At 47.3% G+C, this 230,686-nt stretch carries 158 protein-coding genes, 14 tRNA genes, 7 rRNA genes, 1 pseudogene, 1 riboswitch and 1 other annotated feature (2 of these 182 only partly in view); of the genes and pseudogenes, 163 read left to right on the top strand and 17 right to left on the bottom strand.

The window, feature by feature from the left end; all coding sequences use genetic code 11:
• Window positions 1-1,338, bottom strand: the 5' portion of a protein-coding gene (locus AC4E8D_RS27950; RefSeq protein ID WP_490205432.1) for an O-antigen ligase family protein. Its footprint begins 1,128 nt before the window's first position; 1,338 of the gene's 2,466 nt are visible here — the first part of the coding sequence; its start codon is at window positions 1,336-1,338; its stop codon lies beyond the left edge, outside the window.
• Between the two features lie 103 nt (window positions 1,339-1,441).
• Between AC4E8D_RS27950 and AC4E8D_RS27945 the strand changes: the two genes are divergently transcribed.
• The 22 genes and pseudogenes from AC4E8D_RS27945 to ligA all read left to right on the top strand — a co-directional run bounded on the left by AC4E8D_RS27945 (window position 1,442) and on the right by ligA (window position 30,483).
• Window positions 1,442-2,236, top strand: coding sequence for an ABC transporter permease (locus AC4E8D_RS27945; RefSeq protein ID WP_490205431.1), 795 nt, complete (start codon window positions 1,442-1,444; stop codon window positions 2,234-2,236).
• A 16-nt stretch (window positions 2,237-2,252) separates the two neighbouring features.
• On the top strand, window positions 2,253-3,509 hold the full coding sequence (locus AC4E8D_RS27940; RefSeq protein ID WP_490205430.1) for an ABC transporter ATP-binding protein: 1,257 nt from the start codon (window positions 2,253-2,255) through the stop codon (window positions 3,507-3,509).
• Between the two features lie 47 nt (window positions 3,510-3,556).
• Window positions 3,557-4,852: an RraA family protein gene (locus tag AC4E8D_RS27935; RefSeq protein ID WP_490205429.1), complete on the top strand. Its 1,296-nt coding sequence runs from the start codon at window positions 3,557-3,559 to the stop codon at window positions 4,850-4,852.
• A gap of 14 nt (window positions 4,853-4,866) precedes the next feature.
• On the top strand, window positions 4,867-5,844 hold the full coding sequence (locus AC4E8D_RS27930; protein WP_490205428.1) for a KpsF/GutQ family sugar-phosphate isomerase: 978 nt from the start codon (window positions 4,867-4,869) through the stop codon (window positions 5,842-5,844).
• Between the two features lie 13 nt (window positions 5,845-5,857).
• Complete coding sequence (gene kdsA, locus AC4E8D_RS27925; protein WP_490205427.1) at window positions 5,858-6,694, top strand: 3-deoxy-8-phosphooctulonate synthase; 837 nt, start codon at window positions 5,858-5,860, stop codon at window positions 6,692-6,694.
• A 5-nt stretch (window positions 6,695-6,699) separates the two neighbouring features.
• Window positions 6,700-7,212: a KdsC family phosphatase gene (locus AC4E8D_RS27920; RefSeq protein WP_490206515.1), complete on the top strand. Its 513-nt coding sequence runs from the start codon at window positions 6,700-6,702 to the stop codon at window positions 7,210-7,212.
• A 36-nt stretch (window positions 7,213-7,248) separates the two neighbouring features.
• Window positions 7,249-9,327: a capsular polysaccharide export protein, LipB/KpsS family gene (locus AC4E8D_RS27915; RefSeq protein WP_490205426.1), complete on the top strand. Its 2,079-nt coding sequence runs from the start codon at window positions 7,249-7,251 to the stop codon at window positions 9,325-9,327.
• Window positions 9,328-9,336: 9 nt separating this feature from the next.
• Window positions 9,337-10,671: pseudogene (locus AC4E8D_RS27910) on the top strand (glycoside hydrolase family 99-like domain-containing protein); the annotation flags it as partial.
• Between the two features lie 24 nt (window positions 10,672-10,695).
• A complete protein-coding gene (locus AC4E8D_RS27905; protein ID WP_490206514.1) occupies window positions 10,696-12,633 on the top strand; it encodes a glycosyltransferase in 1,938 nt (645 codons plus the stop codon).
• Between the two features lie 66 nt (window positions 12,634-12,699).
• Window positions 12,700-13,809: an acyltransferase family protein gene (locus tag AC4E8D_RS27900; protein WP_490205425.1), complete on the top strand. Its 1,110-nt coding sequence runs from the start codon at window positions 12,700-12,702 to the stop codon at window positions 13,807-13,809.
• A 10-nt stretch (window positions 13,810-13,819) separates the two neighbouring features.
• Window positions 13,820-14,698, top strand: a complete 879-nt coding sequence (gene rfbA, locus AC4E8D_RS27895; RefSeq protein ID WP_339790460.1) for a glucose-1-phosphate thymidylyltransferase RfbA — start codon at window positions 13,820-13,822, stop codon at window positions 14,696-14,698.
• A gap of 54 nt (window positions 14,699-14,752) precedes the next feature.
• Entirely contained in the window at window positions 14,753-17,431 is a 2,679-nt protein-coding gene (locus AC4E8D_RS27890) for an LTA synthase family protein (RefSeq protein ID WP_490205424.1), read from the top strand.
• 63 nt (window positions 17,432-17,494) lie between these two features.
• Entirely contained in the window at window positions 17,495-18,043 is a 549-nt protein-coding gene (gene rfbC / locus AC4E8D_RS27885) for a dTDP-4-dehydrorhamnose 3,5-epimerase (RefSeq protein ID WP_062837059.1), read from the top strand.
• A 106-nt stretch (window positions 18,044-18,149) separates the two neighbouring features.
• On the top strand, window positions 18,150-19,175 hold the full coding sequence (gene rfbB / locus AC4E8D_RS27880; RefSeq protein ID WP_490205423.1) for a dTDP-glucose 4,6-dehydratase: 1,026 nt from the start codon (window positions 18,150-18,152) through the stop codon (window positions 19,173-19,175).
• Window positions 19,172-20,041 (top strand): dTDP-4-dehydrorhamnose reductase, encoded by an 870-nt coding sequence (gene rfbD, locus AC4E8D_RS27875; RefSeq protein WP_490205422.1) that lies wholly within the window; start codon window positions 19,172-19,174, stop codon window positions 20,039-20,041. The genes rfbB and rfbD overlap by 4 nt, the downstream gene beginning before the upstream one ends.
• 90 nt (window positions 20,042-20,131) lie before the next feature.
• Entirely contained in the window at window positions 20,132-21,070 is a 939-nt protein-coding gene (locus AC4E8D_RS27870) for a glycosyltransferase family 2 protein (RefSeq protein ID WP_490205421.1), read from the top strand.
• Between the two features lie 133 nt (window positions 21,071-21,203).
• Entirely contained in the window at window positions 21,204-22,151 is a 948-nt protein-coding gene (locus AC4E8D_RS27865) for a glycosyltransferase family 2 protein (protein WP_490205420.1), read from the top strand.
• Window positions 22,148-23,548, top strand: coding sequence for an undecaprenyl-phosphate glucose phosphotransferase (locus AC4E8D_RS27860; protein WP_490205419.1), 1,401 nt, complete (start codon window positions 22,148-22,150; stop codon window positions 23,546-23,548). The genes AC4E8D_RS27865 and AC4E8D_RS27860 overlap by 4 nt, the downstream gene beginning before the upstream one ends.
• Window positions 23,549-23,680: 132 nt before the next feature.
• Window positions 23,681-24,556, top strand: a complete 876-nt coding sequence (locus tag AC4E8D_RS27855) for a phosphatidylinositol-specific phospholipase C/glycerophosphodiester phosphodiesterase family protein (RefSeq protein WP_490205418.1) — start codon at window positions 23,681-23,683, stop codon at window positions 24,554-24,556.
• A gap of 116 nt (window positions 24,557-24,672) precedes the next feature.
• Window positions 24,673-25,368 carry a heptaprenylglyceryl phosphate synthase gene (pcrB, locus tag AC4E8D_RS27850; RefSeq protein ID WP_145324259.1) on the top strand — a complete coding sequence of 232 codons (696 nt, stop codon included), beginning with the start codon at window positions 24,673-24,675 and terminating at the stop codon, window positions 25,366-25,368.
• A 437-nt stretch (window positions 25,369-25,805) separates the two neighbouring features.
• A complete protein-coding gene (gene pcrA / locus AC4E8D_RS27845; protein ID WP_490205417.1) occupies window positions 25,806-28,160 on the top strand; it encodes a DNA helicase PcrA in 2,355 nt (784 codons plus the stop codon).
• A 301-nt stretch (window positions 28,161-28,461) separates the two neighbouring features.
• Window positions 28,462-30,483 (top strand): NAD-dependent DNA ligase LigA, encoded by a 2,022-nt coding sequence (gene ligA, locus AC4E8D_RS27840; protein WP_047840609.1) that lies wholly within the window; start codon window positions 28,462-28,464, stop codon window positions 30,481-30,483.
• Between the two features lie 120 nt (window positions 30,484-30,603).
• Here the strand turns inward: ligA and AC4E8D_RS27835 are convergent, their stop codons facing one another.
• Entirely contained in the window at window positions 30,604-31,983 is a 1,380-nt protein-coding gene (locus AC4E8D_RS27835) for a molybdopterin-dependent oxidoreductase (RefSeq protein WP_405130877.1), read from the bottom strand.
• Between the two features lie 599 nt (window positions 31,984-32,582).
• Here AC4E8D_RS27835 and AC4E8D_RS27830 point away from each other — a divergent pair.
• From AC4E8D_RS27830 to pssA, 12 genes are all read left to right on the top strand, one after another.
• Window positions 32,583-34,135 (top strand): 16S ribosomal RNA (locus AC4E8D_RS27830).
• A 108-nt stretch (window positions 34,136-34,243) separates the two neighbouring features.
• A tRNA-Ala gene (locus tag AC4E8D_RS27825) sits at window positions 34,244-34,319 on the top strand.
• Window positions 34,320-34,529: 210 nt separating this feature from the next.
• A 23S ribosomal RNA gene (locus tag AC4E8D_RS27820) occupies window positions 34,530-37,457 on the top strand.
• Between the two features lie 76 nt (window positions 37,458-37,533).
• Window positions 37,534-37,650 (top strand): 5S ribosomal RNA (rrf, locus tag AC4E8D_RS27815).
• Together the 16S, 23S and 5S rRNA genes with 1 tRNA gene alongside form the textbook arrangement of a ribosomal RNA operon.
• Window positions 37,651-37,829: 179 nt before the next feature.
• Window positions 37,830-39,005: a GNAT family N-acetyltransferase gene (locus AC4E8D_RS27810; protein ID WP_490205416.1), complete on the top strand. Its 1,176-nt coding sequence runs from the start codon at window positions 37,830-37,832 to the stop codon at window positions 39,003-39,005.
• A 461-nt stretch (window positions 39,006-39,466) separates the two neighbouring features.
• On the top strand, window positions 39,467-39,928 hold the full coding sequence (locus AC4E8D_RS27805) for a CtsR family transcriptional regulator (protein ID WP_036607135.1): 462 nt from the start codon (window positions 39,467-39,469) through the stop codon (window positions 39,926-39,928).
• Window positions 39,929-39,959: 31 nt separating this feature from the next.
• Window positions 39,960-40,484 carry a protein-arginine kinase activator protein McsA gene (mcsA, locus tag AC4E8D_RS27800; RefSeq protein ID WP_237178603.1) on the top strand — a complete coding sequence of 175 codons (525 nt, stop codon included), beginning with the start codon at window positions 39,960-39,962 and terminating at the stop codon, window positions 40,482-40,484.
• Window positions 40,485-40,512: 28 nt separating this feature from the next.
• Complete coding sequence (mcsB, locus tag AC4E8D_RS27795) at window positions 40,513-41,583, top strand: protein-arginine kinase McsB (protein ID WP_221825261.1); 1,071 nt, start codon at window positions 40,513-40,515, stop codon at window positions 41,581-41,583.
• 186 nt (window positions 41,584-41,769) lie between these two features.
• Window positions 41,770-44,232 carry an ATP-dependent Clp protease ATP-binding subunit gene (locus AC4E8D_RS27790; RefSeq protein WP_221825270.1) on the top strand — a complete coding sequence of 821 codons (2,463 nt, stop codon included), beginning with the start codon at window positions 41,770-41,772 and terminating at the stop codon, window positions 44,230-44,232.
• Between the two features lie 272 nt (window positions 44,233-44,504).
• Window positions 44,505-45,872 (top strand): DNA repair protein RadA, encoded by a 1,368-nt coding sequence (gene radA / locus AC4E8D_RS27785; protein ID WP_036671578.1) that lies wholly within the window; start codon window positions 44,505-44,507, stop codon window positions 45,870-45,872.
• A 13-nt stretch (window positions 45,873-45,885) separates the two neighbouring features.
• Complete coding sequence (gene disA, locus AC4E8D_RS27780; protein WP_047841130.1) at window positions 45,886-46,962, top strand: DNA integrity scanning diadenylate cyclase DisA; 1,077 nt, start codon at window positions 45,886-45,888, stop codon at window positions 46,960-46,962.
• 45 nt (window positions 46,963-47,007) lie between these two features.
• Window positions 47,008-47,739, top strand: coding sequence for a CDP-diacylglycerol--serine O-phosphatidyltransferase (gene pssA, locus AC4E8D_RS27775; RefSeq protein ID WP_017692048.1), 732 nt, complete (start codon window positions 47,008-47,010; stop codon window positions 47,737-47,739).
• A 126-nt stretch (window positions 47,740-47,865) separates the two neighbouring features.
• Here pssA and AC4E8D_RS27770 read toward each other — a convergent pair whose 3' ends face one another.
• Window positions 47,866-48,261, bottom strand: coding sequence for a nucleoside triphosphate pyrophosphohydrolase family protein (locus AC4E8D_RS27770; RefSeq protein WP_017692049.1), 396 nt, complete (start codon window positions 48,259-48,261; stop codon window positions 47,866-47,868).
• Window positions 48,262-48,433: 172 nt separating this feature from the next.
• Here AC4E8D_RS27770 and AC4E8D_RS27765 point away from each other — a divergent pair, with 172 nt between their 5' ends.
• The 63 genes from AC4E8D_RS27765 (at window position 48,434) to AC4E8D_RS27455 (ending at window position 97,014) form a co-directional block, all read left to right on the top strand.
• Window positions 48,434-49,519 (top strand): PIN/TRAM domain-containing protein, encoded by a 1,086-nt coding sequence (locus tag AC4E8D_RS27765; protein ID WP_047841132.1) that lies wholly within the window; start codon window positions 48,434-48,436, stop codon window positions 49,517-49,519.
• Window positions 49,520-49,601: 82 nt separating this feature from the next.
• Window positions 49,602-50,297, top strand: coding sequence for a 2-C-methyl-D-erythritol 4-phosphate cytidylyltransferase (gene ispD / locus AC4E8D_RS27760; RefSeq protein WP_221825258.1), 696 nt, complete (start codon window positions 49,602-49,604; stop codon window positions 50,295-50,297).
• Window positions 50,294-50,770, top strand: coding sequence for a 2-C-methyl-D-erythritol 2,4-cyclodiphosphate synthase (ispF, locus tag AC4E8D_RS27755; protein ID WP_017692052.1), 477 nt, complete (start codon window positions 50,294-50,296; stop codon window positions 50,768-50,770). The genes ispD and ispF overlap by 4 nt, the downstream gene beginning before the upstream one ends.
• 33 nt (window positions 50,771-50,803) lie before the next feature.
• A complete protein-coding gene (gltX, locus tag AC4E8D_RS27750) occupies window positions 50,804-52,261 on the top strand; it encodes a glutamate--tRNA ligase (protein ID WP_221825257.1) in 1,458 nt (485 codons plus the stop codon).
• A 538-nt stretch (window positions 52,262-52,799) separates the two neighbouring features.
• Window positions 52,800-53,459 (top strand): serine O-acetyltransferase, encoded by a 660-nt coding sequence (cysE, locus tag AC4E8D_RS27745; protein WP_221825254.1) that lies wholly within the window; start codon window positions 52,800-52,802, stop codon window positions 53,457-53,459.
• Window positions 53,460-53,501: 42 nt separating this feature from the next.
• A complete protein-coding gene (cysS, locus tag AC4E8D_RS27740; protein ID WP_221825253.1) occupies window positions 53,502-54,902 on the top strand; it encodes a cysteine--tRNA ligase in 1,401 nt (466 codons plus the stop codon).
• On the top strand, window positions 54,899-55,378 hold the full coding sequence (locus AC4E8D_RS27735) for a Mini-ribonuclease 3 (RefSeq protein WP_076334124.1): 480 nt from the start codon (window positions 54,899-54,901) through the stop codon (window positions 55,376-55,378). The genes cysS and AC4E8D_RS27735 overlap by 4 nt, the downstream gene beginning before the upstream one ends.
• Before the next feature lie 43 nt (window positions 55,379-55,421).
• Window positions 55,422-56,168, top strand: a complete 747-nt coding sequence (gene rlmB, locus AC4E8D_RS27730; RefSeq protein WP_449004969.1) for a 23S rRNA (guanosine(2251)-2'-O)-methyltransferase RlmB — start codon at window positions 55,422-55,424, stop codon at window positions 56,166-56,168.
• A 5-nt stretch (window positions 56,169-56,173) separates the two neighbouring features.
• Complete coding sequence (locus AC4E8D_RS27725; protein WP_036607162.1) at window positions 56,174-56,695, top strand: NYN domain-containing protein; 522 nt, start codon at window positions 56,174-56,176, stop codon at window positions 56,693-56,695.
• 171 nt (window positions 56,696-56,866) lie between these two features.
• Window positions 56,867-57,511, top strand: coding sequence for an RNA polymerase sporulation sigma factor SigH (gene sigH, locus AC4E8D_RS27720; protein ID WP_017692059.1), 645 nt, complete (start codon window positions 56,867-56,869; stop codon window positions 57,509-57,511).
• Between the two features lie 305 nt (window positions 57,512-57,816).
• Complete coding sequence (gene rpmG, locus AC4E8D_RS27715) at window positions 57,817-57,966, top strand: 50S ribosomal protein L33 (RefSeq protein WP_072735843.1); 150 nt, start codon at window positions 57,817-57,819, stop codon at window positions 57,964-57,966.
• 17 nt (window positions 57,967-57,983) lie between these two features.
• The gene (gene secE, locus AC4E8D_RS27710; RefSeq protein ID WP_017692060.1) at window positions 57,984-58,175 is read left to right on the top strand and encodes a preprotein translocase subunit SecE; all 192 of its coding nucleotides are present in this window, start codon (window positions 57,984-57,986) and stop codon (window positions 58,173-58,175) included.
• Between the two features lie 21 nt (window positions 58,176-58,196).
• Window positions 58,197-58,730, top strand: coding sequence for a transcription termination/antitermination protein NusG (nusG, locus tag AC4E8D_RS27705; RefSeq protein WP_145336484.1), 534 nt, complete (start codon window positions 58,197-58,199; stop codon window positions 58,728-58,730).
• Between the two features lie 68 nt (window positions 58,731-58,798).
• Entirely contained in the window at window positions 58,799-59,224 is a 426-nt protein-coding gene (gene rplK, locus AC4E8D_RS27700) for a 50S ribosomal protein L11 (protein WP_017692062.1), read from the top strand.
• A gap of 94 nt (window positions 59,225-59,318) precedes the next feature.
• Window positions 59,319-60,011 (top strand): 50S ribosomal protein L1, encoded by a 693-nt coding sequence (gene rplA / locus AC4E8D_RS27695; protein WP_017692063.1) that lies wholly within the window; start codon window positions 59,319-59,321, stop codon window positions 60,009-60,011.
• 68 nt (window positions 60,012-60,079) lie between these two features.
• Window positions 60,080-60,226: a sequence feature (ribosomal protein L10 leader region), on the top strand.
• Window positions 60,227-60,250: 24 nt separating this feature from the next.
• Window positions 60,251-60,754: a 50S ribosomal protein L10 gene (gene rplJ, locus AC4E8D_RS27690; RefSeq protein ID WP_017692064.1), complete on the top strand. Its 504-nt coding sequence runs from the start codon at window positions 60,251-60,253 to the stop codon at window positions 60,752-60,754.
• A gap of 72 nt (window positions 60,755-60,826) precedes the next feature.
• Entirely contained in the window at window positions 60,827-61,186 is a 360-nt protein-coding gene (gene rplL, locus AC4E8D_RS27685) for a 50S ribosomal protein L7/L12 (protein WP_017692065.1), read from the top strand.
• 96 nt (window positions 61,187-61,282) lie between these two features.
• Window positions 61,283-61,885 (top strand): class I SAM-dependent methyltransferase, encoded by a 603-nt coding sequence (locus AC4E8D_RS27680; protein WP_339305779.1) that lies wholly within the window; start codon window positions 61,283-61,285, stop codon window positions 61,883-61,885.
• 412 nt (window positions 61,886-62,297) lie between these two features.
• Complete coding sequence (gene rpoB, locus AC4E8D_RS27675; protein WP_091020534.1) at window positions 62,298-65,843, top strand: DNA-directed RNA polymerase subunit beta; 3,546 nt, start codon at window positions 62,298-62,300, stop codon at window positions 65,841-65,843.
• A gap of 113 nt (window positions 65,844-65,956) precedes the next feature.
• Complete coding sequence (gene rpoC, locus AC4E8D_RS27670) at window positions 65,957-69,571, top strand: DNA-directed RNA polymerase subunit beta' (protein ID WP_221825252.1); 3,615 nt, start codon at window positions 65,957-65,959, stop codon at window positions 69,569-69,571.
• Window positions 69,572-69,777: 206 nt separating this feature from the next.
• On the top strand, window positions 69,778-70,026 hold the full coding sequence (locus tag AC4E8D_RS27665; RefSeq protein ID WP_221825251.1) for a ribosomal L7Ae/L30e/S12e/Gadd45 family protein: 249 nt from the start codon (window positions 69,778-69,780) through the stop codon (window positions 70,024-70,026).
• Between the two features lie 153 nt (window positions 70,027-70,179).
• Window positions 70,180-70,602 (top strand): 30S ribosomal protein S12, encoded by a 423-nt coding sequence (gene rpsL / locus AC4E8D_RS27660; protein ID WP_017692070.1) that lies wholly within the window; start codon window positions 70,180-70,182, stop codon window positions 70,600-70,602.
• A gap of 87 nt (window positions 70,603-70,689) precedes the next feature.
• Window positions 70,690-71,160 (top strand): 30S ribosomal protein S7, encoded by a 471-nt coding sequence (gene rpsG / locus AC4E8D_RS27655; protein WP_017692071.1) that lies wholly within the window; start codon window positions 70,690-70,692, stop codon window positions 71,158-71,160.
• Between the two features lie 50 nt (window positions 71,161-71,210).
• On the top strand, window positions 71,211-73,289 hold the full coding sequence (fusA, locus tag AC4E8D_RS27650) for an elongation factor G (RefSeq protein ID WP_076216857.1): 2,079 nt from the start codon (window positions 71,211-71,213) through the stop codon (window positions 73,287-73,289).
• Between the two features lie 95 nt (window positions 73,290-73,384).
• The gene (gene tuf, locus AC4E8D_RS27645; RefSeq protein ID WP_017692073.1) at window positions 73,385-74,575 is read left to right on the top strand and encodes an elongation factor Tu; all 1,191 of its coding nucleotides are present in this window, start codon (window positions 73,385-73,387) and stop codon (window positions 74,573-74,575) included.
• A gap of 436 nt (window positions 74,576-75,011) precedes the next feature.
• Entirely contained in the window at window positions 75,012-75,320 is a 309-nt protein-coding gene (gene rpsJ, locus AC4E8D_RS27640) for a 30S ribosomal protein S10 (RefSeq protein WP_017692074.1), read from the top strand.
• A 46-nt stretch (window positions 75,321-75,366) separates the two neighbouring features.
• A complete protein-coding gene (gene rplC, locus AC4E8D_RS27635) occupies window positions 75,367-75,990 on the top strand; it encodes a 50S ribosomal protein L3 (protein ID WP_017692075.1) in 624 nt (207 codons plus the stop codon).
• A gap of 25 nt (window positions 75,991-76,015) precedes the next feature.
• Window positions 76,016-76,639, top strand: a complete 624-nt coding sequence (gene rplD, locus AC4E8D_RS27630; protein WP_017692076.1) for a 50S ribosomal protein L4 — start codon at window positions 76,016-76,018, stop codon at window positions 76,637-76,639.
• Window positions 76,639-76,929 carry a 50S ribosomal protein L23 gene (gene rplW / locus AC4E8D_RS27625; RefSeq protein ID WP_017692077.1) on the top strand — a complete coding sequence of 97 codons (291 nt, stop codon included), beginning with the start codon at window positions 76,639-76,641 and terminating at the stop codon, window positions 76,927-76,929. Before rplD ends, rplW begins: the two co-directional genes overlap by 1 nt.
• A gap of 30 nt (window positions 76,930-76,959) precedes the next feature.
• Entirely contained in the window at window positions 76,960-77,790 is an 831-nt protein-coding gene (rplB, locus tag AC4E8D_RS27620) for a 50S ribosomal protein L2 (protein WP_017692078.1), read from the top strand.
• Window positions 77,791-77,860: 70 nt separating this feature from the next.
• Window positions 77,861-78,139, top strand: a complete 279-nt coding sequence (rpsS, locus tag AC4E8D_RS27615) for a 30S ribosomal protein S19 (RefSeq protein ID WP_062836183.1) — start codon at window positions 77,861-77,863, stop codon at window positions 78,137-78,139.
• Window positions 78,140-78,174: 35 nt separating this feature from the next.
• The gene (gene rplV / locus AC4E8D_RS27610; protein ID WP_024633583.1) at window positions 78,175-78,507 is read left to right on the top strand and encodes a 50S ribosomal protein L22; all 333 of its coding nucleotides are present in this window, start codon (window positions 78,175-78,177) and stop codon (window positions 78,505-78,507) included.
• Window positions 78,508-78,522: 15 nt separating this feature from the next.
• Window positions 78,523-79,188, top strand: a complete 666-nt coding sequence (gene rpsC, locus AC4E8D_RS27605) for a 30S ribosomal protein S3 (RefSeq protein ID WP_076216858.1) — start codon at window positions 78,523-78,525, stop codon at window positions 79,186-79,188.
• Window positions 79,189-79,190: 2 nt separating this feature from the next.
• Window positions 79,191-79,625 (top strand): 50S ribosomal protein L16, encoded by a 435-nt coding sequence (rplP, locus tag AC4E8D_RS27600; RefSeq protein ID WP_017692082.1) that lies wholly within the window; start codon window positions 79,191-79,193, stop codon window positions 79,623-79,625.
• Window positions 79,615-79,812: a 50S ribosomal protein L29 gene (gene rpmC, locus AC4E8D_RS27595; RefSeq protein ID WP_017692083.1), complete on the top strand. Its 198-nt coding sequence runs from the start codon at window positions 79,615-79,617 to the stop codon at window positions 79,810-79,812. The genes rplP and rpmC overlap by 11 nt, the downstream gene beginning before the upstream one ends.
• Window positions 79,813-79,860: 48 nt before the next feature.
• Window positions 79,861-80,127, top strand: a complete 267-nt coding sequence (gene rpsQ / locus AC4E8D_RS27590) for a 30S ribosomal protein S17 (RefSeq protein WP_017692084.1) — start codon at window positions 79,861-79,863, stop codon at window positions 80,125-80,127.
• Window positions 80,128-80,161: 34 nt separating this feature from the next.
• The gene (gene rplN, locus AC4E8D_RS27585; protein ID WP_017692085.1) at window positions 80,162-80,530 is read left to right on the top strand and encodes a 50S ribosomal protein L14; all 369 of its coding nucleotides are present in this window, start codon (window positions 80,162-80,164) and stop codon (window positions 80,528-80,530) included.
• 39 nt (window positions 80,531-80,569) lie between these two features.
• Window positions 80,570-80,923, top strand: a complete 354-nt coding sequence (rplX, locus tag AC4E8D_RS27580; RefSeq protein WP_017692086.1) for a 50S ribosomal protein L24 — start codon at window positions 80,570-80,572, stop codon at window positions 80,921-80,923.
• A gap of 32 nt (window positions 80,924-80,955) precedes the next feature.
• Entirely contained in the window at window positions 80,956-81,498 is a 543-nt protein-coding gene (gene rplE / locus AC4E8D_RS27575; RefSeq protein ID WP_221825249.1) for a 50S ribosomal protein L5, read from the top strand.
• A 73-nt stretch (window positions 81,499-81,571) separates the two neighbouring features.
• Entirely contained in the window at window positions 81,572-81,757 is a 186-nt protein-coding gene (locus AC4E8D_RS27570) for a type Z 30S ribosomal protein S14 (RefSeq protein ID WP_013312154.1), read from the top strand.
• A gap of 32 nt (window positions 81,758-81,789) precedes the next feature.
• On the top strand, window positions 81,790-82,188 hold the full coding sequence (gene rpsH, locus AC4E8D_RS27565; RefSeq protein ID WP_017692088.1) for a 30S ribosomal protein S8: 399 nt from the start codon (window positions 81,790-81,792) through the stop codon (window positions 82,186-82,188).
• A 30-nt stretch (window positions 82,189-82,218) separates the two neighbouring features.
• Entirely contained in the window at window positions 82,219-82,761 is a 543-nt protein-coding gene (gene rplF, locus AC4E8D_RS27560; RefSeq protein WP_017692089.1) for a 50S ribosomal protein L6, read from the top strand.
• Between the two features lie 117 nt (window positions 82,762-82,878).
• Window positions 82,879-83,247: a 50S ribosomal protein L18 gene (rplR, locus tag AC4E8D_RS27555; protein WP_017692090.1), complete on the top strand. Its 369-nt coding sequence runs from the start codon at window positions 82,879-82,881 to the stop codon at window positions 83,245-83,247.
• A gap of 27 nt (window positions 83,248-83,274) precedes the next feature.
• Entirely contained in the window at window positions 83,275-83,772 is a 498-nt protein-coding gene (gene rpsE, locus AC4E8D_RS27550; RefSeq protein WP_017692091.1) for a 30S ribosomal protein S5, read from the top strand.
• Window positions 83,773-83,785: 13 nt separating this feature from the next.
• Window positions 83,786-83,971, top strand: coding sequence for a 50S ribosomal protein L30 (rpmD, locus tag AC4E8D_RS27545; RefSeq protein WP_017692092.1), 186 nt, complete (start codon window positions 83,786-83,788; stop codon window positions 83,969-83,971).
• A 43-nt stretch (window positions 83,972-84,014) separates the two neighbouring features.
• Window positions 84,015-84,455 carry a 50S ribosomal protein L15 gene (gene rplO / locus AC4E8D_RS27540; protein ID WP_339305775.1) on the top strand — a complete coding sequence of 147 codons (441 nt, stop codon included), beginning with the start codon at window positions 84,015-84,017 and terminating at the stop codon, window positions 84,453-84,455.
• Entirely contained in the window at window positions 84,455-85,753 is a 1,299-nt protein-coding gene (secY, locus tag AC4E8D_RS27535) for a preprotein translocase subunit SecY (RefSeq protein ID WP_076216860.1), read from the top strand. The genes rplO and secY overlap by 1 nt, the downstream gene beginning before the upstream one ends.
• A 90-nt stretch (window positions 85,754-85,843) precedes the next feature.
• Window positions 85,844-86,488, top strand: coding sequence for an adenylate kinase (locus AC4E8D_RS27530; RefSeq protein ID WP_036607188.1), 645 nt, complete (start codon window positions 85,844-85,846; stop codon window positions 86,486-86,488).
• 3 nt (window positions 86,489-86,491) lie between these two features.
• Window positions 86,492-87,244, top strand: a complete 753-nt coding sequence (gene map / locus AC4E8D_RS27525; RefSeq protein ID WP_036607191.1) for a type I methionyl aminopeptidase — start codon at window positions 86,492-86,494, stop codon at window positions 87,242-87,244.
• Window positions 87,245-87,254: 10 nt separating this feature from the next.
• The gene (locus AC4E8D_RS27520; protein ID WP_036607194.1) at window positions 87,255-87,563 is read left to right on the top strand and encodes a KOW domain-containing RNA-binding protein; all 309 of its coding nucleotides are present in this window, start codon (window positions 87,255-87,257) and stop codon (window positions 87,561-87,563) included.
• A 3-nt stretch (window positions 87,564-87,566) separates the two neighbouring features.
• The gene (gene infA, locus AC4E8D_RS27515) at window positions 87,567-87,782 is read left to right on the top strand and encodes a translation initiation factor IF-1 (protein WP_017692098.1); all 216 of its coding nucleotides are present in this window, start codon (window positions 87,567-87,569) and stop codon (window positions 87,780-87,782) included.
• Between the two features lie 152 nt (window positions 87,783-87,934).
• Complete coding sequence (gene rpmJ, locus AC4E8D_RS27510) at window positions 87,935-88,048, top strand: 50S ribosomal protein L36 (protein WP_003333770.1); 114 nt, start codon at window positions 87,935-87,937, stop codon at window positions 88,046-88,048.
• Window positions 88,049-88,068: 20 nt separating this feature from the next.
• Window positions 88,069-88,437: a 30S ribosomal protein S13 gene (gene rpsM / locus AC4E8D_RS27505; RefSeq protein ID WP_062329455.1), complete on the top strand. Its 369-nt coding sequence runs from the start codon at window positions 88,069-88,071 to the stop codon at window positions 88,435-88,437.
• Window positions 88,438-88,456: 19 nt separating this feature from the next.
• Entirely contained in the window at window positions 88,457-88,852 is a 396-nt protein-coding gene (gene rpsK, locus AC4E8D_RS27500) for a 30S ribosomal protein S11 (protein ID WP_017692100.1), read from the top strand.
• 136 nt (window positions 88,853-88,988) lie between these two features.
• Window positions 88,989-89,933 (top strand): DNA-directed RNA polymerase subunit alpha, encoded by a 945-nt coding sequence (locus AC4E8D_RS27495; protein ID WP_017692101.1) that lies wholly within the window; start codon window positions 88,989-88,991, stop codon window positions 89,931-89,933.
• Window positions 89,934-89,967: 34 nt separating this feature from the next.
• Window positions 89,968-90,333 (top strand): 50S ribosomal protein L17, encoded by a 366-nt coding sequence (gene rplQ / locus AC4E8D_RS27490; protein ID WP_017692102.1) that lies wholly within the window; start codon window positions 89,968-89,970, stop codon window positions 90,331-90,333.
• A 159-nt stretch (window positions 90,334-90,492) separates the two neighbouring features.
• Window positions 90,493-91,266 (top strand): tRNA pseudouridine(38-40) synthase TruA, encoded by a 774-nt coding sequence (gene truA, locus AC4E8D_RS27485; RefSeq protein ID WP_490205415.1) that lies wholly within the window; start codon window positions 90,493-90,495, stop codon window positions 91,264-91,266.
• Window positions 91,267-91,471: 205 nt separating this feature from the next.
• A complete protein-coding gene (gene rplM, locus AC4E8D_RS27480; RefSeq protein WP_024633564.1) occupies window positions 91,472-91,909 on the top strand; it encodes a 50S ribosomal protein L13 in 438 nt (145 codons plus the stop codon).
• Window positions 91,910-91,928: 19 nt separating this feature from the next.
• Window positions 91,929-92,321 carry a 30S ribosomal protein S9 gene (gene rpsI, locus AC4E8D_RS27475; RefSeq protein ID WP_017692105.1) on the top strand — a complete coding sequence of 131 codons (393 nt, stop codon included), beginning with the start codon at window positions 91,929-91,931 and terminating at the stop codon, window positions 92,319-92,321.
• A gap of 803 nt (window positions 92,322-93,124) precedes the next feature.
• Window positions 93,125-93,817, top strand: a complete 693-nt coding sequence (locus tag AC4E8D_RS27470) for a phosphoadenylyl-sulfate reductase (protein ID WP_339179703.1) — start codon at window positions 93,125-93,127, stop codon at window positions 93,815-93,817.
• Between the two features lie 23 nt (window positions 93,818-93,840).
• Entirely contained in the window at window positions 93,841-95,010 is a 1,170-nt protein-coding gene (sat, locus tag AC4E8D_RS27465) for a sulfate adenylyltransferase (RefSeq protein WP_339305772.1), read from the top strand.
• A gap of 68 nt (window positions 95,011-95,078) precedes the next feature.
• On the top strand, window positions 95,079-95,834 hold the full coding sequence (gene cwlD, locus AC4E8D_RS27460; RefSeq protein WP_339179697.1) for an N-acetylmuramoyl-L-alanine amidase CwlD: 756 nt from the start codon (window positions 95,079-95,081) through the stop codon (window positions 95,832-95,834).
• 79 nt (window positions 95,835-95,913) lie between these two features.
• Window positions 95,914-97,014 carry an Mrp/NBP35 family ATP-binding protein gene (locus AC4E8D_RS27455; protein WP_339305770.1) on the top strand — a complete coding sequence of 367 codons (1,101 nt, stop codon included), beginning with the start codon at window positions 95,914-95,916 and terminating at the stop codon, window positions 97,012-97,014.
• An 86-nt stretch (window positions 97,015-97,100) separates the two neighbouring features.
• Here AC4E8D_RS27455 and gerD read toward each other — a convergent pair whose 3' ends face one another.
• Window positions 97,101-97,856 (bottom strand): spore germination lipoprotein GerD, encoded by a 756-nt coding sequence (gerD, locus tag AC4E8D_RS27450; protein ID WP_221825239.1) that lies wholly within the window; start codon window positions 97,854-97,856, stop codon window positions 97,101-97,103.
• Window positions 97,857-97,981: 125 nt separating this feature from the next.
• Between gerD and AC4E8D_RS27445 the strand changes: the two genes are divergently transcribed.
• Window positions 97,982-98,614: a KinB-signaling pathway activation protein gene (locus AC4E8D_RS27445; RefSeq protein WP_221825235.1), complete on the top strand. Its 633-nt coding sequence runs from the start codon at window positions 97,982-97,984 to the stop codon at window positions 98,612-98,614.
• 99 nt (window positions 98,615-98,713) lie between these two features.
• Here AC4E8D_RS27445 and pdaB read toward each other — a convergent pair whose 3' ends face one another.
• Window positions 98,714-99,490 (bottom strand): polysaccharide deacetylase family sporulation protein PdaB, encoded by a 777-nt coding sequence (gene pdaB / locus AC4E8D_RS27440; RefSeq protein ID WP_221825232.1) that lies wholly within the window; start codon window positions 99,488-99,490, stop codon window positions 98,714-98,716.
• 123 nt (window positions 99,491-99,613) lie between these two features.
• Between pdaB and AC4E8D_RS27435 the strand changes: the two genes are divergently transcribed.
• The 20 genes from AC4E8D_RS27435 (at window position 99,614) to AC4E8D_RS27340 (ending at window position 107,454) form a co-directional block, all read left to right on the top strand.
• Window positions 99,614-100,231 (top strand): stage II sporulation protein M, encoded by a 618-nt coding sequence (locus AC4E8D_RS27435; RefSeq protein ID WP_221825229.1) that lies wholly within the window; start codon window positions 99,614-99,616, stop codon window positions 100,229-100,231.
• Window positions 100,232-100,384: 153 nt separating this feature from the next.
• Window positions 100,385-100,615: a hypothetical protein gene (locus tag AC4E8D_RS27430; RefSeq protein WP_056697767.1), complete on the top strand. Its 231-nt coding sequence runs from the start codon at window positions 100,385-100,387 to the stop codon at window positions 100,613-100,615.
• Window positions 100,615-100,845 (top strand): hypothetical protein, encoded by a 231-nt coding sequence (locus AC4E8D_RS27425; protein ID WP_221825226.1) that lies wholly within the window; start codon window positions 100,615-100,617, stop codon window positions 100,843-100,845. The genes AC4E8D_RS27430 and AC4E8D_RS27425 overlap by 1 nt, the downstream gene beginning before the upstream one ends.
• Before the next feature lie 249 nt (window positions 100,846-101,094).
• Window positions 101,095-102,647, top strand: a 16S ribosomal RNA gene (locus AC4E8D_RS27420).
• A 156-nt stretch (window positions 102,648-102,803) separates the two neighbouring features.
• Window positions 102,804-102,920: ribosomal RNA gene (rrf, locus tag AC4E8D_RS27415) — 5S ribosomal RNA — on the top strand.
• Between the two features lie 36 nt (window positions 102,921-102,956).
• A tRNA-Ile gene (locus AC4E8D_RS27410) sits at window positions 102,957-103,033 on the top strand.
• A gap of 22 nt (window positions 103,034-103,055) precedes the next feature.
• Window positions 103,056-103,131: transfer RNA gene (locus tag AC4E8D_RS27405), tRNA-Ala, on the top strand.
• Window positions 103,132-103,337: 206 nt separating this feature from the next.
• Window positions 103,338-106,265 (top strand): 23S ribosomal RNA (locus AC4E8D_RS27400).
• Window positions 106,266-106,339: 74 nt separating this feature from the next.
• Window positions 106,340-106,456, top strand: a 5S ribosomal RNA gene (gene rrf, locus AC4E8D_RS27395).
• Between the two features lie 84 nt (window positions 106,457-106,540).
• Window positions 106,541-106,616: transfer RNA gene (locus AC4E8D_RS27390), tRNA-Asn, on the top strand.
• A gap of 3 nt (window positions 106,617-106,619) precedes the next feature.
• Window positions 106,620-106,692: transfer RNA gene (locus AC4E8D_RS27385), tRNA-Thr, on the top strand.
• 10 nt (window positions 106,693-106,702) lie between these two features.
• Window positions 106,703-106,774: transfer RNA gene (locus tag AC4E8D_RS27380), tRNA-Glu, on the top strand.
• Window positions 106,775-106,781: 7 nt separating this feature from the next.
• Window positions 106,782-106,857: transfer RNA gene (locus AC4E8D_RS27375), tRNA-Val, on the top strand.
• Between the two features lie 10 nt (window positions 106,858-106,867).
• Window positions 106,868-106,942, top strand: a tRNA-Gln gene (locus AC4E8D_RS27370).
• 9 nt (window positions 106,943-106,951) lie between these two features.
• Window positions 106,952-107,027, top strand: a tRNA-Lys gene (locus AC4E8D_RS27365).
• Window positions 107,028-107,033: 6 nt separating this feature from the next.
• Window positions 107,034-107,114: transfer RNA gene (locus AC4E8D_RS27360), tRNA-Leu, on the top strand.
• 10 nt (window positions 107,115-107,124) lie between these two features.
• A tRNA-Gly gene (locus AC4E8D_RS27355) sits at window positions 107,125-107,199 on the top strand.
• Window positions 107,200-107,206: 7 nt separating this feature from the next.
• A tRNA-Arg gene (locus AC4E8D_RS27350) sits at window positions 107,207-107,283 on the top strand.
• A gap of 15 nt (window positions 107,284-107,298) precedes the next feature.
• Window positions 107,299-107,372: transfer RNA gene (locus AC4E8D_RS27345), tRNA-Pro, on the top strand.
• An 11-nt stretch (window positions 107,373-107,383) separates the two neighbouring features.
• Window positions 107,384-107,454 (top strand) — tRNA-Gly (locus AC4E8D_RS27340).
• Window positions 107,455-107,675: 221 nt separating this feature from the next.
• Here the strand turns inward: AC4E8D_RS27340 and AC4E8D_RS27335 are convergent.
• Window positions 107,676-108,029 carry a WGxxGxxG family protein gene (locus tag AC4E8D_RS27335; protein ID WP_260632706.1) on the bottom strand — a complete coding sequence of 118 codons (354 nt, stop codon included), beginning with the start codon at window positions 108,027-108,029 and terminating at the stop codon, window positions 107,676-107,678.
• A 578-nt stretch (window positions 108,030-108,607) separates the two neighbouring features.
• Here AC4E8D_RS27335 and ppc point away from each other — a divergent pair.
• The 13 genes from ppc (at window position 108,608) to AC4E8D_RS27270 (ending at window position 164,098) form a co-directional block, all read left to right on the top strand.
• On the top strand, window positions 108,608-111,400 hold the full coding sequence (gene ppc, locus AC4E8D_RS27330; protein WP_076217238.1) for a phosphoenolpyruvate carboxylase: 2,793 nt from the start codon (window positions 108,608-108,610) through the stop codon (window positions 111,398-111,400).
• A 260-nt stretch (window positions 111,401-111,660) separates the two neighbouring features.
• Entirely contained in the window at window positions 111,661-112,227 is a 567-nt protein-coding gene (gene sigW / locus AC4E8D_RS27325) for an RNA polymerase sigma factor SigW (RefSeq protein ID WP_017692117.1), read from the top strand.
• 136 nt (window positions 112,228-112,363) lie between these two features.
• Window positions 112,364-112,978, top strand: coding sequence for a zf-HC2 domain-containing protein (locus AC4E8D_RS27320; protein WP_036614042.1), 615 nt, complete (start codon window positions 112,364-112,366; stop codon window positions 112,976-112,978).
• A gap of 313 nt (window positions 112,979-113,291) precedes the next feature.
• The gene (gene cdaA, locus AC4E8D_RS27315; RefSeq protein WP_047841664.1) at window positions 113,292-114,128 is read left to right on the top strand and encodes a diadenylate cyclase CdaA; all 837 of its coding nucleotides are present in this window, start codon (window positions 113,292-113,294) and stop codon (window positions 114,126-114,128) included.
• On the top strand, window positions 114,121-115,611 hold the full coding sequence (locus tag AC4E8D_RS27310) for a CdaR family protein (RefSeq protein WP_221820577.1): 1,491 nt from the start codon (window positions 114,121-114,123) through the stop codon (window positions 115,609-115,611). Before cdaA ends, AC4E8D_RS27310 begins: the two co-directional genes overlap by 8 nt.
• 72 nt (window positions 115,612-115,683) lie before the next feature.
• Window positions 115,684-117,024: a phosphoglucosamine mutase gene (gene glmM, locus AC4E8D_RS27305; protein WP_017692121.1), complete on the top strand. Its 1,341-nt coding sequence runs from the start codon at window positions 115,684-115,686 to the stop codon at window positions 117,022-117,024.
• A 929-nt stretch (window positions 117,025-117,953) separates the two neighbouring features.
• Window positions 117,954-119,786: a glutamine--fructose-6-phosphate transaminase (isomerizing) gene (gene glmS, locus AC4E8D_RS27300; RefSeq protein ID WP_036668148.1), complete on the top strand. Its 1,833-nt coding sequence runs from the start codon at window positions 117,954-117,956 to the stop codon at window positions 119,784-119,786.
• A 1,208-nt stretch (window positions 119,787-120,994) separates the two neighbouring features.
• Window positions 120,995-122,278, top strand: coding sequence for a diaminobutyrate--2-oxoglutarate transaminase (gene ectB, locus AC4E8D_RS27295; protein ID WP_076217242.1), 1,284 nt, complete (start codon window positions 120,995-120,997; stop codon window positions 122,276-122,278).
• Between the two features lie 676 nt (window positions 122,279-122,954).
• On the top strand, window positions 122,955-138,002 hold the full coding sequence (locus AC4E8D_RS27290; RefSeq protein WP_221820579.1) for a non-ribosomal peptide synthetase: 15,048 nt from the start codon (window positions 122,955-122,957) through the stop codon (window positions 138,000-138,002).
• A gap of 166 nt (window positions 138,003-138,168) precedes the next feature.
• The gene (locus AC4E8D_RS27285; protein WP_221820581.1) at window positions 138,169-141,477 is read left to right on the top strand and encodes a non-ribosomal peptide synthetase; all 3,309 of its coding nucleotides are present in this window, start codon (window positions 138,169-138,171) and stop codon (window positions 141,475-141,477) included.
• Window positions 141,467-143,293 (top strand): ABC transporter ATP-binding protein, encoded by a 1,827-nt coding sequence (locus AC4E8D_RS27280; RefSeq protein WP_221820583.1) that lies wholly within the window; start codon window positions 141,467-141,469, stop codon window positions 143,291-143,293. The genes AC4E8D_RS27285 and AC4E8D_RS27280 overlap by 11 nt, the downstream gene beginning before the upstream one ends.
• Entirely contained in the window at window positions 143,290-145,023 is a 1,734-nt protein-coding gene (locus tag AC4E8D_RS27275) for an ABC transporter ATP-binding protein (RefSeq protein WP_221820585.1), read from the top strand. Before AC4E8D_RS27280 ends, AC4E8D_RS27275 begins: the two co-directional genes overlap by 4 nt.
• 85 nt (window positions 145,024-145,108) lie before the next feature.
• Complete coding sequence (locus tag AC4E8D_RS27270; RefSeq protein WP_490205414.1) at window positions 145,109-164,098, top strand: non-ribosomal peptide synthase/polyketide synthase; 18,990 nt, start codon at window positions 145,109-145,111, stop codon at window positions 164,096-164,098.
• A 396-nt stretch (window positions 164,099-164,494) separates the two neighbouring features.
• On the opposite strand, the gene AC4E8D_RS27265 is transcribed toward AC4E8D_RS27270, so the two are convergent.
• The gene (locus tag AC4E8D_RS27265; protein WP_221820590.1) at window positions 164,495-165,145 is read right to left on the bottom strand and encodes a nitroreductase family protein; all 651 of its coding nucleotides are present in this window, start codon (window positions 165,143-165,145) and stop codon (window positions 164,495-164,497) included.
• Between the two features lie 129 nt (window positions 165,146-165,274).
• Here AC4E8D_RS27265 and AC4E8D_RS27260 point away from each other — a divergent pair, with 129 nt between their 5' ends.
• Entirely contained in the window at window positions 165,275-165,640 is a 366-nt protein-coding gene (locus AC4E8D_RS27260; protein WP_221820591.1) for a MerR family transcriptional regulator, read from the top strand.
• Between the two features lie 43 nt (window positions 165,641-165,683).
• Here the strand turns inward: AC4E8D_RS27260 and AC4E8D_RS27255 are convergent, their stop codons facing one another.
• Window positions 165,684-166,358, bottom strand: coding sequence for a VOC family protein (locus tag AC4E8D_RS27255; protein WP_339305753.1), 675 nt, complete (start codon window positions 166,356-166,358; stop codon window positions 165,684-165,686).
• A gap of 21 nt (window positions 166,359-166,379) precedes the next feature.
• A complete protein-coding gene (locus tag AC4E8D_RS27250; protein WP_339305751.1) occupies window positions 166,380-167,279 on the bottom strand; it encodes a LysR family transcriptional regulator in 900 nt (299 codons plus the stop codon).
• Between the two features lie 151 nt (window positions 167,280-167,430).
• Between AC4E8D_RS27250 and AC4E8D_RS27245 the strand changes: the two genes are divergently transcribed.
• A complete protein-coding gene (locus AC4E8D_RS27245; protein WP_339305749.1) occupies window positions 167,431-168,612 on the top strand; it encodes an MFS transporter in 1,182 nt (393 codons plus the stop codon).
• Between the two features lie 38 nt (window positions 168,613-168,650).
• On the opposite strand, the gene AC4E8D_RS27240 is transcribed toward AC4E8D_RS27245, so the two are convergent.
• The gene (locus tag AC4E8D_RS27240; RefSeq protein WP_490205413.1) at window positions 168,651-169,616 is read right to left on the bottom strand and encodes a helix-turn-helix transcriptional regulator; all 966 of its coding nucleotides are present in this window, start codon (window positions 169,614-169,616) and stop codon (window positions 168,651-168,653) included.
• Between the two features lie 87 nt (window positions 169,617-169,703).
• Between AC4E8D_RS27240 and AC4E8D_RS27235 the strand changes: the two genes are divergently transcribed.
• From AC4E8D_RS27235 to mmuM, 8 genes are all read left to right on the top strand, one after another.
• Entirely contained in the window at window positions 169,704-170,147 is a 444-nt protein-coding gene (locus AC4E8D_RS27235) for a VOC family protein (RefSeq protein ID WP_076213007.1), read from the top strand.
• 300 nt (window positions 170,148-170,447) lie between these two features.
• Entirely contained in the window at window positions 170,448-170,672 is a 225-nt protein-coding gene (locus AC4E8D_RS27230; protein WP_221820602.1) for a hypothetical protein, read from the top strand.
• A 92-nt stretch (window positions 170,673-170,764) separates the two neighbouring features.
• A complete protein-coding gene (locus tag AC4E8D_RS27225) occupies window positions 170,765-171,670 on the top strand; it encodes a methyl-accepting chemotaxis protein (protein WP_339179638.1) in 906 nt (301 codons plus the stop codon).
• Between the two features lie 149 nt (window positions 171,671-171,819).
• Window positions 171,820-173,532 carry a spore germination protein gene (locus tag AC4E8D_RS27220; RefSeq protein WP_221820608.1) on the top strand — a complete coding sequence of 571 codons (1,713 nt, stop codon included), beginning with the start codon at window positions 171,820-171,822 and terminating at the stop codon, window positions 173,530-173,532.
• 19 nt (window positions 173,533-173,551) lie between these two features.
• Window positions 173,552-174,667, top strand: coding sequence for a GerAB/ArcD/ProY family transporter (locus AC4E8D_RS27215; RefSeq protein WP_490205412.1), 1,116 nt, complete (start codon window positions 173,552-173,554; stop codon window positions 174,665-174,667).
• Window positions 174,664-175,872: a Ger(x)C family spore germination protein gene (locus AC4E8D_RS27210; protein WP_221820611.1), complete on the top strand. Its 1,209-nt coding sequence runs from the start codon at window positions 174,664-174,666 to the stop codon at window positions 175,870-175,872. Before AC4E8D_RS27215 ends, AC4E8D_RS27210 begins: the two co-directional genes overlap by 4 nt.
• Before the next feature lie 70 nt (window positions 175,873-175,942).
• A riboswitch (SAM riboswitch) is annotated at window positions 175,943-176,044 on the top strand.
• Window positions 176,045-176,136: 92 nt separating this feature from the next.
• Entirely contained in the window at window positions 176,137-177,549 is a 1,413-nt protein-coding gene (mmuP, locus tag AC4E8D_RS27205) for an S-methylmethionine permease (protein WP_339179634.1), read from the top strand.
• Entirely contained in the window at window positions 177,527-178,594 is a 1,068-nt protein-coding gene (gene mmuM, locus AC4E8D_RS27200; protein ID WP_221820616.1) for a homocysteine S-methyltransferase, read from the top strand. The genes mmuP and mmuM overlap by 23 nt, the downstream gene beginning before the upstream one ends.
• Before the next feature lie 85 nt (window positions 178,595-178,679).
• Here mmuM and AC4E8D_RS27195 read toward each other — a convergent pair whose 3' ends face one another.
• The 5 genes from AC4E8D_RS27195 to AC4E8D_RS27175 all read right to left on the bottom strand — a co-directional run bounded on the left by AC4E8D_RS27195 (window position 178,680) and on the right by AC4E8D_RS27175 (window position 185,178).
• Complete coding sequence (locus tag AC4E8D_RS27195; RefSeq protein ID WP_339305742.1) at window positions 178,680-181,073, bottom strand: ABC transporter permease; 2,394 nt, start codon at window positions 181,071-181,073, stop codon at window positions 178,680-178,682.
• Between the two features lie 11 nt (window positions 181,074-181,084).
• Window positions 181,085-181,843 carry an ABC transporter ATP-binding protein gene (locus AC4E8D_RS27190; protein ID WP_221820619.1) on the bottom strand — a complete coding sequence of 253 codons (759 nt, stop codon included), beginning with the start codon at window positions 181,841-181,843 and terminating at the stop codon, window positions 181,085-181,087.
• Window positions 181,844-181,946: 103 nt separating this feature from the next.
• The gene (locus tag AC4E8D_RS27185) at window positions 181,947-183,389 is read right to left on the bottom strand and encodes a sensor histidine kinase (RefSeq protein ID WP_490205411.1); all 1,443 of its coding nucleotides are present in this window, start codon (window positions 183,387-183,389) and stop codon (window positions 181,947-181,949) included.
• Between the two features lie 20 nt (window positions 183,390-183,409).
• Complete coding sequence (locus AC4E8D_RS27180; RefSeq protein ID WP_339179622.1) at window positions 183,410-184,111, bottom strand: response regulator transcription factor; 702 nt, start codon at window positions 184,109-184,111, stop codon at window positions 183,410-183,412.
• Between the two features lie 236 nt (window positions 184,112-184,347).
• Window positions 184,348-185,178 carry a helix-turn-helix domain-containing protein gene (locus tag AC4E8D_RS27175; protein WP_221820625.1) on the bottom strand — a complete coding sequence of 277 codons (831 nt, stop codon included), beginning with the start codon at window positions 185,176-185,178 and terminating at the stop codon, window positions 184,348-184,350.
• A gap of 375 nt (window positions 185,179-185,553) precedes the next feature.
• Between AC4E8D_RS27175 and AC4E8D_RS27170 the strand changes: the two genes are divergently transcribed.
• Both AC4E8D_RS27170 and AC4E8D_RS27165 read left to right on the top strand, forming a co-directional pair.
• The gene (locus tag AC4E8D_RS27170) at window positions 185,554-186,330 is read left to right on the top strand and encodes a sugar phosphate isomerase/epimerase family protein (RefSeq protein WP_339305739.1); all 777 of its coding nucleotides are present in this window, start codon (window positions 185,554-185,556) and stop codon (window positions 186,328-186,330) included.
• Window positions 186,331-186,385: 55 nt separating this feature from the next.
• Window positions 186,386-187,405, top strand: a complete 1,020-nt coding sequence (locus tag AC4E8D_RS27165; RefSeq protein WP_062836369.1) for a Gfo/Idh/MocA family protein — start codon at window positions 186,386-186,388, stop codon at window positions 187,403-187,405.
• 126 nt (window positions 187,406-187,531) lie between these two features.
• Here the strand turns inward: AC4E8D_RS27165 and AC4E8D_RS27160 are convergent, their stop codons facing one another.
• The gene (locus AC4E8D_RS27160; protein WP_339305737.1) at window positions 187,532-188,479 is read right to left on the bottom strand and encodes an aldo/keto reductase; all 948 of its coding nucleotides are present in this window, start codon (window positions 188,477-188,479) and stop codon (window positions 187,532-187,534) included.
• A 20-nt stretch (window positions 188,480-188,499) separates the two neighbouring features.
• On the bottom strand, window positions 188,500-189,504 hold the full coding sequence (locus AC4E8D_RS27155; protein WP_339305735.1) for a Gfo/Idh/MocA family protein: 1,005 nt from the start codon (window positions 189,502-189,504) through the stop codon (window positions 188,500-188,502).
• A 118-nt stretch (window positions 189,505-189,622) separates the two neighbouring features.
• On the opposite strand from AC4E8D_RS27155, the gene AC4E8D_RS27150 reads away from it, so the two are divergent.
• The 20 genes from AC4E8D_RS27150 to AC4E8D_RS27055 form a co-directional block, all read left to right on the top strand.
• Window positions 189,623-190,462, top strand: coding sequence for an AraC family transcriptional regulator (locus AC4E8D_RS27150; RefSeq protein WP_339179614.1), 840 nt, complete (start codon window positions 189,623-189,625; stop codon window positions 190,460-190,462).
• A gap of 106 nt (window positions 190,463-190,568) precedes the next feature.
• Window positions 190,569-190,976: an RrF2 family transcriptional regulator gene (locus tag AC4E8D_RS27145; RefSeq protein ID WP_017692155.1), complete on the top strand. Its 408-nt coding sequence runs from the start codon at window positions 190,569-190,571 to the stop codon at window positions 190,974-190,976.
• A gap of 212 nt (window positions 190,977-191,188) precedes the next feature.
• Window positions 191,189-191,638: a nuclear transport factor 2 family protein gene (locus AC4E8D_RS27140; protein ID WP_074096526.1), complete on the top strand. Its 450-nt coding sequence runs from the start codon at window positions 191,189-191,191 to the stop codon at window positions 191,636-191,638.
• A 300-nt stretch (window positions 191,639-191,938) separates the two neighbouring features.
• Complete coding sequence (loaP, locus tag AC4E8D_RS27135; RefSeq protein WP_221820635.1) at window positions 191,939-192,457, top strand: antiterminator LoaP; 519 nt, start codon at window positions 191,939-191,941, stop codon at window positions 192,455-192,457.
• A gap of 295 nt (window positions 192,458-192,752) precedes the next feature.
• Entirely contained in the window at window positions 192,753-193,748 is a 996-nt protein-coding gene (locus AC4E8D_RS27130) for a 3-oxoacyl-ACP synthase III family protein (RefSeq protein WP_221820636.1), read from the top strand.
• 14 nt (window positions 193,749-193,762) lie between these two features.
• The gene (locus AC4E8D_RS27125) at window positions 193,763-194,479 is read left to right on the top strand and encodes a thioesterase II family protein (RefSeq protein ID WP_179088547.1); all 717 of its coding nucleotides are present in this window, start codon (window positions 193,763-193,765) and stop codon (window positions 194,477-194,479) included.
• A gap of 25 nt (window positions 194,480-194,504) precedes the next feature.
• Window positions 194,505-195,374: a phosphopantetheine-binding protein gene (locus AC4E8D_RS27120; protein WP_339179603.1), complete on the top strand. Its 870-nt coding sequence runs from the start codon at window positions 194,505-194,507 to the stop codon at window positions 195,372-195,374.
• 4 nt (window positions 195,375-195,378) lie between these two features.
• A complete protein-coding gene (locus AC4E8D_RS27115) occupies window positions 195,379-199,185 on the top strand; it encodes a type I polyketide synthase (RefSeq protein ID WP_405130861.1) in 3,807 nt (1,268 codons plus the stop codon).
• Window positions 199,186-199,204: 19 nt separating this feature from the next.
• Entirely contained in the window at window positions 199,205-206,911 is a 7,707-nt protein-coding gene (locus tag AC4E8D_RS27110; RefSeq protein WP_490205410.1) for an SDR family NAD(P)-dependent oxidoreductase, read from the top strand.
• 13 nt (window positions 206,912-206,924) lie between these two features.
• On the top strand, window positions 206,925-210,953 hold the full coding sequence (locus AC4E8D_RS27105) for an SDR family NAD(P)-dependent oxidoreductase (protein ID WP_490205409.1): 4,029 nt from the start codon (window positions 206,925-206,927) through the stop codon (window positions 210,951-210,953).
• Between the two features lie 14 nt (window positions 210,954-210,967).
• Window positions 210,968-220,075 carry an SDR family NAD(P)-dependent oxidoreductase gene (locus AC4E8D_RS27100; protein ID WP_490205408.1) on the top strand — a complete coding sequence of 3,036 codons (9,108 nt, stop codon included), beginning with the start codon at window positions 210,968-210,970 and terminating at the stop codon, window positions 220,073-220,075.
• A 47-nt stretch (window positions 220,076-220,122) separates the two neighbouring features.
• The gene (locus tag AC4E8D_RS27095) at window positions 220,123-220,968 is read left to right on the top strand and encodes a 3-hydroxyacyl-CoA dehydrogenase family protein (RefSeq protein WP_221820648.1); all 846 of its coding nucleotides are present in this window, start codon (window positions 220,123-220,125) and stop codon (window positions 220,966-220,968) included.
• An 83-nt stretch (window positions 220,969-221,051) separates the two neighbouring features.
• Window positions 221,052-221,294, top strand: coding sequence for an acyl carrier protein (locus AC4E8D_RS27090; protein WP_076212934.1), 243 nt, complete (start codon window positions 221,052-221,054; stop codon window positions 221,292-221,294).
• Between the two features lie 80 nt (window positions 221,295-221,374).
• Window positions 221,375-222,532: an acyl-CoA dehydrogenase family protein gene (locus AC4E8D_RS27085; protein ID WP_339185458.1), complete on the top strand. Its 1,158-nt coding sequence runs from the start codon at window positions 221,375-221,377 to the stop codon at window positions 222,530-222,532.
• Window positions 222,529-223,554 (top strand): HAD-IIIC family phosphatase, encoded by a 1,026-nt coding sequence (locus AC4E8D_RS27080; RefSeq protein WP_076212928.1) that lies wholly within the window; start codon window positions 222,529-222,531, stop codon window positions 223,552-223,554. Before AC4E8D_RS27085 ends, AC4E8D_RS27080 begins: the two co-directional genes overlap by 4 nt.
• A gap of 30 nt (window positions 223,555-223,584) precedes the next feature.
• Window positions 223,585-224,844, top strand: coding sequence for an ACP S-malonyltransferase (gene fabD, locus AC4E8D_RS27075; RefSeq protein WP_490205407.1), 1,260 nt, complete (start codon window positions 223,585-223,587; stop codon window positions 224,842-224,844).
• An 85-nt stretch (window positions 224,845-224,929) separates the two neighbouring features.
• Window positions 224,930-228,586 carry an amino acid adenylation domain-containing protein gene (locus AC4E8D_RS27070; RefSeq protein ID WP_490205406.1) on the top strand — a complete coding sequence of 1,219 codons (3,657 nt, stop codon included), beginning with the start codon at window positions 224,930-224,932 and terminating at the stop codon, window positions 228,584-228,586.
• A complete protein-coding gene (locus tag AC4E8D_RS27065) occupies window positions 228,587-228,856 on the top strand; it encodes an acyl carrier protein (RefSeq protein WP_221820660.1) in 270 nt (89 codons plus the stop codon).
• Complete coding sequence (locus AC4E8D_RS27060) at window positions 228,843-229,316, top strand: hypothetical protein (protein WP_221820662.1); 474 nt, start codon at window positions 228,843-228,845, stop codon at window positions 229,314-229,316. Before AC4E8D_RS27065 ends, AC4E8D_RS27060 begins: the two co-directional genes overlap by 14 nt.
• 11 nt (window positions 229,317-229,327) lie before the next feature.
• Window positions 229,328-230,686 carry the 5' portion of an ABC transporter ATP-binding protein gene (locus tag AC4E8D_RS27055; protein WP_490205405.1) on the top strand. Its footprint extends 387 nt past the window's final position, so only the first 1,359 of its 1,746 coding nucleotides appear in the window; its start codon is at window positions 229,328-229,330; its stop codon lies off the right edge, out of view.

Below are 230,686 nucleotides of genomic sequence, written 5' to 3'. Positions count from 1 at the left end.
GAAGAAGTTATGCGCCTGCGCACTAACATATGGATTGTTCTGATACTTCTCGTACAGCGCAGTCCAAGCCCCACCACCTGCACCAATCAATGGGTAATCTGCAATGACCTTTGCGGCATCTTTATAGAAGGTGATTCGTTCAAGAACACTGTGCTGCTGGAAGTTGATGTTTTCCAGACGCGTACTGATACTATCAGGCAAAATGTTGCGAACGCTGGTACCCAACAGCAACACTGCTGCGATAATGGCGAGCAGCGCTGAGCCGAGCGGGATCCACAGGCTTGAACCTTTACGTTTACCCCAGGTATGGAGCTTTGTTTCCAGCTTGGGAGCGATCCAACGTTGAATAGCCCAGATGATGATTGCGACAACGATGGATGCTGCAACCAGATAGATCCAACCTTTGGCTGCAACTCCAGCAGTGAACTGTTGCTGCAGTTCTAGTCCAGCAGTATTGACTGGATTTAAGATCGCAATTGTTCCTATTCCTGAAATGACAAGATAAATGAACCATAAAATCTGTTTTGCTGGTTTGAGCAACAACAGGATAATCACGAACACAATTGGCATCATCACAAGACCTGTCCGCGAAAGTGTAAGCAACAGGGAGAGTAAGATGGGAACAAGCATGAATCCATGCAATAGCTGTGTGTACACTTTTTGGGAGCGGATCATGCTGAAAATAGCAATAAATAAAAATGCCATCAGGAATGCTGCGTATGTATTCGGGTACTGGAATACAGATGCAAGCCGTGGACCATTGGCATCGTTCCAAATCGTTTGATTGTATATCCCGTTAACAACACCTGAAGAGAACCATCCAACTAGCCTACCTGCCAAATGGGAGGCCCCAAGCCAACTTAACAAACCAAATCCGACAATTACATATGCAATTCCTATTAAGGAAGATTGTATGATATGATTGATTTTGTTGTTTTTGAGCAGGTACATTGTCATCACAAAGATCATGGCATAAATACATTGGATGAGGATCATATTGACTGACAAATAATCAGAAACTGTACTTAAAAGTGATAGAACGTAGGTAAGTGGCAGTAATATTACTGCGATCTTTAGCCAGTCTTGCTGAGTCTCTAACTTAATCTGTTTGAAGTAGACAGCAGCCCAAATAATGAATAGAAGGGTTGTAATGGTAACTGCCCAATAAATGGGTCCTTCAAATTGAAGCAATTGTCCGTTAAATAACGCAACTTGGAAAGCGGACCAGAGTAAAAATAAGCTGAGTCCAATGGTCAGTGTCCATAGTAGTGGTGAAGTCGAGTCAATTGACACATTACTCGACGTCTTCTTTTGTTTCCCGTATACTGGATTCGACAAGGTACGAGTCTCCTTTTCTTGAAAGTACGTCAATAGTTTATCACAATCGTAATTCATATGGCTATTATATCGGTTTTATCTAAATGGTAATGGAGTGAATAAGTTGGATTTATTAATGGATTTATTCAGAAATAGGAGAATGCTTTTTTCCCTTTCCTTAAATGATTTTAAGACAAAGTATACAGGGTCATTTTTTGGTGTATTTTGGGCTATTGTTCAACCGCTAGCAACGATTTTTGTTTTTTGGTTTGTTTTTCAAGTCGGATTGAGAACAACACCTACAGATAACAATGTGCCGTTTAGTTTATGGCTAATTTGCGGTCTTGTGCCGTGGTTCTTTTTTTCTGATGCCCTATCCAATGCAACCAACAGTTTTTATGATTATAACTTTCTAGTGAAAAAGATCGTGTTTAAAGTGAGTATGTTACCTTTGATTAAGGTTATTTCTTCCTTGTTTATTCATATGGTATTTCTCGTATTTCTCTTGGTAGTGTATTTGGCTTATGGCTATTCTATCAGTTTGATTTCAATTTTTTCGATACTCTATTTTTCGTTAAGCACGTTTATACTTGTGACCAGTATCAGCCTGATTACCTCGTCGGTAGTGCTTTTTTTTAAGGATCTTGGGCAAATTATTAGTATTGTTCTTCAATTTGGAATGTGGCTGACACCAATTATGTGGTCCACTGAGCTGATTCCAGAGCACCTGCAGTGGATTTTTAAGATTAATCCGTTGTATTACATTGTCCAAGGCTATAGAAGCTCCCTCTTATACAATAAATGGAGTGCAGAGGTTCTAGCAATGACTCCATGGTTTTGGGTCGGGGTGGTAGCTACCTTTATCATAGGGTTACTGTGCTTTAAGAAATTGAAGCCCCACTTTGCTGATGTACTATAAGGGAAAGAGGTCGGTTATGGATAATGTATCAATAAAGGTGAAGAATGTAAGCAAGCAGTATAAGCTTTATGAGAAGCCTATAGATCGGCTCAAGGAATCACTGCATCCTCTTAAAAAGAAATATCATAGAAGTTTTGACGCATTGAGAAATGTAAACATAGAGCTGAACAAGGGTGAGACGATCGGTATTATCGGTAAAAATGGTTCCGGGAAGTCAACCTTGCTCAAGATCATAACAGGTGTGCTGTCACCAACCTCTGGAGAAGTGATTGCACATGGTAAAGTCTCTGCTCTACTGGAATTAGGGACGGGCTTCAATCCAGAGTTTACCGGGATGCAGAACATTTACCTTAACGGCAGCATTATGGGGTACACTAAAGAGGAAATGGAACTGAGGGTTCCGAATATCATGGAGTTTGCTGGCATTGGCGACTTTATTCATCAGCCAGTAAAATCCTATTCTAGCGGTATGTTTGCCAGATTGGCCTTTGCAGTTGCAATTAATGTAGAGCCGGAAATACTCATTATAGATGAAGCACTAAGTGTAGGGGATTTTGTATTTCAGAATAAATGTTATTTGAAAATACAGGAGCTTCAGAAAAAGGGTATTACTATTTTGTTAGTCACACACAGCAATCAGCAAATTATCAAGTATTGTGACCGAGCCATCCTTTTAAATGAAGGAAATTTATTAGAAGATTCTTATGATGTTGAGCGTGTTGTATTCCACTACGAAGAGTTGATGAGAAATGTAACTCACAGTAGTAATGAGGATCCAGAGCAACCGTATCATGCCGAAGTGAATCCTGTTCAAGCTAATGAAGAAGTGAATGAGCACCGGTTCGGAACACATACAGCATTTATTAATGATGTGTTTATTACCAGCAAAGAAGGAGTATGGGAGGACGATCAGATCCTGAAATCAGGCTCTCTTGTACGTTTGAAAATAGCAATTGTCGCCGAACGCACCTTTGAATCTGTTGTCATCGGAGCATCATTCAAAGATGTTAATGGTGTTGTGTTGTGGGGCGATAACTCATTAGAGGCTGGTCAAGCTATCTCTTTGAAAAAAGGCTGGAATTACTTCACTTTTGAGTTCAACATGAATTTTTCCCCTGGGGAGTATCTATTGTATTTGGGGTTGGCTGATATCAGTACGGAGCCTAGAGTGGAGCTTGATCAAAGGTGGCCCGTCAAAAAAATCAATGTGATTAGTACTCGAAATATGGCTGAGGGCTACATATATGCTCCTGCCAAATTGTTCATTGATTAATTGTTCTATACTATCTAATATATCATAACAGTTTCGGAGGGATTTATTTGAAAATCGTAGCTTTTTTACCTGCAAAAGGGGAAAGTGAGCGGATCGAGTCTAAGAACTTGAAGTTGCTAAACGGAAAACCTCTTTTTTTATATACGCTTGAGAAACTAATGGATTGTGATTTCTTGGATGAAGTTTATTTGGATACGGACAGTGAAGAAATTATTCAGCTTGCCAGCGAGACAGGCTGTAAAATCATGCGTAGAGATTCTCGATTGGCCACGAACAAAACGGATGGACATCAGTTGTTCATGAATGAGGTTAATCATACTGAAGCGGACATCTACGTGCAAATACTATGCACAAGTCCATTTATTGAGAAAGAGACTATTAAGCGTGGTATCGATGCTTTGAAGAATGATAGCAACTATGATTCGGTAGTGATGATCAAGAAAGATAAGCAATACACTTGGGATCAGAACGGCCCTTTATATAATAAAGATCATATTCCTAATAGCAAGGATCTGCCTGATACCATTATTGAGACCATGGGGCTATACATTGTTAGAAGAGAAGCTGCTAAACGTTATCAAAAAAGATATGGAGAAAGAGCATTTTTAATTGAAGCTTCACCTCTTGAGGCTGTGGACGTGAATTATCCAGATGAGTTTGAGTTTGCAAATATCATAACTGCGGGCATTCATCAAAAGCAAGTCCAGCATTTGCGTAATATCAAAAATCATTTGTCCAGTTCGTTACTGTCTGACATTTTGGATGATTTGTCTTTGAATGGTGTGATCAGTGATCTAAATCTTAACCTGGAAGGGAAAAAAATCATAGGCAGAGCAAAAACATTAAAGCTTCGTACCCTTCAGCCGGGAGAAGATTACAGAGGTATCTATGACGCTTTGGATTCTTATAAGACAATTGTTGATAATGATATTATTGTTGTTGAAAACGAGTCCTCGGAGAATGCCTATTTTGGTGAATTGAACGCCAATCTTGCCATTCGCTCTGGGGCGGCTGGCGCAATTATAGGTGGAGTAACTCGCGATAGCAGGGAAGTTAAGGGGCTGGATTTCCCTGTTTTTGCAAAGGGATATAACTGTCAGGATGTTCGTAAAAGAGCTACAGTTGAAAGTATGAATAAGACTATACAAGTTAGCGGCATTGTAGTTCGACCTGGGGATCTGATCTTCGGCGATAGCGATGGAGTTGTGGTTATTCCTAGAGCGCATGAAGCTGAAGTTCTAAAACGGGCCGCAGATTCTGTTAAGAAGGAGAAAGATGTTCTTACTTCCATATTTGAGAAGACAGAAGCGATGGACATATATACAAAAGTAGGGGAATTTTAGTGAGGAACTGAGAGATGAAAATGGACTACATTGTAGAAGCAAAGCGCATTTTCCAGAAAGAAATTGATGGGTTAACGCATATGCAAGAACATCTGGGGCAGGAGTTCTCAGAACTTGTGGAGCTGGTATTAAACTGTGATGGCAGAGTGATTCTAACCGGCGTCGGAAAGTCAGGATTAATCTGCAGGAAAATCTCGGCTACAATGTCAAGTCTCGGCACTTCTGCTTACTATCTGCATCCCACAGAAGCTGTACATGGGGATTTGGGCTTCGTGCAATCCAATGATTTGGTTATTGCTGTTAGCAATAGTGGTGAAACCGATGAGTTGCTGCTAATTATCCCATCTGTTCAGATGATTGGAGCAACCATTGTGGCAGTTACGGGTAAGGCTAACACAACACTTGCTAAATTCGCGAGTCTGAATATCGTACTTGCTTTTACGGAGGAAGCTTGCTATCACAATCTCGCTCCAACAACGAGTACTACAGGCACTTTAGTTTTTGGTGATGCACTGGCCCTTGTGGTATCTAAAGCTAATGGTTTTGATAAAGAGGACTTTGCTCTCTATCACCCTAAAGGGAATTTGGGTAAGAAGTTATTGCTTAAGACAAGTGATCTGATGTATAAGGATGAAAAACTTCCCAAGGTTCTGCTTAATACAGACTTTAGGGAGGTTGTTTTTGAAATGAACTCTAAAAGTCTGAAAATGGTCAACGTAGTCAACCCCTCTGGGAAGCTGCTGGGCATTATTACAGATGGGGACGTTCGTCGTAGTCTGTATGAGCATGAGCTTATCTCGCAGATCAAGGTGAAAGATATTTATCAACCGAACCCAGTTACCATTTTGGAAGATACTCTTGCCATAGATGCGATGAGGGCCATGATCAAAGAGGAATTTACTTACTCGTTCTTACCAGTTATTGATGAGCATGCTTATTTAAAAGGCGTAGTTACGTTTATCGATATTGCCAAGAGCGGGATTAGTGTCTGAGGGGGATATGAAGATGAGTGATGTTAGACAAGTAATGATTAGTGAGGACGTTAGTATTGGGGGTACAAGATCTCTTGCCTTTATTGGTGGTCCGTGCGTCATCGAAAGCGAGCAGCTTGTCATGGAGACGGCTGAGAAAATCCAAGTTATAACTGAGAAGCTTGGCTTGAGCTTTATTTTCAAATCTTCATTTGATAAGGCTAATCGTAGTTCCATTGCTTCCTTTCGCGGACTTGGAATGGAAGAGAGCATGAAGATTCTTGGTAAAGTAAAAAAAACATTCGATGTACCGGTTATTACTGATGTGCATGAGACTTGGCAATGTGACATTGCTGCCGAGGTTGCGGATATTTTGCAAATACCGGCTTTCTTATGCAGACAAACGGATTTATTGATAGCAGCTGCCAAGACTGGAAAAACAGTTAATGTAAAAAAAGGGCAGTTCCTATCACCAGGCGAGATGAAGAACATAATTACGAAGCTTGAAGAAGTTGGACATGAGAGAATACTACTAACCGAGCGTGGAACTACTTTTGGGTATAATAATCTAGTAGTAGATATGCGGGGATTGGTTGAGATGCGCAAGCTGGGCTATCCGATCGTTTTTGATGCTACGCATTCTGTTCAGCGTCCGGGTGGTATGGGAACAGCCACTGGCGGTGACCGTGAATTTGTACCATACCTAATGAATGCTGCAGCAGCAGTTGGAATTGATGCTATATTTGCGGAGACGCATCCGGACCCAGATAATGCTCTTTCAGATGGTCCTAATATGATTCCATTAGATCAGCTTGAAGGTGTACTGGAGCAGGCACTACGCATTCATGAAGTAGCAAAAAAAAAAGCTTGAGCAGAGTGTGTAATCCTTCATTAAATGCCTCAAAAGATACACTGAGGGACAAACTAATGCAATGCAAATGGTTGATTACGGACATAGATGGTGTTTTGACGGACGGAAAGATGAACTTGACTGAGAATGGCGACGAGTTCAAGCAGTTCCATGTGCGAGATGGTATTGCAGCTGCTCTATTGAAAGAAAAAGGCTTCAAATTAGGAGTACTGAGCGCAGGACTTGCTAAGAATGCTATAAACAAGAGGTTCAGCGCTCAAGGATTCGATTATATTAGTGTGGATGGAACATCCAAACTCGATAGGTTTCAGCAATTCTTGCTAGATAATCACACTTCACCTTATGAGGTCATTTATATCGGGGATGACATCAATGATGTTGAGGTCATGAAGCACTGTGGTGTAGCTATTTGCCCTAACGATGCTCATTTCTCGGTATTCGATTATTGTGATTGGAGATTGAAGACTAAAGGTGGGAATGGGTGTCTACGTGAAATTGCAGATTATTTATACTTCTGATATCTGATATAGAACGCCAGGGAGGAGGAGCTAGAAGTGAATGTACTATTTTATGTGGAGCCACTAATTGAGTTGGAGAAGCCATATTTTAAAAAAGGGTGGTTAACGGGGGTCTGTGATACAATCCTAACATCATTATCCAACCCTGCTCATAACATTACTCTTGTGTTAAATGAGGCTTTGTCGTTTGGTTTAGAGAATCGCGCTAATGTAGAGGCTATAACCGTATTCCAAAGAGAATTACTGAATCAGGGTGCTTATAACCAATTAGACCTATTAATCTCGTGGTATTGGGATAGTTATGATGAAGAGCAACTGGAATATTATAAGAGTCTGTTCTCCGTGAAGCTTTCTAAGCTGTCTAGTGCTCCTGATGTGATTCTGACTTTCAGCCCTATCCCATTTTTAAAGGCGTTGTTTCCAGAGACTCTTATCCTGCATATTGAATATAGCTTGTTCTCTAGAAAACCTTTCATTGAGACTTGGTATTTTGATCCCATTGGGATGAATGGAGGAGCTTACCTTAATAAGTACTGGAATAGCTTACAGCCGCAGTTTGAGGTTGAGGATTCTGAATATGCTAAAGTTAAAGAATTCAAAGCTAAAGTTCAGAATTTACTTATTAGCAAAAGCCCGTTCAAGGAACGGCTAGCTCCATATAAGGAAGAGTTCGATAAACTCATACTACTACCATTACAGTTCAGCAGATATTATCTGTTTGACGGATTAACTCATTATAAAAGTCAGTTTGATTATCTGCTTGATGTACTAGAGAAAGTGCCTGTGCATACAGGGGTTATTGTGACGACACATCCTGAGTTTAGCATTTTATCCAAAGAAATGATTGAATTTTTGCGAATTAATTACCCAAATTTTATATATGATCACAGCTTCGAAGAGTATTATGCCTCCTCACAGTATTTACTTGCCGAGGTGGACGCTGTGGTTACGGTGTCTTCGAGTGTAGGACTTCAGACGATTCTCTGGGACAAAAAATTGATCTCGTTGGGCAAGGATTTCCTGGATTTTATCGCACAGGGAAAGAACGTGGAACAATTAGACGAGGTATCTGAGCGGACAGATACGGATAAGCTTCTATATTGGATTATGACACATTATGCAGTTCCAAAGTCCAGAATACAGGACTCTGAATGGTTTGAGAGATTTTTGTCCCGGTCTATCAATATGCATAGGCAGAGCGATCCGCTTGAAACATTCTATTATCCGATGCATGATGACAAAGCGGGTATAGTACAAGAATATATAGATACGTTGGATCAATCCATTCCAGAAAAAACGACTGCTCTTTCTTACGATACCCTTTTGGAGATTTCAAGAAATAATACGAATACTATGCCTTTTTTGGAGTGTTACTTTGATAAAGGATTGGGGTTCACTGAGGAAGAATGTATTCGTATTAAAATTCTTGAAAATGAAATGCATTTTGAAATTCCGATTTATAGTAAAGGGGTTTCCGCTATCAGGCTTGATCCAATAAACAGTAAAGGGATTGCTACAATATCCAGGGTCAGTGTTGTAACTGCAGATGGAGTGGATGATTTGGGTATATTGGAAGCAAATGCTGAGTACATTCAGGATCAGACATTTTACTTTTTAAATAATGATCCTCAGTTATTACTGGAATGGAATTATGAAGAACGGTATGTCGAAAAATTATTACTGGAAATTGAATACCAAGCTATTGGCTCTATAGATCCTGCAGTATTTTTAGAATTTATTAGAGGGTTTGCGCAACAGGAAATAGGCACATTAAATCATCAATTAGCAGTGCAGGTTGAGCGTAATAAGTATTTGCATGAAAAGGGTGAATTGCAAGTTCAAAAGATAAATGAGTTGTCAGAAGATAATTCCCGATTAAGTAACCAGATTTCCGAATATGAAATTCAATTGAACTCTTCAAATGAGGCCTATAGAAAATTGCGTGAGGATACAGAATTGGAAGGGCAACGAAAGGATTCAGAAATTCAAGCACTTAAAAACGAATTGCGTGTAACTACTTCTCGACTTGAAGAGTTATTTAACTCCTATTCTTGGAAAATAACAAAACCACTTAGGTTTGTCAAAAATAAAATTAGTCCCAAAAATAAATCGTAGGAGTCGGATATGAGAAAGCTAAGAAGCAATCTTAAGGTGTTACTAAGGAATTCCTATCATAAAATGCCTGTATCAGAGCAGACCAAAAAAAAGGCTAAAAATCTATTCTTTCGAACCTTTAAGGGTGTATTGAAGGATACTGGAACCTATAAAATTTGGGAGCAAAGCGTAGCTCAAGTACCTCAAACGGAGGTAGCTGCAGTACACAGCCAAGCTCAGACAAATGATCCGATTGAAATTCAATATATTCAGGGACTGTTTAGAGCAGCTGACAGCAAATCTCCCCATTATGTCAAGTATAAAGAAGCATCCTTACCTTCACAGGACTTTGACGTGAGACTGATTGCCTTCTATTTACCACAGTTTCACCCTTTTTCTGAGAATGATGAGTGGTGGGGAAAAGGGTTTACAGAATGGACCAATGTAACCAAGGCTGTTCCGCAATTTGTTGGTCATTATCAACCGCATCTACCTGATGAGTTAGGCTTCTACGATTTGAGATTAGTTGATATTATGAAGCGTCAGGCAGAATTGGCCAAACAGTATGGAGTACATGGGTTTTGCTTTTATCATTATTGGTTTACAGGCCATAGACTGATGGAACGGCCCGTTGATCAACTTCTAGAGCATCCAGAGATTGATCTTCCGTTTTGTTTATGCTGGGCGAATGAAAATTGGTCCAGAAGATGGGACGGGCAGGAAAATGATATCTTAATAGAGCAGAAATACTCTTCTGAGGATGACCTTGCATTTATTAAGGACTTATCCAGATATATTAAAGATTCCAGATATATTAAGGTTAATGATAAAGCAGTAGTCCTAGTCTACAGACCTGCATTATTTCCTAACTTCAAAGAAACTGCCCAGATCTGGAGAGAGTATTGCCGTGAAGCAGGTATTGGTGAAATTCATCTTTTAGGTGTATCTTGGGGAATCAAGCATCCGGATGAATTTGGATTGGACGGATTAGTTGAATTCCCACCACATTCAATCCATGAATATGGAAGCGAATTGATTAATCATGAATATAATATCGTAAATCCTAATTTTAATGGTTTGATTTTTGATTACGAGAAGTATGTAAATGAAGAAAAGTATATATTCGAGACAGACTACAGAATGTACAAAGGTGTGTCTCCAAGCTGGGATAACACAGCTAGGAAACCTAATAATGGGACTATTTATCACAAATCCTCACCTGAGTTGTATAAGAAGTGGCTTAAAAATGCTATAAATCATACAAAATCAACTTTTGATGATGATAAAGTGGTTTTTATAAATGCATGGAATGAATGGGCAGAGGGAGCGCACTTGGAGCCTGACCGGAAATATGGTTATGCCTTTTTGGAAGCTACAAGAGAAGCGCTAGTGGAAACGAATCAAGATTTTGAGAGAAATATCGTTTTTGTATCCCATGATGCACACTTTAATGGAGCGCAACTCCTATCGTTGCATATTATTAAAGCTTTAAAGCAAAATTTCAACTACAATATCGAAATGATCTGTCAAGAAGGTGGAATTCTACTTACTGAGTTCAAAAAGTATGCTAACGTTCATGTACTGCATCCAATAGATAATAAACAAGAAACGGAAAAGCTAATCAAACGCTTGTCTCTGAAAAATTATAAAGTTGCTATTTCTAACACTGTGATATCTGGCGGTTTTGTGGAAGTATTCCACTATAATGGGATAAAGACAATATCGCTGATTCATGAACTTCCAGGTGTTATAAAGCGGTATGAGGCAGAGAAAAGAGCAGAACAAATTGCGACTTTCTCAGAGAAGGTAATCTTTCCTTCCGACTATGTCAGTCGCAAATTTAGCGAGGAAGTCTATCGGCTAGACCAAGAAAAAACGATTATTTTGCCGCAGGGACTTTATAAGAACAACAAGTACAAGAACGACAATCTGACTGCTCGTGAGATGCTAAGAAGGACTCTGAATCTCCCAGATCAGGCTAGTGTAGTACTTGGAGTAGGCTATGCTGACTTAAGAAAAGGGATTGATCTGTTCTGCGAAGTTGCTACATCGGTTAAGGATAGCAACTCTGATATCATATTCGTATGGGTAGGAAATTGTGATCCTGATGTAATGAGCTCAATCCCTGACAGACTTAAGGAAAATGTGGTTTTCGTCCCCGCTACACTTGAGGTGGACCAATATTATGCCGGAGCCGATCTGTATTTACTGACTTCTAGAGAGGATCCATTCCCTTCTGTAGTCATGGAAGCCATGAATGTGGGTGTACCGGTGATCGGATTCAAGGATGCGGGAGGGTTTGCCGATATTGTTAATGAGAACACGGGGAAATTGGTTGATTTTCTCGACACGGCTGCCATGTCATCTGAGGTTATTAACCTGATTAACAATCGTGAACAGCTAGCTAAGAAGGGACAATCCGGCCGTGAGTTAGTTGAGAAACAGTACTATTTCATGGATTATGTCTATGAGCTTCTTCATTTGCTAGGGCATGAGTTTAAGAAGGTCAGTGTAGTAGTACCTAACTACAACTATGAGCGCTATCTGCCGGAACGACTGGATACAATTGAGAAGCAGACCTATCCTCTGTATGAGCTGTTAATACTGGATGACTGCTCTAAGGACAAAAGTGCTCAACTGATAGAAGAATTCTCTTCAAACAGAGAAATCAGAGTAGTCAAACTACTAAACTCACAGAATTCTGGATCTGTATTCAAGCAATGGTCTAAAGGGATAGGCGAGGCATCTGGAGACTATATATGGATGGCTGAAGCGGATGACCTGGCATCACCTGAGTTTCTTGAAAAAGTTACAGTAGGCTTTCATAAAGATTCATCTGTAGTCATGGGATACACTCAATCCAAACAAATGGATAGTTATGGCCATATACTGGTCGATCATTATCTGGATTATACTCATGATTTGGATCCGTTGAAGTGGAAAAGTAGTTACTTGAATGATGGGAAGAAAGAAATCAGTGAAAGTCTGGTCATTAAAAATGCTATTCCAAATGTCTCGGGAACTGTGTTTAAGAAGTTTGATATGCAAGAGATACTGGAAGAACTGCTGGAATATAAGATTGCGGGTGACTGGCTCTTCTATACCTGGTTGTTGGAGAAGGGGAATATCTACTTTAATGAACAATCACTTAACTATCACAGAAGACATGTAAATAGTGTCACTACTAGTGAGAATAACCGATTGCATTACAATGAGGTTGTGAAGATGCAGGACTACATCATGGCTCGTTATGAGGTTGCACCGACAATCCAGAACAAGGTGAATGAATATCGAGTGTTTCTTCAAGAATATTTAAAGCTTAATTAATTACCTGTAGAGTGAAGCTCTCTATATTGGATTGAGTTGCTCGTGGGATGCAAAGAGGTGTTATACTTGGGTTTAGCTAACATTGACAACAAGAGGCTCAATAGACTAGATGAAATTGAAGTATTGCGGGGGATTGCAGCTTCTGCAATCGTCCTTTACCACATGTGGGCCTTAGGTGGCTTCCAAGGTGTAATACCTCTGGTCGACCAAATATCTAATTATCTTGGGATAGGAGTACCACTTTTTTTTGCAATTTCTGCTTTTTCGTTATTATATGGGTACTCTACCAAGATTTTCGATGAACAAAGTTTAAAAAAATTCTATGTTAGGCGATATTTCCGCCTTGCGCCGCTATTCTATGTCATGTTAGTGGTTTATCTGATAGAGGCATTTTATGTATGGGGAGCAAAATATAGCTTATCTAATATTATCTTAAATATGACTTTTATGTTCCAACTGGTACCTTCACAGCATCAGAGTATTGTCTGGGCAGGATGGTCTTTAGGAATTGAGTGGGTCTTCTATCTATGCTTTCCTTTGGTAGTATTAACTACAAGGTCAAAAAAGTTACTCATTACAGTGTTTGTTGCTTTTTTGATGATTTCTGTAGGTTATTCCTCTTTAACTGCAGCGGTTGTTCAGGCAGATTCAAGTCTGGACTATATGAGTATAATGAAGCACTTTGTTTATTTTCTTTTGGGTGCTTTGGTTTTTATATGCCGACCTTATCTAGAAAACATTAAAGCTAAATACGCTTGGCTGAAGCACCTCGACATTATTATTCTTGTTGCTTCTGTTACACTGTTTGTTATCTTGGAAAGACATATACCTAAAGACATTGTGAGCTGCTTGCTATTTTTCACTCTTATGAGCTCTGCCTACATCGGGTTTTCTAAACTATTAAATAACCCTTTTACAAGACTATTAGGACGTACAAGCTACGGATTATATTTATTAAACCCTATTGCCATTGTGCTGCTTCAGCGTATGGGCTTGTATGAATTCATAGGCTCATTAATGCCTAATTCAGCCATTTGGTTCCTGGTAAGCAGTGTGATTTCATTTCTAGTCATTGTGGTTGGTTCTGTTCTGGCGTACTACCTCATTGAACAGCCTGGTATTCGTTTAGGGCAACGTTTGCTGGATTATAAGAAGAAAACGACAAGAGAAGGGTGAAGTGGATTATTTGAAAGGAATAATTTTAGCTGGTGGAAGTGGAACGCGTCTATATCCTTTAACTAGATCAATTTCTAAGCAATTGATTCCGATCTATGACAAGCCAATGATATACTATCCTTTATCTATATTGATGCTGGCTGGTATTCGGGAAATACTTATTATATCTACACCAGAGGACACACCACGATTCCAACAATTATTGGGAGATGGATCAGAGCTAGGGATTCAATTAACCTATGAAATCCAAAGCTCACCTAATGGAATTGCTGAAGCATTCATTATAGGAGAGTCGTTTATTGGCGATGACAGTGTTGCTCTCATACTAGGGGATAACATCTTCTACGGACATGGTTTAACGAAATTGGTGAAGGAAGCCTCGGAGCGTTCTCATGGAGCAACTGTATTTGGCTATAATGTTAAAGATCCAGAACGATTCGGAGTTGTAGAATTCAACAAGGAAGGAAAAGCAATATCCATTGAGGAAAAGCCGGAAAAACCCAAGTCATCATATGCAGTAACTGGTCTATATTTCTACGACAATAGAGTTGTTGAATTTGCTAAAAAGATCGAACCTTCTCCACGCGGCGAGCTGGAAATTACTGATATCAATAATGCCTATTTACAGGCCAATGAACTTAATGTGACCTTATTGGGTAGGGGGTTTGCCTGGTTGGATACGGGAACACATGAATCTTTGCTTGAGGCCTCACAGTTTATTGAGACCATTGAGAGACGGCAGAATCAAAAAGTAGCTTGTCTTGAAGAGATTGCATTCAGAAATGGATACATATCAACGGGACAATTACGTAAGCTTGCTGAACCGCTCAAAAAGAATGCTTACGGACAATATCTATTGGATATTGTAAACCGAGCTATAGAGGAATAAAGCGATCTAGGAAGGGTTGGAGAGAAGAGGAATCTGAAAGGATATTATTAAATAATGAATTACATCAAACTTCTTAGGATATACCTTACTACAATTGTATGCTTAACGGGGGTCATACTGGCTTCACCAGTTGACTCCTCAGCGAATTATATAGGTGCACTGGACAGCCCAAATGCGGAATCAGGTGTGTTTACGGATGAAATGTCCGTTTCTGGCTGGGCTCTTGATACAACCGGTGCAGAAATTTCACAAGTGAATATCTACATAGATGGACAAAAGCAGCCTGACGTTCAATATGGCTTGAGTCGGCCAGATCTTTTAGTTGCTTTCCCTGATCATAAGTATGCTGGTACCAGTGGCTTCTCGGGAAGCTATTCCGTAAGCGACTTAACTATGGGTGAGCATACATTAGAAGTAAGAGTATTGAATTCTCTTGGAGAAGAGACTTCAGTTACTCAAGTACAGTTCTCTAACCAGTTGAACTTTCAAAGTGGAGTATTGCCGACTATTGTGAATAAAAACGGGGAAAAGAATCTTAATCTCTCTGGCTGGGTGTTCACAAGCAGGGATATCCATGAAGTTAAAGTATTTCTTGATGATAGCTTGATGGGGAGTGCAAAATCGGGAATTCAACGTCGAGATGTTCAACAGGTTTTCCCTGATCAAAGCTATGCTGAATATAGTGGGTTTGATTACACGCTAAACATAGAAAATTTGGAGACTGGCTATCATACTCTAAAATTCATGTTTGTAACGGATCGAGGAGAAGAACTCTTATTCTATGAACATAATTTTGAGCAAAAGGCTAGTTTTTTAAAATATTATATAGGATCTATTTTAGGGCTATTTCTGATAGCTTGGATAGTTATATTCATTAAATTCAGACAAAGAATTAAGGATAATGTTAAAGTTCAGTTAGGGATTGTTCTTAGCTTAAATATTTGGTTTGTTGCTAGTGTAGTTATGAAATCCTTGATGTTTTCACAAGCTATTGGTCACCAAACTTATATAATAAATATATTGAGTACGGCAGCTGTGTTAGGGTTGATTGTTTTAATTGCTTCCTGGATAAAGAATCGGTACCTTCGTTTCTCAATCATTATATTTATAAATGTTTTGATGTCTTTTGTTATTTTCACAGATATTGTATACTTGCGCTATTTCAATGATGTAACATCTATTGTTATGTTAGATTATGTTCAACAAACGACCAGTTTGGGCGATAGCATAAGAGAATTGCTCAAGCTTGAAGACATTTTGTTTTTTATGGATCCTCTACTTGTAATAGGTGTGTTGTTCTTCATAAGTCACCGACCTACAAAGGCAATTACAATAAATACAAAACTTTTCAAATGGGTATGTGGTATTCTTGCTATCCTAATCCTTACCACTCATTTGACTAAAATTATACATGATGATACAAATATTTACAAACAAACCTTCTCCAATCAAGAGGTCGCTAGTCGGCTTGGAATTTTTAATTATCACCTTTATGATCTATATCAGTATGCTAACCTTCTTTGGAATAAACCATCATTATCTACCTCTCAGAAATCAGAGATAAAGGATTGGTTTAAAGAACACAAAACGTACTATCCAGAGCAAACTTATTTTGGGACAGCCAAAGGGGAAAATGTAATCCTGTTGCAGGAGGAATCTTTACAAGCTTTTGTAGTTGGACTAAAAGTTAATGGCCAAGAGATCACTCCGAACCTGAATAAGCTACTGCAAGAAGGTTATTATTTTGATGAGTTTTATGATCAGACATATGGAGGCCGAACTTCAGACGGTGAATTAACGGCCTTAACATCACTTTATCCGCTTAGAGAAGGAACTATAAATTTCAGATATCCGCATACTCAAGTCGACACTTTACCGAAAATCATGTTGGAGAACGGGTACAGCACATTTTCAGCTCATGCTTATAAAGGCTCATTCTGGAACAGAAAAGCAGTCCATGAGAATTACGGCTTTGAAGTAACCAATTTCGAGGATAATTTTGAATTGAATGACTATGTGGGCTGGGGACTTTCAGATAAAGAGTTCTTCAGACAGTCAGTCCATAAAATAACGGAGATCCAATCGCCATTCTTCGCATTTCTGATATCGCTAAGCAATCATCATCCGTATGATGTGGTTCCAGAAAGCGAGAAAGTACTGGAGCTAGGAGAATTGGAAGGGACCCTGATGGGGAATTATTTACACTCTGTTCACTATGCTGACAGCGCAATTGGTATACTGATTGAAGAACTAAAGGACGCACAGCTTTATGACAATACGATGATTGCTATATATGGTGATCATGACGCAGGAATTCCAGGGGAAGAAATTCTGGATTTGGTGGAGTCCCCGGTACAGATTAATAAACTTGCTGATAAGATACCACTTATTCTACATGTACCTAATAGTGATGTGATTGGAAAAAGTGAATTGAATTCAGGTCATTTGGATATTACACCGACTCTTCTGCATTTACTGGGTGTTGATCCAAAGGAGTATCTGCTTATGGGTTCCAATCTTTTCGGAGAAGAGCTTGAAGATCGTGTTGTTCCTGCGAGAGATGGAAGCTTTGTAACGGATGGTGTAGTATATAGTACGAATGTGTGTGCTAACCTAGCGGCTGGGCAAGCTACGGACTCGAATGTATGTGCACCTTATCTCGACGAAATCAGTAAACTGTTTGAGATTTCAGATACTTTAATCAAAACAGACATTAAAATTAAATTGGAATAATTGTAGTTAATCTGTGCAGGGTTTAATCATTTGTGTAGGGATATAGACTAAGGAGGAATTCAAGTGAAGGTTACCGCTCTGAAACTTGAAGGTGCAAAAATTCTTGAGCCAAAGGTTCATGGAGATCATCGTGGTTTTTTCATGGAGAGCTACAATGATCAGATTATGAAGGATAACGGCGTAAATTATTCATTTATACAAGACAATCAATCTTTATCTGTGGAGACTGGTGTAATTAGAGGCTTGCATTACCAACTCAATCCCAAAGCTCAAACCAAGCTTATTCGTGTACTATCAGGTGCAATCTACGATGTCATTGTAGATGTGCGCAAAAGCTCTCCAACGTTCGGTCAATGGGTAGGGGTAATCTTAAGTGAGCATAATCAACGGCAGCTACTTGTTCCTAAGGGATTTGCGCATGGCTTCTGTACACTTGTCCCTAACACACAGGTGTTATATAAGGTGGATGAATACTATTCCCCAGAGAACGATCGAGGAATTCTGTGGAATGATCCGTCACTTGGAATTGATTGGCCAACTTCAAACCCAATCCTTTCCGATAAGGATCAAAGACATCCATTATTGGCGGATGCTGAGCTGAATTTTGATTAGCTTTGTACGCATTAAATCGATAAATATTCCGCTTATGTGTGCGCCTTATTCGCATACGAGACATACTATAAGTGTATATATCAAAGAGTTATTTTAGGAGGGCTTTATGAAACTTCTCGTCACCGGCGGCGCCGGCTTTATCGGCAGTAACTTTGTTATGTATATGCTCCAGCAGCATCCAGATTATAAGATTATCAATATAGATGCGCTTACCTACGCGGGAAATCTGGAGAATTTGAAATCCATCGAGCAAAATCCCAATCATACTTTCGTAAAGGCTGATATTACGGATGTCCATGCCATCGATCAACTGATGCAGGAAGGGATTGATGTAGTTGTCAACTTTGCCGCTGAATCACATGTAGACCGGAGTATTTTGGAGCCTGAGGTATTTGTGAAGACCAATGTACTGGGAACTCAGGTGCTGCTAGATGCGGCTAAGAAGTATGGTGTAACCAAATTTGTGCAGGTATCCACCGATGAAGTATACGGCTCACTGGGAGAGACAGGACTCTTCACTGAAGAGACACCTTTGCAGCCAAACAGTCCTTACTCCGCATCGAAGGCGGGTGGGGACTTGCTCGTGCGTGCCTATCATGAGACCTTTGGCTTACCTGTGAACATCACACGCTGCTCCAACAATTATGGTCCTTATCAATTCCCGGAGAAACTGATTCCACTTATGATTTCACGTGCTCTTACTGATGAAGCCTTGCCTGTATATGGAGATGGGTTAAACATCCGGGACTGGCTTTATGTTGAAGACCACTGCAGCGCCATTGACTTGGTGATTCATCAAGGACGTAACGGAGAAGTATACAACATCGGTGGCAATAATGAACGAACTAATGTGCACATTGTGAAAACCATTCTGGAGCAACTCGGTAAACTGGAATCCTTAATCAAATACGTGCAAGACCGTCCAGGACATGACCGCAGATACGGCATTGATCCGACGAAGACAATGTCCGAACTGGGCTGGAAGCCGAAGCATACGTTTGAAACCGGGATCAAGGAGACCATTCAATGGTACCTGGATAACAAAGAATGGTGGACCCGTATTCAGTCTGGAGTGTATCAACAGTACTATGCCAAGCAATATGGTTCTCGTTTGGGAGACGCCAAGCCATGAAGGTTCTGGTAACTGGAGCAAGAGGACAGCTCGGACGTGATGTGGTGCTTCTCTTGGAAAAAGTGGGGCATGATGTTCTAGCATGTGATCGGAATCAGATGGATATTACGAATCAGGTACAGTGTAATGAAGTCGTCTCCTCATTTCATCCTGAAGTGGTCATTCATTGTGCAGCATATACGGCCGTAGATGCAGCGGAGACGGATATTGATGGAGCGTATAAGGTGAATGCGGTGGGAACGCGCAATGTTGCTGTAGCGGCAGAGAGAATCGGAGCTAAACTGATTTATATTAGTACGGACTATGTCTTCGATGGCCAGTCGGCTACCCCCTATCAGGAATACGATGACACGAATCCGCAAAGCGTCTACGGCAAATCCAAGCGAGCGGGAGAGTGGCTGGTACAGTCTTTGTCCTCCAGATGGTTCGTTGTACGAACGTCTTGGGTGTACGGACTTCACGGAAATAATTTTGTCAAAACGATGTTGAAGCTGGGCCAGGAAAAACCAAAATTGCAGGTTGTCCATGATCAAAAAGGATCGCCTACGTATACTTTAGATTTGGCAGGATTCCTTATGGAACTCATGACTACAGAAATGTATGGAATATATCATGCCTCCAATAGTGGTACCTGTACATGGTATGAATTTACTCAGGCTATATTTGAGGAGGCTCAAACCACTGGAGGGGTATCCATTCAAGCAAAATTGGAACCTTGCACAACCGAACAGTTCCCCAGACCGGCTCCTAGGCCCGTCAATTCAGTTATGGACCACATGTCCATTCGGACAAATGGCTTGACGGATCTCCGCCCATGGCGGGACGGACTAAAAGATTTTATTTTTTCCTTGTCAGAAACTAAGTAATTATAACATCCTTTTAGGTAACTCTCGCTCTGGTATTTCTGGGCGGGAGTTTTCGTATATAATGAAGAAAAGTTAATTTTGAGGTGAAACGTGAACGAACCTAAAGTATGTGTCATGCTTTCTACATATAACGGAGCAAAGTATATTGATGAACAACTCGAAAGCCTTCTTGCACAGAGTCAGGTCGATCTCCACATTCATATCAGGGATGATGGTTCTTCCGATGAAACTGTCCAGAAGGTTCGTGGGTATGCCAAGGCATATCCGGATCAGATTCGTATGATTGAAGGGGAAAATTTAGGCGTAATCGGAAGTTTTTTTGAATTGGTGCGTCAAACGCAGCCTATATACGACTTCTATGCATTTTGTGATCAAGACGATGTGTGGAAGTCATACAAACTGAGTAGGGCTGTAGTGAAATTGCAGTCGGGGCCATTAGACGTACCGCTGATGTATTGTTCTTCTACACAAATGGTAGATCAGGATTTGAATTATCTGAACGTATGGCCTCATCTGCCTCCAAAGCCGCTCAGCATGTATAATGCTCTGGTAGAAAACTGTTGTGTTGGTTGTACCATGGTCTTGAACCCAGTCACATTCGAGCAGATCAGGGCGAATGTCCCTTCTGATCTAACCCACATCATCATGCATGATTGGTGGATATATCTTTTTGTTAGCTCTTTTGGTGAAGTGATCTTTGATGAAGAACCAACCATTTTGTACCGGCAACATCAAGGGAATGTTCTTGGCGGGAGTAATGATAAATGGTTCATAAAATGGAAGAACAGGTGGAACCGTTTCGTGAATGGAAAGAATCATTCAATTTTGAGTAAACAAGCGAGATTGTTCTTGGAACTCTATAGAGATAAGTTGCCTTCGCATCAGCAAAAGAACTTGCAACATTTTTTAAACCAACTGGATTGCAATGGGGTTAAAAGAATTGGTTATGCGGTTAAAATGCCTTTTTACCGCCAAGCATTTTTAGATGACGTTGTTCTTAAACTTATATACGTGTTGAGGAAAATATAAATTGAGATATTTCCTTTGATTCCCACTGATCTGCCCATGATATGCTATACTTTCAGTAGTAAACATAGAGATAAAGTCAGGAGTTTTTAAAATGCTTCAATCAACAGATACTCCTTTGCGGGAGGCATCGAAAATGAATAATACGTACCTACTTGACGCCAGTATCATCATCGTCAACTACAACACCCGTCAACTTACACTGGACTGTCTGCACTCTGTCTATGCCTCCAGTACCTCATACAGCTACGAGGTCATCGTCGTGGACAACGCCTCGCATGATGGCTCAGTAGAAGCAATCCGTAAGGCATACTCACAGATCCGATTAATTGCCAATAAGGACAATACAGGCTTTGCCGTTGCCAATAACCAAGGCATGAGAGGAGCCAGAGGACGTTACATCCTCCTACTCAATTCTGACACGGTTGTCCAGCCAGATACACTCCACACCATGATCTATTTCATGGACCGTCATCCAGAGATGGGTGCTTCTGGCTGCAAAGTCATTCTCCCGGATGGCTCCTTGGATAAGGCTTGCAAGCGTGGATTTCCTACACCATCGGCATCATTTTATTACGCTTTCGGTATTTCTCGTCTTTTCCCTGATCGGCCGAAGTTTAATCAATATCAATTGGGACATTTGAGCCCGGATGATGAATATCCAGTGGACTGTCTTGTCGGTGCATTTATGCTTGTACGTCGGAAAACGATTGACCAGGTTGGTGGGTTGGATGAGACGTTCTTTATGTATGGAGAAGATATTGATTGGTGCTACCGCATCAAAGAAGCTGGCTGGGGCATTTTTTATTATCCGCGTACATATATTGTGCACTATAAGGGCGGCAGTGCTCGTCGTAAACCTTTGAAAATAACGTATGAGTTTCATAGAGCGATGTGGGTGTTCCACCGCAAACACTACGCGAAGAAGTACAATCTACTCACGAATACAGCTGTGTGGGTGGGCATCTCGCTCAAATTTACTTTGTCCCTGCTGCGCAGCAAATTGCCCCTTCCTTCTGGACAAGGGCAGACTGCAACCCGCATGAGAGCGGAGAATGAAGCATCTTCCGAGGTGAACCCATGATTCGGCGTAATCAACGATTTCTAACCCAATTGTATATTGCGGCTGATTTTGGCGTAATCCAGCTTTCATTTTTGTTGGCCTGGTGGCTGAAATTTGAGAGTGACCTGTTAACGAACCAAAATCCACTACCTATAGAGAAATATATGATGTGGAGCTTGGTTTACGCAGCTCTTGCTATCATTACAGGACTGATGTCCTCTCTTTATATAGCCAAGCGAAAAAAACGATTTGTAGACGAACTTTGGAGAATCCTCCAATCTCATGGCATAGCCTTCTTCATGCTAATGAGCCTGATGTTCTTTTTCAAGGAAGTAAACATCTCTCGTGCATATCTTGCCATGTATATGATTGGTAATATATCATTCACACTGATCTATCGCTATATAGTGAAAGTGCAGCTGAAACGCTTGCGTAAAAAAGGCTTCAATCGTCAGTTTGTGCTCATCCTTGGTGCTGGATCACTGGGCAAGCGTTTCTATGAGAACCTTAAAAATTATCCCGAACTTGGATATGAAGTGACTGGATTCCTGGATGATTATCGTCACTGGGATCAGAGTGAACAGAAAAGATACAAACCCATTCTTGGCCGAATCGATGAACTGGAAGAGTTCTTGTCTACGCATCTTGTAGATGAAGTCATTCTGGCTTTACCTCTGGATGCTCACGATAAGTATTCGCATATCATCAATGTGTGTGAGAAGGCAGGAGTTCGGACACTAATCATTCCTGATTTCTTTGATTACTTGCCAGCACGGCCGCATTTCGATAACTTTGCAGGCATGCCAATGATTAACGTTCGCGACATTCCACTGGATATTGCGGTGAACCGATTGATGAAGAGAACTTTCGATATTCTTTTCTCTATCACTGCGATCCTCTTAACTTCTCCGGTAATGCTCGTTGTCGCGGTAGGAGTACGACTTACTTCTTCTGGGCCCGTCATCTTCAAACAAGAGCGAGTAGGACTTAACCGACGCAACTTCATGATGTTCAAATTCCGCTCGATGAAAGTCATTCCTGAGGGCACAATGGACACAGGTTGGTCCACCAAGAATGATCCGCGCCGAACGGCATTTGGCACATTCATTAGACGCACAAGTCTAGATGAATTGCCGCAATTTTTTAATGTGCTGTTGGGTCATATGAGTGTTGTTGGACCTCGGCCTGAACGCCCTTACTACGTCAACCAATTCCGGGATGAAATCCCAAAATATATGATCAAACATCACGTTCGCCCGGGAATAACAGGATTAGCACAGAGCAAAGGACTGCGCGGAGATACCTCAATCGAGGATCGTATTGAACAAGATATCTTTTACATTGAAAACTGGTCTTTATTATTCGATATCAAAATCATATGGGAAACCATTCGAAATGGTCTCAAGAATGCATATTAGGATTACCTGACGGTATTGATTTACAATCTTTCATCCCACCATTTAACAGCCGCCTCGGGCGGCTATTTTGTTTTGCACATCCTCAATTCGGGTAGTTAGCTAACAAAAAGGTACTGAGGATGTGAATGCTATATGAAACGCATTGCCGCCGTGTTAATACTACTGATCGTTACCGTGGGCACACTCTTTTTCGCCTATGAAAGCGAGAGTGAGGAACAACGGGACGGATTTACCGCCTATAGATTAATCGCCCATGCGATGGGTAGCATTCGTGATCAACCATATACCAACGCCTATGAAGCGATGATTGCCAATTATGAGAAAGGCACACGTGTATTTGAGATCGACTTTATGTTGACTTCGGATCGCAAAGCCGTAGCCAGACATGAATGGACCGCTAATATGAGCAAAATGCTAGGACAAGACGAAAAGCTTCCGGAGGATAAACAAGCCGGGGCACTGACACATGATGAATTCATGGATACACCAATCTTGGGTATGTACCAGCCTATGGATGCCGACGGCATCATAGATGTACTGGCTGAGTACCCGGATATGTATATCGTAACCGACACCAAGGAACAGAAGGATGAGGATATTCAGCAGGTGTTAAGATCCCTCGTGGATGCTGCCAAAGAACATGATCCATCCGTGCTGGATCGGGTGGTTGTACAGATCTATAACGAACCGATGCTTGAAACGGTGAAAGAAGTCTATGCATTCCCTTCCATTATCTATACGTTATATGCAACACAGGATACAGAAGCTCAGGTTGTTGATTTCGTGCAAAAAAATGATATTGATGCCGTAACCATGCCGGAATATAAAGTAAACCAGAATTTCGTAGCCAATCTGAATAGTGCGGGTTCTGTCACCTACGTGCACACCATCAATGATACTGAACAAGTGGCTAACTATGAGAAGTGGGGCGTGTACGGGGTATACTCAGACGTGCTGACGGAGCAGGAACTGGATGAGATGAATACACGTTTTGCGTGGAAACCATAAAAAAATACTGCTTTCCTGTTCCCCTTTTTATACGAACATTGACACTCACTGTCTGCTGACTTAGACTTAGTTTACAAGCTTTCTAGGATGCAGAAGAACCTCTGGAGGAATGTTCGTTGATAGATATGATTAAGCAGTGGAGACATGTATTTAAGCTTGACCCGGACCGGGAAATTACGGACGAAGAACTCGATCTGGTCTGCATGTCGGGGACCGATGCGATTATCATCGGCGGATCTTCCGGAATTACCTATGATAACACGGTAGACCTGATGTCCCGCGTGCGTCGTTATGAGTTGCCCTGTGTGCTTGAAGTATCCGATCTGGAGGCCGTGGTGCCCGGGTTCGACGGATATCTGATCCCGATGGTCCTGAATGCAACGGATAGCAAATGGATGATTGGGCACCACCAGCAGGCCATAGAGCGTTATGGTTATCTCATTCCATGGGATCTGCTTATTGCCGAGGGCTATATTGTGCTTAATGGGAACTCCACGGTAGCACGGTTGACTGGTGCGGATACGGAACTGACGACAGGAGCTGCCGTGGCATATGCCCAAGCTGCGGAGCGTCTGCTCAATCTTCCAATCGTATACATGGAGTACAGTGGAACGTTCGGAGATATGGAGCTTGTTGGTGAGACGCACAGACAACTGGATCGGGCACACCTTATCTATGGCGGCGGAATTGATGATCCGGAGAAAGCCTCGCAAGCTGCCCAGGTGGCAGATACTGTCGTGGTAGGTAACATTGTGTACAGCGATTTGAATAAAGCACTTGAGACGGTGTTGGCCGTGAAAGGAACCGTTTAATCGGTTTAGTTTACCATTCCCCCATTTTCCCCTTATGATCTGTTAAAATAGAACTTTGCCCTTACTAATTAAAGAAGTTATATGAGCGTAATGTCGTTTACACGAGAACGAAGAGGAGGGAAGTGAGCTGGAGAAACGAAATGCTCGTTAAAAGCTTTCTGTAAGAAAGCTAAATCCTAAGCATGCTTCTATTACCTGATTTTGTTCTTTTTTTACTAAGAGATTCGTATACAGAACTATGTTTACACAGAAACGGAGAGTGCAGAAGCAATCTGAAGAAACGAAGTGTTCGTATTTATCACCGGATTTTCCCTATGAAAAAGTAGATCGAAAAATCCGGGAATAACAGCGATCGGAAGATTATTCTGTCATCGGAGTGGCGAGTGTAACCTATTAATTTTGCTTTATAGACCAACCAACGAAAGGAGCATGCATGCATGCAACCTGTAAATATACATGATGCCGTTGCACGACTTAACACCCCTCAGCGGCAAGCCGTCGAGGCGACGGATGGCCCACTGCTGATTATGGCCGGAGCGGGCTCTGGCAAGACCCGGGTGCTGACGCACCGGATTGCCTACCTTATTGCAACACGTAAGGCGCCCCCGTGGGGCATTTTAGCGATTACATTTACGAACAAAGCCGCCCGTGAGATGCAAGACCGTGTATCCCAACTCGTTGGTGGCTCCCAAGGACGCGACATTTGGGTATCCACGTTCCACTCCATGTGTGTGCGTATTCTGCGCCGTGATATTGAACGTATTGGTTTTACCTCCAACTTCAGTATTTTGGACTCATCGGACCAATTATCTGTAATTCGCAGCTGTATGAAAGATCAGAATATTGATACCAAGAAATTCGAACCGAAAGCAGTTCAATCGATGATGAGCACGGCCAAGAATGAACTGATTAGTCCGGAGCAATATGAGAAGCAAGCAGGAGATTATTTCGAAGGTATTGTAGCGAAGATATATAAGATGTACCAGAAACGGTTAAGAGCCAACAACTCACTTGATTTCGACGATCTCATTATGCAGACCATTCAACTGTTCAAAGAAGTGCCTGAGGTCCTCGACTTTTATCAAAAGAAATTCCAGTACATTCACGTCGATGAATACCAGGATACGAACCGTGCACAGTACATGTTGTGCCGCATGCTCGCTGACAGCCACCACCACATCTGCGTTGTAGGGGATAGCGACCAGTCGATCTATCGCTGGCGCGGGGCGGATATCAGTAATATCCTGAACTTTGAGAAAGATTACCCTGAAGCAAACACGATTTTGCTGGAGCAGAACTATCGTTCTACTTCCAATATCCTCAATGCAGCGAATGAAGTGATCGGCCTGAATACAGGGCGTAAACCGAAGAAACTGTGGACGGACAAAGAGGGTGGTTCGAAGATCAAGGTGTACCGTGCGGATTCCGAACATGATGAGGGGTATTTTGTTACCTCCGAGATTAGTAAAAATGTGAAGAACGGCAAATCCTATCAGAACCATGCCATTTTGTACCGTACCAACGCCCAGTCCCGGGTTATAGAGGAAATACTGATCAAGTCTGATATTCCGTATCAGATTGTCGGCGGCATCAAGTTCTATGATCGTAAAGAGATCAAGGACATTCTGGCGTATCTGCGCCTGTTATCCAACCCCGACGATGATATCAGTCTCACCCGGATCATTAATGTACCGAAACGTAGTATCGGGGATACAACGGTAGCGAAGCTCGCGGCTGCGGCAGGAGAGCGTGGAATTTCTATTTTCCGAGTGCTTCAGGTCGTGGACGATCTTGGTTTTGCTGGACGTACGCGGAATGCGCTTGTGGAGTTCTATGACATGATCGCAGCGCTGCATCAGATGGTAGAATACCTTTCTGTAACTGAATTGACCGAGAAGATTCTTGAGATGAGCCAGTATCGTCTTGAGATGCAAAATGAAAATACACTCGAATCTCGTGCACGGCTGGAGAACATTGATGAGTTCCTGTCGGTAACCATGGAATTTGAGAAAAATAATGAAGACAAAACGCTCGTATCGTTCCTCACCGATCTTGCATTGATTGCTGACATCGACAGTATGAACGATGATGAAGAGGATCAGAGCGATGCTGTTACACTGATGACCATGCACAGCGCCAAAGGTCTGGAGTTCCCGGTTGTCTTTATCGTGGGTATGGAGGAAGGGGTCTTCCCGCATAGCCGTGCCTTTATGGACAATGAAGAGTTGGAAGAAGAACGCCGACTTGCTTATGTAGGGATCACCCGTGCGGAAGAGCAACTCTTCCTGTCTTGTGCACAGATGCGGACGTTGTTTGGACGTACAACGGCGAACCCGCCTTCCCGCTTCCTGGATGAAATTCCGGATGAGCTGAAGGAAGACACCTCCATGGCTCGTGATCGTTACCGCCGTGGAAGTAGCGGAGGCGGCTCATATGGTGGACGTGGACTGGGTTCAAGTGGAGGAAGTAACTTCGGTGGTGGCACCAAGCTGTTCGATCACCAAAGCAAAAGCGGTTCATCTGCTACCTCATCCACGCCAACTTCGCGTGTGACCACGAGCACGTCCCGCCCAGCATACTCTACGCCATCATCTGCTTCCAAGCCGGTAGCTTCTAATGGTGAAGCAGGATTCAATGCAGGAGATAAAGTGCAGCATGGCAAATGGGGGACAGGCACCATTGTTGCGGTCAAAGGGACAGGTAATGATACCGAACTGCAGATTGCATTCCCGGCTCCGGTGGGTGTGAAACGTTTGCTTGCCGGTTTTGCCCCTATTACGAAAGTAGAATAATTTTTGAACGAAACTTCCTTTTGCACGATAACAGAGAGAGCAGAAATGAGAACAGAAATAACTTGAAGAAGCAAAGCGTTCGCCTTTATCCCCGGATTTCTACCTTTAAAATGAATTAAAAGAAATCTGGGGATAACAGCGATCGGAAGGTTATTCTGTTATCGGAGTGTCAGTGTGGATATTCATTCATTGAAATTATGTAGTGATATCAACGATGGAAAGTTATTCTGTTATCGGAGTTTACGTGCAATAGAGTGTTCGTTCTACATATATGATCAAATTAACGGAGGGATGGCCCTGTATGGACCCGATGCACCGGATGGAGCAACTCGTTACCGAGCTGAACCAGCATAATTATCAGTACTACACGATGGATCAGCCACAGATCAGCGATAAGGAGTATGATCTTCTGTACGATGAACTGGTTACGCTGGAACAGGAAAGCGGCATGGTTCTGCCTGATTCTCCAACACAGCGTGTGGGCGGCGAACTGCTCAAGGGGTTTACCCCGCATCGCCACTTATCCTCCTTATGGAGTCTGGACAAAGCACAGAATATTGAGCAGCTTCGGAGCTGGAATACCCGTGTACTGAAACTGATTAATGACTATAACAGTAAAAATCCCGATACGCCTTTACCGGAACCAGGTTATGTCATTGAGTTGAAGTTTGATGGATTGACGTTGAACCTGACCTACACCAACGGTGAGTTGGTACAAGCCTCTACGCGTGGTAACGGTACGGTGGGCGAAGGGATCTTGGCACAGGTAAGAACGATCCGATCCGTTCCGCTCAAAATTCCTTACACAAGCGGTACGATTGAAGTACAGGGTGAAGGTATCATGAACTTGTCTGTCCTGGATCGATACAATGAGACGGCGGCAGAACCACTCAAGAACGCGCGTAATGCAGCAGCAGGAGCGCTCCGCAACCTGAATCCGAAGGCGACGGCTGAGCGTCGGTTGAATGCTTATTTTTATAATGTAGGTTATTCGGATGACATTCAGTTTGCCAATCATCAGCAGATGATGGACTTCCTGCGTGAGAACCGCTTCAAAGTGAATCCGTCGATTACTTATTTCCATGAGTTTGATGATGTGATGGAACAATTGGCTGCGATTCAGGAGAACCGGGGTCAGCTGGACTATCTGATCGATGGAGCTGTTATCAAAATTACGGACATGCGCACCCGCGAGGTGTTGGGTTATACCGATAAATTCCCTCGCTGGGCGGTGGCATATAAATTCGAGGCAGAAGAGACCACTACGGTTCTTAATGCTGTGGTATGGAATGTGGGCCGTACTGGCAAAGTAACTCCGCTGGCACGCGTAGAGCCGGTTGAACTTGCCGGAGTAACGGTACAGAACTGTACTTTGAACAATGTCGGCGATATTGAGCGCAAAAACCTGAAGTTTGCTCTGGGCACACGGGTCTTTATCCGTCGCTCCAACGACGTCATTCCTGAGATTCTGGGTAAAGTGACGGAGGAGAGTGATGGTGAGGAGATCGTCTTCCCTGAGCAGTGTCCTGCATGTGGATTCCCACTGGAGCAACGCGGAGCGCATCTGTTCTGTAACAATAGACTTGCGTGTAAACCACAAACGGTGGCACGTATTTCCCATTTTGCTTCCCGTGATGCCATGGACATTGAGACGTTCAGTGAGAAAACAGCGATTCAGTTGTATGATGAATTGAACGTACGTGAGCCTGCCGACCTGTATACGTTACAGTTTGATGATCTGGTGAAGCTGGAGCGGTTTGGGGAAAAGAAAGCGAACAACCTTATCGCTGCGCTTGAGCTTAGTAAAGATAGAGACTTGGCTTCCTTCTTATACTCACTGGGTATTCCGAACACAGGTAAATCGACAACGCGCATGCTCGCAGATCATTATCGAGATCTGCACGCCATTATGAATGCAACCGTGGAAGAACTGGTTGAACTACCCGACGTCGGTGGTATCGTGGCTGAGAGCATCGTAAACTTTTTTGCAGATCCTTTTACACAGGCTGCGATTGAGAAAATGCTCAACTTGGGCGTGAAAGCTCAGGCACCTGAGGCACCAGCCGTTGCTGTTGTGGAAGATTCCTTCTTCAGTGGTAAAACGGTCGTCTTGACCGGAACGCTGCACCAATTGACGCGCGAAGAGGCGACGCAAAGACTGGAAGCGCTCGGAGCGAAGGTGACTGGCAGTGTGTCGAAAAAGACAGATCTGGTTATTGCCGGAGAGAAGGCAGGTAGTAAACTAACCAAAGCTCATGATCTCGGTATTCCTACGATTGAGGATGAGGATGAACTTGTACGTCTTTTGAACCCACAGGGTTAAAGTGTAATCAGAGAGTTCATAATGAGGAAAAAGAAAAAGGCCCCCGAAGACACGAATATGTGATCGGGGGCTTTTGCTATTTTACAACGAATGAACGCTTACCAATTTTATCTTATCTGATCATGATCCACTTAAATTGTTAGGAATGCGCTGAGATGCGCCTGTAAGCCATGCATCCTTGTCATATCCTCGTTCTTCCCAGTAACCGATATGTTCACTGTCGATGAGTTCAATGCGATTTAACCATTTTACTGATTTGTAGGCATACATTTGAGGAATGACGAGCCGTACCGGACCGCCAAGATCAGCCGGGATAGGTTTGCCATCATGCATGACAGCGACCATAATATCCTCCATCTGCGCTTGATCCATCGTAATCGCATCTGTATACACACCATCACCGGAATAAAACTTTACACTATGAGCTTCCGGTTTGACCCCGGCTTGTTTCAAAAGCTGTGCAAGAGAAATGCCTTCCCAGGTATTCTTATATACAGACCAGCCCGTTACACAGTGGAAATCACTAACCTGTACGGTACGCGCCATCTTCACGAATTGTTCCCAATTCCAAATCTGTGCCCGCTCAACTAGTCCATCGATTCGGAAAGACCAGTTAGCATTGGAGAAGGATGGTATAGGCGTAACGGTATATACGCGGAAATGACCTTCAGCTCCGCCTCCAATGGGAGGTGAAGAGGCAGACAGCGGTTGTGGCAGAGGAACCATACGGTTAGGATCGTTCTCCAGCATGCTATCAATACTATTATCGATCTTGAGATTTCGTCCTACCCAGGATATAAAAGTAGGACCAAGAGTCACGGCGAGACCAACCCCCACAGTAGAACGGATGAAAGCTCGTCGTGTATACAACGGTTGAGGTCGCTCCTCTGATTTGAGGGGATCTCTCTCGGAACTGCGATCAAACTGGGAAGAAGATATAGCAGCCAGAGTTTCTTTTTCATCCAATATTGAATCAGATGGATCAGCTGAATTTTGAGTTCGTGTTGAAGTTGTAGGTGTAGTGGTTTTAACCGCACGACGTGCAGGGTCCTTTAACCATTTGGTCCGAGTGATGGAGTGATAGATAATATAAGGTAAGCCCACCCAAGTCAGCAGGTCATGGATCAGAAGTGCAGCATTCGACCATCGAGGTCCAGCCAGCTTGAACTGCCATAACACAATACCCGAGAGTAGCCAGCCTACCAGCAGAGCAAGAACAAAGATGGTGTTCACCCTTTGCCAAGGTCTGTTACGAAGCTGTTTCCAGTGCTTTCCGGCCAAAATCAAGTAATATACTACGGGTGCCAGCATAGCTAGCCCAACGATGATATGTAGCCATTTTAACCAGACACGTCCAATTCCGAGTATCTCTCGCCAAAAGCCGCCTACCAGCATAAGACCTGATATAGCAAGGATCACAACAATCCAGGCATTCCAAGAATGGATGGAAACCAACTTTTTGCCGTAACCTTTGCGTCTGTTCTTTAACCATTGCTTCAAGTGCGATCACCCCATATAGGTTAGTAATGAGTTTATTCAGAACTTTGATATGTAATAGCTAGCTGTGAATGGAGTACGTGATCTGTGTAAAGGTGCAATGTGAGATGGTTATACGATTGTTCATAGGCTACTTATGAAAGTAGTACACTTGACTGCTTAACCTTATCTCTATATCTATATACCTTATTATAGAGTTTTTGGATCACTTTCTCCAAACGAACAGAAGGGCAGGGATCGTTATCCCATCTTGGGTTCAGAGCATGTGCTAATCTGTCGAATACAGGTTGGAGGCAAGACACCGTAGATGAAAATATCATGATATCAAAAGGGTGATTAAAAATGCTTGCTAAATAAATCACTACGTGATATATTATTTCTTGTCGCTTCAAACGAATGATTGTCATAATCATTTGAAAGATGACGAAAACAAAGTGTTGACAGTAAGTTAGTTAACATGATATGATAAGATTCCTGTCCGGTTGACAAACATCAACATAAACGGACATACAAGTTCCTTGAAAACTGAACAAATGGATAGTAACTTTTGATTCAAAATGAATCGTCAGATTCAAAATGAGCTTATCGCTCTTTTCAATACTTTATTGGAGAGTTTGATCCTGGCTCAGGACGAACGCTGGCGGCATGCCTAATACATGCAAGTCGAGCGGACTTGAAGAGAAGCTTGCTTCTCTGATAGTTAGCGGCGGACGGGTGAGTAACACGTAGGCAACCTGCCCTCAAGTTTGGGACAACTACCGGAAACGGTAGCTAATACCGAATAGTTGTTTTCTTCGCCTGAAGGAAACTGGAAAGATGGAGCAATCTGTCACTTGGGGATGGGCCTGCGGCGCATTAGCTAGTTGGTGGGGTAACGGCTCACCAAGGCGACGATGCGTAGCCGACCTGAGAGGGTGATCGGCCACACTGGGACTGAGACACGGCCCAGACTCCTACGGGAGGCAGCAGTAGGGAATCTTCCGCAATGGGCGAAAGCCTGACGGAGCAATGCCGCGTGAGTGATGAAGGTTTTCGGATCGTAAAGCTCTGTTGCCAGGGAAGAACGCTTGGGAGAGTAACTGCTCTCAAGGTGACGGTACCTGAGAAGAAAGCCCCGGCTAACTACGTGCCAGCAGCCGCGGTAATACGTAGGGGGCAAGCGTTGTCCGGAATTATTGGGCGTAAAGCGCGCGCAGGCGGTCATTTAAGTCTGGTGTTTAATCCCGGGGCTCAACCCCGGATCGCACTGGAAACTGGGTGACTTGAGTGCAGAAGAGGAGAGTGGAATTCCACGTGTAGCGGTGAAATGCGTAGATATGTGGAGGAACACCAGTGGCGAAGGCGACTCTCTGGGCTGTAACTGACGCTGAGGCGCGAAAGCGTGGGGAGCAAACAGGATTAGATACCCTGGTAGTCCACGCCGTAAACGATGAGTGCTAGGTGTTAGGGGTTTCGATACCCTTGGTGCCGAAGTTAACACATTAAGCACTCCGCCTGGGGAGTACGGTCGCAAGACTGAAACTCAAAGGAATTGACGGGGACCCGCACAAGCAGTGGAGTATGTGGTTTAATTCGAAGCAACGCGAAGAACCTTACCAGGTCTTGACATCCCTCTGACCGGTACAGAGATGTACCTTTCCTTCGGGACAGAGGAGACAGGTGGTGCATGGTTGTCGTCAGCTCGTGTCGTGAGATGTTGGGTTAAGTCCCGCAACGAGCGCAACCCTTATATTTAGTTGCCAGCACTTCGGGTGGGCACTCTAGATAGACTGCCGGTGACAAACCGGAGGAAGGTGGGGATGACGTCAAATCATCATGCCCCTTATGACCTGGGCTACACACGTACTACAATGGCCGGTACAACGGGCTGCGAAATCGCGAGATGGAGCCAATCCCAACAAAGCCGGTCTCAGTTCGGATTGCAGGCTGCAACTCGCCTGCATGAAGTCGGAATTGCTAGTAATCGCGGATCAGCATGCCGCGGTGAATACGTTCCCGGGTCTTGTACACACCGCCCGTCACACCACGAGAGTTTATAACACCCGAAGTCGGTGGGGTAACCGCAAGGAGCCAGCCGCCGAAGGTGGGATAGATGATTGGGGTGAAGTCGTAACAAGGTAGCCGTATCGGAAGGTGCGGCTGGATCACCTCCTTTCTATGGAGAATCGTTTCCTGCAACGGAAACATTCAAATACGCAGGTTCATAGAACCTGCAACAGCAACACAGTTACTTATCCATTTGTTCAGTTTTGATGGAATTTGAGGGGCCATAGCTCAGCTGGGAGAGCGCCTGCCTTGCAAGCAGGAGGTCAGCGGTTCGATCCCGCTTGGCTCCACCAAACAATTTCATCTATTTGGCTTGTTCTTTGAAAACTAGATATCGAAACGAAACAAACGCGAATTAGAACATTCCTTTAAGCTGATCTTGTGTAAACAAGTCAAGTGTATAAAGGTAGTTGAATTGCTTTTGTGATGGTATCGGGTGAGAGCGACTTTTGGCTTTGCGCAAGCAAAACAAGGGAAGCGAACGACCGAAACCGGAACAAAATGGTTAAGCTACTAAGAGCACACGGAGGATGCCTAGGCGCTAGGAGCCGATGAAGGACGTGGCGAACAACGAAACTGCCTCGGGGAGCTGTAAGCAAGCTTTGATCCGGGGGTGTCCGAATGGGGAAACCCAGCTGGGGTAATTTCCAGTTACTCATAACTGAATACATAGGTTATGTAGAGGCATACCAGGGGAACTGAAACATCTAAGTACCCTGAGGAAGAGAAAACAATAGTGATTCCGTCAGTAGCGGCGAGCGAACGCGGAGAAGCCCAAACCAAAGAGCTTGCTCTTTGGGGTTGTGGGACGTCTCACATGGAGTTACAAAGGAACCGGTTAAGCGAAGAGGTCTGGAAAGGCCCGCCAAAGAAGGTAAAAGCCCTGTAGTTGAAAGTTGGTTCCCTCCGAGACGGATCCCGAGTAGTGCGGGGCACGTGAAACCCCGTATGAATCCGGCAGGACCATCTGCCAAGGCTAAATACTTCCTAGCGACCGATAGTGAAGCAGTACCGTGAGGGAAAGGTGAAAAGCACCCCGGAAGGGGAGTGAAATAGAACCTGAAACCGTGTGCTTACAAAAAGTCAGAGCCCGTTTTAGGGGTGATGGCGTGCCTTTTGTAGAATGAACCGGCGAGTTACGTTCCCGTGCAAGGTTAAGGTGAAGAGCCGGAGCCGCAGCGAAAGCGAGTCTGAATAGGGCGACTTAGTACGTGGACGTAGACCCGAAACCGGGTGATCTACCCCTGTCCAGGGTGAAGGTGCGGTAACACGCACTGGAGGCCCGAACCCACGCATGTTGAAAAATGCGGGGATGAGGTGGGGGTAGCGGAGAAATTCCAATCGAACTCGGAGATAGCTGGTTCTCCCCGAAATAGCTTTAGGGCTAGCCTCGGAAAACAGAGTCGTGGAGGTAGAGCACTGATTGGGTGCGGGGCCCGCAAGGGTTACCAAGCTCAGTCAAACTCCGAATGCCATAGACTTACTTCCGGGAGTCAGACAGTGAGTGCTAAGATCCATTGTCAAAAGGGAAACAGCCCAGACCATCAGCTAAGGTCCCCAAGTGTGTGTTAAGTGGGAAAGGATGTGGAGTTGCACAGACAACCAGGATGTTGGCTTAGAAGCAGCCACCATTGAAAGAGTGCGTAATAGCTCACTGGTCGAGTGACTCTGCGCCGAAAATGTAACGGGGCTAAACACACCACCGAAGCTATGGCTTGATGCTTTGCATCAGGGGTAGGGGAGCGTTGTATAAGGGTTGAAGGTGTACCGTAAGGAGCGCTGGACATTATACAAGTGAGAATGCCGGTATGAGTAACGAAAAGATCAGTGAGAATCTGATCCGCCGAAAGCCTAAGGGTTCCTGAGGAAGGCTCGTCCGCTCAGGGTAAGTCGGGACCTAAGGCGAGGCCGAAAGGCGTAGTCGAAGGACAACAGGTCGAAATTCCTGTACCACCGTAAGCCGTTATGAGCAATGGGGGGACGCAGTAGGGTAGTGACGCGGACTGATGGATGTCCGTCTAAGCAGTGAGGCTGATGTGTAGGCAAATCCGCACATTGTAAGGCTGAGCTGTGATGGGGAGCGAAAATTATAGTAGCGAAGGTCATGATCTCACACTGCCAAGAAAAGCCTCTAGCCAGGTGATGGTGCCCGTACCGCAAACCGACACAGGTAGGCGAGAAGAGTATTCTAAGGCGCGCGGAAGAACTCTCGTTAAGGAACTCGGCAAAATGACCCCGTAACTTCGGGAGAAGGGGTGCCCCGGTAGTGTGAATAGCACGAGGGGGCCGCAGTGAAAAGGCCCAAGCGACTGTTTAGCAAAAACACAGGTCTGTGCGAAGCCGTAAGGCGAAGTATACGGGCTGACGCCTGCCCGGTGCTGGAAGGTTAAGGGGAGTGGTTAGGGAGTAATCCCGAAGCTGTGAACCGAAGCCCCAGTAAACGGCGGCCGTAACTATAACGGTCCTAAGGTAGCGAAATTCCTTGTCAGGTAAATTCTGACCCGCACGAATGGCGTAACGACTTGGGCGCTGTCTCAACGAGAGATCCGGTGAAATTTTAATACCTGTGAAGATGCAGGTTACCCGCGACAAGACGGAAAGACCCCATGGAGCTTTACTGCAGCTTGATATTGAATTTGGGTACGATCTGTACAGGATAGGTGGGAGCCTTTGAAGTGTGAGCGCCAGCTTGCATGGAGGCAACGTTGGGATACCACCCTGATCGTATCTAGGTTCTAACCTGGTACCGTAATCCGGTGCGGGGACAGTGTCAGGTGGGCAGTTTGACTGGGGCGGTCGCCTCCTAAAGAGTAACGGAGGCGCCCAAAGGTTCCCTCAGAATGGTTGGAAATCATTCGAAGAGTGCAAAGGCATAAGGGAGCTTGACTGCGAGACCTACAAGTCGAGCAGGGACGAAAGTCGGGCTTAGTGATCCGGTGGTACCGCATGGAAGGGCCATCGCTCAACGGATAAAAGCTACCCTGGGGATAACAGGCTTATCTCCCCCAAGAGTCCACATCGACGGGGAGGTTTGGCACCTCGATGTCGGCTCATCGCATCCTGGGGCTGAAGTAGGTCCCAAGGGTTGGGCTGTTCGCCCATTAAAGCGGTACGCGAGCTGGGTTCAGAACGTCGTGAGACAGTTCGGTCCCTATCTGTCGTGGGCGTAGGAAATTTGAGAGGAGCTGTCCTTAGTACGAGAGGACCGGGATGGACGTACCGCTGGTGTACCAGTTGTTCCGCCAGGAGCACCGCTGGGTAGCTATGTACGGACGGGATAAACGCTGAAAGCATCTAAGCGTGAAGCCCCCCTCAAGATGAGATTTCCCAGTATGTAAGACCCCTTGAAGACGACGAGGTAGATAGGCTGGGGGTGGAAGTGCAGCAATGCATGGAGCTGACCAGTACTAATCGGTCGAGGGCTTATCCAATTAGCAAGTTCTAAATCGCATGTTTCGTTTCGAATCTAGTTTTCAGAGAACAACACTCTGAAATGTAAGCTACACGTTTGGTGGCGATGGCGGAGGGGTTCCACACGTACCCATCCCGAACACGACCGTTAAGCCCTCTAGCGCCGATGGTACTTGGACCGCAGGGTCCTGGGAGAGTAGGACGCCGCCAAGCGAAGAACCACTGCCGATGTTATTCGGTGGTGGTTTTTATTTGTTTATTTTAGGGGATGCGTAAGCATCTCTTATTTGACTTTGTAAGAATCCTCTGACACACTCTAAAGAGTACATATATCAGATATCAGGCCATGATTTGGATTGATAATAACTCTAGCGAATGGGGTGTAGGACGACATGGAAATTCAGAAATTGACGGTAGATGATTTTGGACCGGCGATGGCACTCTCCGAATATGCTTTTCAAGTAGTAATGAGTGAAGAACAAAAAGAAAAACGGCGGAGTCAATTTTCGTCACAGGATATATGGGGTGTATATGAGGATGGGCAGCTAGGAGCCAAACTTCATATCATTCCTTTTCAAACCTATATTCATGGCAGATCGTTCGAGATGGGCGGTATTGCGGGTGTTGCCACCTGGCCAGAGTATAGACGCAAAGGCTGGGTAGCGGGTCTGCTGAAGCATGCGTTGGAAGAAATGAATCGTAACAAACAAAGTATATCATTCTTGCATCCATTCTCCTTTGGTTTCTATCGGAAGTATGGATGGGAGACTTATGTTGAATTTAAACGTTATAAAGTGCCTGCAGCTCATTTGCCTTCGAAAAAAGCGACACCTGGAACGATTCGGCGTGGGGATCCGGCCCTCAGCATACTAAAGGAAGTATACAGTGCTTATGCTGAGCGTTATAACGGAACTCTGGTTCGGGATGATGCAAGGTGGGAGAATTCAGTTCTTGTTAATGGGACCAGCCAGAAGGCTGTATATTACGATGAAGCTGATGCAGCACAAGGTTATCTTTTATATGAGGTTAAGGAAAATAAATTTACCATTAAAGAGATCATCTATCTGAATGAAGAGGCGAGGCAAGGGCTGTGGACCTTCATTGCTAACCATGATTCCATGATCCAGGAAGTTACGTTGCAGGCGCCTGCCAGTGATACGCTTGCCTTCCAACTGGATAACCCACGGATTCAGCAGGAGATTGTACCTTATTTTATGGCGCGTATCGTTAGTGTAGAGCAGTTTATATCTCAGTATCCATTTGCAAGCCAGGACTCACCGGTGCAGATTGTTCTACAGGTAGAGGATACCTACGCTCCGTGGAATGAAGGGGTATGGCAATTAAACGTGGCAATGAACGGAACAGCGTCCATATGGAAAACTTCGGAGGCAATTAATGATGATCAGACCATTAAGGTGGATATTCAATCCCTTACCGCGGTGCTGATGGGATATCGCAGACCAACGGAAATGGCACGAATCGGAAGAATTCACGGACCGAACACAGCAATCATGGCTTTGGAAGAAGCGATTCCTGAACGGGAAACCTATTTGCTTGATTTCTTCTGATAGCTATTCCCACTGCTCCATTTAACTTGATTAGCTTATATAGAAATACGGCGTGATCGAAAGACAAATGGACTTCTCCAGCAATTTTGGGGAGGTTTTTTTGTGTCCGGGGAATATTTCGTGTAAAATCGTAAAAAATGAATAGTGACCCCACTTGGCAAAACCACAAAATATGCTATAATGGTTATAAAGTCAAAGAAAGTCAAAGTCAACTAAAGGTTTAATACTTAAGTAGCTTTCTTTCTACAATCTGATGCATGATCGCCAATATACGGGATTCATTTCATCGGAGGATCAAGGGAATATTAAAGGACCTTCGTGCTTCCTTCGCTCTCCTGTTAACACCTGTGGAAGCAAGATTCGCTGTTTCCCTGATTGGTTAAATGGGTAGAGAAGGTGTACTCTGTGGGGGCGTGTGGGTCCTTATTGACTTAACGTTTCAGACAGTGGAGGATGATTGGATGCGTAATATCTCTGATATTATCGAACGATATCTGAAGAGTATTTTGCATGAAAGTCCCGAAGGAATGGTTGAAATTCAGCGTAATGATCTGGCAGATCAATTCTCATGTGTACCTTCCCAGATCAATTATGTCATCAGCACACGTTTTACACTCGAGAAGGGATACCTGGTAGAGAGTAAACGCGGCGGTGGTGGTTATGTTCGCATACAGCGCATTGAATTACCGGCCCAATCAGCTCTGCATAATCATTTGCACCATAGTATTGGTGAAGAGATCGGGCAGACAGCTGCCGAAGGATTGATCTATCAATTGGAAGAAGCACGCTTCTTGAGCAAGCGGGAAGCCGGGTTGATGCGAGCTGCTGTATCTAGAGAGGTTATATTAGTCAAACTTCCTTACCGGGATCAAATTCGTGCCAGAATGTTGAAGGCGATGTTAATATCTTTGCTCGGTAAATGAAAACTATCGGGGTCAAAGGAGGTACATCAATATGCTGTGCCAAGAATGCAATAAACGTCCGGCGACACTTCATTTTACGAAGATCGTAAATGGAGAGAAGACGGAATTCCATATTTGTGAGTCATGTGCCCGTGAAAAAGGGGAAATGATCCCTGGAACAGCAGGTGGGTTTTCCATTCACAACTTATTGTCCGGATTGCTTGATTTTGATCCAGCCAGCAAAAGTGGATCGGCAGGAACACCCCCTGCAAAAGCACTTCAATGTGAAGAGTGTGGTATGACGTACTCACAATTTAGCAAGATAGGCCGGTTCGGCTGCAGTTCATGTTATAAATATTTTGACAGCCGTCTGGATCCTTTGTTCAAGCGAGTTCATGGTAATACGTCCCATGTAGGCAAAGTGCCTGCACGAGCTGGTGGTCGCATCAAGGTGAAACGGCAAATCGCTGATCTGAAGCGTGAGCTCCAGGAGAGCATCGCGCAAGAGGAATTTGAAGAGGCGGCTCAGATCCGTGACCAGATCAGAGGACTTGAAAAAGGAATAGCTCAGGAGTAAAGTTTGTCATGAGTAGGAGGGATGTGTAATGCCTAATCTGCGCTTTACAGAGAAGGCGCTCAGCGACTGGATGCGCAGTGATGCGGCTGATTCCGAAATTGTCATTAGCAGCCGTGTCCGGATTGCACGCAACCTTCAGCATATTCCGTTTCCGATGCTGGCTTCCAATGAGCAATCGGAAGAGGTGCTGAATAAGCTGAGCGAAGTACTTCAATACGATGACGTTCATGCCTTTGGGGATTTTCATACGTTGGATCTGATCGATATTGACGAACTCGACAAACGGGTGCTGGTGGAGAAACATCTCATCAGTCCAAGTCTTGCGAATGAATCCAGGAATGGTGCGGTTATTCTCAGTGAGGATGAGTCTGTCAGTATTATGATTAACGAAGAGGATCATCTTCGTATCCAGTGCCTCTATCCGGGGTTCCAGGTGAAAGAAGCCTGGGAGAAAGCTTCCGCAATAGATGATGCTTTTGAAGCGCACGTGGATTATGCTTTTGATGATCGCAGAGGATACTTAACCAGCTGTCCTACTAATGTAGGTACAGGTGTTAGAGCATCGGTTATGATGCACTTGCCTGCCCTGGTGATGACACAACAGATAGGCCGTATTCTAACCGCAGTTTCCCAAGTGGGATTGACGGTAAGAGGAATATACGGTGAAGGCAGTGAGGCGATGGGTAACCTGTTCCAGATCTCGAACCAGATTACTTTGGGACAGACCGAACAGGAAGTCATCGAGAACCTGCATGGTGTTGTATTACAGATGATAGGTCATGAGCGTACAGCTAGAGAACGGTTAATTACCGACTCCAGACTTCGGATTACGGATCGTGTCATGCGCTCTTACGGCATATTGTCTCATGCAGCTATTGTTGATTCCAAGGAAGCTGCACAGCGCTTATCGGATGTACGCCTTGGCGTGGATCTCGGTTTGTTGGATGGACTGTCCATTACGGTAATGAATGAGTTGAATGTGATGACACAGCCGGGATTCTTGCAGAAAACGTTCGGGGAAGATATGCGCACAGATGAGCGTGACATCTACCGTGCTCAGTTGATTCGTGATACGATCAATGCAGCGAAGCAGTCCTAGTTTAGCCTGATATAGTATTGAATTATGGTTTCATGCCGCATTGCGGCTTTTATATAATAAGGCATGTACGAATTGCCGAATGACTTTATTCGCAGCACGGCTGCAAACAAAAATGATATGAAGAATACGACGGTTATTTCATTACATGACCCTCGTTTTATCCAAAACCATGGAGGTGCAGGAGATATGATGTTTGGAAGATTTACGGAACGGGCCCAAAAGGTGCTCGCACTCGCGCAGGAAGAAGCTGTCCGTCTCGGTCATAATAACATCGGTACTGAGCATATTTTGCTCGGCCTCATTCGTGAAGGCGAAGGCATCGCAGCCAAAGCACTGATCGGCCTGGGACTCGGATTGGAAAAAATTCAGGATGAAGTAGAAACGCTGATTGGCCGTGGCCAAGAGCAACCTACCAACATTGCATATACGCCACGTGCGAAAAAAGTAATTGAACTGTCTATGGATGAAGCTCGTAAATTGGGCCACACTTATGTAGGCACAGAGCATATCCTGCTCGGATTGATTCGTGAAGGCGAGGGTGTTGCAGCACGTGTGCTCAATAACCTGGGTATTAGCCTGAACAAAGCACGCCAACAAGTGCTGCAATTGCTTGGCAGCAGTGAAGCTGTATCCAGTCATAATGGAACACCTGCCAATGTAAGCACACCAACGCTGGACAGTCTGGCACGTGACCTCACGGCTTATGCGAGAGAGAACAACCTGGACCCCGTCATTGGGCGTAGTAAAGAAATTGAACGTGTCATCCAGGTACTCAGCCGTCGTACGAAGAACAACCCAGTATTGATCGGTGAGCCAGGTGTAGGTAAAACAGCGATTGCTGAAGGCCTTGCACAAAAAATCATCGCAAATGAGATTCCGGAAACATTACGCGACAAACGTGTAATGACCCTGGATATGGGTTCTGTAGTCGCTGGAACCAAATATCGTGGTGAGTTTGAAGATCGTCTGAAAAAAATCATGGATGAGATCCGCCAAGCAGGTAACATTGTCCTGTTTATCGACGAATTGCATACCTTGATTGGCGCAGGCGGAGCTGAAGGCGCCATCGATGCTTCTAACATTTTGAAACCGGCTCTGGCCCGTGGAGAATTGCAATGTATCGGTGCGACAACACTGGATGAATATCGTAAATACATCGAGAAGGATGCAGCGCTTGAGCGTCGTTTCCAACCGATTACTGTAGATCAGCCTTCTCCGGAAGAAGCGATTCAAATCTTGCACGGTTTGCGTGACCGTTATGAGGCGCATCACCGCGTGAAAATTACGGACGAAGCAATTGTGCAGGCGGTTAAACTGTCTGACCGTTACATTACAGACCGTTTCCTGCCAGACAAAGCGATTGACCTGATTGATGAAGCGGGTTCCAAAGTAAGATTGAACTCTTACACGATCCCACCAAACCTGAAACAACTGGAAAGCCGTCTGGAAGATATCCGTAAGGAAAAAGACGCTGCAGTTCAAAGTCAGGAGTTCGAAAAAGCAGCAGCTCTGCGTGATACGGAACAAAAAATCCGTGAAGAGCTGGATGTAACGAAGAACCAGTGGAAAGAGAAACAAGGTCGCACCGATTCTGAGGTTACTCCTGAGGATATCGCACAAGTGGTAGCCAGCTGGACAGGAATCCCTGTGAACCAACTGAAAGAAGAAGAGACACAGCGTCTGATGAATCTGGAGTCTATTCTACATGAACGTGTCATCGGTCAGGATGAGGCAGTGAAGTCTGTCAGCCGTGCAGTTCGTCGTGCTCGTGCGGGACTTAAAGATCCAAAACGTCCGATGGGTTCATTCATTTTCCTCGGCCCTACAGGGGTAGGTAAAACAGAACTTGCTCGTGCTCTGGCTGAAGCGATGTTCGGCGATGAAAATGCAGTAATCCGGATTGATATGTCCGAGTATGGTGAGAAGCACTCGACTTCCCGACTTGTCGGAGCGCCTCCAGGATATGTTGGGTACGAAGAAGGTGGCCAGCTGACAGAGAAAGTTCGTCGCAAACCATATTCCGTAGTCCTGCTTGATGAGATCGAGAAAGCACATCCAGAAGTATTCAATATCTTGTTACAAGTGCTTGAGGATGGTCGACTGACGGATTCCAAAGGTCGCGTCGTTGACTTCCGCAATACGCTGATTATCTTGACATCCAACGTGGGTGCCGAAGCGATCAAACGTAACTCTACACTGGGCTTCACTGCAGTTGTAGATGCAGGAGCAGATTATGACAACATGAAGGGGAAAGTGATGGATGAACTGAAGAAAAGCTTCCGTCCAGAGTTCCTTAACCGGATTGATGAAATTATCGTGTTCCACTCACTCGAAGAAAAACACATCGCTGAAATTGTTACGCTTATGAGTGAAGAACTTCGTAAACGACTGCTCGAACATGAGGTCGATTTCGAACTCACTGATAATGCCAAGTCTTTCCTTGCGAAGTCAGGCTTTGATCCAGCTTACGGTGCGCGTCCGCTTCGTCGGGCGATCCAGAAGCATATCGAGGACAAATTGTCCGAAGAGTTGCTCACAGGTAACGTAACCAAAGGGGATTCATTGCTCATCGACGAAGAGAACGGTGCACTGTCTGTTACGAAAAAAGACGTAGTCGTTTCGTCCAATGAGGAAATCGAAACTAAATAATATTTAGCAAGCTTTGGAGTTAAACTTCAGCTTGTATTGATCCATAATCCTTAATCAAATCCTTCTCGGCTTCGGCCGGGGAGGATTTTTTGCACTTTGGACAGAAGACGGACATGATTATGTCAGGAACATGTGTAAAGTTTGCGATAATCCTTTACGAAAAATCTCAAACAATGGTAAACTTTTAGTAACCCTGCACGTCAGGGAGTTTGGGTGAAATTCGTCGAATAATGCAAAATGCTGTTATAAAACTAAATTATAGGAGTGCTGAAGTGGCCAAAGTTAAAACCAAGTTTCAATGTACGGAATGCGGCTATGAAGCCCCCAAGTGGTACGGTAAGTGTCCGGGTTGTCAGTCATGGAATTCAATGGTGGAAGAAACAGAGACGGTGGTCAAAACACAGGGGAGAAATTCTCCTCTGTTTGACAGTAAAGATAAACCGCTTCCTATCATAGATATAGATAGCGGTCAGGAACCGCGTGTACAGACTGGAATCGGAGAGTTGAACCGAGTATTGGGTGGCGGAATCGTTCCGGGTTCACTCGTTCTGGTGGGCGGAGATCCGGGTATCGGTAAATCAACGTTGATGTTGCAGACGTCCCATGCTTTGACGCATTCGGGTTTGCGTGTGTTATATGTTTCCGGTGAGGAATCAGTCAAGCAAACCAAATTGAGGGCAGACCGCCTCGGGGCACTCTCTGCCGAGTTGTATGTACTGTGTGAAACCAATATGGAACGTGTAGAGGAAGCGGTGGATCAGATCCAGCCGCATTTTCTTGTCATCGACTCCATTCAGACGGTATATCTTCCCGAAGTTACCAGTGCGCCAGGTAGTGTAGCGCAGGTAAGGGAATGTACGTCAAGGTTCATGCGGATTGCCAAAGGCAGAGGCATTGCAACTGTTCTTGTGGGGCATGTTACCAAAGAAGGTGCCATTGCCGGTCCACGTATGTTAGAACATATGGTGGATTGCGTCCTTTATTTTGAAGGAGAACGGCATCATACGTATCGCCTGCTGCGTGCGGTGAAGAACCGTTTTGGTTCAACCAATGAGATTGGCATTTTTGAAATGGGCGAGGATGGACTTCGTGAGGTGGGCAATCCGTCCGAACTCTTTTTGTCGGAACGTCCACTGGGTGTAGCAGGTTCAACGGTAGTTGCCAGTATGGAGGGTACACGCCCTCTGCTCGTGGAATTGCAGGCGTTGATCTCGACCACACATTTCCCTTCTCCCCGCCGTATGGCAACAGGGGTAGATCTGCATCGATTAAATCTGATCATTGCAGTGCTGGAGAAACGAATGGGGATGTTTTTACAGACCCAGGATGCGTATCTGAATGTGGCTGGTGGAGTACGGTTGGATGAGCCTGCTGTAGATTTAGCGGTTGCTGTCAGTATTGCATCCAGTTTGAGAGATGTACCGACCAAGCCGGACGACGTCATCTTTGGCGAGATTGGTCTGACAGGTGAAGTTCGAGCCGTATCACGGGCCGAACAACGAGTGAAGGAAGCCGCAAAGCTGGGCTTCAAACGAGTTATTTTACCAGAAAAAAGCTTAAAGGGCTGGAAACATCCTCGCGGGATACAACTGATCGGTGTGAATACCGTGGCAGATGCACTAGCGGTTGCTTTAGATTAGGGGGCATAACAAGATGAAAGATATGAGCCAACTGGATAATATGAATGAGTTGTTAAGGCTGATCGCACCAGGTACACCTTTCCGCGAAGGTCTGGAAAATGTGCTGCGCGCCAAGACGGGCGCACTGCTTGTTGTAGGATACAGCCCTGAAGTAATGGAAGTGGTGGATGGGGGATTCTCGATTAACTGTGATTTCTCCCCGAACTATCTGTATGAACTCGCCAAGATGGATGGAGCCATTATTCTTAGCGAGGATTTGAAGCGTATTCTTTACGCCAATACCCAGTTAATCCCGGATTCATCCATCTCTTCATCAGAGACGGGGATTCGTCACCGGACGGCAGAGCGTGTAGCGAAGCAAACGGGTAAATTGGTCGTATCCATATCACAGCGCCGGAATATCATTACCTTGTATCAGGGAACACTTCGTTATTCCCTCAAGGAAATCGGGGTTATTTTGACCAAAGCGAATCAAGCGATTCAAACCCTGGAGAAATACAAAGCGGTATTAACACAGTCCCTTACGAATCTGAGTGCTTCGGAATTTGAGGAATTAGTAACGATTCCTGAAGTGGTTAATGTGATTCAGCGTACCGAAATGGTGATGCGGATCAAAACGGAAATCAAACGATACATTCATGAACTTGGGAATGAGGGACGACTCATTTCCATGCAAATGGAAGAGCTCGTGGGTACAACGGAAGAAGAAGCCTGGTTATTGTATAAAGACTATGCCCGTGACGACAGTGATGACAAAATCCGTGAAATTATCGTGGGACTGAAAAGATTGTCGGACGATGAGTTGCTGGATGCACATCATATTGTCCGTCTGCTCGGCTATCCATCATCAGCGGCTACTTCGGAGGATTCGGTTGCACCTCGTGGATTCCGGGTATTAAATAAGATCCCCCGCCTGCCCAATGTCATTATCCATAATTTGGTGGATCAATTCGAACAATTGCCTCATGTGATTATGGCTACAATTGAAGAACTGGACGAAGTGGACGGTATTGGTGAAGTTCGTGCCCGGACCATTAAGGAAGGCCTCAAACGTTTGCAGGAGCAAATGTTTATCGACAGACAGATGTAAGGGTTTGCCTATATAAAGGCTTGAAATGGATGAGGTGAAACAACAATGCTAACCAGATTCATTCCGAATCTCTTTACCCTGGGTAATCTGTTTCTTGGAATGATGGCAATTTTGCTTGCGATTGATGGAAATTACAGTTTGGCTGCCATTATGGTCATTGTAGCGATGCTGCTGGATGGTCTGGATGGCAGAGTGGCACGTGCACTCAATGCTCAAAGTGAATTCGGTAAGGAACTGGATTCCTTGTCTGACATGGTCTCCTTTGGTGCAGCACCAGCCCTGATCATATTTATGGTGTCGTTTCAAGATTCGATGCCGATCCTCGCCTGGATCGCAACAGCGGCTTTTCCGATCTGTGGAGCCATTCGTCTTGCTCGGTTTAATGTTCGTCCGGGAATTCCCGGGTATTTCACAGGTCTGCCGATTCCCGCAGCCGGTGGGGTGCTGGCTACACTGTCCTTGTTCAATAAGGATATTGGTCCGGTTAGCATGATGATTGCTACGTTGCTGTTATCGTATCTGATGGTGAGTTCGCTTAAATATCCCAATTTCAAAAAGGTCGGTTTGCCACGCAAGGCAATCTGGATTGCACCATGGGTTGTGTTATTTGCCATAGCCGTAGCCGTTATTTTCCCGGAGCAGTTATCCAAATTGATCTTTATTCCGCTGGTATTATACGCCTTGTATGGAATGAAGCATAATGTGCGAACAGCGGCCTCGCGTAGTCGGGCGAAAAAGCGCAAGGATGAGAAATCTTCCCGTCCTTCCGATCGTTAAGCCGCCTTGGGGACAGACACTATACAAAGAAAGCACGTACTCTCCTGAACTGGAGAATGCGTGCTTTTTGTTTATTCAGATCTATTTACGGTAAAAGAAACCCTTGCGGACGACATACATATCTTCTTACGACAGATTAAACATCCCTAACGTTGAACACTTCTGTGATTCGTGATTTACGACCTCTTCCATGTTAATGTCCAGCAGATTGCAGAGAGCCGACATGTAGAACAGGTTCCGCCCTAGTTCAGAGCTGATGACCTCTCTGCAGTTCTCACACAACTCACCTTCCACATGCGTTTCCAGCAGGCCCTTGGTTTGAGCGATATCGCTCTCCGGGGCATATTTCTGCTTGGTGGCGTGCAGCTCGATGCAGCCGCATTCGGTAATGGCTTTGGACACGGCACGATTAACAGACGCTCCGGCTTGTCCCGTTTTGGAAAGTACATCAATCAGGCTGCGATGACGCAGCAACAGTTCAGAAACTTGATCCTGGAAAGCCTGTAAACTTAGCGTACTCATTTTGCCACTCACCTCGGGATATGAATTGAATTCATTATATGCCAATAATTTACCTACTTTCAACTGACGATTGCAACATTTCCAAAAAGTTCTTCCAGATGGGATTAGCAATTCAGGAATTGGATCATACTGGATATAAAGTCAAGATACATTGAAGGAGGTGCAGGGACTAATGTGGAAAAAAGGCATTTTAACTTTTACAGGATTGTGCGGTGCATGGTTCGGCTACACGGCATATCATCTGGCAGGAAAATCGGTCCCATGGATGGCTGAGTGGATTCAGTCAGCAGGATTACTGGGAGCTGGTATATCGACACTGCTGGGAGCTGTAATGTTTATGGCTGTATGTAATATCGGTGGAACATTGATGGCAGACAGGCTGCATAGTGGAATCGATTCATTGGCAAAAGTACCTATGAACGAACTGGCTGCAGGTGCCGCAGGTACGGTGGCTGGGTTGCTGGTGGCCTTGTTGCTCTACCCTGTTGTGGGATGGATGGGGACAGCAGGAGAAGTGCTGCAAGTGGCGCTGACGGTGATTAGTGCTTATTCTGGTTATACCCTTGCCATGGCGAAGAAAGACGATCTGGGGGCCTTCTGGATGTCTGGGCGATGGGGTCATCCCGAGGTGGACGAGGATAGACGGATGGAAGAACATAAGATTCTGGATACCAGTGTTATTATCGATGGGCGTATCGCTGATATATGCAAAACCGGATTCATTGAAGGCACGATCGTAATTCCGGAATTCGTTCTGGAGGAGTTACAGCATATTGCCGATTCATCGGATCTGCTCAAACGGAACAGAGGACGGCGTGGACTGGACATTTTGAATAAAATCCAGAAGGAACTTGATGTAAAAGTCCTGATCTACGAGGGGGATTTCGAGGAAATCTCCGAGGTGGACAGCAAACTGGTTAAACTGGCTAAAGTGCTTCAGGGCAAAGTGGTCACCAATGACTTTAACCTGAACAAAGTGTGTGAACTCCAAGGTGTATCTGTGTTGAACATTAATGATCTCGCCAATGCGGTCAAGCCAGTTGTTCTGCCAGGTGAGGAGATCATGGTGCAGATCATCAAGGATGGCAAGGAGCATGGTCAAGGTGTAGCCTATCTGGATGATGGCACTATGATCGTTGTGGAGGGCGGACGCGAGTATATCGGCATGATGATGGAAGTGCTGGTGACCAGTGTGTTGCAGACTTCAGCGGGACGAATGATTTTTGCCAAGCCGAAACTGTTGGAAAAAGCCCAATAAAGCGGTATGATGGGTAGTGTATCGTTGAATGATATTGTATATCTTCGGACGATAAACTGACAGACAAGGCAGGGATTGCGGCATGGATAAAGGGTGGGGCGTTGTCATTGTGGCAGCAGGTCGCGGAACCCGGATGGGGACGACCGAGAGCAAACAGTTTCTGTTGCTGCAGGACAAGCCCGTTTTCATACATACGCTTGAGGTATTTGCTGCGCTGGACGAGATCCGCGAGATGGTGCTGGTCACAGGAGCCGCAGATGTTGAACGCTGCCAGGATTGGGTAAAAGAATACCAACTGGATTCACGTGTCCGTGTTATCCCCGGAGGGAAAGAGAGACAACATTCTGTCCATAAAGGCCTTGAGGCACTTGGGACGGATTGGGTTCTCGTTCACGACGGGGTACGTCCTTTTGTGAACCATGAGCAGATCAAGGGATGCATGGCGGCCGCCATATCCGGTGGTGGAGCAGCTGTGCTGGCGGTTCCCGTGAAGGATACGATCAAACAAGTGAATGCGGAAGGAGTCGTTACGGCGACGCCAGACCGCAGCAGTCTGTGGAGCATTCAAACCCCGCAGGCTTTTCGTCTTTCTTCCCTGCTCTCCGCCTACGCATCAGCCGAGCAGGACGGATTTCTGGGAACAGATGATGCCATGCTGGCTGAACGTCAGGGAATGTCGGTCAAGGTTGTGGAAGGCAATTATACCAATATCAAATTAACAACGCCGGAAGATTTGCAATATGCTGCGTTTTTGCTGGGGGGAGAGAAGAAGCGATGATACGTGTAGGACAGGGATTTGATGTACATCAGCTGGTAGAGGGACGCCCGTGCATTATTGGCGGAGTAACGATTCCTTATGAAAAAGGATTGCTGGGTCACTCGGACGCAGACGTGCTGTTGCACGCGATTAGTGATGCCATTTTGGGTGCGCTGGCACTTGGGGATATTGGCAAACACTTCCCGGATACCGATCCGGAATTCAAAGATGCCGACAGCCTGAAATTGCTGGAGCATGTATGGCAGCTTGTGAAGGATCGCGGGTATAAGTTAGGGAATATTGATTCAACGATTATTGCCCAGAAGCCAAAGATGGCTCCTTACATCCCACAGATGGCTGAGGTTATTGCCAAGGCACTGGAAGCGGATGTAACGCAGGTGAACGTGAAAGCAACAACGACAGAGCAACTGGGATTCCCAGGACGGGGAGAGGGCATTGCCGCTCAATCCGTTGTTTGCCTTGTACGTGTGTGATATCATCAATCAATTAGCGACGGAGGGGATCATATGAGCACGGAAATTCGTGTGCGTTACGCGCCGAGCCCAACGGGACACCTGCATATCGGGAATGCCCGTACGGCGTTGTTTAACTATCTATATGCCAAACATAATAACGGTAAATTCATTATTCGTATTGAAGATACGGACGTGAAACGGAATATTGCCGGTGGTGAAGAAAGCCAACTGAAATACCTGAAATGGCTCGGAATTGAGTGGGACGAGAGTATTGACGTGGGCGGAGAATACGGACCATACCGTCAAACGGAACGTCTGGACCTCTATCGTAAATATACGCAGGAATTGCTGGATAAAGGTCTGGCTTACCGTTGCTTCTGCACGGAGGAAGAATTGGAGCAAGAGCGCGAGGAACAGTCAGCACGTGGAGAAACACCGCGTTATTCGGGTAAACACCGTGACCTGACTCCAGAGCAAATTAATGCGTTTGAAGCGGAAGGTCGCGTAGCGAGTATTCGTTTCCGTGTGCCGGAAGAGCGCACATATACGTTTGATGATATGGTTAAAGGCACAATCTCGTTCAACAGCAAGGAATCCGGTGACTTCGTCATTGTGAAAAAAGACGGCATTCCCACATACAACTATGCTGTTGCTGTGGATGATCACTTGATGAAGATCTCCCACGTCCTGCGTGGGGAAGATCACATCTCGAACACGCCGCGTCAACTGATGATCTATGAAGCGCTCGGCTGGGAGCCGCCGCAATTCGGTCATATGACGCTGATCGTGAATGAAAATCACAAGAAGCTGAGTAAACGGGATGAATCCGTTATTCAGTTTATTGAGCAATATGATCAGCTCGGCTATTTGCCTGAAGCGATGTTTAACTTTATTTCCTTACTCGGCTGGTCGCCGGAAGGTGAAGAAGAAATCTTTTCGCAAGAGCAGCTGATCTCCATTTTTGATACGAAACGTCTGTCCAAGAGCCCGGCGGTATTTGATACACACAAGCTGGCTCACTTGAACAACCACTATATCAAACATGCTGATCCGGAACGTATTGCCGAAATGGCTATTCCGCATCTGCAAAAGGCTGGACGTATTTCTTCCGAGCTGTCTGCTGAACAAAAAGAATGGGCTTATACACTGGTACACCTGTACCAGGAGCAGATGAATTCTGCCTCCGATATTGTCGAATTGTCGGAAGTATTCTTCCGTTCCAATCTGGAGCTTGAAAGTGAAGGAGAAGCAGTGCTTGCTGAGGAGCAGGTGCCAACCGTACTGAAGGCATTTGCGGATAAAGTACAGGCGAGCGAAGAGTTTACTCCAAGCAAAATGGCTGCATTGATCAAGGAAGTACAGAAAGAAACCGGCTTTAAGGGCAAACAGCTCTTTATGCCAATTCGTGTAGCCTTGACTGGACAGACGCATGGACGGGATTTGAACCAAACGATCGTACTTCTGGGTCGTGATACGGTGATCGAACGTTTGCTTGCACAAGTAAAATAAGCTTATTCGAGGACATTCCGTTTATTTGGAATCTGAATACAGTCTTATAATGGATGGATTACGTAGCAGGCTGTTGTCAGTCTGAGGCCTTTTCGCTATAATAACAACACAACGAATAATTGATATGATTTATCTAATAGAACAGCAAAGATCGGGAGGAGTAGACTGACCCGGACAGATTCAGAGAGGATGGTCCCGCAGCAAAGAAAGATTTCTTTGGTTGCGGTGGCTGTGAGCCATCCACTGTCCATCAGTCGAAATGCACCCGTGAGCTGCACAGCCGAATCCAGCCCCGCCCTTGTTGATCATGACAAGGGAAAACGTTAGGATAGGTTGTGACGATTGGTTTCCGTTACCAAACCGCTTGAGGGCTCATTCTATCTAAGAATGGACCGAGCAGAGTGGGACCGCGATAAACGCCTCTGCAGCTAAATGCTGCAGGGGCGTTTTTTTGTTTAGGCGAGTGTGCAGTACACTACCAAGGAACGCGCCGTCCGGTAAGCCGGAGGACGGGAACCTGAACAAGAGGGGAACGAGCATGTTCAAGAAGATCAGATCAGATATCCAGGCGGTGTTTGAAAACGATCCGGCGGCCCGAGGTTGGTTTGAGGTGGTATTCACCTACTCAGGGCTGCATGCGATATGGGCACACCGAATGGCTCATTTTTTATACAAGAGAAGATGGTTCTCGGTTGCCAGGTTCATTTCGCAGGTTAGCCGGTTTATGACAGGAATCGAGATACATCCTGGAGCTACGATCGGAAATCGGTTGTTTATTGACCATGGAATGGGCGTCGTTATTGGAGAAACATGTGAGATTGGCGATGATGTCGTTATCTATCAGGGGGTTACCTTGGGCGGAACAGGGAAAGAAAAAGGGAAGAGACACCCGACCATTGGTAATAATGTGGTTATCTCATCCGGAGCCAAGGTGCTGGGTTCATTTAGCGTGGGGGATCAATGTAACATTGGTGCGAACTCCGTTGTGCTTAAGGAGGTCCCTTCCAATAGTACCGTGGTAGGTATACCGGGCAGAATTGTCAAACAGGATGGTCGACGGGTAGATCGCCTTAGTCAGCAATTGCCCGATCCGGTCGTTGACTCCCTGCGCAGTATGCAAAAAGAACTCGAACGATTGCAGAAAGAAGTACGTACACTGCAGAATGCCCGTGAAAATGAGACTGTGCGTGATACGTGATACAATAAATAAAGGCAGTATAGGATGAAAGGATAAGTGACCATGACGCTTCAGATTTATAATACGATGAGTCGTACCAAAGAGGAATTTGTTCCCCAAGAGCCAGGGAAAGTAAAAATGTATGTCTGCGGACCAACGGTATATGACTACATTCATATCGGGAATGCACGCCCGGTTATCTTTTTCGACACAGTTCGAGGATACCTGGAACAGACAGGACATGATGTGAACTATGTGGTGAACTTCACGGATGTGGATGATAAGCTGATTCGCAAAGCAGAACAACTTGGAACAGATGTTCCTCATGTAGCTGAGAAATTTATTGCTGCCTATTATGAAGACCTTGAGGGATTGGGTATTCCCAAGGCGAGCAGCAATCCGAGAGTAACGGAAAACATGTCGCTGATCATTGATTTTATCCGTGAGCTGGTTGAAAAAGGATTTGCGTATGAAAATGGCGGTGACGTCTATTATCGTACAGGCAAATTCAGCGAATATGGCAAACTTTCGAAACAAAACCTGCAGGAGCTGCAATTTGGAATCCGTGTGGGTGTGGATGAGCGCAAAGAGCATCCCGAAGATTTTGTGCTCTGGAAGGCTGCCAAACCAGGGGAGATCTATTGGTCCAGTCCTTGGGGGGATGGTCGACCAGGCTGGCATATTGAGTGCTCCGCCATGGCTAGGGAATACCTTGGAGATACACTGGACATTCACGGGGGTGGACAGGATTTGCAGTTCCCGCACCATGAGTGCGAATGCGCCCAATCCGAGGTATTAACAGGTAAACCACTTGCGAACTACTGGATGCATAATGGATTCATCCGGATTGATAACGAGAAGATGTCAAAATCACTCGGTAATGGTGTTCTGGTTAAAGACTTGCGGAATCAATATAAACGCGAAGCGATTCGTTATTTCATGTTGTCTACCCACTATCGCAACCCATTGAACTTCACGGATGATACGATGGAGCAGGCACAGAACAGTGTGGACCGGATTGCGAATGCGGTAGGTAACCTGAACCATCGTCTGAATGCAGTAACTGTTGATCAGGATATCACAGCAGAGTTTGCGGCAAGACTCGACCAAATTCGTCAGCAGTATCACGAGAAGATGCAGGATGATTTCAATACGCCTGATGCAATTACTGCTATGTTTGAGTGGGCAGGGGAAGCCAACCAACTGTTGCAGCAAGAGGTAGTTAATGCGGCAGACATTCGCGCACTCCTCGAGTTGTTCAGTGAATTGAATGCTGTGCTGCGCATTTATACTGACGCAGAGCCAGAACTTCTGGACGAGGAAGTAGAACGTCTGATTGAAGAGCGTGTAGAAGCGCGCAAGTCCAAAAACTGGGCAAGAGCGGATGAAATTCGCGATGAATTGTCTGCACGTGGCATTCTACTTGAAGATACGGCGCAGGGCATGAGATGGCGGCGCAAATGAGCGAAGGACATCCAAATACACCAAAACAACAGGAGCAGGTCACAGAGGGAGGATGGTTCCCGTATCCTCCTTCCAGACCTGCGAGGTTGATTCCACCTATTGCGCTGGCCTATATTGGTGATGCGGTATATGAGGTAGCTGTTCGTCAATATCTGTTGTCGAAGGCCAACATGCGTCCCAATCATTTGCACCGTAGTGCAACCGGGTTGGTATCAGCGAAGGCACAGAGCCGCATACTTACAACGATTGAGGCTGAGCTGACAGAGGAAGAACGGGATATCGTCCGGCAAGGGCGGAATGCCAAGTCGGGCAGTGTACCCAAAAATGCAGATGTGCTGGAGTACAGACATGCCACGGCTTTTGAATGTCTCATTGGTTACCTCTATAGCAGTGGTCATCATGATCGCATGATTGAACTGATCGGGCATGGCATTGAGCACGCGGAACAACAATCGCCATCACCGACAAAAAAATAGAAATTTCAACAAAACAACGCATTACAGAGAGGATCGAACAACGATGGAAGAAGAATGGATCGCCGGTAAACACTCCGTGACGGAGGCGCTGCGTTCAGGCCGGACCATTAATAAAATATGGATTGCCGATACAGCACAGAAACATCTGACTCAACCTATTGTCTCGGAAGCTAAAAAACTAGGTATTGTCATTCAACACGTGGACAAGCGTAAGCTGGATCAAACGGTACCAGGCATTCAGCATCAGGGGGTAGTTGCTCAAGCGGCACCTTACGCTTATGTGGAGGTAGAAGACATTCTTGCCGCAGCAAAAGCGAAGAATGAGCATCCTTTCCTGATTCTGCTGGATGAGATTGAAGATCCGCATAACCTGGGGTCCATTTTGCGGACAGCGGACTGCACGGGTGCGCATGGCGTCATTGTACCCAAACGTCGCTCGGCTGCGGTAACCGTGACAGTATCCAAAACATCAGCAGGCGCTGTGGAGTACGTGCCAGTGGCTCGTGTAAGTAATCTTGGACAGACCATCGATCGCCTCAAAGAGGAAGGTGTATGGGTTGTAGGGACAGATGTCACGGCTCATGAAGGTGTCTTTGGTAATGGAGTCTTTACTGGCCCTGTGGCATTGGTAATCGGAAATGAGAATAAGGGAATGGGACGGCTTATTCGTGAGAAATGCGATGTGCTGATCAAATTACCAATGCAAGGTCAGATTAATTCCCTGAATGCTTCCGTGGCAGCCGGGGTTGTCATGTATGAAGTGCTCCGTTCGCGTCAAGCGCAGGAATAGAAGGTATGGCTGATTCCCGTGATGTGCTTCTTGTAGACGGGTACAACATGATTGGCGACTGGCCGGAATTAACCAAACTGGCGGAAAGTGGGCTGGAAGAAGCGCGAAACAGGCTTCTCTTTCGTCTTGCAGATTACCAGGCTTTCTCCGGCCGTCGAGTCATTGTTGTGTTTGACGCCTACCTCGTGCCTGGACTCGGTAAATCCTTTACTCAGAGCAAAGTGCAGATCTATTTTACAAAGGAAAAAGAGACGGCAGACGAATGCATTGAGAGACTCGTTCGGGAACTAAGCATGCGAAGACGCCAAATCTATGTGGCTACGAGCGATATGGTAGAGCAACATGTCATATTTGGACAGGGAGCGTTACGTGTATCTGCGAGGGAGTTGCTAATTGAAGTTGAGCAGAACGAAAAAGAATTAAAAAAACGACTGGAAGAAGATCAGGCGAAGACCACGCGTAACACACTCGGGGGCAAGTTGAGTCCCGATGTATTAAAAGAGTTTGAGCGATGGCGCCGGGAATAACAGCACGTTTTTACAAATTTTAGAATATTGAAAGTCTTGACATTTATGTTATTGATGTTCTTTTTTAGGCAGAGCGTGGTTGACGGTGTGAGGTACCATCATATATACTGATCCTATATTTCATAGAGTAGAGTAACGGGGTACCTTGCGTTGCAGCCGGAGGGATTGTCTGTGAGTGTCGACCTCAAAGATATCATGTTATCCAAGTATGATTACCAAAGTGACGAAGACATTGTCGAAGCTTTCCGTGAAGGCGAAAGCGAAGCGTTAGAGTTTTTGATTAACAAATATCGTAACTTTGTACGCGCCAAGGCAAGATCTTATTTTCTGATTGGGGCAGACCGGGAAGATATTATTCAAGAAGGAATGATTGGCCTCTACAAATCCATTCGAGATTTCAAAGGGGACAAGCTGGCTTCGTTCAAGGCTTTTGCCGAACTGTGTATTACAAGACAGATCATCACGGCGATTAAGACAGCAACACGTCAGAAACATATTCCACTTAATTCTTATGTATCTCTGGACAAGCCTATTTATGACGAAGAGTCTGATCGTACGTTACTCGATGTGATTTGTGGAACTCAGGTCAGTGATCCGGAAGAACTTATCATCAATCAGGAAGAGTTTGTGGGCCTGGAAGATAAAATGTCCGAGATTCTGAGTGATCTGGAACGTAAAGTATTGATGTTGTATCTGGACGGGAGATCTTATCAAGAGATTGCAGTAGATTTGGACAGACATGTGAAGTCCATTGATAATGCACTTCAGCGCGTCAAGCGCAAACTTGAAAAGTACCTGGAAGTTCGAGATAATTAAACACATGTTGTCGTTGACGGAAAAGGCTCGGTGTTTGAGTCTTTTTTTAGTGTCTCAAGTTTATAAAATCTAAGAATGTTTATACTAGTAATCGCTCGGTCCATGCAGGAGAAGAGAAAAACAGAGATGAGAAACGAATGTACGTTGTACGGAAGTAATACCCAATGAATGAAAGGCTATTCTTTCATTGACATGGTTATACCCTTGTGATAAAGTGTTTTAGGTAGGCCTAAATTTATGGCTTTTTTTTCAGGATCAATTTAGAGACTCTGCTTGAATGTGGAAGTCTTCGGGAGGTGTACATCATGCGGGTAATTATTACTTTGGCTTGTACTAACTGCAAACAAAGAAATTACACTACGACAAAAAACAAGCGTAATCACCCCGACCGCATGGAGATGAAGAAATTTTGCAAGTTTTGTAACGAGCAGACTTCTCATCGCGAAACCAGATAGTTTTTGGAGGTGTCGGCGTGAAACGAAGTTTCAAATCTCTGATTTCCTTTTTCTCAGAAAGCTGGGCTGAACTTAAAAAAGTTCGCTGGCCTAATCGTAAAGAGCTGACCAACTACACATTGATCGTACTTGGTACTGTTGTGGTTATGACGCTGTTTTTTTGGGTCATTGACATTGGCATCTCCTTTGTGATCGAAGCGATTATTTAAGAAGGGTTCCGGTGGCTTGATATGGAAAAAAGATGGTACGTCGTTCATACCTATTCAGGGTATGAGAACAAGGTCAAAGCCAATTTGGAAAAACGCGTAGAGTCTATGGGCATGGAAGACAAGATATTCCGCGTTCTTGTTCCTATGGAAGAAGAAGTGGTAAACAAGGACGGTAAGAAAAAGACCGTTATGCGTAAAGTTTATCCCGGTTATGTCTTGGTGGAAATGGTACAGACGGATGATTCTTGGTATGTTGTTCGCAACACACCAGGTGTTACAGGATTTGTCGGTTCGACAGGTTCTGGGTCCAAACCAACTGCATTGTTGCCTGAAGAAGTGGAACAAATTCTGAAGCACATGGGTATGGTTGAGCCTAAGCCGAAAATTGAGTTCGAAATTAAGGAATCCGTACGTATTAAAGTCGGTCCTTTTGCGAATTTCGTAGGCTCCGTGGAAGAAATTTTGGTAGATAAAAGCAAGTTGAAAGTGCACGTGAACATGTTTGGACGGGAAACACCGCTTGAGTTGGAATATACGCAAGTGGAGAAGATATAGTCTCTTCAAGTTTCTTGTGGGAGGGTTGAAAAACCCGTTAACCACTATTTTGCAAGGAGGTGTCAATCATGGCGAAAAAAGTTATTAAAATGGTAAAACTGCAGATTCCAGCAGGTAAAGCAAACCCAGCACCACCAGTAGGTCCGGCTTTGGGTCAAGCAGGTGTCAACATCATGGCATTCTGTAAAGAATTCAACGCTCGTACAGCTGATCAAGCGGGATTGATTATTCCAGTTGAAATTTCTGTATTCGAGGACCGTTCCTTTACTTTCATCACTAAAACTCCACCAGCAGCAGTTCTGTTGAAAGTGGCAGCTAAAGTTGAAAAAGGATCCGGCGAACCGAACAAGAAAAAAGTTGCTACTGTTAAACGTGATGCGGTACGTCAAATCGCAGAAACAAAAATGCCTGACCTGAATGCAGCAGACGTTGAGTCCGCTATGCGTATGGTCGAAGGTACTGCCCGCAGCATGGGTATCACCATCGAAGACTAATTTTCATAAGAAACATGGCTTCGTAAAACCGGTCGATTCGCGACCGGTTGATGTGGGAGGTATATCCGCTAACACCACAAAGGAGGAATAAAACATGGCTAAACACGGTAAAAAATACCTGGAAGCTGCTAAGCTGATTGACAGCGAAGCAACTTACGAGCCTTCAGAAGCTGTAGAGCTTGTGAAAAAGGCAGCTACTGCAAAATTCGATGAAACAATCGAAGCAGCAGTTCGTTTGGGTGTAGACCCTCGTAAGCAAGACCAGGCTGTACGTGGTGTTGTTGTCTTGCCACACGGCACAGGTAAAACACAACGCGTATTGGTATTTGCAAAAGGTGACAAAGCGAAAGAAGCGGAAGCGGCTGGCGCGGATTATGTAGGTGATGCAGACATGATCAACAAAATCCAACAAGGCTGGTTCGAATTCGACGTCTGCGTAGCGACACCAGATATGATGAGTGAAGTAGGTAAATTGGGCCGACTGCTCGGCGGTAAAGGTCTGATGCCTAACCCTAAAGCCGGAACGGTAACTTTCGATGTAACTAAGGCTGTTCAAGAAATTAAAGCCGGTAAAATCGAATATCGTCTGGATCGTGCAGGTCAAATTCATGCACCGATTGGTAAAGCTTCTTTCTCTTCTGAGCAACTTAATGAGAACTTCAAAGCTCTCATGGAAGCTCTGAATCGTGCTAAACCAGCGGCAGCAAAAGGTGTTTATCTGAAGAATGTTAGTCTTTCTTCCACGATGGGCCCTGGCGCACGCGTGAACGCAGCAGCTTTTAGATAATATCTCTTGACAGGCTTGTCCTGTTTTTGATAAGATATAAAAGTTGTGAGTCCGAGTGACTGACCGTTGACATTTGAATATGCTTGCCGTAGACAGTAGGTGCCATTTGGCTTAATTTCCTGCCGAGGTGTGATTATAGAACTTAGAACGATGCAAATCGATGATGAGTATATATCAAGCCTTCGTGATTCTACGGAGGCTTTTCTTAATGGGATAAATTTGATCAGGAGGTGTACAGATTGGCAAACGCAAAAGTGATTCAAGCAAAACAAGAATCCGTTGATGCAGTAACAGCAAAATTGCGCGAGAGCGTTACAACTGTTGTTGTTGACTATCGCGGATTGAACGTTGCCCAAGTAACTGAGTTGCGTAAGCAACTTCGTGAAGCAGGGATCGAATTCCAAGTGCTGAAAAACTCGTTGCTTCGCCGTGCAGCTGCAGCAGCAGAACTGACAGAACTCGATAGTGTTCTTACAGGTCCTACTGCAATTGCATTCAGCGTAGATGACGTTGTGGCTCCAGCTAAAATTCTGAACGACTTCGCGAAAAAGAACGATGCACTGGAATTGAAAGGTGCAGTCGTAGAAGGTCGCGTAATCGGAGTAGAAGAAGTTAAGGCATTGGCAGAACTGCCATCCCGCGATGGACTCCTCTCCATGCTCCTCAGCGTGCTTCAAGCGCCAGTGCGCAACTTCGCGCTTGCGGTTAAAGCAGTTGCAGAAAAAGAAGAGCAAGGCGCGTAAGCAACTTGATCTGAATGCTGCTTAGGCGGCAAATGAATTAAAAAAAATAATATTATATATGGAGGTTCACTCATGAGTAAAGAGCAAATCTTGGAAGCAATCAAAGGCATGACTGTACTGGAATTGAACGATCTTGTTAAAGCAATCGAAGAAGAATTCGGCGTAACTGCTGCAGCTCCAGTAGCTGCTGCAGGTGCAGTAGCTTCTGCTGAAGCTGAGCAATCCGAGTTCGACGTAATCTTGACTAGCGCTGGTGCTTCCAAAATCAACGTTATCAAAGCAGTTCGCGAAATCACAGGTCTTGGCCTGAAAGAAGCAAAAGAATTGGTTGACAACGCTCCAAAAGCATTGAAAGAAAAAGTTGCTAAAGAAGAAGCAGAAGCGGTTAAAGCTAAGCTTGAAGAAGCAGGCGCTTCAGTTGAAGTTAAATAATTTAGCTATTACAAGCTAAATGAACAAAACAACAAACCCCTTGACTTATATCAAGGGGTTTGTTGCTGTAATTGTAAATGGAAAGTGAGTGAGGGCATGTCCAATCATTATTATTCGGACAAACCGCAAGTGGCGCATGATCGCAGAGTAACTGAAGCGGTTCTTCGCGGATTCAGTCTGCGATTCGTGACGGATGCCGGTGTGTTTTCCAAAAACGGAATCGATTATGGCAGCAGAGTATTGATTGATGCGATAGAGTTGCCATCAGGGGCTCATGTTCTCGATGTGGGCTGTGGATACGGGCCAATGGGTCTTACAGCAGCCAAACTTGTACCGGATGGGCATGTCACCATGATCGATATCAACGAGAGAGCCGTTGAACTTTCCAAGGAAAATGCAAAAGCGAACGGAATTAACAATGTTACGGTATTGCAAAGTAATCTACTGGCTGAAGTGAAAAAGCAAGATTTTGACGTTATCCTAACCAACCCGCCTATACGGGCTGGGAAAGATACGGTTCATACTATTTTCGAACAGGCACATCGCCATCTGAAGGTAGGCGGTTCGTTGTGGATTGTCATTCAAAAGAAACAAGGAGCCCCGTCAGCGAAAGCGAAATTGGAATCTTTGTTTGGAAGAGTGGAAGAAGTGACGAAGGATAAAGGCTATCGGATTTTCAAAGCGGTGAAATCGGAATAGGTATCTACTAAAAGCTGAATCCGAGTTTGTAAAGTAAGCAGGGGATCATTTTTTTTGCAATAGGACTATTGACTTGAAATTCAGGTCGTGGTATAGTTGTAAAATGTCAGTATTAAGATGCCCTACTTGGCTTTAGCTAACTAAAAATGTCAACCTTTTTTTACGCCGAACGGGCTTATTATGCCTACGTTTGGCGTATAATATGTACATTTTGGGCAAACTGGGGATAAGAATGATTTGGAAAGACATCCGCCGATCAAAGTTGCTCTTTTTTCGAACGACATTTCGAGTAAGGGCTTTTCTTTATTTGTGGATGCATTGCTTTGCTCTGTATGTGTACCATTATAAGGTTACAAACAGAGGTTCGCAACGAAATTTTTAAAGTGAGTAGACATTGAGGGGTGAGTTTAAGTTGGCAGGACATCTTGTTCAATATGGTCGACGCACTCGGCGCAGTTATGCACGAATTAACGAGATACTCGAAGTTCCGAACCTGATTGAAATCCAACAAAAATCCTATGATTGGTTTTTGGAGGAAGGGTTGCGCGAAATGTTCCAGGATATCTCGCCGATCCAAGATTTTACAGGTAACTTGATTTTGGAATTTATCGATTACAGTCTCGGTGAACCGAAGTATACAGTAGACGACGCGAAAGAGCGTGACGTTACGTATGCAGCACCGCTTCGGGTCAAAGTCCGGCTCATTAATAAGGAAACCGGCGAAGTCAAAGAGCAGGAAGTATTCATGGGAGATTTCCCGCTGATGACCAACACGGGCACATTTATTATTAATGGTGCGGAACGGGTTATTGTCAGCCAGTTGGTTCGCTCTCCTAGCGTTTACTTCAGTACCAAAGTAGATAAAAACGCCAAAAAAACGTATACCGCTACAGTTATTCCTAACCGCGGCGCTTGGTTGGAACTGGAGATGGACGCGAAGGATGTTGTTTACGTCCGGATCGACCGTACACGTAAAATACCGGTTACGGTTCTCCTGCGTTCACTTGGTTTTGGCACAGATGCTGAGATTCTGGATCTGCTCGGTAATGACGAATATATCCGCAACACACTGGACAAAGACAACACGGATTCCACGGAGAAAGCACTCATTGAGATCTATGAGCGTCTTCGTCCGGGCGAGCCTCCAACGCTGGATAATGCGAAAAGCTTGCTCGTAGCACGTTTCTTTGATCCAAAACGTTATGACCTGGCTAATGTAGGTCGTTACAAAATGAATAAAAAACTTCACATCAAAAACCGTTTGTTTAACCAGCGCTTGGCTGAGTCACTTGTTGACGCTGAGACAGGTGAGATCATTGCTGAAGCAGGTCAAATGGTTGATCGTCGTTTGTTGGATGAAATCATGCCGTATCTGGAGAAGAGCGTTGGATTCCGCACGTATCACGTGGGTAACGGCGTTTTGGATGCCAATGATATCCCTATGCAAACGATTGATGTGTTCTCACCAACTGAAGATGGTAAAGTGGTCAAACTGATTGCCAATGCAAACATTGACAAGTCCGTTAAAAACGTGACACCGGCGGATATTATTTCGTCCATCAGTTATTTCCTTAACCTTCTACAGGGAATTGGTAGCACGGATGATATCGATCATCTGGGTAACCGTCGTTTGCGTTCGGTGGGTGAACTCCTGCAGAACCAGTTCCGTATCGGTTTGTCCCGTATGGAGCGTGTGGTTCGTGAGAGAATGTCCATTCAGGATGCTAACGTAATTACACCACAGGCTTTGATTAACATACGTCCTGTTATTGCATCCATTAAAGAGTTCTTTGGTAGCTCTCAGTTGTCACAGTTTATGGATCAAACGAACCCGCTGGGTGAGTTGACACATAAACGTCGTTTGTCCGCACTCGGACCCGGTGGTTTGACGCGTGAGCGCGCAGGTATGGAAGTGCGTGACGTCCATCCATCCCACTATGGCCGTATGTGTCCAATCGAGACGCCAGAGGGACCAAACATCGGTTTGATCAACTCCTTGTCTACGTTCGCTCGTGTGAATGAATATGGCTTCATTGAAGCTCCATATCGTTGGGTTGATCCGAAGACAGGTATTGTAACCGAGCAAATTGATTACCTGACAGCGGATGAAGAGGACAACTATGTTATCGCGCAAGCGAATGCGAAGTTGAACGAAGACGGTACATTTGAAGAAGAAGCGATCATTGTACGTTACAACAAACAGTCGGATAACATCCTTACGATGCCGAGTGAGCGAGTTGACTACATGGACGTATCGCCTAAACAGGTTGTATCCGTCGCTACAGCGCTGATCCCGTTCCTTGAGAACGATGACTCCAACCGTGCACTCATGGGATCTAACATGCAGCGGCAGGCGGTTCCACTCTTGATTCCTAAAGCACCACTTGTAGGAACAGGCATGGAGCACAAAGCTGCAAAAGATTCTGGTGTATGTATTGTCTCCGATTATGACGGAATTATTGAACGTTCTTCTGCGAACGAGATTTGGGTCCGTCGTGTTGAAGAAGTGGACGGTCAGGAAGTTAAAGGCGATATCGTTAAATATAAATTACACAAATTTATGCGTTCGAACCAAGGAACATGCATTAACCAGCGTCCGATTGTCAAAAGAGGTGCTGCTGTCAAAGCTGGCGATATCCTCGCTGATGGTCCTTCAACGGAAATGGGTGAATTGGCTCTGGGACGTAACGTTGTTGTTGCCTTCATGACTTGGGAAGGTTACAACTACGAGGATGCGATCTTGCTCAGTGAAAAACTCGTTAAGGAAGATGTATACACATCCATCCATATCGAGGAGTATGAGTCAGAAGCACGTGATACCAAGCTCGGACCTGAAGAGATCACACGTGACATCCCTAACGTTGGGGAAGAAGCGTTGCGTAACTTGGATGAGCGCGGTATTATCCGCATCGGTGCTGAGATCAGTGCTGGCGACATTCTGGTTGGTAAAGTAACACCTAAGGGTGTAACAGAGCTGACAGCAGAAGAACGTCTCTTGCATGCGATCTTTGGTGAGAAAGCACGTGAAGTACGTGATACTTCCTTGCGTGTACCACATGGTACTGACGGTATCGTAGTAGACGTGAAAGTATTTACCCGTGAAAACGGTGATGAGCTGCCTCCAGGTGTTAACCAACTCGTTCGTGTATATATCGCTCAAAAACGGAAAATTTCCGAGGGTGATAAAATGGCCGGACGTCACGGTAACAAAGGGGTCGTGGCCCGCATCTTGCCGGAAGAAGATATGCCTTTCCTGCCAGACGGTACACCGGTTCAGATCGTTCTTAACCCACTGGGCGTACCTTCCCGGATGAATATCGGTCAAGTACTCGAAGTTCACTTGGGTATGGCCGCGATGCAACTGGGTATTCACGTAGCAACTCCTGTATTCGACGGAGCGAAGGAGTATGACGTCTTCGATACGATGGAAGAAGCAGGTATGCAACGTAATGGTAAAACTGTCCTGTATGATGGTCGTACAGGAGAAGAATTTGAACGTGAAGTTACCGTAGGTGTCATGCACATGATCAAATTGGCACACATGGTTGATGATAAAATCCATGCCCGTTCCACAGGTCCTTACTCACTTGTTACGCAACAGCCATTGGGTGGTAAAGCCCAATTTGGTGGACAGCGTTTCGGGGAGATGGAAGTATGGGCGCTTGAGGCATACGGTGCAGCTTATACACTGCAAGAAATCTTGACTGTTAAATCCGATGACGTTGTTGGTCGGGTTAAAACGTATGAATCCATTGTCAAAGGTGAGAATGTTCCGGAACCAGGCGTTCCTGAATCATTCAAAGTATTGATTAAAGAGCTGCAAAGCTTGGGTATGGACGTTAAGATTTTGAGCGAAGATGAGCAAGAGATTGAAATGAGAGAAATGGACGATGAAGATGACGCTGCGAGCGATAAGCTCAGCCTCAACCTTGAGGGTACAGAGGTCGGAGCGGAATAAACCGCTTCGAGCGCATGATGACCGGCGTTTTTCATCAGGCTCGCGTCTTTCTCCGGCTTCGGCCGGAGTGGGCGTAACCTAGAATACAGGAATTGGTTAAGGAGGGTTGCTCCTTGTTGGACGTCAACAATTTCGAATACATGAAGATCGGGCTTGCTTCCCCAGAGAAAATTCGTTCTTGGTCCCGCGGAGAAGTGAAAAAACCGGAAACGATCAACTATCGTACGTTGAAACCGGAAAAAGAAGGGCTATTCTGCGAAAAGATTTTTGGCCCTACAAAAGACTGGGAATGTCATTGCGGTAAATACAAACGCGTCCGTTATAAAGGCGTTGTCTGTGATCGTTGTGGCGTTGAAGTAACACGTGCGAAAGTACGCCGCGAACGGATGGGCCATATTGAGCTCGCTGCTCCGGTATCGCATATCTGGTACTTCAAAGGTATTCCGAGCCGTATGGGTCTTGCCCTGGATATGTCTCCAAGATCTCTTGAAGAGATTATTTATTTTGCATCATATGTTGTAACTGATCCAGGAGAAACTCCACTGGAGAAAAAACAGCTGTTGTCCGAGAAAGAATACCGCAGCTACCGTGAAAAATACGGCTATGGTTTCCAGGCTGGCATGGGCGCAGAAGCGGTTAAAAAATTGCTTCAAGACCTTGACATAGACAAAGAGCTCGAGTTCCTGAAAGAAGAGCTCCGGACTGCGCAAGGACAACGTCGTAATCGTGCAATCAAACGTCTGGAAGTTATCGAAGCATTCCGCAACTCCGGCAACAAGCCAGAGTGGATGATCATGGATGTACTTCCTGTTATCCCGCCAGAACTTCGTCCAATGGTACAGTTGGATGGTGGACGTTTTGCAACGTCTGACCTGAATGACTTGTATCGCCGTGTAATCAACCGGAACAACCGTCTGAAACGTCTGCTTGATCTGGGCGCGCCAGATATTATCGTGCAAAATGAAAAACGGATGTTGCAGGAAGCTGTTGACGCATTGATCGATAATGGTCGTCGCGGACGCCCTGTAACGGGTCCTGGTAACCGTCCATTGAAATCTCTCAGCCACATGCTGAAAGGTAAACAAGGACGTTTCCGTCAGAACTTGCTCGGTAAACGGGTTGACTATTCTGGTCGTTCCGTTATCGTTGTCGGACCTTACCTGAAAATGTATCAGTGTGGTCTGCCAAAAGATATGGCACTTGAATTGTTCAAGCCTTTCGTTATGAAAGAGCTTGTAAATAAGGGGCTTGCCCACAATATCAAGAGCGCAAAACGTAAAGTTGAGCGTGTAAGTCCTGAGGTATGGGATGTTCTTGAAGAAGTAATCAAGGAGCATCCGGTTCTGTTGAACCGTGCCCCTACGCTTCACAGACTCGGTATTCAAGCGTTTGAACCGATTCTCGTTGAAGGTAAAGCAATTCGTCTTCACCCGCTCGTATGTACGGCATACAATGCCGACTTTGACGGTGACCAAATGGCCGTGCACGTTCCGTTGTCCGCTGAAGCTCAAGCGGAAGCACGTATCCTGATGCTTGCATCTGGTAACATTTTGAACCCGAAAGACGGTAAACCGGTTGTTACTCCTTCCCAGGATATGGTGCTTGGTTCTTACTACCTCACTATGGACAACAAGGAAGAAAAGGGCACAGGTATGATCTTGCGTACAGTTAACGAAGCTGTATCGGCATACCAACGTGGTACTGCTGGTCTGCATGCACGTGTAGCTATTCCGGTTAAGGCGCTTGGTAAAACAAGCTTCACGGAAGAACAGCAAGAAGGAATGTTGCTGACAACTATCGGTAAAATTATCTTCAATGAAATTTTCCCGGCAAGCTTCCCGTATATCAATGATGCGACTCGTGCTAACCTGTACCAAGGTACTGCAGATCACTCATTTGTATATGAAAAAGGTGCTGATCTCAGAGAAGCTATTATGAATGCTCCTCTGGCTGGCGGTGTCGGTAAAGAATACCTCGGCTCCATCATTGCACGTTGTTTTGAAATTTATCACACAACGGAAACAGCCGTTATTTTGGATAAAATCAAACAACTTGGATTCACATACTCTACACGTGCCGGTATTACGGTTGCGGTATCTGATGTTATCGTTCCGCCTGAGAAGTTTGAAATTCTTAGACAATCTGAGGAAAAAGCACAAATCGTTACGAATCAGTACCGTCGTGGTCTGATTACGAATGAAGAGCGCTATGACCGTATCATTGATATCTGGTCAAAATCCAAAGATGACATCACTGAGATTCTGATGAAGTCCATGGATCGTTACAACTCGATCATGATGATGGTTGACTCCAAAGCACGGGGTAACAAATCGCAAATCACCCAATTGGGCGGTATGCGTGGTCTGATGGCCAACCCATCCGGTCGAATCATCGAACTCCCAATCAAATCGAACTTCCGTGAAGGTTTGACGGTACTCGAGTACTTTATCTCCACTCACGGAGCGCGTAAAGGTTTGGCGGATACAGCCCTGCGTACAGCCGATTCAGGTTACCTGACTCGTCGTCTCGTAGACGTAGCCCAAGATGTAATCGTGCGTGATGATGATTGTGGTACAGATAAAGGCTTTACGGTAAGTCGTATCCAGGATGGTAAAGAGGTTATCGAAGATCTCTATGACCGTATTGAAGGCAGATACTGCTTCGAGACAGTTCGTCATCCGGAAACGAAAGAAATCATTGTAGGTCGCAATGAATTGATTGACTCCGATAAAGCAGAAGCGATCATCAAGGCAGGTATTACTAAATTGCAAATCCGCTCCGTCCTCAGCTGCCGTGCAAGTCATGGTGTCTGCAAGAAGTGTTATGGTCGCAACCTCGCGACTGGTAAACACGTGGAGATTGGTGAAGCAGTTGGTATTATTGCAGCACAGTCCATTGGTGAGCCGGGAACACAGCTTACAATGCGTACATTCCACACCGGTGGTGTAGCCGGAGACGATATTACGCAAGGTTTACCGCGTATCCAGGAGTTGTTTGAAGCTCGTAATCCTAAGGGTCAAGCAACGATCAGTGAGATTGATGGTGTAGTTAAAGAGATTCGCGAAGCGAAAGATCGTCGTGAAATCGAAATTCAAGGTGAGGCGGAATCCAAAGTTTACTCCGTTACCTACGGTTCCCGTGTGCGCGTAAGCGAAGGCGCGGAAGTTGAAGCAGGTGACGAGTTGACAGACGGTTCCATTGATCCAAAAGAGATGTTACGGATTAAAGGCATACGTGGTGTACAAAACTACATTCTGCAGGAAGTACAGCGCGTATATCGTAACCAAGGCGTAGAAATTAACGATAAGCACGTTGAAGTCATGATCCGTCAAATGCTGCGTAAAATCCGCATCGTAGATGCAGGAGATACTACGTTGTTGCCGGGATCGTTCGTGGATATGCATGAGTACGAAAGAGCTAACAAAATTGCGATTCTTAGTGATAAAGAGCCAGCGGTTGCTAAACCAATCCTGCTCGGTATTACGAAAGCATCCCTGGAAACAGACTCCTTCCTCTCGGCGGCTTCGTTCCAAGAAACTACACGTGTACTGACAGATGCAGCGATCAAAGGTAAAGTCGATCAGTTGCTCGGTCTGAAGGAAAATGTAATCATCGGTAAATTGATCCCTGCTGGTACAGGTATGCACCGTTACCGCAGCATCAAATTTGCTGAGCCAGAAGATGGCCAATCTTCAGTAGAAGAACTTGAGCCAGTTTCGGTTGATTAAATAGATTCCTCCTCATTTAGAGGGGAATGAAAGTTTTGTGCGTCAGGAGGCGGACGCTTGTATAATGCAGGCGGACGAATCCTGATGTACGTAAACTTTTAAAAAAATGTTTTAGGATTAGCATTGACAATGCTTGCGCTAGATGCTAATATATCAAAGGTGCGTGGGCAGCTGATTGTACATGGTTCTATTCGGAGGAATACACAATGTCTAATGAAAAAGCCTTGCAAGATGCTCATGTCAAAATAGGTACCAAACAGACCATGCGGATGGTGCAGACAGGTATGGCTTCTGAAGTCTATGTCGCAGAAGATAGTGATCCGCAGCTCACTTCCAAAATCATTGCTTTGTGTGAACAACACGATGTGAAGTACACGAAAGTGGATACAATGAAAAATCTCGGCAAAGCTTGCGGGATTGGAGTGGGAGCAGCTATGGCTGCTGTCGTAAAATGATAGTGTAAGGAACGTTTTTGTCCGAGAACTTTTAGGGATTCTCTAAGGCAAAAACTTTTCATTTGTCTTTTTATGAACCGCCTGGGTCTGTGGACTTAGCGAAAAGAGGTTTATAAAGAAACATGAATATTTGAGGAAGGGGGTGGCAATCACATGCCAACTATTAATCAACTGGTTCGTAAAGGACGTCAAGCAAAAGTTGAGAAGTCAAAATCTCCAGCTTTGCAAAAAGGATTCAACGCTTTGAAACGTGAATCTACTAACATCAGTGCCCCACAAAAACGTGGTGTCTGCACTCGTGTAGGTACAATGACTCCACGTAAACCAAACTCTGCACTTCGTAAGTATGCCCGTGTTCGTTTGACGAACCGTCTCGAGGTTACTGCTTATATCCCGGGAATCGGACATAACCTTCAAGAGCACAGTGTGGTATTGATCCGCGGAGGTAAAGTTAAAGACCTTGCGGGAGTTCGTTATCACATCGTTCGTGGAGCTCTCGATACTGCAGGCGTAAACAACCGTATGCAAGCTCGTTCGAAATACGGTGCAAAACGTCCAAAAGCTAAAAAAGCCTAAACCATTATAAGCAGAAAACCTGAAAGCCTTCTGGCTTAGGTCTGGAAGGTACAGGGTCTGCTGAACAAGAAAGAAAGGGGGATATCCATGCCACGCAAAGGTCCAGTTACGAAAAGAGACGTGTTGCCTGATCCGTTATACAACAGCAAGTTGGTTACTCGTTTAATCAACCGCATCATGATCGGCGGAAAACGCGGTGTTGCTCAAAGCATTCTGTATAATGCGTTCAAGTTGATTCAAGAACGTACGGGTAATGACCCTATGGAAGTATTTGAAGCAGCAATCAAGAACATCATGCCAGTCCTGGAAGTTAAAGCTCGCCGTGTCGGCGGTGCCAACTACCAAGTACCAATCGAGGTGAAACCAGAGAGACGTACTGCTCTGGGATTACGTTGGCTCGTGAACTACTCCCGCAACCGCGGTGAGAAAACAATGGAAGAGCGTTTGGCGGCTGAGATCATCGACGCTTCCAACAACACAGGCGCTTCCGTTAAAAAACGTGAAGATACGCACAAAATGGCTGAAGCGAACAAAGCGTTTGCTCACTACCGTTGGTAGGATTCAGTTCACAATAAAAAAAACTTCAATTTTGAAGGGAGACCCATTTCATGGCTAGAGAGTTCTCCTTAAAAAATACACGTAATATCGGGATCATGGCTCATATTGATGCGGGTAAAACCACGACAACTGAGCGGATCCTGTTTTACACAGGACGTACGCACAAAATCGGTGAAGTACACGAAGGCGCTGCGACAATGGACTGGATGGAACAGGAACAGGAGCGCGGAATTACGATTACTTCCGCTGCAACTACCGCTGCTTGGAAAGGCCACCGCGTTAATATTATTGATACCCCGGGACACGTTGACTTCACTGTTGAAGTTGAACGTTCCCTTCGTGTATTGGACGGAGCAGTTGGTGTATTCAGTGCGAAAGAAGGCGTTGAGCCTCAGTCGGAAACCGTATGGAGACAGGCTGACAAGTACGGCGTACCTCGTATCGCATATGTAAATAAAATGGATATCATCGGTGCTGACTTCCTGAACGTTGTATCTGACATGCGTGATCGCCTTCAAGCGAACGCTGTTGCGATTCAACTTCCAATCGGCGCTGAAAATGATTTCACTGGTATCATCGATATCGTTGCACAAAGAGCTCATATGTACAAAGATGATCTTGGTCAAGATATCGAAGAAACCGACATTCCTGCAGAATTTGCAGATCAAGTTGAAGAACTTCGCAACGAGTTGATTGAGCGCGTTGCTGAACTGGATGAAGATTTGACAATGAAATACCTGGAAGGCGAAGAGATTACAATTGATGAGATCAAAGCCGTACTCCGTAAAGGTGTTGTAGATGTTAAGATCTTCCCGGTTATCTGTGGATCCTCGTATCGTAACAAAGGTGTTCAACTGATGTTGGATGCTGTTATCGATTACTTGCCAGCTCCAACAGATGTTCCATCGATCACTGGACATCTTGAAGATGGAACTGAAGCAGTCCGTCAGTCATCCGATGAAGAGCCTTTCTCCGCATTGGCATTCAAAATCATGACGGACCCTTACGTTGGTAAATTGACATTCTTCCGCGTATACTCTGGTGTTCTTCAATCCGGATCATATGTATTGAATGCCACTAAAAACAAACGTGAGCGTATCGGTCGTATCCTTCAAATGCATGCGAACAGCCGTCAAGAAATCACTGTAGTTTACTCCGGTGATATTGCAGCTGCCGTAGGTTTGAAAGATACGGGTACAGGTGATACACTATGTGATGAGAAAAATCCGGTTATCCTGGAGTCAATGAACTTCCCTGATCCGGTTATCGAAATCGCCGTTGAACCTAAAACCAAAGCTGACCAAGATAAAATGGGTGTTGCTCTCGGTAAGTTGACTGAAGAGGATCCAACTCTTCGTGCTCATACTGACGAAGAAACAGGCCAAACAATCTTGGCAGGTATGGGTGAGCTTCACCTTGATATCATCATCGACCGTATGCGTCGTGAGTTCAAGGTTGAAACTACTGTGGGTAAACCACAAGTAGCTTACCGTGAAACATTCCGTGCTCCAGCGCGCGTTGAAGGTAAATTCGTACGTCAATCCGGTGGTCGTGGTCAATACGGTCACGTATGGGTTGAATTCGAACCTCTCGAGCCGGGTACAGGCAGCCAGTTCGAAAGTAAGGTTGTCGGTGGTTCCGTGCCAAGAGAATACATTCAACCTGCACTGTCAGGGATTGAAGAGCAAATGAAAAACGGCGTTATTGCAGGCTTCCCGCTTGTTGACGTTAAGGCTACAATCGTAGACGGATCTTACCATGATGTCGATTCCAATGAGATGGCATTTAAAATTGCCGGATCTATGGCGCTTAAAGCGGCTAAAGACAAGTGTAAACCAGTTCTGCTTGAGCCTATCATGAAAGTAGAAGTAACTGTTCCAGAAGAGTACATGGGTGACGTAATGGGTATGTTGAACTCCCGTCGTGGCCGCATTGAAGGTATGGATTCCCGTAGCGGAGCTCAAATCATTCGTGCTAAGGTGCCTCTGTCTGAAATGTTTGGTTACTCTACAACTCTTCGTTCCGGTACTCAAGGACGCGGCGTATTCTCCATGGAACTCTCTCACTATGAAGAAGTTCCTAAGAGCATCGCTGAAGAAATCGTTGCCAAAACAAAAGGCACCGAGTAGTTTTCTCACACTGGATGCAAGTGCATAAGAATTTAATTCGGAGCACTTCATTCAGTGAAAACATAAAATTATAATTTTAAGGAGGCCACGTTCAAATGGCAAAGGCTAAATACGAACGTAATAAACCCCACGTTAACATCGGTACTATTGGTCACGTCGATCACGGTAAAACAACTCTGACTGCTGCAATCACAACTGTATTGTCCAAAACTTACGGTGGTGCTGCAATTGCATTCGACCAAATCGACAAAGCTCCAGAAGAGCGCGAACGCGGTATCACAATCTCCACATCACACGTTGAGTACGAAACTGACACTCGTCACTACGCTCACGTTGACTGCCCAGGTCACGCCGACTATGTTAAAAACATGATCACTGGCGCGGCTCAAATGGATGGAGCTATCTTGGTAGTATCCGCAGCAGACGGCCCAATGCCACAAACTCGTGAGCACATCTTGCTCTCCCGTCAAGTAGGCGTACCTTACATTGTTGTATTCTTGAACAAATGTGACATGGTTGAAGACGAAGAGTTGTTGGAATTGGTTGAGATGGAAGTTCGCGACCTTCTTAACGAATATGAGTTCCCAGGTGACGATACTCCAATCACTCGTGGATCCGCTCGTGAAGCTCTGGCAAACCCAGATGGCGAATGGGCTCAAAAAATCGTTGAGATGTTCAAAGAGATCGACACTTACATCCCACTGCCTGAGCGTCAAACTGACAAGCCTTTCTTGATGCCTGTCGAGGACGTATTCTCCATCACTGGTCGTGGTACTGTTGCTACTGGCCGTGTAGAGCGTGGTACTGTTAAAGTCGGCGAAGAGATCGAAATCGTTGGTATCACTGAAGAAACTAAAAAATCCGTTGTAACAGGCGTTGAGATGTTCCGTAAATTGTTGGATTCCGCTCAAGCGGGAGACAACATCGGCGCATTGTTGCGTGGTGTTGACCGTACTCAAATCGAGCGTGGTCAAGTACTTGCAAAACCAGGTTCTGTTAAGCCACACACAGAATTCACAGCTCAAATCTACGTTCTGACTAAAGAAGAGGGCGGACGTCACAAACCATTCTTCACTGGTTACCGTCCACAGTTCTACTTCCGTACAACTGACGTAACAGGCATCATCAACTTGCCTGAAGGTACTGAAATGGTAATGCCTGGTGATAACATCACTGTTACTGTTTCCCTGATCTCCCCAATCGCGATTGAAGAAGGAACTAAATTCTCCATTCGTGAAGGCGGACGTACAGTAGGTGCCGGTTCCGTAGCATCTATCCAAAAATAATTTGGCTTAACGCTGAATAAAGCATATGTAACAGTGTACTGGAACGAGTAACATTGTATTGTAACGAAGCTTCGGAAGAGTTCTTTATCCGACATCGGATAGAGAACTCTTTTATTATGTTTAAAGTTCGGAACCTGCGTCATACGAAATGAACATCATTTACGAGTTTAGAAGGATTGGCAAGGCAGCCTGGATATTGAAGATTAACACTGCAATAAACGAAGTCATTTCATCAGAAAAGATAAGTTTAAATGTTTTTCTTAAATATGCTTGCAATACGCCTATCTTTTCTATATAATAATGAATGTTGTTCTGTGACGTTGCGATGATGTGAGAGGTTACTGGCACACCCGGCCCCTTTGCCATGGGAGAGTGGCTAGAAAATTTTCACGGAGTATGTCCGATAAAAAATTGGGCGATAGAAGGAGGGACTAAAATGGCAAAGCAAAAAATTCGTATTCGTTTGAAAGCTTACGACCACAGAATTCTTGATCAATCCGCGGAGAAAATTGTTGAAACAGCAAAACGTTCGGGTGCTGGTGTATCCGGTCCGATTCCGCTTCCTACTGAAAAACAAATCATTACTATTCTTCGTGCGGTGCACAAGTACAAGGATTCTCGGGAACAATTCGAACAACGTACACATAAACGTTTGATCGACATCGTTAACCCGACTCCACAAACTGTGGATGCCTTGATGCGCTTGGATCTGCCGTCCGGTGTAGATATCGAAATTAAATTGTAATATAAGCTACAACAAAGACCATGTATAAAGGAAAAGAGGTGTCAACATGAAAGCAATCTTAGGAAAAAAACTCGGAATGACTCAAGTATTTACTCCTGAAGGTAACGTCGTTCCAGTAACGGTTATCGAAGCAGGCCCTTGTGTTGTTTTGCAAAAGAAAGACATTGAGAACGATGGCTACGAAGCAATTCAAATCGGTTACTCCGATAAGAAAGAGAAAAATGCTAACAAGCCAGAAGCAGGTCACGCTAAAAAAGCGAACACTGCCCCTAAGCGCTACGTTCGTGAAGTTCGCGGTATCAACATCGCAGAATATGAAGTTGGCCAAGAACTGAAAGCTGACATTTTCGCTGAAGGCGAATTCGTTGACGTAACGGGCATTTCTAAAGGTAAAGGTTTTGCCGGCGTTATCAAACGTTGGGGACAAAGCACTGGACCTATGTCACACGGTTCGCGTTACCACCGTGGCCCTGGTTCAATGGGTTCGATCCAAGCTAACCGCGTTCCTAAAGGCAAACGCCTGCCAGGACACATGGGACATGATACTATTACAATCCAACGTCTTGAAGTAGTTAAAGTAGACGCTGAACGTAACGTGTTGCTCGTGAAAGGTTCCATTCCTGGACCGAAAAACAGTCTCATCAGAGTTAAAGAAACGGTGAAAAAATAACCACTGAAGAAAGGAGGAACACAAAATGCCAAAAGTATCAGTTTACAATGTAGATGGTAGCCAAGTAGGTGAAGTTGAATTGAACGATGCGGTTTTCGGAATTGAGCCGAATCAACACGTTCTGTACGATGCAGTTCTTATGCAACGCGCTTCCCTTCGTCAAGGTACCCACAAAGTAAAAGGACGTTCTGAAGTACGTGGCGGTGGACGTAAGCCTTGGAAACAAAAAGGTACAGGTCGCGCTCGTCAAGGTTCAATTCGTTCACCACAATGGAAAGGCGGCGGTATCGTATTTGGTCCAACACCACGGAGCTATGCGTATAAACTGCCTAAGAAAGTTCGCCGCTTGGCGATCAAATCAGCCCTTTCATCTAAAGTGCTTGACAATGACATTATCGTTTTGGACGCTCTCACGTTGAGCACGCCTAAAACTAAAGAATTCGCAGCCATCTTGAGTAACCTCAAAGTGGGACGTAAAGCTTTGATCGTAGCTCCTAGCTATGATGATAATGTAGCTCTTTCCGCACGGAATATTCCAGGCGTGAAATTCGTAGCTGCTGACGGCATTAATGTTCTTGACGTGCTTTCGCACGACAAATTGATCATTACGAAAGAAGCAGTTCAGAAGGTAGAGGAGGTGCTCGCGTAATGAAGGATCCTCGTGATATTGTAAAACGTCCGATTATTACGGAACGTACTGCTGACATGATGAACGACTTGAAATATGTATTTGAAGTCGATATCCGTGCAAACAAAACCGAGATCAAAAAGGCAGTAGAAGCTATTTTCAATGTAAAAGTGAAAAACGTGAACACGCTTCGTGTTCCAGCTAAGCCGAAACGGTACGGACGTTATTCCGGATATACTAGCGAATGGAAAAAAGCGTTTGTAACATTGACAAAAGACAGCAAAACGCTTGAGTTCTTTGAAACTGTATAATTGAATTTTTGAAGTAAGGAGGGAAACCTAGTGCCAATCAAAAAGTATAAACCAACATCCCCGGCAAGACGGAACATGTCCGTTTCTACATTTGAGGAAATCACCACAAATCAGCCGGAGAAATCGTTGTTGGCCCCGTTGAGCAAACAAGCAGGCCGCAACAACCAAGGTAAAATTACAGTTCGTCACCATGGTGGTGGACACAAACGTAAATACCGTATCATTGACTTCAAACGTACTAAAGATGGAATACCGGGCCGCGTTGCTACGATTGAGTATGACCCGAACCGTACATCCAACATCGCTTTGATTCACTATGCTGATGGTGAGAAACGTTACATCATCGCTCCTAAAGGTTTGAAAGTTGGAGATCAAGTATTCTCCGGACCTGAATCAGACATCAAAATCGGTAACGCACTGCCACTCGAAAACATTCCAGTAGGTACCGTTATCCACAACATTGAGTTGAAACCAGGTAAAGGCGGACAATTGGTTCGTGCTGCTGGTACAGAAGCTCAATTGCTTGGTAAAGAAGAAAAATACGTTTCCGTTCGTCTCTCTTCCGGAGAAGTTCGTCGTATTTTGAAAGTTTGCCGCGCGACAATCGGATCTGTTGGTAACCAAGACCACGAGCTCATCAAAATCGGTAAAGCCGGTCGTAGCCGTTGGTTGGGTAAACGTCCTGAGGTTCGTGGTGTAGTAATGAACCCTAACGATCACCCACACGGTGGTGGTGAAGGTCGTGCTCCAATCGGACGTAAATCGCCAATGTCACCATGGGGTAAACCTACTCTTGGTTACAAAACGCGTAAGAAAAATAAAGCTTCTGATAAATACATCATTCGCCGCCGCACGAAGTAATACACACTGTGCTAACTTCGTGAGGCATCTGCGGATGCATAATAGCTACGTTTGAAGGGAGGATCTCCACATGGGTCGCAGTTTGAAAAAAGGGCCATTCATTGATGGCTACATGCTCAAAAAGGTAGAAGAGATGGAAGCTTCAGGTAAGAAGAACGTAATCAAAACCTGGTCCCGTCGTTCTACAATTTTCCCACAATTCATCGGTCACACATTTGGCGTTTACGATGGTCGTAAACACGTGCCAGTGTATGTAACTGAGGACATGGTCGGACACAAACTGGGTGAGTTCGCTCCAACCCGTACGTACAAAGGCCATACTGATGATGATAAGAAAACAAGAAGATAAATGAACATCTTTAATGTTTGAGAGGAGGTTACACAATGGAAGCAAAAGCACATGCTAAGTTTATCCGGATTGCTCCTCGTAAAGTTCAACTCGTTGTTGACTTGATTCGCGGCAAGCAAGTAGGTGAGGCGGTTGCCATTCTCCGTCACACTCCGAAATCCGCTTCTCCAATCGTTGAGAAGTTGCTTAACTCCGCTATTGCGAATGCGGAACATAACTATTCTTTGGATGTTAACAACTTGGTTATCTCGCAAGCTTACGTGAACCAAGGACCGACAATGAAACGTTTCCGCCCTCGTGCAATGGGACGTGCAAGTCGTATTAACAAACGTACTAGCCACATTACTTTGGTGGTATCTGAGAAGTAGAAGGAGGGGAAATGTGTGGGCCAAAAGGTAAATCCAGTCGGACTCCGTGTCGGAATTATCCGTGACTGGGAATCTAAGTGGTATGCAGGCAAAGACTTCGGTGATCTTTTGATGGAAGACGTGAGAATTCGTGAATTCCTGAAAAATAAATTGAAAGACTCCGCTTTATCTCGTGTAGAAATTGAGAGAGCGGCTAACCGCGTAAACGTAACGATTCACACTGCTAAACCAGGTATGGTTATTGGTAAGGGTGGTTCGGAAGTTGAAAATCTTCGTAACCAAATTACGAAAATTGCTGGCGGTAAAAAAGTACACATCAACATTTCTGAAATTAAGAACCAAGACTTGGACGCTGTTCTTGTAGCTGAAAGCATTGCACAACAATTGGAACGTCGTGTTTCTTTCCGTCGTGCTCTGAAACAAGCAATTCAAAGAACTATGCGCTCCGGTGCTAAAGGTATCAAAACTCAAGTAGGCGGACGTCTTGGCGGTGCTGAGATCGCACGTTCTGAAGGCTACAGCGAAGGAACTGTTCCACTGCACACACTGCGTGCTGACATTGACTATGGTACTGCAGAGGCTCATACTACTTACGGACGTATCGGCGTAAAAGTATGGATCTATCGTGGAGAGGTTCTTCCTACGGCTAAGAAACAAGCTGCTAAGGAAGGAGGCAACTAATCATGTTGGTACCAAAACGTGTAAAACACCGTAAGCAACAACGTGGACATATGAAAGGCCAAGCTAAAGGCGGAACGACTCTGAACTTTGGCGAATACGGTCTGCAAGCTACGGAACCGGCTTGGATTACGAACCGTCAGATCGAAGCGGCTCGTATTGCGATGACTCGTTACATCAAACGTGGTGGTAAAGTTTGGATCAAAATTTTCCCAGACAAACCAATCACTCAAAAGCCTCTCGAGGTTCGGATGGGTAGCGGTAAAGGTAACGTAGAAAAATGGGTTGCAGTAGTGAAACCAGGTAAGATCATGTTTGAACTTGCTGGTGTACCGGAGGAAATTGCACGCGAAGCAATGCGTCTTGCCGCTCACAAACTGCCAATCAAAACGAAGTTCGTGAAACGTGAAGAATTGGGTGGTGAAGCAAATGAAAGCTAGTGAATTTCGCAACCTAACCTCTGCTGAAATCGAGCAAAAGATTGCCGGATTTAAAGAAGAACTCTTTAACCTCCGCTTTCAATTAGCTACCGGTCAGCTGGATAACCCGACTCGCATCCGTGATGTGCGGAAAGAAATAGCTCGTGCTAAAACCATTATCCGTGAGAGAGAATTGGGAATCGGTTAATTAGGGATAGGATGGACAATCCGTCCGTAATCAGGAAGGAGGCCAACAATGAGCGAAGAACGTAACGCACGTAAAGTGCAAACTGGTAAAGTGGTCAGCGATAAAATGGACAAAACAATTGTTGTTGCTGTAGAAACTTACAAAAAACACAACTTGTACCATAAACGCATTAAGGTTACTAAAAAATTCAAAGCACATGACGAAGAAAACACTGCGAAAATCGGTGACACGGTGAAAATCATGGAGACTCGTCCGCTTTCGAAAGATAAACGCTGGAGACTTACTGAAATCGTAGAAAAAGCGGTTATCATCTAATGCTCAGCAGCACTGCTGAAAGGAGGAATACTAAATGATTCAACCATTTACACGTTTGACTGTGGCTGACAACTCCGGTGCGAAGGAACTGATGTGTATCCGCGTACTCGGCGGTACGGGACGTCGTACAGCTCAAATCGGTGATCTGATCGTTTGTTCTGTTAAACAAGCAACACCAGGCGGCGTTGTCAAAAAAGGTGATGTAGTTAGAGCGGTTGTCGTTCGTACGAAACGTTCTGTACGTCGTAAAGACGGTTCCTACATCGGTTTTGATGAAAATGCAGCGGTTGTTGTAAAAGACGACAGAAGCCCACGTGGAACACGTATTTTCGGACCAGTTGCTCGCGAACTTCGCGATAAAGACTTCATGAAAATCGTTTCCTTGGCTCCAGAAGTTATCTAAAGCTTAATCTCGTGATGTTAGAAACAGGAGGTGTACGAAATGCCAAGAGTGAAAAAAGTTCTGGAATCCCATAACAACAAACTTCACGTTAAAAAGGAAGATACGGTTATGGTGATCAGCGGTAAAGACAAAGGTAAAAAAGGCCGTGTCATCGCTGCTTATCCTCGTGAGAACCGCGTCCTTGTGGAAGGTGTTAACATGGTGAAAAAACACCAGAAGCCTAACCAGCAAAATCCGCAAGGCGGCATTATCGAGAAGGAAGCTCCGATTCACGTTTCCAACGTAATGCACATCGATCCGAAGAGCGGAAAAGTAACCCGTGTAGGTTACAAAGTTTTGGATAACGGTAAGAAAGTGCGCGTTGCTAAACGTTCCGGAGAAATTATCGACTAATTGAACCGAATGAGAAAGGAGGGCTATGATTCATGGCATCAAGAATGAAAGAACGTTACCTGCAAGAAATCGCTCCTGCTTTGATGCAGAAGTTTAACTATACAACGGTAATGCAAGTGCCGAAAATCGAGAAAATCGTTATCAACATGGGTGTGGGCGACGCTGTCCAAAACTCTAAAGTGTTGGATTCCGCAGTAAGCGATTTGCAACTGATCGCAGGTCAAAAACCTGTAATCACTCGTGCTAAAAAATCTATCGCAGGATTCAAACTGCGTGAGAATATGCCTATCGGTGTGAAAGTAACATTACGCGGTGAGCGTATGTACTTCTTCCTAGATAAATTGCTCAACGTAACGCTTCCTCGTGTCCGCGACTTCCGCGGTGTATCGAGTAAAGCTTTCGATGGACGTGGTAACTACACACTGGGTCTGAAAGAGCAACTGATCTTCCCAGAGATCGAGTATGATAAAGTTGATAAAGTCCGCGGTATGGATATTGTCATCGTAACAACGGCGAAAACAGACGAAGAGTCCCGCGAATTGCTCACGCAAATGGGAATGCCTTTCGTTAAGTAATGTTGGCATAACGTTTCCGGGTGTCTGGAAAGACTCCCTTTTCTCCGAAATTATTTAGGAGGTGTCAGGCTAAGTGGCAAAAACTTCGATGAAAGTTAAACAACAACGTACACCTAAGTTTAAAGTACGTGCATATACACGCTGTGAGCGTTGCGGACGTCCACATTCGGTCCTGCAAAAGTTCAAAATTTGCAGAATTTGTTTCCGTGAATTAGCTTATAAAGGCCAGATCCCTGGCGTGAAAAAAGCAAGCTGGTAAAAAGTCCTGAACGGGAAGGAGGTTAACTCACAATGACTATGTCTGATCCAATTGCAGATATGCTTACTCGTATTCGTAACGCGAACACTGTTCGTCACGAAACGGTAGAAATGCCTGCTTCGACAATGAAAAAACAAATCGCCGATATCCTGAAGCGTGAAGGTTTCATCCGTGACGCTGAAGTTATCGATGATAACAAACAAGGGATTATCCGTGTTTTCCTGAAATACGGTCAAAATAACGAGCGCGTTATCACTGGTCTGAAAAGAATCAGTAAACCTGGTCTTCGTGTTTACACGAAAAGCAACGAAGTACCTCGTGTACTTGGTGGCCTGGGAATCGCGATCATCTCGACATCTAAAGGTATCATGACGGACAAAGAAGCTCGTCAATCGAAATCCGGCGGAGAAGTCGTTTGCTACGTTTGGTAATATAACGTCACAAGATAGGAGGTGCAACATATGTCTCGTATTGGTCGCAAACCAATCACAGTACCAAGTGGTGTAGACATCACCCTGGACAACACCGTTATTACGGTAAAAGGACCTAAAGGAACTTTGACTCGTGAGCTTCATAAAGACATGAAGGTTACGGTTGAAAATAACGAAATCACAGTTGTGCGTCCTTCCGATAACAAAACTCACCGTTCTTTGCACGGCACAACGCGTAGCGTTGTAAACAATATGGTGAGCGGCGTTACTGAAGGATTCGCGAAATCTCTGGAATTGGTTGGGGTCGGATATCGTGCAAGCAAATCCGGAGATAAAATCGTTCTGAACGTTGGTTACTCTCACCCGGTTGAAATTACACCGGAAGCGGGAATTGAATTCGAAGTACCTTCGAATACAAAAATCATCGTTCGCGGAATTGACAAAGAGCGTGTAGGTGCTTACGCTGCTAAAATCCGTTCCGTACGTGAACCTGAGCCATACAAAGGTAAAGGTATTAAATATGAAGGCGAGCGTATCATCCGTAAGGAAGGTAAAGCCGGTAAGAAGAAATAAGATTTCTCTTACCGCCTTTGCGCGGCTTTCGGCTTGCTTGCTTCGTGTGTTTCTAATATACCCCGTGGCTTCTGCTTTGAAGCCAGCGAGGTAACCTGAAAGGAGTGAATCTTTGAGATGATTACGAAACCAGATAAAAATAAGGCTCGTCTGAAAAGACACCTTCGTGTTCGTAAGAAAATCCAAGGAACGGCAGCACGTCCTCGTTTGAACGTATTCCGTTCTGGTAAACATATGTATGCTCAAATCATCGATGATGTTGCTGGTGTAACAATCGCTTCCGCGTCTACCGTAGACAAAGAATTGAGCACTGACATCAAAAATGGTGCATCTGTTGAATCAGCTCGTAAAGTTGGCGAACTCGTTGCTAAACGTGCTAAAGACAAAGGTGTTTCCAACATCGTATTTGACCGTAGCGGATATCTGTACCATGGTCGTATCGCAGCATTGGCTGAAGCGGCTCGTGAAGCAGGACTTGAGTTTTAAGATATTTTTCAAAAGGAGGTTAACGACTTGCGTGTAGATCCGAATACTTTGGAACTGACTGAAAGAGTTGTAAATATTAATCGCGTAGCTAAAGTAGTAAAAGGCGGACGCCGTTTCAGCTTTAGCGCACTGGTTGTAGTCGGCGACGGCAACGGCTGGGTTGGAGCTGGTATCGGTAAAGCGGGCGAAGTACCTGATGCAATTCGCAAAGGTATTGAAGACGCTAAGAAAAACCTTGTACACGTTCCACTCGTAGGAACATCGATTCCTCACTTGGTAACAGGTAAGTTCGGCGCAGGACGCGTGCTGTTGAAACCAGCATCTGAAGGTACTGGTGTTATCGCTGGTGGTCCTGTACGTGCGGTTCTCGAACTTGCTGGTGTAGGTGACATTTTGACAAAATCTCTGGGTTCTTCGAATTCCATGAACATGGTCAATGCGACTTTGGAAGGTTTGTCCCGTTTGAAGCGTGCTGAAGACGTGGCTAAACTGCGCGGAAAATCCGTCGAAGAGCTTCTGGGTTAAGGAGGGAATTCTCATGGCTAAATTAGAAATTACCCTCGTCCGCAGCTTGATCGGACGTCCGGAGACGCAAAGAACAACTGTGAAAACATTGGGTTTGCGCAAAATCAATAGCAAAGTGGTACAAAACGATAATCCTGCCATCCGTGGTATGATTAACAAAGTAAGCCACTTGGTTGCTGTTAAAGAAGTAGAAGCTTAATAACGGGTTAATCCCACAAATCTTTAAGGAGGTGCAACGAACGATGAAGTTACATGAGCTTTCACCATCTCCTGGATCCCGCAAAGAACGTAAACGTCTTGGTCGCGGTCCAAGTAGTGGTACAGGTAAAACATCAGGTCGCGGTCACAAAGGACAAAATTCTCGTTCTGGCGGTGGAGTTCGTCCAGGCTTCGAAGGTGGACAAAATCCATTGTATCGTCGCTTGCCAAAACGTGGTTTCGTAAACCCAACTCGCAAAGAATATGCAGTTGTGAATACTGAAGACCTGAACAGTTTTGCTGCGGGTACTGAAGTAACTCCAGAATTCTTGATGACGAACGGCGTAGTTAAAAACGCTAAATTCGGAATCAAAATCCTGGGTAACGGTGATGTCACTGTGAAGCTGACTGTTAAAGCTAACAAGTTTTCTCAATCTGCTATTGAGAAAATTGAAGCTGCTGGCGGTACAACTGAGGTGATTTAATGTTCAAGACCCTAAAGAATATCTGGCGGGTTGAAGATCTGCGCAAAAGGGTATTATTTACCCTTTTTGTACTGATCATTTACCGCATCGGCTCCTTTGTCCCCGTGCCGGGAGTTAACAAAGATGTGTTCGAAGCGACAAATTCTGCGGGTAAAGAAGTTTTTGGACTTCTCAATACGTTCTCGGGTGGAGCGCTCTTCCAGTTCTCGATATTTGCGCTCGGGATCGTGCCTTACATCACTGCGTCTATCATAGTACAGTTGCTTTCCATGGACGTTATTCCTAAATTAGCGGAGTGGGCAAAGCAAGGTGAACAAGGTAAGAAGAAATCTGCACAGTTGACCCGTTATTTAACCATCGGGCTGGCATTGATTCAAGCGTTTGGTACGTCGATCGGATTCAACCGCTTGTACAATACAGAGATGGTGCCTAACGCTACATTTGCAGATTATATCTTGATCGCGATTGTACTTACGGCCGGTACTTCATTCCTGATGTGGCTTGGTGAGCAGATCACCGAGAAGGGCATAGGAAACGGGATTTCGATCTTGATCTTTGCGGGTATCCTATCTACGGTGCCTAACATTATCAAACAAACGGTCGAATCTGACTTCATTCAACCTGACCAACTGTTTATGAATATTCTTAAAGGTGTTATCATCGCAATTGTTATTGTGTTGATCATCATAGGGGTCATTTATATTCAGCAGGCGATTCGGAAGATTCCGGTACAGTACGCTAAACGTGTCGTAGGTAACAAAATGTACGGTGGACAGAATACACATATCCCGCTGAAAATTAATGCAGCAGGTGTTATCCCTGTCATCTTTGCTTCATCGCTGTTGATGTTCCCAACGATCATTGCCAACTTCTGGGCAGATCGCCTTTGGGCACAGTGGATCGGACAGAACCTGACTACACACAAACCTCTGGGTATGTTGCTGTATGTCGTGATGATCTTCGGTTTCACATTCTTCTATACTTTCGTACAGATGAATCCACAGCAGATGGCTGATAATATGAAAAAGAACGGCGGTTATATCCCAGGCATTCGCCCGGGTAAAGCAACCGAGAAATATCTGACCCGTGTCATGACTCGTTTGACAATGGCCGGAGCCATCTTCTTGGCAGTCATTTCCGTTCTGCCTGTATTCTTAGGGGCACTTTCTGGTTTGCCTCAATCTGCGCAAATTGGAGGAACATCCCTCCTGATCGTTATCGGTGTTGCGCTGGATACGATGAAGCAAATCGAAAGCCAATTGATCAAACGCCACTACAAAGGTTTTATCAATAAATAGGCAATAGGTACCGGTCGAGTGAAGATTTACTTGCCGGCACCTATTGTGCTGTTTGTTGATGTAGGGTAGTCTTGGAGGGAGTGACATAACGTGAACATCCTATTCATGGGCCCTCCGGGGGCAGGAAAAGGAACGCAAGCAGACGTCATCGTGAAAGAGTTCGGTATTCCCCATATTTCAACAGGCGATGCATTTCGTCTCGCGATCAAACAGGGAACTCCCATTGGCATGAAAGCCAAGGAATATATGGATCAAGGATTGCTTGTACCAGATGATGTAACCATTGGCATCGTTGAAGAACGTTTGCAGCAGCCTGACTGCAGAGAAGGTTTCCTCTTGGACGGATTTCCAAGAACCCTTTCACAAGCAGAAGCGCTCGATGGCATTCTGGATAGATTGAACTCAGGTCTCGATCATGTAATCAACCTGAAAGTGGATCGCAACAAATTGCTGGCTCGTTTGACGGGTCGTCGAATTTGTAAAAACTGTGGTTCCACTTATCATGTGGTATTCAATCCGCCTAAGCAGGAAGGTATTTGTGATAAATGCGCTGGTGAGTTGTATCAACGCTCTGATGATAATGAAGAGAGTGTAGGTACACGACTGGACGAGTATATCAACAAAACAGCACCACTCCTCACGTTCTATGAGACTAAAGGTCTTCTTCGTCAAATGAACGGAGAACAGGATATCGATCAAGTTTCTCAAGAAATCGTGTCCTTACTGAGAGGTTAATTGATGATCATTGGTAAGTCCGAAACGGAACTGGGCTTGATGAGGGAAGCAGGGAGAATTGTTGCGGAAACGCATCGTCTCTTGGCAGAGCATATCGCTCCCGGTATTACGACTGGAGAACTTGACCATATGGCTGATCAATATATCCGCAGTCAAGGAGCTGTGCCGTCTTTCAAAGGTTATAACGGTTTCCCTGCCAGTGTGTGCGCTTCAGTAAATGAAGAGTTGGTACATGGATTTCCCGGCAAACGCAAGTTGAACGAGGGCGATATCGTTACGTTTGACATTGGCGCGCAGTACCAGGGGTATCATGGAGATTCCGCCTGGACTTATCCGGTCGGCCGTATTTCCGAAGAAGCCCGTCGTCTTCTGGACGTTACCGAGGCTTCGTTATACGCAGGTCTGGCGCTGGTAAAACCGGACGTTCGCTTGTTTACAATATCTCATGCAATTCAGAAATATATTGAAGATGAAGGGTTCTCCGTAGTTCGTGAATATGTCGGTCACGGCATAGGCGCAGATCTGCACGAAGAACCACAGATTCCGAACTATGGTCTTCCCGATCGGGGACCACGGCTTAAAGCGGGCATGGTGCTGGCCATAGAGCCGATGGTTAACGTAGGTAGACGGTATGTGAAAACGTTGGAAGATAACTGGACTGTCGTCACGGTTGATGGCAAGTTATGTGCCCACTTTGAACACACTGTAGCAGTTACACCAGATGGTATGGAAATTTTCACGAAACTGAATGCGTAGGTGATGAGGCATGAACAGTCAGTCTAATCCGCAGCTCGGTCAACTTGTGAAGATCCGTAAAGGCCGCAATGCGGACCAAGCCGCAGTAATTGTTGCTATAGCGGACGGTAAGTTCGTATATATTGCGGATGGAGACAAACGTAAGTTTGATCAACCAAAGAAGAAGAATCTTCTTCATCTTGAACTCCAGCCCATGATTAGCAGCGAGGTTGTGAACAGTTTAAACGAGAGTGGTCGGGTGACAAATGGAAAGCTCCGTTACGCGGTTCATTCATTTCTGGAATCCACCAACATTCAAGCTGAAGAGAAAGGAGACTGACTAATGGCTAAGGAAGATGTCATTGAAGTGGAAGGTACGGTTCTCGAACCGCTACCGAATGCAACATTCAAGGTTGAGCTTGAGAACGGTCATCAAATTCTCGCTCACGTTTCCGGAAAACTGCGGATGCACTTTATCCGTATCCTGACTGGAGACAAAGTAGTTGTTCAGTTGTCGCCTTATGATTTAACAAAAGGTCGCATAACTTACCGTAAATAGTAGTAGACAGTTGCAATGAACTGTGAAGCTTATGTAGCGGGTTTTGCCCGGCAAAACTTGCGAAAGCTTCGAAGCCGGTTTTACAATAGTAGAACAAGGTCAATGCTTACGAAGAGGGTTTTGCTTAGCAAAACTTTGAGGAGGTAATTCACATGAAGGTAAGACCTTCGGTCAAGCCGATTTGCGAAAAATGCAAAGTCATTCGCCGCAAAGGGAATGTTATGGTTATCTGTGAAAATCCGAAACACAAACAAAAACAAGGTTAAAGAAGGGGGTGTAGCGTAAAATGGCACGTATAGCTGGTGTGGATTTGCCACGTGATAAGCGCGTTGAGATCGCCTTGACTTATATTTTCGGAATCGGTAAAACGACTTCCCAGAAAATTCTGAGCACAACAGGCATCAATCCGGACACTCGTGTTCGTGATTTGACGGAAGATGAAGTCAGCAAATTGCGTGAAAGTATCGATAAAGAGGTCAAAGTAGAAGGTGACCTGCGTCGAGAAATCTCTTTGAATATTAAACGTTTGACGGAGATCGGTTGTTACCGTGGAGTTCGTCATCGTCGTGGTCTGCCTGTTCGTGGACAACGTACGAAAACGAATGCTCGTACTCGTAAAGGTCCTCGTCGTACAGTAGCGAACAAGAAGAAATAATAAGGGGGGATAAGAGAAAATGGCTAAACCGAAAAAAGTCGTACGTACCAAACGTCGTGACCGTAAGAATATTGAATCTGGCGTGGCGCATATCCGTTCCACTTTCAATAACACTATCGTTACTATTACGGATCCTCACGGAAACGCAATTTCGTGGGCAAGCTCCGGCGGCCTCGGATTCAGAGGTTCCCGTAAATCGACTCCGTTTGCTGCACAAATGGCTGCTGAGACTGCTGCCAAAGCTGCAATGGAACATGGGATGAAAGCCGTTGAGGTTATGGTTAAAGGACCAGGCGCAGGCCGTGAAGCAGCGATTCGCTCTTTGCAAGCTGCTGGTCTTGAAGTTAACCTGATCAAAGACGTAACTCCAGTCCCGCATAACGGATGCCGTCCTCCAAAACGTCGTCGTGTCTAATGAGATTTGCCCCTGCGTGTGGTATATTTCCGGCACAATCTGCTAATAATGGTTGTTTAGGCATACTACTACATGTTTTCGCAAGAGAAGGTAAATGTTTCATAGAGGACCGACGTTTTGAAGGAGGGGTATTGCAGTGATTGAAATCGAAAAGCCGAAAATTGAGACGGTAGACGTCAACGATGATGGCACCTATGGGAAATTCGTAGTAGAACCGCTTGAGCGCGGATACGGTACGACGCTTGGAAACTCGCTTCGCCGAATCTTGCTCTCGTCACTGCCGGGTGCGGCAGTGTCTTCGGTTCAAATCGATGGCGTTCTGCATGAATTTGCTACAGTTCCTGGCGTAATGGAAGATGTAACGGAGGTTATTCTTAACCTGAAAGCTTTGTCGCTTAAGATTCATTCGGACGAGGAGAAAGTGCTCGAGATTGATGCTGAAGGCGAAGGAGCAATTACGGCTGGAGATATCCGTGCTGACTCCGATGTGGAAATCCTTAACCCGGATTTGCACATTGCTACGCTCGGACCAGGTTCGAGACTTCACATGCGTATTTTTGCCAATCGCGGTCGCGGCTACGTCCAGGCAGATCGGAATAAACGCGATGACCAGCCGATCGGCGTCATCCCAGTCGATTCCATCTTCACCCCGATCAGTCGCGTTAACTACGCTGTGGAAAATACGCGTGTCGGTCAAGTGACCAACTATGACAAGCTCACGTTGGAAGTTTGGACTGATGGAAGTATTCGTCCTGAAGAGGCTGTAAGCCTCGGCGCTAAAATTTTGACTGAGCATTTGATGCTCTTCGTGGGTCTTACAGACGAAGCGAAAGATGCAGAGATCATGGTCGAAAAAGAAGAAGACAAAAAAGAAAAAGTACTCGAAATGACGATCGAAGAGCTGGATCTCTCTGTTCGTTCCTACAACTGCCTCAAACGTGCCGGTATTAATACCGTGCAAGAGCTGACTACGAAAACGGAAGAAGACATGATGAAAGTCCGTAACCTCGGACGCAAGTCTTTGGAAGAAGTTCAAGAGAAGCTTGAGGAACTTGGTTTGGGACTACGTACAGAAGAATAGACAGCCGAGTGCTTGAAGTGAAGGAGGGAAAACAATGGCATACCAAAAGTTGGGCCGTAATTCCAGTGCACGTAAAGCTTTGTTCCGTGACCTGGTAACCGACCTGTTCTTATACGAACGCATTCAGACAACTGAAGCGAAAGCAAAAGAGGTTCGCTCTATTGCTGAAAAACTGATCACTAAAGCGAAAAAGGGAGATCTTCATGCCCGTCGCCAAGTGGCAGCTTATGTTCGCCGCGAAACTATCGATGGTGAGCAAGATGCAATCCAAAAACTGTTTAGCGAATTGTCCGGTCGTTACGCTGAGCGTCCAGGTGGATACACTCGTATCTTGAAACTGGGACCTCGTCGTGGTGACGCAGCGCCAATGGTTTACTTGGAACTGGTAGACCGCGCGTAAAACAGATGAGATGAGGAAAGGGGACAGAATCAACGATTCTGGATTAACCCTTTTTTTCTCTTCATTTCGGAATTCGTGCTGTAATAGAAGCTCCGTAAGGGGCTTCTTTTGCTGTTCGGGATAGGGATATGTATAGTATGGAACAAAGGTGTGGTAATAATGCGGAACTTATGTATGACGTTAACTTATGATGGCACTGCCTATTACGGCTTCCAAGTACAGCCGGGTGGGAATACCATTCAGGATCATCTTGAAGATGCGATTCGTGCTTTAACCGGTGAGAAAGTTAAAATTACAGGTTCAGGCCGAACAGATGCAGGTGTTCACGCCCGCAGACAAATCTTTAATTTTCCTACGGAGTCCCAGATCCCGATTGAACGCTGGTGTATTGCACTCAACTCCAGATTACCCTCCGATATTGTCGTCATTGATGCGATTGAAGTTTCGGATGATTTTCATTCTCGCTATGCAGCGAAAAAGAAAACGTATCGTTATACAGTCAATGCGAATCAATTTCCGGATGTATTCAACAGAAGACTGCAGTATCATCATCATGCGAAGCTTGATATTATGGCAATGCAGGAGGGCCTACGACATTTCATAGGGACGTATGATTTTACCTCTTTTGCTTCACGCAAGTCTCAGAAAGAGAATCATGTCCGTTCGGTATACGAAGCATGGATTGAAGTGGACCGAACAATGTGCAGAGACCATCCGCGCGATCAGGGTGTCATTCACATTTATGTGAGTGGTAACGGCTTTTTGCAGCATATGGTTCGTATCATTGTAGGGACACTGCTGGAGATCGGAGAGGGCAAACGGAAAGCCTCTGATGTACCGAATATGATTGCTGCATGTAATCGATCTGCTGCAGGACCTACTGCAGTTAGCTGCGGTTTAATGCTCTGGGATCTTGAATACAAAAAAGATTAAATTTGGTGAGTGAAAAGCTTAATTAACACTTGCGATTTAATTGCCTATCATGTAATATAAAAGTTGTGTTTTCTTAATGGCTTTCCCACAGCCCCAATTAAGAGGTTCACATCAAATTTACAATCCATCAACACCTAAAGTTATAACTTAACGAACGAAGATAAATGAAAATGATGATTTTGAACATTTTAAGGAGGAACTTTTCATGCGTACTACGTACATGGCGAAGCCTAACGAAGTTGAGCGCCAATGGCACATCATTGATGCTGAAGGCAAAACCCTCGGACGTTTGGCGAGCGAAGCAGCAGCTTTGATTCGCGGCAAACACAAGCCACAATTCACTCCACATGTGGACACTGGCGATTTCGTTGTTATCATCAATGCTGAGAAAATCGTATTGACTGGTAAGAAAATGCAAGGTAAAAAATACTACCGTCACTCAATGCACCCAGGTGGTTTGAAAGTAACTACAGCAGAAGAGATGGTTAAAAACAAACCTGAGCGTATGTTGGAACTGGCTGTTCGCGGTATGCTTCCTAAAACTCGCATGGGCGAGAAAATGAAGTTGAGACTTAAAGCGTACAGAGGCACTGAGCATCCACATGCAGCACAAAAACCAGAAGTTTACGAACTTCGCGGTTAATTAAAAGGAGGACAGTTTCATGGCACAAGTACAATACTATGGGACAGGTCGTCGTAAACATTCGGTAGCACGTGTTCGCCTTGTACCGGGTGAAGGACGCATTGTCATCAATAAACGTGATATTAATGAATACTTCGGTTTGGAAACACTCAAACTGATCGTAAAACAACCACTGAACTTGACAGAAACACTCAACAACTATGACGTTCTTGTTATTGCTCATGGTGGCGGAATCTCCGGTCAAGCCGGCGCAATCCGTCATGGTATCTCCCGCGCTCTGCTCAAAGCAGATCCGGAATACCGTGCTTCCCTGAAAAAAGCAGGATTCCTGACTCGTGACCCACGTATGAAAGAGCGTAAAAAATACGGTCTTAAAGCGGCTCGTCGCGCACCTCAGTTCTCCAAACGTTAATATTAAAAGCCTTTGGCCTCGGTCAAAGGCTTTTTTATATATTCATGACTATTCCGCCATATAGTATATTAGTTTGTGCGATAGCTCTCATACCTCTGATGTCTTCCCCCATGCTTGTGCATTTTTCCATCATTGCCTTTTCAATGTTCTCTTAATGTCCCTCAATACAGTCCTATAATATGTACGTTAATACATCTACAGCTTACTGAACCTCTCTAATCGTTTTAGATCCTTGGATTTGCTCTTACGCTTTTACCCATCGCTCACCACACATTCTACAACAGATCTTTATAAAATCATCAATTAGAGCTCACGCCGGATTTCTTGAATGCACTGGGTTTACTGTTTTTTGTGCTTAAATTTTTATTGCAACCTTATCAGTATTTCTTATGGAAACGATAAAAGTCCCTTACATATCAACCGTTAAATGTCACAAAGCTGATCCCCTTAAAACTTCTGCTTTTCGTCCTTCATCTTCAATCGCCCAGTGAATTTTTTATGTTGCTCTTTGCGACATGAACTATCTAAACCCAGCAGCAGCAAAGGTTTCACAGGCCATGAGATGTTTTTATACCTGCCTAATGATCTGAGCCAACAGCTTTGTTTTTATCTCGTTAACAGAGAAATGAATAAATTGAACCAAAATATTGTGTGAGAGCAACGATCAAAAATGGTCAAAAACTGATTTATTTTACCATATGGCAGGCATTGACATCCCCAATGAAAGATTTATACTAAACATAATTCATATTAGATTAGTCGGCTTTAAGTGTATTGAAATGCAGAATGGGGGAAATTCACAGATGAACTTGTTGGAGAAAGAAGAATTGGCACGGGCAAAGGCAGAGGAACTGGAACATGCCAGTCCAGAGGATATTATTCGGTATGCTATTGAAACATTCCCAAATATCACTTTTGCATGTAGCTTTGGTGCAGAAGATGTTGTTCTTGTAGATATGTTGCAGAAGATCAGCCCATCCACAGACATTTTTTATCTAGATACAGATTTCCACTTTAAAGAAACATACGAAACACGTGATAAGATGCAGGAGAACTACAACCTTGAATTTGTACGCGTGTCACCTAAGATTACTCCGGAAGAGCAGGCAGCTCAACACGGTGAAGAGATGTGGAAGTCTGATCCCAATGGGTGCTGTAACATTCGCAAAGTCGAACCGTTAACACGTATTCTTTCTCAGTATGATGCGTGGATTACAGGTATTCGTAGAGATCAAGCACCAACTCGTGCAAACTCGAAGAAGGTTGAATATGATTCCAAATTTGGCCTGATGAAGTTTAACCCGATTGCGCACTGGACGACTGAGGATGTATGGCAATATATTCGTGACAATAACGTTGTATATAACCCTCTTCATGACCAGAACTACCCAAGTATTGGTTGTGAGCATTGCACACGTCAGGTTATGCCTGGTGAGGACCCTCGTGCTGGACGCTGGTCTGGCAATGATAAGACGGAATGTGGCCTTCATAAATAATAGATATACAAGGAGCTGACAAGATGACATCGATTCTGCCTCATGGAGGTACGCTGGTTCAGCGTATCGTACAAGGAGAAGAACGGGAGCAGTTGTTGCAAGACAGTAAAAACTTATCCTCTTTGCTTATTAATACCTGGACGATATCAGATTTGGATCTGATTGGTGTGGGTGCGTTCTCACCACTAGAAGGTTTCTTGAATGAGGAAGATTATCTTTCGGTGGTGTCTCGCATGCGTCTTGCCGATGGAACAGTCTGGAGTATACCGATTACACTTGCTGTTGATGATAAACAAGCCTCATCCCTCCGAATTGGTGAACGTGTGAAACTTGTTGGTGATCAAGATGGAGTAACTTATGGACTGCTCGAAGTCCAAAGTATATACCAGGTGGATCAGGGTGAAGAAGCCCGGCGTGTATTCAAAACAGATGATCCTGAGCACCCGGGTGTTAAAAAACTGTTGGAGCGTCCTGCAACATACGTAGGAGGTCCAATCCAAGTGTTGAACCGTCCAAAACCTTCGAAATTCGAAGAATTCTATTATGATCCTGCAGATACCCGGAAGATTTTTCAGGAGAAGGGTTGGAAGACGGTAGTTGGTTTTCAGACACGTAATCCGGTCCATCGGGCTCATGAGTACATCCAGAAGAGCGCTATGGAGATTGTCGACGCACTCTTCCTGAATCCGCTTGTTGGAGAGACGAAGTCGGACGATGTTCCCGCAGATGTTCGGATGAAGAGTTATCTGGTATTACTGGAGAACTATTACCCGGCTGATCGTGCGTTCCTTGGTGTGTTCCCCGCAGCGATGCGGTATGCCGGACCACGTGAAGCTATTTTCCATGCGATGGTTCGCAAAAATTACGGGTGTACCCACTTTATTGTTGGTCGTGACCATGCGGGTGTGGGTGATTATTATGGAACATATGAAGCACAGGAGATCTTTACGAACTTTACAGCAGAGGAACTGGGGATCACTCCGTTATTCTTCGAACATAGTTTCTTCTGTACCAAATGTGGAAACATGGCATCCAGCAAAACTTGCCCACATGATAAAGAACACCATATGGCGCTTTCCGGCACCAAAGTACGCGGGCTGCTCCGTGACGGTCAGTGCCCTCCACCTGAATTTACACGTCCTGAGGTAGCTGAGGTACTGATTGAAGGAATGGCGGAGCAAGTCCGGTCCTAGCGGTATATTTGTCCATCTTGTCCCATATAGATGATTAGAGTCATTTATAGGGACGAGGTGGTTTTTTTATGCGTAAAAATATGGGGAAACACTTTGTAGTCTGGATTAGGTTAAAAACAATCAAAAGGGTCATGCTGAGTCTCTGTCTGCTGGCCATGTTAGTGGCGGTAATGTCCTATGAACTGCCTTCCGCAAAGACTTCAGGTTATTGGAGTTTGCCGATGGCGGGTAAAGTTATTGCCATTGATGCAGGACACGGAGGTCCCGATGGAGGAGCGGTAAGTAAACAGGGAGTTATTGAAAAAGATATTAACCTGTCTATCGCCTTGTATGTGAGAGATTATTTGCAACAGGCAGGGGCCTTAGTGGTGATGACAAGAGAAATAGACACGGATTTGGCGGACTCGGACACCAAGGGGTACTCTAAGCGTAAGACGGAAGATCTGAAACAAAGAGTACGGCGGATAGAGGATAAGCAAGCAGATCTCTTTATTAGCATTCACATGAACAGTGTCCCATCCAACCGCTGGAGTGGAGCGCAGGTTTTCTATACAACTAACCATCCGGATAACGAAGGTTTGGCTAATCTGCTTCAACAAGAGATGGTTCGTAATCTGGAGAATACAGATCGAATCGCCAAAACGGTGAATACAGTTTATCTGTTACAGGCGCTGAAGATCCCTTCCGCGCTGGTAGAAGTGGGTTTCCTTTCTCATCCGGAAGAGGCACGTATGCTTGCCGACGAAGCTTATCAACGTAAGGTGGCTGCCTCGATCTATAATGGAATTCTCAGATATTCCTCAGGAGAACGGCCTAAAAGTTAGTCAGAACAAGAAAGGTAATGATATAATTGGATCAGCATACCTAATTACATGCCAATAGATAAAGCTGAGGTGCTGTCTGATGTTATCAAAAGAACAGATACTTGAACTATTACAGCCATTACAAGAACCACAATTGGGAGTAAGTCTGACCGAACTGGAATGGGTTCGAGATATTATGGTGAAAGAAAATCATGTGGCTCTGACCTTAGTGACACTGGAAAATCGACCTGAGGATACAACAGCCTTGAGTGATGCAGCGCGTAATCTGTTGTCCCAGCACGGACTGAAGGATGTGCATATTCGTGTGCGTGCAGCTTCTGAGCATGATCGTGAGAGCCTGAATATGGGACAACCCGATGATGAGCCAGATCGGGACGAAGTGCTCGTAAAAGGTCACGCAGCGGGTCTGGATGGACATGAACTGTTAAGTCCTGAATCAGGTGTTCGTTTTATTGCTGTGGCCAGTGGTAAAGGTGGCGTCGGTAAATCAACGGTAACCGTTAATCTTGCTGCAGCTTTGGCACGTCAAGGCAAAAAAGTGGGCTTAATTGATGCGGATATCTATGGCTTCAGTGTACCCGACATGATGGGGATTGAAGAATATCCGGTCGTTGAAGATGGCGTTATTCAACCGGTTGAACGTTTTGGCGTCAAAGTCATGTCGATGGGCTTCTTTATTCGGGAGAACAATCCGGTAATCTGGCGTGGACCCATGCTAGGTCGGATGCTGCGTCAATTCTTTACGGATGTCCAGTGGGGCAAATTGGATTATATATTACTGGATTTGCCACCAGGTACGGGAGATGTTGCTTTGGATGTGCATCAGATGTTGCCACAGAGCAAGGAAATCATCGTTACCACGCCGCATGCAACAGCAGCTTTTGTCGCAGCACGTGCGGGTGCGATGGCCATTCAGACCGATCATGAGTTACTTGGTGTGGTGGAGAATATGGCTTATTATGAGTGCAGCAGTTGCGGAGAGAAGGATTATGTCTTTGGACGTGGAGGTGGGGGAAGACTTGCAGAAAGTCTGCATACAAGCTTGCTTGCCCAGATTCCATTAGGCACACCGGATAATCATCCATCCGAGCCTGATTTCTCACCTTCTGTGTACAAAGCAGATTCCCGTATAGGGGCTATCTACGATGAAGTGGCCAAGTCCATTGAATCCAAATTCTAATGGTATGAGTGTTATAAATACAAATAAAGCCTGCGTCCATTCGGATGCAGGCTTTTCAGTTTCTGTAATATACCAACATCTACTGTTTATGAACCTCCACCGCTGCCAGAATCTCCACTTCCACCATCTCCGCCATCACTACCCTCTTGCCCTTGCCCTTCTTGTCCTCCTTGCTCTTGCCCCTGTTTTCCGCCACTTTCCACTTTGGGTTGCAATTCGTCCTGCACTACCTTCTTGAGTAAAGTGAGTACTTCCATGCGGAACAACGGGTTTTGCATCACTTCCTGCATGACAGTCATCGTCTGTTTACGATAATCCGGAGTCTTGGTCATATCCATGAACATCTTGGATACTTCTGGTGACTTCATGATGTCTCCAACAGATTTTTGATATGTGGGATCTTTAATCAACTGCATATGAAGTTGTTTGCTTTGGGCGTTAATCACTTTGGCGAATTCCCCGGCAAACTGTGGATCTGTCATGATCTTCTCGAATTCCTTCTGGTATTCGGGAGCTGTGATGGTGTCTTTTACTGCAATACGTATTTGTTCCGAAGATTGCACAGGCATTAACATTTTCATACCAATGGTTCCCGAGCCACCACCCGACCCGCCGCCACCTTCTTCTGACCCGCCGCCTTCACCACTGGATGAGCTTTGACCTGTAAGAGCTTCCTCCACCGCTTTCTTGCCTTCGTCACTTTTCAAAATATCTACAACCATTGTTTTCATCTCTTTATAACTGCCCTGAGGAGGCGAAGAACTCTGATCTGAACCGCAGCCGGCAAGCATGACGGATAGCCCCAGTACGACACAGCATAGCTGCCACAAAGGCCGTTTCATGTGTACAATCCCTCCTTGATTAGATACTGGATGTAGTATGTGATGGGAAAGGGGGAAATATGTTGAGCAATGATGGTTTTTTGCTGAGAAGGTTGGTAAAATAAACACTCGGGGGTGGAAAACTTTTGAATTTACGTAGATGGTTTTTCCTGTTTTGGACAGCCTTGCTTATTGGGGCCGCGGGAGCATTGGGTACAGGATTGATTATGATGCTGGTGAACGGGGAGAAAACAAATGGATTGAATGATTTTCTTCTGTATCTTTTGATCCTATTTGGATCAGGGGTTATGATCAGCGTTTATTCACAAATGGGTTTCTTTGCATATCTGATATTGAATTATATGGGTAAAGGTGTATTTCCAAAGCGCGGTTGGCAGATCGTGCAGATTGTACTAACGGTGTTGGCCCTGCTTGACGTGATGTTTTTACGCCTGTTTGTTGGGGGAGACCGGGAGCGCATATCGGATATTGTGTTAGGTATCATTATTTTGGCAGCCGCAATTGTTACCGCTTACGTTAAAGTAAAGCTCACTCATATCTCCGCGCTTGTACCAACACTCTTTTTCATGATTGCCGTCACCATAGTGGAGACGATCGGCGTATTACGTATTGATGTCAATGCTGCAACCATATTTATTGTGGTTCCCTTGCTCTTATGTAATGCATACCAAATGCTGATATTGCACAGGCTGGTGGATGTATCTACGAACCGGAGTGTAAGTGGAAAGGCAGAACAGTTGAGAGAAAGCCGAGCATAAAATTCGTTTTGCATAAAAACATACCAAAAAGAGCTAACCTGGTTAGCTCTTTTCAACTTTTACACTCTTATTTGAGCTGTAGCCCAAGCAATATACCAATTATTGACCGCTGGCTTGATCACGAACTTCCTTACCTTTCACACTGGAATGGTTAAGCAACTCAGACACGGTTACGAATTCATAGCCCTGGTTTTTTAATTTGTCGATAATGACAGGGAGTGCCTCATGAGTTTGTTTAGAGGAATCACTTGCATGCAGCAGTACGATGTCCCCTGGATGTGCTTTGCTTACTACACGATCAACAATGGTCTGTACACCAGGGTTTTTCCAATCCAAGGAGTCGGTATCCCACTGTACAACCTGATAATTCAAACTATTGGCTACCTGAAGCACTCGCTTGTCAAAGTCCCCGTTGGGCAGACGTATTAATTTCGGTTCTTTCCCTGTTAAATCGGTTAAAATGCTATGAGCTGTCGAAATTTCTTTGCGAATTTCTTCCTCGGTCAGGCTGCTGTAGTTCTCATGTCTGTGACCATGGCTGCCAATTTCATATCCTGCCTCTTTGATGGCAGTAACAATTTCGGGGTGTGTCTTGCTCCAGGGGGACGAAAGGAAAAAGGTTGCCTTCTGCACTTTATTCTCCTGAAGAACTTTCAGAATCGGCTCTGTCCGTTTATCTCCCCAGCTGATGTCAAAGGTAAGTGCAATTACCTTCTTCTCGGTTGGAACGCTGTAGACGGCTGATGGTGCTTCCTCCGAGAATACGGAGACATTGCCACGCTCCAGATAAATAATACCGATCGCAAAGATGGCAGCAACGAAGACAATCAGGTACCGTTTAATCTTTTTGCCGCTAAATACATAGAACGAGTTCATTTCAATAAGCGCCCCTCTCCCATAAGAAATGCTTGTTTACTCTCCAATGTATGCTCGTACTCCCCAGTTATTCGTAACACGAACCTTGTTTGTCCATCATTTTAGATTCTACAGGAGGTTATTATGTTAAAATTCAGTACATTTCTTAGAGATCTTGGTTCCATCCGCAGTGCATTAATCTGGTCCGTAGTTTTGTTTGCTGTTGGAATAGGGGCAGGATGGGTGAGTACAGGGCCTCTAGAAGAACTGTTGTTGAACCAAATCGGAGGTTTACGTGAAGTCAGTGAACGGCTGGAGCAGGGGGGCAATGTGCAATGGAACTTCTTCCTGTTTATCTTTTTCAATAATGCCATCAAAAGTGTACTTGTCATCTATGCCGGTATATTCTTCGGAATTCTGCCTGTCATCTTCCTGCTGATCAATGGGATGGTCCTTGGATTTGTGGTGCACACCACGATGAATTATGGAGCAAGCTTCTATGATATTGTGGTTAAAGGTTTACTTCCGCATGGCATTATTGAGATTCCGGTCATTATTATTGCTTGCGCCTTCGGACTGAAGTTCGGTGGTCTGGTTATCCAAAGCCTTGCACAACTTGGAAGTGACAAGCGAAATATGATGGGAAACCGGTGGAGAGCATTCATGAATAGGACGTTAACGGCATCCTTCTGGGTTGTCATCTTGCTTCTTGTTGCAGCAATCATCGAAAGCACACTTACGTATACTCTGGTGAGAGGATAAAATTTTGTGATGGTTGGCATTCATAAATTTTCAGAAAGTTGACCATAACAATAAAACGGGTTCCAGCAGCACCCACAAAAAGCGAATGCACGGGTGTTGCATGAAACTTCTGTAAGTGTGATAAAGAGGCTATGCACAAAAAGGAGAACTCTAATGCTGGGTATGTTGTTTAACGATAAGGAATGCAAGGAATTAGACTATGTGCTACGTAAAGAATTAGATGAAATGCTGTTCGATCTGAGTGATAATCGTCTTGACCAAGAGATCAAATATGCTATCGCGAGCCGATATAAGACTGTGTTCCGCATGTATGCACGCTTTGCCCCGCCAAAAGAGTTGTCCAAGTATGCAAGAGGTGGAAAACTGAAAAAGTCGAAGCCGTAATGCTGAAGCTGGTCATATATTCGATTTACAGTAGTGGAAGTGAGGTGCGGCTCTCAATAGCGGGTGCTGTACCTCTGAACCATGAAAATGCGAAATTGTTGGGGGGTTCACTACTTTTTGTCGAAAAAGGGTTGACCTTTCTAATTTCATATGGTAAATTAATTTTCGTTCCTTTTTTAGGAGTGGTTCACCGAAAAAAGCATGAAAATAAAGCGATTGAAAAGAATTGAAAAAATAATGCTTGCAAAGAGAACTTCAACATGATATATTATAAAAGTCGCCGCTGAAACGACGACAACATGAAAAACAGAACTAAATTGAATGTTTGATCTTTGAAAACTGAACAACGAGTGAGTAAACATTCTGCTTGCAGAATGACGCGAAAGTTGAAGACAAGCCTTGGCTTGAATCGACTGGAGCACAAATGAGATTTTTAATCTCGTCAGATTCAAAATGAGCTTATCGCTCTTTTCAATACTTTATTGGAGAGTTTGATCCTGGCTCAGGACGAACGCTGGCGGCATGCCTAATACATGCAAGTCGAGCGGAGTTGATAGGGAGCTTGCTTCCTTGATACTTAGCGGCGGACGGGTGAGTAACACGTAGGCAACCTGCCCTCAAGTTTGGGACAACTACCGGAAACGGTAGCTAATACCGAATAGTTGTTTTCTTCGCCTGAAGGAAACTGGAAAGACGGAGCAATCTGTCACTTGGGGATGGGCCTGCGGCGCATTAGCTAGTTGGTGGGGTAACGGCTCACCAAGGCGACGATGCGTAGCCGACCTGAGAGGGTGATCGGCCACACTGGGACTGAGACACGGCCCAGACTCCTACGGGAGGCAGCAGTAGGGAATCTTCCGCAATGGGCGAAAGCCTGACGGAGCAATGCCGCGTGAGTGATGAAGGTTTTCGGATCGTAAAGCTCTGTTGCCAGGGAAGAACGCTTGGGAGAGTAACTGCTCTCAAGGTGACGGTACCTGAGAAGAAAGCCCCGGCTAACTACGTGCCAGCAGCCGCGGTAATACGTAGGGGGCAAGCGTTGTCCGGAATTATTGGGCGTAAAGCGCGCGCAGGCGGTCATTTAAGTCTGGTGTTTAATCCCGGGGCTCAACCCCGGATCGCACTGGAAACTGGGTGACTTGAGTGCAGAAGAGGAGAGTGGAATTCCACGTGTAGCGGTGAAATGCGTAGATATGTGGAGGAACACCAGTGGCGAAGGCGACTCTCTGGGCTGTAACTGACGCTGAGGCGCGAAAGCGTGGGGAGCAAACAGGATTAGATACCCTGGTAGTCCACGCCGTAAACGATGAGTGCTAGGTGTTAGGGGTTTCGATACCCTTGGTGCCGAAGTTAACACATTAAGCACTCCGCCTGGGGAGTACGGTCGCAAGACTGAAACTCAAAGGAATTGACGGGGACCCGCACAAGCAGTGGAGTATGTGGTTTAATTCGAAGCAACGCGAAGAACCTTACCAGGTCTTGACATCCCTCTGACCGGTACAGAGATGTACCTTTCCTTCGGGACAGAGGAGACAGGTGGTGCATGGTTGTCGTCAGCTCGTGTCGTGAGATGTTGGGTTAAGTCCCGCAACGAGCGCAACCCTTATATTTAGTTGCCAGCACTTCGGGTGGGCACTCTAGATAGACTGCCGGTGACAAACCGGAGGAAGGTGGGGATGACGTCAAATCATCATGCCCCTTATGACCTGGGCTACACACGTACTACAATGGCCGGTACAACGGGCTGCGAAATCGCGAGATGGAGCCAATCCCAACAAAGCCGGTCTCAGTTCGGATTGCAGGCTGCAACTCGCCTGCATGAAGTCGGAATTGCTAGTAATCGCGGATCAGCATGCCGCGGTGAATACGTTCCCGGGTCTTGTACACACCGCCCGTCACACCACGAGAGTTTATAACACCCGAAGTCGGTGGGGTAACCGCAAGGAGCCAGCCGCCGAAGGTGGGATAGATGATTGGGGTGAAGTCGTAACAAGGTAGCCGTATCGGAAGGTGCGGCTGGATCACCTCCTTTCTATGGAGAATCGTTTCCCGAGTGGAAACATTCAAATAAGTAGGTTCTTAGAACCTACAACAGCGATTCATTTTGGTCTATCACTTCGGTGTGGATGAAATGAAGAGCAAAGCAACTCACTCGTTGCTCAGTTTTGAGAGCTTAAACTCTCAAACGTTTGGTGGCGATAGCGAAGGGGTTCCACACGTTCCCATCCCGAACACGACCGTTAAGCCCTTCAGCGTCAATGGTACTTGGACCGCAGGGTCCTGGGAGAGTAGAACGCCGCCAAGCGTAACCCATTTTGGGTTAAAATAGTATATGTAATGTGGGCCCTTAGCTCAGTTGGTTAGAGCGCACCTCTGATAAGGGTGAGGCCGGTGGTTCGAGTCCACCAGGGCCCACCATCTATACCTTTAAACTTTATATGGGGCCATAGCTCAGCTGGGAGAGCGCCTGCCTTGCAAGCAGGAGGTCAGCGGTTCGATCCCGCTTGGCTCCACCAAAAATGTTTTACAAGTTTGTTCTTTGAAAACTAGATATCGAAACGAAACAAACGCGAATTAGAACATTCCTTTAAGCTGAACTTGTGCAAACAAGTCAAGTGTATAAAGGTAGTTAAATTGCTTTTGTGATGGTATCGGGTGAGAGTGACTTTTGGCTTTGCGCAAGCAAACCAAGGGAAGCGAACGACCGAAACCGGAACAAAATGGTTAAGCTACTAAGAGCACACGGAGGATGCCTAGGCGCTAGGAGCCGATGAAGGACGTGGCGAACAACGAAACTGCCTCGGGGAGCTGTAAGCAAGCTTTGATCCGGGGGTGTCCGAATGGGGAAACCCAGCTGGGGTAATTTCCAGTTACTCATAACTGAATACATAGGTTGTGTAGAGGCATACCAGGGGAACTGAAACATCTAAGTACCCTGAGGAAGAGAAAACAATAGTGATTCCGTCAGTAGCGGCGAGCGAACGCGGAGAAGCCCAAACCAGAGAGCTTGCTCTTTGGGGTTGTGGGACGTCTCACATGGAGTTACAAAGGAACCGGTTAAGCGAAGAGGTCTGGAAAGGCCCGCCAAAGAAGGTAAAAGCCCTGTAGTTGAAAGTCTGTTCCCTCCGAGACGGATCCCGAGTAGTGCGGGGCACGTGAAACCCCGTATGAATCCGGCAGGACCATCTGCCAAGGCTAAATACTTCCTAGCGACCGATAGTGAAGCAGTACCGTGAGGGAAAGGTGAAAAGCACCCCGGAAGGGGAGTGAAATAGAACCTGAAACCGTGTGCTTACAAAAAGTCAGAGCCCGTTTTAGGGGTGATGGCGTGCCTTTTGTAGAATGAACCGGCGAGTTACGTTCCCGTGCAAGGTTAAGGTGAAGAGCCGGAGCCGCAGCGAAAGCGAGTCTGAATAGGGCGACTTAGTACGTGGACGTAGACCCGAAACCGGGTGATCTACCCCTGTCCAGGGTGAAGGTGCGGTAACACGCACTGGAGGCCCGAACCCACGCATGTTGAAAAATGCGGGGATGAGGTGGGGGTAGCGGAGAAATTCCAATCGAACTCGGAGATAGCTGGTTCTCCCCGAAATAGCTTTAGGGCTAGCCTCGGAAAACAGAGTCGTGGAGGTAGAGCACTGATTGGGTGCGGGGCCCGCAAGGGTTACCAAGCTCAGTCAAACTCCGAATGCCATAGACTTACTTCCGGGAGTCAGACAGTGAGTGCTAAGATCCATTGTCAAAAGGGAAACAGCCCAGACCATCAGCTAAGGTCCCCAAGTGTGTGTTAAGTGGGAAAGGATGTGGAGTTGCACAGACAACCAGGATGTTGGCTTAGAAGCAGCCACCATTGAAAGAGTGCGTAATAGCTCACTGGTCGAGTGACTCTGCGCCGAAAATGTAACGGGGCTAAACACACCACCGAAGCTATGGCTTGATGCTTTGCATCAGGGGTAGGGGAGCGTTGTATAAGGGTTGAAGGTGTACCGTAAGGAGCGCTGGACATTATACAAGTGAGAATGCCGGTATGAGTAACGAAAAGATCAGTGAGAATCTGATCCGCCGAAAGCCTAAGGGTTCCTGAGGAAGGCTCGTCCGCTCAGGGTAAGTCGGGACCTAAGGCGAGGCCGAAAGGCGTAGTCGAAGGACAACAGGTCGAAATTCCTGTACCACCGTAAGCCGTTATGAGCAATGGGGGGACGCAGTAGGGTAGTGACGCGGACTGATGGATGTCCGTCTAAGCAGTGAGGCTGATGTGTAGGCAAATCCGCACATTGTAAGGCTGAGCTGTGATGGGGAGCGAAAATTATAGTAGCGAAGGTCATGATCTCACACTGCCAAGAAAAGCCTCTAGCCAGGTGATGGTGCCCGTACCGCAAACCGACACAGGTAGGCGAGAAGAGTATTCTAAGGCGCGCGGAAGAACTCTCGTTAAGGAACTCGGCAAAATGACCCCGTAACTTCGGGAGAAGGGGTGCCCCGGTAGTGTGAATAGCACGAGGGGGCCGCAGTGAAAAGGCCCAAGCGACTGTTTAGCAAAAACACAGGTCTGTGCGAAGCCGTAAGGCGAAGTATACGGGCTGACGCCTGCCCGGTGCTGGAAGGTTAAGGGGAGTGGTTAGGGAGTAATCCCGAAGCTGTGAACCGAAGCCCCAGTAAACGGCGGCCGTAACTATAACGGTCCTAAGGTAGCGAAATTCCTTGTCAGGTAAATTCTGACCCGCACGAATGGCGTAACGACTTGGGCGCTGTCTCAACGAGAGATCCGGTGAAATTTTAATACCTGTGAAGATGCAGGTTACCCGCGACAAGACGGAAAGACCCCATGGAGCTTTACTGCAGCTTGATATTGAATTTGGGTACGATCTGTACAGGATAGGTGGGAGCCTTTGAAGTGTGAGCGCCAGCTTGCATGGAGGCAACGTTGGGATACCACCCTGATCGTATCTAGGTTCTAACCTGGTACCGTAATCCGGTGCGGGGACAGTGTCAGGTGGGCAGTTTGACTGGGGCGGTCGCCTCCTAAAGAGTAACGGAGGCGCCCAAAGGTTCCCTCAGAATGGTTGGAAATCATTCGAAGAGTGCAAAGGCATAAGGGAGCTTGACTGCGAGACCTACAAGTCGAGCAGGGACGAAAGTCGGGCTTAGTGATCCGGTGGTACCGCATGGAAGGGCCATCGCTCAACGGATAAAAGCTACCCTGGGGATAACAGGCTTATCTCCCCCAAGAGTCCACATCGACGGGGAGGTTTGGCACCTCGATGTCGGCTCATCGCATCCTGGGGCTGAAGTAGGTCCCAAGGGTTGGGCTGTTCGCCCATTAAAGCGGTACGCGAGCTGGGTTCAGAACGTCGTGAGACAGTTCGGTCCCTATCTGTCGTGGGCGTAGGAAATTTGAGAGGAGCTGTCCTTAGTACGAGAGGACCGGGATGGACGTACCGCTGGTGTACCAGTTGTTCCGCCAGGAGCACCGCTGGGTAGCTATGTACGGACGGGATAAACGCTGAAAGCATCTAAGCGTGAAGCCCCCCTCAAGATGAGATTTCCCAGTATGTAAGACCCCTTGAAGACGACGAGGTAGATAGGCTGGGGGTGGAAGTGCAGCAATGCATGGAGCTGACCAGTACTAATCGGTCGAGGGCTTATCCAATAGCAAGTTGTAATTCGCATGTTTCGTTTCGAATCTAGTTTTCAGAGAACAACACTCTGAATGTAAGCTACGCGTTTGGTGGCGATGGCGGAGGGGTTCCACACGTACCCATCCCGAACACGACCGTTAAGCCCTCTAGCGCCGATGGTACTTGGACCGCAGGGTCCTGGGAGAGTAGGACGCCGCCAAGCGAACTCTTTCATCATACATAGAAAACAGGCTCTGCATGTGGACGTTGTACGATGAATTGCATTTGCAGTGCAAATGCATATTATTCCCTGATAGCTCAGTTGGTAGAGCACTCGACTGTTAATCGAGTTGTCACAGGTTCGAGCCCTGTTCGGGGAGCCATTTGCTCTCATAGCTCAGTAGGTAGAGTGCATCCATGGTAAGGATGAGGTCACCGGTTCGATCCCGGTTGAGAGCTTTGGAAATGGGGCCCGTTGGTCAAGGGGTTAAGACACCTCCCTTTCACGGAGGTAACAGGGGTTCGAATCCCCTACGGGTCATATAGTTGGAGGCTTAGCTCAGCTGGGAGAGCATCTGCCTTACAAGCAGAGGGTCGGGGGTTCGATCCCCTCAGCCTCCACCATATTTTTTATTGGGGATTAGCCAAGCGGTAAGGCAACGGACTTTGACTCCGTCATGCATAGGTTCAAATCCTATATCCCCAGCCATTTTAGTATGAGTCATTAGCTCAGTTGGTAGAGCACCTGACTTTTAATCAGGGTGTCGAAGGTTCGAGCCCTTCATGACTCACCATCATATGCGCGTGTGGCGGAATTGGCAGACGCACTAGACTTAGGATCTAGCGTCTTTGACGTGGGGGTTCAAGTCCCTCCACGCGCATCCTTTATTTGCGGAAGTGGCTCAGCGGTAGAGCATCGCCTTGCCAAGGCGAGGGTCGCGGGTTCGATTCCCGTCTTCCGCTCCAATATTTTGCGCCCTTAGCTCAGCTGGATAGAGCGTTTGACTACGAATCAAAAGGCCGGGAGTTCGAATCTCTCAGGGCGCGCCATTATTTTTTTAGTATCGGGATGTAGCTCAGCTTGGTAGAGCACCTGGTTTGGGACCAGGGGGTCGCATGTTCAAATCGTGTCATCCCGATTTTTGTTTATGCGGGTGTAGTTCAATGGTAGAACTTTAGCCTTCCAAGCTAATAGCGTGGGTTCGATTCCCATCACCCGCTTACAGGATATAACGAAAGAGCCTTTGCAGATGCAGAGGCTTTTTTACTTTTGTTAACGTAAGAATTAGCAGTTATTTTATGTAAGGTACAAGTACAGGTTTATTAAAAAAAGAGCCAAGACCCTTTACTATCCAAATAGGGGGTCTTGGCTCTTCTGTTTATCTCTGTGGATGAGCTGCCTCTAAAACGTAGCAGCTATTGTATAGTGAAGAGCGCACAATTTAACGTTCGTTACGATCCGTCACTCTTTTACGCATGCCAGCTAGCCCCAGTAGTCCCAACAAACCAAGCCAGCCCCAATCCATACCATTATCACGGTCGTTCGTAGTGGCGTTCGCCCGAACATTGTTGGTACGATAGTCACCATTGTTGCGGTAGTTTCCATCCATATTCATATTCATGTTGGAATTAGTGTTTGTGCGGTCCATGTAGTTGGTGTCCTGATAAGAGCGAACACGTGAACCGTTGGTGTTGGTATCCACACCTTTGGACATTTGACCATCAGCAGCAGCAGGGCCTGCCATCGCGGCCACCAGAAGCACGGAAGCAATAATTGTTGTACCCTTCTTCATCATTTAAGTTCCTCCTTTTTAGTAAGAGCTATAGATTAATCTGCCCAAAAAGCTAAGAACATTATGTAGAAATGGTCTGTTAAGATATCCCTACAATTACAGTAGGTTAGGAACATACATAAGAAAGACCCCTGGTAAGCAGACTTGTATTGGGAAGGAATTTTTAATTTTATCTTTAATTTATTACATCACTGTGGTAAAGTATACAAAAGCTTGCTTTGCCGGTCATGTTTCTTTGTATATCATCTGTTCTCAAATAATGAAATTATACGGTTTAACCTTACGATCAGGTACGATGGATCATATCTAAAGTAACTGTATATTTATAAATTTTTAAGCATAGGTATGAGACATTTGATTTATCTAAAGTACGTGAAAAAGGTATCATGCGACAGCATATGACCATTAATTGAAGCAGAACAAGAAAATGAATAAAAAAGCGTGTTTTTGTGCTGTAAATCGGGGATAATCCCCATTTTTTCTAGTAGAAAAATAAAGATTTTCGTACCATTTTATTGTATGATGTTATGAAGGTGTCAAATTTACGCGTACGAATGGAACGATCAGATGGGAGGATAAGCATGACTGAAACTATGGTAACCGCCAGCAAAAGCCAATCCAACAACCTGCTTCGGCGAGACGTGCGGTTCCTGGGCAATATACTCGGAGAAGTTCTTGTCCATCAAGGCGGCACGGAGCTTCTAGATATCGTTGAGAAGATTCGGGAAACGAGCAAATCGTTGCGTGCAGAATTTCTGCCAGAACTCTATGCAGAGTTCAAAACGATGATCCAGGAATTAGACTCGGACAATCGTCACCAGGTTATTCGGGCTTTCGCTATTTATTTTCAATTAGTTAATATTGCTGAACAAAACCATCGGATCCGGCGTAAACGGGATTATGAACGTTCTGCTGGGGACGCTGTGCAGCCAGGATCGATTGAGAAAGCAGTACAGGATCTTAAGGAACGTGGACTGTCTCATACAGAGGTGGAAGAGATTCTTGATGATTTGTCACTGGAACTCGTTATGACAGCTCACCCAACCGAAGCCATGCGCCGGGTTATTCTGGACATCCACAAGCGGATATCCGAAGATGTCATGTCACTTGATAATCCTACGCTGACGTTGCGTGAACGTGAACAGTTGCGGGAGAAGTTGCTGAACGAAGTCATTACACTATGGCAGACTGATGAGCTTCGTGACCGTAAACCGACTGTGCTTGATGAAGTGCGGAACGGGATGTATTACTTTCATGAAACGTTGTTCCACGTACTTCCGGATGTATATCAGGAGCTGGAACGCTGCCTGAACAAATTTTATCCTGACCATGACTGGCATGTGCCGACGTATTTGCGGTTCGGTTCCTGGATCGGTGGAGACCGGGATGGAAATCCTTCGGTAACTTCAGATGTAACATGGCAGACACTGTTGATGCAACGCAAGCTCGCTTTGCGTGAATACCAACGGATTATGATTGAACTTATGGGCCATCTCAGCTTCAGCACGAACATCATTCACGTATCGGATGAGCTGGTGCAGTCGATTGAGCAGGACCGTAATTCTGTTACATTGAAAAAAGTGGATATCTGGCGGAATGAAAAAGAGCCATACCGCATCAAATTGGCTTATATGATTGCCAAGCTGAACAATGTACTGGACGAGAACAAATTAGGTCAGCCTGACCGTTATCATAGCGCACAGGATTTGATTGATGAACTGATGATTATTGATCGAAGTCTGCGCCATCATTTTGCCGATTACGTAGCAGATACAACCATTCGCAAAATGATTCGTCAAGTCGAGTTGTTTGGTTTCCATACCGCAGCATTGGATGTGCGTCAGCACAGTAAGGAACATGAAAATGCGATGTCGGAGATTTTGGCGAAAATGAACATTGTAGAGGATTATGCGCGTCTGACTGAAGACGGTAAAATCGATCTGCTTGCTCGTTTGCTGGATGATCCACGTCCGCTTACTTCTCCTTATCACCAATACACGGAGGGAACCAAAGAATGTCTGGATGTCTTCCGTACCATTAAGCGTGCCCAAAACGAATTTGGGAACGGCTGTATCACAAGTTACCTGATCAGTATGACGCAGGGCGCAAGTGATTTGCTGGAGGTTATGGTATTTGCCAAGGAAGTGGGCTTATTCACCAAAGGACACAATGGTGAGGTTGTATCTACTCTTCAAGCGGTACCACTGTTTGAAACGATTGATGATCTACATGCGGCTTCGGACATTATGCAGAAGCTGTTCAACCTTCCTGTATACCGCGCAAGCGTAAAAGGACGGAATGAACTGCATGAAATCATGCTTGGTTATTCTGACAGTAACAAGGATGGCGGAGTGGTTACAGCCAACTGGGAACTGCGTGTAGCAATGAATGCCATCACGGCTGTAGGTAATGAACATGGCGTTAAGCTGAAGTTCTTCCATGGACGTGGCGGGGCTCTGGGACGTGGCGGCATGCCACTCAACCGCAGTATTCTTGCTCAACCACCACATACGATTGGTGGGGGCATCAAGATTACGGAGCAGGGAGAGGTTATTTCTTCCCGTTATTCCCTTCAGGGGATTGCATACCGCAGTCTGGAGCAGGCAACTTCGGCTCTAATCACAGCAGCACTTAATGGGCTTGAGCCGCAAGAGTCAGCATCCGAGCGTCATTGGGACAGCATCATCAAAGAGATTTCGGAAGTATCTCTGACGAAATATCAGGATCTGATTTTCCGTGATCCAGACTTCTTCACATTCTTCAAAGAATCAACGCCGCTTCCGGAGGTTGGTGAGCTGAACATTGGCTCCCGTCCATCCAAGCGTAAAAATAGTGATAAGTTTGAAGATCTGAGAGCGATCCCTTGGGTATTCGCATGGACTCAAAGTCGTTATCTGCTTCCGGCATGGTATGCGGCAGGAACAGGATTGCAAAGTTACTATCAGGGTAAAGAGGAAAATCTGGTTGTCCTGAAAGAAATGTATGCAAGCTTCCCATTCTTCCGTACATTAATTGATACGGTACAGATGGCCGTAGCCAAGGCAGATCTGGTGATTGCCAAAGAATATTCAGCAATGACTTCGAACAAGGAAGCCCGTGATCGCATATACGGTCAGATTGAAGCCGAATTCAAACTCACAAAAGAGTTGATCCTGAAAATTACCGGAGAAGCTGAAATTCTGGATGATGTACCGGTTATTCAAGAATCCATTCGTCTTCGTAACCCTTATGTAGATCCGTTGTCCTACATGCAAGTTCAACTTCTGAGCGAGCTCAGAGATATGCGTGAACGTGGTGAGGATGATACGGAACTGCTCAGAGAAGTGTTGCTGACAATTAACGGCATCGCTGCAGGACTGCGTAACACAGGTTGATGATTGAACTGCTTCATTTGAATAATCATATGTAACAAAGAACCCATTACTTTGTTGAATAAAAGCTCCATTCTCTGCTCTACGGAGTGAGAGATGAAACGGGACTCCTGCGGGAGTTCCCGTTTTTACTGTTTTTGGCGGATATTTGTCATACAGTCTTGATTTTTGACCAAAGTTGATTTACGATTTGATTGGTGAATTACAAGTGTGGACGGGTATCAGAAGACGGAAGACCCATCAGCATGTCTGGGGGAATAAGGGTGGACAATTTGGAGAACAGGCTTGTGAAATTGGTGCTCAAGGGAGACCAGAGAGCCTTCGCAGAAATCGTTGAACTATATAAGGACAAGCTATTTCATTTGGCATACCGGATGCTGAACAATCGTCATGAAGCTGAAGACGTTGTGCAGGAGACGTTTTTGCGTGTGTTTCGTAATATGGAGAAGTACGATCCGAACCAGAAGTTCTCAACCTGGATATACCGGATCGCAACGAATCTGTGTATTGACCGACTGCGCAGAAAGAAACCTTCATACTCTTTGGATGCTGAACTGAATGACCAGGAAGGATCTGATGGTTATGCGATGCTCCCGAGTGATGATCGTACACCGGAGAGTGAAGCGCTCCTGTCAGAAACGCAGACACTCATTCGTGAGGCTATTGACAGTTTGCCAGCCAAGTATAAGTCCGTTATGATTTTGAGATATTTACAGGACTTGTCGCTACAGGAAATCAGTGACGTGACAGGTATGCCCGTAACAACGATTAAGACACGCGTTCATCGGGGCCGTGATTTTCTACGTAAAAAATTGGAGTACAAGTTATAAATGTTAAACGCTTTTAAATATGGGCGAAATTATTTGAAACATATCCGAAACGGATGCGTATGTAATGTATGCAAGTCTTATGCGTGCTTTTTAATGGCACATGGACTAAGTGATTTAAGAAAGGATTGGCTCTCATATGGATTGCAACTCGGCCGTCTCTTTAATGCATGAATGTTTGGATGAGTCGTTGTCCCCGGCCCAGAAGGTTGAACTGAAAAGTCACCTTGTGATCTGTCCGGATTGTCGCATGCGCTTTAAAGAGTTGGAACAGACGGAAATGCTACTCTTTGCCATGAAACACTATTCACCGTCTGCCTCTGATGAGCTGACCAATCGAATTATGAATGCTCTGCCCCAGCCCAAGAGACAGCAAGCATGGCTCAAATGGGTCAAAGGACATCCCGCGCTGACGGCGGCAGCCTTCTTTTTGGTCGTGATGCTCTTTAGCGCCTTGAATTTCTGGAATCAGAATAACGAGATGGTTGTTAAGGGAAATAATCTGGACCAGATCGTGATTCAGGGTAACACGGTTATTGTTCCTGAAGGTAAGTCAATTGCTGGCGATCTTACGATAGAAAATGGAACCGCACAAGTATATGGTGATGTGAACGGCAATCTGACGGTTATCGATGGACAACTGTTTCAGGCTTCAACCGCGCATATTTCAGGTCAGGTGAAAAGTATTGATCAGGCGCTGGACTGGTTCTGGTACAAAATAACCAATATGGTAAATGAAGTGGCTTATCGCTAGAACAGGGTAAAATCTTCAATGGTATATACCAAGCAGGGTACCTCCAGATTGCATGGGGTACTCTTTTTTTATACGCAAACTTTGTAATTCATGGGAAATGTGATGTTTATGTGCAGTTTGAGACTGCCGTAACTTGCAACCTGAACGTTAACGTTATAACCTAGATACTAAAGAGAACATACTACTACATATAGATACGCATTTTGCACAAATCGAATGATGCAAAACGCGGAGACAAAGGATTATATAAAATCCTAATGGGTTAATATGAGATCAGGGTTTACTCATCAATGGGGATAGCGGGGGCTGGCTTATGAATTATTTTGCTGACTTAACGTGGACAGAGTCCATTAAGGACGTTATCGATATATTGATAGTTACCTATATTATGTACAAACTGATTTTGCTTGTGCGGGGGACACGTGCGGTTCAGCTCCTGAAAGGGATTCTGTTCCTTGTGCTGATCTGGGCATTAAGTACGTGGCTAAACCTGTATACGCTCAAGTGGTTAATGAACCAGATGTTTACGTTTGGTGTCGTTGCGGTGTTCATTATCTTTCAGCCGGAACTGCGTCGTGGTCTGGAGCAATTGGGACGCGGTAAGCTGTTTGGACGTTCAGCGGCAGCGAGTGATGAAGAATTAACCGTGTTAATTGGTGAGATTATTAAGTCTGTTAATTATTTGTCACGGCGTAAAATTGGCGCTTTGGTCGTGTTTGAACGTGAAACGGGTCTGAACGATTACACGGAATCGGGCATTAAGATGCAATCTCTGGTCAGCTCAGAGCTGATGATTAACATCTTTATTCCAAATACACCGCTCCATGATGGAGCCGTTATTATACAGGGAAAACAGATTTCGGCGGCAGCTTGTTATTTGCCATTATCAGAGAATCCTTTTATCAGTAAGGAATTGGGAACACGTCATCGTGCAGCAATCGGGATTACCGAAGTTGCAGATGCGATCTGTTTGGTTGTCTCCGAGGAGACAGGACAAGTGTCACTTGCAATGAATGGACAGGTCGTTCGTGATATTAAGGAAGAATCGCTGATTGCCAAACTGTATGAGGAGTTGCGCCCTACATCCAATCTGAAAAAGAATGGCTGGACAACCTTCTGGAAACGGAAGGGAGGACGTAACAATGGATAAGTGGTTTAACAATAATAACTTTGCCAAAATACTTGCACTTGCGGTGAGCCTGCTACTCTGGTTCATGATTCATCTGGATGAGGTACCAACCACCCCTACGATTACAACAGGGACAACCAACAAGGTTGTGGAACGTACGGTGCCTGTTCAACCTTATGGATTAGACAGCAACAGCTATGTGCTTACTTCATTAAGTACGGATGAGGTCCGGCTGGAGATCAAAGGACAGCGCTCGATGTTGACATCGGTTTTTACGAATGATGATTACAAGGTACTGGTCGATCTGAGTCAGGTGAAAGATGGGTCCAATACACTGCCACTCGTACCTGATCTGCCTTCCGGTGTAGAAGTGGTCAGCATGGAACCTTCCATGGTTACGGTGAATGTAGAAAAATTGGGCACCAAATCCTTCAATGTGAATATTGTACCCGAAGGGGAACCATCCGCCGGATACAGCGCTGGAACGCCCGTAATTGAACCTTCGACGCCAGTTAAGGTAACTCTGCCCGAAGGGCAACTCGAGGCTGTAGCGAAGATCCAGGGCAGTGTGAGCGTGAAAGATGCGAAGGAAGATGTCATACAGAAAAAAGTGAAACTTCAAGCATACGATGCTGAAGGCAAAGTCCTTGAAAATGCGATTATAACGCCTCAAACGGTTGAAGTCCGTGTTCCGGTCAATCAGCCCTATACATCTGTACCCTTAAGAATCAAATATTCGGGACAGCTTCCGGAAGGCCTGGTACTCTCCACAGTAGAGCCAAGCGTGAAAGAAGTCTCGGTTTATGGATCAGAGAATGCGCTTGCGGGTATACAGGCCTACGACCAAGTAACCCTTGATCTAACGCAGTTTGAGCAGTCAGGTACGTCGACAGTTAACGTGGACTTGACGCCGCCTTCCGGTTTTGAGAAAATCGAGCCTAGTTCGATTCAGATCAAGGTAACCATATCCCCATTTGACGAGGCGGAGGAGACAACCAAAGTCTTTCCGAACGTCCCCATCACACTTACCGGTGCGGGGAATGGGCTTGAAGGTACACTCGTTACGCCTAAAAGTGGCGGTCTGAACCTTACGCTTACAGGCTCGGCAAGTATGCTTGAGGGTCTGAGTAGTGATGATCTCACGTTGACGGGGGATCTTGCTGGACTTGCGGTCGGAACGCATGAGATTAAGCTTGAAGCCGACCTGCCCCGTTATGCCAAACTGGATGAATCATCTAATGCTCTGAGTGCAACGGTCAAAATTAGCGAAAAGGCTGAGGACACCACAACTACGCCTAGCGAAGATCCGACTGACGAGGGAACGGTAGCACCTGACCCTTCACCAGCCGAGGTCGAAAACGGGGAAACCGAGCCTGTTCCTGATGAAGAAGAAACGGAATCGAATACGGATACTCAGGATCAGAGTCAACAGGGGAGCACAACCAATCGAGGTAATTTAAATAATAACAGTGGTAGTAGCAGTAAAAGTGGCTCAAATCCGTAAACGTTCTAATTTTAAAATTCTTAAAAAATAATAATAGTGCTCGTATATGATGCGAATAGAAGGAGTTAAATCATGGGGAAATATTTTGGTACAGACGGTGTAAGAGGGGTTGCCAATAAAGAGTTAACGGCAGAGCTGGCTTACAGCATTGGACGTTGTGGTGGTTACGTGCTTGCAGGTGGTGTGGAAAGACCAAAAGTGGTTATCGGCATGGATACTCGAATCTCGGGATTGATGTTGGAATCCGCACTGGTTGCAGGTCTGTTGTCCATTGGCGCTGATGTGATCCGTCTGGGCGTTGTATCCACTCCGGGAGTGGCGTATATTGCACGTTTGTTGAAAGCTGACGCGGGCGTGATGATCTCAGCTTCCCACAATCCGGTTGAGGATAACGGAATCAAGTTCTTTGGCGGAGATGGCTTCAAGCTGTCTGATGAAACAGAGAACCGGATTGAAGAACTGATGGATGCGGAGACAGATCAATTGCCACGGCCAGTTGGTGGCGGTCTGGGTACTGTAACGACAGATGAAGAATCCCGTTATCGTTACCTTGATTTCCTGAAAACGACTGTAAATGAATCGTTCTCTGGACTTAAAATTGTTCTGGACTGTGCAAACGGAGCAGCTTATGAGCTGGCACCGAAATTGTTCAGTGAACTTGGTGCAGAAGTCATTGCCATTGGCGCTGAGCCTAACGGCCTGAATATTAATGAGCAATGTGGATCAACTCATCCAGAGAACCTGAAACAAGAAGTGCTTAAACATAAAGCGGATCTGGGTCTTGCTTTTGACGGGGATGCGGATCGTCTGATTGCTATTGATGAGACAGGCGCTGAGGTGGATGGAGACTTCATTCTGTGTATCTGCGGTGATGCGATGAATCGTGCAGGCAAGTTGAAGGACAGTACTGTTGTATCGACCGTTATGAGTAACATCGGATTCTACAAAGCAACGGAGAAACTTGCACTGAAAACAGCTAAAACGGCAGTAGGTGACCGTTATGTGATGGAGGAAATGCGTCGCGGCGGTTACAACTTGGGCGGAGAGCAGTCTGGTCATGTTATTTTCCTGGATTACAATACAACTGGAGACGGTATGCTGACTGCGATTCAACTCGTGGATACGCTCAAGGCTTCCGGTAAAAAACTGAGTGAACTAAAAGCGCTAATGACCCAGTACCCACAAGTATTGGTGAATGTGCGTGTTGAAGATAAGAGCAAATACGAGGGTAATGCTGCAATCGAGCAAGCTATCGCTACAGTAGAACAACAACTCGGGGATAATGGACGTGTACTCGTTCGTGCTTCAGGTACTGAATCTCTGATCCGTGTTATGGCGGAAGGACCAGATAAAGACGAACTTGAACAATTTGTGTCTCAAATCGCAGATGTAGTGCAAAAAGAACTGGTATAGTACTGGAAGATGTAAGAGATACCTTCGGCATACGGTTTCTTAAGGGAATTGTTGGCAGAACTAGGCTTAATATAACATGATTTAGGACTTATAGTGCGTGTTCAAAAAGTCTGGTTTTCAGTACCAAGAAGATGGAATGAAGATAGAAATGGAGTAGCGGAGCGTAGGGAAACTACGTGAGCAACGGACATTTCGGCTGAATTTCATATTCGATGCTGATGATGCCGTTAGGCATGATTCGTAATCAAAAGCGGAATTTTTGAATTACCTCTAATGATGGATATTCCTGCGTCCCGGCCTGATGAGACCATAGGTCCGTTTATCCGGTCGGGATTGTAGGTAAATATGCTAAAATTGTCACAGGTACTTTGCTCCATTGCAAAATGGACCTGACGTGCATATAATGAGTGGAGTCGTCATTCAGACACAGAAAGTGAGGAACGTAAGGTTACAGTTACACAAGCGCCAGAGCTTGGAGTTGCGCGGGATGATGTTGATCAGGATTTCTTCTAGGTTGAAGAACGGCTGATTAAGATCAACGGCAATCAAGCTGACGAGGTGGAGGTGTTCGGATTGTTCGGCGGGGACCTCCCGGTGAAGCACCAGAGCCGTAAACCGGATTGCGGAAAATGGATAGGTGACTGTCCACACAACGCGCCGGTGCAGGTGCAGGAGTTAAACTAAAATTCAAATGAATGTGCGTGAAGAGCGTAAACAGTACGCGGACGGGAAAATGATGTACATTCATGATTGCATTCATAACAGCTTATGATGACAGCGGGGCGACACGAGGTCGCTCTGATCATTGATAATTGAATAAGTACCAAGTATTCATGAAACGCTAGGCAATCACTCATTTTTCCGATGTGCCGCCTCTGCCTGTTTCTCTTCGTGACACAGTATTCATATACAAACGGAGGAAATAAATTATGTGCGGTATTGTTGGATATATTGGTAATAAGAACACTCAATCGGTATTGGTCGAAGGATTAAAGAAACTCGAGTATCGTGGTTATGATTCTGCAGGTATCGCGGTATTCACACCGGAAGGTCTGCAAATCACGAAAGCTCTTGGTCGTCTTGCGAACCTTGAAGCCAAGCTGGATGGTGCACCACTGGTAGGTAATGCCGGAATCGGACATACACGTTGGGCAACTCATGGTAAACCATCGGATGAGAACTCTCATCCACACACAGATGGAAGCCAGAAGTTCTCTGTTGTGCATAACGGTATTATTGAGAACTACCTGGATCTGAAGGATGAATTGATGGCTCAAGGTCACACGTTCACTTCCGAGACAGATACTGAGGTTATCTCTCACCTGATCGCACGTGAATACAATGGTGATATCGTCAAAACAGTACAAAAAGTGATCACGTTGTTGCGTGGCGCATTTGCACTGGGTGTATTGACAGAGCATGAGCCTGAGAAACTCGTAGCTGTGCGTCAAGCGAGCCCATTGATTATTGGTATTGGTGAAGGCGAGAACTTCATTGGTTCCGACATCCCGGCAATTTTGGAACATACACGTAACGTGTACATTCTGAATGATGGTGAAATGGCTGTATTGACACATGATGCTGTCGAATTGATGACGATTGAAGGCAACTTTATTTCTCGGGAAATGATTCGTGTCGATTGGGATGCTGTAACCGCAGAAAAAGGCGGATTCGAGCACTTCATGCTGAAAGAAATTCATGAGCAACCAAAAGCATATCGTGATACTATGCTGGGTCGCATCGATAATGAAGGCAAAAAAGTTCAACTTCCTGAGTTGAAAATGACTGAAGAACAAATTAAAAATATTCGTAACGTTCAAATCATTGCATGTGGTACAGCGTACCATGCAGGTCTGGTTGGACGTACAGTGATTGAGCAATTGGTACGTATTCCGGTTGAAACAGATGTGGCTTCCGAGTACCGTTACCGTTCCCCAATCGTGCACAAAGATACACTTGTAATCGTAGTGAGCCAATCCGGTGAAACTGCCGATACGCTTGCTGCATTGCGTGAAGCACAATCCAATGGTGCGCATGTACTGGCAATCACAAACGTAGTGGGCAGCTCCATTGCACGTGATGCAGATGATGTTATCGCAACATTGGCAGGTCCGGAGATTGCAGTAGCTTCTACCAAAGCGTATACTTCGCAGTTGATCGCGTTCAACTTGCTTGGTCTGTACCTTGCACAAGTTCGTGGTACTCAATCTGCAGAAGAGATTGAACACACGCTGGCAGCAATGCAAGCATTGCCTGAGCAAGTGGAATCCATGTTGGAGCAAGCGGAGGCAATCAAAGGATATGCAGAGCAAATCTCTAAACATGAACATCTCTTCTTCATTGGTCGTGGTCTTGACTACGCAGTAGCTCAAGAAGGATCTTTGAAGCTGAAAGAGATCTCTTACATTCACTCCGAAGCGTATGCTGCGGGTGAGCTGAAACACGGTACGCTCGCATTGATCGAAGACGGCATCCCTGTTATTGCCTTGGCAACGCAAGAGAACGTACTTGAGAAAACAGTGAGCAACATTAAGGAAGTAAAAGCACGTGGCGCAGATGTATTGGCAATTACGTATGAAGAGCACGTAGCACCATTGCTGAAATCCGTAGACCAAGCATTTGCAATTCCTAAGACGCTGCCACTGCTTAGCCCTGCTTTGTCTGTAGTTGCGCTGCAATTGCTGGCATATTATGCTTCCCTGGCACTGGGTCATGATGTGGATAAACCACGTAACCTGGCGAAAAGTGTAACGGTTGAGTAAGTTATTCTGTACAAATTAGTTTATTTTCCAATGATAAATAAGTGTAGAACCATTTACAAAAGTATGGAACTACACGAACTGTTGTCCAATGACATGGATAATGGGTTGATCAATAGATTCAGTAAATTAATAAAGTATAAACAAAATATGGTCCTGATGACTCTAAGTCATCAGGACTTTTTTGATGTTTCAGGAGGGTGGTTCTGAATATTAGAACCACCTTATTTGTGTTTGTACATTGTAAATTTATGTCATCAACTTCTTAAAGAGAGTCATTAACATTCGCAACTCGTAAGTGCAAATATTTCCCCAAGAAGGATGTGGATCGGGCATACGGGGTCATTTGAACAATAAAGGAAGATGGCCAAATGGGACTGGAACATCTTTCAGTGACTCACAAAATGGTATGCCAAGAAGCAACAATTTGCTGGATGAAGAAGCTTATTACGCGAAGTGAAATCATTGTCTGTTCAACTTGGATTCAGAACGCCATTGTAATCTATATGTAAATGAGTGAAGGACATAGAAAAGCGTATGAGGAAAATCTCGCGTATGGTTTGATGAGGAGGAGCAGAATATATTTACCCTTTATTCTAACGGAGGTGTAGAGAAGAAGGCGTGATACAAAACGATGTTGGCTGCCATCCGTTTGGATGCTGCGGGCAGCTTCAGCCAGACTTTCAGAAATTGGTCAGGTAATCATGTTAAGTTAATGCAAAGTGCAAGGATGCGGAACACTGGCAAAGAATATTAAAAAGGTAATATATACCAAATTATCCTGTTTCATGGCTGAATGTCAACACGCGTCGAATTCCTCGATTGATGTAAAACCATTCCCAACGTTTCCTTGCTATTCACTCTTTTTAATGAAAAATGTTAACACATTATGTTTCGTGAACCAAATTTAACATTATAATGACTATATTTAACAAAAATTTCACTATACATTCTTGTAAATTTTGATATAATTCAACCTAGGTCTTATTCCCTATTATTCTAATAAATGGAATTGTAGGGTTTTTTATACCCATCCAAGCTGTGTGCGAGAGACCAGTCTACTGGCTAACCAACAAGCCGGCATGCGGGGACCAACAATTGTGGAAAATGACAGCCTAGAATATGTTGCTCCATGACGTCAGAAGGTTCAGAAAGGAAGGTTCAGAAAGATGGAGCCAACCTTATCCCAATTCCGATGGAGGATGAAGTGAGTGAGCATTTTTGAAAAGCTGGAATCCAACGTAAGATCTTACTGCAGAAGTTTTCCGGTGGTATTCGACCGGGCCAAGGGAGACCTTTTATATTCTGAGGACGGAAGAGCATATATTGATTTCTTTGCAGGTGCCGGGGCACTCAATTACGGTCATAACAACGATTATATTAAAGACCGGGTTCTTGATTACTTGACCTCCGACCGGATTATGCACGGTCTGGATATGTATACAATGGCCAAACGTGAATTCATCCAGAGCTTCTCAGAGCGGATCCTGGAGCCGAAGAAGCTGAATTACAAGCTTCAATTCTGCGGTCCAACAGGGACGAATGCGGTGGAAGCGGCCCTGAAGCTCGCACGCAAGGCGAAGAAGAGAAGTGGAATATTCGCATTCATGGGTGGCTTCCACGGCATGTCGCTCGGCAGTCTGTCGGCGACAAGCTCCAAGTCCATGAGAGAAGGGGCGGGGCTCCCTCTGGACGGAGTTACGTTCATGCCGCACCCGAGCGGGGCTTTCGCAGAAATGGATACGCTCGGCTATATCGAGAATATCCTGACTGATTCGCACTCCGGAATCGATAAGCCGGCCGCGATCCTGCTTGAAACGGTACAAGCCGAAGGAGGAATTCACGTTGTCGACGCGCAGTGGCTACGCGAGCTGCAGCAGCTTTGCCGCAGGCACGATATTCTGCTCATTACAGACGAGATTCAAGTAGGATGCGGTCGGACAGGCGAATTCTTCTCCTTCGAACGTGCAGGGATCGAGCCGGATCTCATTACCCTGTCGAAGTCGATCAGCGGGTACGGCCTGCCAATGTCCCTCCTGCTGCTGAAGCCCGAACTGGATATCTGGACGCCGGGCGAGCACAACGGCACCTTCCGCGGCAACCAGCTGGCTTTTGTGGCCGCGAAGGCTGCTCTCGAGTTCCGGGACAGAACCGAACTGGAAGCTCAGGTGAAGCAGAAGGAAGAGTATGTGCGCTCGTTCCTTGATCAAGAAATCAAGCCTCTGCATCCGTCCATCGCCATCCGCGGACTCGGCCTGATCTGGGGCATTGACGTCTCGGGGTTCATGGATGAAGCCGGGGCGAAGCGGGTGACGGATATCAGCTTCGAGAACGGGCTCATCATTGAAAGAGCCGGCAGAGGAGATTGTGTGCTGAAGATCATGCCTCCGCTTACCGTCTCTATGGAGCATCTGACCGCCGGCTGCGCCATTATCAAGTCAAGTATGCAGCAGGTGATCTCTCAGGAGACCAAGGATTTGTTAGTAACGACCTAAGCTTGGCCAAGCCGATGGCCGCCCCCGGCAAGAGGCATGAAAGTGCCTTCCGGAGGGCGTGCGGACTTGATGTTAAGGCAGCGCTTTCTCCTCATGCTACCTGCGGTAACGTTAATCAGCATGGAATTCTCCGGCAATCCAAGGGCAGTACCGTTCGTGCCATACGGAGCATTCCTTGAGTCTCATGCAGTACCCTCGTTAAATTTAATCGTCAGGAAAAGCTCACTACCCCGCAGCCGAATCTTTACTTATCCACACCAGGGCTGTGGGGGAATAAGCAAATCGTACATAGAGTGTATCAATACCCCTTAAACATAGGCTTCGTCAAAGGCAGCTCGAGTGCCAAATCAGGAGGTACGGTCGACTTCCTGCTGGACGGCTGGAACCCTGCGGCAAGCCTTACATCGACAGGAGGAACATTCCTTGTCGTCTATCCCCAAATCCAATTCTGAATCCCATGTTAAACCAAATCCCGTCTTCGGGTGACTCGTCGGCAGCAATCTTCTTGAAGCAGAGGAGTCCGAAGTAACCGACATCTCTTGCGTAGAACGATGCTTATTGTTGTCCTTTACGCATGGGAGCCGAGCGGGACAGCTGCTAGGCAGAGGATTGCCGCATGCGATCAACCGGGCAAATGAAGCGGTGACATTGCGCAAGCCATTGATGTTGTTGTCAGATGTTTGAAAAGGAGAGGAGCGAGGGTGGAGCGTTGCTTCGGCATATGCTCCGCCGGATTGCTTTTACCGATGAAGAGAGGGGAACGATCCAGATGGCTTTTGAAAAAGAAACGTTGTTTTGGAACGAAAAATTCGGTAGTGACGACTATACCTTGACGCGGTTGCCTTATTGCAAAGCTCCAAACTCCCTGGTGCCCAATGTGAAAACCGTTGGCGGTTCGCTTTCGGAGGAAGCGGCGCAGCGCGTCCTTCAAATGAGCAAGGGTGCTCCGCTGGCTACTTTTATGATTTTGCTCGCTGGTGTTCAGGCACTCTTGCATAAATATACAGGAGCTTCAGACATTCTGGTCGGCATGCCGGTTGTGCCGAAAAAGGGGGAGACGCGTCGATCCGTTAATCATACGGTCATTTTGAAAAACTCGCTTTCGGTGGGGGCAACTTTTAAGACACTTCTGAGCGAACTGAGGACTTCCTTGCCGGAAGCCATTCAGCATCAACATATTCCGTTCTTGAAAATGACGGAGAAGCTGGATCTGCAATATGCTGAAGGGACACCCTTCGTTCATACGCTAGTATCCCTTAAGGAGTTGCATCTGGACGAAATTGGGCAAAACGTGGTCACGGACTGTTCCTTTGAATTCAGTTTAACCGGCGGGACGATACAGCTAGCACTGTCATATAACGAGCACTTATATGACTCCGATTTCATGAGTCGGGTCGTCGGCCACCTGAATCGCCTGCTGTCCGTGGGGCTTTATGAGCTGGAGCTGGACATCGTGCGAGCGGACATGCTGTCGGAGGACGAAAAATTTCAATTACTGCAAAGCTTCAACGATACAGAGAAGGACTATCCTCGTGATCGGACGATTCATCAGCTTGTGGAGGAGCAAGCGAAGCGTGTGCCAGAGGCGACTGCGGTTGTCTTTGAGGGGCAGCGGCTTTCATACGCAGAGTTGAACGAACGGGCAAACCAGCTGGCGCGTACGCTACGATCGGTCGGTGTGCTGCCCAATCAGTTAGTAGGCTTGATGGTCAGGAGATCACTGGAGACGGTCATTGGCATTCTGGCGGTTCTGAAAGCTGGCGGTGCCTACGTGCCGATCGACCCGGAGTACCCGGAAGAACGTATCCGCTACATTCTGGAGAACTCGAACGCGCAGCTGCTGCTGACTCAAAGAGAGCTGTTACAGCAAGTCCCGTTCGAAGGGACCGTATTGGCGCTTGATGACGAGCAGGCCTATAGTGACGAAGGCTCGAACCTGGAGGCGGTCAGCGGTCCAAACGATCTTGCTTATGTCATTTATACGTCAGGTACAACGGGCAACCCCAAAGGGGTCATGCTGGAGCATCGTGGTTTGGTCAGCTTGAAGCTGATGTTTGCAGACAGGCTGGGCATCACGGAGCATGACCGGATCGTACAATTTGCGAGCTTGTCCTTCGACGCATCCTGCTGGGAAGTGTTCAAAGCACTCTATTTTGGCGCGGCTTTGTACATCCCGACGGCCGAAACAATTCTCGACACTCGTCTGTTCGAGAGTTATATGAACGAGCATGCGATTACGGCAGCGATTTTGCCTCCGACGTACAGCGCTCATTTGAACCCGGATCGTCTTCCCAGCTTAACAAAGCTTGTAACGGGAGGTTCGGCGGTATCGGCCGAATTCGTGCAGCAGTGGAAAGCGAAGGTTCACTATTTCAATGCTTACGGCCCTACCGAAGCTTCGATTGTTACGACGCTTTGGGATGCGGATGAGCAGCAGCCGGAGCGCAGAGTCATTCCGATTGGGCGCCCGCTGGCTAATCATCAGATTTTTATTTTGGATGCCCACCTGCAACTTGTGCCTCCGGGAGTGGACGGCGAGCTTTGCGTGGCAGGTGTGGGGCTTGCGAGAGGTTACCTGAACCAACCGGAGCTGACGGCAGAGAAGTTTGTGGAACATCCGTTTGCGCCGGGAGAACGCCTTTACCGGACAGGAGATCTCGCCCGCTGGCTGCCGGACGGTAATATGGAGTACTTGGGCCGGATCGACCATCAGGTGAAGATCCGTGGATTCCGAATCGAGGTCGGTGAGATTGAAGAGCAGCTTCTGAAGATCGACTCGGTGCAGGAGACGATTGTAATCGCGCGGGAAGGCAAAAGCGGGCAAGAACTGTGCGCTTACCTGGTCGCGAGCCTCCCTCTTACGCTCGGCGAGCTGAGAAGTGCGCTGGCGCAAAAATTGCCGAATTACATGATTCCGGCGCATTTTGTTCAGCTTCCGCGGATGCCGCTCACGCCGAACGACAAAATCGATCGTAAGGCTTTACCTGCCCCGGAAGGAAACGCACTGACTGGCGGCGCGTACGTAGCTCCCCGCAATGAAGCTGAGCGAAAGCTTGCTGATGTGTGGCAGGCGGTATTGAACGCCGATCGTGTTGGGATAACGGATCATTTCTTTGAGCTGGGCGGAGACTCGATCAAGTCCATTCAAGTATCTTCGCGGCTTCATCAAGCCGGGTACAAGCTGGAAATCCGGGATTTATTCAAATATCCGACGATTTCACAGCTCAGCCTGCATGTGAAACCGATCAGACGTACCATCGATCAAGGCGAAATAACGGGTGAAACGGCGTTGACGCCGATTCAGCATTGGTTTTTCGAGAGTTCCTTTGCGGACCCGCATCATTTCAACCAGTCGGTGATGCTGTACCGGAAGGAACGCTTCAACGAAGAGATCGTGTATCAGGTGCTGCAAAAGCTGGCCGAGCATCATGACGCCTTGCGCATGGTGTTCTGCAAGTCGGAACAGGGGTTTGGTGCGTTAATGCGAGCGATTCAGGATGGTGGGCTGTTCACGCTTGACGTGTTCGACTTTAAAGATGTGGAGAATCCCGCGCAGGCTGTGGAAGGGAAGGCAACGGATATTCAAGCAGGCATCGATCTGGTGAACGGGCCCCTTATGAAGGCGGCACTGTTCCAGTGCGAGGACGGAGATCATTTGCTGCTCGCGGTTCATCATGCCGTGGTAGACGGCGTGTCTTGGCGCATTTTGATGGAGGATTTCGCTCTAGGTTACGAGCAAATTGGAAAAAGCCAGGAAATTCGTTTCCCGGCGAAAACAGATGCGTACCGCACTTGGTCCGAGCAGCTGGCTGCTTACGCGCAAAGCCCGGAGATGGCAAAGGAACGGGCCTATTGGCAGGCCGTGGAACAAATGGAGGTTCTGGCCGTGCCGAAGGATATGGAGGCGGACGTTACGACGCAGCATGACAGCGAATCGCTGTTTGTCCGTTTGACTCCCGAAGAAACGGAGCTGCTACTGAAGCGGGTTCACCGTGCCTACAACACCGAAATGAATGATATTTTGGTAACGGCGCTTGGAATAGCCTTACGGAAATGGACGGGGCACGAACGGGTGCGGATCAATCTCGAAGGACACGGACGTGAATCGATCAGAACGGATATCGACATCACGCGTACAGTTGGCTGGTTTACGACCAAGTTTCCAGTCGTCCTGGAGCCGGAAACCGACCGAGATTTGGCATATCAGATTAAACAGGTCAAGGAAAACTTGCGCCGCATTCCGAACAAGGGGCTAGGGTACGGTATATGCCGCTATCTCTCGAAATCGGAGGATGGCTTGGTTTGGGGCGCAGAGCCGGAAATTAATTTTAACTACCTTGGCCAGTTCGACGATGATGTCAACCAGGACGAGATCGGCATTTCTTCTTATTCCAGCGGCAACCCGGCTAGCGACCGGCAGGCACGCAGCTTTGTGCTGGATATCAACGGTATGGTGCTGGACGGCACTTTATCGCTCGATCTCAGCTACAGCCGGAAGCAGTATCGCAAGGAAACGATGGAAGCCCTCGCTCAGCGGCTTGAGCAAAGTCTCCGAGACCTCATTATCCACTGTGCAGGCAAAGAAAACACAGAATTGACGCCGAGTGACGTGCAATTTAAAGGCTTGACCATTGCAGAATTGGAGCAAATCGCCCAGCGCTCGGGCCATCTCGGGGAAATCGAAAATATTTACTCACTTACGCCGATGCAGAAAGGTATGTGGTTCCACAGCGCGCTTGACCGGCAAACGGCGGCTTATTTTGAGCAGACGCGGTTTACGATGCGGGGAGCGCTCGACGTCCAGCTTTTTGAGAGGAGTTGGATGGAACTTGCGAAACGTCATCTGGTGCTGCGGGCGAATTTTGTGAAAGGACCCGCGGGCGAGCCGCTGCAAATCATATACCGCGACAAACCGGTCGGTTTTGAATATGAAGAGCTGCTTCATTTGCAGATGGACGAGAAACAAGCTTACTTGGATAAAAAGGCTGAGGAGGACAAGCTTCGCGGCTTCGACATGGAACATGACGCGCTCGTTCGGTTCACGATCCTGCGCACCGAAGAGCAAAGCTATCATGTACTGTGGAGTTTCCAACATATTTTGATGGACGGCTGGTGCCTGGCTCAGCTGACGCAGGAGCTGTTTGAGGCATACTCGGCCTTGGCATCCGGCGAGCAATTAGCGGGAGGTAAGGGATCGGATTATGGGGCCTATATCGAGTGGTTGGAGAAACAGGACGATCAGGCGGCATCAGCCTATTGGATGGCATTCCTGGCAGGTTATGAAGGGCAAACCGTACTCCCTGGACAAAAGGAACTGGCGCCCAACGGCAGATTTACGGCTGATCACGTCACCGCCGAGCTGGGCAAGGACTTGAGTGAGCGGATGGACCGGGTGGCGAAACAGCGCCTGGTTACGGTCAATACACTGCTGCAAGCTATTTGGGGCGTGATGCTGCAAAAATATAACGGAACAAACGATGCCGTATTCGGTAGCGTCGTAGCCGGAAGACCGGCGGAAATTCCGGGCATTGAGTCCATGATCGGGCTGTTCATCAATACGGTGCCGGTCCGGGTGACGAGTGAAGCGGACACCGTGTTCGCCGACCTGATGGCGAAGCTTCAAGAGCGGGCGCTTGAGTCCGGGCGTTATGATTACTATCCGCTGTATGAAATTCAGGCCCGTAGCGTGCAAAAGCAGAACCTGATCAACCATATCATCGCTTTTGAGAACTATCCGGTGGACGAGCAGATGGAGCAGGCGGGGGACCAGCAACATGGCGATCTGACGATTGCTGATGTTCAGATGGAGGAGCAGACAAACTATAACTTCAACGTCACCGTGGTGCCGGGAGACGAGATTGAAATTCGGTTCGACTTTAACGCCGAAGTGTTTGATAAAGCTAGCATTGAGCGGCTCAAGGGGCATCTCGTTCATTTGCTGGAGCAGGTGGCGGATAACCCGGAGATTACCGTGGGCGAGCTGGAACTTGTGACAGAGGCGGAAAAGGCTGACCTTCTCGGACGTTTTAACGACACCACAACGGAATTTCCGTGCGGGAAAACGCTCATTCAATTGTTCGAAGAGCAGGCGGAGCGCATCCCGGATGCAGCTGCCATCTCCTTGAATGGGCAAGAGCTGACCTACCGCGAGCTGAACGAACGCGTTAATTGCCTTGCTCGTACCTTGCGTAGCCACGGGATATCCAAAGGCCGCCTGGTCGCCATTATGGCTGAGCGTTCCATCGAAATGGTGGTGGGTATGCTGGCGGCACACAAAGCCGGTTCGGCTTACGTACCGATTGACCCGGAATATCCCGAGGAGCGTATCCGTTTCTTGATCGAGGATTCGGGTGCGCAGGTCATGCTGACGCAAAGCCGATTACGCGAGCGCCTGGCGGGTTCGGACTCCGTGATTTTACTGGATGACGAGTCCTTCTATCACGAGGACCGCACAAATCTTAATTCGGGCAACGAAGCGACAGACCTGGCTTGCATCATCTATACGTCAGGCACGACGGGCAAGCCAAAAGGAAACCTTGTTTCGCACCGCAATATCGTGCGGATCGTGCGAAATACGAATTATATCGACATCACTGAGCGGGATCATGTCCTCCAGCTTTCGAGCTATTCGTTTGACGGAGCGATTTTTGATATTTTCGGTGCTTTGACCAACGGGGCACGGCTGGTGCTGGTTCCCCACGAGACTTTGCTGGAAATCGGCCAGCTGGCGGATCTTATCCAGCGCGAGCGAATCTCGGTCATGCTAATTACGACGGCTTTCTTCAACGTCCTTGTAGATGTGAACGTCGACTGCCTGCGGGATGTCCGGGCGATTTTGTTCGGAGGAGAGCGCGTGTCGGTCGGCCATGTGCGTAAAGCGCTCGCCCATATCGGACCGGGCAGGCTCAACCACCTGTACGGTCCATCAGAAAGCACGGTTTATACCACGTATCTTCCAGTCGACTTTGTCGATGAGTCCGCGCTTACCGTACCCATCGGACGGCCGATCAGCAATACGACGGTGTATATCGTCGACAGCCAGAATAAACTTCTGCCGATCGGCGTGGCCGGGGAACTTTGCGTCGGCGGAGAAGGCTTGGTACAGGGCTACAATAACCGGCCGGAGCTAACGGCGGAGAAATTTGTGGACCATCCGTTTGTGCCGGGAGAGCGCATGTACCGTACAGGAGATTTGGCAAAATGGCTACCGGACGGCACGATTGAATACGTGGGGCGGACGGATGATCAAGTGAAAGTCCGCGGCTTCCGTATTGAGCTGGGCGAGATCGAAGCTCAGCTTCAGAAAGTGGAGGGAATTCGGAAAACGACGGTATTTGCGCGGGAAAACGCCTCCGGCGAGAAGCAACTTTGCGCCTATTATGAAGCGGACCGTGAGCTTCCGGCGGCCGAGCTGAAGAGCGTTCTTTCCCAGGAACTTCCTGCCTATATGATCCCGGCGTACCTGATCCAGTTGGAACGGCTTCCGCTGACGACGAACGGCAAGGTCGACCGCCGCTCCCTCCCGGCACCTGAGGAGAGCTTGCAGCCGGGCGAAGGACATACTCCGCCTCGGACTCCGTTGGAAGCCAGCTTGGCTGAAATATGGAAAAGCGTGCTCGGATTGGAACACATCGGGGTTCATGACAACTTCTTTGACTTGGGCGGCCATTCCCTGCGGGCAACGACACTGGTGAGCAAGGTGCATCAGGAGTTGAACGTCGAGCTGCCTCTGCGCGACGTATTCCGCTACTCAACGATCGAAGAGATGGCTCTCGCCCTCTCCCGGATTGAAGAGCAGTTGTTCTCGTCGATTCCGCTGGCAGATGAAAGAGCGTGTTATCCACTTTCCTCAGCTCAGAAGCGGCTGTTTATCCTGAATCAGCTGGAAGGAGCCGATCAGAGCTATAACATGCCGGGTGTGCTGTTGCTCGAAGGATCGATTGACCACAGCCTGCTGGAGAAAGCTTTCCGCGGACTGATCGAACGTCATGAAACGTTGCGAACCGGATTTGAGATCGTGCAAGGCGAAGCGGTACAGCGTATTTACGAGAGCGTTGATTTTGCCGTTGTGTGTCGACATGCGAACGAGGAAGAAGCGGCTGCAGTCGTGCAGGCTTTTATCCGACCTTTCGACTTGGCGAAGCCACCGTTGCTGCGTGCCGAGCTCGTAGAGCTGGCAGCCGATCGTTATTTACTGATGTTTGACATGCACCATATCATCTCCGACGGGGTTTCGATGGACGTGTTCGTTGAGGAACTCGTTCGTTTGTATGGCGGTGAGTCATTAGAGCCTTTGCATATTCAGTACAAGGACTATGCGGTATGGCAGCAATCGGACGAGCAAAAAGTGCAATTGAAACGCGAGGAAGCTTACTGGCTGGACCGTTACCGGGGCGAGCTGCCGGTTCTGGAAATGCCAACGGACTACCCGCGTCCTGCTGTACAGAGCTATGAGGGACATACGCTGACGTCTTTTGTGGACGAGGCAACGAACGAAGGCTTGAAGCAGCTAGCCGCTCAAAGAGGAACGACGCTATATATGGTGTTGCTTGCCGCGTATACCGTGCTTTTGCATAAATACACAGGTCAGGATGATTTGATCGTTGGCACGTCGATTGCGGGTAGAACGCACGGCGATATGCAGCCCTTGATCGGAATGTTTGTCAACACGCTGGCGATCCGCAATTATCCGGCTTCGGAGAAGACCTTCCTGTCGTATTTGGAAGAAGTGAAAGAAACGACTTTAGGCGCTTACGAGCATCAGAATTATCCGTTCGAAGAACTCGTCGATAAAGTGCAGGTTAGCCGGGATTTGAGCCGCAACCCGCTGTTTGACACGATGTTCTCCCTGCAAAACCTGGAGGAGTCAGAGTTTGAGCTGGAAGGGCTGAAATTGTCCCCGTACCCTAGCGAATATGGTATGGCCAAGTTCGACCTGAGTGTGGATGTTACGGAAGAAAATGGCGGACTGGAGTGCAACTTTGAATTCGCAACGGCTCTTTATAAAGAAAGCACGATCCGGCGGCTATCGATTCATTTTGGACATTTGCTTGCGGCGATCGTGAGCCGTCCAGATGCGAAGATTGCCGAACTGGACTTGCTGACGGCAGAGGAAAAAGAGCAAATTATCGGCGCGTTCCACCCGGCGCAGTCGGAAGTGGCTCCTGTGGCGGCGTTCCACCGACTGTTCGAGGAACAGGCGGAGAGCACTCCGGAAGCGGAGGCAGTCGTGTACGAAAACGATCGGCTGACGTATGCGGAGCTGAATGAGCGGGCGAACCGCTTGGCGGCAACGCTGCGCGCAAGTGGAATCGGCCGGGAGGAGATTGTTGGTATTCTCGCCGAGCGTTCGGTGGACCTGCTGGTGGCCGTGCTGGCCGTCTGGAAAGCGGGCGGGGCGTATGTACCGCTCGACCCGGATTATCCGGCAGACCGCGTGCGGTTCATGCTTGAAGACAGCGGAGCGAAGGTGCTGCTGACACAAACGCCGCTGCGAGAGCGTGCTGAAGCCTGGCTCAGCGAAGAGGAACTGGCACTAGTGACAGTGCTGTATCTCGACGACGAAACGTCATACAGCGAAGAAAGGGAGAATGCACCGTTTGGCTCCAGCATGGTTTCCCGTAAAGTCTCCGGCAAGCTGACCGGTGCTGTGAACGACGGAGATGAGAGCTATTCGAATGTTGGTATGGACAGCTTCCATGAAGCTCGTCCAGAGGATTTGGCCTATGTAATCTATACGTCGGGTACAACGGGTAAGCCGAAGGGTGTAATGATTGAGCACCGCAGCCTGGTGAACACGGCAGCGGGTTACCGACGGGAATACCGGTTAGATCAGTTCCCGGTGAGGCTACTGCAACTCGCCAGCTTCTCGTTTGACGTGTTCGTGGGTGATATTGCACGCACGTTGTATAACGGAGGCACGATGGTCATTGTGCCTAAGGACGATCGGATTGATCCATCTCGTCTGCACTACTGGATAGAACGCGAGCAAGTCACGATCTTTGAATCAACGCCGGCGCTGATCGTACCGTTTATGGAATACGTGCACGAGCAGGGGCTAGAGTTGAGTGGGATGGAGCTGCTGATCACAAGCTCGGATAGTTGCAGCGTGGCGGATTATAGAACCTTGCAGGAACGTTTCGGCCCGTCGTTCCGCATCATTAACGCCTACGGTGTAACGGAAGCGGCAATCGACTCCAGTTTCTATGACGAGGGGTTGGAGAAACTGCCGCCAACAGGCCATGTGCCGATTGGAAAAGCGTGGTTAAATGCGAAGTTCTACATCGTGGATGCACATCTGAATCCCGTACCGGTCGGGGTGCTGGGCGAGCTGGTTATCGGCGGCGTTGGGGTAGCGCGCGGGTACTTGAACCGTCCAGAGCTGACGGAAGAGAAGTTCGTAGACAGCCCGTTTGCTGTGGGCGAGCGGCTGTACCGCACAGGAGATTTGGCGCGGTGGATGGAGGACGGGAACGTGGACTTCATCGGCCGAATCGACAATCAGGCGAAAATCCGGGGGTACCGGATCGAGACGGGTGAGATCGAGTCGCAGTTGCTGCGGGTGAAAGGTGTGCGCGAAGCGGTGGTGCTGGTTCGAAGTGATGATGCGAACGGGCAGAAGATGCTGTGTGCGTATTACACACCGGATACTGGTGCGAAGCTGTTAGTGAACGATCTGCGCAGTGCGTTGGCACAGGAGTTGCCAGGTTACATGATCCCGTCGTACTTCGTGGAGCTGGAGCATCTGCCTCTGACACCGAACGGGAAGCTTGACCGAAAGGCGCTACCAGCGCCTGAAGGAGAAGCGGGAAGCGGAACACAGTACGTCGCACCACGCAATGAGCTGGAAATGAAGCTGGTAGTTATTTGGCAGGAAGTGCTGGGGCTTACGAAGGAGATTGGTATTCACGACAACTTCTTCGACATCGGTGGCCACTCCCTGCGCGCGACAACGTTGGTCAGCAAGATTCATAAAGACTTGAACGTGGATCTGCCACTGCGCGACGTGTTCCGCCATTCCACGATCGAGAGCATGGCTGCCGTCATTTACCGGCTGGATGAGCAGACATTTGTTGCCATTCCGGTGGCGGATGACCGAGAGGTGTACCCTCAATCTTTTGCTCAAAAACGTCTCTTTATCCTGAATCAGCTGGAAGGTGCGGAGCTTAGCTACAACATGCCGGAAGCGATGCTGCTGGAAGGTGCTTTGGACCGGACAAGGTTCGAAGAAACATGCCGTAAGCTCGTGACGCGGCATGAAATGCTGCGCACCGGGTTCGAAATGGTGGACGGCGAAGCATCACAGCGGATTTACCAGGATGTGAATTTTGCGGTGGAGTTCTATCAAGCGGATGAGCAAGAGGTCGAAACGGTGGTTCACGGTTTCGTCCGTCCGTTTGACTTGGCTAAGCCACCGCTGTTGAGGGTAGGCCTTGTTGAGCTGGCTCCGGAACGCCATATTCTGATGTACGACATGCATCATATTATTTCTGACGGCGTTTCGATGGAAATCTTTGTTGAAGAATTCGTGCGCTTGTATGGTGGAGAGCAATTGGAGCCACTGCGCATTCAGTACAAAGACTACACCGTTTGGCAGCATTCGCAGGAGCAGCAGGAAAGGCTTCGGCATCAGGGGACGTATTGGCTGGATATGTTCCAGGGCGAGCTTCCGGTGCTGGAAATGCCGACTGACTATCCACGTCCGGCTGTACAGAGCTATGAGGGTCAAACGCTGGAGTTTTTCTTCGACGCTTCAAAAACCGACGGTTTGAAACAGCTGGCTTCGGAAACGGGCACGACACTGTTTATGGTGCTGCTTGCGGCATATAACGTGCTTTTGCACAAATATTCAGGTCAGGAAGACGTGATCGTTGGTACGCCGATTGCCGGAAGAAATCATGGAGATGTGCAGCCGTTGATTGGGATTTTCCTAAACACGCTGGCGATTCGCAGTTATCCGGTTTCGGAGAAAACATTCCTGTCCTATCTAAATGAAGTCAAAGAAACAACTTTACACGCCTTTGAGCATCAAAACTATCCGTTTGAACAATTGGTGGACAAGGTGCAAGTCACCCGTGATTTAAGCCATAATCCACTCTTCGACACGATGTTTACGATGCAAAATACGGAGAACGAGCAATTTGAACTGGAAGGGCTTCGCCTGATTCCTTATCCGAGCGTACTGGATACTGCGAAGTTTGATATCAGCTTGGATGTGGGCGAGGAGAACGGCGGATTGGATTACAGCTTCGAATATGCGACGGCTCTTTATAAAAGGGAGACGATTGAACGGCTGGCAAAACATTACGAGCAGTTGCTCGTGACAATTGTGAACCGTCCAGATGCGAAGATTGCCGAGCTGAATTTGCTGACGGCAGCGGAAAAAGAAGAAATTGTCTGCGCGTTTAACCCGGCACAGCCGGAAGAGGCTCCTGTGGCGGCGTTCCACCGACTGTTCGAGGAACAGGCGGAACGCACGCCGAAAGCGGAAGCCGTCGTGTATGAAAATAACCGACTAACGTATGTGGAGCTGAACGAACGAGCGAACCGCCTGTCGGCAACGCTGCGTGCAAGCGGCATCGGTCGGGAGACAATCGTTGGCATTCTCGCCGAGCGTTCGGTGGACCTTCTGGTGGCTGTGATGGCCGTCTGGAAAGCGGGAGGGGCATATGTACCGCTTGACCCGGATTATCCGGCGGACCGTGTGCGGTTCATGCTGGAAGACAGCGGAGCGAAGGTACTGCTGACGCAAACGCCGCTGCGAGAGCGTGCCGAAGCCTGGCTCAGCGAAGAGGAGCTGGCACTGGCGACGGTGCTATATCTCGATGACGAAACGTCATACAGCGAAGACCGAGCGAATGTACCAATGGACTTCGGCCAAGGCTCCAGCATGGTTTCCGGTAAAGTCTCCGGCAAGCTGACGGGTGCTGTGAACGACCGTAATGAGAGTCATCCAAATGATGTTGATGCTGTCGGTATGGACAGCTTCCATGAAGCCCGTCCGGAGGATTTGGCGTATGTGATCTACACTTCGGGGACGACGGGTAAGCCCAAGGGTGTAATGATCGAGCACCGAAGCTTGGTGAACACGGCGGCTGGTTACCGACGGGAATACCGGTTGGATCAGTTCCCGGTAAGGCTGTTGCAGCTCGCAAGCTTCTCGTTTGACGTGTTCGTGGGTGATATCGCGCGGACGTTGTATAACGGAGGCACCATGGTCATTGTACCAAAGGACGACCGGATTGATCCGTCTCGTCTGCATTACTGGATAGAGCGGGAGCAAGTGACGATCTTTGAATCAACGCCGGCGCTGATCGTGCCGTTTATGGAGTACGTGCACGAGCAAGGGCTGGAGTTGAGCGAGATGGAGCTGTTGATCACAAGCTCGGACAGCTGCAGTGTGGCAGATTACCGGACCTTGCAGGAACGGTTCGGCCTGTCGTTCCGCATCATTAACGCCTACGGTGTAACGGAAGCAGCAATTGACTCCAGTTTCTATGACGAGGAGTTGGAGAAACTGCCGCAGACAGGTCATGTGCCGATTGGGAAAGCGTGGTTAAATGCGAAGTTTTACATCGTGGATGCACATCTGAATCCCGTACCAGTCGGGGTGCTGGGCGAGCTGGTTATCGGCGGAGTCGGCGTGGCACGAGGGTACTTGAACCGTCCAGAGCTGACGGAAGAGAAGTTCGTAGACAGCTCTTTCACAGCTGGTGAGCGGTTATATCGCACGGGAGATTTGGCGCGGTGGATGGAGGACGGCAACGTGGATTTCATCGGCCGGATCGACAATCAGGCGAAAATCCGGGGGTACCGGATCGAGACGGGTGAGATCGAGTCACAGCTGTTGCGGGTGGAAGGTGTGCGCGAAGCGGTGGTGCTGGTTCGAAGTGATGAGAACGGGCAGAAGGCGCTGTGTGCGTATTACACGCCGGATACTGGTGCGAAGCTGTTAGTGAACGATCTGCGCAGTGCGTTGGCACAGGAGCTGCCAGGTTACATGATCCCGTCGTACTTCGTGGAGCTGGAGCGCCTGCCTCTGACGCCGAACGGAAAGATAGACCGGAAGGCGCTGCCGGCGCCGGAAGGGGAAGCTGGAAGTGGAACGGAGTACGTCGCACCACGCAATGAGCTGGAAACAAAGCTGGCGGTAATTTGGCAGGAGGTGCTGGGGCTTACGAAGGAGATTGGTGTTTACGACAACTTCTTCGACATCGGCGGGCACTCTCTGCGAGCGACGACACTGGCAGGCAAGGTATTTAAGGAATTAAGCGTCAACCTGCCGCTGCGCGATGTATTCCGTCACTCGACCATTGCGGCGATGGCCGATGCGATTGCCCGGATGGAACGGCGGGAGCATGAGGCCATTCCTCAAGCGGAAGAGAGAGAGTACTACCCTCTGTCCTCCGCGCAGAAACGGCTGTTTATTCAGCACACGCTGGATGGAGCGGATCAGCTTTACAACATGCCGGAACTGGTGCAGGTGGAAGGCAAGTTTGATTTAGATCGGTTGGAAGCCGCATTGCGGAAACTGATAACACGGCATGAGTCGCTGCGCACCGGTTTTGAAATGGTGAAGGGCGAAGCGGTTCAGCGGATTTACCCGCAGGTCGATTTTGCTATCGAGCATCATCAAGCGGATACAGAGGATGCGGCTCAAGTTGAGCAGATCGTTCGCAACTTCGTACGTCCGTTTGATCTCGGCAAGCCTCCGCTGCTGCGCGCCGGAGTCGTCGAACTGGAGCCGAACCGGTATATTCTCCTTTTCGATATGCACCATATTGTGTCGGATGGCGTATCGATGGCGATTGTGATGGATGAGTTCTCGAGTTTGTACGCCGGGGAAGAACTGCTGCCACTACGCATTCAATATAAGGATTATGCCGTTTGGCAGCAGTCAGAGGTTCACCGAGAGCGGATCGGGCGACAGGAAGCGTACTGGCTGCAAACCTTTGAAGGCGATCTGCCGACGGGGGATCTGCCGATGGACTACGAACGTTCTACAGTTCGCAACTACGAAGGTGCGCATCTGGAGTTCGATGTCGATGCTTCTCTCTCTGCGCGGCTGCGTGAATTGGCGGCCGAGCGTGAAAGCACGCTGTACATGGTACTGCTTGCCGCATATACCGTGCTGCTGTCCAAGTACAGCGGGCAGGAAGACGTAATCGTAGGCACCCCGGTGGCGGGAAGAACTAACGCCGATTTGGAGTCGGTCATCGGCATGTTTGTTAATACACTGGCGCTCCGCAATCGTCCGTCAGGCGAAAAAACGTTCCTGTCCTACCTTGATGAAGTGAAGGAAACGGCTTTGGGAGCTTTTGAGAATCAGGATTATCCATTCGAGGAGCTCGTGGAGCGTTTGAATGTGAAGCGCGAGCCTGGCCGCTTCCCACTGTTTGATGCCGTTTTCGACTTGCAAAATATCGAAGAACGAGACGCCGAACTGGAAGGGGTCAGCCTGAAGAATTACGAGCTTGACCATTTGGAAGAAGCGAAGTTTGATCTGACGCTGTTTATGTATGAAAACGAAGGGGCACTGAGCGGGGGCTTTTTCTACGCCACCAAACTGTTCAAAGAAACGATGATCCACACCTTAACCGAGGATTACCTGCGGGTACTTTCTCAAATTGCGGAAAATCCACAACTTGAGCTATGTCGGATTGAATGTCATAAACCGGCGGCAGGCGCAAAGAGTGCCGTGGATACGATCGAATTCGCGTTCTAATATTACAAGCGTGCTCCGCCGTCAAGCAAAAGTGGTGCGCATCCCAAGGAAGACGGCGAACAACTTGCAACTCCGTAAATCAAGCCCGTAAACGCGCAGGCCGAAAGCAGATTTTTTCGGATCTGCGCCGGGGCATGCGGTCACTTCATTTTTAGGGGAGGTACGAATGAAATCATTATTTGAAAAGGAAGAACGGTACTGGAGCAGCAAGTTTGACGACGATGACAGTCTGAGCTTCCTTCCCTACAGTCAATCCTCCAAATTATCTGCGGGCGGCGAAGCTGCGGCAGAGCCGGTTTTGCTTCACCGTACCCTGCCGAGTGAGCTCTCGGAGAGAATTATTCGCCTCGCTAATGGTTCGGATCTGGCTTTGTACATGATTGTTTTGGCAGGAGTAAAAAGTTTGCTGTTCAAATATACCGGGCAGGATCAAGTACTGGTCGGCATGCCTTCTTATAGCGGGGACCCAGACGTGACTCAGCCGCCGCATGACATCCTGGTGATCAAAACGTCCGTAAGCAGCCAGACTACACTGAAAACGCTGCTCGGGGGCATCAAAACCTCCATCGGCGAGGCGCTGGAGCATCAGCATCTGCCTTTTCGGAAAATGGTGGAGCCGCTCCATCTGGACTATACAGGGGAGGGTCTTCCGGTCGTCAACACCGTTGCATCCTTCGTCCCGATTCATCCTGAACCGCTGGGTAACCGAGTGGCGGCAGATACGGTTTTTCGATTCGACCACCAAAACGACTCTATTCAGCTGGAAATAAGCTTTGACCGGAATCGATACGAACGCGCATTTGTGGAACAGGCGGCCGACCATCTTGTTGGGCTCCTGTCTGTGCTTGTATTTCAGCCGGATCTGGAGCTTGGACAAGCCGATGTGCTTTCCCCGGACGAGAGGGAGACATTGCTGAAACGATTTAATGACACCGAAACCGGGTTCGAGCGGGGGAAAACGATTCACGGTTTGTTTGAAGAACAGGCGGAGCTATACCCGGACAACGTGGCCGTTGTCATGAACGAACGGCAGCTGACCTACCGCGAGCTGAACGAGCGATCCAACCGGCTTGCGCGCAAGCTGAGGAACACGGGAGTTGAAGCGGACCAGCTGGTAGCGATTCTGGCCGAACGCTCGCTCGATATGGTTGTCGGCATACTGGCGATTCTCAAAGCGGGTGGAGCCTACGTGCCTGTCGATCCCGACTATCCAGAGGAGCGCATCCGCTTCATGATCGAGGATTCGGGTGCACCGTTATTGCTGATTCAAAAGCATCTGCATGAGAAGACCGACTTCGCAGGAATACGCCTTGAAATAGATGATTTCGTTTGGAGCGACAGCGGGGCGGACTTGGAGGGTGCGCTGGATGCTTCGAATCTGGAGCCAATTTCCGGTCCGGGGAACCTGGCATATGTCATCTACACGTCGGGAACGACCGGCAGACCCAAAGGCACGTTGATTGAGCATAAAAACGTTGTGCGCCTCCTGTTCAACGACAAGAACTTGTTCGATTTCGGGCGGTTCGACACGTGGACGCTGTTCCACTCGTTCTGCTTCGATTTCTCCGTCTGGGAAATGTATGGAGCGCTGCTGTATGGAGGTAAGCTGGTCATCGTACCGCCGCTCACGGCGAAAAATCCGGCCGATTTCCTGGCGCTGCTGGGCCGCGAACAGGTCACGATTTTGAACCAGACGCCAACGTACTTCTATCAGCTGCTGCGTAAGCTCTTGGCGGATCATCCGTACGATTTGCGGATTCGCAACGTCATTTTCGGCGGCGAAGCGCTCAGTCCGCTTTTGCTCAAGGGCTTCAAGACGAAGTACCCGGAGACAAAGTTAATCAATATGTACGGCATTACCGAAACGACGGTTCACGTGACGTATAAGGAAATTACGTGGGTCGAAATGGAGGCGGCGAAGAGCAATATTGGCAAGCCAATCCCAACACTGAGGGTGTATGTCCTGGATGAAAACCGCCGCCCAGTGCCGATCGGCGTTGCGGGGGAAATGTATGTGGCCGGGGAAGGGCTCGCGAGAGGATACCTGAACCGTCCGGATCTGACGGCGGAGAAGTTCGTTGATTCCCCGTTTGCGGAGGGGGAGAAACTGTACCGTTCGGGTGACTTGGCGACCTGGCTACCGGACGGCAACATTGAATACCTCGGCCGAATCGACCACCAGGTCAAAGTCCGCGGGTACCGGATCGAGCTGGACGAAATTGAGACGCAGCTTCTGAACGTCCGGGGCGTGGAAGAAGCGGTGGTACTCGCCCAGGACGACGCGAACGGCAATAAGCAACTTGTTGCTTATTACGTCGCGGAAACAAAGCTGGCGGCGAATGAACTCAAGGAGCAGCTCGCCAAGCAACTTCCGGGGTATATGATTCCTGCGAATCTTGTGCAGCTTTCGCAGATGCCGCTGACCGCGAACGGAAAAATCGACCGCAAAGCGCTGCCAGTGCCGGAGGAAGCTGCGGCCAGAGGAGCGGAATATGTTGCGCCGAGAACGCTGCTCGAGTTGAAGATCGCCCGTGTCTGGCAGGATACACTTGGCATTCCTCAGGTCGGCGTAAAGGATAACTTTTTTGAGCTGGGCGGCAATTCGTTAAGTCTGATGAGGCTCGTTCAAGCCGTTTACGATGAAACGGGCATCGAGATACCGCTGAATCGCCAATTCCATAGTGTAACCGTTGAAGCCATGGCTTTTGGAGAGGAGGATCTGGGTCTGGATAAAGGGGGAGACTCCTTCATTAAGCTGAATAAAACAGGGGATCTGAACGTGTTCTGCTTCCCTCCAGGCAGCGGCTTCGGCATCGGTTACCGAGAGCTTGCAAGCAGGCTAGATGGCCGGTTCTTGCTTTACGGCATTGATTTTATCGACGATGTTATCGATTACGAGGCCATGCTGAACCATTATGTGGATGAGATTATTCGCATCCAGCCGGAAGGACCTTACGTGCTGCTCGGTTACTGCTTCGGAGGCAACCTGACGTTCGAGGTAGCCAAAACGATGGAAAGAAGAGGGTATGTCGTAACGGACGTGCTCATGGTGGACTCGTGGATTAAGGACACACTCACGCCTTATGAAACGTCTGAGAAAGAGCTTGAAGAAATGCTTGCGGATTTCGACGAAGAAGAGAAGGAATTAATGAGCAATCCGCTCGTGCGGGAGCGTGTTCATCGGAAGATCAAAGCCACCTTGACGTACGAAGCGCAGCTTATTAATTCAGGCACGATAACTGCCCGGATTTACGAACTGATTGCGAAGGACAGCGAAGCATTCCGCCTGAAGCACCAGTTGCCGTCCTGGCAGAGGGCAACGATGCAAGCTTACGCCGATTACCGGCTGGAGGGTGCACACGAGGAATTACTGGAACTCGCGCGCGTGGACGAAACGGCCGTTGTCATCTGTGACATCTTAGTGCAGATCCAGCGGCAGATCGAAACAGAGGTCGGGGTTCTGCATGGGAGCTGATCGGCAGACGTCTGTTCAAGAACAACGCATAGCGGAGCCTTCCAAGCGCCGAACCGCTTATGATACCTGGAAAGCGTTCCGCTGGCTGATGTCCTATGTGAGCCCTCACAAAGGCTGGATGATCGTCGGTATCTTATCTGCAATAGCCGCCGCGGTTATTGAGATATGGACGGGACGTTTGGTCGAGCAGCTGACCACACAGGCCGAGAATGGGGCGGGGCCCGTCGTTCTGCAGATCGTGTACACGGTCTTTGCGGTCATCTTGATCGGTGTGCCGGCGAAGTTTTTCATGAGCTTTGGTGTGGAGCGAAGCAGTGCCTCTGCGGTGCAGGATATCCGCAACCATGTCATGCGTCATATCGGCAAACTCCCGGTCCCCTATTTGGAAAAACAGCACTCCGGCGACGTGTTGTCGCGGATCAACAACGATCTGCAGCTCATCCAGCAATTTATGATTCGGGACCTCGCCCAGTGGTTTTATCATCCGCTATTATTTATCGGCTGTTTCGCTTATTTGATGTATCTCCAATGGGAGCTGATGCTGTACAGCCTGCTGTTATTTCCCGTAGCACTGCTGGTTTCCCAATGGATCGGCAAGCAGTTGGAACAGTTGACGGAGGAAGCCCAGGCGAACATGGGCCGTATGAACGTCAACCTCCAGGATACGCTTGGAGGGATACCTATTGTGAAAAGCTATCTGCTATCTGGTATGTTATCTCGATCCTACCAAGTGCTGCTGCAATTGACCGCTCAAAAAAAGCTGGCCGTGAAAAAGCGGGAAGCCTGGGTCAATCCGCTGCTTTCTACGTTGATGATCAGCCCGATCATTTTCGCCGTCAGTTACGGAAGTTATTTGATCTACAACGGGCAGCTAGGCGCGGGAGAACTGATCGCCTTCCTGTACTTGCTTAATCTGTGTCTGGAGCCGCTGGAGCATATTCCTGAGCTCATCACGCGCACGTTCGAAATGAGCGGTGCTCTGAGAAGGGTCTCCGAAATCGTCGAGCAACCGACTGAAACGGAAAATGGCCGTTTGCTTCCAAAAGCGAGCGCCGCCCCCATCCAGTTTCAGAACGTAACCTTCGGGTATGAAGAGAATTCCCTGATTCTGCGGAATATTAACTTCTCGGTGCCGGAAGGCAAGACGATTGCACTTGTTGGAGCGAGCGGCGGAGGGAAGAGTACGGTGTTTAAGCTGGTATGCGGCTTTTATCCGCTTCCGGAGGATCAGGGCGAGATCCGTGTGTTCGGAAGCCTGATCCGCGGCGCTGATCCAGAGCAGCTTCGGTCTCATTTTTCCGTGGTAACCCAAGATTCATATTTGTTTAGCGGTACGATCGCCGAAAATATCGGCTATGGGCGGGAAGAAGCGTCGATGGACGACATTATCGAAGCCGCCAAAGCCGCTCAGGCTCATTCTTTCATTATGGAGCTTGAGGGCGGCTACCAGACGTATATCGGAGAGCGCGGCGGCTTTTTGTCCGGTGGGCAACGCCAGCGCATTGCAATGGCCCGGGCTTTTCTGAAAGATGCTCCCGTTCTGTTGCTGGATGAGCCCACATCGGCTCTTGATCCGGAGTCGGAAAGCGCGGTTCAGGAAGCGCTGGACGTATTAATGAAGCAGAGAACGACCATGGTTATTGCCCACCGGCTTTCTACGGTGCAAAACGCCGATGAAATCTGGGTTATGGAAGAAGGAAATATTGTCGAAAAAGGCACTCATGAACAATTGCTCGAGAGGAAGGGACTGTACGCCCAGTCGTACTACCAGGAATTTACCGAGTCTGCCGAACGCAGGGAGGTGTCGTACACATGAAAAAGGGCGGAAGGCTCTCGCAAGTGAAAGAACTCGGCTACTTGCTGACGTTTATGAACCGCAAGCGCAAAACCCAGTACGCGATTGGCCTTGCTGTAACGGCGCTCACCCAGACATTGTTTCTGATCGCCTTCAGCTTGGTCGTACATAACTTGGTTGATTTCGCCGTGTCCCGAGATACGTCCCTGATGGTGGAAGCCTTTATTATTTTGGGCGCGGCCCTGTTCCTGGAAAATATAATCTCTCCCTGGTTCATTTACTTATACCAGCGCAGTGTCGAGCTGACTGTGCTGAATATCCGCAAACGTCTTTATGACAAGCTGTGCCGGGTGCGGCCGAAATTCCTGGAGCAGACGCACCATGGGGACTTGCTGTCGCGGGTGAACAACGACGTAACGACCGTTGAGTTTACATTCTCGCAGGTTTACTTCGTTCTGCTGCTTCAAGTTGTCTTTTGCATCGGCTCCATTGTCTCCATGGTGGTGATCGATTGGCGGTTTGCCGGCGTTTCTTTCGTCATTCTGCTGCTGTCCTCTCTGGTCAGCCTGAAATTTGCACGGGATATCCGTGGCTTGTCCGAACAAGGCTTGCAAACGCTCGGTAAAATGACCGAAAAATTCAAAGATTTTATGGGCGGCATTCAAATTGTGAAGCTGTTCCGCATCCGCACGATTTACGGCCAGTACGAGGCGTTGAACGAACAAATGACGCAAACGCTTCGGCAAACGGCGAAGAAGAACGGTATGCAGGCTGCGGTAAACCATTTTATCAGTTACGTCACGTTTTGCGGAATCATCGTCATCGGCAGTCTTCTTTATGCCTACGGATTGATGGGAATGGGAAGTGTCGCCGCTCTGGCTGTTTTGCAAGTGAATCTGACGCACGCCTTGTTGAACTTGGGGATGGTTCTGTCGATGACCCAGAATTCGCTCGCGGGCGCTCACCGGATTCAAGAGGTACTAAGTGAGGAAGAGGAACCGGAGCGTCTGGGATCTTCTCACAGCGAGCTTGTATCGGAGGCTGCGGTGGAGTTTCGCGATGTGGAATTTTCCTATCAGGCGGATAAAAAGGTACTTGTCGACATGTCGATGCAGGTGTTTCCTGGTCAGGTCGCTGCGATCGTGGGAGCTAGCGGCAGCGGTAAAAGTACGTTGATCAAGCTGCTGCTCGGCTTTTATCCTGTGGACAGCGGAGATATCCTGCTCCAAGGCAAACCGTTTGGCCATTACACACTGGACGAAATCCGCAGGCAGATTGCATACGTTCCGCAGGAGCCGTTTTTGTTTACCGGCACGATTGAGGAAAACATCCGCTATGGAAATCCGGATGCAACGGATGAAGAAGTGGTTGAAGCGGCCAAAGCGGCATACGCTCACCATTTCATTCAGGAACTTCCTGAACAGTATAAAACGCCGGTGGGGGAGAGAGGAGCGTCGTTGTCAGGCGGACAAAGGCAGCGAATTGCGATCGCCCGGGCGATTCTCAAAAACGCCCCGATTCTGCTGCTGGACGAAGCGACTTCTGCATTGGATAACGAATCCCAGCATTGGGTACAGCAAGCTCTGAACGTATTGATGAAGGGGCGCACCACCATTCTGATTGCGCATCGTCTCAGCACGGTGGAACATGCGGATTTGATTACGGTCATGAACCAAGGAACGGTCGTGGAACGGGGCCGTCATCAGGACCTGCTGGCGCTCGGAGGGTATTACGCGCGGCTGTACGGCTAGACCCGTTTTACGGCGGGCGGCTTCCTGCTGATATCTAAATACAAAGCCTATCTACAAACAATCTCTAATACGGGAGTGTGTCGATGTGAGAGAGAATACGAACAAGCAATATGGATTAACGCAAGCCCAGCGCCGGATATGGTTCATGGAAATTATGAATCCGGGCACATCCATCACGATGCTTTCCGCGACCTACCAAATTACGGGCGAGATCGACACCAAGCTGCTGGAGCAAGCGGCCGCAGAGATTGTCAAAACCTATGACGCTTTCCAAATCCGTATTAGCGGGGATTTGCAAAATCCAACGCAGTGGTTCGAAGAGCCGGAGAATGTCCAAGCCCAGATAAGCCACCTTGAAATAGGTACAACCGAACAATTCTATGCCTGGGTGAAAGAAGTAACCGAAAAACCGGCCAGTGTGTTCGACGAACACCTCTATCAATTTACGATGATCCATTTTGCGAACGGCCAAGTATGGCTTAATTTGACTGTAAATCATATCATTGCCGATGGCTTGTCCGTCACTGCTTTGCTGCATGCGGTGATGGAAAAATACCTGGAACTGCGCAAAGGCATCCTCAGCAGTTACCAAGCTCCTTCCTATCTGGATTATATTTCAACTGAGCACGAATATGAGCAATCGCAGCGTTATCAAAAAGGCAAGGAATATTGGCTGACCAAGTACAATACTTTGCCTGAAACGAGCGGCATTAAATCGGCTCCGCCATTCTCGATTGGCAGCGAATCGAATAAACGTTCCATCACGTTGGATGGTTCCCGGTATGACCGCATTTTGGCTTTTAGCGAACAATATCAGGTCAGTTTATATACGTTATTTTTGTCCGCCATGTACGCCTTATTGTATAAGCTGACCGACAGCACCGATGTGCCGGTCGGCACGGTATTTGCCAATCGCACCAGCAAGAAGGAAAAAGAAACGATCGGTATGTTCGTCAGCACCGTGGCTACGCGGATTAGTCTGAATCCAGATGGGTCCGTGCTCTCCTTGATCCAAACGGTTTCCAAGGAAAATACGGCGGATCTGCGGCATCAGAAATATCCTTATAACCAATTGATCCAGGATTTACGTGAACAACACGGTCGCAACGATCTTTCGGAGTTGTTCCGCACGTCTCTGGAATATCTGCCTTTGAAAATCGTGGAGTACGAAGAAATCAAGGTACGTCTGGAGGCTCACTTTGCCAGGCACGAGATGGACGATCTACTGCTTCGCTTTGACCATATGCTGAATGAAGGCCATGTCATTCTCCATGCTTCCTATCGTACGGGCCTGTTCGAGACGGCCGAAATTGATCGCATTATGGAACAGTATGTAACTGTTTTGGACCAGTTTCTTGAGACTCCCGAACTGCGGGTACGCGAGATTTCTCTACTGAGCGATGAGGAGAGACACCGTATTCTGGACGTGTTTAACCCGCCGGTGGCAGCACTGAGCGAGGGAATAGCGTTTCATCGGTATGTTGAAAAGTTTGCCCGAGACATTCCGGATCACCCGGCAGTTGTTTACATGGACAAAAAGTTGACCTACGGCGAATTGAACGAACGCGCCGAGCGGCTGGCTTCGCTCCTTCGTGAACAGGGCGTGGGAAGGGAGACAATTACGGGGATCTGGGCGGAGCGCTCGGTGGAACTGCTGGTCGGTGTGCTCGCCGTATGGAAAGCCGGCGGAGCTTATGTACCGCTGGACCCCGATTATCCGGCGGAGCGGATTGAGTTCATGCTCAGCGATAGCGAAGCATCGGTGCTGCTTACGCAGCGTCATCTGTTGGAGGGGGCCGGAGGTTGGTTGGACGATGACCGGCTGAAGCTTCAAGCTGTCTATGCCATGGATGATGAACAGATGTATAACGGGGATACCTCAGCAGTGGAATATGAATCTGCTGACATTGCCCCGCAAGACTTGGCTTATGTGATTTACACCTCGGGTACGACGGGACGCCCAAAAGGCGTCATGATCGAGCATGGTAGTCTCATGAATACGGCAGATGCGTACCGCCGCGAGTACCGGTTGGATCAGTTCCCGGTGCGGTTGCTGCAACTGGCAAGCTTTTCGTTTGACGTGTTCGTTGGAGACATCGCGCGGACGCTGTATAACGGAGGAACAATGGTAATTGTGCCAAAGGATGACCGGATTGATCCGAACCGTTTATACGGCTGGATTCGGGAGCAAAACATTACGGTATTTGAATCGACACCTGCGCTCATCCTGCCGTTCATGCAGCATATTTATGAAGAAGGGCTGGACGTCAGCTCCATGCAGTTGCTGATTACCAGCTCGGATGCTTGCAGTGTCACCGATTATCGATTGCTGCAGGAAAGATTCGGCGGACAATTCCGCATCATCAACAGCTACGGCGTTACCGAAGCGGCCATTGACAGCAGCTTTTACGATGAGCCGCTGGACAAGCTGCCATCGTTGGGTCATGTGCCGATTGGCAAAGCCTGGTTGAACGCCCGGTTTTACATTGTCGATGCCGGGTTAAAGCCGGTTCCTGTAGGGATTCCGGGTGAACTTGTCATCGGCGGCGCCGGGGTGGCGCGCGGGTATTGGAACCGTCCGGACCTAACCACCGAGAAGTTTGCAGACAGCCCGTTTGTGCCTGGCGAACGTCTGTATCGGACAGGAGATTTGGCCCGCTGGCTGGAAGACGGTAACGTTGACTTCATCGGCCGAATCGACTATCAGGTGAAAATTCGCGGGTTCCGGATCGAACTCGGCGAAATTGAATCGGCCCTGCTCAGTTTCCCGGGTGTCAAGCAGGCTGTGGTGACTGACCGTACGGATGAGCAGGGGCAAAAGTATTTGTGCGGTTACGTGGCGGGGGATGCTTCCGTGCAGCTGAGCGATCTGTTGTCCCAATTGAAACAAGAGCTACCTGCGCATATGGTTCCGGCACGGCTGGTGTCTCTTGATCAGCTTCCGCTCACACCGAATGGAAAAGTTGACCGTAAAGCGCTGCCTGAACCGACCGAAGAGGTAGAAGTGGGCCGTGAGTATGTGGCTCCTCGTACAACGCTGGAAACAAGACTTGCACTTATTTGGCAGCAGGTGCTGGGTATTGCGCGAGTTGGAGTCCATGACGATTTCTTTGACCTTGGTGGTCATTCCTTGCGAGCCTCCGCGCTTGTTTCCAAGATTCGAAAAGAGCTGCAAGTCGAGGTTCCGCTGCGGGACGTTTTCCGCTACACCACGATCGAACAACTTGCTCAAAGAATTAGCGGTTTAAAGCAGCAGGAGACGTATGAGATTACAAAGGCGGCAGAGGCCGAGTACTATCCGGTTTCATCCGAGCAAAAGCGTCTGTACGTCCTGCGCCAGCTTGACGCGGCCGAGCGTAGCTACAATATGTCGGCGGCGCTTCTTCTCGAAGGCAAGCTGGACCGCACGCGCGTAGAGTACGCGTTCCGGGCACTTATTCAGCGCCATGAGACGCTGCGTACCGGGATCGAGCAGGTTCAAGGCGAGCTTGTGCAGCGCATCTATGACGAGGTGGAGTTTTCTGTAGATTATTTCCAGGTGAGCGAGCGAGAAGTGGACCAAGTGGTGGAAGCATATTATCACCCGTTTGATCTGACCAAGCCGCCACTTCTGCGCATCGGCCTGATCGAAGTCGGCGAGGATCGCCACATTCTGCTGTTCGATATGCACCATATCGTCTCGGATGGCATCTCGACAGCGTTGCTTTTCGACGAGTTCAGCCGCCTGTATCGGGGTGAGGAGCTGGCTCCGTTGCGTATTCAATACAAAGATTATGCTGTTTGGCAGCATTCCGAAGCCTACGGGCAGTTGATCCAGCCACAGAAGGAGTACTGGCTGGAACAGCTGTCGGGCGAGCTGCCTGTATTGGAACTGCCGACGGACTTTCCGCGGCCTGCGGTGCAAAGTTTTGACGGCCGGACCGTGAAGTTTGATATTGGGAAAGAACGGACGGAGAAGCTGAAAGAACTGGCCGCACGGACGGGCACAACCCTGTACATGGTGCTGTTGTCTGCTTACTCGATCCTTATGCATAAATATTCGGGTCAGGAAGATCTGATTGTGGGAACGCCGATTGCCGGAAGAACGCAGGAAGAAATACAGCCAATCGTAGGTATGTTTATCAACACGCTTGCCATTCGCAGCCATCCGGAGCGTTCCAAGTCGTACCTTAAATACCTGGAAGAAATGAAGGAAATCACACTCGGGGCTTTTGAACACCAAAACTATTTGTTCGAAGATTTGGTGGAAAGTCTTCACATTCCACGCGCGACCGGCCGGAATCCGCTCTTTGATACGTTCTTCTCCCTGCAAAATACGGAGAATGAGCAAATTGTCATCGAGGGGCTGGAGCAATCGTTTTATCCGTTGGAAAACCGAACGTCCAAGTTCGAGTTGCTTCTGGACATTTCGGAGCTGGATGGTCAGCTCGAATGCCGATTGGAGTACGCTACGGCTTTGTATAAACAGGAGACCGCGGAGCGGTTCGCCAGACATTATGACAAGCTACTCGAAACTATCGCAACAGCGCCGGAAGGGGATATTGCTTCGCTGGAAATGCTAACGGAGCAGGAAATCCGTGAACTGGTGCACGGTTTTAATGATTCGGAGGCAGACTACCCGCGGCAGCAGACGATTCATGGCTTGTTCGAAGAGCAGGCGAAGCTATACCCGGATAACGTGGCCGCTGTCATGAATGAGCGGCAGTTGTCCTACCACGAATTGAACGAGCGGTCCAACCGGCTTGCGCGCAAGCTGCGGGAGACGGGAGTCGAAGCGGACCAGCTGGTAGCGATTCTGGCCGAACGTTCGCTTGATATGGTCGTCGGCATTCTGGCGATTCTCAAAGCGGGCGGAGCCTACGTGCCTGTTGATCCCGACTACCCGGAGGAACGCATCCGCTTCATGATTGAGGATTCGGGCGCACCGTTATTGCTGATTCAAAAGCACTTGCATGAGAAGACCGACTTCGTAGGAACGCGCCTTGAATTGGACGATTTCGTTTGGGGCGACAACGGGGCGGAATCAGCTGGTGAGCAGGACGCTTCGAATCTGGAGCCGATTTCCGGGCCGGGTAACTTGGCTTATGTCATCTACACATCGGGAACGACCGGCAAACCAAAAGGCACGTTGATCGAGCATAAAAACGTCGTGCGCCTTTTGTTCAACGACAAGAACCTGTTCGACTTTGGGCCGTCTGATACGTGGACGTTGTTCCACTCGTTCTGCTTCGACTTCTCCGTCTGGGAGATGTACGGAGCGCTGCTGTACGGAGGCAAGCTGGTTATCGTACCGCCGCTTACAGCGAAAAATCCGGCTGAGTTCCTGGCACTGCTGAGCCGCGAACGGGTCACGATTTTGAACCAGACGCCAACATATTTCTACCAACTGCTGCGTGAGGTTTTAGCGGACCATCCGTACGATCTGCGGATTCGCAACATCATCTTCGGCGGCGAAGCGCTCAGCCCGCTGTTGCTCAAGGGTTTTAAGACGAAGTACCCGGAGACAAAGCTGATCAATATGTACGGTATTACCGAAACGACGGTTCACGTGACGTATAAGGAAATCACATGGATGGAGATGGAGGCGGCGAAAAGTAATATCGGCAGGCCGATCCCAACGCTGAGCGTGTATGTTCTGGATGAAAACCGTCGTCCTGTTCCGATGGGCGTAGCAGGCGAAATGTACGTAGCCGGGGAAGGCCTGGCAAGAGGATACCTGAATCGACCGGATTTGACGGCGGAAAAGTTCGTTGATTCTCCGTTTGCGGAGGGGGAGAAACTGTATCGCTCAGGCGACTTGGCGGCCTGGCTGCCGGACGGCAACATTGAATACCTCGGCCGGATCGACCATCAGGTCAAAATCCGCGGGTACCGGATCGAGCTGGACGAAATTGAAACGCAGCTTCTGAACGTGGAGGGTGTGGAAGAAGCGGTGGTGCTCGCCCGTCAGGACAGCGGGGGCGAGAAGGCGCTTGTTGCCTACTTTGTGGCGGACCGGACGCTGACGGTTAGCGAAATGAGAACCTCGCTGGCCCAGGGAATGCCGGGATACATGATCCCGTCGTACTTCGTGCAGCTGGAACGCATGCCGCTGACGTCCAACGGCAAAGTGGACCGCAAAGCATTGCCGGAGCCGCAAGGCGGTTTGCAAACGGGCGTCGAATACGTAGCGCCGCGTAACCTTACGGAGTCCCGGCTTGTGGAAATCTGGGAGGAAGTGCTGGGTTACTCCGGCATTGGAGTCTTGGACAATTTCTTCGAACTGGGAGGGCATTCCTTGCGGGCGACAAACCTTGTCAGCAAGATTCGGAAGGAAATGAACGTTGAACTTCCGCTGCGCGATGTGTTCCGCTATATGACGGTAGAGTCGATGGCCGGTGCTATTGCCAGCTTGGATGAATCAGAGCACAGCTCAATTCCAAAAGCGGAAGAGAAAGCGTACTATCCGGTTTCCTCTGCACAAAAAAGGCTGTATGTCCTGCACCAGCTGGATAGCTTGGAGCTGAATTATAACCTCCCAAGCGCCTTGCAATTGGAAGGGGCTTTGAACGAGGCCAAAGTAGAAGATGTGCTGACTACTTTGATGGCCCGGCACGATATGCTGCGCACCGGTTTTGAAATCATGAATGGGGAGCCGGTTCAGCGTATTCATCCGCTCGTCGCTTTCAAGGTCGAGAAGATTCAAGCAAGCGAAGATCAGGTTGCAGCCATTCTTGAAGGCTTCATCCAGCCTTTTGACTTGACCCAGCCGCCTTTACTGCGCGCCCTGCTGATCGAATTGGAGAAAGAAAAATTCCTGCTCGCGCTGGATATGCATCACATTGCTTCCGACGGCCTTTCCATGGATGTGCTGCTGCGCGAATTCGTGCGCCTGTACAATGGTGAAGAATTGCCGGAGCTGCGGATTCAATACAAGGATTACGCCGTTTGGCAGCAATCCGAGGAACAGCGTCAACGCATCAAACGACAGGAGGAATACTGGCACGGGGTGTTCAGCTCCGAGCTTCCGGTTCTTGAGCTGCCTCTTGACTACTCCCGTCCAGCCGTTCAGCAGTTTGACGGTCAAACGCTCACGTTTACGCTTGATGCGGAGAAAGGCGAAGCTCTCAAACAGCTTGCCAGCGATTCGGGGGCAACGTTGTACATGCTTCTGCTGGCTGCGTACTCCGTATTGCTTCATAAATACGCGGGACAGGAAGATATAGTAGTTGGTACTCCGATTGCCGCTCGTTCTCACGCCGACGTGCAGCCGATTATCGGTATGTTTGTCAATACGCTGGCCCTTCGCTTGGGTCCGACGGCAGAGCGGACGTTCATGGATTACTTGCAGGAAGTGAAGGAAAGGACGCTTGGAGCCTACGAGCACCAGGACTATCCGTTTGAGGAGCTGGTAGAAGCTCTTCAGGTGAGCCGGGATTTAAGCCGAAATCCGCTGTTTGACACCATGTTTTCATTGCAAAAGCACGAAAGCCTGGATTTAACTCTTGAAGGCTTGCAATGGTCACTGTTTGACATCGAGGAAAAGACGGCAAAGTTTGATCTTAGCTTGGATATCGTGGAAGAGGGTAACGAGTTGGTTTGCAAGATCGAGTACGCTACCTCGTTGTTTAGACAGAACACGATGGTGCGGCTGGCGGGTCATTACGAGCAGCTTTTGGCGTCGATCCTGGCTCAGCCGGGTGCGCGGATTTCGGATTTGGATATATTGACGGACAGCGAAAAGGATAATTTATTGGTCGGGTTTGACGTGTCTTCTTCGGCTCTTGCGAAGCAATACGCCGCAGAAGGTACAGGTTTGGAAGCAGATGAGTCGTGGAGAGAGAGAACGTTCCACGAGCTGTTCGAGGAGCAGGCGGAACGCACTCCGGGAGCGCTGGCGGTTGTATATGAAGACAGCAAGCTGACATATGCGGAGCTGAACGCCAAAGCAAATCGTCTGGCGTATGTACTGCGGGCACGCGGGGTGAAGCCGGAACAGGTGGTCGGCATTCTGGCCGGCCGTTCGGCCGAGCTGTTGATCGGGGTATTCGCCGTATGGAAAGCTGGCGGCGCTTATGTACCGCTTGACCCCGATTATCCAGCGGAGCGGATCGAATATATGCTCGCGGACAGCGGGGCATCGGTATTGCTTACGCAGACCTGCCTGTTGGAGCAGGTGGAAGCTTGGCGCAGCGACGGAGCTTTAACGCTGCAAACGGTGATTGCACTTGATGACGCCTCGGCGTACAGCCTAGGCACGGTGGAAACGGCTGTAGGCGTACAAGCTTTGGGCGAAGCGGACGCAGAGGCGGAGGTTTTGGCGCAATTGGCAACGGCTTCTGCCGAAACATCTGCCACGGCAGAAGCTGAGCAGAGCACACAAGCGGCGGATCTCGCATCCAATCCGGCAAATGTGAACAAGCCGGGCGATCTGGCATACGTCATCTACACCTCCGGTACAACGGGCCGTCCGAAGGGCGTGGCAGTGGAACACCGCAGCTTGGTGAACACGGCGGCGGGCTACCAGCGGGACTACCGTCTGGATCAGTTCCCGATCCGGCTGCTGCAACTTGCCAGTTTCTCGTTTGACGTGTTCGTTGGTGACATTGCACGGACGCTGTACAACGGCGGCACTATGGTCATCGTGCCGAAGGAAGACCGGATTGATCCAACCCGCCTCTATGGCTGGATTCGCGACTACGCCGTGACGGTGTTCGAATCAACTCCTGCGCTGGTCGTGCCGTTCATGGAGCATGTGTATGCCGAGGGTCTGGACCTCAGCTCGATGCAGTTGCTGATCACAAGCTCGGATGCGTGCAGTGTAGCGGATTACCGCACCTTGCAGGAGCGCTTTGGCTCGCAGTTCCGTATTATTAACAGCTACGGCGTAACAGAAGCGGCGATTGACTCCAGCTTCTATGATGAGCCTCTGGAGAAGCTGCCGAAGACGGGCAGCGTGCCAATCGGGAAAGCGTGGCTGAACGCCAGATTCTACATCGTGGATACAGATCTGAAGCCGGTGCCGATCGGGGTGCAAGGCGAGCTGGTTATCGGCGGAGCGGGTGTGGCCCGCGGTTACTTGAACCGCCCGGATTTAACGGCGGAGAAATTCGTAGATAGCCCGTTCACCGCTGGGGAGCGGTTGTACCGGACGGGTGATCTGGCACGCTGGATGCCGGACGGCAACGTAGATTTCATCGGCCGAATCGACAATCAGGTGAAAATTCGCGGTTATCGGATCGAGCTTGGTGAGATTGAAGCGGCCATGAAAAATGTTGCCGAGGTGCGTCAAGCGCTTGTGATCGACCGGACGGACGAGCGGGGGCAGAAATATCTGTGCGGGTATGTCGTAGTGGATTCCAGCTTCGATCTGGAAGGGCTTGTGGCCCATCTGGACGCCGTACTGCCTTCTCATATGGTGCCTTCGCGAATCATGCGTCTGGATCAACTGCCGCTTACACCGAACGGCAAGATCGACCGTAAAGCGTTGCCTGTGCCGGAAGGAAGCATTCGTGCCGAGGCTGCATACACCGCGCCGCGTACTCCTGCCGAGAAAGCACTCGCGTTGGTCTGGCAGTCAGTGTTAGGCGTGGATCAGGTTGGCACCATGGATAATTTCTTTGCGCTTGGTGGGGATTCAATTAAAGCTTTACAGGTATCTTCTCGTCTTTTGCAAACGGGGTACAAGCTGGTCATGAAAGATTTGTTCCATTACCCGACAATTTCCGCCCTTAGTTTGCGGTTGCAAACAGCGGAGAGAACGGCAAGCCAGGCCGAAGTGACGGGAGAGGTTATCCTGACTCCGATTCAGCGCTGGTTCTTAGAACAAAATTCGGCCGATGTACATCACAGTAATCAGGCGTTCATGCAGTTCTCCAAGCAAGGCTTTGATGAAAAAGCTTTACGTCAAGCAGTGCGTCAGCTTATCGTGCATCACGATGCTCTTCGTACGGTTTATCGTCAAACCGAGAGTGGTTATAACGCTTGGAATCGAGGCGCTGGGGAGAATGAAGTGCTGTTCGATCTGGAAGTTGTCGATTTCAAGGCAGTCCGTGACGTGAAAGAAGCGGTAGAGGTTAAGGCAAATGACATTCAAGCAAGCATCGATCTGGAAAACGGTCCGCTGGTGAAGCTTGGTTTGTTCCGCTGCGACGATGGCGACCATCTGCTCATCGCGATCCATCACTTGGTCGTAGACGGCGTATCCTGGCGGATTCTGCTTGAGGACTTTGCTGCCGCCTATGAGCAGGCGCTGCAAGGGCAGCTGATCCGTCTGCCGCTCAAAACGGATTCATTCCAAATGTGGGCGAAACAGCTCGCTGATTATGCGAACGGGCCCGCGATGGAAAGCGAGAGAGCGTATTGGCAGTATATCGAGCAATTGGCCTATGAGCCGCTTCCAAAAGATTATGAACAAGGCAGATCCAAGCTGAAGGACAGCGGGCTCGTAACCGTTCGATGGACAGTGGACGAAACCGAACAATTACTTAAGCAGGCTCACCGTGCTTACCATACGGAAATGAACGATTTGCTGCTTGCTGCGCTGGGCCTCTCAGTACAAGCTTGGAGTGGTCAGGAACGCGTGCTGGTGAATCTCGAAGGCCACGGCCGGGAAGAACTTTTGCCAGATGTGGACATTACGCGTACGGTAGGCTGGTTTACAAGCCAATTCCCTGTTGTTCTGGAGCCAGGTCAAGCTCAGGCACTCGGTCATCAGGTGAAACAGGTGAAAGAAAACTTGCGCCGCATTCCGAACAAAGGGATCGGCTATGGCATCCTGCGTTATTTGTCGGCGCCGCGTGCCGGAGAGAGCTTTGTTTTGGAGCCGGAGATCAGTTTTAACTATCTGGGCCAGTTCGACCAGGATTACGAAAGCAGTGGCTCGCAGCCGTCTCGGTTCAGTCCGGGCTCCGATTCAAGCCCGAATGCTGTGATGGATTATGTCCTCGATATCAACGGTATGGTGTCGGAAGGCGTGTTGGAACTCACGATCCGTTATGGAGAAACCCAGTATCAACGGGAGACGGTTGAGCGCTTGGGCTCCCTGCTTCAATCGAGTTTGCGTGAGGTCATCAGCCATTGCGTATCGAAAGAGCGGACAGAGCTTACGCCTAGTGACGTACTGCTTCAAGATGTGACGGTGGAGGAACTGGAGCAGCTATCCGAACATACGGCGGCACTCGGCGAACTGGAGAATGTATACACCCTGACTCCGCTGCAAAAAGGGATGTTGTTCCACAGCTTGCTGGATGCCGATTCGGAAGCTTACTTTGAACAGGTGACCTTCGATCTGTACGGAAGCCTGAATGTGGAAGCCTTCACCCGAGGATTGGATACGCTGGTGCAGCGGAATGAGGCGCTGCGGACCAACTTTATTACCGGCTGGAGAGACGAGCCGATTCAAGTGGTATTCCGCGAGCGGAAATGTGAAGTGTACTTTGAAGATATTCGCTCGGCAAGAGATGAACACCCGGAGAAAACGATAGCCGATTTTGTCAGCGCGGATAAAGCGAACAAGTTTGATTTGGCTCAAGACTCTCTTATGCGTGTGACCGTTTTGCGCACAGGCGACGAGGCCTACCATGTGATCTGGAGTCATCATCACATTTTGATGGATGGCTGGTGCATGTCCTTCATGATCAAGGAAGTGTTCGACACTTACTTTGCGTTTCAGGAGAAGCGAACGATAGAGCTTCCTCCGGTTACCTCGTACTCCCGGTATATCGAATGGCTGGAAGCTCAAGATGTAGCAAAAGCTTCGGGTTACTGGTCGGAGTATTTGGCGGGTTACGATCAGCAGACCAGGCTGCCGCAGGAGAGAACGCAGCTGAAACAGCATGCTTTTGAAATGGCTGAAATCGATGTGGAACTCAGCAAGGGACTGACTGAGCAAATTGAGCGTGTGGCGCGCCAGCAACAGGTGACACTCAACACGTTTATGCAGACTGTATGGGGACTGGTCTTACAGATATACAACAACAGCGAGGATGTTGTGTTCGGCTCCGTTGTATCCGGTCGTCCGGCGGAGATTCCGGGCATCGAAAGCATGATTGGCCTGTTTATTAATACGATTCCGGTCCGTATTCAAGGTAAAGCCGAGGAGACGGTAGCCGATATTTTGAGAAAAACCCAAGATCAAGCGCTGGCATCGGGAGCTTACGAAACGTTCCCGCTGTTCGAAATTCAGTCGCTGAGCGAGCAAAAGCGTGACTTGATCAACCATATTATGGTCTTTGAAAATTATCCGATGGAAGAACAGATAGAGCAAGTTGTCGGCGGAGGCCAAGATGCGCTGAAAATCGCTAATATCCAATCGCCAGAACAAACGAACTATGATCTGGACATTACCGTCATTCCGGAAGAGCACATTTTGCTGCGGTTTACGTACAATGCACTGACGTTCAGAGAGCAAGACATCAGGCAGATCCACGGTCATTTTGCCCGTGCATTGGAGCAGGTTGCGGCTAACCCGAATGTTCGTGTACATGAGTTAGAGCTTCTGACGGCGGCGGAAAAAGAAGAAATTGTCGGCGAGTTTAATCCGGTGCAGCCGGAAGTGGCTTCTGTAGCCGCCTTCCATCGCCTGTTCGAGGAACAGGCGGAACGTACACCGGAAGAGGAAGCCGTTGTCTACGAGAACGATCGGCTGACGTATGCGGAGTTGAATGAGCGGGCGAACCGCCTGTCGGCAACGCTGCGTGCAAGCGGCATCGGTCGGGAGACCATCGTTGGCATTCTCGCCGAGCGTTCGGTCGATTTGCTGGTGGCCGTGATGGCCGTCTGGAAAGCGGGAGGGGCTTATGTACCGCTTGACCCGGATTATCCGGCGGACCGCGTGCGGTTCATGCTGGAAGACAGCGGAGCGAAGGTGCTGCTGACGCAAACGCCGCTGCGAGAGCGTGCCGAAGCCTGGCTCGGCGAAGAGGAACTAGCACTGGAGACGGTGCTGTATCTCGATGACGAAACGTCATACAGCGAAGTTCGGGCAAATGCCCCGATGGGCACTGGTACGGTTTCCGGTATAGACCCCGGCAAGCTAATGGGGGCTGTGAACGGTGGTGACGAGAGTCATCCAAATGATGTTGATGTTGTCGGTATGGACAGCTTCCATGAAGCCCGTCCGGAGGATCTGGCGTACGTCATCTATACATCGGGAACGACGGGCAAGCCAAAAGGCGTGATGATCGAGCACCGAAGCTTGGTGAACACGGCAGCGGGTTACCGACGGGAATACCGGTTGGATCAGTTCCCGGTGCGGCTACTGCAACTCGCTAGCTTCTCGTTTGACGTGTTCGTGGGTGATATCGCGCGGACGTTGTATAACGGAGGCAGCATGGTCATTGTACCGAAGGACGACCGGATCGATCCATCTCGTCTGCACTACTGGATAGAGCGGGAGCAAGTGACGATCTTTGAATCAACGCCGGCGCTGATCGTACCGTTTATGGAATACGTGCACGAGCAAGGGCTGGAGTTGAGCGGGATGGAGCTGCTGATCACAAGCTCGGACAGCTGCAGCGTGGCAGATTACCGTACCTTGCAGGAACGGTTTGGTCCGTCATTCCGCATCATTAACGCTTACGGCGTAACGGAAGCAGCAATCGACTCCAGTTTCTATGACGAGGAGTTGTCGAGACTTCCTCAGACAGGGCATGTGCCGATTGGCAAAGCGTGGTTGAATGCGAAGTTCTACATCGTGGATGCACATCTGAATCCTGTTCCAGTCGGGGTGCTGGGCGAATTGGTTATCGGCGGAGTCGGTGTGGCGCGCGGGTACTTGAACCGTCCAGAGCTGACGGAAGAGAAGTTTGTAGACAGTCCTTTCACCGCGGGTGATCGGTTGTATCGCACGGGAGATTTGGCGAGGTGGATGGAGGACGGCAACGTGGACTTCATCGGCCGGATCGACAATCAGGCGAAAATCCGGGGGTACCGGATCGAGACGGGCGAAGTCGAAGCAGAGCTGCTGAGTGTAGGTGGCGTGAAGGAAGCGGTCGTTGTTGTCAGGGAAGATCAAGAGGGGCAGAAAGCGTTGTGCGCTTATTATACAGTGGAAGAAGGCTTGACGGCGGCAGATTTGAAACAGGCGATCTCCAGTGAGCTACCGGGATACATGATTCCGTCGTATTTCGTCGAACTGAAGCAATTGCCTCTAACGCCGAATGGGAAAATTGACCGGAAGGCGCTGCCAGCGCCGGAAGGGGGAGGCCGCGAATACGTGGCGCCGCGCACCGAACTGGAGGCAAAACTGGCCGCCATTTGGCAGGAAGTGCTTGTTCGGGAGAAGGCGGTAGGCGTAACGGACAACTTCTTCGACCTCGGAGGACACTCATTGCGGGCGACAACACTTGTCAGCAAAATGCATAAGGAGCTGGGCGCCCAATTCCCGCTTCGCGACGTATTCCGCTACTCGACAGTTGAGGAAATGGCTGTGGCTATGGAGCGTTTGGAGATCGGTTCGTTTACGGCTATTCCGGCTGCGGAACCTAGCGAGTACTATCCACTCTCTTCTGCGCAGAAACGTCTCTATATCTTGAACCAGCTGGAAGGAGGCGAGCTGAGCTACAATATACCGGGAGCTATGCTGCTCGAAGGGCAGCTCGACCGGCACCGGTTTGAAGAAGCGTTCCGCGGGCTCGTATCTCGTCATGAAACGCTACGTACCGGCTTTGAGATGGTTGAAGGCGAAGCGGTTCAGCGGATTTACGAAGAAGTCACCTTCCAGGTGGAATACGTGCAGATCAGCGGGGAACAGGCGGAAGAAACGGTGCGCCAATTCGTTCGTGCGTTTGATCTAGCGAAGCCACCACTTCTGCGGGTGGGCATTGCCGAACTCGCGCCAGGCCGGCATATACTGATGTTCGATACACATCATATCGTATCGGACGGCGTTTCAATGGACGTACTGATCGAAGAGTTCGTGCACTTGTACAGCGGGGAGTCGCTCAAGCCACTCCGCATTCAGTACAAAGATTATGCAGTATGGCAGCAATCGGACGAGCAGAAAACGCAGCTTGCCAAGCAGGAAGCCTACTGGATTGACATGTTCAGCGGAGAACTGCCAGTTCTGGAAATGCCAACGGACTATCCGCGCCCGGCTATGCAGAGCTACGAGGGCCGTACGCTGCAATTGTTTATGAATATTGAGAAAAGCGAAGGTCTGAAACGGCTTGCAGCTGAAAACGGCGCAACGCTTTACATGGTTCTGCTTGCGGCGTATAACGTGCTTCTGCATAAATATTCAGGTCAGGAAGATGTGGTGGTTGGTACGCCGATTGCGGGCAGAAATCACAGCGACGTTCAACCGCTGATCGGGATGTTCGTTAATACATTGGCCATCCGCAGTTACCCGGCTGCTGGTAAGACGTTCCTTGACTACTTGAAGGAAATCAAGGAGACAACGCTGGGGGCTTTTGAACATCAGAATTATCCGTTTGAGGAACTGGTGGATAAGGTAAACGTGACTCGTGATTTAAGCCGTAATCCGCTGTTTGATACGATGTTTGCTTTGCAGAATACAGAAAATGTGGAAATCCAGCTTCCGGGACTGCATTTGTCGACGTATGCCAGCGAAGAAATTGTGTCCAAATTCGATCTCAGCTTGGACGTTACGGAGATTGAGGACGGCTTGGAATATCTGTTTGAATACGCCACGGCTCTATATAAAACCGAAACGGTGGAGAAGTTGGCTGCCCACTACTTGCAGTTGCTTGAATCCATTCTCTGCAACCCGTCAGCGACGATTTCCGAGTTGGATATTTTGACGGCGGCGGAAAAAGAAGAACTTGTACGCGCGTTTAACCCGGCGCAGCCGGAAGTGGCTCCTGTGGCAGCGTTCCATCGACTGTTCGAGGAACAGGCGGAACACACGCCGGAAGCGGTAGCCGTCGTCTACGAGAACGATCGGCTTACATATGCGGAGCTGAACGAGCGGGCGAATCGCTTGGCGACTACGCTGCGTGGAAGCGGCATTGGTCGGGAGACCATCGTTGGCATTCTCGCCGAGCGTTCGGTGGACCTGCTGGTGGCTGTGATGGCCGTCTGGAAAGCGGGAGGGGCGTATATACCGCTTGACCCGGATTATCCGGCGGACCGTGTGCGGTTCATGCTGGAAGACAGCGGAGCGAAGGTGCTGCTGGCGCAAACGCCGCTGCGAGAGCGTGCCGAATCCTGGCTCAGCGAAGAGGAACTGGCACTGGCGACGGTGCTGTATCTCGACGATGAAGCGTCGTACAGCGAAGACCGAGCGAATGTACCAATGGACTTCGGCCAAGGCTCCAGGAATGCTCCGAATCCTGTCTCCAGCAAGCTGACGGGTGCTGTGAACGGTGGTGGCGAGAGTCATCCAAATGATGTTGATATTGTCGGTATAGACAGCTTCCATGAAGCTTGCCCGGAGGATTTGGCGTATGTGATCTACACGTCGGGAACGACGGGTAAGCCAAAGGGTGTAATGATCGAGCACCGCAGCCTGGTGAACACGGCAGCAGGCTACCGACGGGAATACAGGTTGGATCAGTTCCCGGTGCGTCTGTTGCAGCTCGCAAGCTTCTCGTTTGACGTGTTCGTGGGTGACATTGCGCGGACACTGTACAACGGCGGTACCATGGTCATTGTACCGAAGGACGACCGGATCGATCCGTCTCGTCTGCATTACTGGATAGAGCGGGAGCAAGTGTCAATCTTTGAATCAACACCAGCACTGATCGTGCCGTTTATGGAGTACGTGCATGAGCAGGGGTTGGAGTTGAGCGGTATGGAGCTGTTGATCACTAGCTCGGACAGCTGCAGTGTGGCAGATTACCGTACCTTGCAGGAACGGTTCGGCCCGTCATTCCGCATTATTAACGCTTACGGCGTAACGGAAGCGGCAATCGACTCCAGTTTCTATGACGAGGAGTTGGAGAAACTGCCGCAGACAGGCCATGTGCCGATTGGCAAAGCGTGGTTAAATGCGAAGTTCTACATCGTGGACGCACATCTTAACCCGGTGCCGGTCGGGGTGCTGGGCGAATTGGTTATCGGCGGAGTCGGTGTGGCGCGCGGATACTTGAACCGTCCAGAGCTGACGGAAGAGAAGTTTGTATACAGTCCCTTCAACGCGGGTGAGCGGTTGTATCGCACGGGAGATTTGGCGCGGTGGATGGAGGACGGCAACGTGGACTTCAGCGGGCGGATCGACAATCAGGCGAAAATCCGGGGGTACCGGATAGAGACGGGTGAGATCGAGTCACAGCTGTTGCGGGTGGTAGGTATACGCGAAGCGGTGGTGCTGGTTCGAAGTGATGAGAATGGGCAAAAGGCGCTGTGCGCCTACTACACAACGGATATCGAACTGACGGCGGCCGACCTGAAACGAGCAATCTCCAGCGAGCTGCCGGGTTACATGATCCCGTCGTACTTCGTGGAGCTGGAGCATTTACCTCTGACACCAAACGGGAAAATCGACCGGAAAGCTCTGCCAGCACCGGAAGAGGGAGTAAGTGCAGGGCGCGAATACGTGGCGCCGCGCACCGATCTGGAGGCGAAACTGGTCTCTATCTGGCAGGACGTGCTCGGGTCAGTTACGATTGGTGTGACGGACAACTTCTTCGACCTCGGTGGTCACTCGCTGCGGGCGACAACGCTGGTCAGCAAGGTGCACAAAGAGCTGCACGTGGACCTGCCGCTGCGCGATGTATTCCGGTACTCGACTATTGAAGCGATGGCTGAAGTGATTAGCCGATTGGAGCAGCAGGAATTCCTCTCCATTCCGGTTCTGGATAAAAGGGAGTATTATCCGCTTTCCTCCGTGCAAAAACGGCTGTACATCCAGCAGCAGATGGAAGGCGCCGAGCTTAGCTACAATATGTCCGGCATGACGGTTCTCGTCGGGCGCTTGGAGCGGAATCAATTCGAGGCGGCGCTCCAAGGATTAATCGCTCGTCATGAAGTTTTGCGAACTGGCTTCGAAATGGTTGACGGCGAACCGGTACAACGGGTTTATTCGGACTTGGAGTTTGCCATCGAGTATACAAAAGCGACGGAAAGTGAAACGAAAAGCATTGCGGATGCCTTTGTACGTGTCTTTGATTTGGAGCGGCCGCCGCTGCTGCGTGTGGGCTTAGTTGAATGGGAAGCGGAACGTCATCTGCTTATGCTGGACATCCATCATATCGTCACGGATGGCATGTCGATGGGTATCTTCATCGAAGAACTGCTGCGCCTGTATAACGGTGAAACGCTGAAACCGCTTCGGATTCAATACAAGGAATTCGCCGCTTGGCAGCAGTCCGAACCTGTAAAAGAACGGCTGAAACACCAGGAAGCCTACTGGCTGGACATGCTGGAAGGTGAACTGCCAACGCTTGAGTTGCCTACGGACTTTGTCAGACCTGCCACTCGCAGCTTTGAGGGAGATGTGCTGCCTTTCAGTATCGACAAGCAGATGACCGACAGCTTGCAACGCATTGCCGATGAGAATGGTGCTACCCTATATATGGTGTTATCGGCGGCCTATTCAATCCTGCTCAGCAAGTACTCGGGACAAGAAGACTTCATTGTAGGCACACCGGTTTCGGGCCGCACACATGCCGACCTGGAGCCGCTCATCGGAATGTTTGTCAACACGTTGGCGATTCGTCATTATCCATCCGGGGAGAAGACGTTCCTCGCTTACTTGAACGAAGTCAAAGAAACGATGCTGGGGGCCTACGACCACCAGGATTATCCGTTTGAAGAACTTGTGAAAAAGCTGCAGGTGCCGCGCGATCAAAGTCGCAATCCTGTATTCGATGTCATGTTTACACTGGAAACGAAGGAAGATAACGTTCAAAGCTTCGGGGAAATCCAGATCGAATCTTATCCGGAAACGCATGCGGTTTCCCAATTTGACCTTACCTTGGTCATTTCGCTCTTGGATGAGGGAATGAACGGGCAGTTTGAATATGCGACGAAGTTGTTTACGCGCAATCTGATCGACAATTTCGCTCAAGACCTGCTCGTGATCATCAACCAAATTGCCGAACAGCCTTCGGTAATGTTAAAGGATATTTCCCTGAATGGCCAAACTGAACAGGAGCAAGATGAGCTAGAGGTTATTGATATTATTTTCTAATCCCTTACCCGGCTTGGGTGAAAATGGATCATTTAAGCACGTTATATGCGACATTCGGTATATTGAGGAAGTCGTAATTTTCTTTTTGTGGTAATCTGTGGTGGTTTCACGACTTTTTATCACCTGACAAAAGTATTTAAGTTATGTAACAAAGGGTCCTGATGACAGTTGTCATCAGGACCCTTTGTTTATGAACGTATAATTAATGTTCCTATGTCCGAATCAGTATGAGGCTATTATAATGAAAGCCTTTAACTGATATAGGATGAGTACTCTGGTATTATGGAATGCACAGTAATTTTTATCTATTTTTCAGACTTAGTATTTACTTATAGTTGTTATATTCACTTAACTATTTAATACAAGAGATATTACTTCATTGAGAGTAGCTGTTGATTATGCCCAAGTTGTAATCGTTTCAACCGGGAGACGATAGGAAGGATAGCCTTCTTTGGCTGCTTTCCCTATGGAGATCAACATGACGGGCTGGAACCGTTCTTTATCCAGGCCGAACGCTTCGGCGATCTGACCTTTGTCATAACCGGCCATAGGGTTGGTATCATAACCATGAGCACGGGCAACGAGCATGAGTTGCATGGATATGAGGCCTGAGTCAATGAGGTTCATATCACGCAATTCGGATGCGTTTATGTTCGCATAATAAGGTTTTACCTGCTGCATCTGCATATCCATGATGTCTTGGGGCATGTACCCAAGTTCCACTGATTTGCTGAAAATCTCTTCCATGTATTCAACGTTGTTGGCATCGTAAAACACGGCAATGACAGCGGAAGACGTTAGTGCCTGTGTCTGGTTAAAAGAGGCCAGTGGTGCAAGCTTCTCTTTGCCTTCAGCACTGTCGATAACAAGAAAACGCCAAGGTTGCATGTTAATGGCCGAAGGGGCACGTGAAGCTTTCGCCAGTATTTCGGTCATCTCCTCGCGGCTGATCTTCACTTCAGGGTCGTAGGCTTTAACGGAATGGCGCTCCAAGACGATGGTATCAAAATCATTTGTTTTGTTGAATTGACCGGTAATTGTGTTCATATTGAAATCTCTCCTCATATCTATATTGGTGAGAGTAGGGTATAAATTATATCTCCATCTGTCTCACTATGAGGATTGTAAACTATGAAGTATACTTTATAGCAAGAAGAAGAAACGGGGGAAATCCATATGAAGATTAGTGAAGTAGCGAACCATGTAAACCTTCCGATATCCACGATTCGTTACTACGAGAAAATAGGTATTATCCCGGATGAACATATGCTGAGAGATCATAATAACTATCGAATATATGCGCAGAGCATTATTCAGCATCTGGAAGTGGTCAAACAATGTTTAGCTGTTGGTTTTACGATCCATGAGATCCAATCTATGATCTCTAAACATGGGTTTTCAAGTAATGATCAAGCAATCATTATCCAAGCGAAAATATCAGAAATTGAAGAAACACAAAATAAATTAGAGAATTCCAAACAAAATCTGTACGAAATTCTTAAATCGGATATCACGTGTGAGGATGGTTTTGGTAAGTATTAAGCCGGAAGTCCCTCTATAGGTTTTCATTCAGTACGTTCTTACATCATATCGATTCAATCGAGTACATATCGTCCTGCATACGTAGACTACCGGGCTGCCCAGTTTCAACTTTTACCTCCGTGGCAAATACACCAGGCATACGCCCGTCTGGGAACCAGGGCATTTGTTTATCAATGACAATAAACATGCCTTCTGCATCACCCGTGGGGGAGAATTGTTTTCCGTCTCCGGCAAATGGTTCAAGTTGATAATGCCTATTCAATGTGTTCATCATCTCAGGAACATCATCGACAGGCAGACCGATTTCACTAATACATAACAGATGCTTCACTTCGAAAGCTTCATCGACTGCGTTATCGAGTGAATGGTGAGCGATAAATTCCATCAAGTTGCCGCTTGGATCATAAAAATAGAAGGCTGTTGCATCCCAGTAGGGGAAATAAAATTCATCCTGTCCATCTTTCGAGAGCAATGGAATGTTACGGTCTTGAGCCCACCTTTTTGCATCAGCAAGTTTATTCGTTGGAATCGTAAACGCTACATGATAGTAGGGCTTCTCTTGTTCTGGCGCCTTCTTGAAAGATAGGACTGAGTTCCCCGCACGGAATGAAACGCATGTTGCATTATCCTCCACAAGATTCAATTCCAGTAGTGTACCGTAAAACTCTTTTATGGCCTCGACCTGATGTGTCAACAAACCAACTTCTCTTATTATCATTTCAATATCCTCCTTTTAATCTCACCTTTGATTGAAATACTCGATTGTTTTCTCAATAAATGCCTTGGCCGATTGCGTCAGGTAACGGTCGGACCGATGGATGATCTCAAAGTGCCGGTAGGGCGGATCGTCTGTAATTCGGATGCAACGTAGCGTGGGCTCATTCATGGCTTTGATCAGAGGATAAGGCAGCAGTGTTCCTCCGACGTTGGCTTTGACCAAGCTAATGATGGAGGTTGCAGAACTGGTCTCCATGATGGTATTTAGGGTGAATCCATATTTACGGCAATAGCCATCGACCAATTCTCTGCCCGTAAATCCTTCGGGAAACATCACCGTTTGGATATCACGCAGCTCCTGAATTTCAATTGTGCTTCGTTCAGCCCAATCATGATTCTCGGAAACGACGAGTACATATTCTTCACTGCACAAAGGAATGCGTACAAGCCGTCTATCAGGGGCAGACGTGATCTCGATGCCGATGTCGACTTCATTTTCCAACACTTGATTTACGACATAGATCGAAGAGATAACTTTCAATTGCACTTTGGGGAATCGGGCATGAAAATCTACGAGCAGCGGAGTGATACGGTAATCCAAATCGGATGGAAGAACACCAATCACCAATCGTCCCCGCTGATCATTCCGAAATTCAGCCAACGCATCTTGGGTATTCTGTAAATGCCGGATCATCTGTACACAGTGCTCCAGAAACAGAGTGCCTGCCTGGGTCATCACAATCTTTTTGCCGACACGGTCAAACAAAGGAACACCAAGTTCATCCTCCAATCCACGTATCTGTTGACTCAACGTAGGTTGAGAAATGCCAAGTTTCTCCGCTGCCCGTGTAAAATGAAGCTCCTCACACACTGTAATAAAGTTTTCCATCTGACGAATCTCCATGAATTCACCTCTAATCATTGGTTTTAGTAATCATTTTAATAGAAACAATAGTATTGTTCAATCATTATAATGATCCTATACTTAATTCGTGCACCACCCGAAGATCTTGTCATTAACAAATGGGATCTTTGGTGAAGGCAACGATACTACTACCATGAGGTGATCCATAATGAAACTTTTTTATATTGTATTGGCGCTTATTCTGGCTTCACTTAACTTAAGACCACCGATTACTTCCATTTCTCCTCTGATGAGTACCATACAGAATAATCTGGATTTGAGCGGCATGACCGCCAGTCTGTTAACTACACTACCGGTATTATGTATGGGCATATTCGCTCCATTCTCTGTAAGACTAAGTAGAAGGTGGGGGAATGAAGGAGCCATTGTGCTGGCTTTAATCCTTATCGGGATAGGTACAGGATTACGATTGTTCGTAGGTGCAACTCCGTTGATGATGTTCACTTCTTTTCTATCAGGTGTAGGGATTGCATTGGCAGGGCCGCTGTTGTCAAGCTTCATTAAGCAGTATTTCCCTAACCGAGTGGCAGCCATGGTCGGCATCTACTCTACAGCAATGGTGATGGGGGCCAGCATTAGTGTGGGGTTATCGGTTCCACTTCAGCAGATGTTGGGTGGATCTTGGAGAGGTTCTTTGGCTACATGGGCATTACTCGCAGCCATTGCATTGCCGATCTGGTTAAAATTAGCTTGGTCTGCGCGTACAGAGAGACAATCCGGACAAACTTCGGCTGTCATTCATGCCCCACTTCCGGTGAAGAACAGGCGTGCATGGGTGCTGACACTGTTCTTCGGACTGATGGCCGCGATCTTCTATTCATTAACCGCGTGGCTTGCGCCAGCCATTCAAAGCCATGGATATAGCCAAGAGACTGCTGGCAACATCCAAACGTTATTTACATTGATATCACTGCCCTCAACGTTATTCATTCCCATGCTTGTACACCGATACCAAAGGCGTGTCTTCTGGCTTGTTGGCTGTGCGATGTTGGAGTTAATAGGTGTCCTGATGCTGAATCTCTCTGTCAGTCCGTGGCTCGCGGCGATCCCGCTCGGTATTGGTGCAGGTGGACTGTTCCCGATTGCACTCATGTTGCCGATTGATGAGACAAACAATGCTCAGGAAGCTAGCAGCTGGTCCGCTATGACTCAATCTGGTGGTTACATTCTTGGAGCACTTGGGCCGCTGGCGATTGGTTGGCTCCGAGATCTAACAGGCAGCTTCGTGCAAGCATTTTATGGTTTGGCTATCATCATCGTGTTGCAGATTATCGTTCAATTGGCTATTGGCAATAAAAAAAGTTTGAAAGTTAGCCAGGAGCAGAGCTAAAAGGCATGTAAAGTAAAATGGATATAGAGATATGATCTTTATACATGATCTAACAAGTCCAGATAGTACTGCCTTAATGCTTTCTGTAAGATGATGGGCTCCATAATCTTAATCGATTTACCATAGCCTGCAAGATATCTCACTATGAAATCAAGCTCGTGAGGTTCATACGAACCGACAAGATACATGTGTCCCATCTTCTCGATGATCTGCATAGATGGAAAATGTTCTTGCTGGAATAGCTCCATCCCGGCTTCGTCAATCAGGCATTTGAATGGAATGGCTTGTTCCGATGGTTTCCATAGGGATTGGGCATCCTGTGAATAGAGTTCCTTTACATGAGTTAAAGGTTCAATCTCCGTTGTTTCGGCTGAAATGATGCGGTCGCAGCGGAATACACGATAAGCTTGTTTATGCAGATCATAGGCCTGACAATACCAATAGCCTTTCCTGGCATAGAGCGCGATGGGTTGAATGGTGCGGATGGTGTTTGCAGAAGATGACCTTTGATCAGAGGATCTACGCTGATTAGCGTACGTAATCTGGATCACTATACTCTGAACAGCAGCCATCAGCAGAAACTCCAAATGTGCACTGTCGCGGATCTGCTCGGTATGTTGGAAGTAAACCCGGTGTTGGATGTTCTCAATATCCTGTCGCTGTTTGTCAGATAACGCGCTCATAAATTTCTCATGAATGGTACGGAAAGAGACTTGAAAGGGTAAGCTGGAGAAGCTGCGGAGAGCCTGCATAGCAAAATAAAGGGCATGAAGCTCACCCGTATTAAACGAAATGGGAGGCAGTTGCATCTGTTGCAACAGTCGATATCCGCCGTAGCGTCCATATTCGACATAGATGGGCGCACCTAACTCTTCCAATGAAGTGATATCTCTTAACGCGGTTCGTTTGGAGATCTGGAACTCCTGCATGAGATCTTGCAGAGTGAACTGTTGTTTTTGATTAATGAAGCGCAGCATCTGGTTCATACGTTCTGATTTTTTCATATCAAACCCTCTTAATGGTGCCATGCATTGGCACCTTTCGTTGTTATAGTGATAAGTGTAATCCAATAGGAACAAGGAGGCAATATAATGAATTTTGAAGTGATACCATTTTTGTCGATGAACGGGGATGCGGCGGCAGCCATTGCTTTTTATGAGGAGTTTCTGGGCGCCAAGGTGATATTCAAGAAAAGTTATAAAGAGATGAAGGAGATGAACCCGGGCTTCGAGTACCCTGCCGGTCAAGATGAGTATATTACACATTCGGTGCTGGAGATCGGGGTTAACAAGGTCATGATTGCGGAAGAAGCAATGGACACGGAGAGAGCTTGGCAGCTGGGGAACAGCACGTCCCTATGTATTCAATCCAAGGACAAAGATACAATCGATCAACTGTATCATTCTCTGATACAACATGAGGGTGTCAAGGTACTGGTGCCGTACGAACAAAATGAATTCAGCCCAGGTTATGGCATTGTACGGGACCCATTTGGCATTGCGATTCAGCTGTGTGTCACTGTGCACGATTTTTAAAATGAGTTCAGGCCCTCGGTTAAGCACTCGGTATGTAAACCTGTAACTAACTTAAAAACATCAAAAAAGAAGAGCCATGAATATCATGCGCTCTTCTTTTTTTCGGTTTCTCTGTTTTTCTTGTATAAAGGCGCTAAACAGTTACTACAAAACAGAAATTATGTTACAAATACGTTACAAGTGCAGAAGTGTATCCTTTTTTGCCTTATGTTACGATACGTACAAGTAGATACAGAGATATTTTACGGATAATATAAGTTATAACATCTCTTTTCTGGACGATGAATATGCTCCAAAAGTATGATGATGGAAGCCTTTTATCCAGGATATTGCAGAAGCATTGAAACGCAGAAACAACTATATATTTTGACTGAACAAGGTTGCAATAAAGTGCAGGGATACTACTACAGCAAGCCATTGCCAGCGGATGAGGTGGAGCAGATTTTCTTTAGAAAAAATAAACGACAACAGGTGATCCAAAATGCTGCAAATCGGGTATCAATAGTAGAGTCATCTAGAACCTGATGGATACATATGTTGTTATGATCGTTTTTTGCTAGTTAAAGGCTGTCTATTATGGAATGAACTGTGGGGGTTATCAAGTGTCTGTATTAGATATGGAAAAGAAAGATGTTGTCACCGATGCAATGGTCATCAAGGCGATGGAGAAAAGTCTTGCTATCATTCGATTCGATCTGGATCGCCGGGTAACCTACGTGAATGAAGTCTTTGCCCAGACGATGGGATATACGGTAGATGAGATGTACGGCATGAAGCATCAGCAACTATGCTTCGGTCAATTTGCAAATACCCCGGACTATGATGCTTTTTGGAATAGCATATTTAATGGTGTCAGCTTCCAGGACAAGGTTGAACGCAAGGATGCAGAGGGAAATTCCGTATGGCTTGAGGCGACATATATGCCGGTGTACGATGAGACAAATCAGAAGATATTGGGTGTCTCCAAAATCGCCACCAACATTACCAACCGTCAGAACAACATTTCGGTCGTAGTGAATGAGCTAAAAGCGATGTCTCATGAACTAAATGGGCAGGCAGATGTAGGCATTGAACGGAGCCAGGAATTAATGTCCAGTATCTCCTATATCTCAGAGGTGTCCGCTACTAACCGTGCAACGCTGACTCATTTGCAGGAACAGGCCGGATCGATTCAGGGCGTGGTACGAACGATACGCGAGATTTCGTCTCAGACGCAATTGCTCGCGTTGAATGCTGCCATTGAGGCTGCACATGCAGGAGAATTTGGACGAGGATTCGATATCGTGGCTAAAGAAGTTAAGAAACTATCCGCAATGGTGGAGAGTTCGATTAACGAGATTCGTGATAGCGTTACCGGAATAACAAAGGAGATAGGTAATATCACAGGCGGTACCAAAAAAGTAGAAGAATATGTCGAGCAGAGCCAGAAGCAGATTGAGATCGCTCTGAATGATTTTACAGCAATTGCTGCATCGGCTCACTTGTTGGATGCCAAAGCGGAGCATGTGACCAGAATCGTATAAGAATATATAGTAATAGCGGTTCCTTACACAGGAACCGTTTTTTTTGTCGTTCAGTACACAAAAAAACGGGAATTATTGTGATCAAACGGGGACACAATACTTGGGAATACCTGTAGCTTCATCATGCAGAGAAATGTTGGGGTGGGAACATGTGGTCAACAATTGTATCCTACGTGCCGGATTGGACCATATGGATTCAGGCATTCTTGGTCCTTATCATACCGATCGGCATTACAGTAACCATGCGGTGGATCAATGCCGCCATTAAGCGTGGAACCTTCTCTCGTTCCGAGAAACCCTCCATATCCTCGAAAGATATTTCTCCTGCTACCGCGGGTCAGGGTCAGGGAACCGAAACAGGCCAATATGCCAATATTAAATTAACCGGCAAGTACAATACGGATCTGACCAGTGTAAGAGAAAGCTTTGGTCAAAATGCTGATGTTCACATTCGGGAATTTACCATTAGAGGTACCAATACAAGGGCAGCTGTCATATATACCGAAGGCCTGGTAGATCAAGACTTAATCGATGATCACCTGATTACACCGTTAATGTTGGAAGGCGTTCCAGAGCTTAAGCGGGAGGGGTTCCTGCATCCGGATAATGCGCATTTACTGTCGGCCTACCTGCAAGAGCAATTACTACCTGTCAGTCTGGTTGAGGAGACCAAGTCCCTCCAAGAGGTCGCAGTTGGCGTGCTTTTTGGCAAAAATGCACTGTTGGTCGATGGATTGCCGGGGGCTCTGTTAATTGGAGCTCATAAGATCAAAACACGTGGTGTGAATGAACCGGTGTCAGAGGGGTTGCTCCGTGGCCCCCGAATTGGTTTTACTGAACAGTTAAGTGATAACACAGGTATTTTACGTCGGTATGGTAGTGATCAGAGCCTCTTTATTCAGAAGTATGAAGTAGGTTCACGGATCAAGAAAGATTTGGCTGTTGCCTATATTCAGGATATTGCTGATCCTAATCTCGTGGCGGAAGTCCAAAAGCGAATTGAAGAGATGGATATGGATTCCATGTTGGAATCTGGGTATGTTGAACAGCTCATCGAAGACAATACGCTCAGTCCGTTTCAACAAGTGTTGAATACAGAAAGACCAGACCGGGTGATGGGTGCTTTACTGGAAGGGCGAGTGGCTATTTTATTGGATGGGACGCCATTTGTCTTAATTGTGCCAGTGTCGTTTAGCATGTTGCTCCAATCTCCCGAGGATTATTATGAACGATGGATTCCTGGAACATTCCTGCGAATGCTGCGCTTTATGTCCGCCATGCTGGCCTTGCTCGCTCCTGCGCTCTATATCTCTTTTATCTCGTTCCATCCGGGACTTATCCCAACCAAGCTGGTATTGACGATCATTGAAACGCGGACGGGAGTGCCGTTTCCTTCAATCATCGAAGTACTGATCATGGAACTTTCGATCGAGATATTGAGGGAGGCTGGCATTCGTTTACCTAAGCCGATTGCACCCTCGCTAGGTATCGTTGGAGGTCTGATTATCGGCCAGGCAGCCGTACAGGCAGGAATTATAAGCCAATTCCTGGTCATCGTTGTTGCGGTTACCGCCATATCCTCCTTTACGATCCCTGTCTATAGTGCCGGCATCACACTGCGAATTCTGCGATTTGCTGCCATGTTTAGCGCAGCTGTACTCGGATTGTTTGGCGTGGTTATGTTCTTTCTCCTTATATGTACCCATCTTGCGAGACTCTCGAGCTTTGGCCTACCTTATGTTGCACCGGCCGTTCCTTATCACTTTGGGGAATGGAAGGATTTCTTTATCCGTGCTCCGCTAAATATGATGAGGAAGCGTCCCGAGATGTCTAATCCAATAGATAAAGACCGCAAAAAATAAATCAAGCAAATCACGAGGTATGAGGTGGGATGAAGTGAACGGTTCTGAAGGAAATATTAGCACAAGGCAGGCCGTCGTAGTTATTGTTAATTACATGCTTGGCGCTGGGATCCTGACCCTCCCCCGAACGACGAGTAAAGCTGTCGGAACACCGGATGTCTGGATCTCCATCATTCTGTCGGGACTGATTATCACGGGTGTCGGAATTATTCTGGTTACCCTGTGTCGCAGATTTCCGGAGAAAACAGTGTTCCAGTTCACCCGTGAGATTACGGGGAGCTGGATTGCTTACATATTGGGATTCGCCATGATTATGTACTTTATGGTGATTGCCGCATTCGAAATCAGGGTCATGGCTGAAGTGACAGGCATGTATTTGCTAGAGCGTACTCCGACATGGGCCATTGTGATGGTGTTTATGTGGATTGGCATATATTTGATCTCCGGCGGACTTGCTGTTATTGTGCGTGTATTTGAGATTATTTTGCCGATTACACTGATTATATTTGTGATTGAAATTTTGCTTAGTAATCAGTTATTTGAGATCGGCAATCTGAGACCCGTACTCGGAGAGGGTATCATGCCAGTCCTCAAAGGTTTGAAACCTTCGTTGCTGGCTTACACGGGGTACGAAGTCATGTTTGTCATGACTGCTTATATGAAAAATCCCAAAAAGAGCAATGTAGCCATGAGCTGGGGCATCATCATATCGACTATGATTTATCTGATTACTGTTGTGATGGTTGTAGGCAGTCTGTCACTCGACGGCATCAAAACACGTACTTGGCCCACGCTCGATCTGGTTAGAAGCTTCGAGATTCAAGGTTTGATCTTTGAACGGTTCGAATCCCTGCTACTGGTCATCTGGATTATGCAGATCTTCTCGAGTTTCACGATCACACACTATTGCGCTTCGGTGGGCATTCGGGATTTATTTCGTACGAAGAAGATCAAGGTCATTATGTACGCCTTTCTGCCAGTAATATATCTAACAGCATTAATGCCGAAAACCGTGGATGAAACTTTTGCACTGGGTGATATGTTGGGCAATCTATCCGTGCTTCTTTTTGCCATTTTACCTCTGTTGCTGCTGTTAATAAGTCTGATTCGCAAAAAGGGAGGCAAGCAAGCATGATTCGTATTTTTATGCTTTTACGTGTAGCCTTTGCTTTGTCCGTTCTTCTGGTAATATCCGGATGCTGGAGCAGTAGGGAGATCGAGGAACTAAGTGTCTATGTTGGTCTCGGGATCGATATCGCGAAAGAAACAGAATTTGAGAAGGACATCGCTGCCCAGGGAGGAAAGTATCCAAAGAATAATTATATAACGGCTACCGTGCAGATTGCTCCCGGGACGGGCGGTTCGAACAGTAAACAGGGCGGACAATCCGGTTCACCTGCTTCGGGAAAGACTTCCTATTCCAATGAACAGCTTACTGGAGATTCGTTGCTGCAAATCTTTCGTCAGTTTGCACTAAGGCGAGACCGTCCACTTATCGGACATCATCTAAAGGTCATCGTTGTCTCCAAGGATATTGCCAAAAAGTATGGTCTGGACCAGCTGCTGGATTTTGTACTTCGGGATAACGATATTCGTCCAAATTGTCTGGTGCTGATAAGTCATCATCGCGCCGTGGATGTCCTGACTTCGGATGATCCCTCTCGGATTCCAGCATTTTATCTAACAGGAATTACCGGTAATTCATACTTGTCCAACAAAATCCTTGACCCTGTTTTGCTCTCCAAATTAGATGCCCAAATGCAATCTGGTTCCAGTTTCTTGCTCCAGAATGTACTGTACTCCAATGGAGAGGGCAAGTTCTCAGGTGGCAGCATATTCGATGGGAAAACAACCAAGTTTATTGGAGAACTAAGTCAAACGGATCTGGAAGGTTTATCGTGGCTCAGGCCTAAGGAAAGAGGAGGCGTCTTGAAGACTTACAACAAAGAGGGATTCACTGTTGTATATGAAATGAAAAAGAAGAAAACAAAAGTAATTCCCAAGGTTGTTGGCAATGATATTTCATTCCATGTAAAGACCGAATCCGAAGGCTGGTTAATGGAGGATTGGCGTGCTCCCGAAAGAGAGGAAAAAGGGGCTTATCGCGGGGAACTGGAAAAAGAATTTGCTGAACTGGCGGAACAACAGATTCGTCAGGTGTTATACAAGCTGCAGCATACCTACAAAGTGGATGTTGCGGATTTTCGGGATAGCTTACGTATTAAAGAGCCCAAAACATGGAAGAAAGTCAAAGATGATTGGGATAACATTTTTAGTACCGTGCCAATTACGTACGATGTGAAGATTAGCATTACCAATCCGGGATCATCCACCGAATAGCGATGTGTTTCATTTATGATTTAAATGTTGACACATTCATGATAGATCGCTATATTTATAAAAAATCATTTTCTTATCCAGAGAGGTGGAGGGACTGGCCCTTAGAAACCTCAGCAACAGATCTGAAGGATACTGTGCTAATTCCAGCGGGTGAAAGCCTGATAGATAGGAGCGTTTGTTTTTATTTGTCAGTAACGGCGCACTCTTTAGGCAGAGTGGGTCTTTTTTGTTTTTTCTGGATGAAGAAGTAGGGGAGCAGCAGGTATGGAGAACAACAACGACAAAGGGCATTTTCAGCGGAAAATGCAGGCACGGCATGTGGTCATGCTCTCTCTCGGAGGAGTTATTGGAACGGGATTATTCCTCAGCTCAGGTTACACCATTCAGCAAGCGGGACCACTGGGTACCATTCTGTCCTATCTGATCGGAGCCATCGTTGTATATCTGGTGATGCTCTGTCTTGGTGAACTGTCTGTTCATATGCCAGAGACGGGAGCATTTCATAGTTATGCAGCCAAATATATCGGACCAGCAACAGGCTACACGGTGGCTTGGTTATACTGGTTAACCTGGACTGTTGCGCTTGGCTCCGAATTCACAGCCGCCGGATTGCTGATGCAGCGCTGGTTCCCATCGGTGAACGTATGGATATGGAGCGCGCTCTTTGCCCTGATGATCTTTCTGTTTAACGCTTTAACGGTGAAATTATTTGCGGAATCCGAGTTCTGGTTCTCATCTGTAAAAGTAGTGACTATCGTAATCTTCATTATTATCGGTGGCGCAGCCATGTTTGGGTTCATTCCGATGGCGGATGCTGAACCAGCGCCGTTTCTATCGAACATTACCGCATCCGGGTGGTTCCCTCATGGGGCTACAGCGATATTGATGACCATGCTTGCTGTAAACTTTGCCTTCTCAGGCACCGAATTAATCGGCATTGCTGCCGGTGAGACGGAGAACCCGGAAAAGACGATACCGAAGGCTATTCATACAACGCTGTGGCGTTTAGTTATTTTCTTCATCGGAACGATCATTATCTTGTCGGCCTTACTGCCCATGTCGGATGCCAGTGTACTGGAAAGTCCGTTTGTAGCGGTAATGGAACGGGTGGGTGTACCCTATGCAGCAGACATTATGAACTTTGTTATTCTGACGGCGATTCTCTCTGCTGCCAATTCGGGCTTGTATGCATCTTCACGGATGCTCTGGTCTTTGGCTGACAAAAGAACGATCTCTCCGTGGTTTGCCAAATTGACCAAAAGTGGGGTACCACTGAATGCACTTCTGATCAGCATGGTAGGTGGTGCGCTGGCCTTGCTGTCCAGCATCATTGCGCCAGGTACCGTATATATAACACTGGTTTCCATTTCAGGTCTGGCTGTTGTTGCAGTATGGATGAGCATCAGTGCCTCCCAATACATGTTCCGCAGACAATATATCCGTGAAGGCCATGCGGTCAAAGATCTGGTGTACCGCACACCACTCTATCCGGTGGTACCGATTGTTTCATTTATATTATGCCTGGCTTCATGCATAGGTATTGCCTTTGACCCGACACAGCGAATTGCGCTGTATTGTGGGGTTCCGTTTATCGCATTATGTTACGCTGCTTATTATCTGACAGAACGTGTGAATAAGAAAAGAGGACAAGTACATGACGCAAGCACAACAGACTAACCCGATAGAACAGATCCTGCGTGAACATCCAGTCATGATTCTGGATGGAGCGTTGGCAACGGAACTTGAACAGCATGGATGTAATCTGGATGATCCGCTCTGGTCGGCTCGTGTGTTGCTTGAGAATCCGGATGTTATCGTTCAGGTCCATGCGGATTATTTCCGCGCAGGAGCCGACTGTGCAATTACATCCAGTTATCAGGCGACGGTGGATGGCTTCAGCAAGAGAGGAATCGATGAACAGGCAGCACTGGAGCTGATCCGCAAGACGGTGGAGTTGGCTGCAAAAGCGAGAGATGCCGTATGGGTGGAAGTGCAGAGTGATTTAGTAGGGAGAGAAAGCTCAACAGGTCAGCTTGTAGAAGCTCCTCCGGTACGTGCCGAGACGGTGGAGAATGAGGAGCAAATAACAGATCGTACAGTAGATCATGAAGGAGATTGTGCTCGTCCACGTCCAATTATTGCCGGGTCCGTTGGGCCGTACGGCGCCTATCTGGCGGATGGTTCAGAGTATGTGGGACATTACGGCGTGTCGGATGTGACGTTGGCTGCTTTCCATCGACCACGTATGGCAGCGTTGCTTGAAGCAGGTGCAGATATTCTGGCTTTTGAGACGATTCCTTCCTTGCAGGAAGCACAGGTGCTGGTTGATGTACTGAAGGAGTTTCCTCATGCGTATGCCTGGTTATCTTTTTCTTTAAAAGACGGGACAAGCATCAGCGAGGGCACACCGCTTGAGGTATGTGCACAGAAGTTTGGCTCTGAGCCGCAGATTGCGGCGATTGGCCTGAACTGTGCTCCGATGGAAGTGGTGAGGGAAGCAGTGGGTATTTTGAGCCGTACCAGCGATAAACCTGTTATTGTGTATCCGAACTCAGGAGAAGTATACGATGCGGCAACGAAGACGTGGAGCGGACAGGGTACATGTGGCAGTATGAGTGATGCTTCTGAGCAGTGGGTTGCGGCGGGCGCGCAAATTATTGGTGGTTGTTGCCGCACTACCCCACATCAGATTGGTGAACTTGCGAAGAAGTGGCGGAAATAGTTCTTAACACAATAAAACAAGCCCTTCCACATCCTATAGAGGTATGGAAGGGCTTGTTTTATTGTGTTAAGGCATCCTTATTACATTATTCGATAACCAGCATACGTGGCGATGCTTCCCGAATGATTCTTGAAGAGAACCATGAGCCAAGACTGGCTGCAATGATGGTTAGACAGGTGAACAGTACCATGCCACCCCAATGCAGGATCAGTGGAAGTTGTACGATACCATAACCGGAAAGGACCATTTCGAGTAGAAGAGGTAGCAGATATACGCCGACGAAAATACCCAGTATGGCTCCCACGGAGGACAGTATGAACATTCCCATGGTGAGCGATAACCTGATTTGGCGGGATGTCATTCCCAGCGATTTGTATATCCCGTACGTTCTGCTTTCTTTACGAATATTGATTCTACAGGTACTGAAAATAATGATGAACGTCACAGTAATAAACAACAATCCAATGAGGCTCATCGGATAGATCAGGATGTTAGCAGCTTCCGCGTAAACGGAATCAAGCAATGTCTTCTGAGTAACTACCGAAGCGAAATCTTTAAATTGCTCATTTAATTCCGAGGCAACCTTATCCGCTTGTGCCATATCGTTCACATTGATGAAGATAACATCAAATTCACTATAACTGGGGTTCACACTTCTCATAGCATCAATGGTGATTCTGCCTGAAACAGACATGTTGGCGATTGCCTGATAGATTCCTGTAATGAGGAATGTACGCTTTTCTCCTTCAATATAGATATCGATAAGATCACCGAGATCTTTATTTGATGTGTTGGCTACACTTACACCAAGGGCAATTTCATTCGCATGTTGTGGGTTAACCCCTTTTAACGTTTCGAATCCAAGTTCTTGATAACTCCCGTCCAGTACATTCAAGTTGATGCTGATGGATTGGCCCTTGACTGTTGCCGAAGACTCCGGGCTAATTACACCCGTTGTGTTCCCTTGCCAGCCTGCATTGCTAATCCTTGAATCCTCTTCTAACGTTTGTTTTAATTCAGTCTTTGGAACGTTACTTTTGTTCACGACCACTGCTGCGATATTGGCATTGTCATACCCCCATTTAGCTGCGGTCTGTTCAATTCCGGTTATACTGGTCAGCAGAACATAACCCAGAACAAGTACGGAAGAAGCCATGGTGGTTAGCAGGAGTGTTAGAACAGAGCTTTTGGTGTTTTTGAACACATGTCGGAATCCAAGCACGGCGGTCACAGGCAGTCGTGTGAAGCCGATCCAGTGGGCCAATGGCGAATTCATTTTGCCAGCCATCCGGCCGTGATCTATCTCCGACATACCATAACGAATAGCTTGCACGGGCTGTATGCTGCGTGCCTTTTTGGCATATAACACAGTGAACAGAATCACTAGAGCAAATAGTAGTGCGCCGGACAGTATGGCCGCATCCAATCCATGGACTGGAATGTTCTGATTCCCCACTCGAAGAGAGGATACAGAAATATTAATGATCCATTTGGATATCCATATACTGAGTGCAAGTCCTGGGATAATGGCTACGATGGATAACATTGCATATTGAATAACATAGGTGCCTATCGTTTTTCGGGAAGTCAGACCTAGTGATTTGAGGATTCCTATCGTTCTGTAATTGGCCAGGATGGCATCTGCAATCGTAAACCCGATGGTCATCAAAGCGATGGAGAGCATGACAACACCCATGAATATCATGATGAATCCAATAACCTGATTGATGATCAGATAGAAAGAGGCAATCGCCTCGAACTCCATTTTGGATTCCAGAAACGGAATACCTGTCTCACGATTGTATCGTTCCCAATACACCGAATTCATGCTGTAATCGTTAAAATGGATGCCCATCATACGATTCTCGTTGCCAGTAAGTGTAGCGAGATCATGTTGATAATCGGTAGGATTCATCCAGACCCGTGCTGTATTGGAGAAGGGTGCCCCGTATGGTACATCGATCACAATACCCGATACATTCAATTCGAGTGTGCTTGAGCCGGTTTTGAAGCCAATGGTATCACCTACCGAAATATGATAGGTATTTGCCATGGACGTTGGAATCCAGACGGAGCCTTGTTCGGGCACTGTGTCGGGCGTTCCACTTGAGAAAATTAGTTCATCCACACCCCAGGGCGGTGGAGGCGTATTAAACATGTACAGGTAGATGTTAGGGATGTGAGTTTCATTCAAAATGATGCCTGACAATGTACGATACGTTAGCAAAGGGGACACCTGAGCTCCATCCTGAGAAGCCCACCAGTTGTGCACAGCGTCAGGGTCATTGAGCCCTTTTTCAAACGTCAGGATCTGATGAGATCCATGGGTTCGGGTATGCATTTCATAAAACTGATTGCCTGTGTTCGCCAGAATGACAATAGCTGTAGATACAAGAAGTGTCGAGAGTAGCAGGAGCAGCGCAATCAGCGCATTTTGTATTTTGTTCCTGTTCAGATACGACAAGCTAAGTTTAAACATGACAGCCATCGTTATTCCTTCCCCGTAACCAAAGCGAAGATAATCGCTTCACGATCCTGAATTTGATGTTCGTCATAGGTGTCAAACTCAAGGATTCCGCCAATCTTGCCGTCCAAAATGTAGATCAGGCGATCTGCCCGACAGGCGGCCTTGATATCATGCGTCACCATAACAACAGACTGTCCTTTTCGGTTGAGGTCTGTAAGGATATTGAGAACAGCTGTGCCGTGTTCCATATTCAGGCTTCCGGTCGGTTCATCCGCAAAAATGATATCCGGTGAATTGATCAAAGCCCGTGCAATGGCAGCTCGCTGCTGTTGTCCTCCAGATGTCTGGGAGGGGAGGCGGTCACGCTGTCCATCAATATCCATGGCATTCATCAGCTCAGCAGCGCGGGATTGGATGTCCTTCGTTTTGTTTCCAGCGATATATCCCGGTAAAGCAATGTTCTCTTTGATGGAAAGGTCTGGGACCAGATTGATGCTCTGATAGATATAACCAATCCGGCGGGTGCGGAAGTCGGACATTTCCCGTTCACTATAAACGTCAATCCGTTGGTTGCGAAAATAGACCTCACCTGCTGTGATCTGATCTAGTCCGCTTAGCAGATATAGGAGAGTTGATTTGCCAGAGCCAGAGTTACCCATGATGACCGTGAATTCTCCTTCATAGATGTCGAGATCAACATTACGGATGGCATGATATTGTTCACTTCCGCTGTTGTACGTTTTGCACAGATTCTGTGCACGGATAATCACTTTTTTGGACAAGTCGAATCACTCCCGAGTGCAGTATAGGATTCATTCTAGAGGAGGGATGTTGAGGAAGCCTTATCAAATTATGAATAAAGTATTACAGCTGTTGAGTGTAGGCTCAGCAGATCGGCAGATAGAACCGGAAAGTTGTGCCTTGTCCTTCTTTACTAGTAAAGGAAATATGGCCTCCATGTGCTTCAATAATGCTTTGGCAGATGGAAAGGCCCAGCCCTGTACCTTCCTGAACACGTTGTTCTGCATGACTCGCCTGGCCTCTGAAGTAACGCTGAAAAACAAACGGCATGTCCTGTACACGTATTCCCTGACCCGAATCGGCAATCGTCACTTTCAAGTGCCCGGATTCCAGTTCCATATCAATACGGATCGTGTCTCCTGGAGCTGTATGCTTGAGGGCATTGGCGGCAAGATTGGAGATCACCTGTTCAATTCGAGTGGGATCGATAGCGATTAACACATTGGGGATGTAGTTGGGCCCTTTATAGATAAGCCCCTTTGTTAGGACAACATGTTCAATAGGTTTCAACATCGTCTCCAGTATAGGCCCACTGTACATTTCACGGGTTTCCACCGAAATTTGCCCCAATTCCTGAAGTGCATGAACCAGCAGATCCTCCACAAGGCGGGCTGTCTTATCCGTATGGGTCCGCATGACTCCCATATATTCCATCAGCGTCTCCTGATCGTTGCATAGTCCTTCCTCAATAGCTTCTATGTATGCTTTTATCGTGGTAATTGGTGTTTTAATGTCATGAGATATATTGGTGATGAGTTCTTTTTGTGCTTGTTCCTGCTGAATACGCTGCTCGCTCATATGTTTAATCTCCGTGCGCATTAGATCAAACATGGCATATACTTCGAGCAATTCATCGTTCCGGTTGTACTGGATTTTTTCTTCATAATTGCCTTTAAGCATGGATTCCGCATGTTGCTTCAATTGATGGATGGGAGAGAGCAGATGTTTGTCCAGTTTTCGTTTCATCCAAAATAGAAATAAGCTCAGAATCAGGGACAGGAGCATGAGTGCGCTAATCAATATAACCGGAAAAGTCATCGGTTGCTGAACAGTAACCATAGCTTGGGGGATGGAAAAGATGGCATTGCCGATCTGACTTCCCATCGGTCCATCCATCACGGGAAAAGCAATATCAAGCAAATCGTTACCGCCCGCCGCCTGCGTGGCATGATGCAGATCATAATGAAGAGCGGTACGCAGATTAACTTGCGTTCCTTCAGAGATAGGGTCGGAGGACAGAATGACTTTTCCATCCAAGTTTAGATAGGTAAGCAGAACTCTGGTCTCTCTGGCGGTGGAACGTATGTCTTCACGAATATTTTGTTCATTAAGATACTGATGATTTTGCTCCAAAGCGAGTAAGATCGGATTGACCTTGAGTCGAACCTGATTCAGGGACAGATTGGATTCGCCTGAATTTTGATCTTGTAACAGCATCATCGACAGTGCAAGAATACTTAAAACGATAATCATGAGAAGCCCAAGTGTTGTTAACAACCAGCGTTTGGACCAGCTGTTCAATGACATGTGGGAGCCTCCAATCTCACTTATTCGTAATTGAATTTGTAACCGACACCCCATACCGTCTTCAGAACGGTCGGATGCGAGGCATCTGCCTCAATTTTTTCACGCAGTCTGCGAATGTATACGGTTACGGTATTTTCATCGCCGTAGGTTGCATATCCCCAGATGGCATCGAGCAACTGGGCTTTGGAGAATACCTGATTCTTATGGCTTGCCAGATAATGAAGTAATTCGAATTCCTTGGCAGACAGAGAAACTTCCGATCCGTTTAATGTAACTTTATAGGCTTTTTTATCAATCACCAGGTTTCCAAGATGCAGCAGATCTGTTCTGTCTCCAACGGATGTCATGCTGTCATAACGCCTGAAGTGGGCATTAATCCGTGCTAACAGTTCGCTCAGCGAGAAGGGCTTGGTCATATAGTCGTCTGCTCCAAAGCCAAGACCAAGTACCTTATCGGTATCACTGCCTCTGGCACTTAGAATGAGGATGGGGATATTGTTGCGCCTTCTGATCTCTCGACAGACCTCGATCCCGTCCATGTCCGGAAGCATAATATCCAGAATGATGTAGTCTGGTTGAATAAGATCCATGATCTGAAGCCCGTCTTGTCCAGTGGCTGCCACGGCGGCTTCATATTGATTTTTGGTTAAATAATCTCGCAGAATGCGCGAAATATCTGATTCATCCTCGATGATGAGGACTTTGCGCTGGTGGGTTAGCATATGTATCGCTCCAGTATGATAGATGGGAATTCAATGAGATATATGAATTAGGTAAGGTGACAGTCTTTATAATTGTACAGTCTTGTTCTCTTGGAGTCACATGAAAAAATATTGAAGTGTACTTCATTCTTATATAAAACGTTCTGACTTCCAGTCGTACTGAGAGTTGATCATAGTTCAATGTATTAAAATAACCCATGAACCTCTTTAAGGTCATGGGTTTCTGATACTTAACATCATACATGCTCCAGATCATCGATAGGCTCATGCTGCTTGGATTTGAGATACTCCGCCGGAGACACACCGAAGTGCGCCCGGAATACCCGGTGGAAATAGGAGTAGCTTGCAAAACCGCAGGATTCCGCAATATGCTCCAGTGTCATTTCACTGTATTTCATTCGTTCCAGCGCTGCATTCAGACGGATCTCAATCGCATATTGAATCATGGTCTGATTGTAGTGCTCCTTGAATAAACGGACTGCACGTGACAGACTGAGCCCCGCATAACGAGCCGCTTCCTCAAGCTTGAACGTAACCGTGGCATGCTCCTCAATAAAACGTTTTAACTTCAGCGCAGAGGACACTGCCCGATCAGTCTGAATATTCTCTTTAATTGCCCGGTCAATATACAGACATAATCCGCGCAGTAACGCATCCTTTAGCTCCGCATTCTCCTCAAGAGGTCCGCGACGTTTCTCAAGTAACATATTTCTCCACAGGCTGATGAGCTTGTCATCAAGTCCAATCCGGCTCACGGTAGATCGATGCTGCCGTTTCCACCAGTTCTCGATCCAGCTGCCCTCGCAGAACAGATAATAATCTCCGCTAGACAAGCGTCCTTCCTTATGTGGTTCATCGACCACGAGATGATAGTCGTCACCAGGCTTTAAGAGCAGCAAGTCCCCGCTCGTCATCCTGAATTCCTCATCCTGTACATATACTTTGCATGAGCCTTCGGTCTGCAGACGGAACAGGTAGGTTTGCAGCTCGCCCTTCATATTATGAGTGAACGCCTTATAGTGGTATGAGTAGTCACAGATCAGTACAGATGTCTCTAACGTATCCAAAGATAAAATCCCCCAATATGTACATCCTTTTACATCATAAGTTTAACTTAACATTTACACGAAAACGGAGAGGACAGAAAGAACCTGAAGAAACGAAGTGTTCGCCTTTATCTCCGGATTTTATCCTTTTGAAAAGGAAATCAAAAAAATCTGGGGATAACAGCGATCGGAAGGTTGTTCTGTCATCGGAGTGCCAGTGTAAATATCTTCAGTTGAAATTAGCTACATTCAATAGATGCAAAATGATGGAAATAAAATTTGATCAGATAGTTCATGTTCTGACTATATTGTATATGTTCATTCTAGCCTGTTTTGCGGTAGGATGATACCAGATAGAGCAATGAAAGCAAATTTGAGAACAGAGGTGTATCCTACATGAAAAAACTTAATATTGGTTTGCAATTGTTTACACTCCGTGATGAAACTGCAGCAGATTTTCGTGGTACGTTGCGTAAGGTAGCGGCCCTTGGATATGAAGGCGTGGAGTTTGCCGGATATGGTGACATTCCAGCCGAAGAAATGAAAGCGCTACTAGATGAACTTGGATTGAAAGGATTCAGCAGCCATGTTCCACTACATGCGATGCGCGAAGACTTGCAAAAACAACTCGATTACCTGAAAACAATTGGTGCACAATATATCATTTGTCCTTACCTGATGCCAGAAGATCGTCCTGAGAATGCAGAAGGTTGGACCAAGCTGTTCGCTGAGTTACAACAATATGGAGCTGAAGCGGCGAAGCAAGGTTTGATCTTCGGATACCATAATCATGACTTTGAATTCCACGGTCAGGTTGGTGATGCCAATGCCTTTGATGCCATGTTTGCTCAAACATCACCGGAAACGGTAAAAGTGGAAATGGATGTATGTTGGGTACAATTTGCGGGACAAAATCCGATCGAGTATATTAATAAATATGCGGGTCGCTTGCCGCTGCTTCATCTGAAGGACTTCAGCAAAGACGAACAGGGCCAGATGAAAACACTGGAATTGGGACAAGGTTCAGTTGACCTGCCGGCTGTTATTGAAGGCGCTACGAATGCAGGTGTGGAATGGCTGATCGTGGAACAAGACGTATGTCAGAACCCTCCGCTTGAGAGCGTATCCAACAGCTACAACTGGTTGAAAGAAAACTACCTGAATCAATTCTAATGGACCATCAAACCATGAAAAATGTGAATCTATTTGTCAAAGGAGACTTATGTACATGAGTAAAATTAAAGTTGCTGTATTCGGCTGTGGAGCCATTGCCGAGCGCAGACATATTCCAGAGTACGCTGCCAATGAGAACGTAGAACTTGTCGCTTTTGCCGATCCGATTGTGGAGCGTGCGGAGAAGATGGCCGAGACTTACGGCGGTAAAGCGTATTCCAGTTACGAAGAATTGCTTGCAAACGAAACGGTGGATGCCGTTAGTGTGTGTACACCAAACTATCTGCATGCGCCAATGGCGATTGCTGCTGCAAATGCGGGCAAGCATGTATTGGTTGAGAAACCAATGGCAGTATCCACTGAGGAAGGCGAGCAAATGATCGAAGCTGCCAAGAAAAATGGCGTGTACTTGATGGTTGGACACAACCAGCGTTTGATGCCTCCTCACGTAAAAGCAAAAGAAATTCTCGACTCCGGCAAACTCGGTAAAGTCCTGAATTTCCGTACATCGTTTGGTCACCCAGGTCCGGAAGCATGGAGTGTGGACGGAGCTGAAAGCTGGTTCTTCCGTAAAGAAGAAGCGATTATGGGCGCGATGGGCGACCTGGGCGTACACAAATCAGACTTCATCCGTTATTTGCTAAATGATGAAGTATCTGAAGTGGCTGGTTTCATCAGCACACTGCACAAGGAAGGCACTAAAGTTGACGATAACGCAACTTGTTTGCTGCGTATGAAGAGCGGAGCAATCGGAACGCTCGTAGCGAGCTGGACACAATACAGAGCTGGAGACAACAGTACAGTGCTGTGGTGCGAGAATGGCGTTATGAAGATCGGAACAGTGGAAGGCGATGAAGTTATCGTTGAACTGACCAATGGTACAGTTGAGACGTACAAAGTTGGTGCCATGGCTACCAATGAGAAACAAGTGCCGAGTGGTGTAATTGACGCATTTGTAGAGTCGATTGTAACCCAAACACCTCCAGCGATTTCCGGAGAAGAGGGATTACGTTCCCTGCAAGTGATCCTGGCAGCATTCGAATCCGAGAAAACAGGTCAGATCATTAAGCTGTAATTCAACTGAATAACAGTGCAATTTCTAACATTCTATATGGCTTAATCTATGACATAAAGGACTTACCTTCAGAGATGTGCTCTGGGGTAAGTCCTTCTGTATTTGTTGATGAATAATTAACTTTCTTTAGATGCCGGCCGGCACTTCACTACCTAGGTCCAGCCATGTTATTTCAGCAGGAGTCAGCGTGATGCGGGAACCTTCGTCACAGGAGAGCAGCTCCGCCTGATTTTGGGCTCCGATCAGGGCACAGGTTGGGAACGTCTGATTCAATACATAAGCGAGTGCAATCTGGATCGGTGTTGTTTTCTTCGAATTCGCCAATTGTTCAGCCCGGCGCAACCGTTCCCAGTTGCCATCACTGTAAAATACACGCACCAGATCTTCGTTATCCCGAACTTCAGGTGTGAATCTTCCAGTGAAGAAACCACGTGCTTGGGAGGACCAGGATAGCAAGGGCAACTTGGATTGCTCATGCCATGCCAGTGTCTCTGCATCTGCTGACACACAGCCTTCCCAGAAAGGTTCGTTTGCTTTGGCGAGACTGAGATTTGGGCTGCTGAATGTGAAGCCCTTCAGGCCATTTGCCGTAGCGTATGCATTGGCTTCCTCGAGCCGCTGCCAGGTCCAGTTGGAGGCGCCAATTGCGCCGATTTTACCGGATTCAATATGTTCGTTCAGTGCTTCAAGAATAACACTGACAGGGGTATTGGGATCATCCCGGTGCAAGGCATACATCTCTACGTGATCTGTCTGCAGACGCTCCAGACTTTCCATCAAGTCACTGCGGATGGCATCAGCGTTCACACGTGGTCCATTCTGGTCATGATGCGCGCCTTTGGTGAGAATGACGATCTGGTCGCGGTTACCACGTTCCTTCATGTAACGACCAAGGACTTCTTCACTCTGTCCACCACAATAGATATGTGCTGTATCTACAGTGTTACCACCAATCGACAGAAAAGCATCCATGTTCGTAGCTGCTTTATCGTAGGCATCATGCACGAAATAATCGGTTCCTTTAATCAATCTGGAGACACGTTTACCTGCACCAGCAATTTCGATATATTCCATAAGTCAGTTCATCCTCTCAATTATAGTGTAATTCGTGTACGTTCTTCCGCTGAACGAAGGCAAGCTTCCAGTACTTTCATATTAGCTACTGCATCGGAAGGGGCGAAGCGCAGATCCTTGCTCTGAAGTACAGCACGTGCCATATCATCTCCCTGTAGAGAGTAGTGGTTCACTTGCGGGACTTCAATCTCTCTGCGTTCACCACCAGCCGTTACATAGAAGTTGGAACTGCGGTCCTGTCCGCTGATAAATGCAGAAGGTACTTCAATAATCCCGTCGGATCCCAATACCTCCAGCGTGTTGCGGAAGGCTGCCCACATGCTGCTGTCAAACGTCACGCCAACGTGATTATCGAATTCCAGCAGTCCGGAAGCCATCATATCGACCTGATCATGCTGTGGGGAGAACATGCCAATAACGGTAACTGCACTTGGTTCTTGACCAAGCAGCAGACGTGCTACGCTTATGGAATAACATCCGATATCATACAGTGCACCTCCGCCCCAATCCCGCCGAAAGCGGACATTGCCGGATGCATTGGAGTTATTAAATGAAAATGTGCTGTGCATACCACGAATCTCACCAATCTCACCGCTGGCAATGATATCCCGAATCTGCTCATATCTTGGATGATGGCGGTACATGAATGCTTCAGCCAGATGCACACCTGCATCTGCACAAGCTTGAACCATCTCCTGAGCTTCCTGTTCTGTCAGAGCCAGTGGTTTTTCGCACAAAATATGTTTGCCTGCTTCAGCAGCACGGATCGTCCATTCCCGATGCAGATGATTCGGCAATGGGATATATACGGCATCAATGGAATCATCTGCGAGTAAAGCTTCATAACTACCATAAGCCTTGTCGATCCCAAGTTGATCAGCCGTCTGTTTGGCTTTATCTTCGTCCCGACTGGCAATCGCGGTTACTTCATTTAGCTCAGATTGCTGCAGGCCTGGAATGACGGATTCCACAGCAATGCTAGCGCTACCAAGAATGCCCCAACGCAATTTTTGAACTGAATTCATGTGTTGTATCCTCCTGTGTATGAATGTATATTGTGATTATAAAGAATAGACCAATGAATTAAAATGATAATATATTGAAATTAGTTAACACAATATTGTTGATTAAGGAGAACCGGCTATGATGAGACAATCCGTATTGCTTACCCTACAGGATATTCCATATTTTTGTTATCCCGAGTCCGTTGGACATTATATGGACCACGTCCAGCATTCCGTGTTGCGTGAGGCTGGCGCACTGAACAACTTTAATATTCACTACGTTGCTTCGGGCAAGGGATATGTTGAAGTGGACGGGGTGGTGCATGAGCTTCGTGCAGGTCAGGCGGTTCTCTATTTCCCGCAGCAGCGGCAGCATTATTATAGTAGTGAAGATGATCCCTGGGATGTAAGATGGCTTCATTTTTACGGTGAACGTCTGCATGATTATATGATCGAGCGGGGGTTACATCGCAATCTATTGTGGACACTGCGGCAACGCAGCTCTTGGGAAGAGGCTCATCTGGCCTTGCTCACTGAGGCGGAACAGAACACGATGCTGCGTCCGGCTCAGCTATCCACACTGACTTATGCCGTACTCGCCGAGTTCGTGCAGCATGCGGTACCTTTAAAGAGCACACGCACTACCAGCAAGACGGAGAGTCGGGTTCTTGCGCTGCTTCCACAGATGCAGCAGGAGGCCTGCCAACCTTTCCTGTTACAGGACTGGGCGGATCTCGCAGGTGTGAGTTCGTATTACTTTTGCAAAATGTTCAAGAGTGCTGTGGAGATGACACCCATGGAGTTTATCACTCGTTCACGACTACAGATGGCGAAGCAATGGTTACTCGAACGGCCTACGGCCAACATTGGACAAATCGCGGAGGAAGCGGGATATCCCAATGCCAGTTATTTTAACCGCCAGTTCATGGCCCATGAGGGGATGACACCTACGGATTATCGCGGATTGTATCACAATTAACCCGTATCCTTTCGATGTTACCGGCGCTTGAGGTATAGTGGTTTGACACAGAGCTCAATCAAGTCTATTATGGATAAATTAAATCCGTGTATAATGAGGTGCCCTCATGAAATATTCAAAAGCGACAAACTATGCTTTGCATACGATGCTTCATCTTGTAAGTACTGCTCCTGAGCAGCTGGTTAGTGTACACCAACTTGCAGAATTGCAGAAGGTATCACCAACCTATCTGTCCAAAATTTTGACCAAATTGGTTAAGGCGGGCATGATCGAATCGACTTCTGGCGCCAATGGTGGCTACCGGCTTAGTCGTAAAAATCCTGATCCTTCTTTCCTGGAGATCATTCATGCGATTGAAGGTCAGGCGTCCCTGTTCGAATGTTCCCAGAATCATAACGCAGGCTGTTTGATCCAGCAGGTGATGGTGCAGGCGGAAGAAGAGATGGAAAGTTTTTTGAACAATAAAAAAATGTCAGAACTGGCTTCCCAGATGAAGGGTGCACATTCCCTGTAAGTTGCACTAGAAGTGAAGTTTCGATGGACGCGGTTAACTCGTCTGGCACATAGGTATATCCAGGTCTTTCCCAACCTCGCGAGAGGTAAGGAAAGATTTTTTTGTATCGTTGTACCTATTAGAAGCCGAATGGTACAATAAGGAAGGTATAGTATGCATACATACATGATCCAAATCTTACATCACATTTTACATCTCTGGAGGGACAACACATGAGCCAATCAACGATCACAGGACTGGAACAATTGCTCGCGCTTGAAAACATTCGGAATACCAAGGCGCGTTATTGCCGCTATATTGATACGAAGCAGTGGGATACCTTGGGTGACGTATTCGCTCCGGATGCTGTGGCCGATTTCAGCACAGAAGGCAATCCAATTCCGGTATTAACAGGCCGAGATACGATCGTACAAGTCTTCCGTGATCTGGTGGATGTTGCCGTAACCGTGCATCATGTTCATAGCGCCGAAGTTGAATTTGTATCCGAGAACGAAGCAAAGGTCATCTCCCCAATGGAAGATTGGGTCACTTTCCCGGAGGGCAATGAGAACAAATCCTTCCACGGATTTGGGCATTACCACGAAACTTTTGTCAAAATCGACGGCCAGTGGTACATCAAACATACAAGTCTGAAACGTCTTCGTTTGGACCTGTTTGAATAGGATAAGGATGGATAAAGATCACTTACAGAGGTTCGGTGCTGTAAGTGATTTTTTGGTTACCATGGAAACGAGTATTGTTCCGAAATTCGATATCAGACAAAATGTGAGTGCTTTATGTGAATTGTAAGATTATTTTACATAAAATTGAATTAATAGCATTGACGTTCCAAAAGTCATGGGTTAAGATATTCACAATAAAACAATTACATTTTATTACACAAATTGAAACTTAGGGATTTAATTCTCTCTTATTTTATGTATATTTCCGCTTGGCTAATTTGTTAATCAGAGGATGATGCCATGAACTGGTACGCATTGTTTGTACATACAGGAAGCGAAGAAGTCATTAGGAAATACCTACATATGTATCTAGGAACCTCCATCCGAGTTTTAATCCCCAAGAGAAAAGTTCCGGAGAAGAAATCAGGTATTTTTGAAGCCTGTACCAAAAAACTCTTTCCTGGTTATGTATTAATTCAAGTCAACATGTCCGCCGAAACATACCACTTAATCTGTTCTATTCCTCATATCATTAAAATGCTGGGAACTAATGCAAGCTGCACGCCAATCCCGGATCATGAAATGACCACATTGCTTAACCTCATCAATCCGGAAGATATTATCGATTATTCAACCGTATATATGGAAAATACCAAAGTTGTGGTGCTGGATGGCCCATTGATGGGAAACGAAGGCATCATTAAGAAGATTGACAAGCATACACGCAGAGCAAAGGTGTGGCTTCATCTAACAGGCTACGATGAACCCAAATTAGTTGATTTGGGTGTTGAAATTTTATATGCAACACAAGAAAAATGAGTACTCAGACATGTTATGGTCACATACGACAACCAAAACCGGAGGAGCAGAATGAAGCTTAGGCACATTTTGCAACCAAAGGAGTCATATGCATAAACACTGAAATACACATTGTGTATCAACAGGGCGAAGCCATGTACGTTGAGCAGTCATCACTACATGTTGTTGAATAAGGTATTTCTGTGACAGTAAAGCGCAAACAAGCGGCTGAACTGTTCTTTTTTTTGTCTTCAGGAAATTTATTGTTTTCAGAGAGGGCTGCTCACCTTGGATTCAGGAAAGGAAGACGTGATGCATGAGACAAATGACCATTCGCGGTATCGGCATGTATGTGCCGGAATCCGTGTTGACGAATCAGGGGCTGGAGGCCATGGACATTAACGCCAATGCGGACTGGATCTACCATAACCTTGGAATCCGCGAACGAAGAATCTCCCATAAGCATGAGTATACCAGTGATTTGGCATTGGAAGCTGCGAGACAAGCTATAGAGCAGGCTGCGATGGATGCCGAGGATATTGATATGATCATTATGGCGACCTTCACACCGGATCGTTTAATACCACATCCGTCCGCTCTTGTGAAGGAAAAGCTTGGAGCAGACCAAGCCATTTGTCTGGATCTTCGCGCGGGCTGTGCCGGGTTCAGCTATGGATTATTGAATGCGTATTATACGTTCCAGGCTGAAGAAGATATAAGCAATATTCTAGTCATCGGCGCGGATACCTATTCGAAAGTAACGGATTGGCAGGATCGGGCAGCATGTTCCAGTGTGGGAGACGGCGCAGGGGCATTTGTCTTACAGGAATTAGATGAAAATGACTCTTATCACAGCGTTTTTTTGAACGGAATCATGCATCACGAGAATATGGAAGATATTAGTTATGGAACATTGCCTGTTCATTATGGACAAATTCCTGACGGATCTGTTTCCGTCTATACGTCCAATGGCCGATATTTATATGAACAATTGGTCCGAGGTATTCCACGGCTCGTGAACCGTCTTTTACGCAAAGTAAAATGGAATATGGGGGAAGTAGATCTGTTTATTTTCCCGCAAACGAACAGTAATCTGATTCGAGAACTCGCCGTTGCCTTGGGCATCCCACAAGAAAAAGCCTATATGACGATGGAAAAATACGGGTATACCTCTAACGCCTGTTTGCCAATTGCGGTGACCGAGGCTGTGAAGCAAGGGGCACTGAAAGCAGGTAATCGTGTTGTGTTGGTTGGGGCCGGGGCTGGAACGTATTATTGCGCTACAGCGATTAGATGGGGAGAAGTCGTGTAAGTGGAGAGGAGATTATGACCAAGATGCGATTATATTGTGTCCCTTATGCAGGTGGTTCAGCATCAATATATAACAAATGGAAAAAGGGGTTATCCGAATCCATTGTGCTGAACCCGGTTGAACTTGCAGGACGTGGATTGAAATTCTCCAAGCCGCTCTATGAGAGTATTCAGCAAAGTGTAGATGATGTATTTGATTATATATCTAGCGATTTACCAGATGAGGAGCCATATGCCCTATTTGGACATAGCCTCGGAAGTCTGATTATCTATGAACTGTATAACAAAATGCATGAAGAGCAGTTCAGGAAACCCATACACATGTTTTTCTCGGGGCGAGAGACGCCGGATTATAAAAAAGAACAGGTCTATTACCATTTGCCCGAAGGACAGTTCATCGACCGCATTAAGGAAATGGGCGGTACCCCGGATGAGTTCTTTGAAAACCAGCAACTGATGGATATGTTTATCCCCATATTACGTAAGGATCTGGAGATGAATGAGACGTATACCTACGAAGAGAAGCCTTATAAGCTGCAATGTGATATCACGATACTGAACGGAGCAGAGGATGAAGGTTACATTCTGGATTGTGCAGAACGTTGGAGAGGTTATACGGAACAAGGAAGTGCCGCCCGGATATACAAAGGGGGGCATTTTTATTTATTTGAAGGCAGTATGCATCGGGTGACTAGCATGATCAATCAGACATTAACAAGTTATATGGAGTAGATCCTATACGGAGGTGAGGTGTCCAATGAATCAACGGCAGATTACTTCAATTGAACAGCTAGAGACAACTATTCTGGACGTATTTCATGTGGTGCTGGGAGCTGATGCGGGAGTCACAACCACGATTAATTTTTTTGACTTAGGGAGTGATTCTCTGCTTCTTGCCCAGGTCTATAATCAACTTGAAAAATTATATCCAGCCCAAATTACGTTAACCAATATGTTTGCCTATCCTACGATCTCCAGACTTGCCAAATTCATCGCAGACCAGGAAGGCATGGAACTGGAAGCATACCCTGTTCCATTGGATTACATGCAGAATGGTGGACAGGCCCTTCAAGACCATCGGTATGAATTCCGGATCGAGAAGGATCGCTTTAATGAAATCAGGAACTTGTCCAAAACGGCAGGCTGCACGCCTGTAGAATGGTTATGGTCTTTGTTTGCATATCTGTTGACGGAGATTGGCAATCAGCCGCAACTCACGGTCTATACACTGATTTATCGGATGAATCATATCAGTTCCATTCCGCTGGATGTGCAAGAGGTGCAGGATTTCAATGAGTTGTTTGCCCTAGCTAAACAAGCTTTACATACAGCAGACGAACAGCCTGGTCATCATATCCAGGATCTGGTTAGAGCAGGGATGAGATCACAGCATGACGCCATCCGTCCGCTATTTTACGAGGCAGATTATGTCAGTGGAGGCAGGGGGGCGCTGGAGGAACTGTTTGATGTCATCTGTGAAATTCAGAATGAAAAACGAAATATGGTGGTAACGCTGTATTGTAAACCCGGAATGAATACGGTTCAATGGAACCTTTTTTTCAGAACCTATGATCAAATGCTTGCCAAAGTGATTGAAAGTCTCCGCTCAGCGGCTGAAAGGGGATAAAACAATGAAAAACAAACTGATGGATTTCAGTGAACTGGGTATTCGTGACACAGCTCAGACGGAGTCGTCTAGTCAGCTACCTCCAGTGGCAACTCCAGCTACTATCCGTCCGGGTGATATCGCGATCGTTGGGCTCAGTGTTCGTATGCCCTTGGCAGATGATGCGGAGCAATTCTGGAATAACTTGTTGCATGGTCTGGATTGTACGAGGGATCTGCCGGAGCAGCGACGCCAGGATGCCGATAATTACATCTCTCGTAAAATGAACCCTGGTGAAGACACCAAATATTTGGATGGCTCTTATCTGGAACATATCGATACCTTTGATTATCCCTTTTTTCGATTTACCCCAAAGGAAGCCAGTTTAATGAATCCGGCTCAACGTATCTTTATGGAGACAGCTTGGGCCGCTTTTGAAGATGGAGGATATACCAGTGAGAAGCTGGCGGGAAGCAATACAGGAGTATACGTTGGACTGGTATCCGATCTGGAAGGTTATCGGTATAAAGAGATGATTCATGATGTGGAGCCACAGTCTCTGCCGATCTCGGTCACAGGCAATCTATCCTGCATTTTACCCAGCCGTTTATCATACCTTCTTGATCTGAGAGGGCCGAGTATGGTGGTGGACACTGCCTGTTCTTCATCTCTGGTTGCAGTGCATCATGCTTGTAATGCCATTCGTTTGGGTGAGTGTGACATGGCGCTGGCAGGAGGCGTAAAACTCAACGTTCTTCCTCTGGACAAGGATTACTACCGAATGGGCATTGAATCATCGAATGGCATGACACGCCCCTTTGATGATAGCTCAGATGGTTCCGGAATAGGTGAAGGTGCGGCAGTCATTATGCTGAAACCACTTCAGGATGCTATCAGGGACAAGGACCAGGTGTATGCAGTCATTAAGGGCAGTGCCATTAACCAGGACGGGAACTCCATGGGGATTACGGCGCCGAATGCCAGAGCCCAGAGTGAGGTCATTGTGAAGGCGTGGAAAGCTGCGGGGGTCGATCCGGAAAGTATCGCTTATATTGAAACCCATGGAACCGGGACTGTCTTGGGAGATCCGATTGAAATCGATGGCATTAAGGGAGCATTTGAGCAATACACCGATAAGAGGCAATTTTGTGCGATCGGTTCGGTGAAGTCCAATATCGGACATTTGTATGAAAGTGCTGGGATTACAGGACTTGTTAAATCCGTATTGTCCTTAAAAAAAGGAATTTTACCTGCGGTGCAGCATTTCGATCGCCCGAATCGCAATATTGATTTTAGTGGAACGCCTGTGTATGTAAATACACGTAACCGAATCTGGCCTGCTGAGGGTGAACCTGTACGAATGGGTGTCAGTGCATTTGGATTCAGCGGAACCAATTGCCATCTCATTCTGGAGCAGGCGGGTGCAATGGAAACCAACAGCGAGACTGAGACGCGGGAGTACCTCTTCCCTCTTTCAGCCAAGACGCTTCAAGCCCTGCAACAATATATATCCAAATATACGAAATATCTGAAAACAACCGATCACACGTTAGCTGATATATGTTACACGGCAGGCACCTCCCGAACCCATTATGAACACCGTCTGGTACGGATTGCTTCCAGCAAAGAGGATTTGCTCGCCCAACTGACCGAACTTGAAGAAGGCGGATTGGAATCCATTCGACAGCAGTCAATCCCGGAGTCCAGTCAGCTGCATTTAACCGCTCATTGTGAAACCTATCTTGGGGGTGGGGAGGTAAGCTGGCCAAGCCTGTATTCAGGTGAGGATGTTCGCCGAATCAGCATCCCGACGTATCCATTTGAAGCTCATCGCTGCTGGATTGAGCTATCTGCTCCTCCGTCCCAAACCAAGACGGATGCCAGCGCTATGGAGAACATTCACCATTATGAGTTGGGTTGGGTTCCTGAACCGGAACGTAATTTCGATCGGAAGTTATCGGAAGGTCATATCGTTATTTTTATGGACGAAAAAAGAGAGGAAAAAAGAGAAGATCTATCTCTTCGTAAGACACTACAGCAGCAGGGGCATCAGGTTATTGAAGTGTTTGATGGACCTTCGTTCCTTCAAGTATCTTCCGAGAAGTATGTCATTTCAGACCATCGTGAGAGCATGGAACAATTGTGGGCTCATTTGGAAAAATTGACGATCACCCGGATTATCTATATTCAACAGGATCAGTCCTTTCATCCATTCTTCTATCTCCTTCAGGAGATGATAGGTGCCCAATCACTGGAGCCTGTTGACCTGGTGTTGTTGACGAATCCAATCCATTCCATCACCGGAAGAGAAGAAAATGTATTTCCTCAGGCTGCCCTGATGTTTGGTCTGGGTTTGGCTGGACGAAAAGAAGATGCACGCCTGCAATGCCGATCCATCCAAGTGGACGCGGAGACTTCGCTCCAGGATATTGTGGCTGAACTGGATCATGAAAGTGATGATTATGGTGTAGCTTATCGTGCAGGTACGCGTTACATTCAGCAGTTTGGAGCGCTGGACCCGAGTGCGTATCCTAAATGGAACTACAACATTCGCAATGACGGATTGTATCTCATTACTGGCGGACTGGGCGGCATTGGGCTGGAGCTTGGATTACAACTCGCGGAGCGATACCCGGGAATTACACTCGCACTGGTGAACAGAACTTCGCTTCCCGCACGAGAAGAGTGGGATAGCATTCTTGCTACACATTCCAACGAAGTGTTAGCTCAGAAAATCCGATCTGTGCAACAAATGGAAGCTGCTGGTGCGACAGTTCTTCCTTACCAAGCAGACATTTCAGATGAAGCTTCCATGCGAATGATTTTGAGTGAATTACGTCAGAAATACGTTCGCATTGCAGGTGTCATTCATGGAGCAGGGGTCGCTGTAGGTGGAGATCATCCACTTAAGGATAGAACGATAGAAGAAGCTGAACGTGTATTATGCCCTAAAGTGCAAGGAACCCAGGTCGTGGATCAACTCACCAGAGAGGACAATCCAGACTTTTTTGTGATGTTTTCATCCATTGCAACGTTATTTAGCGGACCGGGACAGGCCGATTACGTTGCTGCCAATGCGTATCAGGATGCTTACGCAGCCTATCGCAACCAAGAGATGGACGGAACGATGACGGTCAACTGGTCAACCTGGAAAGAAACAGGCGCAGCTGCCGCAACGGGCTACGGAGTAGACACCCTTTTCAAAGCAATGACCAATAAAGAGGCTCTGACTTGGCTGGATCAGGTGGAAGGACGTCAGATTGAACGTGTATTGATAGGACAGATGTCGACAGACCGTGGCATGTTGAAGATGATTCGCAACTATCCGTTTAGACTTTCTCCTCAAGTGGAGAGCTGGATTGATTCACGTCTACAGAGAACTTCATCACCGAAGGCGCCAGCGCCAGTGACCCCGCAAAGTGTAGCCCGGCAGGATACCGTGCTGAATGGTGCGGATGACGGAGAATACACACCATGGGAGAGAAAGGTTGCCGAAGTGTGCCAAGCTATTCTGGGCTTTAATGAAATTGATATCCATGACAGTTTCTTCGAACTTGGAGCTGACTCGATTCTGGTGAAACAAATGTATGCACAACTTGACCGTCAGTACCCGGGGGTACTCGTTGTTGCAGATCTGTTCGAACATCCGTCTGTGCACCGATTGGGTGGATATCTCGCTGATAAAACAGGCCACAAACGGGAGAAGAAACAGGTAGAGGAGCCTGTAGGTGGTGCAATTGCGCTGGACGAGGAAGTCCATTCTCTTTTTGATCAGTTGGAAGATGGCAAGATCAGCATGGAGGATATGCTCAAAGGATTAAAACATATCTGATATGTAAGGGGACGATACATTGGAACAGTTGCTTAAATACATTATTGAGAATACATCTGGTGGCAAAATCGACAAAAAAACGGCGATTGATATGATTACGCTGTTGAAACAGCAGAAAAAGAACACTCGTGCAGATATTGCCATTATCGGCATATCTGCGCATATGCCCATGGCTGATCATGTGGAGGAGTTCTGGAACAATATCGAGAACAAAGTGAATTCCATTGTGGAGTTCCCTGAAGCGAGACAAGAGGATGTGCTGAAATATGTACGTTTCAAACAGCAGGATGAAGATGGGCTGAGCTTTATTAAAGGTTCCTACCTGGATGAAGTGGACAAATTTGATTATCGCTACTTTAAGCTGACACCCAAAGAAGCAGCCCTGATGAGTCCTGACCAGAGAATTTTTCTCCAGACGGCATGGGAAGCGGTGGAAGATGCAGGTTATGGAGGCGCAAAGTTATCCGGTAGCAATACGGGATTGTATGTAGGGTATTATAGCAGCACCCGAGACAATTATGCCAATATTATCGCCGATGTAGAACCGGAATCCATCTCCATCTCGGTAACGGGCAATGTGACTGCGGTACTGGCGGGGAGAATATCCTATTTGCTGAATTTGAAAGGCCCCAGCATGGTGGTGGATACTGCATGTTCATCATCTCTTGTTGCTGTTCATATGGCCTGTCAGTCGATCCGAAGTGGTGAGTGTGATGCAGCCATAGCGGGTGGGGTGAAGGTGAATACGCTCCCTGTTTTTAATAAATATGAGCAATTTGGCATTGAGTCCTCCGACGGGGAGACGCGGACATTTGATGATGCCTCAGATGGGGCAGGTGTGGGTGAAGGTGTGGCCGCCATTCTTCTAAAACCGTTAAGTCGGGCCATTGAGGATGGGGATCATATCTACGCCGTCATTAAGGGAACTGCTGCCAATCAGGATGGAACCTCTATTGGGTTGACTGCACCGAATCCGCGTGCCCAATCCGAAGCGATCGTGAAGGCATGGGAAGAAGCGGGGATTGACCCTGAGACCATCCGTTATATTGAAGCCCATGGTACAGCGACGGAGCTAGGAGACCCGATTGAGATTAAAGGGATTACCAATGCTTTTGAACAGTTTACCACCAAAAAACAATTTTGCGCGATTGGCTCTGTGAAATCCAATATCGGTCATTTATATGAATGTGCAGGCGTAACAGGGCTGCTCAAAGCAGTGATGGCCTTGAAACATCAGAAGCTGCCGCCGTCTCTTCATTTTGCCAAACCCAACCGCAACATCCGGTTTGAGCAAACGCCAGTGTATGTGAATACACAACTCCGACCCTGGGAAGCGGAAGAGGGAGTCCCGCGCAGATGTGGTGTCAGTGCTTTTGGATTCAGCGGAACCAACTGTCATGTCGTGCTTGAGGAAGCTCCAGCCGTTACTGCTCAAGACCCAGGAGAGGATCAGGATTTAGGCAAGCAGCTGTTTGTATGTTCGGCTCAGACGGAAGAAGCGCTTATTCGATTGCTCCAGCGGTATGAGCGTTTCCTGAAGGAGAATCGTGAAGTTCCTGTTGCGAATGTCTGTTATACGGCAGCTACAGGTCGTGGGCATTATGAACATCGTCTGTCCCTGCTTGTGGAAGACACGGCTCAACTGATTCACCTGTTGGAACAACCGTGGACCCAATTGAAGACACAAGAGGGAGTCTATACCGGTGCTCCCGCTCCTAAGCCTACAGGAGCCGAGCGTATGGGATCGGAAGAACGTGAGCGCACCAGACGTCAATCGTCTCAGGCACAGGAACGGATCAAAGAACTTGCTTCCAGTCCTCTTGTATGGGATGAATCAGCACTTCGGGAGCTGGCTTTACTCTATGCGGAGGGTGCAACGATGGATTGGGGGCAGCTATATCAAAGAAGACAGGTACGGAAGTTGAGTTTACCTACGTATCCGTTTGAGCCCAGCAGATGCTGGATTGATATTCAAGACCCGACTGCTGTGTCGTTAAAGGACTATTTTCATACGGTGCGCTGGATAGAGGACGATGGGGATACGACTTTGCATACCTCGGTGCCTTCCTCTTCAGGCACAGTCATGATGATCGGTAATGGTACCGAATTGGAACAGGAACTGTCGGCAGAACTGGAGGGCGAATGCAAGCGGGTAGTCCATGTGAGACCGGGTAACCAGTTCCGGCAAATATCGGAGAATCAATACGAAGTCGGCGGAGCTGCTCCGGCGGCCTATACTGAGCTGTTAAACATGTTCACAGACGGTGAAATTACTGAAATCATCTATTTATCCATGATGGGCAATTCATTATATCCTGAAGATTTGGCAGCTATTGAAGCCAGACAACAGGAAGCTTTCTACTCACCGGTCTATCTGATTCAGGCGCTTATGAGCAAAGGCTTTGCTGAAGAAATTCATCTGAACCTGATTGCTGAGTACGCTGGACAAGTCACAGGAAGAGAAGAGAGGATTACCCCTCATAATGCACTCTTAATGGGACTTGGTAAAGTGATTCAGCAGGAATATGGACATATTCGGAGCAAGTTTATAGATGTGGATCAGTCCATATCTGCGAAGGATATCCTCAAGGAAAGACATATCAACGGTGAAGCTTATGCTGTTTCGTATCGTGAAGGCCAGCGTTATACGGAGACCTTTACAGAGATGGATCTTAATGAACATGAGAGCGTACCTTTCAAGGTGCGTCCAGGCGGTTTATATCTCGTGACAGGCGGTACAAGTGGTATTGGTCTGGAAGCAGCACGGTTTCTGGCTTCTTCGGAGCAAGTGAAGCTGGCGATTGTTGGTCGGACACTTCTTCCGGCAAAGGAGGAATGGGAAGACATATTGGAAGCAGGCCAAGATTCCCGCGGTCCCAAGATGCAAGGCATCCTTGAACTGGAAGCATTGGGCGCAACCGTTCATTATTATAATGCGGATCTTGCCGATGTTGCGGGCATGACGGAAGTGATTCAGGATATCACCCACCGCTACGGGGACATACATGGTGTTATTCATGGAGCAGGTATTCCCGGAGACGGATTTATATATCGCAAAAGCGATGAGGAATTCCAGACCATTCTTGGACCCAAGGTGAAGGGAACCTGGATTCTGGAGAAACTGACGCGAGATCAAGACATGGACTTTATGGTATTGTTCTCTTCCGGTATATCTGTGATCGGTGAAATTGGACAAGGGGATTATACGGCAGCCAATTGTTACTTGGATTCCTTCGCGGCATGGAGGACAGGGCAGGGTCGAAGAACACTCTCCATTGATTGGGTATCGTGGAAAGAGACCGGGATGTCCGTAGAATTTGGTATCAATGTGGATGGCATGTTTAAAACCATTCCTACAACGGATGGTATCGCAGCGATGGAAGCAGCCATGAGCAGACAACTCTCGCGAGTATTCATCGGTGCGATGAATTATGGAAGTAAACATCTCGCTGCACTTGGGCAGTTCCCGTTCCGTTTGTCGGATAAGTTGGAAGCCGGAGTGAAGCGGAGTAAGGAAATCGCTGACCAGGGAGCATCGAATCGTTCCAACCGGACCGTACCACAGGAGAAGCATACGGGGCCCGTAGATCTTTCAGGGAATGAAGGGGGACTCTATTCGGAAACCGAGCAGCAGGTAGCACGCATATACAGTGAGATTCTGGGTTATCAGGAGATCAATATCTATGATAATTTCTTCGATCTCGGGGGCAACTCCATTATGCTGATCCGTATGCATGAGAGGCTGAACGAGGAGTTTCCGGGTAAAGTGAAGATTGCTCATTTATTTGCACATACGTCTATCCATAAGCTGGCACTGCATGTGAACCAGGGTAACGGCACGGCTGTAAAAGCAAAAGCGGCTGCTCCTCTGGAGCAAAAGAAACCAATCGTTGAACAGGATGAGGCCATCGCCATTATTGGGATTGCTGCGGAAATGCCAATGGCTGATACGGCAGAGCAGTATTGGGACAACATCTTGAACGGTGTGGACTGTACAACGGATTTTCCAGAGGGACGCAAAAAAGACATGGATGCCTATCATCAATGGATGAATGCCAAGCTGGGTGCGGACAAAGAAGTGCAGTACCTTCAGGGTGCATTTCTGGATAATATTGATCAGTTTGATTATAAGTATTTCCGTTTGTCTCCGAAGGAGGCCGGATTAACGGACCCGATTCAGCGGTTATTCATGAAGACGTCATGGCATGCGGTAGAGGATGCAGGTTACGGAGGGCGCATCGAAGGAACAAATACAGGTGTCTATATGGGTTTTGCAAGTAGCCTGAACGATTCTTATCTCAAAATGATCTGTGATCTGGACCCCTATCAATATCCGATGTCCATTGTCGGGAACATCACAGCCATGATGCCGACTCGTATTGCCTATCCACTGGATCTCAAGGGGCCTACGATGGTGATCGACACGGCATGTTCTGCATCACTTGTCGCTACCCATCTGGCCTGCCGGGCCATTCGTAATGGTGATTGCGAGATGGCGATTGTCGCAGGTGCACGGATCAGCCTCAGTCCGTTGGATCATGATTATTTGAAAGTCGGCATTGAATCTTCGGATGGATTAACCAAGCCATTTGATCAAGAAGCAGATGGTTCGGGGCTTGGTGAAGGCGGAGCCGCCGTAGTATTGAAGTCACTAAGCAAGGCGATTGCGGATAAAGACAATATTTATGCGGTTATCAAAGGAAGTGCCATTAATCAGGATGGAGCTTCGATTGGCATTACGGCTCCGAATCCTGAAGCACAGACGGATGTCATTGTGAAGGCATGGCAGGATGCCGGTATTGATCCTTCGACCATTGGTTACGTGGAGACGCATGGTACAGCGACGAAGCTCGGCGATCCAATTGAAATGGATGGACTTACCACAGCGCTGCGCCGATATACAGACAAGCATCAGTTTGTTGCTATAGGCTCGGTCAAGTCCAATATAGGCCATTTGTTTGAAGCAGCTGGTGTGGGCAGTCTGGTTAAAGCGGCTATGGCCTTGAAACATCGGGTATTACCACCTACGCTTCATTTTGATAAGCCTAACTCATCCATTTCATTCCAGGATTCGCCGTTGTATGTCAACACGAAATCGAGACCATGGGACGGGAACGGGGAGCCGCTTCGCTGCGGAGTCAGTGCCTTTGGATTTAGCGGAACCAACTGCCATCTCGTACTGGAAGAGCCGCCTGTGATCCAGGAACGGAAGATTACCAGAGATGTGGAAGTGTTCACGCTAAGTGCCAAGAGCCGCAAGTCATTACTTGCGCTGGTTGATAACTATATCCGTTTTATCTCAGAACGTCAGCAGGAACTTTCGCTCAAAAACATATGTTATACCGCGAATACGGGGCGCTGGCATCATGTATATCGGATTGCCTTTGGAGTGACGGACACATCCGATCTGCTCATGAAGTTGCGGCTACTCGCTACATCAGGTCTCGAATCCACAGGTGAGCATCAGCTCTATTATGGCGTGCATAAAGTAGTCACAGAGAAGATCAAAGGGAAAGACCACGAATTGACGGGGCAGGAGAAGTCCATCTTGAAGCAGGGGGGCAGAGATTGCCTATCCCGATACATGGAGTCTTCAGATCCGGGTTTATTATATGAATTATGCAGACTGTACACTACAGGCAGTGACGTGGATTGGAGCCTGATGTACAGGGAAGAGGAAATTCGTAAAATCAGTCTTCCATTGTATCCATACGATAATACACGCTGCTGGGTGGATCTTCCCGAGCAGTCTTCAGTGTATGCACAAGCGAGCACCAGATCGGTACCGGAAGCCTACGAGCTTGTATGGCAGCAGAAGGAGATAGCGAAAGAGGATTCCGATCAGCCGATCGAAGCGAGCCATGGTACTACACTGGTACTTCTGGATGGGTCCGATTATGCAGCTGAGATAGCAGCACGTATGGAACAGTCGGGGATGCAGGTATATACCGTACTTCAGGCGGATGTTCTGCAATCTGACACGGACAGTCGAAATCTGGAACAGGTGGAAGTCTATCAGCGTGTGCTGCAACAGGCGGGCCTAGACCAACTTTCCAGAGTGGTGTATCTAAACGGTGTGGGCAGTGATGAACATGCAGCAAGTGTATTTAGTGACATGGAATCATTAGAGTCTGTTCTAGATGAACGTGTATATGGGTTCTTCCGGTTTATTCGAGCGCTGTTGTCCAGTTCTCTGAGCCAGCCCATGGAGTTAGTTCTGGTATCCCGTGAGGTCAATTGCATTACCGGTACGGAGCGGATAAAGCCTCATCTGGCTTCTGCCTTTGGAATGGGCAGAGTGGTAGGCAAGGAGAACATACAGGTTCATTGCCGTTGTATAGATATGGATGAGGACTCTTCTCTGGAGCAGTTGTTGCAAGAGATCGGTACGACATCTTCCTACTATGAGGTGGCCTATCGTAATGGAACACGGTATGTTCAGGAGTTCAGAGCATTGAATGAATCTGCACCTGCTGAAGATGCCTTTATTTTTGACAACGATGGTGTGTACATCATTACCGGTGGTACCGGTGGAATTGGCTTGGAAACGGCGCGATATCTGGCTTCCGACGCTCCAGTGAACCTAGCATTAATCAGCCGTACACCGATGCCTGCACGTGAGGAATGGGATGCCATTGTTGCAGAACAATCGAGATTCAAGGTGATTCATCAAATTACAGTTATTCGTGAACTGGAGAGCCGGGGACATCAGGTTAGTTGCCATGCTGCAGATGTGTCGGATCTGGATGCCATGCGTGTAGTTCTGGATCAGCTTCGGGCAACGTTCGGGAAAATTAAAGGGGTTGTCCATGGCGCAGGGGTTGGAAGCTCGGAAATGATCACAAGCCGTTCACAGGCGGGATTCACCGAGGTATTCTCTCCCAAAGTACATGGTACTTGGGTATTGGATCAACTTACCGAACAGGATCATCTCGATTTTATGGTGCTATATTCATCGATCGCTTCGGTATTCAGCGCCCCGGGACAGGTGGATTACATTGCTGCCAATGCCTACCTAGATGCATATGCTGACTACAGATCAATGATGGGCAAGCGCACGCTGACTGTGCAATGGTCTACCTGGAAGGAAACGGGTATGTCAGCAGAGCATGGGTTTGCTGTGGATACGTTGTTCAAAGCCATGCCTACGGAACAAGCGATGAATCAATTATCTCTTGTGATGCGGCAATCATCGGTTCGCCGAGTACTTATTGGTCAGATTCATTATGAGGGTCAATTGATATCGGCACTGGCCAAAAGTCCGTTTGATCTCTCTTCCGCTATTCGCGTTCAACTGGACCAACGGATGAAGCAAATGGCCAACAAGCGTCTCCGGGTATCCTCGTCAGAGGAACGTGACGGAGAAGTGGTTTTGACAGGTAAATCAGACGCAGCCTATACACCAACTGAAAAGGCACTCGCTTCCATCTGTCGAACGATGCTTGGTTTTCATGAGATTAATGTAGGGGACAGTTTCTTCGAGATGGGTGCTGATTCCATTGTGCTTATACAGGTTCAGGCCCGGATTGATCAGCAGTTTCCTGGTTTGACCAAAGTCACGGATTTGTTTGCGAACTCCAATATTAGCAGATTGGCTCGGTTTATGGATGAGAAGGCTACTTCGAAGCCACAAGACATGGAGCAGGATCTGAAGCGTGTAATCGACCAGATGGAAAGTGGCGACGTTACGCTGCAGCAGGCTTTGAATAACCTGATTAACCTGTAAAGGAGGAACTGTGGTGGAGAGTGTATACAAGTTTGTCATGGAACATCTGCAAGACGGAAGCTTGGACAAAACAGTGGCCGTGCAGCTGCTCAAAAAACTCAAATCGGAGGAGGACGCCTATACTGCGTCCGGGTCAACCAATACTGCCAAAGATATTGCCATTGTGGGCATGGCTTTGAAATTGCCGCAAGCTGATTCTCCCGAAGAATTCTGGGACAACATCGTCAGTGGTACGGACAGCATTCGTTCCTTTCCGGCATCCAGAGTGCCGGACATTCATTCGTATCTGCAATATCTAGGTATGTCGCCAGACGAGATTCAATTCAACGAAAATGCCTATCTGGATGAGATTGATAAATTTGATTATGCCTATTTTAAAATGTCACCCAAAGAAGCCAGTCTGACGGACCCCAATCATAGGCTGTTTCTGGAAACGGCATGGAAAGCGATCGAGGACGCAGGGTATGGGGGAGGGAAACTGGTTGGCAGCCGCACGGGGGTATACCTAGGCCTTTCCAACAATATTCGGGATCTTTACTCACGTTTTATCTACGATGCGGAACCGGAATCCTTTGCGTACTCGCTTGTGGGTAATCTGGCTTCTGTAGCGGCTGGTCGGTTATCCTTCTTACTGGATTTAAAAGGGCCGAGCTTGGTAGTGGATACGTCTTGTTCATCCTCTCTGGTGGCCATTACACTGGCGTGTCAGGCGATCAAGGAAGGGCAATGCGATCAGGCGCTCGTTGGGGGAATCAAGATTAATCTGGTTCCGCTAAAGAGTGATCATATCAAAATTGGGATTGAGTCCACCGATTGGAGAACCAAAGCGTTTGATGACGATTCGGACGGATCGGGTATTGGTGAAGGCGCAGGGGTGGTGATGCTCAAACCATTGGATAAAGCGTTGGAAGACCGGGATCAGATCTACGCTGTTATCAAAGGGTATGGCGTAAACCAGGACGGTAAATCCATCAGTATCGCTGCCCCGAACCCGGAGGCACAGACGGAAGCGATTCTTCAAGCCTGGGCGGATGCGGGTATCGATCCCGAGACGGTCTCTTATATTGAGACTCATGGCAGTGGCACCATGCTGGGCGATCCGCTAGAGGTACAAGGGATTGAGCAGGCATTCCGGCGTCACACGGGTAAAAGTCAATTTTGCGGAATCGGCTCGGTCAAAACGAATATCGGTCACCTGTCAGAGGCGGCTGGTGTCGTGGGTTTGATCAAATCGGCCTTGTCACTGAAACATAAACAGATTCCTGCCTCCAAACATTTTCACAGACCGAATCGGGCCATCGATTTTGCGGCATCCCCGGTCTATGTGAATGCCCGGTTGCGGGAGTGGGATAACGCTGCCACGCCACGACGTAGCGGTGTTAGTGCATTTGGCATCAGTGGGACCAATTGTCACATTGTGCTGGAAGAAGCGCCGACCACTACGGTTAAAGAGCTGGAAATACGCGGAGAACATCTTCTAACCGTATCAGCCAAAACGCAGGCAGCGCTCCAGACGCTGATTACGGAATATACTCACGTTCTCTCTCAAGTTGAAGCTCAGAATGTGCCTTCCCTGTGTTATACCGCTAACACAGGGAGGGGGCACTACGCCTACCGTTTACTGGTCACCGGGCAGGATGCGGAAGAGCTCTTGCTTCGATTAAATGAAGCTGGACGAATGATCGGAGCCGATGAGAATTTAAGCAAAAGTAGTGGACCCAGTGGACATCGAAGTCCAGGGATATATTACGGTTATCACAAGGTTAGCAACGATCAAAATCGTCCAGATTCACCAGCTACAGGTGGCGAAGATGGCCACAAGGGCCATCGGACTATGAGTCTGAATCCGGAACTGGCGAAGATGGGTAAGGGTCAGCAGGCTGTACAGGACATACTGGACCAGATTGGACTGCATTATGTACAAGGTGCAGAACTGAACTGGGAGCTTCTATACACAGGAGACGGACTGCGCAAAACAAGTCTGCCAACCTATCCATTTACCCGGACTCGCTGCTGGTTTGAAGTTCCCGAGGGCGCTCGTACTGCCGCTACCGCAAATTGCAGCAGTGCGGTCTCGGAAGAACCGACGCCAGCCCGATTCTATCGGATGAACTGGAGGAAAGCTGATCTAACAGAGCCAGAACCGATTCAGGGAACAGGTGCAGTTCTGATTTTGAAGGATGAGGGTAAACGGGGAAGCGCATTGATTGAACGCCTTAAGCAGTCAGGGCGCCAAGTAATTGAGGTGCGTTACGGAGAATCTTTCAAGCATGAACCTGACGGTTCGTTCACGGTGAATGGTTCGGAAAGCAACTTTGCTGAGCTATTTGCAGCGCTGGGGAATACATCCATAAGTGACATTGTACATCTCTTTGCGGTGCCGAGTTCTGCAGAAATTCATACACTTCAGGACTTGGAACATAGTCAGCAAAAGGGCGTATATAGCCTGTTTTATCTGATTCGTGCACTCATTGAACACGGAAGTGACAACGCACTGAATATGATGCTGGTCTCCGAACAGGTCTACGAAGTTACAACGGATGAGAGTCGACTTTCTCCTGAAGCGGCCTCGTTATACGGTTTGGGTAAAGTGCTCGCCTTGGAATATCCGCATATTACCTGTCGAAGCATTGATCTGGACGAAAGCGCAGGGGCAGATGAACTGTTTCAGGAAATGGGTTCCCAAGATCAGAGTTATACCTCTGCCTATCGTAGTGGGGTCCGTTATATCGAGGAATTGGGTGAGGTTCAAGCCGATGAGCTGACAGATTCTCCTGTCCATATTCAACAGGGTGGTGTGTATGTCATTACTGGAGGTACAGGCGGGATTGGTCAGGAAATGGCAAAATTTTTCGCTTCCCAAGCAGAGGTCAAACTTGTGTTAATTGGGCGTACCCCAGTGCCTGCAAGATCGGAATGGGAGACACTGCTTAATGACCCTGAGCTTGAATCCAAGACGGCTGCTCGTCTCCGCAATTTCCTGGAGATTGAACAACAGGGTTCAGAAGTATCCTGTTATGCAGCGGATGTATCGGATTATGAAGCGATGCAGGATGTACTGGCCGATGTCAGGGAAAAGCATGGGTCCATCACAGGAGTGATCCACGGTGCAGGTGTACCGGCGGTTGGATATTTGATCCGCAAAACGCAGGAAAAGTTTGACGAAGTCCTTCATCCAAAAGTGCAGGGAGCCTGGATACTGGACCAACTGACCCGTCAGGATGAGCTTGATTTCCTGGTCTTTTTCTCTTCCGGTCTGTCGCTGTCAAGTGAGGTTGGACAAGGAGATTATTCAGCGGCCAATGCATATCTGGATGCTTTGTCTTACTCGCGCAGCAAAAGCGGCCTGAAGACCTTGTCTATTAACTGGTCTTCGTGGAAAGAAGCGGGCATGTCTGTGGATTATGGTTTTAATGTGGACGCCATTACAAAAGCCCTTCCGACCGAACAGGCAACGGCCGGATTTTTTGCAGCATTGAACAAAGAGGTGCCGCGTGTGTTGATCGGGGAATTTACATACCACCCACGGTTTGCCAAAGCACTGTTGACCAAATTTCCATTCCGATTCTCCGAAGAGATGACGAACAGACTGAAAGAAGCCGAGAAGTTGGAAGAGTCGCGTCAGGTGGCTCCTGCTGCAGCTAAACGAAACAAATCGGCGAATGCACATGTTGAACTCAAAGGAAAAGACGGCGAGGATTACAACAGCATCGAAAGGCAGATTGCAGGCATGTATAACGAAGTGCTTGGTTTTGAAGAGCTGGATATCCACGATAGCTTTTTTGATCTGGGCGGAGATTCCATTCTGTTAAATCGGTTATTCTCTCTGCTTGAAGAAGCCTATCCAGGCAAAATGAAACTAATCCATCTGTTTTCGTACACCAGTGTACATGCACTATCCCAATTTGTCATGACCAAGCTGGATATAAAACCGGCTGCTGAGCCAGCCCCACCGGTGGATGATTTTGAACAACTGTTTAAGGATATTGAAGCTGGTAACCTGAGCATTGACGATGCAGTCAAGAGCTTCGAGGATCGTTGAGGAAGGAGAACCCGATGAACCAAACAAGCCAGATGCTGAGAATCATTATTGAGAATGCAGCTGCGGGCAAGATTGATAAGCAAGTTGCCGCCCAACTGCTCAAAGGATTGAAATCGGAGGGGAAGCGAAGCGACTCTGAGGGAATCGCCATTGTTGGCATATCGGCCATGCTTCCGTCTGCGGATAATATCGGCGAGTTTTGGGACAACATCCGTGATCGCTGTGATTCCATTGCCAATTTTCCAGACTCTCGTCGTCAAAATATTGATGCGTACCTCCGATATGCGGGCTATGGAGAGGACATCAAATATAGTGATGGTTCCTATCTGAAAGACATCGATCAATTTGATTACAAATTATTTCGGATACCCCCACGGGACGCGGCACTAATGGATCCTTTTCAGAGGCTGTTCCTGCGAACGGCCTGGAGTGCTCTTGAGGATGCGGGATATGGTGGGAAAAGCCTGGCTGGCAGCCGGACAGGTGTGTACCTGGGATTTGCCAGCAATATTAAGGACAGCTACTTGCGAATGATCCAGGATATTGATATCCAGTTAACTTCGGATGCGGCTGTGGGCAATATTTCTGCCATGATGCCTGCACGAATCTCGTATCTTCTGGATCTGAAAGGCCCTTCGATGGTGGTGGACACCGCCTGTTCATCCTCATTGGTGGCCGTGCATCTTGCCTGCCAGTCCATTCGGAATGGTGACTGTGATATGGCACTTGCTGGTGGATTGCGTGTGAACCTGATGCCTCTGGATACGGAATATTACCGCGGGGGACTTGAAGCATCGGATGGACGGACCAGAGCCTTTGATCATTCATCGGATGGGGCTGGAATCAGCGAAGGGGTTGCTACCGTATTACTGAAACCGTTGAGTAAAGCGCTCAAGGACAAGGACCAGATCTATGCAGTCATCAAAGGCAGCGCCATTAATCAGGACGGAGCTTCCATTGGAATCACTGCTCCCAATCCGGAGGCCCAGGCTGATGTGATATCTAGAGCGTGGGATCAGGCGGGAATTCACCCCGAGACCTTGTCCTACATTGAGACCCATGGAACGGGTACTAAACTGGGAGATCCGCTGGAACTTGAAGGCTTGGAGCTTGCTTTTCAGAAGTACACGGATAAGAAGCAGTTTTGTCCGATTGGTACTGTGAAATCGAATATGGGTCATCCCTATGAAGCGGCAGGTCTGGTCAGTCTGATCAAGGCGGCACTGGTTATCAAAAACCGTGAAATCCCGCCGTCACTTCATTTTGACAGGCCCAATGGACAGATCGATTTCAAGACATCGCCCGTGTATGTCAACACCAGGCTCCGCAAATGGGAAGGAAAAGAATCTCCGATGCGCTGTGCGGTCAGTAGTTTTGGTTTTAGCGGAACGAACTGCCATCTGGTGCTGGAAGAAGCACCGGTTGCCACGGTTGCTGACGCTTCTTATGCGAAAATAGGTCTGGTCGTGTTGTCCGCCAAGTCTGAGCCAGCTCTGCGGGACCTTGTCACAACATATAGCCGTTTAATACAGGAAAAACCGCCCGCCTGCCATCTGCAGGATCTGTGTTATACCGCGAGTGTTGGCAGAGGACACTATAACTTCAGATTGGCTATAGTGGCAGCGAATCTTGCGGATCTGGGACTGAAGCTGCAAGTGCTATCCTTGGCGGAAACGTGGAATGAACCTGAGTCATGGTTCAGCTATGGGGAGCACAAGATTGTACCTGCCAGCAAATCACAGCTGGAACCTGGTGACATGACAGCAGCGTCACGGAAGAAGCTCGATCGACGGGTACAGGAGATTACACAAGGCATTAACCTTTCCGAGTGGAATGATGAGGCAGGCGTATCCGAACTTGGTTCGTTATACGTCCAAGGGGCCGATGTGGATTGGGTGGAACTGTACAAAGGTACGGAGGTGCGTAGGGTCAGTCTACCTGTGTACCCTTTCGAATCTCATCGCTGCTGGATTGATCTCCCTGACGAATTGGTATCCAGTTGTATCGACAGAGGCGCGGCAGTGTCTGAACAAGACACAGAAGAATTTCATTATACGATGCAATGGAGAACTGATGAGTGGAAACGTACAGGTAGCGGGATCTCCGTTTTACCGGGAACGGTATTGTTGATGGAAGGCAGGTCCGGTGCAGCTGATTCTGTAGCCCATGTGCTTGCACGTACTGGAGTGAAGGTGATCCGGGCAGCCCTGGGCTCTGTTTATGCAGACTTGAGTGATAATCGATATACACTTGGTGATCAGGAGTCAGATTATGACCTTCTCTTTGCAAGCCTTCGGGGCAAGTCGGTGGATCACATCATTCATGTTGGCTGTTCTCTGGATACCGGGCAGTTGGGTATTCAAAGTCTGAATGAATTGCAGAACAGTCAGCGCCGAGGTGTGTACAGTGTGTATTATTTGGTACGTGCTCTGATGAGAAGTGACTTTGCCGAGATTGCTGGTATGACACTGATTGCAATGAATGCTCACCATATTACGGGAGATGAATACGCTCAGCGGCCAGAACATGCGCCATTCCTGAGCTTAAGCAAGGTGTTGAACCGTGAGCATCCGTCCATTTCTTTCCGCTCCTTTGACATAGATGCTGATACCCCTGCAGATGTCTGGATCGAGGAAGCACTGGGGACAGAAGATCAGGGGGACTATCTGATCGCGTATCGTGGTGGACAACGTTACGTTGAAGAATTTACGCGTGTGCAGGTTGCAGGGGATACCCCAATATCTGTACGCCCTCAGGGCGTGTACCTGATTACAGGTGGTGGCGGTGGTATTGGTCTGGAAACAGCGCGTTTCCTGGCTTCCAAAGCTCCCGTGCGTCTGGCTCTGATCAATCGCACCCCGATACCGGAGCGTGTACATTGGGATAACCTGATGAATCAGCCCGGTCAAGCCAAGCTTTGCCGTTTCATTACAGCTGTTACGGAGCTGGAGGCCGCAGGTTCGGAAGTCTCCTGGTACAGTGCGGATGTGGCTGACCGGGAAGCGATGGATCGGGTAATTCGGGATATGCGTACACGTTATGGTGCTATTCATGGAATCATTCATGGTGCGGGTGTTGGTGGAGATCAACTTCTGGTAGATCGAAGTGAAGAACGATTCAGCGAAGTGCTGGCATCCAAAATATATGGTACCTGGAATCTGGACGAACTGACTCACAGTGACGATCTGGATTTCTTTGTGATGTATTCTTCTGTAGCGACGATGTTCAGTGGCGTAACGCAAGCAGACTACGTGGCGGCTAATGCCTACCTGGATGCCTTCGCCGATGAACGTTCCTTGAGAGGAAAACGAACACTCACCGTGAACTGGACAACATGGAAAGAGACTGGCATGTCGGTGGATGCTGGTTTCACCGCAGATACCATCTTCAAAACAGTCCTTACAGCACAGGCGATAAGAGGTTTGGAACAAGCCATGAACTCCTCCATTCGCAGGGTGCTGATCGGGCAACTGAACTTCAGTGGCGGCGGCGTTCGTTTGCTGGATAAAATGCAGGTTCGATTGTCCACAGAACTCAGTGGCAAAGTGGCTGAATATCTGCAAAGTGCTGCTTCCAAAACGAGGTCGACCAAGAAGGCTGGAAGTACTTCAAGCGGTGAAGTGAAATTATCAGGCAAGATCGAGGGAGGATATACGGCTACTGAACGGCATGTTGCCAGCGTATGCAAAGAAGTTCTGGGATTTGACGAGATCGATATCTATGAGAACTTTTTCGAGCTTGGTGCTGATTCCATTCTGCTGTTGAAAATTCACGCGGGACTTTCCAAAAGATACCCTGGCGTTCTTGCCGTAACGGACTTGTTTGAATTTTCGACGATTCACAAGCTGGCTGAATATATATTCAAGGAACATGGTGAATCGGAAGAAGATACGGTTACTGTACTGGGCGACATGGATGCTTCTGCAACCAGTGAAGAACAGACATCACCGGAAAATGCGAAGCAAGCAGAGACGTGTCCTCAAGATCAGCAGCATACAGGGCAGACGGCTTCTGGGCCATTGTCCGGGGATTTAGCCATTGTAGGGATGGCTCTGAATGTGGCTTCCACAACCGATGTATTCGAATTCTGGGAGCATATTCAAGGCAAGGTGGATCATATCCGTCCTCTCCCGGAACGACGACAACAAGATCTGGACTGGTATTTGCAAAATACAAGGCTGGACCTCCCGGAACTGGATTCCAAAGCGGGAGCTTTTATAGAAGACATTGACTTATTCGATTATTCATTCTTTAAATTATCACCGAAAGAAGCGAGTCTGACAGATCCCAATCAGCGTCTCTTCCTGGAGACCGTGTGGAGGGCCATTGAGGACGCGGGTTACGGCGGCGGGAAACTGGCCGGTTCGGATACCGGGGTCTATTTGGGTTATTCAACAAACACGGTTGATATGTATTCACGATTTATATATGAGACGGATTTGGGCGCTCTGCCGGATGCCGTGGTGGGTAACACACCATCCATCATTCCTGCTCGCATATCGTATTTACTGAACTTGAAAGGGCCAAGCATGTTGGTGGATACGGCCTGTTCTTCATCCCTTACAGCGGTGCATATTGCTTCGCGTGCCCTGTTAAGCGGAGAGTGCAGCATGGCCGCAGTGGGTGGAATCAAAATCTCAACCATGCCGATCACCAAAAAGAACGAAAACATGCTCCAGGGTCTGGAGTCTGGTGACGGAAAGACCAGAGCATTTGATGATGACTCTGATGGTGCCGGGCTTGGTGAAGGCATCGGAGTAGTCATGCTAAAAAGACTGGAGGACGCGCTTAGGGATGGGGATCAGGTGTACGCTGTTCTCAAAGGCACTGCCATGAATCAGGATGGCAGTTCAGCCGGCATTACGGCTCCCAATCCAGCGGCTCAACAGGAAGTCATTACGAAGGCCTGGAAACAGGCAGGTATTCATCCCGAAACGATCACGTACATGGAAACGCATGGCACAGGAACCGCACTGGGTGACCCAATTGAAATTAAAGGCATCCAAAATGCGTTCCGACAATTCACGGATCGACGTCAATTCTGTGCGGTCGGTTCCATTAAAACCAATCTGGGTCATACCTCTGAGGCAGCAGGTATGATCAGCCTGATCAAGGCGGCACTTGCTGTCAGGCATGGTGTGATTCCGCCGAATCTTCATTTTAACCGTCCAAACCGAAATATTGATTTTCATGCTTCGCCTGTATATGTGAATACACGATTACGACCGTGGAAGGTGAAGGACGGACCTCGTCGCTGCGGTGTCAGCGCATTTGGCATCAGTGGAACGAATTGTCATGTCATCCTGGAAGAACCACCAGTGATTAAACCTGTATCTGCACCAGCACGTCCTCATTTGCTGGTATTGTCTGCTCGATCCGAAGAGGCACTTCAGCGGCTGGTTGCTGAATATGTTCGTCTGCTGGACCGAAACGAGCGATATGAACTCGTAGATATGTGCAGTACAGCAAGCACAGGGCGGGGGCATTACCCGTTCCGGTTATCACTTATGGTACGGGATACGGAAGGTTTGCTGAATACGCTGAGACAGCTGGAGAACAGATCATTCCAATCCATTGCACTGCCGGGAGTTGAGTTCGGTGAACATCGTACTGTTCCCAAGAGTAAGAAGGATAGGGCAGCTGGTGAAATGACCGAATCGGAAAAATTGGGTCTGAGCCAATTAATGCGTTCGGCCATTCAGAGCTTTGTACAGGATGGACGCGATTCGGAGTATTTGTTAAAGCAGATTGCCCATCTGTATGTACAGGGAGCAGATGCGGACTGGGAAGAACTGTACGCAGGTGAACATGCTCGCAAAGTCAGCTTGCCCGCGTATCCGCTGGAACGGAAGCGCTGCTGGATCCATATTCCCGAACGTCCACAGCTGCGTGAGGTCTCTATAGAAGAGGCCGCGGCTCCACTGCATTATGCGGCTATGTGGAAAGAAATGAATCGAATATCAATGGATCAGCATGGAGGCAATACAGAGCCAGTTGTGATATTGATGGATAGAAGTGGTATTGCCTCATCCGTAGCCGGGAAACTGGAAGCGGAAGGGCGGCTCGTGATCAAGGTTTACCGCGGAGAGTCCTATACCAATCAAGCCAACGCCGAATTTACCATTCGATCATGTGAAGAAGATTATGAACGGTTCATTCGAGCGGTAGAGCCTTATAAAATCTCGCAGCTCCTTCATTTCTTTGCACTGGATCAGCATGCGGATGAAGGTACTGTGGGCGAATTGGAGGAGTCGCTTGATCGCGGCGTGTATAGTCTGTTTTATCTGTCCAAAGCGATGTCCAAGATTCATTTCAAACGACCAGTCGATCTGGTACTGGTGACATCTTGTACACAAAGCGTTACAGGCAGTGAGCCGTACATTCGTCCAGAGCATGCACCCATGGTTGGGCTTGGCAAGACTATCTGCCATGAGATGAATCAATTCCGCTGTCGAAGCATTGATATCGATGACGAGACACCACTAGATCAATGGTTGCAGGAAATTCGTGATCCTGACACGTTATATCTTGCCGCTTATCGTAAGGGGCGTCGATATGTCCAGGAGCTGGGTGAAATCCCAATTTCCTTGCTGCCCGACCAACCGATACACATGCGTGAAGGTGGCGTGTACCTCATCACTGGAGGGACAGGCGGGATTGGACTGGAGACGGCGAGTGCATTGTCTTTGGCGCCGGAGAAAATCAAACTTGTGTTGATGAATCGTTCACCGTTTCCAGAACGGGCAACATGGGAAGATGTGCTGTCCTCAGGTGAGGAAACCAAGTTAACTGCTCAGATTGGGCGGATCAAAGAGATGGAAGCTCGGGGCGCAGAAGTACATCTATACAGCGTAGATATTGCTGATCCTCTTCAGCTCGCATCGGTGCTAAGCAAGATCAGACAGCAGCACGGACCCGTGTCTGGTATCATTCACGGTGCTGGTGTGGCTGGAGAAGGTTTCCTGATGAACAAAGAACGTGAAGCCTTTGAACGTGTCATGCGGCCTAAAGTGCTGGGGACATGGAGTTTGGATCAACTGACACGTGCGGACCATCCGGACTTCTTTGTCATGTTCTCAACGGCTACAACGTTCTTTAGTGAACCTGGACAAGGAGACTATACTGCTGCCAATGCCTATATGGATTCGTTTGCGGCACATCGCAGGCAGGCAGGTCTGTCCACCCTTGCCGTGAACTGGACCGCGTGGAAAGAAACCGGCATGGCCCGGGATTTTCATGCCAATTCAGATGGGGGATTCAAGGCGATTACGACGGCCAGAGGTATACAGGGACTGCAAGAAGCCATGGGCAAGGATGTAACCCAGGTTCTGATCGGGGAACTTAACCGGGAGGGAATCTATCAGCATGTCTCTGATGACATGCCGCTCATGCTGTTCTCTTCTGACATTAGCGAAGCTATTGAAACCGGACGCAAGGGGAATGCCAGTCGTGCACAGGAAGAATCGGGCGACATGAAGTTGTTGGGCAGGACAGACGAAGATTATTCCATCATTGAGAGCGCCTTAGGTCGATTATGGAGTAAGTCACTTGGGGTCAATGAACTCAGTATTTATGATGATTTCTATGAGCTGGGTGGAGACTCCATCTTGGGTCTCAAGATCGCCAATGGTCTCACCAAAGAGTTGTCGATCCTGGTGAATACAGCAGAGATCCTGATGTATCCAACCATTGCGGAATCGGCTGCTTATCTGGAAGAGTCTTATGGTGTCTCCATCAGCGGAGATTCCGAGGGAGCACTGCCTGTGCTGACTCGTGTGGAGCCCCAACCGTATTACCCGGTTTCTTCTGCGCAGAAGAGATTCGTAGTTCTGGACCGGCTTGAGGGTCAAAATACCAATGCAAACATCCCAAGAGCCTCCATCATGGAGGGAGATTTTGAGCACGGGGCATTTGAACAGATCATTCGCAAGCTGATTCAACGTCATGAATCTTTCCGGACTTCCTTTGAATTTCTGGACGGAATTCCATATCAGAAGGTGTGGGACCAGGTCGACTTCAACGTCGGTTACTCGGAGTCCACTCGGGAACAACTCACCGAGAAGCTCCTTGGTTTCGTGAAACCTTTTGAGCTGGATCAGGCGCCTTTGTTCCGCTTTGAGGTGGTTAAGCTTGATGATCGTGTACACGCCGTATTTTTTGACATGCACCACATTATTACGGATGGCATGTCGATGGACATCATTATGCAGGAGATCATAGATCTGTATGAAGGGCGTGAGCTGAAACCACTCACCATCCAGTACAAAGATTATGCGGTGTGGCATAATGCCTTGCTCTCTTCCGGTGCTCTGCTCAAACAGGAAGAGTATTGGCTGAATCTGTATGAGGATTCTATCCCGCAGCTCAAATTGCCTACCGATTATCCTCGTCCTTTGGCTAATGAATTCGAAGGAGATCAGGTTGTATTTATCGGCAATGAAACATTGACTATGGATCTGGATCGCATGGCTGCCAAGACAGGAACAACCTTGTTTATGTTGCTGCTTGCAGCGTACAACGTGTTGCTTTCTAAATATGCAGATCAGGATGATATCGTTGTAGGCTCTCCCATTGCGGGCAGATCTCACGCCGATCTGGAGGATGTTGTTGGTGTGTTTATTAACATCATCACGATTCGTACCAAACCAAAATCCGGGAAAACATTCCTGGAACTGCTGGCTGAAGTTAGGGAAGCTGCCTTGAAATCTTACGAGAATCAACAGTTTCAGTTCGAGGATCTGGTGCGGAAGCTTAACCTGAACAGAGACAGACACCGCAATCCTTTATTTGATGCGATGTTTGCACTTCAGAATGTAGGTACAGTGGACGTTACAGTCGGCAAATTCACCACAACTCCGTATGAGTTTGGAGCTGCGGAAAGCCGTTATGACGTGTATCTCGAAATCATCGAGAAACATGACAAGCTGCGATTTAATCTGGAGTATCGGACCAAGCTCTTCAAACGGGAAACGGCGGAGAAGATGCTTCACGATTATGTAGCGCTGCTGCAACAGTTATTGCTTCATCCGGAACAGAAGCTTGGTGAGATTGAACTGGAAAGCAGCAAGCATATGCTGGTTTCTTACGATTCAGCCGCAGAAGATCTTGATTTTAATTTCTGATCAGGGAGAGCACGGCTTCTCCCCCACAAACAGGAGGAACAGGGACGATGAAGAAGATCGGGGTAATTGGAGCAGGGGTGATGGGCCGCGGTGTAGCCCAAAGTTTTGCACAGACAGGTCATGAAGTTGTCTTGGTGGACATCAAGGATGAAGTGCTGGAGATCGCCGGAGAAGAGATCTATAACAATATCCGAATGCTAAAGTTATTCAAGAAAGTAGAGGGACTGGAAGACCCGGAGATTATTATGGAGCGCATCCATATGACGACAGAACTGGAGATGCTTCGTGAAGCGGATATCATCGTTGAAAATGTGAATGAACAGTGGGACATCAAAAAGGAAGTGTACGGCCGGATCGACTCGATCTGTCATGAGGCATGCATATTTCTGGTGAACACTTCATGTATCTCGATTACCAAAATTGCGGCATTAACCAAACGGCCTGATCGGGTCATTGGTACCCATTTTATGAATCCGGTTCCCTTGAAATCAGCCGTTGAAGTGATTAAGGGGATGCATACCTCGGAACGTACCATTGAAGAAGTAACTGAACTATTGTCATCGATCGGTAAAGAGACGATTCTGGTTAACGACTATCCCGGATTTGTCTCAAACCGCATTTCCCATCTGTTTATGAATGAAGCTGCTTTTGTTCTTCAGGATCAGGTGGCTACAGCACGTGAGGTGGATGATATTTTTGTTAAATGTTACGGCCATACGATGGGACCTTTGGAGACTGCGGATTTAATTGGCTTGGATACCGTTGTGGATTCTCTTGATGTGCTGTATGAGAGCTACCAGGACCCAAAATTCCGTTGTTGTCCTTTACTGAGAAAGATGGTGCACGCCGGACAGACCGGAAGAAAATCAGGGGAAGGTTTCTATAGTTACTAATCAACGACATGAATAATTCATGGCATAAACAAGCTTTATTGCGTATTCAAAACCATTTTAATGAGGGAAAGGGAGTTATACACATGGAAGAAGTTAAAGGTAGAGTTCGCAAGTTTTTGGGTCGTTTTTTCAAAAAGCATGAGCTTCAGGACGACGAGGACATCTTTGCCCTTGGTTTTGTGAATTCGTTGTTTGCGATGCAGCTGGTTATGTTTCTGGAGAAGGAATTCTCCATTCGTGTCGACAATAAAGATCTGGATTTGCAGAACTTCAAGTCCATTAATGCCATCGTTGAGCTTATTGAGAGCAAGACGGTCAGTTCCTAAAAGCCGCCGATTCTCTCCCCAGTACAGTGTGAAAAATGTGCATTCATCCGGTCCCATTATAGGAGGTTAACGTGTTGAAAATGGAATTGAGCGAACAGCAGTTACATTGCAAGCAGGATGCTGCATCATTTACCAATCAATATATCGTCCCGTACGCAGGCTTGCACGATAGAGAAGAACGGCTTCATCCAGAGGTGATCGACTCGCTGAAATCCTCAGGTTATCTGGGTTCTATGATTCCTCGGGAATATGGAGGTATGGGGCTTGATCCGATATCGGTTGGGGTGCTGAACGAGGAGATCGGAAGAGGATGTTCATCCGTACGAAGTCTGCTTACGGTTCACGGTATGGTTGCCATAGCCATTCAGAAGTTTGGTTCTGAAGAGATGCGTTCCTATTGGTTGCCACGTCTGGCCTCGGGTGAAGTCATTGGAGCCTTTGGTTTGAGCGAACCCGGAGTTGGTAGTGATGCCAAAAGCATCGAGAGCGTAGCCGAATTCAATGGCGAAGGATATGTGTTGAACGGGAAGAAAAAGTGGATCACGATGGGTCAGCTTGCTGACCTATTTCTCATCTTTGCCCAGGTGAATGATAAACCAACCGCGTTCCTGGTGGAACGGAACAACCCAGGATTGAAGATACAGCCTATCAACGGGATGTTGGGGGTTAAAGGCTCGATGCTGGCGGAACTGCATCTGGAGCATGTTTACGTTGAATCCGATCGTATGGTGGGGAGTTCAGGTATAGGTGTCTCTATGGTGGCCTTGCATTGCTTGGATTATGGTCGCTATACCGTAGCTTGGGGCTGTGTTGGACTGGGACAAGCCTGTCTGGATGCTTCGCTGAGTTATGCAGGCAGCCGCCGTCAGTTCGGAGTCCTCTTGCAGGAAAATCAGTTAATTCAGAAAATGCTGACGGAGATCATAGTGGATGTGAAAGCGGCGCGGCTTTTATGTTATCAATCCGGATATCTGAAAGAAGTGATGGACCCGGATTCCATTATGGAAACCTGGACGGCGAAATACTATGCGGCAGATATGGTCAATAAGGTAGCGCACCGTGCGGTACAGATTCATGGAGCCAAGGGCTGTAGTGCGGAGTATCCGGTGGAGCGATTTTACCGGGATGCTCGTGTGAATGAGATTATCGAGGGCACCACACAAATGCATGAAATGGTTATTGCTTCATATGCTGCGAGTACCTATGAATCCGTACAAGAGGAGGCTGTTCTGTCATGAAAAAAATAAAATGTGTAATCTGGGACTTGGACCATACGATTTGGAACGGAATTTTGCTGGAGGATGAACAGGTCACGCTGAAAGAAAATATTGTGGAAGTTATCTGTACTCTGGATGAACGAGGAATTCTGCAATCGATTGCCAGCCGTAACGATCATGAACTGGCGATGGCCAAGTTGGAAGAATTCGGTCTACGCGAATATTTTATCTATCCACAAATCAATTGGAATGCCAAATCCCGATCTGTGAAAACCATCGTGGAATCCATCAATATCGGAATGGACACGATTGCTTTTATCGATGATCAGCCTTTCGAACGTGAGGAAGTATTATTCACTCACCCCGACGTCCTCTGTATCGATGCGATGGCCTATCTTGAATTAACAGATATGGATGAGATGAAGCCACGTTTCATTACCGAGGATTCTGCCTTACGCAGAAAGATGTATATGAATGATATTGCCCGCAATGAGAAGGAGGAGGAGTTCGAAGGTACTCAGGATGAATTCCTGGCCTCCCTTGGCATGATCTTCACGATCTCTGAAGTGAAGGAAGGGGATCTACAGCGTGCAGAAGAACTGACGGTCAGAACACATCAACTGAACGCCACAGGTTATACCTACTCTTACGAGGAACTCGATCAATTCCGGTATTCTCCACGCCACAAACTGCTGATTGCGGGACTGGAAGACAAGTACGGTACGTATGGCAAAATCGGCCTGGCGTTGCTCGAATTAAATGACGAAGTGTGGACACTGAAACTGCTGTTGGTGTCCTGCCGCGTCATGTCCAGAGGAGCAGGTACATTGCTGCTGCATCATGTGATGCGTATGGCTAAGGAAGCGAATGTCCGTTTGCAGGCCGAGTTTGTATCAACAGATCGCAATCGTACGATGATGATCACTTACAAATTTGCCGGATTCCGTGAGATTGAGCAGAACGGAGATTTTTATTTGTTTGAGAGTGATCTAAGCATGATCCAGGATCAGCCTGCGTATGTGTCCATGGAAGTTATCGCGTAAACCCAATCTAAGAGGCGAGGTGTTTAATCAATGGAAAAAATAGCATTTCTGTTTCCAGGGCAAGGTTCTCAATATGTAGGGATGATGAAAAACTTCTATGATCAGTACGAGATTGCAAGACAAACGTATGAAGAAGCCAACCATATTCTGGGCTTTGATTTGGCCAAATTGAGTTTTGAAGGCAGCCTTTTTGATCTGAACAAACCTTCCAATATGCAGCCGGCATTGTTGACAGCGAGTGTGGTTGCCTATCGTGTCTACATGGAGGAGATCGGGATCAACCCGCAATTCTGCGCAGGCCACAGCCTGGGTGAGTATGCAGCTCTAGCGTGCTCCGGTGCTATGACATTTGGTGATGCTGTGCGGATCACCAAGCGACGCGGGGAATTGACGGAACTTATCGCAGATGAAGCAGATGGAGCCATGACCATCATTGATGGCGCCGATGAGGAGATGATCCGCAGAGCCTGCGAGCAAGTGTCAACCGATACGGCTTGGTCTGCGATTTCCTGTTACAATGCTTCGAGCCAGTATGCCATATCCGGTCATCAGGATTCGATTGAACAAGTGGAATCCATCCTGCTGGACCAGGATGCCCAGACAACCCCGTTGATGATGAGTGCGCCGTTCCATAGCCGCTTGATGGAGTCGGCTGGTGAACAGCTTGGGGTGGAACTTGCCAATTATCGTTTCCATCCATTCAAGTGGCCTGTCGTATCCAATGTTACCGCCACGCCATACACCGAAGCCGGGCGAATTACGGGACTTCTCCAAAGGCAGCTGTCCCAGCCGGTCAAGTGGGCACAGACGATGCAATATCTCAAGAAGCATGGAGTTACGCTGACGATTGAACTTGGACCCAAAAATGTCCTGAGCGGACTGGTAGAAATGGATAAGCTCGGTATGAAGTCTTTTGCCTACGGACAGAAAGAGGATCGTAAAGCACTGAAAGAGTTACTGGATCAGGCTGTTGTATCCAGACCGAGACCAACGGTAGTAACGAAATGTATGGCTGCGGCTGTAGCTACACCTAATCGGAATTGGGATCAGGAGGAATATCAAAAAGGAGTCGTTGAGCCATATAAACAGATTCAACAGCTTCAAGAGGAGCTTGAGGCGGCGGATCAGGCCCCGACTACGGAGCAGATGAAACAGTCGCTGGGATGGCTCGGAACGATATTCGAAACCAAACAAGTAGAGCAGGAAGAACGGGATGACTGGTTCCACCAGATCCTGGACGAGACGGGGCAGTATTATTTGTGGAGTGACCTGAAAGTTACTACGGCATAAACAAGCACGTGTACAACAATCAACCGGCAGGACAGGTGTGATCAACACTTGTTGTGCCGGTTTACTATGTATTCGGGGTGAGATCATGGATATCCATCTACTTAATGTTATGATGTCGAGTGATAAATTTAAGGAAGAACGAGCGTATTGGCAGAAACAACTAGATGGCGATATTCATATTGGAACGTTGTTTGATGGAATTCTGCAACCTTCGATACAGACTGGAGAACCCAACGTACAGATCCTTTCCTTATCCTTTCCAGATGAATTGTCCGCAAGATTGATCCGCATGAGTGGGGGGTCAAATTTGGCGTTGTATATATTGCTCTTATCGGGATTTCAACATCTGTTGTATCGTTATTATGGACATCAAGATATGTTGCTGGGTATGCCCCTGACTCCAGAACAAGTCGAAGATTTTCGAAGTTCCCACTTGCTCGCAATTCGTGGAAAAGTAGACGAGACAGCATCGTTCAGACAATTGGTATTACATACCAAATCTGAAGTCATGTCCGCCCGAACGTACTGGCATTTTCCTTACGATAAGATGGCAGAGAAGCTGGGGCGGCTTCCCGAGGAGTGCGAGTTGAAGACGGTCCTGTATATGAAAGGAATCCATGAGGAACCTATTCTGGATGAAGGAGCCCATTGTTCACTGGCGTTTGACCGGGTAGATCAACGACTTCAGATGACTCTCCGTTATGGTGCCATATCCCTTGAATCCAGCCAACCTGAGCGTTTATGTTCCCACTACATACGATTGCTGGAACAGACAACAGCCTTACCAGACCAACCGCTATCCATGAGTCAGCTCCTTTCTCTGGAAGAGGAGAATGAAATCATGGAAAGATGGAACAGGAGTCCACGTTTGTTCCTGCCGGAGGCACGTTCTGTCTGTGCTCTATTTCTTGAACAAGTAAACAGAACACCCAACCAGACTGCGGTTATAGAGGGAGATCGCCAGATTTCGTATCAGTCTCTGGAGGAGCAATCCAATCAGCTTGCCCGTCTCCTGATTGCTTCTGGGGTGACTGCGGAGAGTCCAGTCCCCGTTATGATGGCAGGCTCCATGGAGTTAATCATTACAATCCTGGCGGTGTTCAAAGCAGGAGGAACCTATATTCCTCTTCATCCTGAATATCCCATGGAGCGTATACGCCATATTTTAATGGAATTGGATGCCCGCATTATTCTTACGGGACTGTTGGAAACGAATGTACATCGAGCTTTAGAGGAGATGACATTGGCTATGCCTTCAGGCTCAGGCATAGAAATGATTGAGCTGGATGCTGCCCCATGGAGAATAGAAGATGGAAGTGGTTTAAGTTTCGTACCCGACATGAATGGTCTAGCCTACATTCTGTATACGTCCGGCTCAACGGGTGAGCCCAAAGGGGTCGGAGTAGAGCAACGAAATCTGAGTGCATACGTGAACGCTTTTCAAGCCGAGTTTCAACTAAATTCAACAGACAAGGTGCTTCAACAAGCAGCGAGTACCTTTGATACTTATATGGAAGAAGTGTTTCCTGCATTAACTGCCGGGGCAACACTGGTTATAGTTCAACGAGAACAACTGCTGGATATCCACGGACTGGTGCAGTTACTGGACAGACACAAGGTCACCCTTGTCAGCACTACACCTCATATCCTGAGGGAACTTAACCGGATGCCCAATCTTGCGAGTGTTCGCACCATTATCAGCGGTGGAGATGTATTGAAGATGGCGGATATTGGACATCTGCTCACCTATACCAATGTATACAATACGTACGGCCCCACCGAGACGACGGTATGTGCACTCTATGAGAAGCTGTCATCAGAGACTGTTGATCCGATTCCAGTGGGGCGCCCTATTCAAGGTTATTTTGTGTACATTGGAGATCGTCATGGACGAATGTTGCCCGTAGGCGTACCCGGAGAAATATGTATTTCGGGCAACGGGGTGTCTCGCGGGTACATAGGATTGCAGGAATTGACAGATCAGAAGTTTGTCGAGTCACCGTTTGTTGAAGGAGAGCGGATGTTTCGCACAGGGGATATAGGAATGTGGACAGCGGAAGGCCGCATGTTGTTTCTGGGAAGGATGGACAAGCAGGTTAAGGTCAGGGGTCATCGGATTGAATTGGCAGAAGTAGAGCGACATCTGAACCGTTACGGTCCAATTGACGAATGTGTTGTACTGACGACCGGAGTCGAAGGTGAGAAGGTGCTGACCGCTTATATTGTGGCCGATACGGAACTGTATGTCATGGATATTCGCCAATATCTGATGTCATTGTTGCCCGAATATATGCTGCCTTCAAGATATATTCAAATATCACATATGCCGCGAATGATCCATGGGAAGATAGATACACGAGAGTTATTGAACCAGAAGCAGTCATTACATTTTGGCATGAACTATGCACCGTCTACGAATGAGCTGGAACACCAACTGGTGCAAGTTTGGCGTACATTGCTGGAGATGGAACGGATCGGTATTGACGACGACTTCTTTCAGCTTGGCGGGCACTCCCTGCTTGTGATCCGAATGGAGGTTGAACTGGAGAATCTCGGTATTCGGGTCCTGCCTTCCATTTTGTATGACAATCCCACCATAAGGATGCTTGCAGCAGTTCTGGAAGAGAATCCCGGGCTTGCCGATTCATATGAAAGTGAAAATAACGGACAGCCATCTGGCGTTGTAAAGGTTAACAAGACGTCATCATCATTGGGTATGGAGCATTCACAGCTAGCCCATTCCGGTGGATATCAGCCTTTTAACGAAGTCTTTTTCAAATTATGCTTCTATAACTCTCTATTTCCCATTGTATTGCAACAGAACAAAAGCATACATCCGTTTTTCATCCATCATGTGGATGAGTATCTATGGTCTGAGAATAAGCAATTTCTTGTGAATGGTTTCTTCTCCTGTCGCAAGGATACAGACATTCTGGACGATCTGGGCATTGGTTATGAAATGGTAAAAGCTAGCGAGGACATTATACAGGATGTCAGTCGAGCGGTTCTGAATGACAAACCGGTTATTGTCTGGGTTGACGTCTACTACACATCCATACGCAATGATACGTATCTCAAAAAGCATATTCCACATACCTGGCTTGTATACGGTGCTGATCCGATCAACCAGACGTTTACCGTGATGGAGCATAAGCATCATGATAACTTGTCGTATGAAGAACGAATTGTTAGTTACCAGGATCTGTCGGATAGCTATCATGGCTATATCGAGCATTTTAATATGGAAAATCACACCTTCTATACGTTCTACAATAAGCATTATCCGGTGATACATCAAAGAGATGCCAGTTCGAAACAGTTGGAGGCTTACTGGAAGATCTATGTGGATCATATTGAAGAGCAACAGGAGCGGATAGAGAACAGTCTGGCAAGACTGGAGGAGAGTGTGCCACAGTTTGAGGCCGTTGTTCAGGATCAACATGTGGTGTCTTCCATAGCGGAGGATTGGGTCATTTCGCTTCATAAATTGATTAGTGCCAAAAAGGCCGAGGTGTATCGTTGTGCCAATCTAACTGGCGCGGATTCCAGATTGACACATATTCGTGAGCGCATTGTCATGGAGTGGAGTGACATTCGCGCAGTTCTGGCCAAGTATGTGCTTACTTCTTCATATAAACCAACATCATTTCATAAACTCCCTGAGATATACAGAAATATAAGTGTGCTTGAACGGGAGTATTACGATGAGTTGGTTAAATCTCACATGATGGGGAGGATCTGAATGAGTGAAATCATGACATTGGAGACTCAAATAATACAGGTCATCGACAAGGTTATGGAGTATGGAACGGATATTCAGATGGATCAAGCCTGGGGGGAACTTGGAACGAATTCACTCGATTACATTAAAATTGTGGTGGAGATGGAGAAAGTATTCAACATTGAGATAGACGATGATCAATTGGCATTTGTGCAAACCGACACCATAGCCGATTTCAGGGATTACCTGGTCAGCCTCATTGAAGGAGATTCGGAACATGAGCCGGACTAAACGAATCGGACAGATCTGGTTCCGGCTTTCGATTCAATTACCCGTGGCTGCACTTATCATTATTGGATTAACTGTGACAGCATTAGTGACGTTAGCCATGCAATTCCATACGACCTCCTATCTGCGCAGTGAGACGGCAACGGCAACTGCAGGGTCTGAATCACTGCAAGGGGAGGATGTCAAAGTACACATTATAGCTGAATTTACAGAAGAGCCTATTACGGGGTTTCAGAAGGGTGACTCCTTGATCTGGTACACAGAGGAACAAGGTAAACGTTACGCTGCCCAGATCCTTGAGGTTAACCAGGACCCCACATCATCTACGACTCGAATTACAGCTGAAGGTGTATGGAATGAAGAGCTGGCGGAGCGGATGAAGTTATCCCATACAACCGAGTTCTCGATTGTTACCGAGGTACAATCCCAGAGCCAGACCGTACTTGAGAGCTGGATATCCTAGAGGAGGATGGCATGGAGAATATTTCACTGAGCAAACGAATCCGTACATTCGCCAAACCCTACCGAATCAGCTTGATTACCATGTTGTTCTGCGAGCTAATCATGGTGGTGGTGGATCTGATTGGACCGCTTATTTTTGCCATCTTGATCGACGAAGTATTCTATCACCGTAATCTTCATTTCTTCGGCTATGTTATTTTGACTTATATTGCTTTGTATGTAGGTGTAAGGGCTCTAAGTTGGATCATTAAATCCATCTGGATCTACCTGAATGTTAAATTTCTATTTGATATTCGAAAAAGTTTATTTGATCGTATTCTTCATTTTAAAGCATCTTATTTTCAAAAAGCCCAGACCGGTGATCTGGTCACACGTCTAACAAGAGACACGGATTCTGTCATGCAGTTAATAGAGTTAATCATTTTTCAGATGGCAGCTCCATTTACGAAATTGCTGGTTTCGTTTGTTTTTTTATTTTATCTCAATCCGTATATCGCCCTGGCCATGATGGTGCTGGTTCCGGTTTCGGTCTGGGTATCACAGTATTTTAATCGTAAGATGACCAAGCAGCAGACCATTTTGCGTGGGAAATACGGCCATTTTGTCAGCTGGATGCTGGAGATGCTTCAAGGCATGAGAGATATTCGTTTGTTGGGGAGTGGCAGAAGGGTCACTACACTGTTCACGGGACAGAGCGCAGACGTTATTCGTCTCGACAATCAGACAGAAGTCATGAAATGGATGTCTACCCGCTCTAATGCATTTATTTTTTTGCTATCAGATCTGTGTATCTATGCCATTGCGGGTGTGCTTATTGTTCAGGGACAGCTTACGGCAGGAGCCTTTGTTGCCATTATGTCGTATCTGACCAAGAATAATCAATCCATGATGATGATCTACGAGGCGGTTGTGAATCTGCCCAAGCTGACGGTACAGTCCCGCAAAGTCTTTGATCTTCTGGATGAAGAGACGGAGAGGAGCGGTGGTCAATCTGAAGTTGAGATGGAAAATGGGGAGACGTCATTCAAGCAAGTGAGATTTCGGTATGATGAACAGGGTCCCTATGTGCTGGACGGTCTCACGTTGGAGATCGGTGCTCATGAATCTGTTGCGCTTGTAGGTAAGAGTGGCTCGGGCAAAACAACGATTGTGAACATGCTGCTCGGTTTCTACACCCCGGAGGAAGGGGAGATTCGAATTGGTGGCAGGCATATAGATGACTATTCTCTGTCTCGACTGCGCAAGAGAGTAGGAATTGTGCAGCAGGAGGCCATTCTGTTCCATGAAACCATCCGTTACAATCTGATGCTTGGCAGCGCTCATGCGGATGATGATCAATTGCTGGAGGCATGTGATCAGGCCTATATTGGA

The organism is Paenibacillus sp. SRL342 (assembly GCF_984798905.1).
Note: the sequence above shows the minus strand (reverse complement) of the source record. Positions and strands in the feature narration are given on the sequence as shown.

Excerpts from the sequence above, each read along its gene's own strand:
- cysE (WP_221825254.1), top strand. The coding sequence starts at position 52,800 with ATGTTCAAGAAGATCAGATCAGATATCCAGGCGGTGTTTGAAAACGAT.
- AC4E8D_RS27060 (WP_221820662.1), top strand. The coding sequence starts at position 228,843 with ATGAGCCGGACTAAACGAATCGGACAGATCTGGTTCCGGCTTTCGATT.
- AC4E8D_RS27310 (WP_221820577.1), top strand. The coding sequence starts at position 114,121 with ATGGATAAGTGGTTTAACAATAATAACTTTGCCAAAATACTTGCACTT.
- AC4E8D_RS27855 (WP_490205418.1), top strand. The coding sequence starts at position 23,681 with ATGAAACGCATTGCCGCCGTGTTAATACTACTGATCGTTACCGTGGGC.
- AC4E8D_RS27210 (WP_221820611.1), top strand. The coding sequence starts at position 174,664 with ATGATTCGTATTTTTATGCTTTTACGTGTAGCCTTTGCTTTGTCCGTT.
- AC4E8D_RS27865 (WP_490205420.1), top strand. The coding sequence starts at position 21,204 with ATGAATAATACGTACCTACTTGACGCCAGTATCATCATCGTCAACTAC.
- glmM (WP_017692121.1), top strand. The coding sequence starts at position 115,684 with ATGGGGAAATATTTTGGTACAGACGGTGTAAGAGGGGTTGCCAATAAA.
- rplC (WP_017692075.1), top strand. The coding sequence starts at position 75,367 with ATGAAAGCAATCTTAGGAAAAAAACTCGGAATGACTCAAGTATTTACT.
- fabD (WP_490205407.1), top strand. The coding sequence starts at position 223,585 with ATGGAAAAAATAGCATTTCTGTTTCCAGGGCAAGGTTCTCAATATGTA.
- rplK (WP_017692062.1), top strand. The coding sequence starts at position 58,799 with ATGGCGAAAAAAGTTATTAAAATGGTAAAACTGCAGATTCCAGCAGGT.
- cwlD (WP_339179697.1), top strand. The coding sequence starts at position 95,079 with ATGCGTAAAAATATGGGGAAACACTTTGTAGTCTGGATTAGGTTAAAA.
- ligA (WP_047840609.1), top strand. The coding sequence starts at position 28,462 with ATGGACCCGATGCACCGGATGGAGCAACTCGTTACCGAGCTGAACCAG.
- AC4E8D_RS27250 (WP_339305751.1), bottom strand. The coding sequence starts at position 167,279 with ATGATTAGAGGTGAATTCATGGAGATTCGTCAGATGGAAAACTTTATT.
- tuf (WP_017692073.1), top strand. The coding sequence starts at position 73,385 with ATGGCAAAGGCTAAATACGAACGTAATAAACCCCACGTTAACATCGGT.
- AC4E8D_RS27430 (WP_056697767.1), top strand. The coding sequence starts at position 100,385 with ATGCTGGGTATGTTGTTTAACGATAAGGAATGCAAGGAATTAGACTAT.
- AC4E8D_RS27080 (WP_076212928.1), top strand. The coding sequence starts at position 222,529 with ATGAAAAAAATAAAATGTGTAATCTGGGACTTGGACCATACGATTTGG.
- rplP (WP_017692082.1), top strand. The coding sequence starts at position 79,191 with ATGTTGGTACCAAAACGTGTAAAACACCGTAAGCAACAACGTGGACAT.
- rplQ (WP_017692102.1), top strand. The coding sequence starts at position 89,968 with ATGGCATACCAAAAGTTGGGCCGTAATTCCAGTGCACGTAAAGCTTTG.
- AC4E8D_RS27090 (WP_076212934.1), top strand. The coding sequence starts at position 221,052 with ATGGAAGAAGTTAAAGGTAGAGTTCGCAAGTTTTTGGGTCGTTTTTTC.
- infA (WP_017692098.1), top strand. The coding sequence starts at position 87,567 with ATGGCTAAGGAAGATGTCATTGAAGTGGAAGGTACGGTTCTCGAACCG.
- rplF (WP_017692089.1), top strand. The coding sequence starts at position 82,219 with ATGTCTCGTATTGGTCGCAAACCAATCACAGTACCAAGTGGTGTAGAC.
- truA (WP_490205415.1), top strand. The coding sequence starts at position 90,493 with ATGCGGAACTTATGTATGACGTTAACTTATGATGGCACTGCCTATTAC.
- AC4E8D_RS27150 (WP_339179614.1), top strand. The coding sequence starts at position 189,623 with ATGATGAGACAATCCGTATTGCTTACCCTACAGGATATTCCATATTTT.
- loaP (WP_221820635.1), top strand. The coding sequence starts at position 191,939 with ATGAACTGGTACGCATTGTTTGTACATACAGGAAGCGAAGAAGTCATT.
- rplX (WP_017692086.1), top strand. The coding sequence starts at position 80,570 with ATGCCAAGAGTGAAAAAAGTTCTGGAATCCCATAACAACAAACTTCAC.
- AC4E8D_RS27890 (WP_490205424.1), top strand. The coding sequence starts at position 14,753 with ATGAATTACATCAAACTTCTTAGGATATACCTTACTACAATTGTATGC.
- rfbD (WP_490205422.1), top strand. The coding sequence starts at position 19,172 with ATGAAGGTTCTGGTAACTGGAGCAAGAGGACAGCTCGGACGTGATGTG.
- rpmJ (WP_003333770.1), top strand. The coding sequence starts at position 87,935 with ATGAAGGTAAGACCTTCGGTCAAGCCGATTTGCGAAAAATGCAAAGTC.
- AC4E8D_RS27805 (WP_036607135.1), top strand. The coding sequence starts at position 39,467 with ATGCGTAATATCTCTGATATTATCGAACGATATCTGAAGAGTATTTTG.
- AC4E8D_RS27280 (WP_221820583.1), top strand. The coding sequence starts at position 141,467 with ATGGGAGCTGATCGGCAGACGTCTGTTCAAGAACAACGCATAGCGGAG.
- pcrA (WP_490205417.1), top strand. The coding sequence starts at position 25,806 with ATGCAACCTGTAAATATACATGATGCCGTTGCACGACTTAACACCCCT.
- AC4E8D_RS27100 (WP_490205408.1), top strand. The coding sequence starts at position 210,968 with ATGAACCAAACAAGCCAGATGCTGAGAATCATTATTGAGAATGCAGCT.
- AC4E8D_RS27065 (WP_221820660.1), top strand. The coding sequence starts at position 228,587 with ATGAGTGAAATCATGACATTGGAGACTCAAATAATACAGGTCATCGAC.
- AC4E8D_RS27245 (WP_339305749.1), top strand. The coding sequence starts at position 167,431 with ATGAAACTTTTTTATATTGTATTGGCGCTTATTCTGGCTTCACTTAAC.
- mmuP (WP_339179634.1), top strand. The coding sequence starts at position 176,137 with ATGGAGAACAACAACGACAAAGGGCATTTTCAGCGGAAAATGCAGGCA.
- AC4E8D_RS27230 (WP_221820602.1), top strand. The coding sequence starts at position 170,448 with ATGATGATGGAAGCCTTTTATCCAGGATATTGCAGAAGCATTGAAACG.
- AC4E8D_RS27095 (WP_221820648.1), top strand. The coding sequence starts at position 220,123 with ATGAAGAAGATCGGGGTAATTGGAGCAGGGGTGATGGGCCGCGGTGTA.
- AC4E8D_RS27185 (WP_490205411.1), bottom strand. The coding sequence starts at position 183,389 with ATGTCATTGAACAGCTGGTCCAAACGCTGGTTGTTAACAACACTTGGG.
- kdsA (WP_490205427.1), top strand. The coding sequence starts at position 5,858 with ATGAGTGATGTTAGACAAGTAATGATTAGTGAGGACGTTAGTATTGGG.
- rpmG (WP_072735843.1), top strand. The coding sequence starts at position 57,817 with ATGCGGGTAATTATTACTTTGGCTTGTACTAACTGCAAACAAAGAAAT.
- fusA (WP_076216857.1), top strand. The coding sequence starts at position 71,211 with ATGGCTAGAGAGTTCTCCTTAAAAAATACACGTAATATCGGGATCATG.
- rplD (WP_017692076.1), top strand. The coding sequence starts at position 76,016 with ATGCCAAAAGTATCAGTTTACAATGTAGATGGTAGCCAAGTAGGTGAA.
- AC4E8D_RS27180 (WP_339179622.1), bottom strand. The coding sequence starts at position 184,111 with ATGCTAACCCACCAGCGCAAAGTCCTCATCATCGAGGATGAATCAGAT.
- sat (WP_339305772.1), top strand. The coding sequence starts at position 93,841 with ATGACATCGATTCTGCCTCATGGAGGTACGCTGGTTCAGCGTATCGTA.
- nusG (WP_145336484.1), top strand. The coding sequence starts at position 58,197 with ATGGAAAAAAGATGGTACGTCGTTCATACCTATTCAGGGTATGAGAAC.
- rplL (WP_017692065.1), top strand. The coding sequence starts at position 60,827 with ATGAGTAAAGAGCAAATCTTGGAAGCAATCAAAGGCATGACTGTACTG.
- mcsA (WP_237178603.1), top strand. The coding sequence starts at position 39,960 with ATGCTGTGCCAAGAATGCAATAAACGTCCGGCGACACTTCATTTTACG.
- cdaA (WP_047841664.1), top strand. The coding sequence starts at position 113,292 with ATGAATTATTTTGCTGACTTAACGTGGACAGAGTCCATTAAGGACGTT.
- AC4E8D_RS27425 (WP_221825226.1), top strand. The coding sequence starts at position 100,615 with ATGCTGAAGCTGGTCATATATTCGATTTACAGTAGTGGAAGTGAGGTG.
- gltX (WP_221825257.1), top strand. The coding sequence starts at position 50,804 with ATGAGCACGGAAATTCGTGTGCGTTACGCGCCGAGCCCAACGGGACAC.
- AC4E8D_RS27290 (WP_221820579.1), top strand. The coding sequence starts at position 122,955 with ATGTTTGAAAAGGAGAGGAGCGAGGGTGGAGCGTTGCTTCGGCATATG.
- AC4E8D_RS27070 (WP_490205406.1), top strand. The coding sequence starts at position 224,930 with ATGGATATCCATCTACTTAATGTTATGATGTCGAGTGATAAATTTAAG.
- AC4E8D_RS27115 (WP_405130861.1), top strand. The coding sequence starts at position 195,379 with ATGAAAAACAAACTGATGGATTTCAGTGAACTGGGTATTCGTGACACA.
- rfbB (WP_490205423.1), top strand. The coding sequence starts at position 18,150 with ATGAAACTTCTCGTCACCGGCGGCGCCGGCTTTATCGGCAGTAACTTT.
- rpsJ (WP_017692074.1), top strand. The coding sequence starts at position 75,012 with ATGGCAAAGCAAAAAATTCGTATTCGTTTGAAAGCTTACGACCACAGA.
- AC4E8D_RS27930 (WP_490205428.1), top strand. The coding sequence starts at position 4,867 with ATGAAAATGGACTACATTGTAGAAGCAAAGCGCATTTTCCAGAAAGAA.
- mmuM (WP_221820616.1), top strand. The coding sequence starts at position 177,527 with ATGACGCAAGCACAACAGACTAACCCGATAGAACAGATCCTGCGTGAA.
- AC4E8D_RS27470 (WP_339179703.1), top strand. The coding sequence starts at position 93,125 with ATGAACTTGTTGGAGAAAGAAGAATTGGCACGGGCAAAGGCAGAGGAA.
- rplW (WP_017692077.1), top strand. The coding sequence starts at position 76,639 with ATGAAGGATCCTCGTGATATTGTAAAACGTCCGATTATTACGGAACGT.
- rplO (WP_339305775.1), top strand. The coding sequence starts at position 84,015 with ATGAAGTTACATGAGCTTTCACCATCTCCTGGATCCCGCAAAGAACGT.
- AC4E8D_RS27680 (WP_339305779.1), top strand. The coding sequence starts at position 61,283 with ATGTCCAATCATTATTATTCGGACAAACCGCAAGTGGCGCATGATCGC.
- map (WP_036607191.1), top strand. The coding sequence starts at position 86,492 with ATGATCATTGGTAAGTCCGAAACGGAACTGGGCTTGATGAGGGAAGCA.
- AC4E8D_RS27145 (WP_017692155.1), top strand. The coding sequence starts at position 190,569 with ATGAAATATTCAAAAGCGACAAACTATGCTTTGCATACGATGCTTCAT.
- rpsS (WP_062836183.1), top strand. The coding sequence starts at position 77,861 with ATGGGTCGCAGTTTGAAAAAAGGGCCATTCATTGATGGCTACATGCTC.
- AC4E8D_RS27455 (WP_339305770.1), top strand. The coding sequence starts at position 95,914 with ATGTTATCAAAAGAACAGATACTTGAACTATTACAGCCATTACAAGAA.
- AC4E8D_RS27275 (WP_221820585.1), top strand. The coding sequence starts at position 143,290 with ATGAAAAAGGGCGGAAGGCTCTCGCAAGTGAAAGAACTCGGCTACTTG.
- AC4E8D_RS27520 (WP_036607194.1), top strand. The coding sequence starts at position 87,255 with ATGAACAGTCAGTCTAATCCGCAGCTCGGTCAACTTGTGAAGATCCGT.
- AC4E8D_RS27140 (WP_074096526.1), top strand. The coding sequence starts at position 191,189 with ATGAGCCAATCAACGATCACAGGACTGGAACAATTGCTCGCGCTTGAA.
- AC4E8D_RS27665 (WP_221825251.1), top strand. The coding sequence starts at position 69,778 with ATGTCTAATGAAAAAGCCTTGCAAGATGCTCATGTCAAAATAGGTACC.
- rpsH (WP_017692088.1), top strand. The coding sequence starts at position 81,790 with ATGACTATGTCTGATCCAATTGCAGATATGCTTACTCGTATTCGTAAC.
- AC4E8D_RS27120 (WP_339179603.1), top strand. The coding sequence starts at position 194,505 with ATGAATCAACGGCAGATTACTTCAATTGAACAGCTAGAGACAACTATT.
- secY (WP_076216860.1), top strand. The coding sequence starts at position 84,455 with ATGTTCAAGACCCTAAAGAATATCTGGCGGGTTGAAGATCTGCGCAAA.
- glmS (WP_036668148.1), top strand. The coding sequence starts at position 117,954 with ATGTGCGGTATTGTTGGATATATTGGTAATAAGAACACTCAATCGGTA.
- rpsG (WP_017692071.1), top strand. The coding sequence starts at position 70,690 with ATGCCACGCAAAGGTCCAGTTACGAAAAGAGACGTGTTGCCTGATCCG.
- AC4E8D_RS27220 (WP_221820608.1), top strand. The coding sequence starts at position 171,820 with ATGTGGTCAACAATTGTATCCTACGTGCCGGATTGGACCATATGGATT.
- rlmB (WP_449004969.1), top strand. The coding sequence starts at position 55,422 with ATGGAAGAAGAATGGATCGCCGGTAAACACTCCGTGACGGAGGCGCTG.
- rpsL (WP_017692070.1), top strand. The coding sequence starts at position 70,180 with ATGCCAACTATTAATCAACTGGTTCGTAAAGGACGTCAAGCAAAAGTT.
- AC4E8D_RS27215 (WP_490205412.1), top strand. The coding sequence starts at position 173,552 with ATGAGGTGGGATGAAGTGAACGGTTCTGAAGGAAATATTAGCACAAGG.
- pssA (WP_017692048.1), top strand. The coding sequence starts at position 47,008 with ATGCTAACCAGATTCATTCCGAATCTCTTTACCCTGGGTAATCTGTTT.
- AC4E8D_RS27335 (WP_260632706.1), bottom strand. The coding sequence starts at position 108,029 with ATGATGAAGAAGGGTACAACAATTATTGCTTCCGTGCTTCTGGTGGCC.
- AC4E8D_RS27765 (WP_047841132.1), top strand. The coding sequence starts at position 48,434 with ATGTGGAAAAAAGGCATTTTAACTTTTACAGGATTGTGCGGTGCATGG.
- rpsK (WP_017692100.1), top strand. The coding sequence starts at position 88,457 with ATGGCTAAACCGAAAAAAGTCGTACGTACCAAACGTCGTGACCGTAAG.
- AC4E8D_RS27770 (WP_017692049.1), bottom strand. The coding sequence starts at position 48,261 with ATGAGTACGCTAAGTTTACAGGCTTTCCAGGATCAAGTTTCTGAACTG.
- rplA (WP_017692063.1), top strand. The coding sequence starts at position 59,319 with ATGGCTAAACACGGTAAAAAATACCTGGAAGCTGCTAAGCTGATTGAC.
- cysS (WP_221825253.1), top strand. The coding sequence starts at position 53,502 with ATGACGCTTCAGATTTATAATACGATGAGTCGTACCAAAGAGGAATTT.
- ispF (WP_017692052.1), top strand. The coding sequence starts at position 50,294 with ATGATACGTGTAGGACAGGGATTTGATGTACATCAGCTGGTAGAGGGA.
- ispD (WP_221825258.1), top strand. The coding sequence starts at position 49,602 with ATGGATAAAGGGTGGGGCGTTGTCATTGTGGCAGCAGGTCGCGGAACC.
- AC4E8D_RS27320 (WP_036614042.1), top strand. The coding sequence starts at position 112,364 with ATGGATTGCAACTCGGCCGTCTCTTTAATGCATGAATGTTTGGATGAG.
- AC4E8D_RS27940 (WP_490205430.1), top strand. The coding sequence starts at position 2,253 with ATGGATAATGTATCAATAAAGGTGAAGAATGTAAGCAAGCAGTATAAG.
- AC4E8D_RS27225 (WP_339179638.1), top strand. The coding sequence starts at position 170,765 with ATGGAAAAGAAAGATGTTGTCACCGATGCAATGGTCATCAAGGCGATG.
- AC4E8D_RS27125 (WP_179088547.1), top strand. The coding sequence starts at position 193,763 with ATGACCAAGATGCGATTATATTGTGTCCCTTATGCAGGTGGTTCAGCA.
- AC4E8D_RS27235 (WP_076213007.1), top strand. The coding sequence starts at position 169,704 with ATGAATTTTGAAGTGATACCATTTTTGTCGATGAACGGGGATGCGGCG.
- disA (WP_047841130.1), top strand. The coding sequence starts at position 45,886 with ATGAAAGATATGAGCCAACTGGATAATATGAATGAGTTGTTAAGGCTG.
- rpmD (WP_017692092.1), top strand. The coding sequence starts at position 83,786 with ATGGCTAAATTAGAAATTACCCTCGTCCGCAGCTTGATCGGACGTCCG.
- AC4E8D_RS27165 (WP_062836369.1), top strand. The coding sequence starts at position 186,386 with ATGAGTAAAATTAAAGTTGCTGTATTCGGCTGTGGAGCCATTGCCGAG.
- rplN (WP_017692085.1), top strand. The coding sequence starts at position 80,162 with ATGATTCAACCATTTACACGTTTGACTGTGGCTGACAACTCCGGTGCG.
- AC4E8D_RS27240 (WP_490205413.1), bottom strand. The coding sequence starts at position 169,616 with ATGAAAAAATCAGAACGTATGAACCAGATGCTGCGCTTCATTAATCAA.
- AC4E8D_RS27435 (WP_221825229.1), top strand. The coding sequence starts at position 99,614 with ATGTTAAAATTCAGTACATTTCTTAGAGATCTTGGTTCCATCCGCAGT.
- mcsB (WP_221825261.1), top strand. The coding sequence starts at position 40,513 with ATGCCTAATCTGCGCTTTACAGAGAAGGCGCTCAGCGACTGGATGCGC.
- rplR (WP_017692090.1), top strand. The coding sequence starts at position 82,879 with ATGATTACGAAACCAGATAAAAATAAGGCTCGTCTGAAAAGACACCTT.
- pdaB (WP_221825232.1), bottom strand. The coding sequence starts at position 99,490 with ATGAACTCGTTCTATGTATTTAGCGGCAAAAAGATTAAACGGTACCTG.
- rplE (WP_221825249.1), top strand. The coding sequence starts at position 80,956 with ATGGCATCAAGAATGAAAGAACGTTACCTGCAAGAAATCGCTCCTGCT.
- AC4E8D_RS27735 (WP_076334124.1), top strand. The coding sequence starts at position 54,899 with ATGAGCGAAGGACATCCAAATACACCAAAACAACAGGAGCAGGTCACA.
- AC4E8D_RS27790 (WP_221825270.1), top strand. The coding sequence starts at position 41,770 with ATGATGTTTGGAAGATTTACGGAACGGGCCCAAAAGGTGCTCGCACTC.
- rpsQ (WP_017692084.1), top strand. The coding sequence starts at position 79,861 with ATGAGCGAAGAACGTAACGCACGTAAAGTGCAAACTGGTAAAGTGGTC.
- AC4E8D_RS27170 (WP_339305739.1), top strand. The coding sequence starts at position 185,554 with ATGAAAAAACTTAATATTGGTTTGCAATTGTTTACACTCCGTGATGAA.
- rpsM (WP_062329455.1), top strand. The coding sequence starts at position 88,069 with ATGGCACGTATAGCTGGTGTGGATTTGCCACGTGATAAGCGCGTTGAG.
- rplM (WP_024633564.1), top strand. The coding sequence starts at position 91,472 with ATGCGTACTACGTACATGGCGAAGCCTAACGAAGTTGAGCGCCAATGG.
- AC4E8D_RS27195 (WP_339305742.1), bottom strand. The coding sequence starts at position 181,073 with ATGTTTAAACTTAGCTTGTCGTATCTGAACAGGAACAAAATACAAAAT.
- rpmC (WP_017692083.1), top strand. The coding sequence starts at position 79,615 with ATGAAAGCTAGTGAATTTCGCAACCTAACCTCTGCTGAAATCGAGCAA.
- AC4E8D_RS27160 (WP_339305737.1), bottom strand. The coding sequence starts at position 188,479 with ATGGAATATATCGAAATTGCTGGTGCAGGTAAACGTGTCTCCAGATTG.
- AC4E8D_RS27260 (WP_221820591.1), top strand. The coding sequence starts at position 165,275 with ATGAAGATTAGTGAAGTAGCGAACCATGTAAACCTTCCGATATCCACG.
- rplV (WP_024633583.1), top strand. The coding sequence starts at position 78,175 with ATGGAAGCAAAAGCACATGCTAAGTTTATCCGGATTGCTCCTCGTAAA.
- AC4E8D_RS27255 (WP_339305753.1), bottom strand. The coding sequence starts at position 166,358 with ATGATAATAAGAGAAGTTGGTTTGTTGACACATCAGGTCGAGGCCATA.
- AC4E8D_RS27155 (WP_339305735.1), bottom strand. The coding sequence starts at position 189,504 with ATGAATTCAGTTCAAAAATTGCGTTGGGGCATTCTTGGTAGCGCTAGC.
- ppc (WP_076217238.1), top strand. The coding sequence starts at position 108,608 with ATGACTGAAACTATGGTAACCGCCAGCAAAAGCCAATCCAACAACCTG.
- rpsI (WP_017692105.1), top strand. The coding sequence starts at position 91,929 with ATGGCACAAGTACAATACTATGGGACAGGTCGTCGTAAACATTCGGTA.
- AC4E8D_RS27860 (WP_490205419.1), top strand. The coding sequence starts at position 22,148 with ATGATTCGGCGTAATCAACGATTTCTAACCCAATTGTATATTGCGGCT.
- AC4E8D_RS27085 (WP_339185458.1), top strand. The coding sequence starts at position 221,375 with ATGGAATTGAGCGAACAGCAGTTACATTGCAAGCAGGATGCTGCATCA.
- AC4E8D_RS27265 (WP_221820590.1), bottom strand. The coding sequence starts at position 165,145 with ATGAACACAATTACCGGTCAATTCAACAAAACAAATGATTTTGATACC.
- gerD (WP_221825239.1), bottom strand. The coding sequence starts at position 97,856 with ATGAAACGGCCTTTGTGGCAGCTATGCTGTGTCGTACTGGGGCTATCC.
- AC4E8D_RS27130 (WP_221820636.1), top strand. The coding sequence starts at position 192,753 with ATGAGACAAATGACCATTCGCGGTATCGGCATGTATGTGCCGGAATCC.
- AC4E8D_RS27285 (WP_221820581.1), top strand. The coding sequence starts at position 138,169 with ATGAAATCATTATTTGAAAAGGAAGAACGGTACTGGAGCAGCAAGTTT.
- AC4E8D_RS27810 (WP_490205416.1), top strand. The coding sequence starts at position 37,830 with ATGGAAATTCAGAAATTGACGGTAGATGATTTTGGACCGGCGATGGCA.
- AC4E8D_RS27725 (WP_036607162.1), top strand. The coding sequence starts at position 56,174 with ATGGCTGATTCCCGTGATGTGCTTCTTGTAGACGGGTACAACATGATT.